Origin of the sequence: Mesorhizobium sp. B1-1-8 (assembly GCF_006442795.2) — a bacterium.
Taxonomy (GTDB): domain Bacteria; phylum Pseudomonadota; class Alphaproteobacteria; order Rhizobiales; family Rhizobiaceae; genus Mesorhizobium.
Window position 1 is genome coordinate 732,861 of the sequence record NZ_CP083956.1, and the last position, 221,074, is coordinate 953,934.

At 64.4% G+C, this 221,074-nt stretch carries 227 protein-coding genes, 2 tRNA genes and 2 pseudogenes (2 of these 231 only partly in view); 136 read left to right on the forward strand and 95 right to left on the reverse strand.

The window, feature by feature from the left end; all coding sequences use genetic code 11:
* The 3 genes from FJ974_RS03475 to FJ974_RS03485 all read left to right on the forward strand — a co-directional run.
* Positions 1-12 carry the 3' portion of a DUF982 domain-containing protein gene (locus tag FJ974_RS03475; RefSeq protein WP_226891465.1) on the forward strand. Its footprint begins 393 nt before the window's first position, so the window shows 12 of its 405 coding nt (coding positions 394-405); its start codon lies off the left edge, out of view; it ends in the stop codon at positions 10-12.
* 310 nt (positions 13-322) lie between these two features.
* The gene (locus FJ974_RS03480) at positions 323-691 is read left to right on the forward strand and encodes a YciI family protein (RefSeq protein ID WP_140538894.1); all 369 of its coding nucleotides are present in this window, start codon (positions 323-325) and stop codon (positions 689-691) included.
* 7 nt (positions 692-698) lie between these two features.
* On the forward strand, positions 699-1,946 hold the full coding sequence (locus FJ974_RS03485; protein ID WP_140538895.1) for an RNA polymerase sigma factor: 1,248 nt from the start codon (positions 699-701) through the stop codon (positions 1,944-1,946).
* Positions 1,947-1,959: 13 nt separating this feature from the next.
* Here the strand turns inward: FJ974_RS03485 and cysK are convergent, their stop codons facing one another.
* The 5 genes from cysK to hrcA all read right to left on the reverse strand — a co-directional run bounded on the left by cysK (position 1,960) and on the right by hrcA (position 7,011).
* Positions 1,960-2,940 carry a cysteine synthase A gene (cysK, locus tag FJ974_RS03490; RefSeq protein WP_140538896.1) on the reverse strand — a complete coding sequence of 327 codons (981 nt, stop codon included), beginning with the start codon at positions 2,938-2,940 and terminating at the stop codon, positions 1,960-1,962.
* A 392-nt stretch (positions 2,941-3,332) separates the two neighbouring features.
* Positions 3,333-3,950 carry a LysE family translocator gene (locus FJ974_RS03495; protein WP_140538897.1) on the reverse strand — a complete coding sequence of 206 codons (618 nt, stop codon included), beginning with the start codon at positions 3,948-3,950 and terminating at the stop codon, positions 3,333-3,335.
* Between the two features lie 273 nt (positions 3,951-4,223).
* A complete protein-coding gene (locus FJ974_RS03500) occupies positions 4,224-5,573 on the reverse strand; it encodes a PQQ-dependent sugar dehydrogenase (RefSeq protein WP_140538898.1) in 1,350 nt (449 codons plus the stop codon).
* A 102-nt stretch (positions 5,574-5,675) separates the two neighbouring features.
* Positions 5,676-5,873 carry a hypothetical protein gene (locus FJ974_RS03505; RefSeq protein ID WP_140538899.1) on the reverse strand — a complete coding sequence of 66 codons (198 nt, stop codon included), beginning with the start codon at positions 5,871-5,873 and terminating at the stop codon, positions 5,676-5,678.
* 40 nt (positions 5,874-5,913) lie between these two features.
* Positions 5,914-7,011, reverse strand: a complete 1,098-nt coding sequence (hrcA, locus tag FJ974_RS03510; RefSeq protein ID WP_140538900.1) for a heat-inducible transcriptional repressor HrcA — start codon at positions 7,009-7,011, stop codon at positions 5,914-5,916.
* Between the two features lie 217 nt (positions 7,012-7,228).
* Here hrcA and rph point away from each other — a divergent pair, with 217 nt between their 5' ends.
* From rph to hemW, 4 genes are all read left to right on the forward strand, one after another.
* Positions 7,229-7,945, forward strand: coding sequence for a ribonuclease PH (gene rph / locus FJ974_RS03515; protein WP_140538901.1), 717 nt, complete (start codon positions 7,229-7,231; stop codon positions 7,943-7,945).
* Positions 7,946-8,128: 183 nt separating this feature from the next.
* Positions 8,129-8,539, forward strand: a complete 411-nt coding sequence (locus FJ974_RS03520; RefSeq protein WP_140538903.1) for a VOC family protein — start codon at positions 8,129-8,131, stop codon at positions 8,537-8,539.
* Positions 8,539-9,201 carry an RdgB/HAM1 family non-canonical purine NTP pyrophosphatase gene (rdgB, locus tag FJ974_RS03525; RefSeq protein WP_140538904.1) on the forward strand — a complete coding sequence of 221 codons (663 nt, stop codon included), beginning with the start codon at positions 8,539-8,541 and terminating at the stop codon, positions 9,199-9,201. The genes FJ974_RS03520 and rdgB overlap by 1 nt, the downstream gene beginning before the upstream one ends.
* Entirely contained in the window at positions 9,198-10,370 is a 1,173-nt protein-coding gene (hemW, locus tag FJ974_RS03530; protein WP_226891466.1) for a radical SAM family heme chaperone HemW, read from the forward strand. Before rdgB ends, hemW begins: the two co-directional genes overlap by 4 nt.
* A gap of 436 nt (positions 10,371-10,806) precedes the next feature.
* On the opposite strand, the pseudogene FJ974_RS03535 reads toward hemW, so the two are convergent.
* Together FJ974_RS03535 and FJ974_RS03540 are read right to left on the reverse strand one after the other, a co-directional pair.
* Positions 10,807-12,190 (reverse strand): annotated as a pseudogene (locus tag FJ974_RS03535) (IS1380 family transposase).
* 93 nt (positions 12,191-12,283) lie between these two features.
* Positions 12,284-12,472, reverse strand: a complete 189-nt coding sequence (locus tag FJ974_RS03540; RefSeq protein WP_140539326.1) for a hypothetical protein — start codon at positions 12,470-12,472, stop codon at positions 12,284-12,286.
* A 155-nt stretch (positions 12,473-12,627) separates the two neighbouring features.
* Here FJ974_RS03540 and rsmI point away from each other — a divergent pair, with 155 nt between their 5' ends.
* From rsmI to FJ974_RS03560, 3 genes and pseudogenes are all read left to right on the forward strand, one after another.
* On the forward strand, positions 12,628-13,524 hold the full coding sequence (gene rsmI, locus FJ974_RS03545) for a 16S rRNA (cytidine(1402)-2'-O)-methyltransferase (RefSeq protein ID WP_140539325.1): 897 nt from the start codon (positions 12,628-12,630) through the stop codon (positions 13,522-13,524).
* Positions 13,517-13,894: a YraN family protein gene (locus tag FJ974_RS03550; RefSeq protein WP_181177353.1), complete on the forward strand. Its 378-nt coding sequence runs from the start codon at positions 13,517-13,519 to the stop codon at positions 13,892-13,894. Before rsmI ends, FJ974_RS03550 begins: the two co-directional genes overlap by 8 nt.
* Before the next feature lie 165 nt (positions 13,895-14,059).
* A pseudogene (locus tag FJ974_RS03560) lies at positions 14,060-15,267 on the forward strand (integrase core domain-containing protein).
* Between the two features lie 173 nt (positions 15,268-15,440).
* Here the strand turns inward: FJ974_RS03560 and FJ974_RS03565 are convergent.
* Positions 15,441-16,247, reverse strand: coding sequence for an undecaprenyl-diphosphate phosphatase (locus FJ974_RS03565; RefSeq protein WP_140538005.1), 807 nt, complete (start codon positions 16,245-16,247; stop codon positions 15,441-15,443).
* Positions 16,248-16,401: 154 nt separating this feature from the next.
* Between FJ974_RS03565 and FJ974_RS03570 the strand changes: the two genes are divergently transcribed.
* The 12 genes from FJ974_RS03570 (at position 16,402) to FJ974_RS03625 (ending at position 28,214) form a co-directional block, all read left to right on the forward strand.
* Positions 16,402-17,094, forward strand: a complete 693-nt coding sequence (locus FJ974_RS03570) for a glutathione S-transferase family protein (RefSeq protein ID WP_140538003.1) — start codon at positions 16,402-16,404, stop codon at positions 17,092-17,094.
* On the forward strand, positions 17,075-18,223 hold the full coding sequence (gene queG, locus FJ974_RS03575; protein WP_140538002.1) for a tRNA epoxyqueuosine(34) reductase QueG: 1,149 nt from the start codon (positions 17,075-17,077) through the stop codon (positions 18,221-18,223). Before FJ974_RS03570 ends, queG begins: the two co-directional genes overlap by 20 nt.
* Positions 18,220-19,125 carry an SDR family oxidoreductase gene (locus FJ974_RS03580; RefSeq protein ID WP_140538000.1) on the forward strand — a complete coding sequence of 302 codons (906 nt, stop codon included), beginning with the start codon at positions 18,220-18,222 and terminating at the stop codon, positions 19,123-19,125. Before queG ends, FJ974_RS03580 begins: the two co-directional genes overlap by 4 nt.
* A gap of 96 nt (positions 19,126-19,221) precedes the next feature.
* Entirely contained in the window at positions 19,222-20,301 is a 1,080-nt protein-coding gene (gene mepA, locus FJ974_RS03585) for a penicillin-insensitive murein endopeptidase (protein WP_140537998.1), read from the forward strand.
* 241 nt (positions 20,302-20,542) lie between these two features.
* Complete coding sequence (locus tag FJ974_RS03590; protein WP_140537997.1) at positions 20,543-21,559, forward strand: glucokinase; 1,017 nt, start codon at positions 20,543-20,545, stop codon at positions 21,557-21,559.
* A gap of 150 nt (positions 21,560-21,709) precedes the next feature.
* Complete coding sequence (locus tag FJ974_RS03595; protein WP_140537995.1) at positions 21,710-23,569, forward strand: ABC transporter ATP-binding protein; 1,860 nt, start codon at positions 21,710-21,712, stop codon at positions 23,567-23,569.
* Positions 23,566-24,387: a 4-hydroxy-tetrahydrodipicolinate reductase gene (dapB, locus tag FJ974_RS03600; protein WP_140537993.1), complete on the forward strand. Its 822-nt coding sequence runs from the start codon at positions 23,566-23,568 to the stop codon at positions 24,385-24,387. The genes FJ974_RS03595 and dapB overlap by 4 nt, the downstream gene beginning before the upstream one ends.
* A gap of 34 nt (positions 24,388-24,421) precedes the next feature.
* Positions 24,422-25,042 (forward strand): 2,3-bisphosphoglycerate-dependent phosphoglycerate mutase, encoded by a 621-nt coding sequence (locus FJ974_RS03605; protein ID WP_140537991.1) that lies wholly within the window; start codon positions 24,422-24,424, stop codon positions 25,040-25,042.
* Between the two features lie 128 nt (positions 25,043-25,170).
* A tRNA-Leu gene (locus FJ974_RS03610) sits at positions 25,171-25,255 on the forward strand.
* Between the two features lie 122 nt (positions 25,256-25,377).
* On the forward strand, positions 25,378-26,097 hold the full coding sequence (locus tag FJ974_RS03615) for a hypothetical protein (protein ID WP_140537989.1): 720 nt from the start codon (positions 25,378-25,380) through the stop codon (positions 26,095-26,097).
* Between the two features lie 126 nt (positions 26,098-26,223).
* Positions 26,224-27,909, forward strand: coding sequence for an FAD-dependent oxidoreductase (locus FJ974_RS03620; RefSeq protein WP_140537988.1), 1,686 nt, complete (start codon positions 26,224-26,226; stop codon positions 27,907-27,909).
* Complete coding sequence (locus FJ974_RS03625) at positions 27,909-28,214, forward strand: UBP-type zinc finger domain-containing protein (protein WP_140537986.1); 306 nt, start codon at positions 27,909-27,911, stop codon at positions 28,212-28,214. The genes FJ974_RS03620 and FJ974_RS03625 overlap by 1 nt, the downstream gene beginning before the upstream one ends.
* Before the next feature lie 41 nt (positions 28,215-28,255).
* Here FJ974_RS03625 and FJ974_RS03630 read toward each other — a convergent pair whose 3' ends face one another.
* Complete coding sequence (locus FJ974_RS03630) at positions 28,256-28,435, reverse strand: hypothetical protein (protein WP_140537984.1); 180 nt, start codon at positions 28,433-28,435, stop codon at positions 28,256-28,258.
* Between the two features lie 103 nt (positions 28,436-28,538).
* Between FJ974_RS03630 and FJ974_RS03635 the strand changes: the two genes are divergently transcribed.
* Positions 28,539-28,709, forward strand: a complete 171-nt coding sequence (locus FJ974_RS03635; RefSeq protein ID WP_140537982.1) for a DUF1778 domain-containing protein — start codon at positions 28,539-28,541, stop codon at positions 28,707-28,709.
* A 241-nt stretch (positions 28,710-28,950) separates the two neighbouring features.
* On the opposite strand, the gene FJ974_RS03640 is transcribed toward FJ974_RS03635, so the two are convergent.
* The 5 genes from FJ974_RS03640 to FJ974_RS03660 all read right to left on the reverse strand — a co-directional run bounded on the left by FJ974_RS03640 (position 28,951) and on the right by FJ974_RS03660 (position 34,549).
* The gene (locus FJ974_RS03640) at positions 28,951-29,766 is read right to left on the reverse strand and encodes an Asp/Glu racemase (RefSeq protein ID WP_140537980.1); all 816 of its coding nucleotides are present in this window, start codon (positions 29,764-29,766) and stop codon (positions 28,951-28,953) included.
* Between the two features lie 45 nt (positions 29,767-29,811).
* The gene (locus FJ974_RS03645) at positions 29,812-31,053 is read right to left on the reverse strand and encodes a D-amino acid dehydrogenase (protein WP_140537979.1); all 1,242 of its coding nucleotides are present in this window, start codon (positions 31,051-31,053) and stop codon (positions 29,812-29,814) included.
* A 137-nt stretch (positions 31,054-31,190) separates the two neighbouring features.
* Positions 31,191-31,700, reverse strand: coding sequence for a cupin domain-containing protein (locus FJ974_RS03650; RefSeq protein WP_264296801.1), 510 nt, complete (start codon positions 31,698-31,700; stop codon positions 31,191-31,193).
* 243 nt (positions 31,701-31,943) lie between these two features.
* Positions 31,944-33,125, reverse strand: a complete 1,182-nt coding sequence (locus FJ974_RS03655; RefSeq protein ID WP_140537975.1) for a trans-sulfuration enzyme family protein — start codon at positions 33,123-33,125, stop codon at positions 31,944-31,946.
* Positions 33,122-34,549 (reverse strand): pyridoxal-phosphate dependent enzyme, encoded by a 1,428-nt coding sequence (locus tag FJ974_RS03660; protein ID WP_140537973.1) that lies wholly within the window; start codon positions 34,547-34,549, stop codon positions 33,122-33,124. The genes FJ974_RS03655 and FJ974_RS03660 overlap by 4 nt, the downstream gene beginning before the upstream one ends.
* Positions 34,550-35,015: 466 nt before the next feature.
* On the opposite strand from FJ974_RS03660, the gene FJ974_RS03665 reads away from it, so the two are divergent.
* Positions 35,016-35,345: a hypothetical protein gene (locus FJ974_RS03665; RefSeq protein WP_140537972.1), complete on the forward strand. Its 330-nt coding sequence runs from the start codon at positions 35,016-35,018 to the stop codon at positions 35,343-35,345.
* Entirely contained in the window at positions 35,342-35,989 is a 648-nt protein-coding gene (locus FJ974_RS03670) for a cysteine hydrolase (protein ID WP_140537970.1), read from the forward strand. The genes FJ974_RS03665 and FJ974_RS03670 overlap by 4 nt, the downstream gene beginning before the upstream one ends.
* Before the next feature lie 13 nt (positions 35,990-36,002).
* Here FJ974_RS03670 and FJ974_RS03675 read toward each other — a convergent pair whose 3' ends face one another.
* Positions 36,003-36,356, reverse strand: coding sequence for a winged helix-turn-helix transcriptional regulator (locus FJ974_RS03675; RefSeq protein ID WP_140537969.1), 354 nt, complete (start codon positions 36,354-36,356; stop codon positions 36,003-36,005).
* A gap of 110 nt (positions 36,357-36,466) precedes the next feature.
* Here FJ974_RS03675 and FJ974_RS03680 point away from each other — a divergent pair, with 110 nt between their 5' ends.
* Positions 36,467-37,237 carry a type 1 glutamine amidotransferase domain-containing protein gene (locus FJ974_RS03680; protein WP_140537967.1) on the forward strand — a complete coding sequence of 257 codons (771 nt, stop codon included), beginning with the start codon at positions 36,467-36,469 and terminating at the stop codon, positions 37,235-37,237.
* Between the two features lie 10 nt (positions 37,238-37,247).
* Here the strand turns inward: FJ974_RS03680 and FJ974_RS03685 are convergent, their stop codons facing one another.
* Positions 37,248-38,588, reverse strand: coding sequence for an FAD/NAD(P)-binding protein (locus FJ974_RS03685; protein WP_140537965.1), 1,341 nt, complete (start codon positions 38,586-38,588; stop codon positions 37,248-37,250).
* Between the two features lie 348 nt (positions 38,589-38,936).
* A complete protein-coding gene (locus FJ974_RS03690) occupies positions 38,937-39,122 on the reverse strand; it encodes a hypothetical protein (RefSeq protein WP_140537964.1) in 186 nt (61 codons plus the stop codon).
* A gap of 308 nt (positions 39,123-39,430) precedes the next feature.
* Here FJ974_RS03690 and FJ974_RS03695 point away from each other — a divergent pair, with 308 nt between their 5' ends.
* The 3 genes from FJ974_RS03695 to FJ974_RS03705 all read left to right on the forward strand — a co-directional run bounded on the left by FJ974_RS03695 (position 39,431) and on the right by FJ974_RS03705 (position 42,187).
* The gene (locus FJ974_RS03695; RefSeq protein ID WP_140537962.1) at positions 39,431-39,784 is read left to right on the forward strand and encodes a septal ring lytic transglycosylase RlpA family protein; all 354 of its coding nucleotides are present in this window, start codon (positions 39,431-39,433) and stop codon (positions 39,782-39,784) included.
* 300 nt (positions 39,785-40,084) lie between these two features.
* The gene (locus tag FJ974_RS03700; protein ID WP_140537960.1) at positions 40,085-41,362 is read left to right on the forward strand and encodes a polyhydroxyalkanoate depolymerase; all 1,278 of its coding nucleotides are present in this window, start codon (positions 40,085-40,087) and stop codon (positions 41,360-41,362) included.
* Positions 41,363-41,569: 207 nt separating this feature from the next.
* The gene (locus FJ974_RS03705) at positions 41,570-42,187 is read left to right on the forward strand and encodes a transglutaminase-like cysteine peptidase (RefSeq protein ID WP_140537959.1); all 618 of its coding nucleotides are present in this window, start codon (positions 41,570-41,572) and stop codon (positions 42,185-42,187) included.
* Positions 42,188-42,427: 240 nt separating this feature from the next.
* Here the strand turns inward: FJ974_RS03705 and FJ974_RS03710 are convergent, their stop codons facing one another.
* From FJ974_RS03710 to FJ974_RS03725, 4 genes are read right to left on the reverse strand one after another with little or no spacing between them, the layout of a single operon-like run.
* On the reverse strand, positions 42,428-42,790 hold the full coding sequence (locus tag FJ974_RS03710; RefSeq protein ID WP_140537957.1) for a helix-turn-helix domain-containing protein: 363 nt from the start codon (positions 42,788-42,790) through the stop codon (positions 42,428-42,430).
* A gap of 24 nt (positions 42,791-42,814) precedes the next feature.
* A complete protein-coding gene (locus tag FJ974_RS03715; protein ID WP_140537956.1) occupies positions 42,815-43,342 on the reverse strand; it encodes a Smr/MutS family protein in 528 nt (175 codons plus the stop codon).
* A complete protein-coding gene (locus FJ974_RS03720; protein ID WP_140537954.1) occupies positions 43,339-44,457 on the reverse strand; it encodes a murein transglycosylase A in 1,119 nt (372 codons plus the stop codon). Before FJ974_RS03720 ends, FJ974_RS03715 begins: the two co-directional genes overlap by 4 nt.
* 22 nt (positions 44,458-44,479) lie before the next feature.
* Positions 44,480-45,187, reverse strand: a complete 708-nt coding sequence (locus FJ974_RS03725) for a Tim44/TimA family putative adaptor protein (protein ID WP_140537952.1) — start codon at positions 45,185-45,187, stop codon at positions 44,480-44,482.
* A 200-nt stretch (positions 45,188-45,387) separates the two neighbouring features.
* Between FJ974_RS03725 and FJ974_RS03730 the strand changes: the two genes are divergently transcribed.
* Together FJ974_RS03730 and secB are read left to right on the forward strand one after the other, a co-directional pair.
* Positions 45,388-45,888, forward strand: coding sequence for an FxsA family protein (locus tag FJ974_RS03730; protein ID WP_140537950.1), 501 nt, complete (start codon positions 45,388-45,390; stop codon positions 45,886-45,888).
* Positions 45,889-46,003: 115 nt separating this feature from the next.
* Positions 46,004-46,501: a protein-export chaperone SecB gene (gene secB, locus FJ974_RS03735; protein ID WP_140537949.1), complete on the forward strand. Its 498-nt coding sequence runs from the start codon at positions 46,004-46,006 to the stop codon at positions 46,499-46,501.
* Positions 46,502-46,697: 196 nt separating this feature from the next.
* On the opposite strand, the gene FJ974_RS03740 is transcribed toward secB, so the two are convergent.
* The 6 genes from FJ974_RS03740 to FJ974_RS03765 all read right to left on the reverse strand — a co-directional run bounded on the left by FJ974_RS03740 (position 46,698) and on the right by FJ974_RS03765 (position 51,211).
* Positions 46,698-46,985, reverse strand: a complete 288-nt coding sequence (locus FJ974_RS03740) for a GIY-YIG nuclease family protein (RefSeq protein ID WP_140537947.1) — start codon at positions 46,983-46,985, stop codon at positions 46,698-46,700.
* Positions 46,986-47,169: 184 nt separating this feature from the next.
* A complete protein-coding gene (gene dnaQ, locus FJ974_RS03745) occupies positions 47,170-47,874 on the reverse strand; it encodes a DNA polymerase III subunit epsilon (RefSeq protein ID WP_140537945.1) in 705 nt (234 codons plus the stop codon).
* A gap of 74 nt (positions 47,875-47,948) precedes the next feature.
* Positions 47,949-48,569 (reverse strand): dephospho-CoA kinase, encoded by a 621-nt coding sequence (coaE, locus tag FJ974_RS03750; RefSeq protein WP_140537943.1) that lies wholly within the window; start codon positions 48,567-48,569, stop codon positions 47,949-47,951.
* Positions 48,566-49,417, reverse strand: coding sequence for a shikimate dehydrogenase (locus FJ974_RS03755; protein ID WP_140537941.1), 852 nt, complete (start codon positions 49,415-49,417; stop codon positions 48,566-48,568). The genes coaE and FJ974_RS03755 overlap by 4 nt, the downstream gene beginning before the upstream one ends.
* Positions 49,410-50,009 carry a Maf-like protein gene (locus FJ974_RS03760; protein WP_140537939.1) on the reverse strand — a complete coding sequence of 200 codons (600 nt, stop codon included), beginning with the start codon at positions 50,007-50,009 and terminating at the stop codon, positions 49,410-49,412. The genes FJ974_RS03755 and FJ974_RS03760 overlap by 8 nt, the downstream gene beginning before the upstream one ends.
* 380 nt (positions 50,010-50,389) lie before the next feature.
* Positions 50,390-51,211 (reverse strand): pyruvate, water dikinase regulatory protein, encoded by an 822-nt coding sequence (locus FJ974_RS03765; protein ID WP_140537938.1) that lies wholly within the window; start codon positions 51,209-51,211, stop codon positions 50,390-50,392.
* A 403-nt stretch (positions 51,212-51,614) separates the two neighbouring features.
* On the opposite strand from FJ974_RS03765, the gene hemE reads away from it, so the two are divergent.
* The 3 genes from hemE (at position 51,615) to rho (ending at position 54,610) form a co-directional block, all read left to right on the forward strand.
* A complete protein-coding gene (hemE, locus tag FJ974_RS03770; RefSeq protein ID WP_140537936.1) occupies positions 51,615-52,643 on the forward strand; it encodes a uroporphyrinogen decarboxylase in 1,029 nt (342 codons plus the stop codon).
* A 44-nt stretch (positions 52,644-52,687) separates the two neighbouring features.
* Entirely contained in the window at positions 52,688-53,176 is a 489-nt protein-coding gene (hemJ, locus tag FJ974_RS03775) for a protoporphyrinogen oxidase HemJ (protein WP_413468346.1), read from the forward strand.
* Between the two features lie 168 nt (positions 53,177-53,344).
* Positions 53,345-54,610: a transcription termination factor Rho gene (rho, locus tag FJ974_RS03780; RefSeq protein WP_140537932.1), complete on the forward strand. Its 1,266-nt coding sequence runs from the start codon at positions 53,345-53,347 to the stop codon at positions 54,608-54,610.
* A 151-nt stretch (positions 54,611-54,761) separates the two neighbouring features.
* On the opposite strand, the gene FJ974_RS03785 is transcribed toward rho, so the two are convergent.
* A complete protein-coding gene (locus FJ974_RS03785) occupies positions 54,762-56,822 on the reverse strand; it encodes a thioredoxin domain-containing protein (RefSeq protein WP_140537931.1) in 2,061 nt (686 codons plus the stop codon).
* 130 nt (positions 56,823-56,952) lie between these two features.
* Between FJ974_RS03785 and mnmE the strand changes: the two genes are divergently transcribed.
* The 7 genes from mnmE (at position 56,953) to FJ974_RS03820 (ending at position 64,652) form a co-directional block, all read left to right on the forward strand.
* Positions 56,953-58,263: a tRNA uridine-5-carboxymethylaminomethyl(34) synthesis GTPase MnmE gene (gene mnmE, locus FJ974_RS03790; protein WP_140537929.1), complete on the forward strand. Its 1,311-nt coding sequence runs from the start codon at positions 56,953-56,955 to the stop codon at positions 58,261-58,263.
* 162 nt (positions 58,264-58,425) lie between these two features.
* A complete protein-coding gene (gene mnmG / locus FJ974_RS03795; protein WP_140537927.1) occupies positions 58,426-60,300 on the forward strand; it encodes a tRNA uridine-5-carboxymethylaminomethyl(34) synthesis enzyme MnmG in 1,875 nt (624 codons plus the stop codon).
* On the forward strand, positions 60,297-60,938 hold the full coding sequence (gene rsmG, locus FJ974_RS03800; protein WP_140537925.1) for a 16S rRNA (guanine(527)-N(7))-methyltransferase RsmG: 642 nt from the start codon (positions 60,297-60,299) through the stop codon (positions 60,936-60,938). Before mnmG ends, rsmG begins: the two co-directional genes overlap by 4 nt.
* 17 nt (positions 60,939-60,955) lie before the next feature.
* Entirely contained in the window at positions 60,956-61,753 is a 798-nt protein-coding gene (locus FJ974_RS03805) for a ParA family protein (RefSeq protein ID WP_140537923.1), read from the forward strand.
* Between the two features lie 52 nt (positions 61,754-61,805).
* Positions 61,806-62,693 carry a ParB/RepB/Spo0J family partition protein gene (locus FJ974_RS03810; protein WP_140537921.1) on the forward strand — a complete coding sequence of 296 codons (888 nt, stop codon included), beginning with the start codon at positions 61,806-61,808 and terminating at the stop codon, positions 62,691-62,693.
* Positions 62,694-63,201: 508 nt separating this feature from the next.
* On the forward strand, positions 63,202-63,834 hold the full coding sequence (locus tag FJ974_RS03815; protein ID WP_413468333.1) for a DUF1326 domain-containing protein: 633 nt from the start codon (positions 63,202-63,204) through the stop codon (positions 63,832-63,834).
* A gap of 32 nt (positions 63,835-63,866) precedes the next feature.
* Positions 63,867-64,652 carry a DUF2182 domain-containing protein gene (locus tag FJ974_RS03820; RefSeq protein WP_140537917.1) on the forward strand — a complete coding sequence of 262 codons (786 nt, stop codon included), beginning with the start codon at positions 63,867-63,869 and terminating at the stop codon, positions 64,650-64,652.
* 118 nt (positions 64,653-64,770) lie between these two features.
* Here FJ974_RS03820 and FJ974_RS03825 read toward each other — a convergent pair whose 3' ends face one another.
* The 3 genes from FJ974_RS03825 to FJ974_RS03835 form a co-directional block, all read right to left on the reverse strand.
* Positions 64,771-65,052 carry a GIY-YIG nuclease family protein gene (locus tag FJ974_RS03825; RefSeq protein WP_140537915.1) on the reverse strand — a complete coding sequence of 94 codons (282 nt, stop codon included), beginning with the start codon at positions 65,050-65,052 and terminating at the stop codon, positions 64,771-64,773.
* Positions 65,053-65,278: 226 nt separating this feature from the next.
* A complete protein-coding gene (gene holA, locus FJ974_RS03830; protein WP_140537913.1) occupies positions 65,279-66,322 on the reverse strand; it encodes a DNA polymerase III subunit delta in 1,044 nt (347 codons plus the stop codon).
* A 54-nt stretch (positions 66,323-66,376) separates the two neighbouring features.
* Entirely contained in the window at positions 66,377-67,321 is a 945-nt protein-coding gene (locus FJ974_RS03835) for a hypothetical protein (protein ID WP_140537912.1), read from the reverse strand.
* A 337-nt stretch (positions 67,322-67,658) separates the two neighbouring features.
* On the opposite strand from FJ974_RS03835, the gene FJ974_RS03840 reads away from it, so the two are divergent.
* The 4 genes from FJ974_RS03840 (at position 67,659) to lpdA (FJ974_RS03855) (ending at position 72,914) form a co-directional block, all read left to right on the forward strand.
* The gene (locus FJ974_RS03840; protein WP_140537910.1) at positions 67,659-68,891 is read left to right on the forward strand and encodes a thiamine pyrophosphate-dependent enzyme; all 1,233 of its coding nucleotides are present in this window, start codon (positions 67,659-67,661) and stop codon (positions 68,889-68,891) included.
* Between the two features lie 2 nt (positions 68,892-68,893).
* Entirely contained in the window at positions 68,894-69,907 is a 1,014-nt protein-coding gene (locus tag FJ974_RS03845; RefSeq protein WP_140537908.1) for an alpha-ketoacid dehydrogenase subunit beta, read from the forward strand.
* 1 nt (position 69,908) lies between these two features.
* The gene (locus FJ974_RS03850; RefSeq protein WP_140537906.1) at positions 69,909-71,324 is read left to right on the forward strand and encodes a dihydrolipoamide acetyltransferase family protein; all 1,416 of its coding nucleotides are present in this window, start codon (positions 69,909-69,911) and stop codon (positions 71,322-71,324) included.
* Positions 71,325-71,516: 192 nt separating this feature from the next.
* Complete coding sequence (gene lpdA / locus FJ974_RS03855) at positions 71,517-72,914, forward strand: dihydrolipoyl dehydrogenase (protein ID WP_140537905.1); 1,398 nt, start codon at positions 71,517-71,519, stop codon at positions 72,912-72,914.
* 166 nt (positions 72,915-73,080) lie between these two features.
* Here lpdA (FJ974_RS03855) and FJ974_RS03860 read toward each other — a convergent pair whose 3' ends face one another.
* Entirely contained in the window at positions 73,081-74,184 is a 1,104-nt protein-coding gene (locus tag FJ974_RS03860) for a saccharopine dehydrogenase family protein (protein ID WP_140537903.1), read from the reverse strand.
* Positions 74,185-74,311: 127 nt separating this feature from the next.
* Between FJ974_RS03860 and FJ974_RS03865 the strand changes: the two genes are divergently transcribed.
* A complete protein-coding gene (locus FJ974_RS03865) occupies positions 74,312-74,740 on the forward strand; it encodes an Lrp/AsnC family transcriptional regulator (protein WP_140537901.1) in 429 nt (142 codons plus the stop codon).
* A gap of 216 nt (positions 74,741-74,956) precedes the next feature.
* Here the strand turns inward: FJ974_RS03865 and FJ974_RS03870 are convergent, their stop codons facing one another.
* The 5 genes from FJ974_RS03870 to FJ974_RS03890 all read right to left on the reverse strand — a co-directional run bounded on the left by FJ974_RS03870 (position 74,957) and on the right by FJ974_RS03890 (position 81,358).
* Positions 74,957-76,987 (reverse strand): aldo/keto reductase, encoded by a 2,031-nt coding sequence (locus FJ974_RS03870; RefSeq protein ID WP_140537899.1) that lies wholly within the window; start codon positions 76,985-76,987, stop codon positions 74,957-74,959.
* Positions 76,988-77,042: 55 nt separating this feature from the next.
* Positions 77,043-78,128 (reverse strand): ABC transporter ATP-binding protein, encoded by a 1,086-nt coding sequence (locus FJ974_RS03875; RefSeq protein ID WP_140537898.1) that lies wholly within the window; start codon positions 78,126-78,128, stop codon positions 77,043-77,045.
* An 11-nt stretch (positions 78,129-78,139) separates the two neighbouring features.
* Positions 78,140-78,976 carry a carbohydrate ABC transporter permease gene (locus tag FJ974_RS03880; protein WP_140537896.1) on the reverse strand — a complete coding sequence of 279 codons (837 nt, stop codon included), beginning with the start codon at positions 78,974-78,976 and terminating at the stop codon, positions 78,140-78,142.
* Positions 78,973-79,833 carry a carbohydrate ABC transporter permease gene (locus FJ974_RS03885; protein ID WP_140537894.1) on the reverse strand — a complete coding sequence of 287 codons (861 nt, stop codon included), beginning with the start codon at positions 79,831-79,833 and terminating at the stop codon, positions 78,973-78,975. Before FJ974_RS03885 ends, FJ974_RS03880 begins: the two co-directional genes overlap by 4 nt.
* 256 nt (positions 79,834-80,089) lie before the next feature.
* Positions 80,090-81,358: an ABC transporter substrate-binding protein gene (locus tag FJ974_RS03890; RefSeq protein WP_140537890.1), complete on the reverse strand. Its 1,269-nt coding sequence runs from the start codon at positions 81,356-81,358 to the stop codon at positions 80,090-80,092.
* A 106-nt stretch (positions 81,359-81,464) separates the two neighbouring features.
* Between FJ974_RS03890 and FJ974_RS03895 the strand changes: the two genes are divergently transcribed.
* The gene (locus tag FJ974_RS03895; RefSeq protein ID WP_140537889.1) at positions 81,465-82,331 is read left to right on the forward strand and encodes a helix-turn-helix domain-containing protein; all 867 of its coding nucleotides are present in this window, start codon (positions 81,465-81,467) and stop codon (positions 82,329-82,331) included.
* Here the strand turns inward: FJ974_RS03895 and FJ974_RS03900 are convergent.
* Together FJ974_RS03900 and FJ974_RS03905 are read right to left on the reverse strand one after the other, a co-directional pair.
* Positions 82,328-83,704: a sensor histidine kinase gene (locus tag FJ974_RS03900; protein WP_140537887.1), complete on the reverse strand. Its 1,377-nt coding sequence runs from the start codon at positions 83,702-83,704 to the stop codon at positions 82,328-82,330. The genes FJ974_RS03895 and FJ974_RS03900 overlap by 4 nt on opposite strands.
* Before the next feature lie 87 nt (positions 83,705-83,791).
* Positions 83,792-84,469, reverse strand: coding sequence for a winged helix-turn-helix domain-containing protein (locus FJ974_RS03905; RefSeq protein ID WP_140538007.1), 678 nt, complete (start codon positions 84,467-84,469; stop codon positions 83,792-83,794).
* 340 nt (positions 84,470-84,809) lie between these two features.
* On the opposite strand from FJ974_RS03905, the gene FJ974_RS03910 reads away from it, so the two are divergent.
* A complete protein-coding gene (locus FJ974_RS03910; RefSeq protein WP_140537885.1) occupies positions 84,810-85,442 on the forward strand; it encodes a methyltransferase family protein in 633 nt (210 codons plus the stop codon).
* Between the two features lie 168 nt (positions 85,443-85,610).
* A complete protein-coding gene (locus FJ974_RS03915) occupies positions 85,611-85,991 on the forward strand; it encodes a YkvA family protein (protein ID WP_140537883.1) in 381 nt (126 codons plus the stop codon).
* A 128-nt stretch (positions 85,992-86,119) separates the two neighbouring features.
* Here the strand turns inward: FJ974_RS03915 and FJ974_RS03920 are convergent, their stop codons facing one another.
* The 6 genes from FJ974_RS03920 to FJ974_RS03945 all read right to left on the reverse strand — a co-directional run bounded on the left by FJ974_RS03920 (position 86,120) and on the right by FJ974_RS03945 (position 91,976).
* The gene (locus tag FJ974_RS03920; RefSeq protein ID WP_140537881.1) at positions 86,120-86,335 is read right to left on the reverse strand and encodes a hypothetical protein; all 216 of its coding nucleotides are present in this window, start codon (positions 86,333-86,335) and stop codon (positions 86,120-86,122) included.
* Positions 86,332-87,087, reverse strand: a complete 756-nt coding sequence (locus FJ974_RS03925; protein WP_140537879.1) for a COG4280 domain-containing protein — start codon at positions 87,085-87,087, stop codon at positions 86,332-86,334. The genes FJ974_RS03920 and FJ974_RS03925 overlap by 4 nt, the downstream gene beginning before the upstream one ends.
* Before the next feature lie 25 nt (positions 87,088-87,112).
* Positions 87,113-88,156, reverse strand: a complete 1,044-nt coding sequence (locus FJ974_RS03930) for an ABC transporter ATP-binding protein (RefSeq protein ID WP_181177271.1) — start codon at positions 88,154-88,156, stop codon at positions 87,113-87,115.
* Positions 88,153-89,976, reverse strand: a complete 1,824-nt coding sequence (locus FJ974_RS03935) for an ABC transporter permease (RefSeq protein ID WP_181177270.1) — start codon at positions 89,974-89,976, stop codon at positions 88,153-88,155. Before FJ974_RS03935 ends, FJ974_RS03930 begins: the two co-directional genes overlap by 4 nt.
* A complete protein-coding gene (locus FJ974_RS03940; protein WP_140537876.1) occupies positions 89,973-90,977 on the reverse strand; it encodes an ABC transporter substrate-binding protein in 1,005 nt (334 codons plus the stop codon). The genes FJ974_RS03935 and FJ974_RS03940 overlap by 4 nt, the downstream gene beginning before the upstream one ends.
* 96 nt (positions 90,978-91,073) lie before the next feature.
* Positions 91,074-91,976 (reverse strand): MurR/RpiR family transcriptional regulator, encoded by a 903-nt coding sequence (locus FJ974_RS03945; protein WP_140537875.1) that lies wholly within the window; start codon positions 91,974-91,976, stop codon positions 91,074-91,076.
* Positions 91,977-92,165: 189 nt separating this feature from the next.
* Here FJ974_RS03945 and FJ974_RS03950 point away from each other — a divergent pair, with 189 nt between their 5' ends.
* The 4 genes from FJ974_RS03950 (at position 92,166) to FJ974_RS03965 (ending at position 96,776) form a co-directional block, all read left to right on the forward strand.
* On the forward strand, positions 92,166-93,656 hold the full coding sequence (locus FJ974_RS03950) for an aldehyde dehydrogenase family protein (protein ID WP_140537873.1): 1,491 nt from the start codon (positions 92,166-92,168) through the stop codon (positions 93,654-93,656).
* A gap of 150 nt (positions 93,657-93,806) precedes the next feature.
* Positions 93,807-94,826, forward strand: coding sequence for an LLM class flavin-dependent oxidoreductase (locus FJ974_RS03955; RefSeq protein WP_140537871.1), 1,020 nt, complete (start codon positions 93,807-93,809; stop codon positions 94,824-94,826).
* Positions 94,827-94,963: 137 nt separating this feature from the next.
* A complete protein-coding gene (locus FJ974_RS03960; protein ID WP_181177269.1) occupies positions 94,964-95,410 on the forward strand; it encodes a hypothetical protein in 447 nt (148 codons plus the stop codon).
* Between the two features lie 202 nt (positions 95,411-95,612).
* Positions 95,613-96,776: an IS4 family transposase gene (locus FJ974_RS03965; protein ID WP_140539332.1), complete on the forward strand. Its 1,164-nt coding sequence runs from the start codon at positions 95,613-95,615 to the stop codon at positions 96,774-96,776.
* Between the two features lie 219 nt (positions 96,777-96,995).
* On the opposite strand, the gene FJ974_RS03970 is transcribed toward FJ974_RS03965, so the two are convergent.
* Positions 96,996-98,054, reverse strand: coding sequence for an ornithine cyclodeaminase (locus tag FJ974_RS03970; protein ID WP_140538577.1), 1,059 nt, complete (start codon positions 98,052-98,054; stop codon positions 96,996-96,998).
* 2 nt (positions 98,055-98,056) lie between these two features.
* Positions 98,057-98,989 (reverse strand): arginase, encoded by a 933-nt coding sequence (rocF, locus tag FJ974_RS03975; RefSeq protein ID WP_140538576.1) that lies wholly within the window; start codon positions 98,987-98,989, stop codon positions 98,057-98,059.
* A gap of 148 nt (positions 98,990-99,137) precedes the next feature.
* On the opposite strand from rocF, the gene FJ974_RS03980 reads away from it, so the two are divergent.
* Positions 99,138-99,578, forward strand: coding sequence for an Lrp/AsnC family transcriptional regulator (locus FJ974_RS03980; protein ID WP_140538575.1), 441 nt, complete (start codon positions 99,138-99,140; stop codon positions 99,576-99,578).
* Positions 99,579-99,719: 141 nt separating this feature from the next.
* Here FJ974_RS03980 and FJ974_RS03985 read toward each other — a convergent pair whose 3' ends face one another.
* Together FJ974_RS03985 and FJ974_RS03990 are read right to left on the reverse strand one after the other, a co-directional pair.
* Positions 99,720-100,100 carry a hypothetical protein gene (locus tag FJ974_RS03985; RefSeq protein ID WP_140538574.1) on the reverse strand — a complete coding sequence of 127 codons (381 nt, stop codon included), beginning with the start codon at positions 100,098-100,100 and terminating at the stop codon, positions 99,720-99,722.
* A gap of 389 nt (positions 100,101-100,489) precedes the next feature.
* Positions 100,490-100,564, reverse strand: a tRNA-Gly gene (locus tag FJ974_RS03990).
* A gap of 200 nt (positions 100,565-100,764) precedes the next feature.
* Here FJ974_RS03990 and FJ974_RS03995 point away from each other — a divergent pair.
* The 4 genes from FJ974_RS03995 (at position 100,765) to FJ974_RS04010 (ending at position 103,660) form a co-directional block, all read left to right on the forward strand.
* Positions 100,765-101,262, forward strand: coding sequence for a prolyl-tRNA synthetase associated domain-containing protein (locus FJ974_RS03995; protein ID WP_140538573.1), 498 nt, complete (start codon positions 100,765-100,767; stop codon positions 101,260-101,262).
* Between the two features lie 82 nt (positions 101,263-101,344).
* The gene (gene trxA, locus FJ974_RS04000; protein ID WP_140538572.1) at positions 101,345-102,337 is read left to right on the forward strand and encodes a thioredoxin; all 993 of its coding nucleotides are present in this window, start codon (positions 101,345-101,347) and stop codon (positions 102,335-102,337) included.
* A 169-nt stretch (positions 102,338-102,506) separates the two neighbouring features.
* The gene (locus FJ974_RS04005; protein WP_140538571.1) at positions 102,507-103,178 is read left to right on the forward strand and encodes an LON peptidase substrate-binding domain-containing protein; all 672 of its coding nucleotides are present in this window, start codon (positions 102,507-102,509) and stop codon (positions 103,176-103,178) included.
* A gap of 239 nt (positions 103,179-103,417) precedes the next feature.
* A complete protein-coding gene (locus FJ974_RS04010; protein ID WP_140538570.1) occupies positions 103,418-103,660 on the forward strand; it encodes a Trm112 family protein in 243 nt (80 codons plus the stop codon).
* A 2-nt stretch (positions 103,661-103,662) separates the two neighbouring features.
* Here the strand turns inward: FJ974_RS04010 and FJ974_RS04015 are convergent, their stop codons facing one another.
* From FJ974_RS04015 to FJ974_RS04025, 3 genes are read right to left on the reverse strand one after another with little or no spacing between them, the layout of a single operon-like run.
* Positions 103,663-106,992, reverse strand: coding sequence for an error-prone DNA polymerase (locus FJ974_RS04015; protein WP_140538569.1), 3,330 nt, complete (start codon positions 106,990-106,992; stop codon positions 103,663-103,665).
* On the reverse strand, positions 106,989-108,464 hold the full coding sequence (locus FJ974_RS04020; RefSeq protein WP_140538568.1) for a DUF6504 family protein: 1,476 nt from the start codon (positions 108,462-108,464) through the stop codon (positions 106,989-106,991). The genes FJ974_RS04015 and FJ974_RS04020 overlap by 4 nt, the downstream gene beginning before the upstream one ends.
* On the reverse strand, positions 108,406-109,476 hold the full coding sequence (locus FJ974_RS04025; protein ID WP_140538567.1) for an ImuA family protein: 1,071 nt from the start codon (positions 109,474-109,476) through the stop codon (positions 108,406-108,408). The genes FJ974_RS04020 and FJ974_RS04025 overlap by 59 nt, the downstream gene beginning before the upstream one ends.
* 185 nt (positions 109,477-109,661) lie before the next feature.
* Here FJ974_RS04025 and FJ974_RS04030 point away from each other — a divergent pair, with 185 nt between their 5' ends.
* Positions 109,662-110,093 (forward strand): metallopeptidase family protein, encoded by a 432-nt coding sequence (locus FJ974_RS04030; protein ID WP_140538566.1) that lies wholly within the window; start codon positions 109,662-109,664, stop codon positions 110,091-110,093.
* A gap of 285 nt (positions 110,094-110,378) precedes the next feature.
* Here the strand turns inward: FJ974_RS04030 and FJ974_RS04035 are convergent, their stop codons facing one another.
* Both FJ974_RS04035 and FJ974_RS30370 read right to left on the reverse strand, forming a co-directional pair.
* A complete protein-coding gene (locus tag FJ974_RS04035) occupies positions 110,379-110,585 on the reverse strand; it encodes a DUF1737 domain-containing protein (protein WP_140538565.1) in 207 nt (68 codons plus the stop codon).
* 28 nt (positions 110,586-110,613) lie between these two features.
* Positions 110,614-110,829: a hypothetical protein gene (locus tag FJ974_RS30370; protein ID WP_413468334.1), complete on the reverse strand. Its 216-nt coding sequence runs from the start codon at positions 110,827-110,829 to the stop codon at positions 110,614-110,616.
* 437 nt (positions 110,830-111,266) lie between these two features.
* Between FJ974_RS30370 and FJ974_RS04045 the strand changes: the two genes are divergently transcribed.
* Genes FJ974_RS04045 through FJ974_RS04055 form a run of 3 tightly spaced genes read left to right on the forward strand, consistent with a single transcriptional unit; the run spans position 111,267 to position 114,721 of the window.
* A complete protein-coding gene (locus tag FJ974_RS04045) occupies positions 111,267-111,962 on the forward strand; it encodes a response regulator transcription factor (RefSeq protein ID WP_140538564.1) in 696 nt (231 codons plus the stop codon).
* Positions 111,963-112,021: 59 nt separating this feature from the next.
* Positions 112,022-113,527, forward strand: coding sequence for an ATP-binding protein (locus FJ974_RS04050; protein WP_413468347.1), 1,506 nt, complete (start codon positions 112,022-112,024; stop codon positions 113,525-113,527).
* 27 nt (positions 113,528-113,554) lie between these two features.
* On the forward strand, positions 113,555-114,721 hold the full coding sequence (locus FJ974_RS04055) for an NAD(P)/FAD-dependent oxidoreductase (RefSeq protein WP_140538562.1): 1,167 nt from the start codon (positions 113,555-113,557) through the stop codon (positions 114,719-114,721).
* A gap of 117 nt (positions 114,722-114,838) precedes the next feature.
* Here the strand turns inward: FJ974_RS04055 and dndB are convergent, their stop codons facing one another.
* The 5 genes from dndB to FJ974_RS04080 form a co-directional block, all read right to left on the reverse strand.
* Positions 114,839-115,921 carry a DNA sulfur modification protein DndB gene (gene dndB / locus FJ974_RS04060; protein ID WP_140538561.1) on the reverse strand — a complete coding sequence of 361 codons (1,083 nt, stop codon included), beginning with the start codon at positions 115,919-115,921 and terminating at the stop codon, positions 114,839-114,841.
* Positions 115,922-116,068: 147 nt separating this feature from the next.
* Complete coding sequence (locus FJ974_RS04065) at positions 116,069-116,572, reverse strand: SRPBCC family protein (protein WP_140538560.1); 504 nt, start codon at positions 116,570-116,572, stop codon at positions 116,069-116,071.
* A gap of 84 nt (positions 116,573-116,656) precedes the next feature.
* On the reverse strand, positions 116,657-117,106 hold the full coding sequence (locus FJ974_RS04070) for an SRPBCC family protein (RefSeq protein WP_140538559.1): 450 nt from the start codon (positions 117,104-117,106) through the stop codon (positions 116,657-116,659).
* Positions 117,103-117,417, reverse strand: coding sequence for an ArsR/SmtB family transcription factor (locus FJ974_RS04075; RefSeq protein ID WP_140538558.1), 315 nt, complete (start codon positions 117,415-117,417; stop codon positions 117,103-117,105). The genes FJ974_RS04070 and FJ974_RS04075 overlap by 4 nt, the downstream gene beginning before the upstream one ends.
* Before the next feature lie 337 nt (positions 117,418-117,754).
* Positions 117,755-118,174 carry a GNAT family N-acetyltransferase gene (locus tag FJ974_RS04080; RefSeq protein WP_140538557.1) on the reverse strand — a complete coding sequence of 140 codons (420 nt, stop codon included), beginning with the start codon at positions 118,172-118,174 and terminating at the stop codon, positions 117,755-117,757.
* A 148-nt stretch (positions 118,175-118,322) separates the two neighbouring features.
* On the opposite strand from FJ974_RS04080, the gene leuD reads away from it, so the two are divergent.
* From leuD to FJ974_RS04115, 7 genes are all read left to right on the forward strand, one after another.
* On the forward strand, positions 118,323-118,928 hold the full coding sequence (leuD, locus tag FJ974_RS04085) for a 3-isopropylmalate dehydratase small subunit (protein ID WP_140538556.1): 606 nt from the start codon (positions 118,323-118,325) through the stop codon (positions 118,926-118,928).
* Between the two features lie 74 nt (positions 118,929-119,002).
* Positions 119,003-119,938: a hypothetical protein gene (locus FJ974_RS04090; RefSeq protein ID WP_140538555.1), complete on the forward strand. Its 936-nt coding sequence runs from the start codon at positions 119,003-119,005 to the stop codon at positions 119,936-119,938.
* A 325-nt stretch (positions 119,939-120,263) separates the two neighbouring features.
* A complete protein-coding gene (locus tag FJ974_RS04095; RefSeq protein WP_140538554.1) occupies positions 120,264-120,647 on the forward strand; it encodes a RidA family protein in 384 nt (127 codons plus the stop codon).
* A 12-nt stretch (positions 120,648-120,659) separates the two neighbouring features.
* Entirely contained in the window at positions 120,660-121,010 is a 351-nt protein-coding gene (locus tag FJ974_RS04100) for a VOC family protein (protein WP_140538553.1), read from the forward strand.
* A gap of 296 nt (positions 121,011-121,306) precedes the next feature.
* Positions 121,307-122,410 carry a 3-isopropylmalate dehydrogenase gene (gene leuB, locus FJ974_RS04105; protein WP_140538552.1) on the forward strand — a complete coding sequence of 368 codons (1,104 nt, stop codon included), beginning with the start codon at positions 121,307-121,309 and terminating at the stop codon, positions 122,408-122,410.
* Positions 122,411-122,413: 3 nt separating this feature from the next.
* Positions 122,414-122,899, forward strand: a complete 486-nt coding sequence (locus tag FJ974_RS04110; RefSeq protein ID WP_140538551.1) for a GNAT family N-acetyltransferase — start codon at positions 122,414-122,416, stop codon at positions 122,897-122,899.
* A gap of 9 nt (positions 122,900-122,908) precedes the next feature.
* On the forward strand, positions 122,909-124,339 hold the full coding sequence (locus FJ974_RS04115) for a glycosyltransferase (protein ID WP_140538550.1): 1,431 nt from the start codon (positions 122,909-122,911) through the stop codon (positions 124,337-124,339).
* Here FJ974_RS04115 and FJ974_RS04120 read toward each other — a convergent pair.
* The gene (locus FJ974_RS04120) at positions 124,334-126,208 is read right to left on the reverse strand and encodes a DEAD/DEAH box helicase (protein WP_140538549.1); all 1,875 of its coding nucleotides are present in this window, start codon (positions 126,206-126,208) and stop codon (positions 124,334-124,336) included. The two genes, FJ974_RS04115 and FJ974_RS04120, sit on opposite strands and share 6 nt — an antisense overlap.
* 582 nt (positions 126,209-126,790) lie before the next feature.
* Here FJ974_RS04120 and FJ974_RS04125 point away from each other — a divergent pair.
* Positions 126,791-127,825, forward strand: a complete 1,035-nt coding sequence (locus FJ974_RS04125; RefSeq protein WP_140538548.1) for an aspartate-semialdehyde dehydrogenase — start codon at positions 126,791-126,793, stop codon at positions 127,823-127,825.
* A 228-nt stretch (positions 127,826-128,053) separates the two neighbouring features.
* Here the strand turns inward: FJ974_RS04125 and FJ974_RS04130 are convergent, their stop codons facing one another.
* A complete protein-coding gene (locus tag FJ974_RS04130; protein WP_140538547.1) occupies positions 128,054-128,506 on the reverse strand; it encodes an ACT domain-containing protein in 453 nt (150 codons plus the stop codon).
* Between the two features lie 332 nt (positions 128,507-128,838).
* Between FJ974_RS04130 and FJ974_RS04135 the strand changes: the two genes are divergently transcribed.
* From FJ974_RS04135 to FJ974_RS04145, 3 genes are all read left to right on the forward strand, one after another.
* Complete coding sequence (locus tag FJ974_RS04135) at positions 128,839-129,249, forward strand: DoxX family protein (RefSeq protein ID WP_140538546.1); 411 nt, start codon at positions 128,839-128,841, stop codon at positions 129,247-129,249.
* 15 nt (positions 129,250-129,264) lie between these two features.
* The gene (locus tag FJ974_RS04140; protein ID WP_140538545.1) at positions 129,265-129,792 is read left to right on the forward strand and encodes an SRPBCC family protein; all 528 of its coding nucleotides are present in this window, start codon (positions 129,265-129,267) and stop codon (positions 129,790-129,792) included.
* A gap of 141 nt (positions 129,793-129,933) precedes the next feature.
* The gene (locus tag FJ974_RS04145; protein ID WP_140538544.1) at positions 129,934-130,197 is read left to right on the forward strand and encodes a YMGG-like glycine zipper-containing protein; all 264 of its coding nucleotides are present in this window, start codon (positions 129,934-129,936) and stop codon (positions 130,195-130,197) included.
* A 67-nt stretch (positions 130,198-130,264) separates the two neighbouring features.
* Here the strand turns inward: FJ974_RS04145 and rpsP are convergent, their stop codons facing one another.
* The 6 genes from rpsP to FJ974_RS04175 form a co-directional block, all read right to left on the reverse strand.
* Positions 130,265-130,666, reverse strand: coding sequence for a 30S ribosomal protein S16 (gene rpsP / locus FJ974_RS04150; RefSeq protein ID WP_008873340.1), 402 nt, complete (start codon positions 130,664-130,666; stop codon positions 130,265-130,267).
* Between the two features lie 52 nt (positions 130,667-130,718).
* Positions 130,719-131,045, reverse strand: coding sequence for a chorismate mutase (locus tag FJ974_RS04155; RefSeq protein ID WP_140538543.1), 327 nt, complete (start codon positions 131,043-131,045; stop codon positions 130,719-130,721).
* A gap of 25 nt (positions 131,046-131,070) precedes the next feature.
* Positions 131,071-132,663 carry a signal recognition particle protein gene (ffh, locus tag FJ974_RS04160; protein WP_140538542.1) on the reverse strand — a complete coding sequence of 531 codons (1,593 nt, stop codon included), beginning with the start codon at positions 132,661-132,663 and terminating at the stop codon, positions 131,071-131,073.
* 272 nt (positions 132,664-132,935) lie between these two features.
* Positions 132,936-133,877 carry a glycosyltransferase gene (locus tag FJ974_RS04165; protein ID WP_140538541.1) on the reverse strand — a complete coding sequence of 314 codons (942 nt, stop codon included), beginning with the start codon at positions 133,875-133,877 and terminating at the stop codon, positions 132,936-132,938.
* Positions 133,877-134,869 carry a CPBP family intramembrane glutamic endopeptidase gene (locus FJ974_RS04170; RefSeq protein WP_140538540.1) on the reverse strand — a complete coding sequence of 331 codons (993 nt, stop codon included), beginning with the start codon at positions 134,867-134,869 and terminating at the stop codon, positions 133,877-133,879. Before FJ974_RS04170 ends, FJ974_RS04165 begins: the two co-directional genes overlap by 1 nt.
* A gap of 159 nt (positions 134,870-135,028) precedes the next feature.
* Positions 135,029-135,634 (reverse strand): DUF1236 domain-containing protein, encoded by a 606-nt coding sequence (locus FJ974_RS04175; RefSeq protein ID WP_140538539.1) that lies wholly within the window; start codon positions 135,632-135,634, stop codon positions 135,029-135,031.
* A 463-nt stretch (positions 135,635-136,097) separates the two neighbouring features.
* Between FJ974_RS04175 and FJ974_RS04180 the strand changes: the two genes are divergently transcribed.
* Positions 136,098-136,898, forward strand: coding sequence for a lytic transglycosylase domain-containing protein (locus FJ974_RS04180; RefSeq protein WP_140538538.1), 801 nt, complete (start codon positions 136,098-136,100; stop codon positions 136,896-136,898).
* 243 nt (positions 136,899-137,141) lie between these two features.
* Here FJ974_RS04180 and FJ974_RS04185 read toward each other — a convergent pair whose 3' ends face one another.
* Entirely contained in the window at positions 137,142-138,362 is a 1,221-nt protein-coding gene (locus FJ974_RS04185; RefSeq protein WP_140538537.1) for an argininosuccinate synthase, read from the reverse strand.
* A gap of 181 nt (positions 138,363-138,543) precedes the next feature.
* Between FJ974_RS04185 and FJ974_RS04190 the strand changes: the two genes are divergently transcribed.
* Positions 138,544-139,185: a LysE family translocator gene (locus tag FJ974_RS04190; RefSeq protein ID WP_140538536.1), complete on the forward strand. Its 642-nt coding sequence runs from the start codon at positions 138,544-138,546 to the stop codon at positions 139,183-139,185.
* Between the two features lie 100 nt (positions 139,186-139,285).
* Positions 139,286-139,960: an outer membrane protein gene (locus tag FJ974_RS04195; protein ID WP_140538535.1), complete on the forward strand. Its 675-nt coding sequence runs from the start codon at positions 139,286-139,288 to the stop codon at positions 139,958-139,960.
* Here FJ974_RS04195 and FJ974_RS04200 read toward each other — a convergent pair.
* From FJ974_RS04200 to rlmN, 3 genes are all read right to left on the reverse strand, one after another.
* Positions 139,957-140,640: a GNAT family N-acetyltransferase gene (locus tag FJ974_RS04200; RefSeq protein ID WP_181177308.1), complete on the reverse strand. Its 684-nt coding sequence runs from the start codon at positions 140,638-140,640 to the stop codon at positions 139,957-139,959. The two genes, FJ974_RS04195 and FJ974_RS04200, sit on opposite strands and share 4 nt — an antisense overlap.
* Positions 140,641-140,712: 72 nt before the next feature.
* The gene (locus FJ974_RS04205; protein WP_140538533.1) at positions 140,713-141,180 is read right to left on the reverse strand and encodes a hypothetical protein; all 468 of its coding nucleotides are present in this window, start codon (positions 141,178-141,180) and stop codon (positions 140,713-140,715) included.
* The gene (rlmN, locus tag FJ974_RS04210; RefSeq protein WP_140538532.1) at positions 141,177-142,412 is read right to left on the reverse strand and encodes a 23S rRNA (adenine(2503)-C(2))-methyltransferase RlmN; all 1,236 of its coding nucleotides are present in this window, start codon (positions 142,410-142,412) and stop codon (positions 141,177-141,179) included. The genes FJ974_RS04205 and rlmN overlap by 4 nt, the downstream gene beginning before the upstream one ends.
* A 256-nt stretch (positions 142,413-142,668) precedes the next feature.
* On the opposite strand from rlmN, the gene FJ974_RS04215 reads away from it, so the two are divergent.
* The 3 genes from FJ974_RS04215 (at position 142,669) to FJ974_RS04225 (ending at position 145,776) form a co-directional block, all read left to right on the forward strand.
* Positions 142,669-142,968, forward strand: a complete 300-nt coding sequence (locus FJ974_RS04215) for a hypothetical protein (RefSeq protein ID WP_140538531.1) — start codon at positions 142,669-142,671, stop codon at positions 142,966-142,968.
* A 129-nt stretch (positions 142,969-143,097) separates the two neighbouring features.
* Positions 143,098-144,447, forward strand: a complete 1,350-nt coding sequence (locus FJ974_RS04220) for a chloride channel protein (RefSeq protein ID WP_140538530.1) — start codon at positions 143,098-143,100, stop codon at positions 144,445-144,447.
* Positions 144,448-144,618: 171 nt separating this feature from the next.
* A complete protein-coding gene (locus FJ974_RS04225) occupies positions 144,619-145,776 on the forward strand; it encodes an alpha-D-ribose 1-methylphosphonate 5-triphosphate diphosphatase (protein ID WP_140538529.1) in 1,158 nt (385 codons plus the stop codon).
* A gap of 1 nt (position 145,777) precedes the next feature.
* Here FJ974_RS04225 and FJ974_RS04230 read toward each other — a convergent pair whose 3' ends face one another.
* From FJ974_RS04230 to FJ974_RS04240, 3 genes are all read right to left on the reverse strand, one after another.
* Entirely contained in the window at positions 145,778-146,281 is a 504-nt protein-coding gene (locus tag FJ974_RS04230) for an invasion associated locus B family protein (protein ID WP_140538528.1), read from the reverse strand.
* 256 nt (positions 146,282-146,537) lie between these two features.
* Complete coding sequence (locus tag FJ974_RS04235) at positions 146,538-146,900, reverse strand: YkvA family protein (protein WP_140538527.1); 363 nt, start codon at positions 146,898-146,900, stop codon at positions 146,538-146,540.
* Positions 146,901-147,336: 436 nt separating this feature from the next.
* On the reverse strand, positions 147,337-147,630 hold the full coding sequence (locus FJ974_RS04240; protein ID WP_140538526.1) for a 4a-hydroxytetrahydrobiopterin dehydratase: 294 nt from the start codon (positions 147,628-147,630) through the stop codon (positions 147,337-147,339).
* A 48-nt stretch (positions 147,631-147,678) separates the two neighbouring features.
* Here FJ974_RS04240 and FJ974_RS04245 point away from each other — a divergent pair, with 48 nt between their 5' ends.
* On the forward strand, positions 147,679-148,197 hold the full coding sequence (locus FJ974_RS04245; protein WP_140538525.1) for a low molecular weight protein-tyrosine-phosphatase: 519 nt from the start codon (positions 147,679-147,681) through the stop codon (positions 148,195-148,197).
* On the opposite strand, the gene thpR is transcribed toward FJ974_RS04245, so the two are convergent.
* Both thpR and FJ974_RS04255 read right to left on the reverse strand, forming a co-directional pair.
* Positions 148,101-148,697 carry an RNA 2',3'-cyclic phosphodiesterase gene (gene thpR, locus FJ974_RS04250; protein ID WP_140538524.1) on the reverse strand — a complete coding sequence of 199 codons (597 nt, stop codon included), beginning with the start codon at positions 148,695-148,697 and terminating at the stop codon, positions 148,101-148,103. The genes FJ974_RS04245 and thpR overlap by 97 nt on opposite strands.
* 118 nt (positions 148,698-148,815) lie before the next feature.
* Complete coding sequence (locus FJ974_RS04255; RefSeq protein WP_140538523.1) at positions 148,816-149,460, reverse strand: arylesterase; 645 nt, start codon at positions 149,458-149,460, stop codon at positions 148,816-148,818.
* 82 nt (positions 149,461-149,542) lie between these two features.
* Here FJ974_RS04255 and FJ974_RS04260 point away from each other — a divergent pair, with 82 nt between their 5' ends.
* The 4 genes from FJ974_RS04260 to FJ974_RS04275 all read left to right on the forward strand — a co-directional run bounded on the left by FJ974_RS04260 (position 149,543) and on the right by FJ974_RS04275 (position 154,474).
* A complete protein-coding gene (locus FJ974_RS04260; protein ID WP_140538522.1) occupies positions 149,543-150,241 on the forward strand; it encodes an ABC transporter ATP-binding protein in 699 nt (232 codons plus the stop codon).
* The gene (locus FJ974_RS04265; protein ID WP_140538521.1) at positions 150,241-152,784 is read left to right on the forward strand and encodes an ABC transporter permease; all 2,544 of its coding nucleotides are present in this window, start codon (positions 150,241-150,243) and stop codon (positions 152,782-152,784) included. Before FJ974_RS04260 ends, FJ974_RS04265 begins: the two co-directional genes overlap by 1 nt.
* A 230-nt stretch (positions 152,785-153,014) precedes the next feature.
* Positions 153,015-153,788 (forward strand): Bax inhibitor-1/YccA family protein, encoded by a 774-nt coding sequence (locus tag FJ974_RS04270; protein ID WP_140538520.1) that lies wholly within the window; start codon positions 153,015-153,017, stop codon positions 153,786-153,788.
* 116 nt (positions 153,789-153,904) lie between these two features.
* Entirely contained in the window at positions 153,905-154,474 is a 570-nt protein-coding gene (locus FJ974_RS04275) for a GNAT family N-acetyltransferase (RefSeq protein ID WP_140538519.1), read from the forward strand.
* A 123-nt stretch (positions 154,475-154,597) separates the two neighbouring features.
* On the opposite strand, the gene FJ974_RS04280 is transcribed toward FJ974_RS04275, so the two are convergent.
* The 3 genes from FJ974_RS04280 to acnA form a co-directional block, all read right to left on the reverse strand.
* The gene (locus tag FJ974_RS04280; RefSeq protein ID WP_140538518.1) at positions 154,598-154,984 is read right to left on the reverse strand and encodes a DUF2794 domain-containing protein; all 387 of its coding nucleotides are present in this window, start codon (positions 154,982-154,984) and stop codon (positions 154,598-154,600) included.
* A 528-nt stretch (positions 154,985-155,512) separates the two neighbouring features.
* Positions 155,513-156,295, reverse strand: a complete 783-nt coding sequence (locus FJ974_RS04285) for a DUF1223 domain-containing protein (RefSeq protein WP_140538517.1) — start codon at positions 156,293-156,295, stop codon at positions 155,513-155,515.
* A gap of 393 nt (positions 156,296-156,688) precedes the next feature.
* Entirely contained in the window at positions 156,689-159,379 is a 2,691-nt protein-coding gene (gene acnA, locus FJ974_RS04290; RefSeq protein WP_140538516.1) for an aconitate hydratase AcnA, read from the reverse strand.
* A gap of 285 nt (positions 159,380-159,664) precedes the next feature.
* Here acnA and ccmA point away from each other — a divergent pair, with 285 nt between their 5' ends.
* The 4 genes from ccmA to FJ974_RS04310 all read left to right on the forward strand — a co-directional run bounded on the left by ccmA (position 159,665) and on the right by FJ974_RS04310 (position 162,016).
* On the forward strand, positions 159,665-160,273 hold the full coding sequence (gene ccmA, locus FJ974_RS04295) for a heme ABC exporter ATP-binding protein CcmA (RefSeq protein WP_140538515.1): 609 nt from the start codon (positions 159,665-159,667) through the stop codon (positions 160,271-160,273).
* A 211-nt stretch (positions 160,274-160,484) separates the two neighbouring features.
* On the forward strand, positions 160,485-161,150 hold the full coding sequence (gene ccmB / locus FJ974_RS04300; protein WP_140539103.1) for a heme exporter protein CcmB: 666 nt from the start codon (positions 160,485-160,487) through the stop codon (positions 161,148-161,150).
* 117 nt (positions 161,151-161,267) lie between these two features.
* The gene (gene ccmD / locus FJ974_RS04305; RefSeq protein ID WP_140539104.1) at positions 161,268-161,441 is read left to right on the forward strand and encodes a heme exporter protein CcmD; all 174 of its coding nucleotides are present in this window, start codon (positions 161,268-161,270) and stop codon (positions 161,439-161,441) included.
* Positions 161,438-162,016 (forward strand): DsbE family thiol:disulfide interchange protein, encoded by a 579-nt coding sequence (locus FJ974_RS04310; RefSeq protein WP_140539105.1) that lies wholly within the window; start codon positions 161,438-161,440, stop codon positions 162,014-162,016. Before ccmD ends, FJ974_RS04310 begins: the two co-directional genes overlap by 4 nt.
* 167 nt (positions 162,017-162,183) lie before the next feature.
* On the opposite strand, the gene FJ974_RS04315 is transcribed toward FJ974_RS04310, so the two are convergent.
* Complete coding sequence (locus FJ974_RS04315) at positions 162,184-162,351, reverse strand: hypothetical protein (protein ID WP_140539106.1); 168 nt, start codon at positions 162,349-162,351, stop codon at positions 162,184-162,186.
* Between the two features lie 290 nt (positions 162,352-162,641).
* On the opposite strand from FJ974_RS04315, the gene FJ974_RS04320 reads away from it, so the two are divergent.
* The 4 genes from FJ974_RS04320 to FJ974_RS04335 all read left to right on the forward strand — a co-directional run bounded on the left by FJ974_RS04320 (position 162,642) and on the right by FJ974_RS04335 (position 164,849).
* Positions 162,642-163,562 carry an SMP-30/gluconolactonase/LRE family protein gene (locus tag FJ974_RS04320; RefSeq protein WP_140539107.1) on the forward strand — a complete coding sequence of 307 codons (921 nt, stop codon included), beginning with the start codon at positions 162,642-162,644 and terminating at the stop codon, positions 163,560-163,562.
* Between the two features lie 30 nt (positions 163,563-163,592).
* The gene (locus FJ974_RS04325; protein WP_140539108.1) at positions 163,593-163,799 is read left to right on the forward strand and encodes a tautomerase family protein; all 207 of its coding nucleotides are present in this window, start codon (positions 163,593-163,595) and stop codon (positions 163,797-163,799) included.
* A gap of 400 nt (positions 163,800-164,199) precedes the next feature.
* A complete protein-coding gene (locus tag FJ974_RS04330; protein WP_226891472.1) occupies positions 164,200-164,556 on the forward strand; it encodes a type II toxin-antitoxin system RelE/ParE family toxin in 357 nt (118 codons plus the stop codon).
* On the forward strand, positions 164,553-164,849 hold the full coding sequence (locus FJ974_RS04335; protein ID WP_140539109.1) for a helix-turn-helix domain-containing protein: 297 nt from the start codon (positions 164,553-164,555) through the stop codon (positions 164,847-164,849). Before FJ974_RS04330 ends, FJ974_RS04335 begins: the two co-directional genes overlap by 4 nt.
* 84 nt (positions 164,850-164,933) lie before the next feature.
* Here FJ974_RS04335 and FJ974_RS04340 read toward each other — a convergent pair whose 3' ends face one another.
* The 6 genes from FJ974_RS04340 to FJ974_RS04365 form a co-directional block, all read right to left on the reverse strand.
* Positions 164,934-165,464 (reverse strand): NADPH-dependent FMN reductase, encoded by a 531-nt coding sequence (locus tag FJ974_RS04340; RefSeq protein ID WP_140539110.1) that lies wholly within the window; start codon positions 165,462-165,464, stop codon positions 164,934-164,936.
* Positions 165,465-165,548: 84 nt separating this feature from the next.
* Positions 165,549-166,208, reverse strand: a complete 660-nt coding sequence (locus FJ974_RS04345; protein WP_140539111.1) for a septation protein A — start codon at positions 166,206-166,208, stop codon at positions 165,549-165,551.
* A gap of 62 nt (positions 166,209-166,270) precedes the next feature.
* Positions 166,271-167,872 carry a signal recognition particle-docking protein FtsY gene (gene ftsY / locus FJ974_RS04350; protein ID WP_140539112.1) on the reverse strand — a complete coding sequence of 534 codons (1,602 nt, stop codon included), beginning with the start codon at positions 167,870-167,872 and terminating at the stop codon, positions 166,271-166,273.
* Positions 167,873-167,885: 13 nt separating this feature from the next.
* The gene (mtaB, locus tag FJ974_RS04355) at positions 167,886-169,190 is read right to left on the reverse strand and encodes a tRNA (N(6)-L-threonylcarbamoyladenosine(37)-C(2))-methylthiotransferase MtaB (protein WP_140539113.1); all 1,305 of its coding nucleotides are present in this window, start codon (positions 169,188-169,190) and stop codon (positions 167,886-167,888) included.
* Complete coding sequence (gene dapF / locus FJ974_RS04360; protein WP_140539114.1) at positions 169,190-170,074, reverse strand: diaminopimelate epimerase; 885 nt, start codon at positions 170,072-170,074, stop codon at positions 169,190-169,192. Before dapF ends, mtaB begins: the two co-directional genes overlap by 1 nt.
* Before the next feature lie 139 nt (positions 170,075-170,213).
* Entirely contained in the window at positions 170,214-170,375 is a 162-nt protein-coding gene (locus FJ974_RS04365; RefSeq protein ID WP_140539115.1) for a DUF1328 family protein, read from the reverse strand.
* 193 nt (positions 170,376-170,568) lie between these two features.
* On the opposite strand from FJ974_RS04365, the gene FJ974_RS04370 reads away from it, so the two are divergent.
* The 13 genes from FJ974_RS04370 (at position 170,569) to lpdA (FJ974_RS04430) (ending at position 184,556) form a co-directional block, all read left to right on the forward strand.
* On the forward strand, positions 170,569-171,006 hold the full coding sequence (locus tag FJ974_RS04370; protein WP_140539116.1) for a hypothetical protein: 438 nt from the start codon (positions 170,569-170,571) through the stop codon (positions 171,004-171,006).
* Between the two features lie 191 nt (positions 171,007-171,197).
* Positions 171,198-171,737 carry an AprI/Inh family metalloprotease inhibitor gene (locus FJ974_RS04375; RefSeq protein WP_140539117.1) on the forward strand — a complete coding sequence of 180 codons (540 nt, stop codon included), beginning with the start codon at positions 171,198-171,200 and terminating at the stop codon, positions 171,735-171,737.
* Between the two features lie 59 nt (positions 171,738-171,796).
* On the forward strand, positions 171,797-173,002 hold the full coding sequence (zapE, locus tag FJ974_RS04380) for a cell division protein ZapE (RefSeq protein ID WP_140539118.1): 1,206 nt from the start codon (positions 171,797-171,799) through the stop codon (positions 173,000-173,002).
* A 484-nt stretch (positions 173,003-173,486) separates the two neighbouring features.
* The gene (gene mdh / locus FJ974_RS04385) at positions 173,487-174,455 is read left to right on the forward strand and encodes a malate dehydrogenase (RefSeq protein WP_140539119.1); all 969 of its coding nucleotides are present in this window, start codon (positions 173,487-173,489) and stop codon (positions 174,453-174,455) included.
* Between the two features lie 31 nt (positions 174,456-174,486).
* The gene (gene sucC / locus FJ974_RS04390; protein ID WP_140539120.1) at positions 174,487-175,680 is read left to right on the forward strand and encodes an ADP-forming succinate--CoA ligase subunit beta; all 1,194 of its coding nucleotides are present in this window, start codon (positions 174,487-174,489) and stop codon (positions 175,678-175,680) included.
* 52 nt (positions 175,681-175,732) lie between these two features.
* A complete protein-coding gene (locus tag FJ974_RS04395) occupies positions 175,733-175,966 on the forward strand; it encodes a hypothetical protein (protein WP_140539121.1) in 234 nt (77 codons plus the stop codon).
* A gap of 1 nt (position 175,967) precedes the next feature.
* Entirely contained in the window at positions 175,968-176,345 is a 378-nt protein-coding gene (locus FJ974_RS04400) for a cupin domain-containing protein (RefSeq protein WP_140539122.1), read from the forward strand.
* Between the two features lie 49 nt (positions 176,346-176,394).
* On the forward strand, positions 176,395-177,297 hold the full coding sequence (gene sucD, locus FJ974_RS04405; RefSeq protein ID WP_140539123.1) for a succinate--CoA ligase subunit alpha: 903 nt from the start codon (positions 176,395-176,397) through the stop codon (positions 177,295-177,297).
* 145 nt (positions 177,298-177,442) lie between these two features.
* Positions 177,443-180,430: a 2-oxoglutarate dehydrogenase E1 component gene (locus tag FJ974_RS04410; protein ID WP_140539124.1), complete on the forward strand. Its 2,988-nt coding sequence runs from the start codon at positions 177,443-177,445 to the stop codon at positions 180,428-180,430.
* Positions 180,431-180,513: 83 nt separating this feature from the next.
* Positions 180,514-181,827, forward strand: a complete 1,314-nt coding sequence (gene odhB, locus FJ974_RS04415) for a 2-oxoglutarate dehydrogenase complex dihydrolipoyllysine-residue succinyltransferase (protein WP_140539125.1) — start codon at positions 180,514-180,516, stop codon at positions 181,825-181,827.
* A 34-nt stretch (positions 181,828-181,861) separates the two neighbouring features.
* Positions 181,862-182,374 carry a hypothetical protein gene (locus FJ974_RS04420; RefSeq protein ID WP_140539126.1) on the forward strand — a complete coding sequence of 171 codons (513 nt, stop codon included), beginning with the start codon at positions 181,862-181,864 and terminating at the stop codon, positions 182,372-182,374.
* Entirely contained in the window at positions 182,371-183,126 is a 756-nt protein-coding gene (locus FJ974_RS04425) for an SDR family oxidoreductase (protein ID WP_140539127.1), read from the forward strand. The genes FJ974_RS04420 and FJ974_RS04425 overlap by 4 nt, the downstream gene beginning before the upstream one ends.
* 23 nt (positions 183,127-183,149) lie before the next feature.
* On the forward strand, positions 183,150-184,556 hold the full coding sequence (lpdA, locus tag FJ974_RS04430) for a dihydrolipoyl dehydrogenase (RefSeq protein ID WP_140539128.1): 1,407 nt from the start codon (positions 183,150-183,152) through the stop codon (positions 184,554-184,556).
* Positions 184,557-185,277: 721 nt separating this feature from the next.
* Here lpdA (FJ974_RS04430) and FJ974_RS04435 read toward each other — a convergent pair.
* Positions 185,278-186,327 (reverse strand): TraB/GumN family protein, encoded by a 1,050-nt coding sequence (locus tag FJ974_RS04435; RefSeq protein ID WP_140539129.1) that lies wholly within the window; start codon positions 186,325-186,327, stop codon positions 185,278-185,280.
* Between the two features lie 298 nt (positions 186,328-186,625).
* Positions 186,626-187,564: a tyrosine recombinase XerC gene (locus tag FJ974_RS04440; protein ID WP_140539130.1), complete on the reverse strand. Its 939-nt coding sequence runs from the start codon at positions 187,562-187,564 to the stop codon at positions 186,626-186,628.
* 99 nt (positions 187,565-187,663) lie between these two features.
* On the opposite strand from FJ974_RS04440, the gene rimM reads away from it, so the two are divergent.
* Positions 187,664-188,260: a ribosome maturation factor RimM gene (gene rimM / locus FJ974_RS04445; RefSeq protein WP_140539131.1), complete on the forward strand. Its 597-nt coding sequence runs from the start codon at positions 187,664-187,666 to the stop codon at positions 188,258-188,260.
* Positions 188,257-188,946, forward strand: a complete 690-nt coding sequence (trmD, locus tag FJ974_RS04450; protein WP_140539132.1) for a tRNA (guanosine(37)-N1)-methyltransferase TrmD — start codon at positions 188,257-188,259, stop codon at positions 188,944-188,946. The genes rimM and trmD overlap by 4 nt, the downstream gene beginning before the upstream one ends.
* A 49-nt stretch (positions 188,947-188,995) precedes the next feature.
* Here the strand turns inward: trmD and FJ974_RS04455 are convergent, their stop codons facing one another.
* Positions 188,996-189,748 (reverse strand): sulfite exporter TauE/SafE family protein, encoded by a 753-nt coding sequence (locus FJ974_RS04455; RefSeq protein ID WP_140539133.1) that lies wholly within the window; start codon positions 189,746-189,748, stop codon positions 188,996-188,998.
* A gap of 324 nt (positions 189,749-190,072) precedes the next feature.
* Between FJ974_RS04455 and rplS the strand changes: the two genes are divergently transcribed.
* The 10 genes from rplS (at position 190,073) to leuC (ending at position 199,128) form a co-directional block, all read left to right on the forward strand.
* Positions 190,073-190,612, forward strand: a complete 540-nt coding sequence (gene rplS / locus FJ974_RS04460; RefSeq protein WP_140539134.1) for a 50S ribosomal protein L19 — start codon at positions 190,073-190,075, stop codon at positions 190,610-190,612.
* Positions 190,613-191,223: 611 nt separating this feature from the next.
* Positions 191,224-192,465, forward strand: coding sequence for a group II intron reverse transcriptase/maturase (gene ltrA, locus FJ974_RS04465; protein WP_226891473.1), 1,242 nt, complete (start codon positions 191,224-191,226; stop codon positions 192,463-192,465).
* A 186-nt stretch (positions 192,466-192,651) separates the two neighbouring features.
* The gene (locus FJ974_RS04470) at positions 192,652-193,071 is read left to right on the forward strand and encodes an organic hydroperoxide resistance protein (protein ID WP_140539137.1); all 420 of its coding nucleotides are present in this window, start codon (positions 192,652-192,654) and stop codon (positions 193,069-193,071) included.
* A complete protein-coding gene (locus FJ974_RS04475; protein WP_140539138.1) occupies positions 193,068-193,568 on the forward strand; it encodes a MarR family winged helix-turn-helix transcriptional regulator in 501 nt (166 codons plus the stop codon). Before FJ974_RS04470 ends, FJ974_RS04475 begins: the two co-directional genes overlap by 4 nt.
* A 171-nt stretch (positions 193,569-193,739) precedes the next feature.
* Positions 193,740-194,537: a transporter substrate-binding domain-containing protein gene (locus FJ974_RS04480; protein ID WP_140539139.1), complete on the forward strand. Its 798-nt coding sequence runs from the start codon at positions 193,740-193,742 to the stop codon at positions 194,535-194,537.
* Between the two features lie 258 nt (positions 194,538-194,795).
* Positions 194,796-195,611, forward strand: coding sequence for an amino acid ABC transporter permease (locus tag FJ974_RS04485; protein WP_181177341.1), 816 nt, complete (start codon positions 194,796-194,798; stop codon positions 195,609-195,611).
* Between the two features lie 252 nt (positions 195,612-195,863).
* A complete protein-coding gene (locus tag FJ974_RS04490; protein ID WP_140539141.1) occupies positions 195,864-196,655 on the forward strand; it encodes a hypothetical protein in 792 nt (263 codons plus the stop codon).
* A 24-nt stretch (positions 196,656-196,679) separates the two neighbouring features.
* A complete protein-coding gene (locus FJ974_RS04495; RefSeq protein ID WP_140539142.1) occupies positions 196,680-197,315 on the forward strand; it encodes a class I SAM-dependent DNA methyltransferase in 636 nt (211 codons plus the stop codon).
* Positions 197,316-197,488: 173 nt separating this feature from the next.
* A complete protein-coding gene (locus FJ974_RS04500) occupies positions 197,489-197,650 on the forward strand; it encodes a hypothetical protein (RefSeq protein WP_181177342.1) in 162 nt (53 codons plus the stop codon).
* 68 nt (positions 197,651-197,718) lie between these two features.
* A complete protein-coding gene (gene leuC / locus FJ974_RS04505; protein WP_140539143.1) occupies positions 197,719-199,128 on the forward strand; it encodes a 3-isopropylmalate dehydratase large subunit in 1,410 nt (469 codons plus the stop codon).
* A 47-nt stretch (positions 199,129-199,175) separates the two neighbouring features.
* Here leuC and FJ974_RS04510 read toward each other — a convergent pair whose 3' ends face one another.
* Positions 199,176-199,481, reverse strand: a complete 306-nt coding sequence (locus tag FJ974_RS04510; RefSeq protein WP_140539144.1) for a hypothetical protein — start codon at positions 199,479-199,481, stop codon at positions 199,176-199,178.
* Between the two features lie 142 nt (positions 199,482-199,623).
* Here FJ974_RS04510 and FJ974_RS04515 point away from each other — a divergent pair, with 142 nt between their 5' ends.
* Positions 199,624-200,820, forward strand: a complete 1,197-nt coding sequence (locus FJ974_RS04515) for a sensor domain-containing diguanylate cyclase (protein WP_140539145.1) — start codon at positions 199,624-199,626, stop codon at positions 200,818-200,820.
* An 83-nt stretch (positions 200,821-200,903) separates the two neighbouring features.
* Here FJ974_RS04515 and FJ974_RS04520 read toward each other — a convergent pair whose 3' ends face one another.
* Positions 200,904-201,257 (reverse strand): hypothetical protein, encoded by a 354-nt coding sequence (locus FJ974_RS04520; protein WP_140539146.1) that lies wholly within the window; start codon positions 201,255-201,257, stop codon positions 200,904-200,906.
* A gap of 271 nt (positions 201,258-201,528) precedes the next feature.
* On the opposite strand from FJ974_RS04520, the gene FJ974_RS04525 reads away from it, so the two are divergent.
* The 7 genes from FJ974_RS04525 to FJ974_RS04555 all read left to right on the forward strand — a co-directional run bounded on the left by FJ974_RS04525 (position 201,529) and on the right by FJ974_RS04555 (position 206,924).
* Complete coding sequence (locus FJ974_RS04525) at positions 201,529-201,993, forward strand: hypothetical protein (protein WP_140539147.1); 465 nt, start codon at positions 201,529-201,531, stop codon at positions 201,991-201,993.
* Between the two features lie 381 nt (positions 201,994-202,374).
* Positions 202,375-202,797 carry a succinate dehydrogenase, cytochrome b556 subunit gene (sdhC, locus tag FJ974_RS04530; protein WP_140539148.1) on the forward strand — a complete coding sequence of 141 codons (423 nt, stop codon included), beginning with the start codon at positions 202,375-202,377 and terminating at the stop codon, positions 202,795-202,797.
* A complete protein-coding gene (sdhD, locus tag FJ974_RS04535; protein ID WP_140539149.1) occupies positions 202,797-203,192 on the forward strand; it encodes a succinate dehydrogenase, hydrophobic membrane anchor protein in 396 nt (131 codons plus the stop codon). Before sdhC ends, sdhD begins: the two co-directional genes overlap by 1 nt.
* A 4-nt stretch (positions 203,193-203,196) precedes the next feature.
* Positions 203,197-205,029, forward strand: coding sequence for a succinate dehydrogenase flavoprotein subunit (sdhA, locus tag FJ974_RS04540; RefSeq protein ID WP_140539150.1), 1,833 nt, complete (start codon positions 203,197-203,199; stop codon positions 205,027-205,029).
* A gap of 1 nt (position 205,030) precedes the next feature.
* On the forward strand, positions 205,031-205,465 hold the full coding sequence (locus tag FJ974_RS04545) for a DUF3052 family protein (protein ID WP_140539151.1): 435 nt from the start codon (positions 205,031-205,033) through the stop codon (positions 205,463-205,465).
* Positions 205,465-206,244 (forward strand): succinate dehydrogenase iron-sulfur subunit, encoded by a 780-nt coding sequence (locus FJ974_RS04550; protein WP_140539152.1) that lies wholly within the window; start codon positions 205,465-205,467, stop codon positions 206,242-206,244. Before FJ974_RS04545 ends, FJ974_RS04550 begins: the two co-directional genes overlap by 1 nt.
* A gap of 53 nt (positions 206,245-206,297) precedes the next feature.
* On the forward strand, positions 206,298-206,924 hold the full coding sequence (locus tag FJ974_RS04555) for a YceH family protein (protein WP_140539153.1): 627 nt from the start codon (positions 206,298-206,300) through the stop codon (positions 206,922-206,924).
* Between the two features lie 211 nt (positions 206,925-207,135).
* Here the strand turns inward: FJ974_RS04555 and FJ974_RS04560 are convergent, their stop codons facing one another.
* Positions 207,136-207,561 carry an OsmC family protein gene (locus FJ974_RS04560; RefSeq protein ID WP_140539154.1) on the reverse strand — a complete coding sequence of 142 codons (426 nt, stop codon included), beginning with the start codon at positions 207,559-207,561 and terminating at the stop codon, positions 207,136-207,138.
* Between the two features lie 205 nt (positions 207,562-207,766).
* Here FJ974_RS04560 and FJ974_RS04565 point away from each other — a divergent pair, with 205 nt between their 5' ends.
* The 3 genes from FJ974_RS04565 (at position 207,767) to FJ974_RS04575 (ending at position 209,024) form a co-directional block, all read left to right on the forward strand.
* The gene (locus FJ974_RS04565; RefSeq protein ID WP_140539155.1) at positions 207,767-207,991 is read left to right on the forward strand and encodes a hypothetical protein; all 225 of its coding nucleotides are present in this window, start codon (positions 207,767-207,769) and stop codon (positions 207,989-207,991) included.
* The gene (locus FJ974_RS04570) at positions 207,988-208,344 is read left to right on the forward strand and encodes a YciI family protein (RefSeq protein ID WP_140539156.1); all 357 of its coding nucleotides are present in this window, start codon (positions 207,988-207,990) and stop codon (positions 208,342-208,344) included. Before FJ974_RS04565 ends, FJ974_RS04570 begins: the two co-directional genes overlap by 4 nt.
* A 149-nt stretch (positions 208,345-208,493) precedes the next feature.
* On the forward strand, positions 208,494-209,024 hold the full coding sequence (locus FJ974_RS04575) for a hypothetical protein (RefSeq protein ID WP_140539157.1): 531 nt from the start codon (positions 208,494-208,496) through the stop codon (positions 209,022-209,024).
* 271 nt (positions 209,025-209,295) lie between these two features.
* On the opposite strand, the gene FJ974_RS04580 is transcribed toward FJ974_RS04575, so the two are convergent.
* Positions 209,296-210,543, reverse strand: coding sequence for a ubiquinone biosynthesis hydroxylase (locus FJ974_RS04580; protein WP_140539158.1), 1,248 nt, complete (start codon positions 210,541-210,543; stop codon positions 209,296-209,298).
* 103 nt (positions 210,544-210,646) lie between these two features.
* On the opposite strand from FJ974_RS04580, the gene FJ974_RS04585 reads away from it, so the two are divergent.
* From FJ974_RS04585 to FJ974_RS04615, 7 genes are all read left to right on the forward strand, one after another.
* The gene (locus FJ974_RS04585) at positions 210,647-211,510 is read left to right on the forward strand and encodes an acyl-CoA thioesterase (protein WP_140539159.1); all 864 of its coding nucleotides are present in this window, start codon (positions 210,647-210,649) and stop codon (positions 211,508-211,510) included.
* 248 nt (positions 211,511-211,758) lie between these two features.
* Positions 211,759-212,097 (forward strand): P-II family nitrogen regulator, encoded by a 339-nt coding sequence (locus tag FJ974_RS04590; RefSeq protein WP_013528889.1) that lies wholly within the window; start codon positions 211,759-211,761, stop codon positions 212,095-212,097.
* Positions 212,098-212,128: 31 nt separating this feature from the next.
* Positions 212,129-213,484, forward strand: coding sequence for an ammonium transporter (locus FJ974_RS04595; protein ID WP_140539160.1), 1,356 nt, complete (start codon positions 212,129-212,131; stop codon positions 213,482-213,484).
* A gap of 271 nt (positions 213,485-213,755) precedes the next feature.
* Entirely contained in the window at positions 213,756-214,031 is a 276-nt protein-coding gene (locus tag FJ974_RS04600; RefSeq protein WP_140539161.1) for a hypothetical protein, read from the forward strand.
* Between the two features lie 210 nt (positions 214,032-214,241).
* Positions 214,242-216,887 (forward strand): FtsK/SpoIIIE family DNA translocase, encoded by a 2,646-nt coding sequence (locus FJ974_RS04605; RefSeq protein WP_140539162.1) that lies wholly within the window; start codon positions 214,242-214,244, stop codon positions 216,885-216,887.
* A 140-nt stretch (positions 216,888-217,027) separates the two neighbouring features.
* On the forward strand, positions 217,028-217,696 hold the full coding sequence (locus tag FJ974_RS04610; protein ID WP_140539163.1) for an outer membrane lipoprotein carrier protein LolA: 669 nt from the start codon (positions 217,028-217,030) through the stop codon (positions 217,694-217,696).
* 287 nt (positions 217,697-217,983) lie between these two features.
* The gene (locus FJ974_RS04615) at positions 217,984-218,790 is read left to right on the forward strand and encodes an exodeoxyribonuclease III (RefSeq protein ID WP_140539164.1); all 807 of its coding nucleotides are present in this window, start codon (positions 217,984-217,986) and stop codon (positions 218,788-218,790) included.
* A gap of 285 nt (positions 218,791-219,075) precedes the next feature.
* Here the strand turns inward: FJ974_RS04615 and FJ974_RS04620 are convergent, their stop codons facing one another.
* Both FJ974_RS04620 and FJ974_RS04625 read right to left on the reverse strand, forming a co-directional pair.
* Positions 219,076-219,531, reverse strand: a complete 456-nt coding sequence (locus FJ974_RS04620; RefSeq protein WP_140539165.1) for a cyclic nucleotide-binding domain-containing protein — start codon at positions 219,529-219,531, stop codon at positions 219,076-219,078.
* Positions 219,532-219,803: 272 nt separating this feature from the next.
* A complete protein-coding gene (locus FJ974_RS04625; protein WP_140539166.1) occupies positions 219,804-220,487 on the reverse strand; it encodes a response regulator transcription factor in 684 nt (227 codons plus the stop codon).
* Positions 220,488-220,634: 147 nt separating this feature from the next.
* Between FJ974_RS04625 and FJ974_RS04630 the strand changes: the two genes are divergently transcribed.
* On the forward strand, positions 220,635-221,074 hold the 5' portion of the coding sequence (locus FJ974_RS04630) for a L,D-transpeptidase family protein (RefSeq protein WP_226891474.1). 94 nt of this gene lie beyond the right edge of the window; 440 of the gene's 534 nt are visible here — the first part of the coding sequence; its start codon is at positions 220,635-220,637; the stop codon falls past the right edge of the window.

The window sequence follows — 221,074 nt, forward strand, 5'->3', positions numbered from 1 at the left end:
CGGACCGCGTAGTCCACCAGCCGTCTCGCAAAACCGCGCCGCGGGCGCCTCCAAGCCGGCGCGCCCGGACCCTCGCCCGCGCCGCGACGAAGTGCAAGCCGGTCGGCGGCGCCGACGAGCGCCACAGTCTTGCCCGCGAGGATGCAGAACCCCGCAATCCAACACATTAGACGAATGGTTTGGCCCTTTGAGACCGCATGGCCGCTTGCGCGCCGTGCCGCTCGGGTCGAAAGATTTTTCTCGCGCCTGTCGAAATCGGCACAGGCCGCGCGACATAGGGTCGGCCCGCGATCAAGCGGCCTTCGAGAAACGGGAGAAGACCATGCGATACATGCTTTTGATCTATAACGACGAAGCCGCAATGGCGAATGCATCAAAGGAGCAGATCCAGCAGACTCTCGCGGCCTATGGCGCCTATACCGAAGCGCTGAAGAATTCCGGCGCCTGGTTGGCCGGCGACCGGCTGAAGCCGACCCAGGCGACGACCTCGGTGCGGATGGCCAACGGCAAGACAAGTGTGCTCGACGGCCCCTATGCCGACACCAAGGAACAGCTCGCCGGCTTCTACATGATCGAGGCCGACGATGCCGATGCCGCCATCGCCTGGGCGGCGCGCTGTCCGGCGGCCAGCGTCGGCACGGTCGAGGTGCGGCCGATCTGGGAAATGGCCGAGTACGCATCCGAGAAATGACCTTGTGATGGACGATCGCTCTGAGATTGCACGGGCGGCGGCCGAAGCGGCCGCCCGGCAGAGTTACGGCAAGCTGATCGCCTGGCTCGCCGCCCGCACACGCGATGTTGCCGGCGCCGAGGATGCACTGGCCGATGCCTTTGCGGAAGCGCTTGAGCGTTGGCCGACCACGGGCGTGCCGCAGAAGCCGGAAGCCTGGCTGCTTGCGGTGGCGAGGCGGCGACGCGTCGACGCAGTGCGGCGGCGGCTGACCGGCGAGGCGGCCCGCGAGCACCTGCGGCTGCTCGCCGAGGAGATGGAGACGCGCATGCCGCATGACCACTTGCCCGACGAGCGGCTGAGGCTGATGTTTGCCTGCGCCCATCCGGCGATCGAGCCCGGCGTGCGCGCGCCGCTGATGCTGCAGACCGTCCTCGGTTTCGACGCCGCCACCATCGCCTCGGCCTTCCTGATGTCGCCGGCGACGATGGGCCAGCGCCTGGTGCGCGCAAAAAACCGCATTCGCGAGACCGGCATTCCCTTCCGCTTGCCCGAACGGAGCGAGCTTGGCGAACGGCTCGACGCCGTGCTGGAAGCGATTTACGCGACCTTTGCCGAAGGCTGGTCTGATCCGGCAGGCACCGAGACCAGGCGGCGCAACCTCGCCAGCGAAGGCATCTGGCTCGGCCGGCTGGTGGCCTCCCTGATGCCGGAAGAGCCCGAGGTGCTGGGCCTGCTCTCGCTGATGCTGTCGGCCGAGGCCCGCCGGGCGGCCAGGCGCAGCGCCGAAGGCGACTTCGTGCCGCTTGGCGAACAGGATTGCCGGCTATGGGACCGCGCCCTCATCGATGAGGCGGAAGCGTTGCTTTCCCACGCCGCCACCAAGGCGGCGATCGGCCGCTACCAGCTCGAGGCGGCGGTGCAGTCGGCCCACGCGGCACGACGCCTGACCGGCGGCACCGACTGGACCGCGATCCGTAACCTCTATGATGCGCTGCTGGCGATAGCAGGTTCGCCGGTGGTGGCGATCAACCGCGCCGTGGCAATCGCCGAAGCCGAGGGTGCGGCGGCGGGGCTGGCGGCCCTTTATGTGCTCGGCGACGACAGAAGGCTCAACGACTACCAGCCTTATTGGGCCGCCCGCGCCGGCCTGCTTGGCAGGCTCGGCAACGCCGCGCTGGCCGCGGAAGCCTATGACCGGGCGATTGGCCTCGAGCACGACCCGGCCGTGCGCCGCTTCCTGCAGGGCAAAAAGGCGAAGCTCGTCAGAAACTGACGCGCGGCACGTTTTAAGCTCCCAGCCCGTCGAACAGGATCGTCGAAAGATAACGTTCGGCGAAGGACGGAACCACGACCACCAGGTTCTTGCCCTTGTTCTCCGGGCGCGAGCCGACGACAATCGCCGCCTGCAGCGCCGCGCCCGACGAGATGCCGACCGGCACGCCTTCGAGGCGGGCAACGAGGCGCGCATTGGCGACCGAATCCTCGTTCGAGACCCTGACGATCTCGTCATAGATCGAGGTGTCTAGGATCTTGGGCGCGAAGCCGGCGCCGATTCCTTGAATCTTGTGGGGACCCGGCTGGCCGCCGGACAGCACCGGTGAGGCTTCCGGCTCGACGGCCACGACATGCAGAGAAGGCTTGCGCTTCTTCAGCACCTGGCCGACGCCGGTGATTGTGCCGCCGGTGCCGATGCCGGCGACAAAGATATCGACCTCGCCATTGGTGTCGTTCCATATCTCCTCCGCCGTGGTGCGGCGGTGGATTTCCGGATTGGCCGGGTTCTCGAACTGCTGCGGAATGATGGCGTTGGGCAGCGTGGCGGCGAGCTCGTCGGCCTTGGCGATGGCGCCTTTCATGCCTTTCGGCCCTTCGGTCAGCACCAGCTCGGCACCGAGCAGCGCCAGCATCTTGCGCCGCTCGACCGACATGGTCTCCGGCATGGTGAGGATCAGCTTGTAGCCTTTGGCGGCGGCGGCGAAGGCCAGCGCAATGCCGGTGTTGCCCGAGGTCGGCTCGATCAGCGTGGTCTTGCCGGGCGCAATCTTGCCGGCCTCCTCCAGCGCCTCGATCATCGAGACGCCGATGCGATCCTTGACCGAGGCGATCGGGTTGAAGAATTCGAGCTTGGCCAGCACATTGGCGACGACGCCCTTCTCCCTGGCGAACTTGTCCAGCCTGACCAGCGGCGTATCTCCAATCGTCTCGGTGATCGAGTTGAAGATGCGGCCGCGGCCGGGCACGCGCGCGGAAGAGACAGGCTTGTTCATCGGTTTCGCTCCCAAGGCAATGGCGATAAGGCAAACAGAATAGGACTTTCAGCCGCGCAAGATAGGCTGGAGGCCGAAAATATCCGAGTGGGGCGGCGGCTGAAAACCACGTCGCGCCGGAAAACTTTCACCGGAGTCCCGAAGGTCACGATATAGCCGAAGCCTCTCAGCTTCGTCATCCCAGGGCGTAGCAGTCGCGAAGCGACGTCGCGGAGACCCTGGGATCCATTCCGTGACCTCGGAGCGCCTCTGCGGTGCAGACCTGGAGATCGGCGGCCGCGTCTGGAATGCTATTCTCGATCGCTGCGCTTTTCTGCCTGCGTCACGGCATGGATCCTCGGGTCTGCGCCGCGTCGCTGCGCTCCTTGCTCCGCCCGAGGATGACGAAAACCCTACTGCCTTGCCGCGATGGCCGCGGCCGCGCTCATCATGAAGCCGGCGGCGGTGCGGTTGAGCAGCTTCAGCGCGCGCGGCGACTTCAGGAACCAGCGCGCCTTGGCGGCCAGCGCCAAATAGGGCACCAGCACCACGAGCAGCACGACGACGGTGAGCGCAACCAGGATGCCGTAGTCGGCCGGCGTGATGGTTTTCAGGTCGACGATGGTCGGCGTGATGGCGAGATAGAAGATCATCGTCTTCGGGTTGCCGAGCGTCACCGTCAGCCCGGCCAGGAAGCTTGCCGCCAAGCCTCCCTTGCCCTTGCGCGCCTCGACCGTCTCGGGCGTGATGCCGCTGGTCCAGAAACGCCAGGCGAGGAAAGCGAGATAGGCAACGCCGAGCCATTTGACAGCCAGAAAAACCATGCCGAAGGTCTGCGCGACGAAGGCAAGGCCAAGTACGACGGCGGTGAGATAGGTGAGATCGCCGAGCATCAGGCCGAACGACATCGCCAGCGACGAGCGGAAGCCGGAACCGAGCGCCCGCGCCACAAGGGCGGTGACGCCGGGGCCGGGAATGGCGGCGGCGACACCGAGAGCGGCGCTATAGGCGATAAATCCGGTGAGTGTCATGGTTGCATGCCCTGGATCAGGATGCGTTCGTCGCATGAATCCGATCGGGAATGAATTCACTGGAGTTGGATTCGATTGCACCAGAACCGTCCGCCTTGACGCTGCCCCTCATCCGGCCGCTTCGCGGCCACCTTCTCCCCGGCGGGGAGAAGAGGTAGGGCGCCGGCGCCTCTGCTCCTCTCCCCCTCGGGGAGAGGTCGGATTGCCCCGAATTGCCCTCGCAATTCGGTTGGCAATCCGGGTGAGGGGGCCTGCCGAGGTCGTGGAACTCGATCAGGACTGACCGTCGCCGTGGGTGACGCGCCAGATGGTGCCGTTGCCGTCCTCGGTGAGGATCAGCGCGCCGTCCTTCGCCACCGCGACGCCCACCGGCCGGCCCCAGACGGCGTCGTCGGAAATGACGAAGCCGGTGGCGAAATCCTCGTATTCGCCGGTCGGCTTGCCGTCCTTGAATCTGAGCCGCACCACCTTGTAGCCGGTGCGCGCGCCGCGGTTCCACGAGCCGTGCAGGGTGACGAAGGCATCGCCCTTGTACTCGGCCGGGAAAGCGCCGCCTTCATAGAAGGCGATGTTGAGCGGCGCCGAATGCGCCTGCATCAGCACATCCGGAACCGTGACCTTGCCGGCAAGGTCCGGACGCGCGCCCTTGTAGCGCGGATCCTCATTGTCGCCGATGTAGTACCAGGGCCAGCCGTAGAAGGCGCCGTCCTTGACGGCGGCGGCATATTCGAAGGGCACGTTGTCGCCGAGCTCGTCGCGCTCGTTGACGACGCACCAGAGTGCACCCGTCGCCGGCTGCACGGCCATGCCCGAACAATTGCGCAGGCCGGTAGCGACAGTGCGCCGGTTGTTGCCGTCGGGATCGAAGGCCAGCACGTCGGCGCGGCCCTGTTCCGCGCCCCAGGCTTCGCCCAGCGGCTGCGATTTCGCCCATTCTTCGACACCACCCTTCGGCCTGGCGCTCATGTCCTCGGCGATGTTGGAGCCGGAGCCGACCGACAGATAGAGCGTCTTGCCGTCGGGCGAGAAGGCGATGTCGCGGGTCCAATGGTGGCTGGCGGGGACCTTGGCCACGACGGTTTCCGGCTTGCCGGACGCTTCCAGGTCGCCGTCGCGATAGGGGAAACGGACGACGCTGTTGCTGTTGGCGACATAGACCCATTGCGGCTTGCCGCCCGGCGGGTAGAAGGCGATGCCGTAGGGCCGCGTCAGGCCCTTGGCAAAAACGCTTTTCTCGGCCGGCTTGGCGCTGCCTTCGGCAAGGCGGTAGATACGTATCTGGCCAGCCTTGCTGTCGGCGACGAACAGGTCGCCGTTCGGCGCCACGCGCACGACACGCGGATTTTCGATGCCGGAGGCGACGAGCTCGACGGAAAAGCCTGATGGGACGATCGGCTTGGCGTCTTCAGGGCGATCGGCGAGGCCGCCGCCGTTCGAGGCGGATTCAGTGACGTAAGGCTTTTGCTGGTCATCGGGCTTGATCAGCCGGCGCACGCCGGGCTTGTCGGCCTTCCAGTCGCCAAAGGCGGCGTTGCCGGTCAGCACCGGCTGGTCCGCGGCTTGCGCGAAGGCGCTGGCGGCCAGAAGCAGGGCAAACCCCGCAAAGCCGGCGATCCTGATCATGCTGTCCTCCTCTGATAGATGCAGCCACGAACGCCAGATATTGGCCAGGCGTCTCAAAAGAGAAGCGCGTGCACGCGGATTTGAGGTGAAAGCACGGGCAACTCAGCTCTCTTCGACGCCCAGATCGTCATCGAGGCGCTTTTCCAGCGCGACGAGGTCGTCCGGCAAGGGCAGGCCCATGGCGCGCATTTCCCTGAGCTTTTCGCGCAGTTGCTCCTGGATTTCGTGCTCGTCCTCGGGCTGGTTGACCATTTCCTCGAGCAGCAGGCTGATCTGGGCCTTCAGCGATTCCAGCGCCATCACGCACCCTCCCCTTTGCGGCGGGCCTGACCGCCACGCCTTATCTTAGCATGCGCGAAATAAGCTGCGCCGTATAGTCGACCATCGGCACGATGCGGGCGTAGTTCAGCCGGGTCGGGCCGATGACGCCGAGCGCGCCGACGACGCGGGCGTCCTTGTCGCGATAGGGGGCAACGACCAGCGACGAGCCGGACAGCGAAAACAGCTTGTTCTCCGAGCCGATGAAGATGCGCACGCCTGGCCCTTCCTCGGCGAGGTCGAGCAGCTGCAGCAGCCCGTCCTGCGTCTCCAGATCCTCGAACAGATGGCGCAGCAATTCGAGATCGGCCTGGGCGGTGACGTTTTCCAGAAGGTTGGCGCGGCCGCGCACGATGAGACGCGCCGGCAGGCCGCTTTCAGCGCCCGCCCAGACGGCCAGGCCCTTCTCGACCAGGTCCTGCGACAGCGTGTCGAGGGCTGCCCTGGTCTCGTCCTTAATGCGGGCGATCTCGATACGCGCCTCGGCCAGGGTGCGGCCCCTTATATGGGCGTTGAGGAAGTTGGAGGCTTCGTGCAGCTGCGAGACGGTGATGCCGGCCGGCAGGTCGACGACGCGGTTCTCGACGTCGCCGTTCTGCGACACCAGAACGGCGAGCGCCTTGGCCGGTTCGAGCTGGATGAATTCGATATGCTTCAGCGCCACCTCGTTCTTGGCGGCGAGCACCAGGCCGGCGCCGCGCGACATGCCGGACAGCATCTGGCTGGCCTCGGTCAACATATGCTCCAGCGTCGCGCCCGAACCGGAAGCGCGCACCTGCGCCTCGATGATGCGGCGCTCCTCGTCGGAAAGATCGCCAAGCTCCATGAAGGCGTCGACAAAGAAGCGCAGGCCGGCCTGGGTCGGTAATCGCCCTGCCGAGATGTGCGGCGCGTAGATCAGCCCGAGATGCTCAAGATCGCTCATCACGTTGCGGATGGTGGCTGGCGACAGCGAGGAGGGCAGGATGCGCGACAGGCTGCGCGAACCGACCGGCTCGCCATCCCTGAGATAGGAATCGACGATGCGCCGGAAGATATCGCGCGAGCGCATATCAAGCGCCTGAAGGGCGGGCGCCTGAAGCACCGGCGGTTGCGAAGCGGGATCGACTGCCTTGTTCATTCGAGCCAGAAACCTCCGGCCCAAGGATATAGATACCGGCGCCCCTGGCGCAACCCAGGTGCCGCGTTCGCGATCACCAGTGCCGCTCTTGCGGTTTCCCGGTGCAGCTTTTGCGGTCGCGTGCCCGTTTTCCTTGCGCCCCGGTTTTCCTTTGCGACTTGCGGCGCATGCGTCTACAAGCCGCCAACGATCCCGGAACAGGATGAAAAGAGCCTCGATGCGCCCCTCCAAACGCCAAGCCGATGAAATGCGCGCCATCTCCTTCGAGCGCGGCGTCTCCAAGCATGCCGAAGGGTCGTGCCTGGTGAAGTTCGGCGACACGCATGTGCTGTGCACGGCGAGCCTTGAGGAAAAGGTGCCGGCCTGGATGCGCAATTCCGGCAAGGGCTGGGTGACGGCCGAATACGGCATGCTGCCGCGCTCGACCGGCGAGCGCATGCGGCGCGAGGCATCCGCCGGCAAGCAAGGCGGCCGCACGCTGGAGATCCAGCGGCTGATCGGCCGTTCGCTGCGCGCCGTGGTCGACCTGCAGGCGCTCGGCGAACAGCAGATCACCGTCGATTGCGACGTCATCCAGGCCGATGGCGGCACCCGCACGGCGTCGATCACCGGCGGCTGGGTTGCGCTCTATGATTGCCTGCGCTGGATGGAGGCGCGCCAGATGGCGAGTGTTGCCAAGGTGCTGAAGGACCATGTCGCGGCGATTTCCTGCGGCATCCATGACGGCCAGCCGGTCATCGATCTCGATTACCTGGAGGATTCCTCGGCCGGCACCGACGCCAATTTCGTCATGACCGGCAAGGGCGGCATCGTCGAGATCCAGGGCACCGCCGAGGGCGAGCCGTTCTCCGAGGAGCAGTTTTCGGCGCTGATGGGGCTGGCGAAGAAAGGTATTTCGCGGCTGATAAGTTTGCAGCAGATGGCGGTGGCTTAGGTTTGAAATGCCGAGCCTGGGCCCCCCTCTCTGTCCTGCCGGACATCTCCCCCTCAAGGGGGGAGATTGGCTGTTGCGTCGGCTTTCGCCAATCGCCGACGTTGCAAGACGTGCGGCGGCATCGAAACTGCTGATCTCCCCCCTTGAGGGGGAGATGCCCGGCAGGGCAGAGAGGGGGGCCTCGTGACACCTTCGGCTATCCTAGAATCCGCCCTTTACGTCACAGACCTACACGCCGCCGAAGCCTTCTACCGCGACATCATCGGCCTCGAAGCGCTGGGCAAAGTCGAAGGCCGCCACGTCTTCTTCCGCTGCGGCAAAGGCGTGCTGCTGCTCTTCAACGCCGAAGCGACCAAAATTCCGCCGGCGCCCGATGCCAGGCTGAAGGTGCCGCCGCACGGCACGGTGGGGGAAGGCCACCTCTGCTTTGCCGCAAGCGCCGACGAGATCGCCGGCTGGCGCAAGCATCTCGCGGCGAAAAACATCGTCATCGAAAGCGATTTCGAATGGCCGCAGGGCGGACGCTCGATCTATATCCGCGACCCCTCGGACAATTCGATCGAATTCGCCGAGCCAAGGATCTGGGGCCTTTGATGCATCAGCTCAACGGACACAAAATCGTCGTCGCCAGCCACAATGAAGGCAAGTTGCGCGAGTTTGCCGAGCTGATGGCGCCATTCGGCTTCGAGGCGAAATCGGCCAGGGACTATGGCCTGCCCGAACCCGACGAGACCGGCACCACTTTCGAGGAAAACGCCTGTATCAAGGCCTTCGCCGCGGCCAAGGCGACCGGCCTGCCGGCGCTGTCGGACGATTCCGGGCTGTGCGTCGACGCGCTCGACGGCGCGCCCGGCGTCTATACCGCCAACTGGGCCGAGACGCCGGGCGGTTCGCGCGACTTCGGCATGGCCATGCAGCGCACCGAAGTGGCGCTGCAGGAGGTCGGCGCGACCGAGCCTGCGCAACGCACCGGCCGTTTCGTCGCCGTCATCTGCCTGGCGTTTCCCGACGGCGACGCCGAATACTTTCGCGGCGAAGTCGAGGGCACGCTGGTGTGGCCACCGCGCGGCACGCTCGGCTTCGGCTATGACCCGGTGTTTTTGCCCGATGGTTTCGAAAAGACCTTCGGCGAGATGACCGCGCAAGAAAAGCACGGCTGGAAGCCCGGCCAGCCGACGGCCCTGTCGCATCGCGCCCGCGCGTTCCAGAAATTCGCGCAAGCGCGGCTGGATTTGGCCCGGCTGGGATCGCCATGAGCGCGGTGACCATGCCGCTCGACCGCAGCCCCGGCTTCGGCGTCTATATCCATTGGCCGTTCTGCGCGGCCAAGTGCCCTTATTGCGACTTCAACAGCCATGTCCGCCACCAGCCGGTCGACCAGGAGCGATTTGCCCACGCCTTCGAGACGGAGCTGGCGACAATGCGCCAGCGCATCGGGCCGCGCGAGGTGACCAGCATCTTCCTCGGCGGCGGCACGCCATCGCTGATGAAGCCGCAAACCGTGGCCATGGTACTGGACGCCGTGGCGAAGAACTGGACGGTGCCTGCCGGCATCGAAGTGACGCTGGAGGCCAATCCGTCCTCGGTCGAGGCCGAGCGTTTTCGCGGCTATCGCGCGGCGGGCGTCAACCGCGTGTCGCTGGGCGTGCAGGCGCTGAACGACAGGGATCTGCGCTTCCTCGGGCGGCTGCACAATGTCGAGGAAGCACTGCATGCCATCGGGCTGGCCCGCGAAATCTTTCCGCGGCTGTCCTTCGACCTGATTTACGCCCGCCCCGGCCAGACGCTCGAAGCCTGGCAGGCGGAGCTCACCCAGGCAATTGGCCATGCCGCCGATCACCTGTCGCTCTACCAGCTGACCATCGAGGAAGGCACGCCCTTCCACGCGCTGCATGCGGCGAAGAAATTCATCATCCCGGACAACGACCAGGCCGCCGATCTTTATGCGCTGACCCAGGAGGTCACCGCCGCGCACGGCCTGCCGGCCTATGAGATTTCCAACCACGCGCGGCCGGGCGCGGAGAGCCGGCACAATCTGACCTACTGGCGCTATGGCGAATATGTCGGCGTCGGACCCGGCGCGCATGGCCGCTTCGTCGAGAACGGCCGCCGCACCGTGACAATCGCCGAGAGGATGCCGGAAACCTGGGCCAATCTGGTCGAGGCCAGGGGCCATGGCATCACCGGCGGCGAGATTCTCACGCGCTCGGAGGAGGCCGATGAGTTCCTGCTGATGGGGCTGCGTCTGGCCGAGGGCATCGACCTTGCCCGCTACGAGACGTTTGCCGGGCGCGGCCTGTCGAGCGCGCGGCTCTCGGTGCTGCAGGAAGAAGGGCTGGTGGCGCCGGTCGGCAATGCACGCCTGCGTGCCACAACCGCCGGCATGATCGTGCTGGATGCCGTGGTGGCGGATTTGGCCAGGTAACCGTTTGAAGAACGTCCTGTTCGTCTGCAGCCAGAGCCGCCTGCGCAGCCCGACCGCCTTTCGCTTCGTCATCCTCGGGCTTGACCCGAGGATCCATGCCGTGACCGTTGACGTGGAGTGCAGCAGAGCAGAATTCTGCGCTGTTGGCGCAGCTTCGATGTAACGGCATGGATCCTAGGGTCTGCGCGCGTCGCTTCGCTCCTTGCTCCGCCCTAGGATGACGAAAGCGGCAGGCGTCTGCGCCCAGATGGGAGGCGGAGGCCTAACCCGCTTCTCTCACCGAATCTATCGCCGGGCTGCGCTTTGAGGCGGCGCGGCCATTGGCATGGCTGTGGAGTTCGAGGACGGCGGCGATCAGCGCCGCGGTGTGGCGACGGTCAGGTCTTCAGCAATGTGTCCTCTATTGTTTGTGAGAAGGGGTTCAGGTCCGGCGGCATTACAGAGCCGCGGCACGTATTCGGGCGTGAGCCAGGGCGAACTCCTCGGCATAGGGACACGCTGAGGCCATCGCCACCTTGATGCGACGAACCGAGACGCGCACCTGCGCGCCGATCTTCAGCAGTTTCAATCTGATCGTGCCGCAACTGGCGTTGGCGAGCCGGGTATGGGCAAGACCGAGGCGACGCAAGGCGCAGATCAGGACATACGCAAACGAGGCGAACCACAGCCGCAGCTGATTGGCGCGCATGGTGTTGGCACTGGTGCGATCAGCGTAGAGGTCGAGCTGGCACTCCTTGATCCGGTTCTCCATGTCGCCGCGGGCGCAGTAGAGCTCCTCGTAAAGCACCCGTGCCGCCCAGCGCCCCGGCTTGAGTGACGTCACGATGAAGCGCGGATTGGCGCCCTGCGTCGTCCATTCGGCCTTGGCCACGACCCGCCTGCGGCGCGACCAGCTGTCTTTTGTCGACCACCTGAAGTCGCGGAAGACCCGGGCGGCCTGCCCGCTTGCCCGAGATGCCAGGCAGGCTTCCTTCAAGGTCGGGGCGATCTTGGTTTCCAGCCGTTCATTGCGGGCGAGGCCGAAGACGTAGTCGACGCGATTGATCTCGCACCAGGCCATCAGTTCCTCGCGCGCAAAGCCGGAATCAGCGCGCAGGATGATGTGGACCCTGGGCCAGGTTTTGCGGATCTGGGTCACGATCCGCTCAACCTCCTCGACCGCTCCTTTGCTGGCATCGATGTTGGAACGCCTGAGCTTTGCCGCCAAAAGGTGCCGGCCGCAGAAGATGTAGAGCGGCAGGTAGCAGTAGCAGTTGTAGTAGCCGTGAAAGAACCTGCCTTCCTGCCGGCCGTGCAGCGGATCATCGGTGGCGTCGAGATCGAGCACGATCTCGGCCGGCGGCTTGTCGTGGGCTTTTAGGAACAGGTCCACGAACAAGGCCTCCAACGCTAGCCTGTCGTAGCTGATCTTGTGATAGCGTCGTCGGCTCCCCGACCCGGCCATGCTCCAGCCGGTTGAGCGTCGACTTGCCAGCAAGCACCGCACAATCGTCTCGCTTCGGCGTCAAGCGTTCCGACACAAGTGCGAGCACCGGGTCGTGGCGAAGCGTGTCGTGGTCGTCGATGTCCTCGTATCCCAGCGCGATCGCTGCGATGCGTTGCCCGACCAACGTGCGGACGCTGTGAACCGTGAGATCCGGATCGCGGTAATCGACGAAGCACGAGGCCACCCGGTCGAACAGCCCGATGGCCCGATCAACGTGACGCAGAAGCAAGGCGCCCGCGTCTGAGGTAATGGCTCCGCCGTCGAAACCAGCCACAACTTTGTGGCCGTCGAAGCCTTCAAATTCAAGCTGCTCGGAAGTACAGTGTGTCTGCATCGGACCCCGTTCCTGAATCTGATAACTCTTTGTTGCAAAAGCAGTTTCTCAGATTCTCGGGGCCGATGCACTTCTTTTGGTGAGATATTCGGGCTAAGCGTCTTGCTTGTGGCGGTGCTTGCCGCGGCCCTTTTCGGCGGGCGCCTCGCCGGAGCGAACCTGCTTGCCGTCCGCCTTGTCGCGGCGGGCGCCGGGTTGAACGGCGATCGGATGTGGGGGGATGCCCTCGCGGGCGGTCTTGGTTTCAAGTCGGCTGATGAAGATGTCGAAGCGATTGGGCATCGTCCGGTCCTGCCTCCTCCCGGGAATCAGGGATGAAATTCACCGATGTCGGTCTGGTTCCTCACTGTGGCGAAGGCATGGCGATTTCCTTACATCGACCTCACGTTTTGCAACGAGGCGTGAGCCATGCCAAACAGGGGTAGGGAGGGCATTCGGTGACCGGCGAAAAACGCAGCTACCTGATCGGGCAGACCGAGATTCCGGCGCGGCCGCTCGAGCCGGCGCTCTATCTGGTGGCGACGCCGATCGGGAATCTGGCCGACATCACTTTGCGCGCGCTGGAGACGCTGGCCGCCGCCGACGTCGTCGCCTGCGAGGACACGCGGGTTTCACGCGTGCTGCTCGAACGTTACGGCATCCGCCGCCGCACCACCGCCTATCACGAGCACAATGCCGGCGAGGCCGGGCCGAAACTGATCGTGGCCTTGCAGGCCGGGCAGAGCGTGGCGCTGATCTCGGACGCCGGCACGCCGCTCGTCTCCGATCCCGGTTACCGGCTGGTCGGCGAGGCGCTGGAGCATGGCATCCGCGTCGTGCCGATCCCCGGCCCGTCAGCGGCGCTTGCCGCGCTGACGGCTTCAGGGCTGCCCTCCGACGCATTTCTGTTCGCCGGCTTCCTGCCTGCGAAAAGCGGCCAGCGGCTGACGAAGCTGGAAAGTTTTCGATCGGTGCCGGCGACGCTGATCTTCTTCGAATCGCCGCGCCGGGTGGCCGAAACGCTCGGTGCCATGGTCGAGGCGCTGGGCGGGCAACGCAAGGCGGCGATCGGCCGCGAGCTTACCAAGACGTTCGAGGAGATGCGGATCGGCACGCTCGCCGAGCTTGCCGACCATTATGCGGCCGCCGACACGCCGAAGGGCGAAATCGTCATCTGCGTCGGCCCGCCGGAGGCGCATGAAGACCAGCCGGCCGACATCGACCGGCTGCTGTTGTCGCTCGCCGCCGAAATGCCGGCCTCCAAGGCGGCGGCGGAGGCGGCGAAAATGACCGGCGGCCAGAAGCAGGCACTCTACCGGCGGCTGCTCGACCTTAGGGAAGATGGCGGTGGCTGAGCGCTCTGCCGCCAGCCGCCAAAAGGCCTATCGGCGCGGCCATCGCGGCGAATGGCTGGCCGCGGTGGCGCTGATGCTGAAGGGCTACCGCATCCTTGCCCGCCGCCACCGCACAAAATTCGGCGAGGTCGACCTGATCGCCCGGCGCGGCGACCTGGTGGCTTTCGTCGAGGTGAAGGCGCGCCGCACGCTGGTGGAGGCGATGGAGGCGATCGCCTACGAATCGGAGCGCCGCATCGAGGGCGCCGCCGATATCTGGCTGTCGCGCCAGCCCGACTATGGCCGGCTGTCGATACGCTTCGACATGGTGGCGGTGCTGCCCTGGCGCTGGCCGGTGCATGTCGAGAATGCGTTTTACGGGCGGAATTGAAGGGCGATCCGGCGGGACGCTGGCGCGAGGCCCCCCTCTCTGCCCTGCCGGGCATCTCCCCCTCAAGGGGGGAGATCAGTCGTCACTGTCCGAACCGGATAGATAGGTAACAGAATGGACCGATTAGATGGGTGACAGTTTTCTTGTCCGCCGGGAGGACCGGCGATGGTTTGGCGAGAGACTGGGCTCATGGATGAGCGGCTTCGTTTTGTTGCGGAATGCCTATCTGGCGAGGAGACGATGACGCAGCTTTGTGCTGCCTTCGAGATCTCGCGCAAGACCGGTTACAAATGGCTTGGACGTTACCGGGCGTTCGGGCCGGAAGGCCTGCACGACCAGCCGCGGGCGCCGCTCGAGCACGGCCGTGCCACGGCAGCGGAGCTGGTGGAGCGGATCGTGGCGCAGAAGGAAGCGCATCCGCTGTGGGGGCCGAAGAAGATCATGGCCCGGCTGAAGCGGGCGGAGCCCAGCTGCAGCTGCTGGCGGCGGTGTCGACAGCCGGCGAGATTCTGAAGCGGCATGGCCTTGTCGGGCGTCGGCGCGCGCGCTGGAGAGCGGCGGGCAACGGTCCATGGCCGGAGCCTGAGGCGGCGAACGCGCTGTGGACGGGAGATCACAAGGGCTGGTTCCGGACCGGCGACGGCTGGCGCTGCGAGCCGCTGACGGTGATGGATGGGGCGTGCCGCTACCTGTTGGCGCTGGCGGCGATCGGCTCGACGTCGGAGGGTGAAGCCTGGCCGGTGTTTGAACGGACATTCGAGGAGCATGGCCTGCCGGATCGGTTCAGAAGCGACAATGGGGCGCCGTTCGCGTCAGCCGGCGTCACCGGGCTGACGCCGCTTGCGGTGCGCTTCATCAAGCTCGGTATCGTGCTGGAGCGCATTCAGCCGGGCAAACCGCAGCAGAACGGATGCCATGAGCGCTTCCACCTGACCATGCTGCCGCTGGCCAAGGCGCCGGAGGCCGACAGGGCCGCCCAGGCTCGGGCTTTCGAGGCTTTCCGGCGCGAGTATAACGAGGAGCGCCCGCACGAGGCGCTGGGTATGGACACGCCGGCACAGCATTACCGCCCCTCGACCCGCGCCATGCCGAAGACGACACCAGAGCCGGACTATCCGGCCGAAGCTGCGGTGCGCAGCGTGCGCCAAAACGGCGAGATCAAGTGGAACGGCGACTTCATCTACGTCTCAAAAGCGCTGGCCGGTGAAGCGATTGCCGCAACCGAGACCGAGAATGGGGAATGGGCACTCCACTTCTATGCCCATCCGCTCGGCTTCATTGACGGCCGACACAAGAAACTGGTCCGCCGCAGTGCCGTTCAACCCCGACCAGACGGCACTGCGGCGGACAGCAACTCAGGGAGAAAACTGTAACCCATGTATCCGGTTCAAAGTGTTACCCATCTATCGGCTGGACATCACCTACTGTTTTCGCCAATTATCAAGTTGAAGAAGAGGCGCCGGCGCTGAAGCTAATCTCCCCCTGGAGGGGAAATATCCGGCTGGACAGAGGGGGCGGCGAAGGAACTCCACGGAGCAGGTGCCCATCACCCCCAGACCATCAGCGCCGCCAACCCGACGATACCGACCACGAGCCGCCACCAGCCGAACAGCGAATAGCCGTTGCGCGAGACGTAATCGAGCAGGAAACGGACGACGAACAGCGCGGTGACGAAGGCGGCGACGAAGCCGATGGCGATGATCGGCAGGTCGGCCGAGGTCAGCACGTTGCGGTTCTTGTAGAGGTCGAAGGCGAAGGCGCCGACCATGGTTGGAATGGCCAGGAAGAAAGAAAATTCCGCCGCCGAGCGCTTGTCGACGCCCAAGAGCAGCGCGCCGACGATGGTCGAGCCGGAGCGCGAGGTGCCGGGGATCAGCGACAGGCATTGGAACAGGCCGATCTGCAGATAAAGCCGGGTCGGGAAGCGCTCGACGTCTCGATAGAACGGCTTCAGGTTCATGCGGTCGACGGCGAGCAGAATGACGCCGCCGATAATCAGCATGATGCAGATCAGCCGCGGCGATTCGAACAGGATGGTTTTGATGAAATCATGCGCCAGCGCGCCGATGATGGCGGCCGGCAGGAAGGCGATGAGGATGCCGATGACGAAATGCCGGGTCAGCCGGTCATAGGGCAATTCGAGCAGCATTTTCCACAGGCGGCGGAAATAGACGCTGAGGATCGCCAGGATGGCGCCGAGCTGGATCAGGATCTCGAAGGCCTTGCCGGTCGAGTGGAAGCCGAGGAAGTGGCCGGCAAGCAGGATATGGCCGGTGGACGAGACCGGAATGAACTCGGTCAGGCCCTCCAGCAGGCCGAGCAGCAGGGCTTCGACGACGGTCTGGCTTTCCATGGCAACCTCGGGATCGGGGATTGAGAGAAGGGCTTGCTTGTCACGGCGCGGAAGTCCCCCTATAGGTCGCTGCACCGTGACGGGCCGGATACGGGCCGCCAAGACTTACCGGCGTAACCTGCGATTCGCCAGTGCGCCCTATCATCGCGGAACCATGCTGACGCTTTTCCACCATCCGATGTTCGCCACTTGCCGGTTCGTCCGCCTCGCCTTCGGCGAGTATGGCGAGGAACTGGCCCTGATCGAGGAAAAGCCGTGGACGCGGCGCAAGGAGTTCCTGGCGCTGAACCCGGCCGGCACGCTGCCGATCCTGCTTGCCGAAGGCGACGTGCCGATCGTCGGCGCCACGGTGATCTCCGAATATCTAGACGAAACGCGCGGCGTCCTGAAGCGCGACAAGAGGCTGTTCGCCGAGGACCCGATGCAGCGCGCCGAAATCCGCCGGCTGATCGACTGGTACCTCAACAAGGCCGAAAGCGAGGTCACCCGTCATTTGGTGCGCGAGCGCGTGCTGAAGCCGGTGATGCCGGAGGCGGCGGGCGGCGGCTCGCCCGATTCGGCGGCGATCCGCGCTGCGCGCGCCAACATCCGCCAGCACATGAAATACACCAACTGGCTGGCCGGCACCCGCCACTGGCTGGCCGGCTCGAGGGTCACCTATGCCGACCTCGCCGCCGCCGCAACGCTTTCGGTGCTCGATTATCTGGGTGAGATCGATTGGCGCGAGCACACGGCGGCGCGGGAGTGGTATACGCGGGTGAAATCGCGGCCTTCCTTCCGGCCGCTGCTGACCGACAGGGTGCGCGGCCTGTCGCCGGTGTCGCATTATGCGGACCTCGACTTCTAAAACGCTGCGCGCGCTGGTCGACGCGGAGGCGCGGCGCGCCGGTTTTGACGCCGTCGCGGTGACCACGCCGGATGCGATCCCGTTGGCGCCGGCGAGACTCGCTGAATTCGTCGCCGACGGCTTTCATGGCTCGATGGACTGGATTGCCGAAACGCTCGAACGCCGCGGCAAGCCTTCGACGCTGTGGCCCGAGGTACGCTCGATCGTCGTGCTGGCGATGAATTACGGCCCCGACCGCGATCCGCGCGACATTCTCGCAAGGCGCGACCGCGGCGCGATCTCGGCCTATGCGCAAAACCGCGACTATCACGAGGTGATGAAGGGACGGCTGAAGGAGATCGCCGGCAAGATCGTGGCGCGGGCAGGCGGCGACGTGAAGGTGTTTGTCGATACCGCGCCGGTGATGGAAAAGCCGCTGGCGGAAGCGGCTGGACTCGGCTGGCAGGGCAAGCACACCAATCTGGTCAGCCGCGACCACGGCTCCTGGCTGTTCCTCGGCACCATCTTCACCACGGCCGAGCTGGAGCCGGATAAGCCTGAGATCGACCATTGCGGCTCCTGCCGCGCCTGTCTCGACGCCTGCCCGACCGACGCTTTCCCGGCGCCCTACCGGCTCGACGCGCGGCGCTGCATCTCCTATCTGACCATCGAGAACAAGGGGCCGATCCCGCGCGAATTCCGCGAGGCGATCGGCAACCGAATCTATGGCTGCGACGATTGCCTGGCCGCCTGCCCGTGGAACAAGTTCGCCGCCGCGGCGTCCGAGGCCAAGCTGGCTGCCCGCGACGATCTGCGCGAGCCGGCGCTGGCCGACCTGCTGCGGCTCGACGATGCTGACTTCCGCACGCTCTTCTCGGGCTCGCCGATCAAGCGCATCGGCCGCGACCGTTTCATCCGCAACGTGCTGATCGCCGCCGGCAATTCGGGCGATGCTTCGCTACTCGCCACCGTGCGCCGCTTGCTCGACGACGCCTCGCCGCTGGTGCGGGGAGCCGCCGTATGGGCGCTGTCGCGGCTGATGCCCAAACGTGACTTTGCGGGATTGACCGCCGATGCCCTGATGGCCGAAACGGACGCTTCGGTGCGCGACGAATGGCTGTCGGCGCAGCCGGATGAGGCCAATGCATGAGCGAAAAGCGCGTCTTCATTTTCGGCGCCGGCTATTCCGGCATGGCTTTCGCACGGGCCAATGCGCATGGCGCCAGGATCGTGGGAACCACGCGTTCGGCCGAAAAGTTCGAGGTGCTGCGGCAGGCCGGCATTGCGCCGCTGCGCTTCGAAGGTACGCTGACGCCGGAGATTGGCGATGCGCTTGCCGACAGGACGCATCTTGTCGTCTCGGTAGCGCCGGAAGAGTCCGGCGACCCGGTGCTGAATGCTGCCCGTGAAGCAATCAAGGCAAGAATGCCGGCGCTCGAATGGATCGGTTATCTCTCGACCGTCGGTGTCTATGGCGACCACCGCGGCGCCTGGGTGGACGAGACCACCGCATGCAAGCCGGTGTCGAAACGTTCGGTGATGCGGGTGGCGGCGGAAGAAGAGTGGCTTCGGCTCGGCCAGGAGATCGGCCGGCCGGTGGCAATCCTGCGGCTTTCCGGCATCTACGGACCGGGCCGCAACGCGCTGGTCAGTCTCGAGGACGGCACCGCGCGGCGGCTGGTCAAGCCCGGCCAGGTGTTCAACCGCATCCATTGCGACGACATCGCCGGCGCGCTGTGGCATCTGGCGGCTAAAAATCTCGGCGGCATCTTCAACGTCACCGACGACGAGCCGGCGCCGCCGCAGGATGTCGTCGCCTATGCCGCCGGGCTGATGGGCATCGAGCCGCCGCCGGAAATTCCGTTCGAGACCGCCCAGCTTTCGCCCATGGCGCGCTCCTTCTATAGCGAGAACAAGCGTGTCGCCAACAAGGCGATCAAGGCGGCCGGATATGGCTTTCGCTTCCCCAACTATCGCTCGGCGCTCGACCGGATGTGGGCCGACGGCAACTGGCGTAACGGCGCGGCGCGCAGCCCGATGAAGCGCTCGTGATCGAAGAGCCGCTCATCGCGTGATATGATTCGCCTCTAATGCATCCCTGAGCCCGCGCTGCTGCAAACGGAGAGAACTGGAGAGGGACCCGGCCCGATGACGTTGCGATCGCTGCCCGACAGGAGGCCGTTCCTGACCGCCGCGCTGGCGCTTGTTGCGCTGACGGCTCTGGCGGCGGCCGCGATTTCCGCCGAGCAGCGGGCAAAGGATCTGTTCGGCGCCAAGAAGCTGCCGGCCGTAGCACCCGCGCAGTCCTTCGGCTTCTACTCCAAGGGTTGCTTCACCGGCGGCGTGGCGCTGCCGATGGACGGACCGACCTGGCAAGTGATGCGGCCTTCGCGCAACCGCCGCTGGGGCCACCCGGCAATGATCGGGCTGATCGAGAGGCTCGCGCGTGATGCTCACTCGGATGGCTGGCCCGGTTTGCTGATCGGCGACATCTCGCAGCCGCGCGGCGGCCCGATGCTGAGCGGCCACGCCTCGCACCAGATCGGCCTCGATGCCGACATCTGGCTGACGCCGATGCCGGCGCGCAGGCTGACGATGGCGCAGCGCGAGAGTATGAGCGCGACGCTGATGGTCGACGAGAAGACGCATCTGGTGAAGGACGCCCTGTGGACGCCGCGACATACTCAGTTGCTCAAGCGCGTGGCGAGCTATCCGGAGATCGAGCGCATCCTGGTCAACCCCGGCATCAAGAAGAAGCTCTGCGACACCGTCACCGGCGATCGCTCCTGGCTGCGCAAGATCCGGCCGTTCTGGGGCCACGACTATCATTTCCACATGCGCATCGGCTGTCAGCCGGGCTCGCCCGGCTGCAAGGCACAGGAGGCGACGCCCGACGATGACGGCTGCGGCAAGCCGCTCGCCTGGTGGTTCACCGAGGAACCTTGGCGCCCCAACAAGAACCCGGATGCGCCGAAGGCGCGCGACCTGATGACGATGGCCAATCTGCCGAAAGAGTGCCAGGCCGTGCTCGCCGCGCCGGACGCGCCTTCGTTGGAGGCGGTAACCTATGACGGCGGCGCGGCAGCGGTGGCGGCGGCCAAGCCGGAGGCGACCGCGCCGGCGGAGACGATCTCCAGCGGGAATGCTGTGCTTCCCGCAGCAGCCAGCGCCTTCGCGCCCACCCCCTCGCTCGGCATTCCGCTGCCGCGGCCAAGGCCGGGGAACTGAGCCCGAGGCCAATCGCCAGACGGGCCAATTGTCGAAGTTGGCGCTGCCGCTCCCCGTCACTCTACGGGGAGAGGATGCCGGCAGGCAGGTGAGGGGCAGCGCAAAGGCTGAAAGGGTGAGCAAGGGCGGCCCAGACGCCGAAGCAAATGACCTTGGGCCAAACCGGCTTTCCCTTTTCAAGGTCATGCGCTAGTCAACGAACAAACAGCGGCACATGTCCGGAACAGGGACAATCAACACCATGGCAGACGACGACACAGCGCTGCGGTTTCCGGTCCTGATCGGCGACATTGGCGGCACCAATGCGCGGTTCTCGATCGTGCTCGACGCCAATTCCGAAGTGACCGAGCCGCAGATCGTCCAGACGGCCAATTTCGCGACCATCGACGAGGCGATCCAGGCGGCGGTGCTCGATCGCTCGTCGATCCGGCCGAATTCGGCGGTGCTGGCGGTGGCGGGGCCGGTCGACGGCGACGAGATCGACCTCACCAACTGCCCGTGGGTGGTGAAGCCCCGCCAGATGTTTGCCACCCTGGGTTTGAGCGACGTCGTCGTGCTCAACGATTTCGAGGCGCAGGCGCTGGCCGTCGTGGCGCTTGGCGAGGAGCATATGGAAAAGATCGGCGGTGGCACGCCGGAGCCCAATGCCAGCCGGGTGGTGCTCGGTCCGGGAACCGGGCTCGGCGTCGCCGGGCTGATCTATGCGCTTCGCCACTGGATACCGGTGCCAGGCGAGGGCGGGCATATGGACATCGGCCCGCGCACGCCGCGCGACTTCGAGGTTTTCCCGCATATCGAAAAGATCGAAGGCCGCATTTCGGGCGAGCAGATCCTGTGCGGCCGCGGGCTGGTCAATGTCTATCGCGCCGTCGCCAAGGCCGATGGCAGGCCGGCGCCCTTCACGACCCCGGCCGAGGTCACCGCCGCAGCGCTTTCCCAATCCGATCCGGTGGCGGAGGAAGCGCTGGAACTTTTCGTCACCTGCCTCGGCCGCACGGCGGGCGATCTGGCGCTGGTGTTCATGGGCCGCGGCGGCGTGTTTTTGACCGGCGGCATCGCGCAAAAAATCGTGCCGGCGCTGAAAGCCGGCAATTTCCGCGCCGCCTTCGAGGACAAGGCGCCGCACAGCGCCCTTATGCGCGCAATGCCGGTCTATGTCATCACCCATCCGCTGGCGGCGCTTCTGGGCCTCGCCGCCTATGCCAGGACGCCGTCGCTGTTCGGCGTGCAGACAGCCGGACGTCGCTGGCGGGCGTGATCTTTTCGCTTCGGCTGATCTCTCCCGAACCACGCCCAAGGGCCATGCTCTGAGCCGCGACGAAGTTTCGCCATAGGCAAGCCGCGACCGGGACGTTAAGAGGGTGCCGAAACCAGTCTGGCCCTGCGAGAACCACGAAGCGCTCCCGATTTGACAATTCAAAATCCACTCAAACTGAAAGTTCAGCCCGCTGAAGTCTCGGCGGTGCTGCGCCGCATCCTGGCTGAAAACGGCGATGAATACCGCTGGACCTATGTCGTTGCCATCGTCTGCCTGCTGATTGTTGCCGGCACTACGGCCTTCACGGCATGGATCATGGCCCCGATGATCAACGGGATATTCGTCGAACGGCGCGGCGACATGATCGTCTGGATCTGCGCCGGTTTCCTGGGAGCCTCCCTGCTGCGCGGTTTCGCCGGTTACGGCCAGGCAGTCGCGTTGGCCAAGATCGGCAACAATCTGGTCGCGCGCTACCAGAAGCGCACCTTCGACCACCTGATGAAGCTCGGCGTCAACTTCTTCAACGACACGCGGTCCGGCCGTCTGGCGGCACAGGTCAACGAAAATGTCGGCGGCATTCGCGATCTCCTGTCGCTGACGCTGACCTCCATCAGCCGCGACGCGGTCTCGCTGGTTGGCCTCGTCGGCGTGATGATCTACCAGGATCCGGTGTTGTCGCTCAGCTCGCTGCTGATCGGGCCGCCGCTGATCTGGGCCGTCATCTACATCACCCGCCGACTGCGGCGTATCAACAGGGAATCCGTACTGATCAACTCGCGGCTAAACGGGTCGGTGCAGGAGGCCACCCAAGGCATCGCCATCGTCAAGGCCTTCACCCTGGAGCACGAGCTGGCGCGGCGCATCGGCATCATGGCCGATACGGCCGAGCAGCGTAACAACAAGATCGCCCGGGTCTCGGAGCGACTGTCCCCGATTTCCGAGATTCTCGGCGGTCTCGCCGTCACCGCTGTCATCGCCTATTCCGGCTATCGAGCGCTGGTGCTTGGGGAGCCGCCCGGCGCGGTGTTTTCCTTCATCACGGCGCTAATCTGGGCCTACGATCCGGCAAGACGCCTGGCGCGCACCCAGGTCGGCATGGAACGCGCGCTGGTCAATGCGCGCATGATCTACGAACTGCTCGACATCGAGCCGCAGCAGGGCGACGCGCCTGGCGCCATCGAGGCGAAGATCACCAGTGGCGAGGTGCGCTTCAACAATGTCACCTTCGGTTATACCGGAGACATGCCGGTGCTGCGCGATCTGAGCTTTACCGCCGCCGCCGGCAAGCTCACGGCCATCGTCGGCGCTTCCGGCGCCGGCAAGTCGACACTGGTGGCGCTGCTGCAGCGCTTCTACGACGTCGGCCGCGGCAGCATCGAGGTCGACGGCCAGGACATCTCCAAGGTGACCAAGCAGTCGCTCCGCGGTTCGATCGCCTATGTCTCGCAGGCACCCTATCTGTTCGAGGGCACGATCCGCGACAACATCCGCTACGGCCGGCTCTCGGCGACCGATGCCGAGATCGAGGTTGCGGCAAGCCAGGCGGCTGCCGACGAGTTCATCCGCCAGCAGCCGCAGGGCTACGATACGCCGGTCGGCGAAGGCGGCTCGACCCTTTCCGGCGGCCAGCGCCAACGCGTGTCGATCGCCCGCGCCATAGTGCGCCAGGCGCCGATCCTGCTGCTCGACGAAGCCACCTCGGCGCTGGATAACGAGGCGGAAGCGCGCGTCCAGGAAGCGTTGACCCATGTCATGCAAGGCCGCACCACCATCGTCATCGCGCACCGGCTGTCGACGGTGGTCAATGCCGACCACATCATCGTGCTGGAAGAGGGCCGGCTGGTCGAGGAAGGCACGCATGCCGCGCTGATGGCCGACCCGCACAGCGTCTATGCCCGCTTCCACCGGGTGCAGGGCAAGCGGGGGCTGGGGCTTGTCGACGACGCCAAGCCGATCCAAACTCCGGTCACACGCAGCCGCGCGAGAAAGACGGTCGGGAGAGAAGCATGAGCGAAGCGGGCGATATGGGCCTGGTGGTGGTCGGCGCCGCCGGCCGCATGGGGCAGACGCTGATCCGCGCCATCCACACCATGCCCGGCGCGCGCGTCGCCGGCGCGGTCGAGCGCCCGGGCTCGCCCCATCTGGGCAAGGATGCCGGCGAGCTTGCCGGCCTCGGCATCATCAACGTGCCGGTCGTCGACGACCCGCTGCCGGCCTTTGCCAAGGCCGACGGCGTGCTCGATTTCACGGCGCCCGGCGCAAGCGTCGAATTCGCCGGCTATGCCGCGCAGGCACGGATCGTCCATGTCATCGGCACCACCGGCTGCTCGGCCGACGACAATGAAAAGATCGCCGCCGCGGCGCGCCACGCGACCATCGTCAAATCCGGCAATATGAGCCTCGGCGTCAACCTTTTGGCAGTGCTGGTGGAACAGGCCGCGCGTGCGCTCGAGGCCGATGATTTCGACATCGAGATCCTGGAAATGCACCATCGCCACAAGGTCGACGCGCCGTCCGGCACGGCGCTGCTGCTCGGCGAGGCGGCGGCGAAGGGGCGCGGGATCGCTTTGCAGGACAACAGCGTGCGGGTGCGCGACGGCCATACCGGCGTGCGCAAGCCAGGTGCGGTCGGCTTCGCCACCTTGCGCGGCGGCTCGGTGGTCGGCGACCACAGCGTGATCTTGGCCGGCACCGGCGAGCGCATCACGCTGTCCCACCAGGCCGAGGACCGGGCGATCTTCGCCCGCGGCGCCGTAAAGGCGGCGCTTTGGGCCCGCGGCAGGAAACCGGGCCTGTATTCAATGCGGGACGTGCTCGGCCTGAGCTGAGGCGGTCCTTTCAACTCATCCCAGAGGAGCAAACATGTCGGGAACTCTCGTGCTCGTGCGCCATGGCCAGAGCGAATGGAACCTGAAGAACCTGTTCACCGGCTGGCGCGACGTCGACCTGACCGAGCAGGGCCGCGCCGAGGCCATTGCCGCCGGCGAAAAGCTCAAGGCGCGCGGCCTGAAATTCGACATCGCCTTCACCTCGGCGCTGATCCGGGCGCAGAAGACCTGCCAGCTTATCCTCGACGTGGTCGGCCAGAGCGATCTGAAAACAATCCGCGACCAGGCGCTCAACGAGCGCGACTATGGCGACCTCTCCGGCCTCAACAAGGACGATGCGCGCAAGAAATGGGGCGAGGAGCAGGTGCATATCTGGCGCCGCTCCTATGACGTCTCGCCGCCCGGCGGCGAAAGCCTGAAGGATACCGGCGCGCGGGTGTGGCCCTATTATCTGCACGATCTGCAGCCGCATGTGCTGCGCGGCGAGACGGTGCTGGTCGCCGCGCACGGCAACTCGCTGCGCGCGCTGATCATGGCGCTGGACGGCAAGAGCGGCGAAGAGATCGTCAAGCTGGAACTCGGCACCGGCGTGCCGGTGATCTACAAGCTCAACGCCGATTCCACCGTGGCGTCGAAGGACGTGCTGGAAGGGTGAGCCGGCACGTCGGCGGTGGTTCTTGCTTGAACATGATCTTTTCCGAAAACCGGTTCCCACTTTTCGGGATCATGCTTGGAAAAGCGCGTTGACAGCAATCGTTTGCCCGCTTACATGACCCCGCACCAGCCCAGATGGCGGAATTGGTAGACGCGCACGGTTCAGGTCCGTGTTCCGCAAGGAGTGGAGGTTCGAGTCCTCTTCTGGGCACCAAATTCCCGTTCAGACGTTCTGACGCGATGAGCAAAAAGCCCGGATTTTCCGGGCTTTTTTGTGCCCTGCAACTCGTCTCGGGTTGAACCGTTCCTATCTTGTCGTTAACCCGAGGTTCCGTGATGCCCAAGCCATTCAAGGAATGGAAGGTTCTGCCGCATGGCGGGCTCACTCCTGTCGACGATAATATCTTGACGGTGACCGGCGACATACCGATGCCCGTCGGCAACATGAAACGGCGTATGACGGTGGTGCGATTGCGCGACCAACGGCTCGTCATCTTCAGCGCCATCGCGCTTGACGACGAACAGATGCGCGGGATCGAGGCCTTCGGCGAGCCGGCTTTCCTGATCGTCCCTAATGATCATCACCGGCTCGATGCAAAGCCATGGAAGAACCGCTATCCCGCTCTTCAGGTCATTGCACCGCCGGGCGCGCTTAGCAGCGTCGAGAAGGCGGTACATGTCGACGCGGCACGCGGCGACTTTGGCGATCCCGACGTCAAGTTCATCACCGTCCCCGGAACCCGCGATCGCGAAGCGGCGCTGCAAGTTGACGGACCAAACGGCACGACGCTCGTTCTCAATGATATCGTCGGCAACATCCGCGATGCGTCCGGCTTTGCAGGTTGGGCATTGCGCATGATGGGATTTGCCGGTGATGAGCCCCATATACCCTGGCCGGTCAGGCTGACGATGGTCGGCGACAAGGCGGCACTGGCAGCGCAATTGAGACGATGGGCGGAACAGCCGGCGCTCAAGCGCATCCTTGTCTCGCATGGCTCCGTCATTACCGATGATCCGCGGGGGGCGCTGCACAAGCTGGCGACGTCGCTCGGATAGCGGTTGGAATTGCCGGTTACGCCCGAGGATGATGAAGCGCGGAGGGCCGTCAACCAACCTCCCCTTCCGGCCAGTTCGCGAACAAACCGCTTCAAACCGCGCGACCGCTTCGCTACGGTCGGCACCATGGCACCCACCGTCAGCCCGACCATCGCCGCGCGTCGCGACCAGATGTTTCCCATCCTGGCCGATGCGGATATCGACCGCGTGCGCCGGTTCGGCGAGGCCAGCACCTATGCGGCGGGGGAGCGCATCTTCACCGCCGGCACTGTGGCGCCGGGCCTGGTCGTAGTGCTGTCGGGCAAGGTCGACATCACGCAGGATGGGCTCGGCCGGCGCGAGACGATCATCACCTACGGTCCGGGCAATTTCATCGGCGAGCTGGCGCAGCTTTCGAACCGGCCGTCGCTGGTCAGCGCCGAGGCCGTCGAGCCGGTGGAGGCGATCGTCATTCCCTCGCAGCGGCTGCGCGACCTGATGGTGCAGGAGGCCAATCTCGGCGAGCGCGTCATGCGGGCGCTGATCCTGCGTCGCGTCGGGCTCCTGGAAAGCGGCATCAGCGGACCGATCATCATCGGGCCGCCCGACAATGGCGACGTGTTGCGGCTGCAGGGATTTCTCACCCGCAGCGGCCTGCCGCACCGGGCGCTCGATTCCGACACCGACCCGTGCGCGAAAACGCTGATCGAGCGTTTCCATGTCGATCCGCACCATTTGCCGATCGTGCTCTGCCCGAACGGCAAACTGCAGCACAATCCGGGCGAGAACGAGCTTGCCCGCTGCGTCGGCCTGCTGCGGCCGGTCGATGCCGACAAGATCTATGACGTGGCCATTGTCGGCGCCGGGCCGGCGGGACTGGCGGCGGCCGTCTATGCCGCCTCCGAAGGGCTGTCGACGATTGTGCTCGACTGCCGCGCCTTCGGCGGCCAGGCCGGCGCGTCGGCGCGCATCGAGAACTATCTCGGCTTCCCGACCGGGATAACCGGCATGGCGCTGATGGCGCGCGCCTACAACCAGGCGCAGAAGTTCGGCGTCGAGATGGTGATTCCCGACGAAGCCAGGCTGCTCAGCGCCGCCAATGACGGGGCCGGCTACAGGCTCGATGTCGGCGACGGCGAGATGGTGCGGACGCGCACCGTGGTGATCGCCAGCGGGGCGCGCTACCGGCGGCTCGATGTCCCCAACCTGGCGCAGTTCGAAGGCACATCCGTGCACTACTGGGCCTCGCCGATCGAAGCGCGGCTGTGCAGCGGCCAGGAAGTGGCGCTGGTCGGCGCCGGCAATTCGGCGGGACAGGCGGCGGTCTATCTGGCCAGCCAGGTGCGGAAAGTAACGCTTCTGGCGCGCGGCGGCAGCCTCAACGCGACCATGTCGCGCTATCTGGTCGATCGCATCATGGCACAGCCCAATGTCGAGGTGCTGACCGGGACGGAGGTCGAGGCGCTGGAAGGCCACGACGGCAATCTCGGTGAGGTGCGCTGGCGCAACCGGATAACCGGCCTGGAGACGACGCGCCCCATCCGCCATCTCTTCCTGTTCATCGGCGCCGACCCGAACACGGATTGGCTGGCGAAGTGCAATGTAGCGCTGGACGCCAAGGGTTTCGTGCGCACCGGGCCGGACGTCGCGCCGGGACATGGCCCGATGGAGACCAGCCGCAGCGGCGTGTTCGCCATCGGCGACGTGCGCTGCGGCTCGACCAAGCGGGTCGCGGCCGCCGTCGGCGAAGGCGCCCAGGTGGTGGCGGCACTGCATGCCTATCTTGCACAGAGCCGCGGCGCCGCTCAACCCGAATTGGCGAGGAGATCGTGATGGACGAATGCCGGCACACGCGCGACATCAAGGACGTGACGCCGAGCGCGCTCGGCTGCGAGGAATGCCTGAAGAGCGGATCGATGTGGGTGCATCTCAGGCTCTGCCGCAGCTGCGGCCACGTCGGCTGCTGCGACGACTCGCCCAACCGCCACGCCACCAAACATTTTCACGCCACCAAGCACCCGATCATCGAGGGCTACGATCCGCCGGAAGGCTGGGCCTGGTGCTATGTCGACGAGGTGTTCATCGACCTCGGCGGCGATACGACGCCGCAGAACGGCCCGATCCCGAAGTTTGTTTGAGTTGGGATGGCGACGGACGGCAATGGCTGCCTACCACTTGCCTATTTCACCGAACTGGTGACGGTCCGGTCAACGCCGTCGGCAGCGGATTTGCGTTCGTTGCCGGCCAGCGCGCCTATGATCAGAAGGCTGACGACGACCGGCACAAACAGGATGGCGACGCGGGCCTGCACGTAAAATATGGCGCGCCATTCATTGCGCTTTTCGGGGCTGTCTTTCATCGTGCTCGCTCCGTCTGCGCCTCCCAGGGCGGGAGATAAAGACGAAGCGTTAAACAACCTTTGCCGAATGGGTTAACGAGTTCCGATCTGCTATTGCGAGGTCATGAAAAACGACCGCAAAGACGAGCTTCCCTCCTGGGAGACATTTACGAGCCGTATCGAGGTTCCGCTGGAGGTCTATGCGGAGTTCCTGGCGCTGCTCGATGCACCGCCCAAATCCAACGAGAAATTGTCCAAGCTGATGAGCGCTCCGCTGCCTTGGGAGGGCAAGTGACGCCGCAATAGGCAGCGCCAGCCCCCACTCCGGCCGCTGCGCGGCCACCTCTCCCCCATGTTCATGAGGAAACCCAAGCTTGCGAACGGCGCCGCCTCGGCGATTGGCGTTTCCTCTCCCTCCACGAATGTGGGGAGAGGTGGCTCGGCGAAGCCGAGACGGAGTGGGGGAGCGCCCTATGCTATTGGATGCTGGATGTGCTTTCAGTTCTGACGACAGGCTGAAAGTCCGCCCTCGCCGATCAGCGTGCCGGCAGCCCGAACAACCTGCCGCCCGCCTCCACGACGTCGCCGATGCCGGCAAGCCGCAGGCAATGCCAGGCCATGGAATGGTTCGAGGAGGTGACGGGAATGCCGATGCGCCGCTCCAACTCGGTCACCGCTTCGGCGACGCGCAGGCTGGTGCAGGAGATGAAAATCGCTTCGACGCCGGGCACGGCCGCCATCTTTTCGGCCGCCGCCTCGATCGAGGCGAGCGAGATGCGGGCGGCTTCGCGGTCGTCGCGGCGGTCGAAAGTGGCGACGGCGGCTATGTCGAGGCCGCGGCCGCTGAAATAGGCGACGAGGCCTTCATTGATCTGCGGCGAATAGGGTGTCAGCAGGCCGATGCCCTTGACGCCGAGCGCCTTGAAGGCGGTGAGCGCGCCGGTGACCGGCGTGGTGCAGGCGACGCCCGGCCGCGCCTTGCGGATCTCCGCGAACACGGTTTCCTCGCCGAGCGTCATGGTCGCCGACGTGCAGCCGAAGCCGACGACGTCAAGCGGCATGCCGGGCAGGATGAGGTCGACGCAAGGCGCAAGCCGCGGGCCGATGGCGCGCAGCGTTTGCGGCGTGATGTCGTTGTCGTTGAAGACGCGCGCCTCGTAGAAGGCGACGCCCGGAATGCGGATCAGCGCGCGGAATTCGTGCTCCAGCGTCTGGTCGCTGGCCAATATGGCAAGCCCGATCGCCGCCCGCGAGGCGAGGCCGCCGTCCAGTTCCGACGGCAGCACGCCGAGGTCGACCGGTTTGGGATCGACCGGAGCCGATGGCGCAAGAACGGCGGCGTTGGCAGGCATGGCGTTCCCTTTCTCGTTCGATCCAATTCCTGGCGGATCATACTCTCAGTTCAAAAGACCATCCATGGAAATGGCCGGCTGGCGGCCGGCGACCAGGTCGGCGGTGATGCGGGCGGAGCCGTGCGACATGGTCCAGCCGATATGGCCGTGCCCGGTGTTGAGGAAGAGGTTCTTGTAACGCCGGCGGCCGAACTCGGGCAGATTGTTGGGCGTCATCGGCCTCAGGCCCGCCCACATCTCGGCGCGGTCGTAATCCGCGCCCTCGGGATAGAGGTCCTCGGTGACGCCTTTCATGAAGGCGAAGTCGGCCGGCTTGTGGCTGGTGTCATAGCCGGCGAACTCGGCCGTCGCGGTGACGCGCAGCCGGTCGCCGAAGCGCGAGACGGCGACCAGATTGTGCTCGTCTATGCATGCGATCGTCGGCGGGTGCGGGCGGTTGCCGATCGGGATGGTCAGCGAATAGCCCTTGATCGGATAGATCGGCAGGCTGATGCCGATCGTCCTGGCAATCAGCGGGCTGTAGGAGCCGAGCGCCAGCACATAGGCATCGCCCTTGAAGGCGCCCTTGTCGGTCGTCACCTGCGCGACGCCGTCGCCGGATGTCTCGATGCCGGTGATTGTGATGCCGGTGCGGATGTCGCCGCCGCGCTCGACGACCTTGGCGGCCAGCGCCCGGGTGAACTTCGCCGGGTCGCCGGTCTCGTCGGTCGGGCAATGAATGCCGCCGGCGATTTTTTCGCCGGTGGAAGCCAACGCCGGATCGAGCGCGACGATTGCGTCCCGATCGAGCACCTTGATCAGTTGGCCGTCGGATTCCAGCAGCTTCATATGCTCGATGCCTTTGTCGAGCGCCTGCTGGCTGCGGTAGAAATAGAGAATGCCGCGATCGTTGCGGTCGTAGTCTATTCGCTCATCGGCGATGACCTCGTGCAGCACACTCTGCGAATAGACGGCGAGGCGATGCTTGAGCAGCGTGTTGCGCCTGGCCTTCTCGGCCGTGCATTCCATCAGGAAGAGCCACGACCAGCTGTAAAGCCTGGGATCGGCCGAAAGCTTGAAGCGCAGCGCCTGATCCTTCAAAAAAAGCGATTTCAACAGGATCAGCGGCGCGCGGGGCGACGACCAGACAAAGGAATGGCCGGGCGCGATCATGCCGGCATTGCCCCAGCTGGTCTCGGCAGCGACTTGCGGCTGGCGCTCGAGGATGACGACCTCGTGCCCGTCCTTCTGCAGCTGATAGGCTGTGGTGACGCCGACAACGCCGCCACCCAACACGATCACGCGCATGGCGCCTCCGGAGATCGCAAGACAGTGCACTTTAGGATCTAATCTGAAATTGCAAAGTCCGGACGTTTGGGCCACGGCTTGGAGGCTCAAGTTCTCTTCCGGGCGGCATTTATTCGACCGCCAACGCGCCAGCGACCTTACTCTGCTGAAAGTCCCGCCGCCGCCAGGACATCGGGATCTGGCGTCACATGCGCGTGGGGCTTGCAATAATTTGGAATGATGGCTCGGTAGCCGAGCCAGCGCCCAAGCGGCTCGAGGATCGCGAGCGCCACCCGCTGGATGGCCGCCGGCGGCTGCGTGAACACGATGACGTCGGCAAACTCCCTGGCGATCACCGCCGCCTGAAGTGGGAAGGGCCTCCCCTTCCGGTCCACCCGGCCATCGTTGGCGAGGCCGAACAGCATGCCGATCAGCAGTTCGAAGCGATCCGGGTCGATGTGCTCAGCGCCCTTTGCCCGCTCGACCTCGACCAGCACATGCGCCTCGTCCGTCTTGCTGCCATTCCACCAATCGTGCGCTACCCCTGCCTCGACGGTAGCGGACTGTCCCGGTCCGAGCGACTGGATCTGGCCAGCAATCCGGGCATCGAGTCGACCTTTCAGGACGGTGAACTTCTCGACGATAAAGGGATGGAAATGCTCGCCCACGACCGCAGCTCCCGGCCGAGCCATAAGATGGGCAATGCCAGGTCCTTGGCCGCGATCCTCGGTGCCGCGCAGGATCACCGCATATTCGCCAGTGATCTTGTTTTCGTAGACGTCCCCGCACCGCGACATGAGATCAGCTCGTAGCGTCAGAGGCAGACAAGCTCAGCGGTCAATGCTGTTACATTAGCATGAAAGCAGCCCGTCGTGTATCGGCCCGGTCGATACACGACGAGGGCGAGCCGCTCAGAGCGCCAACGCCTGATCCAGATCAGCGATCAAATCATCGCCATCCTCGATGCCGGCCGACAGCCGCACCAGCGAATCGGAGATGCCGATGGCGCCGCGCTTTTCGGCGGGAATAGAACCATGCGTCATCAGTGCCGGGTGCTCAATCAGGCTTTCGACGCCGCCGAGGCTTTCGGCCAGCGTGAACAATTGCGTGCGTTCGAGGAAATGCTTGGTGCCGGCAAGGTCGCGGTCGAGGTCGACCGAGATCATGCCGCCGAAGGCATGCATCTGCTGAACGGCGACGGAATGCTGCGGGTGGCTGGCGAGGCCGGGATAGATGACACGGCGCACATCCCTGCGGGTCTCCAGCCATTGCGCGATCTTGAGGCCGTTGGCGGAGTGGCGCTCCATCCTCAGCGCCAGGGTCTTGATGCCGCGCAGCGCCAGAAAACTGTCGAAGGGCCCGGAAATGGCGCCAATGGCGTTTTGCAGGAATTTCAACCGGTCGGCGAGATCCTTGTTGTCGCCGACTATCGCCACGCCGCCGACCATGTCGGAATGGCCGTTGAGGTATTTCGTCGTCGAATGGACAACGATATCGATGCCGAGCTCCAGCGGCCGCTGGATATACGGACTGGCGAAAGTGTTGTCGGCGACAGAGACTAGGCCCTTGCGCCTGGCGAGCGCGGCAGCGCCTTCGAGGTCGACGATGCGCAGCAGCGGATTGGTCGGCGTCTCGACCCAGAGCAGTTTTGTTTCCGGGCGGATCGCGGCTTCGACGGCGGCCAGGTCGGTGAAGTCGGCGAAGCTGACCTGCAGGCCCGCCGAGCGCTTGCGCACCCGCTCCATCAGCCGGAACGAGCCGCCATATATGTCGTCGGTGGCCACCACATGGGCGCCCGCGTCGAACAGCTCCAGCACGGTGCCGATCGCGGCCAGGCCGGAAGCGAAGGCGAAGGCTGCCGAGCCGCTTTCGAGGTCGGCTACTGCGCGCTCGAAGGCAAAGCGCGTCGGGTTCTGGCTGCGGGCGTATTCGAAACCCTTATGCACGCCGGGCGACTGCTGGCCATAGGTCGAGGTGGCGTAGATCGGCACCATCACCGCGCCGGTCAGCGGGTCGTGGCTTTGGCCGCCATGGATGGCGCGGGTGGAAAAGGCCAGGCGGTTCCTGCCGGATACCGGTGCGTTGACGGTCATCTTGCGCGGCGCCTCAAATGGTTGATCAGATCGATGCGGGTTATCAGGCCGACGAACTCGTCGCCATCGAAAACGATAGCGACCTCGTTGCGGTCGAAGACCGGCAGCAGCGCATCGAGCGTCTGGCTGGCCTGCAGCGTGTGCAAGGTGGAGGTCATGGCCGTGCGCACCGGCGCGTTGAAGCGCTCCCAGCGCCCGTCATAGGGGCCGTCGACGCGAGCAAGAATATCGCTCTCGTCGACGATGCCGACCAGCTTGCCGTCGTCGAGCACCGGCAGCTGCGAGACGTCGGAGCGGCGCATTCGGCCATAGGCGTTGAGCAGGCTTTCGTCCGGCCCGACATAGACGATGTCGCCGGTGCGCGGCGAGCGCATGACGAGGTCACGCAGGTCGCCATGCTGCTCCTGGTCGGCGAGGCCTTGCTCGGCCAGCCAGATGTCGTCGAAGACTTTCGACAGATATTTGTTGCCGCTGTCGCAGACGAAGGTGACGACGCGCTTGGCGGACTGCTGCTCGCGGCAATAGCGGAGTGCGGCCGACAAAAGCGTGCCTGACGAGGAGCCGGCAAGAATGCCTTCACGGGACAGGAGATCGCGCACCGCCAGCATGCTCTGCTTGTCAGGAATGGAATAGGCTTTCTTCACCAGTGACAGATCGGCATTGGGCGGCACGAAATCCTCGCCGATGCCTTCGACAGTCCAGCTTCCAGCCTCTACCATCTTGCCGGTCTTGATCAGCGGCGCCAGCACCGAGCCGACCGGATCGGCCAGCACCATCTCGGTCTTCGGCGAGGTTTTCGCGAAATAACGGCCGAGCCCGGTGAGCGTGCCGCCGGAGCCGACGCCGACCACGACCGCATCGATATCACCGTCAAGCTGCGCAAAAATCTCGGGGCCGGTGGTGGTCTCGTGCGCCAGCGGGTTGGCGGGGTTGGCGAACTGGTTGGCATAGAAGGCGCCGGGCAGTTCGGAAGCGAGCTTCTCGGCCATGTCCTGATAGTATTCGGGGTGGCCCTTGCCGACATCGGAGCGGGTCATGCGCACCTCGGCGCCGAGCGCGCGCAGATGCTGGATCTTTTCGCGCGACATCTTGTCGGGCACGACCAGGATGATGCGGTAGCCTTTCGGGATGCCGACCTGGGCGAGGCCGAGGCCGGTATTGCCGGCGGTGGCCTCGACGATGGCGCCGCCGGGCTTCAGCCTGCCGTCTTTCTCGGCGGCGGCGATCATCGACAAGGCGATGCGGTCCTTGATCGAGCCGCCGGGATTCTGGCTTTCGAGCTTGATGAACAGCCGGCATTTGCCGGTGTCGAATTTGGTCAGCTCGACGATGGGCGTCTGGCCGATCAGGTCGAGCACGGAGGCATAGGGCGGACGCAGGCGGGATGTTGCACTGTCGGGTGCGGCGTTTGTCTGCCCGCTCATGTCAGATGCTCCATGGTCAAGCGACCGCCTGACGGCGGCAGCGTAGCCCCTTTTCCAGCCCTTTGCAGTCGGAAAGAAGATAGATCGTGCCAATCGACCGGCCAGATGGAGAATGGAATTTCGCGGGCGCCTAATCTCCCCCCTTGAGGGGGAGATGTCGCCGAAGGCGACAGAGGGGGTCGCCGCGCGTGAAGCGCCAACCCTCATCTTCAGCAGCAGGCCGAGCCCGGTCGAACCGACCCCCTCTGCCTGCCGGCCATCTCCCCCTCAAGGGGGGAGATTACGCCTCAACCGCTGCCTGCCCAGCCTTTCGACGGTCACTGTGTCCTCCTCAGATGGCGGCGGCACTTGCGATCGATCAGCACAGAGGGCCAATCAACGCACCATCTCGTGCGTTGCCGGCACTAATTATGCCATGCTAGCCGAATGCTGCGCGGGGCGAACAGCAATTGCCAAGGAACGGCCGATGAAGATCCTTGCCTATGACAATTTCAAGCCCGGCGTCACCATCGACGATCTGAAACCTTATCTGCGCGACGAAGTCTCGAATGTCTGGCGGCTGTGGAAGGCAGGCATTGTGCGCGAGAACTATGCGCGCGCCGATGTCGGCGGCGTCATCATCGTCTTCGAGCTGGATAGCGTCGAAGAGGCCCGGCGCTACACCGACGATTTTCCGCTGTCGAAGGCCGGGTTCCTGGAGTGGCACTTCATTGCCTTCGACGCGCCGCTGCCGCTCGAATATTTGTTCGATCCGATGGTCGACCTGGCAAAACCCTGGGATCGGACGGCCGCATGATCCGGTCGAGCGAAGGGATCGAAATCCCGGCCAGCCTGGCGGAATGGTGCGACCCCCGCCGCATGGCGCTGGTCGTCTACGACATGCAGGTCGGCATCTGCAGCCAGGTTGAAGGCGCCGCGGCAATCGTCGAGCGCACCGGCATCGTGCTCGAAGCGGCACGCTCGGCCGGCATGCGGGTGGCGTTCACGCGCCATCTTTCCCTGCCCAGGAAATGGATGGGCGCGACGCAATTGCGCACCGCAATGGCCTGGCAGCGGCGCGACAGCCCCGACGCGGTCGAGCCCTGGTTCCTGCCGGACGCCGAAGCGACGCGGATCGTTCCAGACCTTGCCCCGCGCCTCGACGAGGCGGTGTTCGACAAGCTGACCATGTCGGCCTTCGATGCCACCGCGCTCGGCTTTGCCTTGCGCGACTGCGGCGTACGCGCGGTGGCGCTTGCCGGCATCGCGATGGAGATCGGCATCGAGCCGACAGTTCGCCAGGCGACCGACAATGGGTTCACGGCCGTGCTGATCGAGGACGCCTGCGGCTTCGGCAGCCGGGAAGCGCGCGACCGCTCGATGGCGACGCTTCGCTTCCTCGGCGAGGCGATCATTACCGATGTCGCGGCCTTCTGCGACGCGCTTGCCGGTGCGGCTTGAAAGACTTGTGTTGTCAGGCGGCGGTGTCGACATCGGTGCGGAAGCGCACGCCCTCGGCGCGGCCATGCACGCTGCCCCAGTCGTAGAGCGCCTGGAGTGCTGCGGCGAGATCGTGGCCGCGCCCGGTCAAGGCGTAGCGCCCCTTGCCGTCGGGCGCGGTCTCCAGGGCGACAAAGCCAACCTCGACCAGATCGGCCAGGCGCTGCGTCAACATCTTGTCGGACAGCGATGGGATCATGCGGCGCAATTCGGAATAGCGCAGCGGCCGTTCCTTGATGCGCGCCAGGATCACCGTCTTCCATTTGCCGCCAAGCGCGTCGAGCGCGAACTCGACCGGGCAGCCATAAAGTCTTCCGCGTTGCGTCATGCACGCATGGTAGGCAAGGCACCGCCGCCACGAAAGCGGAATTTGCCCGGCCATATGGCGAGGCGACGAGCCGAGGCATCCGGCCTAGACTTTGGACAGGAGGTACCAGGATGAGCGTGCACGATCCCAATCCCGTCAATGCGCGAAAGCCGAAGCGCGTGGCGATCGTCATCGCCAATCCGGCGGTCTCGACCACGACCGGCTGGCCGGTCGGCTTCTGGTGGAGCGAACTCACCCACCCATGGTTCGCCTTCACCGAGCGCGGCTACGCGGTCGAGATTTTTTCGCCGGACGGCGGCAAATGCGAGGCCGACGCGCTGAGCGACCCGCGCGACCCGTCGGGCTATTCCGAGACCGACCTCATCTCGCTCGGCTTCATTTCAAGCCCGAAGCTGGCGGCCCTGATCGACGAGACGCGGGCGGCGGCGGAGATCAAGGTCGAGCGTTTCGATGCGATTGTGGTGGCCGGCGGCCAGTCGCCGATGTTCACCTACGAGCGTGCAACCGATCTGCAGCGGACATTCGTCGCCTTCCACGAGGCCGGCAAGGTGGCCGCAGCGCTCTGCCACGGCACCGCGATCCTGCGCTACGCCAGGCGCGCCGACGGATCGCTGCTTGCCGCCGGCAAGACGGTGACGGGTTTTGCCAATGTCGAGGAAGACTTCGCCGACAACGCAACCTGGGAGATGGGCGCGCTGGAACGCGGCAAGCATCTGATGCCGTGGCGGATCGAGGACGAGCTGAAAGCAATCGGCGCCAACTATGTCCAGGCGGGGCTGTGGCGCGGCTTTGCCGTGCGCGACGGCAACCTCGTCACCGGCCAGCAGAATTTTTCCGGCGCCGAGACTGCGCGGGTGGTTTGCGAAGCGCTCGGCGGTTGAGAGCCAGCCCCTATCCAAGCAACTGCTTGCTGAGCTTCGCGCACTGGACGCGGATGTCGGGGATGGCGTCGATCTCGAAGAAGGTGCCGCGCGTCAGCGGCCCGACGGCGAGGATTTTCGATGAGACGGTGCCGTCGGCCGCGATCAGCTCGCATTTGGCCGATACGTCGAGGCCGAGCCGCAGCGGGTCCGGCCGCGCCAGCCCGCGCTCGACCAGCGAACGCACGACGCCGTTCGAGGTGGCGGCGATATCGCGGGCAATGCCGGTGCAATCGTAGATGCGAGCCACTGCAAGCGTTTCCAGCGCCTGCGTGCCGCGCGGCTGGATCCGCACGCTGAACCCGTCGCCAGGCTCGATGTCCACGACGCGCCCGGCGACGAGGCGGATACGGCCGGAACGCACCGCCTCGGTGACGCGCTCATAAACTTCCGGCGCCATGCGGTGGCGGTGGATGTCCCACCAGGCCTTGGTGTGCTCGACGAAGCGGCGCTTGGCCGAGGACGGCCAGTTTTGCCAGATCTTCTGGTTGAAGGGCCTGAGCCCATCGACCACGTCGCGCCAGTCGATGCCGGCCTTCTGGTTGTCGCGGATCAGGTCGCGGAACCAGCCGACGAAATAGGAAAGCTGGGTGCCGAGCGGAATGTCGGCGACATCGAGCTTGATCGGATTGCCCTTGCGGTGCGGCGAAGGCAGCAGGCCGCGCCGCGATACCGCGACGATCTCACCGCGATGGCCGCGCTGCTCGAGCGAGAGAAAGGCGTCGACCATGCTCAGGCCGGTGCCCAGCACGAGGACCGTGGCTTCGGGGTCGAGCGCGGTGTCGGCCTCGGAGCCCATGCGCACCGCATGGCCCTGGCCGGCGCCCGGCTGTTCGTCATGGCCGGTGGCAAGCACGGCCAGATGCGCGACGACGCTGGTGCCGTTGGCCAAGGCCACCTCGACGCCGGACGAGGTAGGGGTGATCGACAGGCTTTCCTCGCGGATCAGCCGCAGCCGGCCGCTCTCGCGCTCGCGCGCTTCGAGACCGTCGAGCAGTTCCTGCAGGTAGCGGGCATAAAGGCTGCGCGGCGCGTAGAACGGACCCTGATCGGGTTTGGCGAGGCCGCGTTCCAGCAGCCAGCGCGCGAAATTGCCGGGGTCGTCGGCATAGGCGCTCATGCCGGAGGCGCTGACGTTGAGCACATGCGCCGACAGCAGCGTCGAGTAGGCCATGCCCTGGCCGAAATGCGGACGCTTCTCGATCAGCGTGACGCGCAGATCCGGATTTGGCGATTTCAGGAGATGCGCGGCAAGCACGACGCCGCTGGCGCCGCCGCCGACAATGATGATGGAATTGCCGCGTCCAACCATGACTGCGAGCCGCAAACCGTTGATGGTTTTGCGATCAGGAGCGCCGAGGCTTCGGCAAGGCTGCCGGAGCCGTCGGCTTCCGGCCGGCGCCAGGAACGATTGCCGGAAAGCGGGTCTTGTGATCGCGCATCGTTCTCTCTCCCTAATGTTGATAAGATTACTATACTAATCCACCGGCACACGGAACGCGGTTTCAATTCCGCCGCCGTTTGAAGCACGGATTTACCAAGGCCGGGTGACATCTGGAATTTCGTTCGCGGCCGACGATCGCCAGGGCCCGATTGCAGGAACGGATGACCGGGCCAGGTGACACGACCGTGGCTGGCCGCCTCCATCGGGAAGCAGGCGTCAAATGCGCGAGCGGGTCGCCCAGCGCAGTCCGACCAGACCGACCAGCATGGTGACAAGGCCGATGTAGAGCCATTGCTGCTGGCCGGTCATGAAGCTGCCCTGGACGATGCCAAGGCCCTGCAGCGACCACAGCACGCCGATAGCCAGCACGATCAGCGCCAGCAAAGTCCTGATCAATCGCATCAGCCAAATCCCCCGGAAAAGTCGATCGTTCACTGCAAACATACGCGCAACAAAGAAAGCAAAGGAAGCGAAGCAGTCGCCTCCTCTTCTACTTGCGTATTGACGGCCGACCCGATTCACAACGTCCCGCAAATCGGCGCGATGTTCATAAACAATACCCCGGCGCGCTCCGGAAATGTCATGACAAACTGTTTCGCGGCGACTCCAAACGTGTGATGGTGCCATGGAACCGCCAAATCACTGCCGCATTTCCTGCCTCAATCGGCACTTAACCGCGGGCTATCTGTCAACGGAGCCATCCCCAAAAGATGAAGAAAACCAACCGGACCGCGCTTGTCGCGGTGACGATCTCTGCTGGCCTGATGGCTGGCGCCTCCACTGCGTCGGCCCAGTGCGGCCGCGCCTCCTGGTACGCGCTGCATTCCAGGACCGCCTCAGGCGAGCGCATGAACCCAGCGGCGTTGACCGCGGCGCATCGCACCTTGCCTTTCGGAACCAAGCTCAAGGTCACCAACCAGAACAACGGCCGCAGCGTCGTCGTGCGCATCAACGATCGCGGCCCGTTCATCAGGGGACGCGTGCTCGACCTGTCGAAGGGCGCCGCCGGCCAGCTCGGCTTCATCGGCTCCGGCCAGACCGCGGTCTGCATGGCGCGCGTCTGACGCAGTTATTTCCGGACCATGATCTTTTCCGAAAACCGGAATCCGCTTTTCGCCGGCGCGGACCTCCGGTTCGGGATCATGGTCTGGTGTCCGGCAGAGGGAACGGACACAATTCTTTCACACTTCGGCAACGCACATTGAGCCGGCTTTGGCGTTCGGGGCGGATTTCCAACGCTTTGGACCAAAGAAGAGTTGATCACGCCAATTGACGTATTGCGCCGCAACAATAAGTTGTTAACTTCGCTACTAGACATTCAAGGTTCGGCGCTGCCCGTCGTCCCCTTGGCAGCGGAGTACCCGATGTTCTACCAGCTCTATGAACTGAACCATGCGGCGCTGCTGCCCGCGCGCGTCTATGCGGATGCGGTGCGGCTTTTCTACTCCAACCCGCTCAATCCGGTGTCGCACACGCCTTTCGGCCGTTCGGTGGCCGCGGCGGCGGAACTGTTCGAGCGCAGCACGCGCCGCTACGGCAAGCCTGAATTCGGCCTGACCAAGACGGTGGTCGACTGGAAGAGCGTCGAGGTCGCGCAAAAGACCGTCTGGTCGAAACCGTTCTGCAATCTCGTCCGCTTCGAACGCGCCGTGCCGGCCGGGCGCAAGCCCGACCCGAAGCTGCTGATCGTGGCGCCGATGTCCGGCCACTACGCGACGCTGCTGCGCGGCACGGTTGAGGCGATGCTGCCTTATGCCGACGTCCACATCACCGACTGGGTCGATGCCCGCATGGTGCCGCTGTCGAAGGGCAGCTTCGATCTCGACGACTATATCGACTATGTCATCGCCATGTTCCACGCGCTCGGCCCGGATACGCATGTCATGGCGGTGTGCCAGCCTTCCGTGCCGGTGCTGGCGGCGGTGGCGCTGATGGAAAAGCGCGGCGACCCCTTCGTCCCGTCGACGATGACGCTTATGGGCGGACCGATCGACACGAGGCGCAATCCAACCGCAGTCAATCTGCTTGCCGAGGAAAAGGGCAGCGCCTGGTTCCGCGACAACGTCATCATGCAGGCGCCTTGGCCGGTGCCGGGTTTCGGCCGCGAGGTCTATCCCGGCTTCCTGCAGCTTTCGGGCTTCATGAGCATGAATCTCGACCGCCACATCATCGCCCACAAGGACTTCTTCATGCATCTTGTGAAGCATGACGGAGACAGCGCCGAGAAGCACCGCGACTTCTACGACGAATATCTGGCGGTGATGGATCTGACGGCGGAATTCTACCTGCAGACGGTCGACACCGTGTTCGTGCGCCACGCTTTGCCGAAGGGCGAGATGACGCATCGCGGCGAAGCGGTCGACCCGCGGGCGATCCGCAACGTCGCGCTGTTCACGGTCGAAGGCGAGAACGACGACATTTCCGGCCTCGGCCAGACCGAGGCCGCGCATGACCTGTGCGTCAACATCCCGGCCGACAGGCATGCCCACTACATGCAGCCGGCCGTCGGCCATTACGGCGTCTTCAACGGCTCGCGCTTCCGTTCCGAAATCGTGCCGCGCATCGTCGACTTCATTTCCAGCTATGGCCGCCAGAGCCGTGTCGCGGTGAAGCCGAGGCTGGTGCGCACCGCCAAGAGCTGAAGCGAAGCGCCGGCCTTGAGCCAGCCGCCACGCGGCGGCCAAGCATGGCGCCCTGCCCAGGCGCGTTCCCCGCCAAGTTCTGTTGCACAATCGCCGCTGTCGGGATCGCGCAGGTAACCATGCCGCCAAACTAGCCGTTGTCCCTAATTGACACGGAGTGTAAATCCCCTTTAACGTTTCGTTAATAAACAGGGCGGACGGGGGACAATGAACTCCTCACCGATTGAAGGGTTGCTGCGATTGTGCGCGGTCGCAGGGTTGGCGATCTCGGCTTGCGGGACGGCGCAGGCATGGGCGGCCGGCGCCATGGTCACCGGCGGCCTGACGTCGCAGCCGATCGGACATTACGATTTCTGCAAGACGCATGCGGACGAATGCTCGATCCGCCCGGCCGACCTTGCGCCGGCCAAAATGACGGATGGGCTTTGGCGCAAGCTCGCCAGCGTCACCGCCAGGGTCAACGCCGCCGTCAAGCCGATGAGCGATTTAGAAATCTACGGCAAGGACGAGGTCTGGGCCTATCCGGACAAAGGCGTCGGCGACTGCGAGGACTATGTGCTGGAGAAGCGGCGCGAGCTGTACCGCATGGGCATGTCGCTCGCCGACCTTTTGATCACCGTCGTGCGCAAGCCGGACGGCGAAGGCCACGCGGTGCTGACGGTGCGCACCGACAGGGGCGACTATGTGCTCGACAATCTGACCGACAAGGTCAAGGCCTGGGACGCCACCGGCTATCGCTTCCTGAAGCGGCAGGCGATCGACAATACCGGCCGCTGGGTGTCGATCCGCGACGGCCAGCCGGTGCTGGTCGGGGCGGTGCAGTAGGCGCGGGTACGACTCACGCGGCTTCGTCATCCCAGGGCGAAGCAAGGAGCGTAGCGACGCAGCGCAGACCCTGGGATCCATTCCGTGACTGTCGAGTGGCCTCTACTTGTACAGAAATTCTGCTCCGCTGCGCCCTTCGGGGAGGTCACGGAATGGATCCTCGGGTCAAGCCCGAGGATGACGAACAGGGGCTTCGCTTTCTCGAAAAAGCTCGGCGTCCGTTGGCAACTATCCGGGCTTCTATCTGCGCAGCGCAGCCTTTACTGACGCGGTGATCTTCCGCAGCTCAGCCTCGTCCAGCTTCTCGATGCTCTCCGCCAGAAGATTGGCGAGCTCGGTGGCGGCGGGGGACAGGCCGGACGTATCGATCCTGACCCTCGGATGCGAGCTCTCGGCGAGGCGGGCGAGCTCCTCGGCATCGTCCCAAATGATGTTGAAATAGCCGATGATCTTCTGGATCAGCGTCCAGGTCGGCGCGCCGCGGCGGCCATGCTCGAGTGCCGACAGATAGGCGGCGCTGACGCCGATCGCCTCAGCCATCGCCTTCTGGCTGACGCCGCGCTCGCTGCGCAAGGCCCGCAGCTTTTCGCCGAACGGTGTCAAAAGCGCGGCCTCATAGTCGCCTCGTCATGGGCGCGTCCGCCTGAGCCGAACGTAGAGCGCGCCCGAACCGCCATGGTTGCGGGCGGCGTGGTCATGGCTGGAGACGAGCGGGCGGAAGGCAGGCGTCGACAGCCAGGCCGGAACCGCGCGGCGCAGCACGCCGTCGCCGCCCGAGGAAGAGCCCTTGCCGGTGATGATCAGCACATAGCGGATGCCGCCGGCATGGGCCCGGTGCAGGAAGGCGAAGAGCAGCGAATAGGCTTCATCCTGCGTCATGCCATGCAGGTCGACGCGACCCTCGATCGGCAGCCGGCCCTTGGCAAGCTTGTCCAGCGTCTGATCGTCCAGCGCATGCGAGACATGCTGCGTCTTCGGCTTTGCGGTGACGGCCGGGACACCGTTGGCAGGCGTGGGTGCCGGCGCCGGCTTCGGCTCGACGCCGAGCTCCGGAATCTCCACCGCCTTCTTGCCCTTCAGCGGCCGTGCGCTCCGGGCGACCAGATTCCACAGGATGCGGTCATCCTCGCTGAGCCTGTTGTCGCGGCGCGTCATCGGCGCCCTCCGCCGGCCAGCGCGCGCGGGATCAGCGCATAGAAATCGGCGGCGTTGCGGACGATGCCGGCGATCTCGCCGGCGGCATCGCCGGAGCCGACGAAAAGATCGCCGCGCGCGGGTCCGGTGATGGCCGAGCCGGTATCCTGCGCGATCATCAGCCGCCGGAACGGTTTCTGGTCGAAGGCGGTCAGCGTCGGCGCGTCGATATAGAACGGCGTGCCGAATGTGTGCAGCAAACGGTCGACAGCAACGGAGCGGCCGGGCGTCAGCGGCACTTTGGCGGCGGCGATCGGGCCAAGCGAAACGTCCTCGACCGCGGCTTCACGGAAGAAGATGTAGGAGCGGTTTTGCCACAGGATCTCGTCGATGCGGTCCGGATGCGCCTTGAACCAGGCGCGGATCGACTGCATTGTCACCTTTTCCAGCGGAATTTCCCCGAGCGCGCTCAAGATCTTGCCCGGGCCGGTGAAGCGCTGGCCGGACTTGGCGGCATAGGTGACGCGGCAGAGCCGGCCGTCCGTCATCATCAGCCGCGCCGCGCCCTGGACATGGATGAAGAAGGCATCGACCTTGTCGACAAGCCAGGCGATTTCGAGATTCCGGCCCGCCAAACCCTTGCCAGCGAGCGCGCCGCGCTCGATTTCGCCGCGGTCGAAATATTCGACAGGTCCGTCGGGCGTATTGCGCGCGAAAGCAAGGTAGGGGTCCATTCCGGCCGGCCGGTTGCCGTCATCGATGTCGATGAGATCGGCGGGGCGGGCGAGCAGCGGCACGCCAAACCGCTCCGTCCTGACCGGCGAGGCCTCGACCTCAGGTTCGTAGAAGCCGGTGACGAGGCCGGCGCCGCTTTCGGAAGTTACCAGCGCCGGCATGAAATGACGCTCGAAGAAAGCGCGCGCCTCGGACCGATTCGCAGGCGAAACGGAGCGCGCCTCGTCATAGGCATCGGCGAAGGCGTTGAAATCGATGCCGAGCGCGCCGGTGCGATAGGGCTTGGTCAGGACCTGGGAAGCGCAGCGGCGAAAGGCCGCGAAGGCGGCAAGATGATCGTCGTCGGCCCAGCCGGGGACGTCGTTGAAGGACGTTTCGCTGAATGTGGACGATAGCGGCACGACCGAGCCCCGCCGCCTGAAATCAGTCTTCTTCTTCGGTGGCGACGAGCTTCCAGTTCGGATCGCGCGAGCGCGTGTCGCGGGCGAAAGTCCAGACATCCTTGACCTCGGCGACGGTTTCCGGATCGCCGTCGATGACGGTGCCGGCCTTGTCGCGCGTCGCCGAAATCAGCTCGCTGACGACGCGCAGCGTGATATGCGCCTCCGAGCCCTTCATCTCGGCGGAGACGATATCGGCCTTGTCGATGCCGACGAAGGATGACTGGATCTTCTCCGACTTCGCCTCGCGCTCGCCGATCGCGGCGACGAAACCGTCATAGACCTCGCGCGACAGCAGGTTCTTCAGCGTCTTGCGGTCGCCATCGGCATAGGCCATGACGATCATCTCATAGGCCATCTTGGCGCCGTCGACGAAGCCCTTCGGCTCGAAGGACGGATCATTGTCCTTGATCGAGCGCAGGCCCTTGTTGAGGTCGCTGCCGGGCTTGGCAAAGGCGTCGATCTCGGCATAGGTCTCCGCCGCCGGTTCTCCCGGCAGCCGCTTGCGCGGCAGCGACACCACGTTCTCGGATTTTTGCGCCGCATCCTGGTCGCGCGAGCGGCTTGCCGAATATGGATCGAAGGGCGGACGCTCGCTGCCGGTGCGACGGCCCAGCACGTTGCGCAGCTGGAAAAAGATCACAACCGCCGCAATCAAGAAGAAAATCGTGCCGAAGTCGAAGAAACCCATATTTTCCGCCAATTCGATCCCTGTCCGGCCGGACCGACGGCCGGAATGGAGCCGCGGGTCGCATAGCGTTCATTACTCAAAGCATATAGAACGGCGGGCGCAATCATTCAAATCAAAGGCAGCCATACCTATCTAAGAACGCCAGTGCCAGCGGCGATTGTCCGCAGGGCCTGCAAAATATGAAAGCGATCGGTCAAGACTTGCGCATTTCACTCTTTCCGCTGTTCCTGCTTGCGCTGCCGCTGCTGGAAATCGCCGGTTTCGTCATTGTCGGCCGCGAAGTGGGCGCTTTGGCAACGGTCGGGCTGGTCATCCTTTCGACTGTCGCCGGCAGCCTGCTGCTCAGGCACCAGGGATTCGGTGTGATGGCGCGGGTGCGGGCGGAAATGGATGCCGGACGCGATCCCAGCCGGGAGCTGGCGCACGGCGCGATGATCGTGTTGGCGGCGATTTTGCTCATCATTCCGGGCTTCATCACCGACATTTTCGCCATCCTGCTTCTGCTGCCGCCGGTGCGCGATCTCGCCTGGCGTTTCCTGAAGAGCCGGATCGTGCTGGCGACCAGCTTCACCGGCGGCGGGTTCCGCGCCCGCGGCCGCGACAACGTGATCGACCTCGATGACAGCGATTTTTCGCGCGACGACGACTATTCGCGCGGGCCGGACCATAATTCGCCCTGGCGCCGCCTCAAGGACGATTGATTCCGGCGGTCGGCTCCGTCGGCCGGTAAACCTTGTCATGTCCTGCCGACCATGGTAGCGAACCCGCGATTTCAATCCGGTCAGCACGGCTGCCCAGGCAAAAAGGACAAGGCTCATGGCCAACGAGGACGCGGCAGGCGGCGCCGCCAACGGCAACGGCAACCCATCGCAGCCTTCGCTCAACGTGCTTGCCCAGTATGTGAAGGACCTGTCCTTCGAAAGCCCCGGCGCGCCCAATTCGCTGCGCGGCCGCGATAAGGCTCCCGGCATCGCCATCAACGTCAACGTCAACGCCAATCCACTTTCGGACAAGCAGTTCGACGTCAATTTGACACTGAACGCCAAGGCCTCGTTCGACCAGGAAGTGCTGTTCAATGTCGAGCTGGTCTATGGCGGCGTCTTCGCCATCGGCGGCTTCCCGCAGGAGCACATGCTGCCGATCCTGTTCATCGAATGTCCGCGGCTCCTGTTCCCCTTCGCGCGCCAGATCATCGCCGATGCGACCCGCAATGGCGGCTTCCCGCCGCTGATGCTCGACCCGATCGACTTCGCGCAGATGTTCCAGCAGAAAATCGCCGAGGACCAGGCGGCGAGCAAGGTCCAGGTGAGCTGAGGGGCGGCGATACGCCCTATAGTTATCGAGAGCCCGGCTTCGCGCCGGGCTTTTTGTTCCACGTCGGAGATTAGCGATAACATCCGCGACTTCGTCATCCTAGGGCGAAGCAAGGAGCGAAGCGACGCGCGCAGACCCTAGGATCCATGCCGTGACGCTGGTGCTATGCTCCGGCGGCGCAAAAAATCGGATGGAGCTACCATCCTGTTCCACGGAAAAGCTCGAACCATTCCGGGTTGGTCTTCTCGATCAACTCGATCTTCCATTGTCGCGGCCAGCGCTTCAGTGACTTCTCGCGTTGGATAGCGTCGGCAATGTCGAAATATTCTTGATACCAGACCAGTCGCTGCACGCCGTACCGGCTGGTGAACCGTGAGCCGGTGCCCGCCTTATGCTCCGGCATGCGGCGGCCAAGGTCGTTGGTGACACCGATATAGATCGTGCCGCGCTTCTGGCTTGCGGTCATATAGACGTAGCCGGTCATCGTTTTAGAATAGCCAGCGTCGATGCGCGTAGAAAGCCATTCCTGGTCCGTCGCATTCTACGGCTAATGTCACGGCATGGATCCTAGGGTCTGCGCGCGTCGCTTCGCTCCTTGCTCCGCCCTAGGATGACGAAGTCGCGAAAGTTTCGGCTAATCTCGACTGGCTACGTTTCGGCGCTCTGGTTCATCCCACCGCCACCTTCAGCCAAAGCGCCTTCTCTCCGAGCGTCGAGACCAGTCCCGCATGCGCGGCGCGGTCGGCTTCGGTCAGGCGCGGCGGCAGGGTGATCGGCCTGGCGCCGATCGTGATGTCGATGTCGGCGACCTCGCCGGCGCCATTCACCTGCACCGCCACGGCGTCGAGAATGAGGGCTGCCTGCTTGCCGCCGATGAGCTCGATATAAACCTCGGCCAGCAATTCGGAATCGAGCAAGGCGCCGTGCTTGGTGCGGCGGGCATTGTCGATGCCGTAGCGCCGGCACAGCGCATCGAGCGAATTCGGCCCCATCGGATGCTTGCGGCGCGCCAGGGCGAGCGTGTCGACGATGCGGCCGGGATCGATCGCCGGATGGCCGAGGCGGCTGAATTCGAGATTGAGGAAGCCGATATCGAAGGTGGCGTTGTGGGCGATCAGCTTGGCGCCGTCGGTGAAGGCCAGCCATTCCTCGACGATCTCGGTGAAGCTCGGCTTGCCGACCAGATCGGCGGCGCTGATGCCGTGCACGGCCTGCGCCTCGGCATGGATCGCCCGGCCTTGCGGGTTGATGAATTTGTGGAAGGTGCGGCCGGTCGGAAAGCGGTTGACCAGCTCGACGCCGCCTAGCTCGATGATGCGGTCGTCGCGCAAATCGAGGCCGGTGGTTTCAGTATCGAAGATAATCTCACGCATTCGAATCAGTTCGCTCCGAGGAGCAGAATCATACACCGGAACAAAATGGCAATGGGCCATGCTGACAACAAGCGTCAGGAGCGCGGCTTTGCCGGCTTATCCCCTGCCGGTTTGTGCCCTGCCAGTTCGGCGACAATTGCTTCGACTGAGCTTCGCGCAGCATCGAAGCCTTGCCCCGTGTCGACGATGAAATCGGCCTGGCGTCGCTTTTCGGCATCCGGCACCTGCCTGGCCAGGATCGAGGCGAATTTCTCCTCGCTCATGCCCGGCCGCGCCAGCACACGCGCGCGCTGGACCTCAGCCGGCGCGGTGACGACAACAATCTTGTCGACGCGGTCGCGGCCGCCGGTCTCGAACAGCAGCGGGATGTCGAGCACCGCGAGCGGCGCGCCTGCGGCGCGATGTTTGGCCAGGAAGGCATCGGCGTCGGCGCGCACCAGCGGGTGGACGATTGCCTCCAGCGTCTTCAGCGCGGCGGGATCGGCCAGCACCCTCTCGGCCAGTCTGGCGCGATCGACCACGCCTGATTTCGTCGTGCCTGGAAAGGCTGCCTCGACCAGGGGAGCGGCTTTTCCGGCATAGAGGCGGTGCACGGTCTCGTCGGAATCATGCACCGGCACGCCAGCCTCGGCGAACATTTTGGCCGTCGTCGACTTGCCCATGCCGATCGAGCCGGTGAGGCCGAGCACGATCATCTTTTTGCCGTCTCACCTTCGATATCGGCGACGATCAGGCGCCGCAATTCGGGCGTCACCTGAGGCCTCATGCCGAACCAGCGCTCGAAGCCGGGCACCGCCTGGTGCAAAAGCATGCCCAGCCCGTCGACCGTCTTCAGCCCGCGCGCCCGGGCAGCGGCGAGAAGCGGCGTCTCCAGCGGCACATAGACGATGTCGGTGACGATGGCATGGTCGGGCAGGCCGGCTGGATCGGCGGCCAACGAGGCATCGCCATGCATGCCGAGCGACGTGGTGTTTATGAGCAGGCCCGCGTCGGCGAGCAATTCTGCGGCCGCCTCTACACCATGCGCGGAGACGCAGGCGCCGAAACGGTGGCTCAATTCCTCGGCCCGCGCCAGCGTGCGGTTGACGATGCGGATATCTTTCACGCCGCGCTGTTTCAGCGCATGGATCACCGCACGCGAAGCACCGCCGGCGCCGAGCACCACGGCCGGGCCGTTGCCGGCCCAGCCCGGCGCATGCTCGTCGAGATTGCCGGCAAAGCCGAGCCAATCCGAATTGCCGCCCCACAGCGCGCCCTCTTCCAGCCACAGCATGTTGACCGCGCCGGTCGTTTCGGCCGCCTCGTCGCGGCGATCGACCAGGGCGAAGGCTGCCTCCTTGTGCGGGATGGTGACGTTGCCGCCGCGATAGCCGTTCTCGCCAAGCGATTTCAAAAACGTCGCGAAATCAGCCGGGGCGACGTCGATCGCCTGGTAGCTGCCGTCGATGCCGTATTTCGCCAGCCAGTAGCCGTGGATCTTCGGCGAGCGCGAATGCGCGATCGGATGGCCGGTGACGAAGGCCTTTCTCGCCGCCTCAGCCATCGATGGCACCCAGCGCGCGCAGTTCCTTCAGCAGCGGCAGCAGAGGCAGGCCGACAATGGTGAAATGGTCGCCCTCTATTTTCTCGAACAGCTGGATGCCCTCCCCTTCGATCTGGTAGGCGCCGACGCTGGCCAGGGCCTTGGCGCCGACATGCGCCAGATGGCGGCCGATGAAGGCCGGATCGAGCTTGCGCATGGTCATGCTGGCGATGCCGACATGACGCCACAGCACCGCGCCGTTGCGGCAGAGCACGGCGGCGCTGTTCAATTGATGCGTCTTGCCGGACAAAGCCAGGAGATGTCTCCGGGCGCCTTCCATGTCGGCTGGCTTATGGAACACCTCGTCGCCGAGCGACAGCGTCTGGTCGCAGCCGAGCACCAGCGCACCCGGCCTGCGCTCGCTGACTTCTGTTGCCTTGGCCTCGGCAAGGATCAGCGCGACGTCTTCAGGAGATACGCCGCTATCCTGCAACGGCGCCTCGAGCGCGCGCTCGTCGACTTGCGCCGGCACCGCCTCTACGTCGAGCCCGGCATTGACCAGCATCGACTTGCGGAAGGGGCTGCCGGAAGCGAGGATGATTTTCTCGGCCATGGTTTTTCGCCCAACTAACTTCCTGACGCTGTTGACCCATCGTTTGTCTGGGGCCAGCACAAACTTTGGAGAATGGCCAAAGCCTTACGAACTTCGTCATCCTAGGGCGAAGCAGGAGCGAAGCTCCGTCGCGGAGACCCTAGGATCCATTCCGTTCCCTCAATCGAAGAGCGCAGCGGAGCAGAATTCTGCGCCATCGCAACACTTCGGCGTCACGGCATGGATCCTAGGGTCTACGCTGCGTCGCTCCGCTCCTTGCTTCGCCCTAGGATGACGAAGCGATGGACGTTTCGGCCAATCTCCGAGGCATGCGATCCGTCGTGACTTTTCGATCTACTCGGCGGCGGTGGCAGGTCCACCTTCATCCGGCTTGCTATCCGTTACCGCGTCTTGCTCCGCAGGGCAACGATCGCCGCCGCCGTTTCCTCGATCGAGCGGCGGCTGACATCGATCATCGGCCAGCCATGCCTGGTGCAGAGCTGGCGCGCATAGGCGAGCTCCTCATTGATGGCGGCGCGGTCGATGTAATCGTTCGGCACATAGATCGCGGTGTTGCCGAGGATGCGATTCTGGCGCACATGCGAAATCCGCTCGGCGGTGGCGACCAGGCCGACGACAAGTGGCGTCCTGGCAGCGATCAGGCTTTCCGGAAGCGGCACGCCGAGCACGATGGGGATGTTGGCGGTCTTGATGCCGCGATTGGCGAGATAGATGCTGGTCGGCGTCTTCGAGGTGCGCGAAATGCCGATCAGCACGACATCGGCATCGTCCATATTGGCAGGCAACTGGCCGTCATCATGCTCCATGGTGAAGTTCAGCGCATCGATGCGGCGGAAATATTCGGCGTCGAGCACGTGCTGGGCGCCGACGCGCCGGCCGGCCGGGGTGCCGAGATAGGACTGGAAGACGGTGAGCACCGGCTCCAGCACCGAAACGCAAGGCAGGCCCATGGCAGCGCAACGCTCGTCGATGCTGCGCGCCAGCTTCTGGTCGACCACTGTGTAAAGTACGATGCCCGGTTCCTCATCGATATCCTCGAACACCTTGGCGACCTGCTTTTCGGTGCGGATCAGCGGATAGATATGCTCGATGGCGCGCGCATCCTTGTATTGGGCGGACGCGGCGCGGCCGGCCGCGAGCAGCGTCTCGCCGGTGGCGTCGGAAATCAGATGCAGATGGAAGAAGCTCTGGGGTTTGTTCACAAGCGGCGGTTCCAGACTGTGGGCAATTGTGGACAAGGCTGGATGGAGAAGCCTGGCCGATCAGAGCGACTGTATCAGATGGCCACTTGTCCACAATTCGCCCTGCTGTCGGCTTTGTCGGAGCGTTGGGGACAAAACCGGGGACCAACTTTTCCTGGCCGAATTCATCCACAGCCGGAAGCTCGATGGCCAAATGTCAAGCCGCTGACTCAAAAGCCTGAATCCGGCTCGTCCCCAATTCCCTCCAAATTGCGAAAGCGAGTGCGCGACAATATGCTGACTGGCCTTTCGGGGCCGCAGGCGGGACAGGTCGCAACCACCACAACCAACAGACTCTTAGAATCAGAAGACTCTTTAAAAATAGATATTTGATTTTTAAGGAACCTGGAGAGGTAAGCGCCGAATGGCTCAGAGCCGGATCATGCTGGAGGTGCTCAAAGGCAAGACGGCCGCTCCGCCGCCACTCTGGATGATGCGCCAGGCAGGCCGCTATCTGCCGGAGTATCGGGAGACGCGGAAGCGGGCCGGTTCCTTTCTCGATCTCTGCTACAATCCGGATCTCGCCGTCGAGGTGACACTGCAGCCGATCGAACGCTTCGGTTTCGATGCCTCGATCCTGTTCTCCGATATCCTTGTGGTGCCCAATGCGCTGGGACGACATGTCCGCTTCGAGGAAGGCCGCGGGCCGATCCTGACGCCGATCGCGGCGGCCGAGATTGCGGCTCTGAACAGCGAAACGTTTCACGTGAATCTCGAACCGGTCTACGAAACGGTCCACCGGCTGCGCGCCAAACTGCCGGCCGAGACGACACTGATCGGCTTCTGCGGGGCGCCCTGGACGGTTGCGACCTATATGATTGCCGGCCATGGCACGCCGGATCAGGGACCGGCGCGGCTTTTCGCCTATCGCCAGCCGGAGGCCTTGGCGCGACTTCTGAAGATATTGGTCGATCATTCGGCCGCCTATCTCATTCGACAGATCGAGGCCGGCGCCGATGCGGTGCAGATCTTTGATTCGTGGTCCGGGGTTCTCGACGAGCCGTCGTTTCAAGCCTTCTGTGTCGAGCCGGTGGCCGAGATCGTCCGCCAGGTGAAAGCGGTGCATCCGGATGTTCCGGTGATCGGCTTTCCCAGAGGCGCGGGTGAGCGCTATCGCGATTACCGCAGGAAGACCGGCGTGACCGGGCTCGGCCTCGACTGGACCGTGCCGCTGTCGATGGCGAAAGAACTGCAGGGCGAAGGCGCGGTGCAAGGCAATCTCGATCCGTTGCGATTGGTTGCCGGCGGCAAGGCTCTCGAGGATGGCGTCGGGGCGATCCTGAAGACGCTGGGTCGCGGGCCGCTGATCTTCAATCTCGGCCACGGCATCACCCCGGAGACGCCGGTGGCGCATGTCGAGGCGATGGTGAAAATGGTGAGGAGCCACCGGTGAGCGATATCAGCAACGAGAACAGCACCGGCCAGGCGATGAAGCGCATGGCGATCGGCATTGCCGCTTTGGTGGTGCTGACGGCGCTCCTCTATTTCTTGGCGCCCGACAGTTTCTATCCCTGGGCCAAGGCGATCCACGTTATCGCCGTCATCTCCTGGATGGCCGGCATGCTCTATCTGCCGCGGCTCTTCGTCTACCATGTCGATGCCGTGAAAGGCTCGGTGCAATCCGAGACGTTCAAGGTGATGGAGCGACGGCTGTTGAGGGGGATCATCAATCCGGCAATGATCGTCACCTGGATGTTCGGCCTCTGGCTGGCCTGGAAGGGCTTCGGATTCCAGGGCGGCTGGCTGCACGCCAAGATCGGCGCGGTGCTTCTGCTCTCGGCGCTGCACGGCTATCTCGCCGGCGCGGTGCGGAAATTTGCCGAGGATCGCAACGAAAAGCCCGCGAAGCACTGGCGGATCGTCAATGAAATCCCCACATTGCTGATGATCGTTATCGTCATCCTGGTCATCGTGAAGCCTTTCTGAACCTTCGCCGGACCCCGCAAAAGGCGGCTTGCTCTTTCAGACGACCGACGATAAAAGACGGGTCTTCCTTCCCGTCATGCGCCGCCCTTTTTTTCGCTTTCGGCCGCGCCCGGCATTTGTCGCATCCAGCCGATTTTTTCCTCCCAAAGCCTACCCAGAGTCCATCTAATGCAAGAAATGAAACTCGCAGAGTTCAAGAACAAGAAGCCGCCGGAGCTGATCGCTTATGCCGAATCGCTCGAGGTGGAGAACGCCAGCGTCATGCGCAAGCAGGAGCTGATGTTCGCGATCCTGAAGAAGCTCGCCACCCAGGACGTCGAGATCATCGGCGAAGGCGTGGTCGAGGTGCTGCAGGACGGTTTCGGCTTCCTGCGCTCGGCCAATGCAAATTACCTGCCAGGTCCCGACGACATCTATATCTCGCCGTCGCAAATCCGGCGTTTTTCGCTCAAGACCGGCGATACGGTCGAAGGGCCGATTCGCAGCCCGAAAGAGGGCGAGCGCTATTTCGCGCTGCTCAAGGTCAACACCATCAATTTCGACGATCCGGAAAAGATCAGGCACAAGATCCACTTCGACAATCTGACGCCGCTCTATCCGACCAAGCGGCTGAAGATGGAGGTCGACAATCCGACCAGTAAGGACATCTCGCCGCGCGTCATCGACCTGGTGGCGCCGATCGGCAAGGGACAGCGCGCGCTGATCAACGCGCAGCCGCGTACGGGCAAGACGGTTCTGATGCAGAACATCGCCCACTCGATCACCGCCAACCATCCGGAATGCTATCTCATCGTGCTTCTGATCGACGAGCGGCCCGAGGAAGTTACCGACATGCAGCGCTCGGTGAAGGGCGAGGTGATCTCCTCGACCTTTGACGAGCCGGCAGCGCGCCACGTGCAGGTCGCCGAAATGGTGATCGAGAAGGCAAAGCGACTGGTCGAGCACGGGCGCGATGTGGTCATCCTGCTCGATTCGATCACCCGTCTCGGCCGCGCCTACAACACCGTGGTGCCGTCCTCCGGCAAGGTGCTAACGGGCGGTGTCGACGCCAACGCGCTGCAGCGGCCAAAACGCTTCTTCGGCGCGGCCCGCAACATCGAGGAAGGCGGCTCGCTCACCATCATCGCCACCGCGCTGATCGATACCGGCAGCCGCATGGACGAAGTCATCTTCGAAGAGTTCAAGGGCACCGGCAATTGTGAAATCCAGCTTGACCGCAAGGTTGCCGACAAGCGCATCTATCCGGCCATGGACATTCTGAAGTCCGGCACCCGCAAGGAGGACTTGCTGGTGCCCCGCGCGGACCTGCAGAAGATCTTCGTGCTGCGCCGCATCCTGGCCCCGATGGGAACGACCGACGCGATCGAGTTCCTCATCGACAAGCTCAAGCAAACCAAGACCAATGCGGATTTCTTCGATTCGATGAATACGTGATTGGGTTGAGAGCGGCAGTCCGCCCCTTTTCTTCGTCATTCTAGGGCGGAACAAGGAGCGGAGCGACGCGCGCAGACCCTAGAATCCATGCCGTTACTGTTGAGCTTTGCAGCGGTGCAGAATTCTGCGCCGCTGCTTTCTTCGGCGGGCGTCACGGCATGGATCCTCGGGTCAAGCCCGAGGATGACGAACTCCAGCTTCGCTGCAATAATTTCTCCAACTCATCAGGCTCCGTCACCGCCGGCAGGCACACCTGTCCGGTGCACAGCCAGGCGCCCGCCTTGTCCGTCGGCGGCAGAACGCCGCCCGGCAAGGTCGGCCGATTCGCTTCCGTACCGACCGGCACGACAATGTCGACCCGGCGCGGGTCCGGATTCCGATTCGCAACCGGAACAAGGCTTGGATTCTCTATGGAATCGACGAGCACCAGCTTCAACGGCTCGAGCGCCAGAGCGCAGGCGTTGACGATGCCGGCCTGGCCATAGGCCTGTTGCGCGGCGCGGCCCATCGCGTGCTCGGCTACAGCCCAGGCTTTTTCGCCGAGCTCGAGATCGCCGGTCGGCGATGATAACCGCACCAAAGCTTCGACAATCTGGCTGGTGGCCGATGGAATGGCTTCATCCACGTCACCGCGGATGCGGATCGGAACGTCGGAGCTGTCGGAGGCCGTCAGATAGTAGCCGGTCTTGTCGCTGTCCTGGTGCCAGCTATCGAGTTGGCCGATGAAATGCGTAGCATGGGCCGCGTAGGTCGCATCGCCGCTCGCCTCGGATAGCGCGATCGCCGCATTCGCCATCGCCGCATAGTCGCTCGACAACGCCGGAAAGAGTTTCTTGGCGCCCAGCATGGAATGCGGCAGGCGCCCGTCCCGGCTTGCCTCGACAATGTGGTGAAAGGCCTTGGCCGCGGCGTCGATCCAGTCCTGTCGGCCGAGGGACCGGCCGGCCTCCGCGAGGGCGGCGATCATCAGGCCGTTCCAGTCGGTGAGCGCCTTCCTGTCGCGGCCAGGCCTGACGCGCTTTTCCCGGGCGGCCAGCAGCTTTGCCTTGAGCGGTACAAGCTGACTGTATTCCGAAATGCTTTGGGCCTGCTTCGCCTCGCCTTGGCGGATGATCGGCTTGCCTTCCCATCCGTGCGGTGCCGCAAGCTCGAAGTGTTTGAAAAACAAAGCTGAATCATCACCGAGCGCTGCTTCGATCTCTCCATTGCTCCAGGTGTAGAACAGCCCCTCTTGGCCTTCGCTGTCGGCATCGAGACTGGCTGCAAAGGCACCGCCCTCGACGCGCATTTCGCGCAATAGCCAGGCGACCGTCTCTTCGATTCGTACCCGGAACAACTCATTGCCGGTCGCCGCATGGGCCCAGTTGCACATGCGGATGAGCTGGGCGTTGTCGTAGAGCATTTTTTCGAAATGCGGCACCAGCCATTCGGCGTCGGTCGAATAGCGGCTCAAGCCGCCACCGACATGATCGTAGATGCCGCCGGCGAGCATCTTTTCGAGGCTGAGCAGAACAGCGTCGCGATGCGAGGTCTCGCCGTCGCGCAGCCAGGACAGCCACAAGGTCTGCATGAACGGCGCATTGGGGAATTTCGGCGCGCCACGCAGGCCGCCGAGATCGCGATCGATCATGCCTTCGACACGGCCAGCGAGATCGGCAAGCGTGCCGCGGTCGAGCACGGCTTTGCCCTGGCCGCCGGCCAACCGCTGTTCGACATGGGTAGTCAGGCTGTCGGCGCTTTCGGCAAGGCTTTGTTGCTTTTCACGCCAAGCCTTGTCGACAGCTTCAAGCACTTGAATAAAACCCGGCCGGCCATAACGCGCCTCGCGCGGAAAATAGGTGCCGCCCCAGAACGGCTTGCCGTCGGGGGTCAGGAACATGGTCAGCGGCCAGCCGCCCTGCTCGCCCATGGCATGGAGTGCTGCCATATAGATCTGGTCGATGTCCGGGCGCTCCTCGCGATCGACCTTGATATTGACGAAGAGCCGGTTCATGACTTCGGCAACGGCATCGTTCTCAAAGCTTTCATGCGCCATGACATGGCACCAATGGCAGGCGGCGTAGCCGATAGAGAGCAGGATCGGGCGGCCGCGTTCCTTCGCTTCGGCAAGGGTGGCAGGCGACCATGCCCGCCAGTGCACGGGATTGTCGCTGTGCTGCTGCAGATAAGGGCTCGCTTCATCGGCAAGCAGGTTTCGCGCTGGCAGGGTCACGATGGGCGGCTCGGCTTGGTGTCGGTGAGTGAAAGCAATTCAGCGAAAGCTGCGCAGCGGCTTTCTGTACGGAATTGCGTGGAAGAAGATACCTAGGGCGGTTCGGCAGGTCGGGCAAATGGTTTCCCAGATGGCTTCGAAGGATTCGATCGTGGCGCTTTCGAGCGGCCGCCTGCCTGCCGGCATCGCCGTTATCCGCATTTCAGGCCCGCAGACTCGATTCGTGGTCGAAACGATTGCCGGAGGCGCGGTTAAGGATCGCTTGGCGGCCTATCGCAAGTTCAAGGCAACAGATGGCTCTGTCATCGACCATGGCCTGGTGTTGTTTTTTCCCGGGCCCGGCAGCTTCACCGGCGAGGACGTCGCCGAGTTCCATGTCCATGGCAGCCGCGCCGTCGCGGCGAAGATGCTGGAGACGATGACCGGCTTCGACAGCATCAGGCATGCCGAGGCCGGCGAGTTCACGCGCCGCGCCTTTCTCAATGGCAAGCTCGATCTGGTCGAGACCGAGGCGCTCGCCGATCTCGTCAATGCCGAGACCGAGGCGCAGCGCCGCTTTGCCCTGCGCAACGCCGAGGGTGCGCAGAGCGAACTCTATGCGAGTTGGCGCCGGCGGCTGATCCATGCCCGGGCTATGATCGAAGCCGAGATCGACTTTGCCGATGAGGACGATGTGCCGGGTTCGGTTGCGGATGCGGTCTGGCTCGATGTTGCGGCAATGGTCGCTGAGAGCGAACAACACATCAAAGGATTCCACGCCGCCGAGATCATCCGCGACGGCTTCGAGGTGGTGATCCTCGGCGCCCCCAACGCCGGCAAGTCCAGCCTGTTCAATGCCCTGGCGCGGCGCGAGGCGGCGATCGTCACCGACGAGCCGGGCACGACGCGCGACCTTCTGGAAGTGGTGCTGGACCTTAACGGGATGCGGGTGCGCGTCGTCGACACGGCCGGTTTGCGCGAGACGGCAGGCAAGGTCGAGACCATCGGCATAGAGAGGGCGCGGGCCAAGGCCGGCGGCGCGGATCTGGTCCTGTTGCTGGAGGACATGGTCGATCCGCTACCGGTTGGCGCTGTTCCGACGGATGTGCCCCTGCTAAGGATCGGCACCAAGGCCGATCTCGCCAAAGCGGCTTCGCGCGGCTACGACATGATTATCTCGTCGAGAGACGGAACCGGGTTGGCCGATTTGCTGGATGAGATCGGACGGCGCGCGGAGGTGGCGGTTGGCGACGTCGGTGATGTTCTGCCGTCGCGACTGCGCCATGTCGAGCTGTTGCAAGAGACGCGAAAATTTCTCGGGGCGGCGCTGTCCGGGCATAGCCAGGAGTTGCGGGCAGAGGAATTGCGGCTTGCTGCGGACCGGCTGGGCAAAATTGTCGGAGCCGTCGATGTCGAGGACATGCTCGACGTCATCTTCTCGCAGTTCTGCATTGGCAAATGATTCACGTGAAACGATGCAGCCGATGCCTGTCCATGATTCACGTGAAACATCCCGGTTAGCGCGGCTGATTTTTGTTTCACGTGAAACGACTTCGGCCTGCATCCTTGACAGCGCAGGCTCGCAGGCACATGTGTCGGCCACTCTTGAAACTGGACTCTTGAAATGAACGATCACTATGATGTGGTTGTGGTGGGCGGCGGCCATGCTGGATGCGAGGCGGCCAGCGCTGCCGCGCGCGCCGGCGCCAGGACCGCGCTGGTGACGCTGCGCTTCGATACGATCGGCGTCATGTCCTGCAACCCGGCGATCGGCGGTCTCGGCAAGGGCCATCTGGTGCGCGAGATCGACGCCATGGACGGGTTGATGGGCCGCGTGGCCGATGCGGCCGGCATTCAGTTCCGCCTGCTCAATCGCCGCAAGGGCCCTGCCGTGCGCGGGCCGCGCACCCAAGCCGACCGGAAACTCTATCGCCTTGCCATGCAGGCATCGATTCGGGAACAGAACGATCTCGACGTGGTCGAGGGCGAGGTCCTGGATTTCGAGATCGAAAACGCGCGCGTCGTGGCGGTTCTCCTGGCCGATGGTCGCCGCCTGGCCTGCGGCGCCGTGGTGCTGACCACCGGCACCTTCCTGCGCGGGCTGATCCATATCGGCGAGAAGAAGATCGTCGCCGGGCGCATGAACGAGCAGGCGAGCATGGGATTGTCGGCGACGATGAGCCGCGCCGGCTTCAGGCTCGGGCGGTTGAAGACAGGAACGCCCCCTCGCCTCGACGGCCGCACCATCGACTGGGCATCGCTGGAGAGCCAGGCGGCGGATGAGGATCCGGTGCCCTTCTCGCTGATGACCGAGAGCATCGCCAATCCGCAAATCCACTGCGGTATCACGCGCACGACGCCGGCCACGCATGTGCTGATCCGCGCCAATCTCGGCCGCTCGGCCATGTATTCCGGCTCGATCGAAGGCGTGGGTCCGCGCTATTGCCCGTCGATCGAGGACAAGATCGTCAAGTTCGGAGACCGCGAAGGCCACCAGATTTTTCTCGAGCCGGAAGGCCTTGACGACGATACGGTCTATCCGAACGGCATCTCGACCTCGTTGCCGGAAGACGTGCAGCTGGACATCCTGAAAACGATTCCTGGGCTCGAGCGCGCAACGATGCTGCAGCCCGGCTATGCCATCGAGTACGATCATGTCGATCCGCGCGAACTCAACCAGACGCTGGAGACGAAGCGCATCGCCGGGCTCTTCCTGGCCGGACAGATCAACGGCACGACCGGCTATGAAGAGGCCGGCGCGCAAGGGCTGCTCGCCGGTATCAATGCTGCGCGCAAGGCTGGCGATAGCGAGCAGATCGTGCTCAGCCGCACCGAGGCCTATATCGGCGTCATGGTCGATGATTTGACCAGCCGCGGCATCGCCGAGCCCTACCGCATGTTCACCTCGCGGGCCGAGTTCCGGCTGTCGCTGCGCGCCGACAATGCCGACGAGCGGCTGACGCCGCTGGCTGCCGGGCTGGGGATCGCCTCCACGGAACGCATGCAGCGATTCAATGATGTAATGCAAAGGCTCGAGCAGGCCCGGGCATTGGCGCAGGCCGTCACCTTCACCCCGAACGAGGCGGCGCGGCATGGGCTGGAGATCAACAAGGACGGCGTGCGCCGGTCCGCCTATGACCTGCTGGCGCATCCAGGCGTCGACATCGCATGGCTGACGCGCGTCGAACCTCGGTTTGCAGCGGTCGATGCCAGGACGGCAGAGCGTCTCGAAACGGAAGCGAAATATTCCGTCTATCTGGAACGGCAGCAGGCCGACGTCGCCCAGGTCCGGCACGAGGAATCCCGGCTCATCCCCGACGCGATCGACTTCTCGAATGTGCCCGGCTTGTCCAACGAGTTGAAGCAGAAGATGCGGACGCGCCAGCCGCGCTCGATCGCCGACGCGCAGCGCATGGAAGGCATGACGCCGGCGGCGCTGGCGATCATCGTCGCGCATGTCCGCAATGCCGAGCTTGCCGCGCGAAGGGATGTTGCGTGAGCGCTGAGGCGTGGGCGGATCTGCAAAAAGCCGCAGGCCCGGTTTCACGTGAAACATTCGATCGGCTGCAGGCCTTCGAGCAGATTTTCCTGAGATGGAATCGCAGCATCAATCTGGCAGCGCCGTCGACGCTGGATGATGTCTGGCGGCGCCACATCCTGGACAGCGCCCAGCTTGCCCGAATCGCTCCCGCCGCGACGCGCTGGGTCGACCTCGGCTCGGGCGGCGGTTTCCCGGGTCTGGTGCTCGGTTTCCTGCTCTGCGAGCGCGACGGTGCTTCGATCGACCTCGTCGAAAGCAACCGCAAGAAAGCCTCGTTCCTGCAAGCCGTCGTCGGCCAGTTCAACCTGCCGGCGCGTGTCCTGGCAAGGCGTATCGACGACGTTTATGCCCTTGTTCCGGAACCGGAAATCGTGACCGCGCGGGCGCTGGCGGCGCTTCCGGATCTGCTCGATCTGGCGGCGCCCTGGCTGACAAAAGGGACGCGCGCGCTGTTCCACAAAGGCCGGGATTACCGCGCTGAGGTGGAAGAAAGCACTCACCGCTGGGCCTTCGATCTGATAGAACATCCGAGCATGACCGACGCTTACGGCGTCATCCTCGAACTATCCGATCTGCGCCCGGCGAACCCGCAATGAATCACTGGCATAGACCCATGAAAACTGGACCGCGTATCATCACTGTCGCCAACCAGAAGGGCGGTGTCGGCAAGACGACGACGGCCATCAACCTGGCCACGGCCCTGGCCGCGATCGGCGAGCGCGTGCTGATCGTCGATCTCGATCCGCAGGGCAATGCCAGCACCGGCCTCGGCATCGACCGCAAGGACCGCACCGTCTCGTCCTACGACGTGCTGACCGGCGAGCTCGAACTGGAAGCGGCCGCGGTGCCGACGGCGGTGCCCGGGCTGTCGATCGTTCCCTCGACGCTCGATCTGCTCGGCATCGAAATGGAGATCGCCTCGGCGCCCGACCGGGTGCTCAGGCTGCGCAACGCGCTGCGCGCCGCGGCCGAACGTGCGGCGCCGTTCGGCTATGTGCTGCTCGACTGCCCGCCCTCGCTCAATCTTTTGACCTTGAATTCAATGGCCGCGGCCGATTCGGTTCTTGTGCCGCTGCAATGCGAATTCTTCGCGCTGGAGGGTCTCAGCCAACTGCTCGAGACCGTCGACCAGGTGCGCCGCACCATCAACCCGGAGCTGACGATCCAGGGCATCGTGCTCACTATGTATGATGGCCGCAACAATCTCGCCAACCAGGTGGTGCAGGACGTGCGCACACATATGGGCGACAAGGTCTACGAGACGATCATCCCGCGCAATGTGCGGGTTTCCGAAGCGCCGTCCTACGGCAAGCCGGCGATCCTTTACGATCTCAAATGCTCCGGCAGCCAGGCTTACCTGCAGCTTGCCTCCGAGGTGATCCGCCGCGAGCGCAAGCTGCGCGCCGCTTGAGCCATTCGCGGTTAATTAGCCGATTCGATTCCGAAACGATCTGGACAGACTAATGAGCGAAGACCAATCGAGAAAAAGACTGGGCCGCGGGCTTGCGGCGCTGATCGGCGAGATCGACCGCCCGGCGGCGCCGGAAAAGCAGAGCCCGGCCGCCGACGGCAAGGTGCCGATCGAGTTCATCAGCCCCAACCCGAAAAACCCGCGCCGGCATTTCGGCGATGCCGAGCTCACCGATCTTGCCCAGTCGATCCGCGAGCATGGCGTGGTGCAGCCGGTGGTGGCGCGGCCGTCGCCGTCGCAGCCCGGCCGCTACGAGATCATCGCCGGCGAGCGGCGCTGGCGGGCGGCGCAGCGCGCCGGCCTGACCGAGATTCCGGTCATCGTGCGGGACGTCAACGACCGCACGGCGCTGGAGCTGGCGATCATCGAGAACGTGCAGCGCGCCGACCTCAACCCGGTCGAGGAGGCGCAGGGCTATCAGCAACTGATCGACGACCACGGCTATACACAGGCCGATCTCGGCAATGTCATCGGCAAGAGCCGCAGCCATGTCGCCAACACGCTGCGGCTTTTGAAGCTGCCGGAGGTCATCCGCGACATGCTGGTCGATGGCGCGCTGTCGGCCGGCCACGCGCGCACGCTGGTGACGGCCGAGGACCCGGCCGGGCTTGCCAAGCGCATCGTCGAGGAAGGGCTTTCGGTGCGCCAGGCCGAGGCGCTGGCGCAGATGCCGGCCGGCCCGACGCCGGCGAAGGTGAAGTCCGCGCCGAGCGCGCCGGAAAAGGATCCCGACACGCTGGCGCTGGAGAAGCTGATGACCGACACGATCGGCATGATCGTCACGATCGAGCACAAGGGCAAGGGCGGCTCGATTCGCGTTGCCTACCGGACGCTGGAGCAGCTTGACGAGCTGTGCCGGCGGTTGAAGGATGAGCGGTAAACCTCTGGGGCCCAATGATATTCGGCTGATATATGACGTCGGAGATTAGGGAGGCATGTCTGATATATCGGTGATAGACAACTGGAAGGGCCGGCCGCTAAGCTGGCCCTTTTTTGCGGGCGTTGGGGATTGGCGAAATCGGTGAAGCGATTAATCTCCCCCCTTGAGGGGGAGATGGCCGGCAGGCCTGAAGGGGTCGTTCGACGTAAATCGCCAACATGGTCTGTCAACGTAAAAAGGCGCTGGCGCTCCACGCGCGGCGACCCCCTCTGTCGCCTCCGGCAACATCTCCCCTCGAGGGGGGAGATCATCCGCGCTGCCCCCGCGCTTCCCTTCGCCAGCGTCGGCGCCTGTGGGTTGACAGTGCCCGGCAACGGCGTACCCTAAATTAGGTGCAGCTTAATTGCATGCCTGGTGTGCCGATCGGTCGTGGTGAGGCCATTCCTGCAATATTCGTGAAAGTGGCACCGCCAAAGCGATACGCCGACGCGCCCGACGCAAGTGGGAGGTGCAAATGGCAGTCAGTTGGCAGTTGTCTGGAAGTTACTTCGAAAATTGTAACTGCGATGTCGTATGTCCCTGCCTGTTATCCACCAACGCGCAGCTGACTTCGACGCCGACGAGAGGCGTCTGCGACGTCGGCCTCGTCTTTCATATCGACAAGGGCAATTACGGCGATGTTCGATTGGACAACCTCAGCGTCGCGATGGTCGCTCACGCGCCGGGTCCGATGGCGGACGGCAATTGGACCGCTGCCGCCTATATCGACGATCGAGCCGATGACGGGCAAGCAGAGGCGCTGGGCGCGATCTTCACCGGCGCCGCGGGTGGTCCGATGGCGGTGCTGGCACCCATGATCGGCACGAATCTCGGAGCCAGGAAGGTGCCGATAAGCTACCGGATAGAGGGCAAAAGGCGGTCGGCGGAGATAGCGGGCATCATGCATATGGCGGTCGAACCGCTGCCGACAATGCGTGAGGACGGGCAGATGTGGGCGGCCACCGGCCATCCCGTCAATCCCGACTGGCTCGCTTTGGCGATGGGGTCAGAAGGCAGCACGTTCAGCGACCATGGCATGAGCTGGGATAATTCCCGCCGCAACGGACACTACGCTCCAATCAATTGGTCCGGCCAGCAGTAGCCGTTGGCGACATAGCCGGAATGGATTCGACTATGGCGCTGACGTTGCAGCGAAACATCATTCTTGCGCTGCTGATCGCTATCGCCGCGGCGGCATGGAGCCTGCTTGCCTGGCAACAGATCGGGCCGGACGCGGCCATGCCCATGGGCATATCGCTCACCATGGGCATGAAGGCGCCGCTGTTTCTTGCCGTCTGGATGATCATGATGATTGCCATGATGTTTCCAACGGCCGCACCCATGATCCTGACGTTCCACCAGGTCCAGGCCGGCAAACAGGGCCGCGGCGAGACCTTCGTCGCGACCTGGGTGTTCGTGGCCGGATATATGCTGGTCTGGGGCGCGATGGGCATTCTCGCCTTTGCCGGCGCGGCGGGTGCGGAGATGCTTGCCGGGCACGTGGGCTTGTCCGCGGCGACGGCCGCACGCATCGGCGGCGTGCTGCTGATGATAGGGGGTGCCTATCAACTCTCCCCGCTGAAGGATCTATGTCTGGGCAAATGCCGCACGCCGATTGGTTTCATCCTGACGTCCTGGCGCGATGGTCAGTGGGGCGCGGTGCGCATGGGCCTCGAGCATGGGCTCTTTTGCCTGGGCTGCTGCTGGCTTTTGTTTCTCGCTCTTTTTCCCCTCGGGATCATGAACATCGCCGCAATGGCCGTGGTCACCTTGCTGATCTTTGCAGAAAAGACGCTCCGATCGGGAGAAAGGATAGCAAAGGTTTCGGGTGTCGCCCTGCTCCTTTACGGCGCGACGGTGCTGGTCGCTCCGCAGGCGCTACCAACCTTCCGGCCGATGGACGCCATGATGATGAATTGAGCAACGACAGGGCAGGATATATCCTTCGTCATTCTAGGGCGAAGCAAGGAGCGAAGCGACGCGCGCAGACCCTAGAATCCATGCCGTGACGCCTGAGCGCAGCGACGGTTCAGGACATTCACCAGCCAATTCCGCGAAACAACTCGAACCATTCAGGATTGGACCTCTCGATCAATTCAACCTTCCATTGGCGCGACCAGCGCTTCAATGACGTCTCTCGCTGGATGGCGTCGGTGAAATACTCCTCGTACCAGACCAGACGCTGCACGCCGTAACGTCTGGTGAAGCTGGAACCTTGGCCGGTCTTGTGCTCGGGCATCCGACGAGCCAGGTCATTGGTGACACCGATATAGATCGTGCCGCCTTTCTGGCTCGCGGTCATATAAACATAGCCGGTCATGTTGCGATCTTAGCTGGCGCTGTCGCCAACGGCTATTCTGGACGGCAGCAGTCTACGGCCAATGTCACGGCATGGATTCTAGGGTCTGCGCGCGTCGCTTCGCTCCTTGCTCCGCCCTAGAATGACGAAGGATGCGCTGGCGGGACAGCACTCCTTTGGCCTGCCTGCCATCTCCCTTACAAGGAGGAGATCAGCTGTCGCCCCGGCCGTCGCCAATCGCCGGCGTTTACCTTTGCCCCAGCCTCGCACTCTCCACCGCGATGCCGAGCAGCGCCTGTCTTGCCAGCGCCTCGGACAAATCCGGCCGCTTGCGCGTCTGCAGCACGGCGGCCTGCAGACGGTTGAGCGCGCGGCCGAGCGCATCCGTGCTCCAGCGCTCCAGCACTTTTTCGACCAGCTTGCGCCGCGTGAAGAAGACCGGCGGACGGGCGGCGGCGACCACCGTCGCGGCATTGCGGCCGCCCGCCTCCATCTGGCCGCGCATGACCTGGATTTGCTGCAATTGCCGCATCGCCGAGGACAGCACCAGGAAGGGGTGGCCGCCGGACTGGCAGTGGCGGGTGAAGGCGATGTCGAAATCGCCGATCTTGCCGTCGAGCACGGCATCGACCGCATCGTCGAACGACGTTCCGGAGACGTCGCCGGACATGGCGTTGACATCGTCGAGGGTGATTTCCTTCCGGCCGTAGGCATAAAGCATCAGCTTCTCGATCTCGCCGCGCGAGGCCAGCCGGTCGCCGCCGAGATTGCGGCGCAGCGCCTGCCTGGCGTCGAGCGCCATCGACATGCCACCTTTGCGCAATTCGTCGTCGATGACGGTGTCGAGGTCCCGCGCCTCATCGGCGTAGCAGGGCAGGGCCATGGCGTTGCCGGCAGCCTCGACGACGGCACGCAGCCCGGCGCCCTTCTTCAGGTCGCCGGCTTCGATCAGGATCATGGCATCGCGCGCGGGCTCGGCCGTCAGCGCCTTGACGTCATCGGCCAGCGCCTTCTGGCCGCTGGCATTGCGTACCCACAGCAGCCGCCGATCGGAAAACATCGGCACGGTGCGCGCCTCGTCGAGCAGGCGGCCCTGGTCGCGGTCGACTTCCGCGCCGTCGAGCTTGACCACCGAGAACGGATCGTCGAGCGGAAGGCCGGTTTTCGCGGCGAAGGTTTTTGCCCGCTCGGCGACAAGGCCGCGGTCGGGACCGTAAAGCAGGACGATTCCCATGGCGGGATCGGGCTTCGCCAGCCACGAATCGACCTCGTATCCTTTCTTCTGTGCCATAGCGGTTGGTTAGCATGGTGCGACCGCCGGGTGAACAAACCTCGGCGGCTGCAGCTATTTCTTGTCTTCGAGAGATTTGAGGAGCTTGTCAGGCTCAAGCAAGGCATCGGCAGCGCCTAAGCGTTCGTAATCCGTCAACACCGCATCAAGCGATCCGTCTTTCTTGACCGACCACAAACCCACTAGGGTCAAATAATTGGCAAAGGCGCTCTGCTCCCTTGTGAAAATAGCCGCCAAGTGAGGGTCGTTCTGGAAGAAGCGATTGAGTTCCTTTTTTACAGAAACGTCGTTCTTAGCTATCGACTGTAGGGCCCATACAGCCGATGCGATCGTCAGCGAGCGCATCATATCCATCGATGGCTGATTCCTGGGGCAGCCATATTTCCTGCAAGCAGCGACAATCATGATGTTGGGGCGCCCTGGGGCCACCGCGCCCCCGAATTTCCCCATGATTAAACCTATTCGGATAGCGTCCGCCGCCATTCCGTCACGGCTGGTTCGCAGATTTTCAAGAATACGATCTATGTGGGACAAGTCTCCCGTCGCCATATAGGCGCCCAGCAGCAAATCGTTGTCCAGCGGCACGGACACGGGTACCACCGTTTTCAGAGGCACGGCGCCTGGGGGTGTTGCATCTTCCAGTTTTCGGCTCGCCGCGAAACGCTGCGCTTCGTCCACGAGGCCAGCCTTGCGAAGAGCGGCCAGATAGGTGCTGGCCGCGCGATCGGAGGGTACGCCATCCAGCAGCTTTTGCCGCAGTTCCGGCGAACTGTCGAACAACGCCGCGAAGAAACCTATGAACGTTCCGTTCTCAACCCCGGGCGGAAGCTTATCCAGGCTGGCGATGAGGCGATTAAGGCAAGCAGCATCCTTCGTACGATAGAAGATGCTGATGCAATCGTTTGACTGGGCGTCCGACTGGGCGAAAACAGGTCGACCTTGTCCGACCAGAAACATCGCAATCGTCAAAGCGGCGAAGGCCCGCGATCGTCGTTGCATTGCCGCCTCTCCCACACGATCCTGTTAGGATAGGGTTTTGCGAGCGGCGGGCGCAACCTGAATCACGGTGGAACGCGCCTCCTGCAGGGCAGGTGGATCTGACCCGATTTGCAGGACTTGCCGCATCTTGCGCCGAGACGCCTGTCAGCATTCGCCAAATTGCGCGGCGTCAACAAAGATCGACAAGAAACTTCGGCGCCATATCTGCATCTTGTCACCCGTGTGCCGCAGCAGCCTCCACGAAGTTGACGACCGCGAGGACGGCCGCCTTCTCGCCCGATGAAATGGCGGCGCGGATGTGCAAATATCGCACCGGCAACATGGGAGGATGAAGGTCATGGCCGAGGCTGGAATGTTGCGCTTCCATGTGCCCGAGCCCGAGGTTCGCCCAGGCGGCACGCCCGACTTCTCGAATGTGACCATTGCCAAGGCGGGTTCGGTGCAGCGCCCGGAGATCGATGTCGACCCGCGCGCCATCCGCGACATGGCCTTTTCGATCATCCGCGTGCTCAACCGCGCCGGCGAGGCGGTCGGGCCTTGGGCCGGCCTGCTTTCCGACGAGGAACTGCTCGAAGGGCTGCGCCATATGATGACGCTCAGGACCTTCGATGCGCGCATGCAGATGGCGCAGCGCCAGGGCAAGACCTCCTTCTACATGCAGCATCTCGGCGAAGAGGCGGTGAGCTGCGCCTTCCGCAAGGCGCTGCAACCGGGCGACATGAATTTTCCGACGTATCGCCAAGCAGGTTTGCTCATCGCCGACGGCTACCCGATGGTCACGATGATGAACCAGATCTACTCGAACGAGGCCGACCCGCTGAAAGGCCGGCAATTGCCGATCATGTACTCGTCGAAGGAGCACGGCTTCTTCTCGATCTCCGGCAATCTGGCGACACAGTATATCCAGGCAGTCGGCTGGGCGATGGCTTCCGCCATCTCCAACGATTCGCGCATCGCCGTGGGCTGGATCGGCGACGGCTCGACGGCGGAGTCCGATTTCCATTCGGCGCTGGTGTTCGCCTCGACCTACAAGGCGCCGGTCATCCTCAATGTCGTCAACAACCAGTGGGCGATCTCGACGTTCCAGGGCATTGCGCGCGGCGGATCCGGCACTTTTGCCGCGCGCGGTCTCGGCTTCGGCATTCCGGCGCTGCGCGTCGACGGCAACGACTACCTCGCCGTGCACGCCGTCGCCAAATGGGCGGCGGAACGGGCGCGGAAGAATCTCGGGCCGACGCTGGTCGAATATGTCACCTACCGCGCCGGCGCGCATTCGAGCTCGGACGATCCGTCGGCCTACCGGCCGAAGGCCGAGTCCGACGCCTGGCCGCTCGGCGATCCGATCATCCGGCTGAAGAACCATCTCATCCACAGGAAAGTCTGGTCGGAGGCGCGCCATACCCAGGCGGAAGCCGAGATCCTGGAAACGGTGATCGCGGCGCAGAGGGAAGCCGAGAGCCACGGCACGCTGCATGCCGGCGGCAAGCCGTCGACGCGCGACATGTTCGAGGGCGTCTATGCCGAGATGCCGCCGCATCTGAGGCGCCAGCGCCAGCAGGCGGGGGTCTGACCATGCCAAGAAGGACCATGATCGAGGCGATCCGCGACGCCATGGACGTGTCGATGGGGCGAGACAGCCAAGTCATCGTCTATGGCGAGGATGTCGGCTTCTTCGGCGGCGTCTTTCGCGCCACGCAAGGCCTGCAGGCCAAATACGGCAAGAGCCGCTGCTTCGACGCGCCGATCAGCGAATCCGGCATCGTCGGCTCGGCCATCGGCATGGCGGCCTATGGCCTGAAGCCCTGCGTCGAGGTGCAGTTTGCCGACTATGTCTATCCGGCTTACGACCAGATCGTCTCGGAGGCAGCGCGATTGCGTTATCGTTCGAACGGCGATTTCACCTGCCCGATCGTGGTGCGCATGCCGACCGGCGGCGGCATCTTCGGCGGTCAGACGCACAGCCAGAGCCCGGAAGCGCTGTTCACCCATGTCTCCGGCCTGAAGGTGATCGTGCCCTCCAATCCGCACGACGCCAAGGGATTGCTGATCGCGGCGATCGAGGACCCGGACCCGGTGATCTTCCTCGAGCCGAAGCGGCTCTACAACGGCCCGTTCGACGGCCATCACGACCGGCCGGTGACGCCCTGGTCGAAGCACGAGCTCGGCGAAGTCGCCGACGGGCACTACACCGTTCCGCTCGGCAAGGCGGCGGTCCGCCGGCAGGGCGCGGCGGTCACCGTGCTTGCCTACGGCACCATGATCTATGTCGCCGAGGCCGCGGCCGAGGAGACCGGCATCGATGCCGAGATCATCGATCTGAGGACGCTGCTGCCGCTCGACCTCGACGCCATCGTAACCTCGGTGAAGAAGACCGGTCGCTGCGTGGTGGTGCATGAGGCGACGCTGACCTCGGGCTTCGGCGCCGAGCTGGTATCGCTGGTGCAGGAGCACTGCTTCTACCACCTGGAGGCGCCGGTGGCCCGCGTCGCCGGCTGGGACACGCCCTATCCGCATGCGCAGGAATGGGAGTATTTCCCGGGACCGGCCCGCGTTGGCCGTGCCCTGATTGAAACCATGGGAGCCTGACATGGGCGAGCACGTCATCAAATTGCCCGATGTCGGCGAAGGCGTCGCCGAGGCCGAGCTGGTCGAGTGGCATGTCAAGGTCGGCGATCTGGTGCGCGAGGACATGGTGCTGGCGGCGGTGATGACCGACAAGGCGACGGTGGAAATCCCCTCGCCGGTCGACGGCGAGATTCTGTGGCTGGGCGCGGAGATCGGCGACACGGTGGCGATCGGCTCGCCGATCGTGCGGCTGAAAGTGGCGGGCGAGGGCAATGTGAAGGCGGACTCGACGCTTGCAGACGTTACGGCGGAACGTACGCCTGACGATGCGGCGGCTCGCCCGTCCTCAGGCCTGGAGCCATCATCACCCAATTTAGCGCCGTCATCCTCGGGCTTGTCCCGAGGATCTGCCGTCCCACGCGGATATGACGCGCCCAGTTCCGGGAGGTCGGTAGATCCTCGGGACAAGCCCGAGGATGACGGCGTCAGGTCCAGGATCAGCAGCGCGCCACGCGACGGCGTCAGACCCAGGGCCAGCAGCGCCCCGCGCCCTGAAGGCGAGAAGCCGCTGGCCTCGCCGGCCGTGCGGCTGCGCGCCAAGGAAGCCGGCATCGATCTGCGCCAGGTTGCGGGCAGCGGGCCGGCCGGCCGCATCGGCCATGAGGACATCGACGCCTTCCTGGCACGCGGGCCGCAGCTTGCCCGCGCGCCCGGCTTTGCACCCAAAGACGGCGTCGAGGACATCAGGGTCGTCGGCCTCAGGCGCAAGATCGCCGAAAAAATGTCGATCGCCAAATCGCGCATCCCGCACATCACCTATGTCGAGGAGATCGACGTCACGGCGCTCGAGGAGTTGCGCGCCGTGCTCAACAAGGAGAAGCGCGCCGCCAAAGGGGCAGAACGGCCAAAGCTGACGCTGCTGCCCTTCCTGATGCGGGCGATGGTCAAGGCGATCGCCGACCAGCCCAACCTCAACGCGCTGTTCGACGACGAGGCCGGAATCATCCACCAGCATGAAGGCATCCATATCGGCATCGCCGCGCAGACGCCCACCGGGCTGGTGGTGCCGGTGGTGAAGCATGCCGAGGCGCGCGACATCTGGGATTGCGCGGCGGAGGTCAACCGGCTGGCCGAAGCGGCGAAATCCGGCACGGCGACGCGCGAGGAGCTCTCCGGCTCGACCATCACCATCACCTCGCTCGGCGCCATGGGCGGCGTGGCGACGACGCCGGTGATCAATTATCCGGAAGTGGCGATCGTCGGCGTCAACAAGATGATGGTGCGGCCGGTATGGGACGGCACCCGGTTCATTCCGCGCAAGATGATGAACCTGTCGTCGAGCTTCGACCATCGCGTCATCGACGGCTGGGATGCGGCGGTCTTCGTGCAGCGGATCAAGACGCTGCTGGAGACGCCGGCGCTGATTTTCGTGGAGTAGTGGGGATGGGGCGATCTCGAAAGCTCCCCCTCACCCGGATTGCCAACCGAATTGCGAAGGGCAATTCGGGGCAATCCGACCTCTCCCCGAGGGGAGAGGAGAGCGCCGGCGCCAGCCTCTTCTCCCCACCGGGGAGAAGGTGGCCGCGAAGCGGCCGGATGAGGGGGCCTTCGCCGAAAGGAAGCAGCTGACATGAAAGAAATCTCCTGCAAGCTGCTCGTCATCGGTGCCGGACCGGGCGGCTATGTCTGCGCCATCCGCGCCGGCCAGCTCGGCATCGACACGGTGATCGTCGAGTTCGGCAAGCCGGGCGGCACCTGCCTCAATGTCGGCTGCATTCCGTCCAAGGCACTCATCCATGCGGCGGAGGAGTTCGAGAAGGTCGCGCATATGGCCGGCGGCAAGAGCCCGCTCGGCATTGCGGTCGCCGCGCCGACGCTCGACCTGGCCAAGACGGTCGCCTGGAAGGACGGTATCGTTAGCCGGCTGACGGGCGGCGTCGCCGGGCTGCTGAAGAAAGCCAGGGTCAAGACCGTGCATGGCTGGGCGACGTTTCGCGACGGCAAGACTGTCGCGGTCGAGACCGAGACCGGCGTGCAGGTCATTCGCGCCGAGACGGTGGTGATCGCCACCGGCTCGGCGCCGGTCGAACTGCCTTTCCTGCCCTTCGGCGGCCCTGTCATCTCCTCGACGGAAGCACTGGCGCTGAGCGAAGTTCCAAAGACACTCGCGGTCGTCGGCGGCGGTTATATCGGGCTCGAACTCGGCATGGCCTTCGCCAGGATGGGGGGCAAGGTGAGCGTGGTCGAAGCGCTGCCGCGGGTGCTGGCGCAGTATGACGCGGAGCTGACAAGGCCTGTGCTGAAGCGGCTAGCCGAACTCGGCGTCGAGGTGATGACAGGCGCCAAGGCCAAGGGGCTGTCGACAAAGGGCGATGCGCTGCTGGTCGAGACTGCCGACGGCAAGAACGCCAAGGTTGCCGCCGACAGGATCCTGGTCACGGTCGGCCGCAGGCCGCTCACCGATGGCTGGGGCCTGGAGCAGATCGACCTCGACATGGCCGGCAAATTCATCCGCATCGACGACCAGTGCCGAACATCGATGCGCGGCATCTACGCCATCGGCGACGTCACCGGCGAGCCGATGCTGGCGCATCGCGCCATGGCGCAGGGCGAGATGGTGGCCGAGATCGTCGCCGGCCATAAGCGCAGCTGGGACAAGCGCGTCATTCCGGCAATCTGCTTCACCGATCCGGAACTGGTCACCGCCGGCCTGTCGCCGGAGGAGGCCAAGGCCCTGGGCGGCGAAATGAAGATCGGGCTATTCCCCTTTGCCGCCAACGGCCGCGCCATGACCAAACAGGGCGAGGACGGTTTTGTGCGGGTCGTGGCGCGTGCGGATAACCATCTGGTGCTTGGCATCCAGGCGGTCGGGCAGAGTGTATCGGAACTATCGGCGGCGTTCGGCCTGGCGCTGGAAACGGGCGCGCGGCTGGAGGATATCGCGGGGACGATCCATGCCCATCCGACGCAGGGCGAGGCGTTCCAGGAAGCGGCGCTGAAGGGCCTGGGGCACGCGCTGCATATTTGAGCGCTTCTTCCTTCTCCCCCTGTGGGAGAAGGTGGATCGGCGCGCAGCGCCGAGACGGATGAGGGGTGTTCCAGCGAAGTGAGGCGCTGGCTTTCCCTGGAGCACCCCTCATCCGTCGCCTTCGGCGACACCTTCCCCCACAAGGGGGAAGGGGGAGCCGCACCTCTCATCCCGCCAGCCGGCTTACCATCTCGTGCTGGGCGTAGGCGCGGCCGAAGCGGTTGGCGAGGAAGGCGTCGAGCGCGATGTCCTCCTGCTTGACGAAGCCGGTCGCCGGCAGCGAGCAGTCGGCCAGCATGTCGAGCACGGCGCAGATGCCGGAGGCGGTGGTGATCTGGATGGCGCTGCGCACGACGTCGCCGACGCGCTTGGAATAGATCTTGTTGGCGTAGGTCTCCTGCAGCAGACGTCCCTGTCTGCGGCCCGAAACGGTGACGAAGACGATGACCACGTCCTGCAGCGTCGCCGGCAGGGCGCTCTCGAAGATATCCTTCAGCACGTCGCGGCGATGGCGCAGGCCGAGATCGTTGAGCAGCGCCTTCATGATCGCGGCGTGGCCGGGGTAGCGGATGGTGCGGTAGTTCAGCGTACGCACCTTGCCCTTCAGCGTCTCGGCCAGAGTGCCCAGCCCGCCCGAGGTGTTGAAGGCCTCGTAGGTGACGCCGTCGAGCGAGAATTCCTCGCGCTCCTCCAGCGGCGGCACCTCGATCAGCTCGCCCTCGACGATCGCCTCGCAGGGTTCGCAATATTCGTTGATGACGCCGTCCGTGCTCCAGGTGAGGTTGTAGTTCAACGCGTTCGACGGATATTGCGGCAGCGCGCCGACGCGCATGCGCACGCTCTCCAGCGTGTCGAAGCGGCTGGCGAGATCGTTGGCGACGATCGAGATGAAGCCCGGCGCCAGCCCGCATTGCGGGATGAAAGCGCTCTTTCCGGAACGCGCCAGTTCCTTGACCCGGCGGGTGCTGACGACGTCCTCGGTGAGGTCGAGATAGTGCACGCCGATGGCGGCTGCGGCTTCGGCGATGCGCGTGGTGAGATGGAAAGGTGCTGCGCTCAGCACCGCGAATTTGCCGGCAAGGGTTTTCTCCAGCGCACCGGGGGCGGCGATATCCAGCTCCAGCGTCTCGACGCCGGCCGGCAATTCGGCGGCGGTGAGCTGGGCCGCCGCGCGGTCGACGAGCGTGACGCGATAGTCACCCGTGGAGCTAAGCATTTCGGCAATGGTCGAGCCGATTTTGCCGGCGCCGACGACAACGATTTTCTTCATGATCCGATCCCTCGCCTGAAGCTGATTTCTTGAGTCGCAAGAATCTCAGCTTGCCGGTCGAATGGAAGCGTGGAATCTATCGAAACGAAGCACCATTTTGCGCAATATGCCGATAAGGATCGTCGAAATGATCAGCGAAGCCGAACAGGCGCTGCTTACGCTGTTGCGGGCCAACGCGCGCGCGTCGACCGCCGAGTTGGCGCGGCAGCTCGGCGTGTCGCGCACCACTGTGCAGAGCCGGATCGAGCGCCTGGAGCAGCGCGGCATCATCGCCGGCTATGGCGTGAGATTATCGCCGGACTATGAGCAGGGGTTGGTCAAGGCGCATGTGCTGCTCACGGTCACGCCAAAGCTCGCCGACAAGGTGGTGCGCAGCCTGCAGGCGCTGCCGCAGGTCCGCACGCTGCATTCGGTGAGCGGCAATTTCGACATGATCGTCATCGTCGACGCGCCATCGATCCGCGACCTCGACGCGCTGCTCGATAGGATCGGGGCGATGGATGGCGTAGAGCGGACGTCGTCGTCGATTATTCTGTCGACACGGGTGGATCGGTAGGGGGCCTGAGATGCTGGCGCGAGGCCCCCCTCTCTGTCCTGCCGGACATCTCCCCCTCAAGGGGGGGAGATTGGCAGCTTCGACGCCGGCGCTTTTTCTGCAGCATTGGTGATTGGCGAAAGCCGGCGTGACATCTGATCTCCCCCCTTGAGGGGGAGATGCCCGGCAGGGCAGAGAGGGGGGCGAAGGAATGAGGCGTTTGTTTTTCCTCTCCGATCAAGCCCGCCGCCGCTCCGGCCCCTCGTCCAACCACGCCAAATCCTCCGCCGACAGCGCAATATCCAGCGCCCTCAAGCTGTCGTCCAACTCATCCAGTGTCCGCGGGCCGATCAGCGGCACGGACGGGAAGGGCTGCGCCAGCACATAGGCCAGCGCGACATGGATCGGGCTTTTGCCGAGCTTTCTGGCAAGCTCGATGGCGCGGTCGCGGCGGCCGAAGTTCTTTTCGGAATACCAGACCCGCACCAGCTCCTCATTGTCGGTCCGGTCGCGGCCGGCGCGCTCGGTGAAGAAGCCGCGGCCCTGGCTCGACCAGGCGAAATTGGGCATCTGCCTTGCCGTCAACCAGGCCTTCCAGGCATCGGTGGACGAGGTGATGCAGCCCGGCCAGATCGGCACCAGCATCTCGGCCAGCGAAAAGTTGTTGGAAAGGGCGCCGGGCTTCTGCTTGCCGTTCTTTTCGGCATAAGCGATCGCTTCGTCCATGCGCTCCATCGTCCAGTTGGAGCCGCCGAACGGACCGCGGATGCGGCCCGCCTTGACCTCCCGGTCCATGGCGTCGACGAACTCGCCGACCGGCACGTCCGGATTGTCGCGGTGCATGAAATAGATGTCGACATGGTCGGTCTGCAGCCGGTCGAGCGATTGCGAGAGCTGCTTGCCGATCACATCGGGATAACAGAGCGGCGAATGCGCGCCCTTGGCGATGATCACCGACTGCTCACGCACGCCGCGATTCTTCAGCCACTGGCCAAGCAGCGTCTCGGTGTAGCCGGCGCCATAGACATAACCGGTGTCGAACAGATTGCCACCGGCCTCGAAATAGCCGTCGAGCAGGATGGAGCCGGAGGAGAAGGTGCGGAAATCCTCGAAGCCGAGCGCCAGAAGCGACACCGCGCGCGGCAGGCCTGGAATGGCGCGCTTGCCGATGGCATTGCCGTCGGTCAGCAGCGACCGGCCGGAAATGGTGTTGATGCGCTTAGCCGGCTTTTCGATGTCGTATTCCAGCCCGATCGCGGCGCGCCATTTGTCGAGGACGCGCAGCGTGCCGAGGCTGTCGGCCCAGCCCATGCCCGGCCAGGCGAACTCGTGGGCACCGGCCAGGATCGCGTCGCCGGCGGCGTCGACCTCGAAGGAATAGAGATGGCGCGTTTCGTTGACGCTGACGGGTTCACGCGTGCCGGACCGGATCACATCGATCCGGCCCGGCCCGACGTCGCGGTTGCCACCAGCGAACCAGAAGTCCGGCACCTCGATCTGGCCCTCGGTGCCGAAAATGCGCAGCACATTGTCCTGATCGAGCGAAATGCTGCAGGAGACCTCGGCGACGATGCCGCCGGGGAAGTGAAGCAGCGCCGAAGCCCATTCGTCGACACCGGACTCGCCGAGATGCGCCGCACCCACGACCTTGTCCGGCTCGAGGAAAGGCTGTCCCGCCGCGGCGCCCGCGATCAGCCGCGCCATCGACACGGGATAGCCGCCGACATCGAGGATGCCGCCGCCGGCAAGCTCGTTGGCGTAGAGCCGGTGCTCTGGCATGAAGCCCGGCATGGCGAAGCCGAAGCTCGATTTGATCATCCGCACGTCGCCGATGATGCCCGACCTGATCAGCTCGACCAGTTTCAACGTCTGCGGGTGCAGCCGGTACATGAAGGCTTCGCCGAGAAAGGTGCCGGCCTTGCGCGCGGCATGCATCATGGCGTCGGCCTCGAAAGCAGTCAGCGCCAGCGGTTTCTCGCACAAGACATGTTTGCCGGCTTCGGCGGCCCTGATCGCCCATTCAGCATGGCCGGGATGCGGGATCGAGATATAGACCGCATCGACCCCATCATCGGCCAGCAGCGCGTCATAGCCGTCGAGGATCCGCGCGCCGGGGAAGGCCTCGGCCAGCCCCGGCTTGGCCGGATTGCGGGCGCCGAGCGCCACCAGCTCGCCGGTGCGCGACTGCGCTACCCCGCCGGCAAAGGATCTGGCGATGCTGCCGGGTCCGAGAATACCCCAGCGAATTTTCCGTTGCGTCCAAGTCATATCAAATCTCCATGGGTCCCGCCGCATTCGCGATCGGGCAAAGAAAACTGAGGGGTCAGCGAATCCTGGCGCCTGTCTTGTCGAACAGCAGCGACCGCTCGGCCTTGATCGATACGGTGAAATGGTCGCCGCTGGCGCGCTGGCGCGCTGCCTCGCGTTCGACGATCAGCTCTTCGGGCCCGGCATTGGCGTAGACGTAGCTCACCGAGCCGAGATGCTCGGCGACGTCGGCCTTGACCGGAATGTCGCAATCGCCCTCGCCGGCCTCGAAGAAATGCTCCGGCCTGACCCCGAGCACGACCTCGGCGCCGACCGCCGGCAACGTACCGCAGAGCGGCTTGCGCAGCCTGGCGCCGCCATGATTGACGAGCTCGACGATTGCGGCGCTGTTGGACGTCTCGACCACAGTCGCCCTAAGGAAATTCATCTTCGGCGAGCCGATGAAGCCGGCGACAAAACGGTTGGCCGGGTCGTCATAAAGATCGAGCGGTGCGCCGATCTGTTCGACATTGCCGGCCTTGAGCACGACGATCCTGTCAGCAAGCGTCATCGCCTCGGTCTGGTCGTGCGTCACATAGATCATGGTGACGCCGAGCTCCTTGTGCAGGCGCGATATCTCGACCCGCATCTGCACCCTGAGTTCGGCGTCGAGATTGCTGAGCGGTTCGTCGAAGAGAAAAACCTGCGGCTCGCGCACGATGGCGCGGCCGATGGCGACGCGCTGGCGCTGGCCGCCGGACAATTGCTTCGGCCGCCGCTGCATCAGCTCGTCGATGCGCAGGATCTCAGCGGCTTTCCTAACCCGGCGCTCGGTGTCGGCTTTCGGATTGCCGTTCATCCTGAGGCCGAAGGAGAGGTTCTGCTCCACGGTCATATGCGGATAGAGCGCGTAGGACTGGAACACCATGGCGATGCCGCGATCGGCCGGTTCGATGTCGTTCATCACCTTGCCGCCGATGGCGATCTTGCCGCCGCTGATGTCCTCCAGCCCGGCGATCATGCGCAAAAGCGTGGACTTGCCGCAGCCGGACGGCCCGACGAAGACGATGAACTCGCCGTCGGCGATGTCGATGTCGGCGCCGTGGACGACCTCGAAGATGCCGAAGCGTTTGACGACATTGGTGAGGGTGACGGTCGCCATCGCGCTTCTTCCTATTTGACGGCGCCGGCGGCGATGCCGGCGATGAAATGGCGCTGCAAGAGCACGAAGACGATCAGCATCGGCACGGTCAGCATCACCGCGCCGGCCATGATGCCGCCCCAGGAAACCTTGGTCAGGCCGATCAGCGTGCCGAGCGCCACCGGCGCGGTCATCGCGCCGGGCTGGCTGTTGATCAGCAGCGGCCACAGGTAGTTGTTCCACGAGGCGAGGAACAGGATGATGGCGAGCGCCGCCAGCATCGGCCGCGCCAGCGGCAACGCGACGAACAGAAAGATGCGCCATTCCTTGACGCCTTCGACGCGCGCGGCGTCGAACAGTTCGGCCGGCATCATCGAGAAAGCCTGGCGCATGAACAGCACGCCGAGCGAGTTGAACAGCGGCGGCACGATCAGCGCGATCCAGGTGTTGGCGAGCTGGAAGTCACGCGCCACCATGATGAATTGCGGGATCAGCACAACCGCGTAGGGCAGCGTGATGGTGCCGAAGATGATCGCCACGACGCCGCCCTTGCCGAGGAACTCGTAGCGCGCCAGCGCCCAGCCGGCCATCGAGGTCAGCAGCACGGAGAGAAAGGTGTAGGTCAACGCCACCGAGACGGAGATGCCGATGGCGCCGACGAAATTGGTGTCGCGCTGCAGATTGTTGAAATTGTCGACGAAATTGCCGTGCGGCAGAAGCTCGATGCCGGGGCTGAAGATGCCGTTGTCGGGCATGGTCGAGAACACCACCATCATCCACAGCGGAAACAGCCAGACCAGTGCCAGCGGCGTCAGGAAGAGATGCAGCAGGACGCTGCGCCCGAGCCGGCTTTGCGAACGCGAGCTCATTTCGGCTCCCGCGTTAGCCAGAGCTGCACCAGCGTGATGGCGATCGCGAGCCCGGCCATGGTGTAGGCTACGGCCGAGGCATAGCCGAAATTGAGCGAGCGGAAGCCCTGGCGGTAAAGCAGCAGACCCAGCGTCTCGGTGCCGCCGCCCGGCCCGCCGCGCTCGGTGATCAGGAACGGCTCGGTGAACAGCTGCATGGTGCCGATGATCGACAGGACGGCGCAAAAGACGATGACCGGCTTCAGCAGCGGCAGCGTGATGTAGAAAAACTGCTTCACCTTGCTGACGCGGTCAAGCGTCGCCGCCTCATAGACGTCTTCGGGAATGGATTGCAGGCCGGCGAGCAGGATGATGGCGTTGTAGCCGGCCCAGCGCCAGGTCACCGCGATCATGATCAGCGCCATCGCCGGCGTGACGTTGGAGAACCAGTCGATCTTGGGGATACCGACGCTATTGAGCAGCTTGTTGACGATACCGAAATCGAGGCTGAACATCAGCCGGAAGACCGCCGAATAGGCCACCTCGCCGACCACGACCGGAGCGAAGAAGGCAAAGCGGTAGAGGCCGCGCGCCTTCAGCAGCGGCGAATTCAAAAGCACCGCCATGACGATCGCCAGCGAGATCATCACCGGCACCTGGATGACGAGGATGAGCAGCGTGTTCTTCAGCGCATTGAAGAACGCCGGGTCGCCGACCAGCCGGCCCCAGTTGAAGGTCGGCGCGAAGCGCCACGGCACCGTGCGCGTCGCCTGGAAGGAGATCAGGAACGAGCTGATGATCGGCCAGACCCAGAAGATGGCGAAGATCAAAAGGTAGGGCGTGAGGAAGCGATATGCGGTGGCGTTCTGGTGGCGCATCCTTCCTCCTTTCCCGGTGGCGTCTTCTTGGTGGGCGCGGTGTTGATCATGCTTCGAATGCTGGAGCAGCGCCAATTGTCGAGGTCAGCGCCGCCCTGTCTTGCCTTCTCCCTTGTGGGAGAAGGTGGATCGGCGCGCAGCGCCGAGACGGATGAGGGGTGTTGGACGGAATACCGTCGTTGCCAAGCTGGAACACCCCTCATCCGGCCGCTTCGCGGCCACCTTCTCCCACAAGGGGAGAAGGAAAAGCGGCCCGTTACTTCACCGGCAAACCTGTCGCCGCGGCGATCTGGTTGGCGGCGTCGTCGAGGGCGGCCTTGGCGTCGGGATAGCCGCCGGCCAGATATTTGGTCTGCACGGCGCGCATGATGATCTCGGCGTCGCTCTGGAACTGCGTGCCGCGGCTCGGCACCACCTTGGGCAAGGTGGCAAGGATGTCTTTCCACACCGCCTGGCCGCCCCAATAGGGCAAGCCTTGCGCGACATAGGGGTCGTCGAGCGCCGAGATCAGCGACGGCACCAGGCCGAAATCCTTCAGCATGGTGATCTGGCCTTCATTGGTCTCCAGCGTGTATTTCAGATAGGCGTAGGCGGCTTCCTTGTTCTTCGACGCCGAGGTGATGGCCAGCGAGGAGCCGCCGAGATTGGCGGCGCGCGGGCCGTCGGCGGTCAGGCTCGGCATCGGATAGACGCCCCATTTGCCGTTCTCGCCGGCCGATTCGGTGCGGATGGTGCCCTCATACCAGCCGCCATAGATCTGGGTGGCGACGGTGCCGGCGGTGTTGTTGGTGATTTTGGTCGACCAGTCGGCGGAGGAGATGATGCCGGCGTCCTTCATTTCCTTGATCTTGGTCAGCGTATCGACGCATTTCGGCTGGTTGACGATGATCGACTGGCCGTCGGCGGCGAAATAGGCGCAGCCCTGCTCGTTGGAGATCATGCGGAAGAATTCGGTGTCGCCGTTGAAATCGGCATTGGTCATCGACACGCCGGGATTGGCGGCCTGGATCTTCTTGCCGGCGGCGATGAAATCGTCCCAGGTCTTGATCGAGGCCGGGTCGACGCCGGCCTTCTCATAGAAGTCGCGGCGATAAAAGGCAGCCACCGGGCCCGAATCCCACGGCATGGCGTAGGCCTTGTCGCCGACCTCGAGCTCGGTGCGCTTGAAATCGGGGAATTTCTTCTGGTCCTCGGCGCTGTAGCCGAGCGTATGCAGGTCGACGAAGCAGTCCGGGAACTGGCTCCAGTAATTCTCGGCCTCGCCGTTCTCGATCGAGACGATGTCCGGCAAACCGACGCCGCCGGCGGCGCAGCCGGCGATCGACTTGTCATAGGTCGGCTGGTTGCCGAGATCCTGAACCGTCACCTTGATGTCGGGGTATTTCTTGTTGAAGCCTTCGACCGTCGATTTCAGTGACGATGCGGCGATGTTCCAGCTCCAGATCGTGATTTCGCCGGATTGCGCCAGGGCCGGGCCGGAGCCCAGGGCGAGCGCCAGCGCGGCGCAGGTCAGTGTGGTGCGCATTGAAATCCTCCCATTTCATTTGCTCTCTCACTGTGAGCCTGGTTAGATTATGCGGCGCGGAAGGCTTGTCCCCGTTAAAGGGAATAAGAAATTGGCGGAAAGTAAGATGCCGGAGCGTCCGTTCTACCAGCCAGGCGCCAGCAGCGTCGAAGGCCTGCCGCTGGCCATGCAGATGTTCCACAATCCGCCGCTGGTGATGCTGAAGCCGCACTGGCATGCCCAGGTCGAGGTGAATTTCATCGTGCAGGGCTCAGTGCACTACCGCATGGCCGAGCATGAAATATCGCTGTCGGCCGGCGAGATGTGCCTGTTCTGGGGCGGCCTGCCGCATCGGATGTACGATCTCTCCGACGATGCCGTCTATGCCGGCGCACATCTGCCGCTGGTGCATTTCTTCAGGCTGCATCTGCCGGCCGACATACGGCACCGGCTGATGACCGGCGCGACGCTGGTGACGGACGCCACCGACCAATCCGACAACGACAATTTCAAGCGCTGGAACGACTATGCGCGCTCGGGCGATCCGGGCAGGGCCGAACATGCCGTCAACGAATTGCTGCTGAGGCTGGAGCGGGTGCGCTTCGAACCCTACCGGCTGGTGCCGGAGACAGCATCCGGGCAAGGGGCCGGCAGTCCCTTCGACCAGCAATCCTCGCGCAATGTCGGGCGCATGTGCGATTTCATCGCCGAGAACTTTCTCTACGACATCGACTGCGTGAACATCGCCGCCGCCGCCGACATCCATCCCAAATACGCCATGAGCCTGTTCAAGAAGTCTACGGGCATGACGCTGAATGAATATGTCAATCTTTTGCGGTTGAGCTACGCGCAGGCGCTGCTGATGCACCAGGACGCCAATGTGCTGACGGTCGCCATGGACTCAGGCTTCGGCTCGCTCAGCGCCTTCAACAAGTCGTTCCGCAAGCTCGCCGGCATGTCGCCTTCGGATTTCCGCCGGGCCGGCGGGCGCTAGCCGGCGGGCGGCCTTGCCGCTGGAAAGCTTACGATCACGGCAAGCCCGGGATTGTTGTCCTCCAGCGTGATGGCGGCGCCGTGCAAATCCGCCACCGCCTTGACGAGGCTCAATCCCAGGCCGCTGCCGGGCGTGGTGCGGCTGGAGTCCAGCCGGTAAAGCCGCCGGAAGACGTTTTCGCGCTCCTGCGCCGGAATGCCCGGACCGTTGTCACAGACTTTTACCAGGATTCGGTCGCCCTGCCGCGTCACCGACAATTCGATCGCCGTGCCCGGCGGGCAGTGCCGTAAAGCGTTCTCGACCAGATTGGCGAGCATCTGCATCAGCAGGTCACGATCACCGTGCACGATCCATTCCGCATCCGGAACGATCCTTGTCAACAAGGACTTTCCGTCGTCTTCGGCGACATCGGCATAGACCTCGCCGATGGCCTCGACAATGCGGCCGACGTCGAGGTCGACGAAGCGCGCCTTGCGGGCGCCGGCCTCGATCTGGGCAATGCGCAGCAGCGCATCGAAGGTTCCGTTGATCTGTTGGCTCTCGGCCCGGGCGTCTGCCAGCTCGGCGGAGACATCCTCGCCCGACGCGGTCCTGTCGGCGGCGGATTCGAGGATCATCTGCAGCCGGTTGAGCGGCGTCTTCAGGTCATGCGCGATGTTGGCGCTGACTTCCCGCATGCCGTCGACCAACGCCGACAGGCGCTCGATGGCAGCGTTGACCTGGGCGGAAACGGCATCGATATCGTCGCCATTGCCGATCAGCGGAATGCGGGCGTCGAGGCGCCCATGCGAGACGTCGACCATGGTGGAAGCGATGCCGTCGAGGCGCCGCTGGACGCGCGAGGCAAGCACGGCGCCGCCGGCGATCGCGAGGCCCAGGATGAACAGTGTTCCCCAGCCGAAACTCATCAAAACGATGGTCTTCAGCTCTTCGGTTCCCGACAGCGAGAAGGCGACCGTCAGGTTGTTGTTGCCGACAGTGCCCGAATAGGCGCGATACATCGTATCGGGGGGCATGCCAGGTAAGGTGGCGGCAAACATCGAGAAGCCATCCGGAAGACCGGACGCCGTGAAGTTGCCGGCCAGACGGTTGCCGTTCTGGTCTGTCAGCGAGAAAAGCTGATCCTTCTCAGGGTCAAGCTGGCTGTGGTCGTTGACTGTCGAGATCAGGTCTTCCTGGCTTTCCGCATAGGTCACGGCCACGACCGAGTAAGTCTCCTTGATCGATTCATCGAGACGTCTTGCAAGGTCGTTGCTCATCAGCTGATAGACGATGGCGCCGGAGAGGATGAAAGCCAGCACGAACAGGAAGGCAAAGGTCAACGCCAGCCTGAACGGCGTGCTGCGCACCAGACTGGGAGACGTTCCGGTCATGCCGGGGCCGCGATTCGAGGCGCGCCAAATGTTGGTCCTGCCGTGATTCCAGGTGGAAAACCGCTGCGCATTCTTCCTGGAATTGCTTCAGTCGGGCACATGCAGGCTGTAGCCGGTGTTGCGCACGGTGTGGATGAGCGGCGCGTCGAACGGCTTGTCGACCTTCGCCCTTAACCGGCTGATATGGGTCTCGACGACGCTGGTCTTGGGATCGAAATGGAAATCCCAGACGCGCTCCAGAAGCATGGTGCGGGTGATGACGCGGCCCTCGCCGCGCATCAGCACTTCGAGCAGGCTGAATTCGCGTGGCTGCAGGTCGATCGTCTGGCCCTGCCTGGTCACGCGCCGCTGGATCAGGTCCATTTCGAGATCGGCGACGCGCAGATTGGTCTTCTGCTCCTGCGCCGCCGGCCGGCGGCCGAGCGCGTTGATGCGGGCAAGCAGTTCGGAAAAGGCAAACGGCTTGACCAGGTAGTCGTCGCCGCCGGCTTCCAATCCTTCGACGCGGTCGTCGACGCCGCCGATCGAGGTCAGGAATATCGCCGGCGTGCGCACGCCCGCGGCACGTACCGCCTTGATCATGGACAGGCCGTCGAGCCCGGGAATCATACGGTCGGCGACGATCACGTCATAGGCGTTGCGGGTCGCGGCGAAGAGGCCGTCGTGGCCGTTGCGCAACAGATCGCAGACATGGCCGGCCTCGCTCAGCCCCCTGACGACATAGTCAGCGGTCCTCGGATCGTCCTCAACCAGCAGAAGCCGCATCACTTTTACGCCGTCCGATCTACCGAGCCGGCATGATCAGCACCGGCTGCGGCTTTTTCTTGGCCATCTTCAGGCGCTTGATTTCAGACACGTCTTTGTCCCGCTGCTCATTTTCGGGGGACATGCGCGGGCGCGACCGGCTTGTTGGCCGGTAAGGTCATGACGTTATCCATTTTAGGTCTGTGCGGACGGTAGACGGGGGAATTCACCACAGCCTGTCCGTGACCTTACAAATCCGTAAGAATGGCCGAAAATACGGTCAGGGCCTCGCCATCAGGCAGCAGAAAGGCTAGGGAGCATAGGTTTATTGTCCCGAGACGGCCGCCGGAGTGGCGAAGCAATGGCCTACGCATCCCTCAAATCGGCGCCGAAGGCCTTCGACCAGCATAAGCGCCTGATCGTCGTTCAGGTCGCTGCGGTGCTCGCCATCGTCCTGCTGCTGTTTTCCAAGCCGTTCCTCAGCGAAGGCTCGAACGGGCACGAACTGGTGGAAATGATTGGCTTCAGCCTCGTGCTCGCCTGCTTCCTTGGCCGGCTGTGGAGCATCCTCTATGTCGGCGGCAAGAAGAACAACGAGCTGATCATGGCGGGTCCTTTTTCGATGACCCAGAATCCGCTCTATTTCTTCTCGACCGTCGGAGCGGCCGGTATCGGCCTGATGTTCGGATCGGTGCTGGCGGCCGCGACGCTTGGCCTGGCAAGCTTCCTCGTCTTCCGCTTCACAGCGCGCAAGGAGGCCGAATTCCTGCTCGGCAAATTCGGCGCCGCCTACGCGGCCTATGCCGAACGGACGCCGCGGTTCTGGCCGAACCCGACGCTGTACAGGGATCAGGACGAATGGCTCTTTTCGACAAGCGCGCTGAAGAGCACGTTTCGCGACGGGCTCTATTTCCTGGCGCTGTTCCCGCTCATCGAGACGGTCGAGCATTTCCGCACGATCGGCATGCTGCCGACGCTGTTTACCGTCTACTGACAAGCGATTACGCCTCCGGGGGCCAAAGAGGCTAGCGCAATTCCAGGAAAAGTGTGACACGGTTTTCCGTCCGGAACTGCGTAAAACAAAGAGATAGCGTGTTTCGCCGTTTCCGTGAAACAGTGAAACGCTCTAGCCCTTCGGGCCCGATATCCGTACAGAGACGATATGGCGGTTCTCGATTCCGCGAAACAATGGGCGCGCAGCGTCAAGCGCGACGTGGTGGCGCTTTGGCTCGCCGCGCGTGATCCTCGCGTCCCGTGGTATGCGAAGGCTATGGCCGGCGCGGTCGCCGCCTACGCCTTAAGCCCGATCGATCTGATACCGGACTTCATTCCGATCGTCGGCTATCTGGACGATCTCATCATCGTGCCGCTCGGCATCATGCTGGCGGTCAGGCTGGTGCCCGCGGAGCTGATGCAGGAATTTCGTGACGAAGCCACACGCCGCGCCAGGCCGCCGAGCAAGGCGGGTCTGGTGTTCATCGTCGCGGTCTGGATAGCGGCGGCAGCAGCGCTGATGTGGCTGTTCTGGCCGAAGCCGGCGTAGGGTATGTCGAGATTCAGGTCAGGCCGAGCCGCCATTTGCAGACCGGTCTCACCTGAATATCAACATACCCTGGAACAGCGCGGCTATTGCCAGCCTTTCTGGTCTTTCCTCGGCGGCGCTTGCGCCGCTCACCGGTCGCCGCGGCGTGCGGCGCGGCGGGTGCTCTGCAGCAGAATAGCGAGACAGCCTGCCAGAAGCAGGCAGCCGCCGACGAGCGGCGGCAGGGCCAGCAGCTTCACCGCGGCGGTGACCAAAGCGATCAGGACCAGCGCCAGCAGCGCCAGATTGCCGTCATCGACGAACATTCCGACGACTTCCTTCAGAATGGCGCGGACGATTTTCATCGGGCGGCTCCTTCTACAGATGTGGGATAGGCGCCGCGCAGCCAGCGCACGATGGCGAATGATGTGGCGGCAATGACTGCGAAGATGGCAAGCAGCGCGAGATCGGCGCCCGGCCAGTCGGCGCCGAGGCCCTCGCCGGTCCAGAAGACGCCGAAGCTGGTCAGCATCAGGCCGACGACGAATTTAAGCGCGTTTTCGGGCACCTGCGCCAGCGGCCGGTGCACGGCAAGACCGATCAGCATCACCAGCACGAAGGCGGCGAGCGCGCCCATGCCGGCGTAGAACGTCTGGCCGTGGGCGGCGCCGACGGCGATGACGATGAACACCACTTCGACGCCCTCGAGCAATACCGCCTTGAACGACGCCAGGCCGGCAAGATAGTCGGCGCGGCGCTCGCCGGCCTGGCGGCTGAGCGCGGCGGTCTCCTTCGAGAAGGCCGCCTCCTCGTCATGCAAAGCGATGACGCCGACGCTGCGCAGGATGGCTTTGCGCAGCCAGCGCATGCCGAACAGGATCAAGAGCACCCCGACCATGAACTGCAGCACAGTGATGGGCACCAGCGCCAGCAGCGGCCCGAAAACCAGCACCAGCGCTGCCAGCACGGCCAGCGCCAGCGCCGCGCCGGTCAGCGCCGGGCGCCAGCTGCGCGTCACGCCGACCGCGAGCACGATGGTGAAGGCCTCGACGACTTCGACGAAGGACGCCAGGAACGAAGCGGTCACGGTGGAGAGTATCGGCGTCAGGCCATGCATGAAGCTACCTTGCGTTGGGGAATCGCTAATGGGCGAGAACGATACAGCGTTCCGGCGGCAGAGAGAAAGCCAGCGACGAGCCGACCGGCGGCGCCTCCGGCCAGTCGAGCCGCACGCGCTGCGCTCCGAGCTCCACCGCCAGCCGCCAGCAACGGCCCTGGAAGGCGCTCGACAGCACCCGGCCCTGCAAGCGGTTCGCCGGATGGGCTTCGGCCGGCCGCGCATCTTCGGGGCGCACCACCAGCATGCCCTCGCCCGGCCGCGCGCCCGGCGTGCGCAGGCTTTCGGCAGCGCCGTCGCGCAGTCTGAACGTTTCGTCCTGGACCACGCCGGGCACCACCGAGAAGCCGCCGATGAACCCGGCGACGAAGGAATCGGCCGGCGCCTCGTAAATCGCGCGCGGCGTGTCGAACTGGGCAATGCGGCCGTCACGCATCACGGCGATGCGATCGGAAACTGCCATGGCTTCGGCCTGGTCATGCGTGACATAGACGACGGTGGCGGCCTCGCGGCGCACCAGCTCCATCATTTCAATGCGCATGTCCTCGCGCAGTGCTACGTCGAGATTGCTGAGCGGCTCGTCGAACAGCATCAGCGCCGGCCGGGCGGCAAGGCAGCGGGCGATGGCGACGCGCTGCTGCTGTCCGCCCGACAGCTCCGCCGGATAGCGGTCGCGATAGGGCGCCAGCCGCGTGACCTCCAGCGCGTGGCCAAGGCGCGCCGCGACCTCGCGCTCGGGCAGGCGCTGCGACTGCAGGCCGAACGCCAGGTTGCCGGCCACTGTCATATGCGGCCACAGCGCGTAGTCCTGGAAAACCATGCCGATCCGCCGCTTTTCCGGCGGCACCACGGCGGTCTCGCTCCAGACGACGCGATTGTCGAGGGTGATGGTGCCACGTTCCGGATCGACCAGCCCCGCAATGCTGCGCAGCAGCGTCGTCTTGCCGGAACCGCTCGGACCGAGAAGCGACACCACCTCGCCGGCGCTGATTGCCAGGTCGAGGTCGCTCAGCACGGCGCGGCCGCCGAGCGATTTGCTGATGCCGGCGCAATTCAGCGAAGCGGTCATGGCAGTTTTCCCAAGGCCGCTTCGCGGCCGCTGTATGCGCGGCGCCGTCCCGGTCCGACGAACCGGTTCAGCGGGTACCAAATCAGGGCCGCCGCGCCGCCGGCGGCCGTCATCGCGACCAGGGCGATGGCGCAGGCCAGCCCGTCGCGGTCATGGCTGAACAGCTTCAGGATCAATGTCGGCGCCGGCGGTCCGCTTTGCGGAATGAGCATCTGCGACATCGGCAATTCGAACACCGTGCGGATGAAGGTCAGCAGGAAAGCGGTGACGACGCTGAGCACGATCAGCGGCAAGGTGACCGACAACAAGCGCCGCAGCGCGCCGACGCCATGCAGTCGCGCGGCGTCGGTCAGGCTGGGCGCGAGCTGGCCGATGGCCGACAGGATGACGACGAGGCAATAGGGAAGTGCGGCCGCAACATAGCCCATGACCAGCAGCGAGCCGTCGCCATAATGCGGAAATGGCCAATCGCGAAAGCCCGGCAGCCGGTTCCAGACCAGGATGTAGCCGAAGCCGAGCACGATGCCCGGTATGGCCACCGCGCCGAGCGACAGGCCGAGCACCATGGTGCGCATGAACGGGCTCGAACGGCCAAGCTGCGCGGACAAGAGCAACGCCAGCGTGCTGGCGATGACGGCGGTCAAGCCGGCATAGAACAGGCTGCGCATCAGTCCATCATTGGCGGCGGTGTTGAGCGTCAGCGCTGCGGAGAGGTTCGCCAGGGTGAAGTTTTCAGGCACCAGGCCGTGTCCGAGCGTGCTGGTAAGCGCCCTCGCGGCGATCGCCCCAAGCGGCAGGATCAGCGCCAGGAAGGCGACGGCGAGCGCCGCAGCCAGGGCCAGCCAGCGCCAGGGTCCAAGATCGTAAAGCCGGGCGGGCTTGGCGCGTCCGGAAATCAGATGCGGGTCGGCGCGGCGGCGCAGCAGCCGGTCGGCGGCGACGACCAGCAAGACCAGAGCGAGCAGCACCAGAGCTTGGGCGCCGGCGGCGGGAAAATCGACCGGATAATCGCTCGCCGCCGCGTAGATGCCGTAGGTCAGCACACCGAAGCTCGACATCCTGGCGATGGTCGAGGCCAGGCCGAAATCGGACAGCACCTCGGCGAAGGTGGCGATGAAGGAGAGCGCGACCGCCGGCGCCAGCAGGGGGCCGTTGATGTGAAGCCATATCCTGAGCGGGCCGGCGCCGGACAGGCGCGCCGCGTCTTCCAGCTCGCTGCCCAGCCCGGCCAGCGCGCTGCCGATGATGAAGGCCGCCAGCGGGAACAGGCTGAGCGTGTGGACGAAGACGAGCCCCGCCAGGCCGAAGAAACCGGCACCCAGCGCCGGCGGCAGCAGGCCGAGCTGCGCCAGGTAACCGCCCGACGACATCAAGAGCACCCAGGCGAGCGCCTTGAGATAGGACGGCGTCAGGAACACCAGCCACGGCACGATCGAGATCGGCCGGCGCAATGGGATGTCGCAGCGCTGCACCAGCACGGCAAAGGCGCCGCCGAGGGCCGTGGTGGTGCAGGCCGCCAGCACGCCAAGCTCGAGCGAATGCAGGATCGAGCCGGCGATGTAGGGCGAGGCGAAGATGCGCGCCAGCGGCGCGAGGCTGAAGACGCCTGTCGTCGCTGCGGTGAAAAGCCCCGGCATGACGGCCTGCAGCAGCACGAGGGCAAGCGGCAGGCCGATCAAGAGCGTGAACACCGCGCAGACCGCAACCGGCCCGACATAGCGGGAAAAATTTGGCCGGCGGCGACGGGACAATTTGCCAATGCCGCCGGCAGGCGCGGCGGCGTTGGTAAGAGAAACGGTCGCTGCCGGAACAGCGGTCACTGGACGAATTTGTCCTTGTACCACTGCTTCCATTCGCTCTCATGGGCGGATGCCACGGCGTCGTCGAGATGCGTGCAGGTGATGTTGGTCTCGCGGCCGGGCTTGGCGTTGACGCCCTTGATGATCGGGATGAAGAAGTAGTCGGTGTCGTCGCCGTTCTGCATGGCGGCCTGGCCGTCGGCACTGGTGACGAATTCGATGAACTTGCGCACCGCGTCCATATGCTGGGTCTTGGCGCTGATGCCGAGACCCTGCGGCAGCGAGACCGAGCCTTCGCTCGGATAGACGGCGATAACGGGCTCGCCGGCGGCGATTTTCGCGAAGATGGCGCTGTCCTGGTTGATGCCGACCGCGGCATCGCCGGTCAGCACGGCCTTGTTGATCTTGCCGCCGCTGGACAGGCCGGACAGCGACTTGTTGGTCAGCGTCTTGGCAAGCAGCGCCTTGCCGGCGTCGACGCCGTTGGTCTGGAAGAAGCCGGCCAGCCACTGATAGGCCGGGCCGGAAAGGTTCGGATCCTTGGCGGCGACGCTGCCGGCGAAAGCCTCGAGGTCGGCCCAGGATTTTGGCAGCTTGCCGGGCTCTACCTTCTTGGTGTTGACCTCGATGGCGGTGGTGCTGGTGCCGGTCGGCAGGAAAGCATGGCTTTGCGGCACCAGCGACTTGCCGAGATCGGTGAAGGCGACCTTGTCATATTCGTCCGCCGGGACCGGCTGCAGCACATGGTCGGCCGCCATACGCTCCATCACGGCGGAGCCGTCGATCCAGACGATGTCGAATTGCGGGTTTTTGCCCTCGGCGGCGATCTTGCCCAGCGTCTCGCCGGTGCTGCCGGGCTCGACGACGTCGACGGTCAGTCCGGTCTTGGCCTGGAAGGCCTTGGCGACCGGACCGGCGAAGTCGAGCGCGTCGTAGAGCACGAGATCGGCGGCCGAAGCCGGCGCCGCCATCGACATCGCCGTTAAACCCAACGCAAGTCCAAGCGTCGTCCTTATATTCATTCCTCTCTCCTGTTGTTTCGATGTTGTTCTGAAAAGGCGGAGTAATGCCAATTTTATATTGCATCGTTGTTATTGACGCTTTTGTGTCGGGCGGCATCACTTCTTTCTGGTACCTCGTTTCACCCATGCCTTGTCGATTGCGCCGCGCAGGGTGCTCAGCCTGTCGAGGCTGTCGAACGCGGTCTCGCCGGCTTTCGCCGCCAGGGCGATGATCATCGCCTCGAGGAGGACCATGGTGCCGCCATGCGTGGCGAGGTGGTCGGCCTTGCCGCGCGGCACCGGCAGCGTCGCGGCAACCCTGTCGGCCACCAGCGGTCCGAGATTGTCGCTGATCAGCACCACAGGCACGTCGTGGAGCGCGGCCTGGTCGAGCACGATCTCGACCTCGCGGTAGAATGGTGCATAGGCCATCATCAAAACGGCATCGCCGCTGGCCAGCCAGAGAAGGCGGTCGGCGAGCGCCACGCCCGAAACCGACAGCGCGCTGCTCGTCAGGCCGATCCTGTTGAATTGCAGGCTGGCATAGTCAGCCATAGCGCCCGACGGGCCGATGCCGAAGATGTGGCGGCGGTTGGCGCGCGCCAGAATGTCGATGCTTTGCGCGAAGGCGGCCTCCATGTCGGGCCGCTTCAGCGCTTCGAGCGCGCTTTCGTGCAGGCCGACGACATGGCGCAGCGCCGAGGCGCTGTCGTTGCCGGTCTCCTGCAGCGTGCGGGCCAGCCGTTTGCCGGGCGAGACGGTTCCCGTCAGGTCCGTCAGCAGCATCTGGCGCAGCGCCGCGAGGCTTTCGAAGCCCAGCGAACGGGCGGTGCGGACCACAGTGGCATCGCTGGTGCCGGCGAGCGCGGCAATCTCGGCCGCCGATCCGAGCAGCACCGACTGCTTCTGGCTGGCGAAGAAGCGCGCCATGCGCTGCTCGGCCGGCGGCAGGGTTTCAAGGGCAGCTTCGACGCGATCGTCGAACGCCGTTTGCGGTTCTTCGGAGTCGTCGGATGCCATGAGGGCGGCCACCAGCCAGGAGTTCGTAGCGATTGCTACGGCGGCGACCATCCGAAATGTTCATTACATCATTGTGACAGCGATCGCCGGAACCCGCCCGGCGGTCCCGGCTGGAACGACGCGGCCTTGCGCCCATATATCGGCCGGTGCCATAACGCGCCCCTGGTTCATCAGAGGACTCGGCTCCAGATGACGATACCGGTGAGAAATCTCTCACGCATCCCGATCGACGGCCGGCATCGCCAGATGCTGATCGACGGCGAATGGCGCGATGCGCTGAGCGGCCGCAGCTTCGAGACGCGCAATCCCGCCACCGGCGCGGTGATCGGCACCGTGCCGCAGGCCGATGCGAAGGATATCGATCTCGCGGTTGCCGCAGCCCGGCACGCCTTCGAAGGGCCGTGGAGCCGGTTCAAGCCCTATGAGCGGCAGCTGCTGCTGTTGAAGATCGCCGATGTGATGGAGCGCCATTGGGAGGAGCTGGCGCTGTCCGACACCACCGACATGGGCATGCCGATCACCCGTACCTTGGCCAACAAGAACCGCGTGCTCGGCATGCTGCGCTTTTATGCCGGCATGGCGACATCGATCCACGGCCACACGATCGGCAATTCGCTGCCCGGCGAGATCGTTTCCTATACGCGCAAGGAGCCGGTCGGCGTCGTCGGCGCGATCATCCCGTGGAATGCGCCCACCGCCGCCTCGATCTGGAAGATCGGCCCGGCATTGGCCACCGGCTGCACCATCATCCTGAAGCCGTCGGAAGAAGCGCCGCTGACGCCGCTGCTCATCGCCGACCTGATGCTGGAGGCGGGCGTGCCGCCCGGCGTCGTCAATGTCGTGACCGGGACAGGCACGGAAGCCGGTGCGCCGCTGGCCGCCCATATGGATGTCGACAAGGTCGTCTTCACCGGCTCGACCGCCACCGGCCAGGCGATCCTGCGCGCCTCGGCCGCCAACATGAAGCGCGTCTCGCTGGAACTCGGCGGCAAGTCCCCGGTGATCGTCTGCGCCGATGCCGATATCGAGCGCGCCGTGCCGGTGGTGGCGATGTCGGTGTTCGCCAATTCCGGCCAGATCTGCATTGCCGGCTCGCGGCTGTTCGTCGAGCGGCCGATCCATGACGAATTCATCGAGCAGGTGGCCGCCTATGCGGCAAAGCTTAAGCTCGGCGACGGCGCCGATCCCGAGACGGAAATCGGGCCGCTGATCTCGCCACGGCAGGTCGAACGGGTCAGCGACTTCATCGAGGACGGCACGCGCGAGGGCGCGACGCTGGTGACCGGCGGGCAGCGCATCACCGAAGGCGCGCTCGGCGCCGGCAATTTCATGACGCCGGGCGTGTTCTCCGGCGTCACAGACAGCATGCGCATCGCGCGCGAGGAGATTTTCGGGCCGATCATCTCTGCGCTGCCCTTCGACACGCTGGACGAGGCGGTCAAGCGCGGCAACGACACGCCCTATGGCCTCGGCGCCGGCGTGTTCACGCGCGACATCGGCAAGGCGCACCAGCTTGCCAACCGGCTGCGCGCCGGCTCGGTCTGGGTCAACACCTATCACGCCATCGACCCGGCGGTGCCGTTCGGCGGCTACAAGATGAGCGGCTATGGCCGCGAGGGCGGCGCCGAGCATCTCGACGAATTCCTGAACACCAAGGGCGTGTGGATCCGTACCGATTGACGGTCTGTATCCGTTCGGCGTCCGTTGAATGGCTGTTGCGCTCCGATTATTTGCCTTACGCAATTCGGAAGCGGAGAGCCTGGCATTGCGCTGGAGCAGCAAAAGAAATCTGAACGGCTCGACAAGCCGCTCAAGACCGGAATGGAGCGCATGAAGAAAATCGGCTTTTTATCCTTCGGGCATTGGACGCCCTCGCCGCAATCGGGCACGCGCTCCGGCGCCGACGCGCTCTTACAATCGATCGACCTTGCGGTCGCGGCGGAAGAGCTTGGCGCAGACGGCGCCTATTTCCGCGTCCACCATTTTGCCCGGCAGCTCGCCTCGCCCTTCCCGCTGCTGGCCGCCGCCGGCGCCAGAACCAAGCGCATCGAGCTCGGCACTGCCGTCATCGACATGCGCTACGAGAACCCGCTCTACATGGTGGAGGATGCCGGCGCCGCCGATCTCATCGCCGGCGGGCGTTTGCAGTTGGGAATCAGCCGCGGCTCGCCCGAGCAGGTGATCGACGGCTGGCGCTATTTCGGCTACGTGCCGGAAGAGGGCAAGAGCGACGCCGACATGGCCAGGCGCCATGCCGAGGTGTTCCTCGACCTGCTGCGCGGCGAAGGTTTTGCCCAGCCCAATCCGCGGCCGATGTTTCCCAATCCGCCCGGCCTGCTCAGGCTCGAGCCGTTCTCGGCGGGCCTGCGCGACCGCATCTGGTGGGGCGCGGCCACCAATGCCACAGCCGAATGGGCGGCAAAGCTCGGCATGAATCTGCAAAGCTCGACGCTGAAATTCGACGAAAGCGGCGAGCCGCTGCACATCCAGCAGGCCGGGCAGATACGCGCCTTCCGCGCCGCCTGGAAGGAAGCCGGCCACGCCAGGGAGCCGCGCGTGTCGGTCAGCCGCAGCATATTTGCCCTCGTCAACGACATGGACCGCGCCTATTTCGGCGGCAGCGAGGGCCAGGACCATTTCGGCTATATCGAGCCGGAACGGCGCGCCGTCTTCGGCCGCACCTATGCCGCCGAGCCGGACGCGCTGATCGAGCAGCTGAGAGAGGACGAAGCGATCGCCGAAGCCGACACGCTGCTGCTCACCGTGCCCAACCAGCTCGGCGTCGCCTACAACGCCCATGTCATCGAGTCGATCCTGAAGCACGTCGCGCCGGCGCTCGGCTGGCGGTGACGGATGTTCTGGGGGTGGGAATAATTTCAGCGATAATGATCAGAAACTATGACGGGTAGCGGCCTGTTAGCGGTTTCGCCGATCTGTGAATGACCAATGTGATGGAAAGCAGACAATGACGTTGCTATCCTTCCAGTATGAAACATGGACGCCTCTGCGCAATCGCTCATAATTTTGCCGACTCAATGGCGAGTGGGCTGGGCTTTGTTGTTGGCTATTGCCAGACCGAAGTCTTTGAAGAGGCTGCTGCCAGCCCCGGTGGGGTCATCGAGATCGACTTCCTGCGTGGGAATGTTGTTAGAGGATGTCCGTCGCACCAATTGGAAAACGCGGCTGCTACATTCGCGGGAGCCTTTCCTACCTTCTGCAAAAAGAACCGCGCAGAGGTGACAGACTTCGAGAGTTTTCTCGCGGCGTTTGATGCCAGAGGCGGCAGGTGCCGCGCAATGCTGACCGTTGTAGATCGCAACGGCCGCCGTTCTGTTACGGAGTATGATGGCGTCCCATTGAAGCGCTTGAGAGTTCTGGACACGTTGGGCCGTATACGCCGGAAAACAAGGCAGATCGAAAAAGCGGGCCAGTAAGCTAGCGTTCTGAGTGGCGTTAGCGTTGTCAATTTTCTACGCCGGCGCTGCCCCTCATCTGCCTGCCGGCATCTTCTCCCCGTGAACGCAGGGCTGTCCGGGGAAAGTGTTTGGTGAATCGAAATGCCGCAGGCGCATGCCCCGTAAGACGGGGATTTTCCGTCTACCTTCTGGTTGTCGAGACTCAGAAAGGGGACGGGGCATGCGCTTTACGCCTAGCATTCTTGGCAAGCTGGTTGAACCGATCAATCGCCGCCGCTTCCAGACGATTGTGGATAGCCATGGCGGGGACGCCTACGACAAGTCGTTCAGAAGTTGGGACCATCTCATGGTGCTGATCTATGCCCAGCTCAGCGGTAGTGCGAGCCTTCGCAGCCTGGAAGCCGGCTGGAACGCCAACGGCCAGCATCATTACCATCTGGGCAGTGACGTGTTGCGGCGCTCGACCTTGTCGGATGCCGGCCGCAGGCGCCCCGTCGCCGTCTTTGCCGAGATCTTCGGCCTGCTCGCCAACCAACTCGACCGGCAGACACGCCGTGAGGGCACCGCTATGCTGCGGCTGATCGATTCCACACCGATCCCGCTCGGCAAGTTGTGCGGCTGGGCCAAGTCGAACGGTCGCATCCGCGGCATGAAGATGCACGTCGTCTATGATCCCAACGCCGATTGCCCGCGCATCCTCGACATCACCGATGCCAACGTCAACGATGCCCAGGTCGGCCGCACGATCGCCATCGAGAAGGGCGCGACCTATGTGTTCGACAAGGGTTATTGCCATTACGGCTGGTGGACGCAGATCGCCGCAGCCCAAGCTTTCTTCGTCACCCGACCCAAATCCAACATGGGGCTCGAGGTGCTCTCCGAACGTCCCGTCAAGGTCGCGCGGGGCGACGGCTTCACCGTTCTCGACGACGCTGAGGTGAGCCTTGCCGGCAAAACCCACTGCAAGCTGCCGATCAAATTGCGCCGCCTGATCGTCAAGCGCCAGGACGGCGACACCATCACGCTGCTGACCAACGATCTCAAGCGCCCGGCCGTTGAGATTGCCGCGCTCTATAAGGGCCGCTGGCAGATCGAACTCTTGTTCCGTTGGATCAAACAGCATCTCAAGATACGCAGGTTCCTCGGCAACAACGACAACGCCATCCGCCTGCAGCTCTTCGCCGCCATGATCGCCTATGCGCTGCTGCGCATCGCCGCCCGGACCTACCGCATCGCCATGCCCATCCTGCGCTTCACCGATCTGGTTAGCCAATGCCTGCTCGAGCGCCGAAGAATCGAGGCCATCAACAAGCCGCCTCCGATCAATTCGAGCCGCCGAAGGGATCGAACATCCCCAAACCAGTTGGGCTTCGATTATGAATAACTTTCCCCGGACAGCCCTGCCGTGAACGGGGAGAAGGGGGCTGGCCGCGGCCTCGGCGTTCCTTCTGCAACGCTGACCAGTAGCGAAACCGCAGACGACAGCGTCTTTCTCCCCGTATACGGGGAGAAATGCCCGGCAGGGCAATGAGGGGCAGCGCTGACCTGCGAAAGGGAAGCACTACCTCGTACCAGCAGTACGAAACGACCTCCTCGAGCCCCCTCACGCCGCCGGCTGCATGGCGGCCCTGAGCAGCATGCCGAACAGGTCGCGCGGCTCGTCGGGGTCGGCGAGCAGGTCGAGCTCCTCATAGAGGCCGGTGGCCTTGAGCTGGTCGCGGACATAGCGCAGCGCGGAGAAATCCTCGGTGGCGAAGCCGACGGAATCGAACAGGGTGATCTGTTCGGGCGCCTTGCGTCCCTCGGCCTGGCCGGTCATCACCTGCCACAGCTCGGTCACCGGATGATCGGCGTCGAGCTGCTGGATCTCGCCCTCGATGCGCGTCTGCGGCGGAAACTCGACGAAGATGGCGGAGCGCAAGAGGATGTCGCGATGCAGCTCGGTCTTGCCGGGGCAGTCGCCGCCGACGGCATTAATGTGGACGCCGGAGCCGACCATGTTGTCGGTGAGGATCGTGGCGTACTGCTTGTCGGCCGTGACCGTGGTGATGATGTCGACGCCTTCCACCGCGTCCTGGCCGGTCGCGCAGATGGCGATGTCGAAACCCTTGCCGGCGAGGTTGCGGGCGCATTTTTCCGAGGCCGAGCGGTCGATGTCGTAGAGCCTGAGCCGGTCGATGCCGAGCAGCGCCCTGAAGGCGATGGCCTGGAATTCGGACTGGGCGCCGTTGCCGATGATGGCCATGGCGCGCGCGCCCTTGGGCGCCAGATATCTGGCCGCCAGCGCCGAAGTGGCGGCGGTGCGCAGCGCCGTCAGGATGGTCATTTCGCTGAGCAGCATCGGATAGCCCGAGCCGACATCGGCGAGCACGCCGAAGGCGGTGACCGTCTGGCGGCCCTCGCGCATGTTCTTCGGGTGGCCGTTGACATATTTGAAGCCGTAGAGATGCCCGTCGCTGGTCGGCATCAGCTCGATGACGCCGTCATGGCTGTGCGAGGCGATGCGCGGCGTCTTGTCGAACAGCTCCCAGCGGCGGAAATCCTCCTCGATATAGGCGGCGAGCTCGGTGAGGAAGCGCTCGACGCCGATGGCGAGCACCAGCTTCATCATGCGGTCGACGCTGACGAAGGGGACGATGGCAAGGCGCGAAGGCTGGGTCATGGTCAGAGGCTTCCGGAGTGGCTGCGGGTCGGGCGGTCCATGATGCGGCGGCCCATCAGGCTGGCGGTAAGGTCGACCATCAGGGTGGCGGTGCGGCCGCGCTCGTCGAGGAACGGGTTCAGCTCGACCAGGTCGAGGCTGGAGACCAGGCCTGAGTCGGACAGCATCTCCATCACCAGATGCGCCTCGCGAAACGTGGCGCCGCCGGGCACGGTGGTGCCGACGGCAGGCGCGATCGAGGGATCGAGGAAATCGACGTCGAGGCTGACATGCAGCAGGCCGTTTTCCTTCTCGACCTTGGCAAGAAAGGCGCGCAGCAGCGGCGCGATGCCGTGCTCGTCGATGGCGCGCATGTCGTGGACGGTGACGCCCGCCTCGGTGAGCGCGCGGCGCTCGGCCGGATCGACGCTGCGCAGGCCGATGGCGCAGATGCGGGCGGGATCGACGGCGGCGGGCAGATCCGGAAAATAGCCCTGAAAACCCGGCCGGCCGCTGGCATAGGCAAGCGGCACGCCGTGCAGATTGCCGCTGGTGGTGGTGTCCAGCGTATGGAAATCCGGATGGGCGTCGAGCCACAGCACGAAGAGCGGCCGGCCGCGCTCGGCGGCGCGGCGCGCCACGCCGGACACGGTGCCGGCGGAGATCGAGTGATCGCCGCCGAGAAAGATCGGCATGGCATCCTTCGATGACGCATAGGCGGTCTCGGCGATCGCCGCGGTCCAGGCGGAAATCTCCGGCAGCGCTTTCAGGGCCAGATTGCCGTGGGCGAGAGGGCGCGCCGCCGCCTTCTCGACAGCGCCCCAGTCCTCGACCTCATGGCCGAGCCCCGACAGCACCGAGACAAGCCCTGCCGTGCGCAGCGCGCTCGGCCCCATCTCGCATCCCATCCTGCCCGCACCGTCCTGCACCGGCGCGCCAATGATCCTGCAGCGCATGATTCTTTCGGCCCTTCCCTCTTGCGTCATACGGCGATTGATCGAAGCAATGAACCATGGCGGCGCGGCGGGGTGAACAGGCAGAATTGGCACTTTGGGAAGGTTGATCTATCATATTGGTCAGATCAAATGATCGAAATGGACAAGCATGGATGCGCTGGACGAGAAACTGGTGACTCTGCTGAGGCATGATGCGCGCCGCAGCGTCTCCGATCTCGCCCTCGATCTCGGCATCTCGCGCGCCACGGTCAGGGCGCGCATGGCGCGGCTGGAAAAATCCGGCGAGATTATCGGCTACACGGTGGTGCTGCGCGCCGACGCCGTCGACCAGAAGATTCGCGGCGTCATGCTGATCGAGATCGAAGGCCATGCCGCCGACCGCGTCATCCGGGCGCTCGGCGGCTTTCCCGAAGTCTCGACTATTCACACCACCAACGGCCGCTGGGACCTGGTGGTCGAACTCGGAACCGCCTCGCTGACCGATTTCGACGCGGTGCTGCGCCGCATCCGGCTTATCCCGGGGATAACCGGTAGTGAGACCAGCCTGCTTCTGGCGACGCCGCGGACAACGAGGGCAAGGCTGGCGTAGTCACGGTAGCCATCTTAGGCAGGCCGCCCCAGAACCGCCGCGGTTGGCGCCATAATGCCGTCAGTGCGGTCTGGCGCCAGCGCCGGTGCGAGACCTGGGAGCTTGATCACACCGGCGGCCGCTTTATGAAGAGCCTATCCGTCAGCCGTTCGGATAATAACCGCCGTCGGCACCGTCGCCCATATAGGTTCCCTGGCCGGTGGCATTCTGAAGCCGCTGGCCCAGCTCATCGATCTGCCTCAGCGCCGAATTGCCGGACGTCAACGCAGTGCGCTGGATGGAATCCGCCTGCCGCATCAGGTCACGAGCCTTGTCCGGTGTGATCTTGCCGGCCAGCCTGGCCTGGCGGATACCCTGCTTGACGCTCAGCAACTGCTCTACCGCGGCCCTCGCTTGCGGGTTCACCGGCACGGATGCCGTGGTTGTGGTGTCGACAGGCGGCGCCCGGTAACGGTGCACTGCATAGGCGCCCGAAAGCGGTATGGCCGCGAAGATGGATGCGGCCGCGATGATCTTTGGCATTAAAGAGCGCATGATGACATCTCCCAATGATGGAGAAGCGGTAGAACGCTTTCCCGAAACGGGCCGTCCAGTCGCGTCGTGTCGAGGTATTCATCGCCGGCGTTTCCCGGCCCACGGACAACATGTAGAAGGCCACCCCGGCGTTGAAATGGAGGTGGCACGCAAACGTTATCCGATGTGATCGAGCGTTGAATGGTCGCTGTACGCGCGCCTGAAGCGCTCCTCGCGGAACATTGAAAAAGCTGATCGCCTCGCACCAAGCAAGCCTGAAATGGCCGGCAGACTGCATTGTTTGATGCGCGCTGCGCCGGTGCTGTCCGCGAACAAATGAAAAGGGCCGGATCGACCCGGCCCATTTTTCATAGTCGCTTGGTTCCCGGAAGGGAAACTGGAGCGGGTGAGGCGATTCGAACGCCCGACCCCAACCTTGGCAAGGTTGTGCTCTACCCCTGAGCTACACCCGCTCGCGCGGCTTTGGGCCGCAAGCCGCGCCTATATGACCGAAGAGCGCGGCGATTGCAACAGGGAAATGACGGGCTTTTCGGACCGGCTCGCAGACGCGGCCGGCGTCGTTTCGAGGCGTGAAGATCAGCCGGGTCAGCCCTTGCCCCGAAGGCCTCATTGGCCGTAAACGGCATGGCGCTGCCGGATGACGCGAGGACCGATGCCGAAGACCGAAGCCGAACTCAATTCCTTTCTTGCCGATCTCGGCATTTCCGTCTCGACGGTGCGGCACCCGCCGCTCTACACCGTCGCCGATTCGCAGGCGCTGCGCGGCGAGATTGCGGGCGGTCACACCAAGAACCTGTTCCTGAAGGACAAAAAGGACAATTTTTTCCTGGTCACCGTCGGCGAGGAGGCCGAGGTCGACCTGAAGCAGATCCACCATCTGATCGGCGCCGCCGGCCGCGTCTCCTTCGGCAAGCCGGAGATGCTGATGGAGCTGCTCGGCGTCGTCCCGGGCGCGGTCACCGTCTTCGGCCTGATCAACGACACGGCCGGGCGGGTCAAGGTCGTTCTCGACCAGGAATTGATGAGCCATGCGGTGATCAACGGCCATCCGCTGACCAATGAGGCGACGACGTCGATCGCGGCGGCCGATCTCGTCAGATTCGTCGAGGCAACCGGCCACGATCCTGTTATCTTGAAAGTCTCGGCCTGATCGCCACATAGCTGGCGAAACCGAACTTCGACAATGACCGCGCCGCCCCCGTTGCCGGCCGCGCGACCGAAAGGGCGACGACATGAGTGACAACAATCCATTCAGCGGTTCCTTTGGCGGCAGTGCCGGCCCCTACGCCCAGTCGGTGCAATATGGCGGCGGCGAGCGCGCCAGGGTTCCACTCGGCGAAGCGCCGGCGGCGGCCGAGCTGATCAAGGACACGACGACAGCCACCTTCGCCGCCGACGTCATCCAGGAATCACGCCGCCAGCCGGTGCTGGTCGACTTCTGGGCGCCCTGGTGCGGTCCCTGCAAGCAGCTGACGCCGCAGCTCGAAAAGGCGGTCAAGGCCGCCGGCGGCAAGGTCAAGCTGGTCAAGATGAACATCGACGACCATCCCTCGATCGCCGGCCAGCTCGGCATCCAATCGATCCCGGCGGTCATCGCCTTCAAAGACGGCCAGCCGGTCGACGGCTTCATGGGCGCCGTTCCGGAAAGCCAGATCGCCGAGTTCATAAAGAAGGTCGGCGGCAAGAATGGCGGCGCGCCGCAGATCACCGATGCATTGGTGGCAGCCGGCGAGGCGCGCGCGGGCGGCGACGTCCGGACCGCCGCCGACATCTATGACGCGATCCTCGAGCAGGCGCCGGAGACGGTCGAGGCGATCGCCGGGCTCGGCGAGATCCTGTTCGATGCCGGCGACGCCGAAGGCGCCGAGGCCGTTCTGGCGCGGGCGCCGGATGACAAGAAGGACGCGCCGGCGCTTGCCGCGCTGCGCGCCAGGATGACGCTTGCGGCGGAAGCCGCGGCGCTCGGCAATCCGGCGGAGTTCGAGCGCCGCCTGGCGGCCAATCCCGCCGACCATCAGGCCCGCTTCGATCTGGCGATGGTCCAGAACGCACGCGGCGAACGAACGCAAGCGGCCGACAATCTGCTCGCCATCATCAAGGCCGACCGGGCATGGAACGACGACGGCGCCAAGACGCAGCTGTTGAAATTCTTCGAGGCTTGGGGAATGACCGACGAGGCGACGCTGGCGGCGCGGCGCAAATTGTCGTCGCTGCTGTTCGCTTGATTTTTTGCCGGCTGTTTTTTGCCGGCAGCCTTGAGCGGCGCGTCGGAAGCGCCAGATAGGGAAGGCCGGCGGCCGGCCCCTGCCCTGCTGAGGAACCGCGTTCGCCGGGCTGCGCAAAAGGAGACTGCAGGTTTGACGCGCTTGCCGGCAACGCTTTCGGAGGGGTGAGGTGCAGGTCGGAAACGCCCATTACCGGCTCGCAAGGGATCTGCCGTCGACGGTCCCGGTGTTTCCGCTCGCCGGCGCCCTGCTTCTGCCGGGCGGGCGCATGCCGCTCAATGTCTTCGAGCCGCGCTATCTGCAGATGGTCGACGAGGCGATGGCCGGGCCGCGGCTGATCGGGATGATCCAGCCCAGCCTCGATGGCGCGCTGCGCGGCGATGGCGAGCCCGAGCTTTGCAGCGTCGGCTGCGCCGGGCGCATCATCTCGCTGGCCGAGACCGGCGACGGGCGCTACCTGATCTCGCTGCAAGGCGTCTGCCGCTTCCGCATTGCGCAGGAGTCTGCGGTCAGAACGCCGTTCCGGCAATGCCGGATCGCGCCTTTCCTGGCCGATCTCGACGAGGATCAAGGCGCCGCAGAGGTCGACCGGCCGGCGCTGCTCAAGGCGTTCCGCGCCTATCTGCAGGCCAACGACCTCGAGGCCGACTGGGAAAGCGTCAGCCGCGCCGAGAACGCCATGCTGGTCAATGCGCTGTCGATGATGGCGCCCTACGGGCCGGCCGAAAAGCAGGCGCTGCTCGAGGCGGCGGATTTGAAGACGCGCGCCGAGACGCTGATCGCCATTACAGAAATGACGCTGGCGCGCGAGAATGAGGACTTTGGTTCGAGCCTGCAATAGGGGGCGTATTGAGGTTCAGGTGAGGCTGGCCTGCAAACGGCGGTTTCCTGCGCTTCCGGCCTTCGCCGGCCGAAGCATTTGTGAGAAAGTGGCATGGCAATTAAGGCTACGGCCGGCGCAGGCCGGTGCTCACGTACTTCAAGTACGCTCCGCTCCGGTTCTCGGAACCCCCATTTTCGGCGCAGCCTGACCTGAATCTCAACACACCCCAGGTTGCGGGACGGATAGGGAAAAATATCATGGCGGCCGACGGACGTGACGGGAAGAAAGCCGATGTCGACCCGAAACTGCTTGAGCTGCTTGCCTGCCCGCTGACCAAGGGCCCGCTGACCTGGAATGCCGAGCGCGGCGAATTGATTTCGCGGGTGGCGAAGCTCGCCTATCCGGTGCGGGACGGCATTCCCATCATGCTGCCTTCCGAGGCGCGGACGATCTCGGCGGAAGATGCGCTGACGCCGCCGCGGCTGAGCGGGCCGTCCTGAACCTACTGGAAATTCCGCCCCTTGGGCATGACCTCTTGCGCCGCGCCCGACAGCGTCGCGATGTCCTGCCGGACCGGCAGGCCGTGCTTCGTGGAGCCGCCCGGCCGCGCAGCGGACTGATGCTCGATGGCAAGCGGGCCGGCGGCTTCCAGCAGCATGCCAAGCCATGACGTCAGATCCTCGATCCTGTCGGCGACGATATGGATGACATCCGATTCGTGCTGCAGCTTGCCGGTGACGCGGATGAAGCGCGCACCCATGACGACAGGGCGGAAGCGATCGAAGACCCTCGGCCAGACGATGACATTGGCGATCGCCTTTTCATCCTCGAGCGTGAGGAAGATGGCGTTGCCTTTGCCGGGGCGCTGGCGCACCAGAACAAGGCCGGCGACGGAGACGCGCCTGCCGTCGCGCACCGAGGGCAGATGCGCATTGGGGGTGATACCGGCGCGGGTGAGCCGCTCGCGCAGGAAGGCGACCGGATGCTGCTTCAACGACAGGCCGAGCGAGCGATAGTCGTGCACGACATGCTCGCCGAGCGGCATTTTCGGCAGCCTGGTTTCGGGTTCCAACTCGCGCATGCGGATCGCGGGCTGATCGAACAGCGGCAGTTTTTCCGCCGCGCTCCTGCCGTCGAGCGCACGCACTTCCCACAACGCCGCCCGGCGGTCGAGGCCGATCGAGCGAAAGGCGTCGGCCTGCGCCAATTTCTCGATCTCGCCGACATTGAGGCCGGAGCGCAGCCAGATATCCCTGACCGAGAGATAACCGTCGCCGCGCTGGGCGACGAAGTCATCCATGCGCTCCTGCGAAAGACCCTTGATCTGGCGGAAGCCGAGACGGACGGCATGAGCCGTCTCGATGACGCCGCGCATCGAGGCATGGCGCTCGAGAATGCGTGAAGGATTGAAGGCGGATTCTTCCAGCGTGCAATCCCAGACGGAATGATTGATGTCGACCTCGCGCACCTCGACACCGTGGTCGCGGGCATCGCGGACGAGTTGGGCCGGCTGGTAAAAGCCCATCGGCTGCGCGTTCAGGATCGCGGCGCAGAAGACGTCCGGGTAGAAGGTCTTGAACCAGCAGGAGGCATAGACCAGCAGCGCGAAGGAGGCGGCATGGCTTTCGGGAAAGCCGTATTCGCCAAAGCCCTCGATCTGCTTGAAGCAGCGCTCGGCAAATTCCTCTTGGTAGCCCTTGGCGACCATGCCGTCGATCATGCGCCGGCGGTAATTGCCGATCGTGCCGGTGCGCTTGAAAGTGGCCATGGCGCGCCGCAGTTCGTCGGCTTCGCCAGGCCTGAAACCGCCGGCGACGATGGCGATCTTCATCGCCTGCTCCTGGAACAGCGGCACGCCCAGCGTCTTGCCGAGAATCTCTTCCAGTTCAGGCTTGGGATATTCAGGCTTCTCCTTGCCCTGCCGGCGGCGCAGGTAAGGGTGGACCATGTCGCCCTGGATCGGGCCGGGCCGCACGATCGCAACCTCGATGACGAGGTCATAGAAATTTTGTGGCTTGAGGCGCGGCAGCATCGACATCTGCGCCCGCGATTCGATCTGGAAGACGCCGAGCGTGTCGGCGCGGTCGATCATGGCATAGACGCGCCTGTCCTCTTCCGGGAGGGTGGCGAGCACATAGGGCCGGCCAAACCGATCCCTTGCCTGCGGATAATGCTGCGTGAGCAAGGTGAAGGCGCGCTTCAGACAGGTCAGCATGCCGAGCGCCAGCACGTCGACCTTGAGGATCTTCACCGCGTCGAGGTCGTCCTTGTCCCATTCGACCATCTTGCGCTCCTCCATCGCCGTCTTGACGATGGGCACGACCTCGTCGAGCCGGTCGCGGGTGATAACGAAGCCGCCGACATGCTGGGAGAGATGGCGGGGAAAGCCCATGATCTCGTTGGCGCGCTCCAGCACCTGGCGCGACAGCGGATCGGTGCGGTCGAGACCGCCGGCATTGGCCTCCCGCTCGCCGAGCTCGGAGGTCGACCAGCCCCAGATCGTGCTCGACAAGGCGCTTCTGACATCCTCGGAGAGGCCCATGGCCTTGGCCACTTCGCGCAGCGCCGAACGGCCGCGATAGCTGATGACGGCGGCGGCGAGCGCGGTGCGCTTGGCGCTGTATTTTTCGTAAATATAGGCGATGACCTCGTCGCGCCGCTCATGCTCGAAGTCGACATCGATGTCTGGCGGCTCATTGCGCTCCTCGGAAATGAAGCGCTCGAACAAAGTATCGATCCGCTCGGGGCCGACTTCGGTGATGCCGATGCAGAAGCAGATGATCGAATTGGCTGCCGAGCCGCGGCCCTGGCAAAGAATGCCCTGGCTGCGGGCGAATTTGACGATGTCGTGGACGGTGAGGAAATAGCGCGCGTAGTTCAGGCGCTCGATCAGCGCGAGCTCACTGTCGATGCGTTTCAGCACGTCCTCGGGGACGCCGGCCGGATAGCGCACGGCCGCGCCTTCCCGCGCCAGACGTTCGAGCTCGGCCTGCGGCCCAAGGCCGGATTCGGTCGGCTCGTCCGGATAATTGTATTGGAGATCGCTGAGCGAGAAGGTCAGCTCCCCGGCGAAACGCAGCGTCTCCGCCAGCGCCTGCGGATGGCGGCGGAAGAGACGCGCCATCTCCAGCGGCGGCTTCAAGTGGCGCTCGGCATTGGCCGTCAGCTCCAGCCCGACATCGGTGATGGGCGTGTTGAGGCGGATCGCGGTGAGCACGTCCTGCAGCGGCCGGCGCTCGGCGGCATGGTAGAGAACGTCGTTGGTCGCCATCAGCGGGATACCGGCGCGCTCGGCCATCGCCGCCGCCTGCTCGATGCGGAAACGGTCGTTGCCGCCATAATCCGGCGCCACGGCAAGCCGAAGCGATGCGCCAAAGCGATCCTTAAGCCGGCTAATTAATGACAGGCTGTCTTGCGCGCCCGCCGAAAGGCCGGGGAGGATCGCCAGCGACATCAGCTCCCCCCATTCGAGCAGATCGTCAAGATCGAGCAGCGTCGCGCCTTTCTCGTTCTCGTCGCGCAGATTGGCCTGCGTCAGCATGCGGCACAGATGCCCCCAACCCTGCCGGTTTTGCGGATAGGCGAGGATGTCCGGCGTGCCGTCGCCGAACACCAGGCGGCAGCCGGGATGATAGGCCACCTTCTCCACCTTGGCCTGCTGCCAGGCACGCACGACGCCGGCCACCGTATTGCGGTCGGCAAGCCCGATCGAGGAAAAGCCGTAGAATTTAGCCGTGACCACCAGCTCCTCAGGCTTCGAGGCGCCGCGCAGGAAGGAGAAATTCGACTGGATGCCGAACTCGGCATAGGGGATGGCGGTCAGCGCGTTCATGCGAACACCCCGTGCATGAACCAGCGCGGCGAAACTTGCGAAGCGCCGTAAAGGCCCTGACGATAAAGCCAGTAGCGGCGCCCCTCGCTGTCCTCGATGCGGTAATAGTCGCGGGTCGGCGCTTCGTCCTCGCCAGGCTGCTGGCGCCACCATTCGGCGGCAATGCGTTCGGGCCCTTCGGCGCGGGTGACGCGGTAGAGCGCGCGCCGCCAGCGGAAATTCATCGGCGGCCCCTCGGGCATCTCGGTGGCCGGCACCTCGATCGGCTCGGGCGAGCGGAACAGGCGGATCGGCCGCTCCGGCGGGAAGATGGTCATCGGCGGGCTGGAGCGCTGCGGCCGGCTCGGCGGCATGCGCCGCTGCGGCGCTTCCGAGAAGGGGACCGTGGCGACGGCGCGCTCCGGCAGATGGCTCTCAACGAGGACCGGCTTCAGCACGGCGGCGTCGCCGAGGCGGGCGCGGATGCGGTCGGCGAAGAGTGCAATGTCGGCATCGTCGTCGGCCGCCTCGCCGGTGAGGTCGCCCTGAGCCAAGTCGAAGGCGGCGACCGAAAGCACCGAGAGCCGCACCAGGTCGAAGCCGTAACCGGCATCGATGTCCTGCTCAAGTGCCGCAAGCCGCTCGTGGAACAGTTTTCTGATCAGCTGCGGCTCGCGCATCGGCCGCGAGGTGCCGACGGCGATGCGGCTGACGGCGCCGTCGACGCGAAAGAGCAGCAGGGCCAGCGCCCTGGCCCCCTCGCCGCGGCGTTCGAGATCGGCCTTCAGCGCCAAGGCGAGCCGGCTCACCAGCCGCTCGATCTCTTCGGTCAGCACGATCGGGTCGGCAAGATGGCGCTCGACCGAGAGCGGCGCCACCGGCAGGCGCGGCGACACCGCCTCGTCGAGGCGGCCGAGCGCCTGGTCGAGGCGCAAAAGCAAAGTGGCGCCGAAGCGGCGGGCCAGCGGGGCGCGCGGTGCAGCCATCACCGCGCCCGCCGTGCGCAGGCCGACGCTTTCGAGGCTGGCGCGGACCTCCGGCGCGATGCGCAGCGCAGATAAGGGAAGCGGCGCCAGAAGCTCCTCCTCCTCGCCGCCGGCGATGATGCGGTCGCCGTGGAAGCGCGCCGCCGCCCAGGCCGCGCCCGGCGTCGACGCCAGCCCGGCGCGGACATCGAAACCCTGCTCGAAGAAGCGGCTAAGGATCTCGTCCTGCATGGCGCGTTCGCCGCCGAACAGATGCGTGCAGCCGGTGACGTCGAGAAACAGCCCGTCCTCGCCGTCGATCGCCACCAGCGGGGTGTAGCGGTCGCACCAGTCGGCAAGGCCTTCGAGCAGGCGGCGGTCGGCTTCCGGATCGGCCTCCACGACATCGATCGACGGGTGCATGGCGCGCGCATCGGCAATGCCCATGCCGCGCTTCAATTTGAGCGCCTCAGCCCGCTCGTCGAGGGCGGCGATGCGCTGGGTGTTGTTGTCGCGGTGGCTGACCACCAGCGGCCGGTGAGCCGATGGCCGGGAACGCCAGGACCGACCCAGACGCCGGCGCAGGATCCGCTCCGCGCAAAGATGCGGAAACCACAGCGACAGGATTCTCTGCCCGTTCTTGCGGGGCGCTTCTTTCTGCAAAAGCGTGCTCATCGGGGTTCCACTCCAGTGTGAATTGTCCGGGCAAGGCGGTGCGGCTCTTGCCGATAGCGACGGTGAAGGCGGGGCGGCCGATCGAGCCGGCAAGCGGCCCGGCGACCGTTCTTCGGCTCGCGGCGGGTGCTGCCGAAACGATGACGCGCACCGGCGCCGCGGTGGGCTCGGCTTCACCCGCCTGACGCAGCAACAACACCGGGCGGCCGGCGCTTTGCGCCCGCGCGTGCAGCCGTCGCGTGGCGGTGAGGTCGAGCTTGTGCGGGCTGCCGCGGATTTCGAGGATGACGGCGGCGAAGGCCGTCATGCGGGCGGCCTCCTCGGCGATCCACAGCGCATCGAGGAGCTTCGGCGCCTCGGAAAACAGCAATTGCCCGGGTGCGACACCGAAGAGGCCGTTGAGCCCCCTGGCATAGGGAAAGCCGGCCTCGCGAAAAATTTCGGCGGTGCCGATCCAGAGGACCGGCAGGCCCTGCTTCTCCCTCAGGATCAGGCTGGCGAGCGACAGCGCAAAGCCGGCGACAGCCCCGGCATCGCGGGTCTCGGCGCCATGGATCTCGCTCAGCGCCGCCTTCGGCAGGCCGCCGCCAAGGGCCGTATCGAGGCCTTCGATGCCGGTGGGCAGGAAGGCATCCTGCGGCGCCACCGCAAGACCACGCCGCACGATGGTGATCTCCGAGCCGGCGGCATCGCGATATATTTGTTTTTCCGCAATTCCGGACGGAAAACCGCTACGCACTTTTCCTGGAATTGCTCCAGGCGCGCCCGCCGGCGCCTCCAGGCGCTCGGGCAGCGTTCCCTCGATCTTCGCGATCTGGCGGCGCAGGGCAAAAACAGTCTCCCGCGCCACGGCGGGCATCGCCATGACGATCAGCTTCCACTCACAATTGTTCCTGTTATGTTCTTATAGATTCCAGAGGGGGCCGGAAGAGTCAAGCGGAGTCATGGGGAATTTATTCCTTCGACCTTTTACCCGGGCAGAAACCTGCCGCCGGCTCATTTGCCTCAATCGGCGCGAAAGCCTATATGCCGGGGTCAAAGGACATCGTTATGGCCCGCATCTACAAGACCCGCACGTGGCACGATCAACTCTCGCCCTCGATGGAGGAAATGGAGTTCCTGGCGCTGGAGGCCTATGCCCACCTGCCCGACGATTTTCGTAAGCTGACCGGCGAGATCATCATCCAGATCGCCGATTTCCCGACCGACGAGATCATGGACGATCTGTCGCTGGAGACGCCGTTCGACCTGCTCGGCCTGTTCGAGGGGCGCGGCATCGCCGAGCGCTGGAACCCGCAGACCGGCGAGGGGCCGAACCGCATCACCCTCTACCGCCGCGCCATCCTCGACTACTGGGCCGAGAACGAGGAGACGCTGGGCGACATCGTCACCCATGTGCTGATCCACGAGATCGGCCATCATTTCGGCCTGTCGGACGACGACATGGAACGGATCGAGGAGGTGGCCGAGCAGACGGCGTAGGGTCCCAGACGCCCCGTTCCTTCGCGCCCCCTCTGCCATGCCGGCATCTCCCCCTCAAGGGCAGGGTAATCGCATATGGCGCTCCCCCACTCCGTCTCGGCTTCGCCGAGCCACCTCTCCCCCACCTTCGGTGAGGGAGAGGAAATCACCGAGGTCGCGGCTTTGAAAGGCTCGGGTTTCCTCTCGCCCATAAACATGGGGGAGAGGTGGCCGCGCAGCGGACGGAGTGGGGGCTGGCGCTACCATATGCGATTGCCCTGACTCCAACAGAGGAGATTGGCTATACTACCAATCGCTGAGCTTGGTGTCCGGGGTGTATTCCTGGCCCTCGATGTCCTTCACAATGGCCTGGCCGCAGCGCATCGACTTGGTCTGCTTGTCAAAGGCGTAGGTCGGCGAGCCGAACAGGTGCCAGCCATTGTTCAGCGCAGCCGTCACCTTGTGGCAGAAGCTGGCGTCGTCCGGACCGGTCAGGAAGCGGTAGAGTTTCATTTTTCGACCCTGTCGTGAATTGCTTATATTATGCGCGAACAGCGGCGGCCTTCGCCAGAAGTTTCTCTGCTTCCGCCAGATGCAGCCGTTCGACCATCCGCCCATCCAGCGCAATGACGTTCTTGCCGGCATTATCTCCGGCGTCATCTGGCCTCGCGCAAGACGCTGGCGCTTCACGCGCGGCGACCCCCTCTGGCCGCTTCGCGGCCATCTCCCCCTCGAGGTGGGAGATCAGCCCCTGCACGAAAACTGCACATCATTGCTGAAAATCCCAGGCGATCCGCCGCGACCTCTCCGCGCCTGCCGGCGAAACACACGGCATGCGAACACATCACAATCTCCGCTGGTCCCTGCCCCCGCGCCTGCGCAACGAAGGCTGGTGGCTCGTCGAGCCGCAAAGACTGCGTCCGACAGCGGCGGTGCTGCCCTTCACGCCGGGATCGCAGCCAGGGCGCCGCCCGCGACACGCCAGGAGGGCCCGATGAAGCCCGTTCCGAGCTATTGCCACTGGGTCGTGGCCGCGGATCCCGCGCTTATCATCGCGCGCAGCGCGCCCGGAAAATCAAGCGCCCGGAAAATCAAGCGAATGGCTGCTTTTCGTCAACCTTCTGACGTTATCGGTAACCTTCATGCCTGCTGATCCCTGACGGCTACCAACCCGATATGCCGGACTTCTGATCGATGCCGCACAACATCCTCGTCGCCGATGACGATCCGCATATCCGCGAGATCATCTGCTTTGCCCTGGAAAAGGCCGAGATGAAGACGCAAGCCGTTGCCGACGGCGCCGCCGCGCTGCAGGCGGTCGAGCGCCGCGCGCCGGACCTCGTCGTGCTCGACATCGGCATGCCGGAGATGGACGGGCTGGAGGTCTGCCGCAGGCTGAGGCAGAAGTCCGACGTGCCGGTGCTGTTCCTGTCCGCGCGGGACGAAGAAATCGACCGGGTGCTAGGGCTCGAAATGGGCGGCGACGACTATGTGACGAAGCCGTTCAGCCCGCGCGAGCTGGTCGCCCGCGTCAACGTCATCCTGCGCCGCGCCCGCCCGGCGGCGGTCGAGGAAGAAGATGACCGGCAGTTCGCGCATGGCAGGCTGATGCTCGTTCCGGCCAGCCATGCGGCGAGCTTCGGCGGCAAGCCGCTTGTGCTGACGGCGATCGAATTCGCCATCCTGAAAGGTTTTCTCGCCCGCCCGCTCAATGTGCTTGGCCGTGAGGCGGTGATGGCCAATGCCTATCAGTCCAACATCCATGTTTCGGACCGCACCGTCGACAGCCATATCCGCAACATCCGCGCCAAATTGGCGGCGGTCGGCTGCCTGGACGCGATCGAGACGGTGCACGGCGTCGGCTTTCGGCTCGGCCGATGCGGTGGTTGAGCAAGGAGAGGTGGCGGCCCAGGCTTGCCACCATCGTCGTCGCCATCCTGATCGTGGTGATGGCGCTGCCGCTGGTCGGGCTGTTCTTCTTCCGGCTTTACGAGAACCAGCTGATCCGCCAGACCGAGGCCGAACTCATCGCGCAAGGCGCGGTGCTTGCCGCCGTCTATGCCGATCAGGTGCGCGCGGCCAGCATTCCCGTGGAGAAGCTAGGCGCGCCTATGCTGACCGATACCGGTCGAAGCGCCGGTTCCGACGGACCTTACCAGCCGATCGAGCCGCGCCTCGATCTCGCCTCCGATTATGTGCTGCCGACGCGGCCGGCGGGCGCCGCCGCCACGGCCGATCCGGCTTTCGCGGCGATCGGGGCGCGGCTTTCCGGCATGCTCGATGCAACGCAGAAAACCACGCTGGCCGGCTTCCGGCTGCTCGACCCGCATGGCGTGGTGATTGCCGGGCGCGCGGAAGTCGGGCAGTCGCTGGCCAATGTCGAGGAGGTGCGGACAGCACTTGCCGGCTCCTATGCCAGCGCGCTCAGGCTGCGGATCCCCGACCAGCCGCCGCCACCGCTCTATTCGGTCAGCCGCGGCACCAGGGTGCGGGTCTTCGTCGCCATGCCGGTGGAAGTCGCCGGCCGGGTTGCCGGCGTCGTCTACCTGTCGCGGACGCCGAACAACATCGTCAAGCATCTCTACGGCGAGCGCGGCAAGGTGACGTTGGCGGCGATCGCCATCCTCGGCGGCACGCTGCTGATCGGGCTGGTGTTCCTGCGCACCGTCAGCCGGCCGATTTATGCGCTGATCGAGCGGACAAAACGCATCGCCGCCGGCGACCGCGAGGCGATCAGGCCGCTCGATCACCACGGCACGCGCGAGATGGCCGAGCTGTCGGCCGCCTTCCTCGACATGGCGCAAAAACTGCAGGCGCGCTCCGACAGCATCCAGACCTTCGCCACCCATGTCTCGCATGAATTGAAATCGCCGCTGACGGCGATCCAAGGCGCGGCCGAGCTGTTGCGCGATTCGGGCGGGACGATGGACGAGGCCGAGCGGCGGCGTTTCTCCAACAACATCGTCACCGACGCCGGGCGGCTCACTCTGCTGGTGCGGCGATTGCTCGAGCTGGCGCGCGCGGAAAACCTGGCGCCGAGCGGCGAAAGCACAACGCTCGATGCGGCACTGGCGCTGCTGCCGGTCGACGCCAGGCTGGCGGTTCGCGTCGAGGCCGGCAGCAATATCCGCCTCGGCATTTCGGACGAGAACGCGGCAATCGTGCTCGCCAACCTGATCGACAATTCGGCCAGGCATGGCGCGAAGGTGGTTTCGATCAACGCAGCGAGCCTGGGCGACCGCGTGACGATCGAGGTCGACGACGACGGCGACGGCATTTCGCCGAGCAACCGGGCCAAGGTGTTCGAGCCGTTCTTCACCACGCGGCGCGACAGCGGCGGCACCGGCATGGGGCTCGGGATCGTGCTGGCCCTCCTGAAAGCGCATGATGGCACGATCAGGCTGGTTGACTCCGAACGCGGCACGCGCTTCCAGATCATTTTGCCGGTTGCGTAAAAAAGCCGGGCCGGACCGGAGAAAAAAGTGCGCTACGACATCGTCATCATCGGCGGGGCCATCGTCGGTTCCTCGGTCGCCTATTATTTGCGTGAGGAGGGTTTTTCCGGCTCGATCGCGCTGGTCGAGCGCGACCCGCAGTTTGCCCATGCGGCAACGACCTTGTCCTGCGCCTCGATCCGCCAGCAATTTTCCATTCCGGAAAACATCCGCCTGTCGCAGTTCACGCTGAAACTGTTTCGGCGGCTGAAGGAGACGTTCGGCGCCGATGCCGACATCGGTTTTCGCGAGGGCGGCTATCTCATCCTCGCCGGCGAGGCCGGCCTGCCGATCCTGAAGGCCAATCACGAGGCGCAGATCGCCGAGGGCGCCGATATCGTGCTCGAAGACGCCGGGCAGCTGACGCGCCGCTTTTCCTGGCTGTCGGCCGAGGGCATCGCCGCCGGCGCCTATGGCCGGACCGGCGAGGGCTGGTTCGACGCGCATGCGATGCTGATGCTGTTCCGCAAGGCGCTGCGCGACAAGAAGATCGATTTCATCACCGCCTCGGTCAGCGGTATCACGCGCCGGGGCAACCGCGTCACCGGCGTGAGCCTCGACAATGGCGAGACGCTGGAAGCCGGCATCGTCGTCAACGCCGCCGGGCCGAATGCCGGAAAGGTCGCGGCTCTTGCCGGACTGGCGCTGCCGGTCGAGCCGCGCAAGCGCAACGTCTTCGTCTTCGAGGCACGTGAAAAATATGCCGACATGCCGCTGCTGGTCGATCCCTCCGGCATCTATGTGCGGCCGGAGGGCTCGGTCTACCTCACCGGCGGCGCGGAGCCGGAAGAAGGCGATCATGCTCCCGATCCCAAGGATTTCGATGTGGAATGGCCGCTGTTCGAGGAGGTGATCTGGCCGGTGCTCGCCACCCGCATCCCTGCCTTCGAAGCGATCAAGCCGACGCGCGCCTGGGTCGGCCACTACGACTACAACACGCTCGACCAGAACGCAGTGATCGGCCCGCATCCGGAGGTGCAAAATTTCCTCTTCGCCAACGGCTTTTCCGGCCACGGCCTGCAGCAGGCGCCGGCGGTCGGCAAGTCGCTGGCCGAGCTGATCGTGCATGGCGGCTACCGCACGGTGGATTGCACGGCGTTCGGGTACAGCCGTGTGGCGGAAGGGCGGGCATTCCGGGAGCTGAATGTGATTTAGGTTTCTGGACAAAACCAGTCGATATCGAAGAATGAGGCGCCGACCGTTGCAAAAACCAACTGTAGAAAAAGAAAAAGCGCCGATTTCTCGGCGCCCTTTCATGAAACGACAGACGTCCTAGGCCGCGCTTTTGGCCGCCCCCTGAATTGAACGCTGTTCGGATTCAGTCAGCTCAATGCCAAGGCGACCCTTGATGTACGCCTTGGTAGCTGCGCGAGCCTGACGATTCGAAATAACCGAATTGGCGACGATACAGACATCTTGCCAGTCGGGATTCGTCTTCGACCAGTTGATTTGCGACAAGGCGGAAAGCCGGTCCTGCCAATCCTCTTCCTTCATGAGTTCCGAGCCGAGGCCGCCCAATGCACGAAGCACCGTCGAGTGCGCAGAGATGCTCTCAGATCGAAGATCGGTCGAGCTTTTCATTCCCGCCAGGACCTTCTTCCAGTCCTGCATGTGATCGGCCACTTTGGACCAATAAGCGGCAAGACGCGCTGCATTGGCCTCAATGTCGTCGCTGGCATGCTCTTTCAGCAGATCGCTATTCGCATCGTACAAAGCCGCGAGCGTGAAGATCTTCGTAGACTTTGCTTTGAGGCTGGCATCCACCTTCTCGGTATATTCCTTGAAGACGGGCACCTTCTCGAGTGCGATCAAAGTCGCGATCGAAATAGGATCGCGCTTGTCGAAGAGCACGTCGAGTGATTTCGACGTTTTGACCACATGGCGGTTCAGGTCAGTAAACATCTGCTGTACCCGGGTGATATTTTCCCACGGGAACAGCAGGACTGAGATCATCTGCTTGCCAAGCTCGGGGTTCTTCTTAACTGCCTCGACAATGGCCGCGCACCGGTGCTGGCCGTCATTGATAGTCAGCTCATCTCCTAGCTTCAGACCGAGTGTGCCGATGTTCTCGTTATCTCCGAACGCCTGAAAGACCGGTTCGGATTTGTAAGACGCTGTGATCGAGGCGAACAAATAGTCCTCTTCATTTTCGAGCATGTAGCTGGTCAAGGCTGGCACCCGAGCCTTGTTGAGCTGGCGCTGCTCGCGTTGCTCAGGACTAAGATCGGTCCACTGCCGTTCTTCAGGATCAAATTTGAAAAGGCTCTGGATGGCGTCCAAGGGCATCAAGCAGGCGAAATACGTTCTTGTGCCCATTTGGCCCCGCATAGCGGGGAACTGGATCATGTACTGCATGTTTTCGTGTCCTTCTCGAACTCTGGTTTCGGGAAGAGCGACCACCGCTCAAAAGAATGTGAGTTCGTACGCGCCCCTTCTGCCAGCTCTCCAGCAGAACGTCAAGGAGCTCTACGCAATTTATTTTAGAGCTCTCTCCCAGAATTTTCAGAGCTCTAACACTATTATCGCCGAGCTGTCAGCTGACCGTGCAAAGCGCGCAGCTCTTTTCATACTCACTCGGTCAAGCCTTGCATCAAAATAACCCTGCAGCCACCCGAGCACGCGCGCCCAGCCGTCGGCATGTTCGGCGGCTGCGGCGAAGCCGGCGAAACCGCCATGGCAGACGGTGACCCGCGTGCCGGCGGTGATCGGCTGCAGCAGATAGGCGATCGTCGTCTCGCGGCGGCCGAGCGTCGGGTGGTCCCAGTCGTATTTCCGCGTCTGCACGATCCGGCGCGGCGCTTCGATCTCGAGGAATTCGCCGCCGGCGGGCAAGTGCGCGCCATCTACGGTCCGCACGGTGACGCTCCAGCGGCCGCCGACGCGCAAGTCGGCGGCCCAGCCGGTCATTCGGTAGGTGGCGGCAGAGCCCCACCAGCGCTCGACCTCGTCGGTGACGAGCGCGGCGAGGACCTGTTCAGGAGGGGCGAGGATTTCGGCCGCGGCCATGACCGTTTCGCCATGGCCTGTACCGGAGTGATATGCAGTGTCATCTTTCGCACCCTCAAGCTTGTTCGCTCTCGAAACGAGGCCTCAGCCCTTTGACGGCGGGCGCTCAAAGCCCTTGCCGGTTTCAAGCAGGCTCTTCAGGCTCGCCAGCACCAGCGGCCAGCCCTTGGCGACGTTCTCGATCAGCCTGTGCGGCCCGTCGGCCTCGTGGGTGACGGCAAACTTCATCAACTCGCCGTCCGGCTCGATGGTGAAGGTGCAACGGGTGTAGCCGTCTTCCTTGACCTCGGGCATCCATTCGCTACGCCATTTGATGACCAGGCGCCTGGGCGGGTCGATCTCGAGGATCTCGCCCGAGTCGGCAACGCGGCCGTCGGGGAAGATCAGCTTCCAGCTCGAGCCGACTTTCCAGTCGCTCTCCTGATGGGAGCAGAGGAAGAATTGCCGATTGAATTCCGGGTCGGTCAGCGCTTCCCAGAGCTTTTGGGGCGTGGTGCGGATGTAGGTGACATAGACGAAGCTGTTGCTGTTCACGGCTCTTCCCTTTCAAGTCGTTTCTTCAAATCGCTCAAGGCCTCCAGCCGATGGCGCTCGAACTTGCCGATCCAGCGCTCGGCGATCTCGTTGATGGGAACGGGATTGAGGTAGTGCTCCTTCTCGCGCCCCTTGCGGATGGTGGCGATGAGGTTTGCCTGCTCGAGGATCGCCAGGTGCTTGGTCACTGCCTGGCGCGTCATGTCCATCCGTTCGCACAGCGCGTTCAGCGTCTGCCCGTTCCTGGCATAGAGGCTGTCCAGCAATTGCCGGCGGGTCGGGTCGGCCAGGGCGCGAAAGACAGCATCCATGCTCATGGCTTCAATATGCAACCATTTGGTTGCATGTCAAGGGAATTTGTTCCGCATTGCCCAAAACGGAGTTCCGCATTGCCCAAGAACGAAGCGCGTCACGCGGCTATAGACGGCGCGCAAGGATGTCCCCATGCGGATCTCAGACGGCTGCCGACCTCAAGGTTCCTGCTCACCGCCGGCAGGTCGGTTCCGGTGAAATGCGCAAGGGCACCTTTCCGGGGCAGATCGGACTCCCAAGTGCCCAAATCGGTCTGCCCCGGGTGACCGGCGGCTTCGTCGTCGATCGCGGATTTCACGACGACCGGCTGCAGATAGAGCCGCACAGCGGTTGGCGTCAGCCCTTGCGGGAGAACCAGAAGGCGTCGGGCATGCGCTTCATGCCGATGCGTTCGTAGAAGCCGACGGCGTCGGGCACGGAGATCAGGCTGATGGCGACCGAAGGGCCGAGCTGGCGGCGCGCCTTGTCCATCAGGCCCTTGCCGATGCCGAGGCCTTGCGCCGTGCCGGAAACAGCCAGCTCCGAGATGTAGCAGACCCAGGAAAAGTCGGTGAGGCCGCGGGCGACGCCGACCAGCGGCTTGCCTTCGACGTCAAGACGCGCCGTCAGCACCAGATTGGCGCCCGACATCATCGTCCCCAACCTGGCCCCGTCGTCGATGGGCCGCGTCTCGCCAAGGCTGGATTCGACCAGCACGCGGCGAAACTCGGCGACGTCGAGCGCCGGCTCGTTGGCATAAAGAACTTTCGATGTCATGGCGCCAAGGTGCACGATCGGCCGGCGTTTTGGAAGGAATTCGATGCCGATGGCCCAAGCGCAGCTGCCAACAGCTGCCTTTTATTTGCCGCGGGCTTTGTGTAAACCGGGCGCCAGCAATCCCCTCAGCAAAAAGACGGCTAGGACCATGGATAAATTCACCAAGCTCACCGGCGTCGCAGCACCGATGCCGATCGTCAATGTCGACACCGACATGATCATCCCGAAGGATTATCTGAAGACGATCAAGCGCACCGGGCTCGGCAGCGGCCTTTTCGCCGAGATGCGCTACAGGGACGATGGTTCGGAAAACCCGGATTTCGTGCTCAACAAGCCGGCCTACCGCAAGGCGCAGATCCTGGTCGCCGGCGATAATTTCGGCTGCGGCTCGAGCCGCGAGCATGCGCCCTGGGCGCTGCTCGATTTCGGCATTCGTTGCGTAATCTCGACCTCGTTCGCCGACATTTTTTATAACAACTGCTTCAAGAACGGCATTTTGCCCATCACCGTCAGCCCGGAAGACCTGGACAAGCTGATGGACGATGCCTCGCGCGGTTCCAACGCGACGCTGTCGGTCGACCTGGAAGCGAAAGAGATCCGCGGGCCGGACGGCGGCGTGGTCAAATTCGATCTCGATGATTTCAAGCGCCACTGCCTGCTCAACGGGCTCGACGATATCGGGCTCACCATGGAAAAGGCCGGCGCCATCGCCTCGTTCGAGAAGAAGAACGCCGAGCTGCGCCCCTGGGCCTGAGCGGCCTGAAGCACCGAGATGGACAGACCCGGCTGCTCAGGCCGGGTTCGTGGTGGCTGAATGGAGGGACAGTCATGACACGTTTGCTTCTGGTCGGCGCCTGTGCCCTGGCGGCGATCCTTCTGCCAATGGCGGGCGCGCGTGCGCAGACCGACACCGTGCTCGTGCCGGCTGACGGTGCATCCGGCGGCGCCGCTGACCAGGGCGCGTCAAGCACGAGCAATGCGGCGCTGGCCGAGGATGACAAGCAGGCGCCGATCCCGTTCGAGGGCGGTCAGCTCACCATCACGCAGCCGGAGCAGGACGGCGAAAAGGTGCTGTCCTATGACGGCCAGCAACTGGCCAGCAACTATGACGTCTCCTTCGACAAGATCGTCAAGATCGGCGACGTCGATGTGGCGCTGGTCGATGTCGGCGATGGCGGCAACCAGTGCGGCCCGGCGAAGGTGATCGTCTGGAAACCGAAAGACGGCGAGATCCGGACCACGACGGTCGAGCAGGACGAATGCGGCGCGCCGCCCGCTGCGATAGCCGACGACGCCATCTATTTCGTGCCTTTCCTGCTGCCCGGCGAATCGAAACCTGCCTTGCAATGGTCGCCGACCGGCGGGCTGACGACCTCGGGCGAGCTCACCTATACGCCGGAGCCCGGCACCGACTGGAAGGATGTCGATCCGTCGAAATACGACAACATCGTCGATGCCTTCCACAACGAGGCCGTCTACAAGGCGGGCCAGGCGCTGCTCGGCAAGGACATGCCCGACTTTGCCACCAGCCTTTTGGTCGGCGGCGGCACCGAAAAGACCGCATCCGGCGCCTTCTACGCCAGCGGCTGCGTGCCGCATGATTGCGGCGGCAATGACGGCTTCATGGCGGTCGATCCAGCCCAGCACAAAGTCTATTTCGCCCGCCGCGGCGACAATGGCGAGCCGCAGGGCTGGCCGCCGCTGAAGAGCTGGCCGGCGGACATCAAGAAGGCGCTGGACGAGGCGCAGGGGGCGGGGAATTAGGCGACGGCCGCCGGGGCGTCGTCATCCACGGGCGGAGCGACGCGCAGCGGAGCGCAGACCCGAGGATCCATGCCGTGACGATTGCCGTAGAAGCAGCGGCTCAGAATTCTGCACCGCCGGCGGCGTTTCGGCGTAACGGCATGGATTCCAGGGTCTGCGCGCGTCGCTTCGCTCCTTGCTCCGCCCTGGAATGACGAAGGAAGGGAGGTTTCGGCCATCGCCGAGGTTTGCGCCTGCCGTCGTGGCAACGATCCGTTTGCCTTGGCCCACGACCGAGCAGCACTTCTCCTGCTAGATGCAGGTCAACAATGTAACGAGACATCCCATGCGCATACTCATCTCCACCGGCTCCCCCTTCGAAAAAACCGCCGGCTATTCGCGCGCGGTGGTGCAGGGCGACTGGTGTTTCGTGTCCGGAACGACCGGCTACGATTATGCCACCATGACGATGCCGCAGACGATCGAGGCGCAGGCGCGCAATTGCCTGGCCACCATCGCCAAGGCCTTGGCGGAGGGCGGCTTCGACATGGCCGATGTGGTGCGGGCGCGTTATTACATCACCGACCAGGCTTTCGTGGATGTGGTGTTCCCGATCCTCGGCGAAGTTTTTGGAGAAATCAGGCCGGCGGCGACGATGATCGTTTGCCAGCTCAACAAGCCGGAAATGAAGATCGAGATCGAGGTGACGGCGCTCAGGCGCACGGCATGAGGAGCTGAAGCCATGGCGGTCCGGCGCATCGTAGCCAACATTGCGACACAGGATATCGCGGCGGCGAAACGCTTCTATCAGGACGTCCTCGGCCTCGATCCGCTCATGGATCTAGGCTGGATCGCCACTTACGGCTCGCAAGAGAGGATGAGCGTTCAGATCAGCTTCATGGCCCAAGGCGGTTCTGGCACGCCGGTGCCGGATCTTTCGATCGAGGTCGATGATGTCGATCGAGCGCTCGCCGCCATGCGCAAGGCGGGCTTCGCCATCGAATACGGTCCGGCCGACGAACCCTGGGGCGTGCGCCGCTTCTATGTGCGCGACCCGTTCGGCCGGCTGGTGAATATTCTGTCGCATCGGTGAGGGCTTCTCGCGACCTGTGCTGAAGATTGCGACGCTGCTCCAGCTTGGTTTCCTCGCCCCCACGAAGTGGGGGAGAGGTGGCTCGGCGAAGCCGAGACGGAGCGGGGGCAGCGCCCTACGAGAGCCCCCTCTCCGACTGCTTCGCGGCCACCTCTCCCCCGCCTTTGGCGGGGGCGAGGAAACCAAGTCCCGCAAGCCCGGCAGGTCAAAGGGGGCTGCGGAGTCCCATCCCCTTGCGCCGCAAGCGCTTGGCGTTTAGCAAGGCCGCGGTTCAATTCTTTCCGGGACGGTTCTCCATGGCTTCGAAAAATCTCCTCCTGCTCGCCGGCGACGGCATCGGCCCCGAAGCCATGGCCGAGGTGAAGAAGCTGATCGCCGCCATGAACGACAGGCTGGGCAGCGGCTTTGCCACCGAAGAGGGACTGGTCGGCGGCTGCGCCTACGATGCGCATGGCGCGGCGATCTCGGATGCCGATATGGAAAAGGCTTTTGCCGCGGACGCGGTGCTGTTCGGCGCCGTCGGCGGGCCGAAATGGGATGCCGTGCGTTACGAGGTACGCCCCGAGGCAGGGCTCTTGCGCCTGCGCAAGGACATGGAGCTGTTCGCTAATCTGAGGCCCGCGATCTGCTATCCGGCGCTCGCCGCATCGTCCTCGCTGAAGCAGGAGGTGGTCGAAGGGCTCGACATCCTGATCGTGCGCGAGCTCACCGGCGGCGTCTATTTCGGCGAGCCGAAGCAGATCATCGATCTCGGCAACGGCCAGAAGCGCGGCATCGACACGCAGGTCTACGACACGTTCGAGATCGAACGTATTTCCGGAGTCGCCTTTGAATTGGCGCGGACCCGCCGCAACCATGTGACCTCGATGGAAAAGCGCAACGTCATGAAATCCGGCGTGCTGTGGAACGAGGTTGTCAGCCAGATCCACAGGACGCGCTATTCCGACGTCAAGCTCGACCATATGCTGGCCGATGCCGGCGGCATGCAGCTGGTGCGCTGGCCAAAACAGTTCGACGTCATCGTCACCGACAATCTATTCGGCGACATGCTCTCCGACATCGCCGCCATGCTCACCGGCTCGATCGGCATGCTGCCGTCGGCCTCGCTCGGCGCGCCTGACGCCAAGACCAAAAAGCGCAAGGCGCTCTACGAGCCGGTGCACGGCTCGGCGCCCGACATCGCCGGCCAGGGCATCGCCAACCCGATCGCCATGATCGCCTCCTTCGCCATGTGCCTGCGCTCTTCCTTCGGCATGGTGACTGAAGCCGACAAGCTCGAAACGGCAATCGCCGCCGTGCTCGACGACGGCCTGCGCACCAAGGATATCATGTCCGAAGGCATGACCGAGGTCGGCACCGTCGAGATGGGCGACGCTATCATTGCCAAGTTCCTGGCCTGACCAATGGCCGTCGACGTCCGCTGGGCGACGATCAAAGACGCCGAGGCGCTCGCCACTGTGCTTTGCGAGATGGCGGCGCACTATCGGCAGGCGCCGCTCGATCACGGCCGGGCGACGGCCACGGCACGACAATGGCTCGATGAGGAAAGCTCGGCCTATCCGCATTTCGCGCTGGCCTTTGCGGGTCGCGAGGTGGCCGGTCTGGCATCGGTGGCGATCGCGCATCCCGGCATTGATCTCGAACGGTTGATGTTTTTGAAAGACCTGTTCGTGCGCGACAGCGCCCGCAGCAAGGGCGTCGGCCGCGCGCTGATCGGCTTTCTTGCCGGCTATTGTCTCGACAAGGGCATCGGCCGCATCGATCTTACCACCGAAGACTGGAACGAAGGCGCGCTGCGCTTCTACGACCGGCTCGGCGCCGAGCGCCACGGACAAAAGGTGTTTCTCAGACTATCGGGCGAGGCACTCAAGGCGATCGCCGGATACTGACGCCAGCCGATGGACCCTAAGACCGACAAAATCCTGCCAATCGAAGGCATGGATGCGAGAAGACAACAGATCTGCATCGACGCGACCGGCCTGCTCGCATGGCGCGGTGCGCTGGCTGGCATCCAGCGGATCGAGGACTTCATGGTCAGGGCGGCGCTGGCCGATCCCGACCCGGACATCGAGGTTGTGACGCTTGATCCTTCGAGCCGCCGCTTCCGGCCTCTCGAGAATTTCGAGATGGAGCAACTGGGCATCCATGAGATCGCACCGTTCCGGCAGCGGCCGGGACGCAAACGCCTTGCCGCGTTGCGGCAGGCTTTCGAAGCGGTGCGGCGATACCCGAAGGCGAAGAGGGAAGCGGATCGCCAGCTCGCAAGCCTGGTCACTAATGGGCGGACGGGCCTCGCCTGCACGATCCTGAGGCTGTTCCTGCGCGCTTATCGCCTCTGGCGCCGGGCCGGCCTGACAGCCGGGCTTTTTCATCCCGGCCGCGAGCACACAGGCGAGCGGGCCGCGTCTTCGACGGTCCTGATCAGCAACCACGTCATGGTGGGCGAGACGATGGCGGAGCTTAGCCGGCAAACTTGGTACATTGTCTTCCTGTGCCATGACATGATCCCGACGATGCGGCCCGATCTCGTCGGAAAGGGCAAGATGCAATCGGCCTTCGGCCCTAATCTGGAGGCGCTGGTACGGTCCGGGGCGGCCGCTTTCTGCACCTCCGAGGCCGCGGCGCAGATGCTCGGCGATCACATGCGCGCGGCCGGCATCCACCTGCCGCCGGTCCATCGCTTCCCGATGCCGTCGCTGCTTCATGAGAAAGCCAGCCGGCTCGGCACGACCTCGCGCCTCGATGCCGGCGAGCCGTTCGTTCTCTATTGCTCGACCATCGAGATCCGCAAGAACCACATCATGCTTGCGCGCATCTGGCAGCAGGCGATCGATGAAAGCGTCAGGTTGCCGAGGCTCGTCTGCGTCGGCCGCTGGGGCTGGATGGTCGAGGAGCTCAGCGCGTATCTCGATGCTCATCCGCGGCTGAAGGACCAGATCGTCTTCACGGGTCCGGTCAGCGATGAGGAGCTCATCGGCTATTATCGCAGCGCGTCCTTCGGCGTGTTTCCCTCGCATATCGAGGGCTGGGGCTATGCCGCCTCCGAGTGCCTCGATTTCGGCATTCCGGTCATCGTCTCGACCACGCCGTCGCTGATCGAGGCGACCGGCGGCCTGATGCCGGCGATCGATTCCAACGATCAGGCGGGCTGGTACGCGGCGATCCGCAAAATGGCGGAAGACCATGCGTGGCGGTCATCGCTGTTGGAGCGCATCGAAAAGCAGCACAGGCCGACGCCGACAGCCGCAAGCTGGGCCGCCATCAAGGCCGGCCTGAAGGAGAGCGCCTACAGGCAGAGCGAAGGCGTAGCGCGATACTGGGGCTTATGAAGGCCGCTTCTTCGCCTTCTTGTGCTTCGGCGCGCCGCTGTTTTCGAATTTCGGCTTGCCTGCCTTCTTTGCCCAGGGCTTTGCCTCATGCGCGACCGCCGGGCGCTGGTCGGCCGAAGCCGGTGCCCGCTTCTCGAATTTGCGCTTCGGCGCATTCGGGTCGAACGGCGTCTTGCCGCGATGGGGTTTCTTGGCCGGGCTCGGCGGCTGATAGCCCGCGCGCGACAGGTCCGGCGTGCCCTCCAGCCGCTTCACTGCGATGCTGCCTTGCAATTTGCGATCGGGGCCGATCGCCGCGACAAAGCGGTCGGCCCAGCCGGCGGCGATCTGCACGAAGGTTTCTTCCGGCTGCATCTTGATGGCGCCGATCTCGCGCTTGGAGATGTTGCCGGCGCGGCACAGCATCGGGATCAGCCAGCGCGGCTCGGCATTCTGCCGGCGTCGGACCGACAGCGAGAACCAGACGCTGTCGCCGAAATCGTCGCGGCGGCCGAGCGGTTCGTCGCGCCGCGCGAATGGCTCGCCGGCCGGCCTTTCACGCGAAGGCGTGAACGGGGCGACGTCGATGAGATCCTCGGGCGCCGAGCGGCTGGAACGGCACTGGCGCACAAAAGCGGCCGCCACCAGCTCGGCGCCGTGACGGCCAAGAAGCGCGTCAATGAAACCGCGCTCGTCGTCCTTCACCGGTTCATCGAAGGCCGGATCGGCGAGGATGCGTTCGTCGTCGCGGCGCAGCACCTCGTCGGCCGAGGGCGGGCTCGCCCAGGTTGCCGTCAACTTGGCGTTCTGCAGCAGCCGTTCGGTGCGCCGTCGGGCGCTGCCCGGCACGATCAGCGCGCTGACGCCCTTTCGCCCGGCACGACCGGTGCGGCCGCTTCGATGCAGCAGCGTTTCGGGATTGGTCGGCGGGTCGGCATGCACCACCAGTTCGAGATTGGGCAGGTCGATGCCGCGCGCCGCGACGTCCGTTGCGATGCAGATTTTTGCGCGGCCGTCGCGCATTGCCTGCAGCGCGTGGCTGCGCTCGTTCTGGCTGAGCTCGCCGGAGAGCGCCACGACGGAAAAGTTGCGGTTGTTGAGGCGCGCAGTCAGATGGTTGACGGCGGCGCGGGTGTTGCAGAACACCAGCGCGTTCCTGGCCTCGTAATAGCGCAGCACATTGATGATGGCGTTCTCGCGGTCGGCCTGGGCAACATTCAGCGCCCGGTATTCGATGTCGAGATGCTGCTTTTCCTCGCCGGCGGCCGAGATGCGCACGGCATCGCGCTGATAGCCTTGGGCGAGCGTGGCGATGGAACGCGGCACGGTGGCCGAGAACATCAGCGTCCGGCGGTCGGCGGGGGCGGCGTCGAGGATGAATTCGAGGTCTTCGCGAAAGCCGAGATCGAGCATCTCGTCGGCCTCGTCGAGCACCACGGCCTTCAGCGCCGACATGTCGAGCGAGCCACGGGTGATGTGGTCGCGCAGCCGGCCGGGCGTGCCGACGACGATGTGGGCGCCGCGCTCCAGCGCGCGCCGCTCGCTGCGCACATCCATGCCGCCGACACAGGAAGCGACCGTGGCACCGGTCAGCTCATACAGCCATTCCAGCTCGCGCCGCACCTGCAGCGCCAGCTCCCGCGTCGGCGCCACGGCCAGCGCCAGCGGCGCCGCGGCATGGGAAAAGCGCTCCGCGCCTTCGAGAAGGGTCGGCGCCATGGCGAGGCCGAAGGCCACGGTCTTGCCGGAGCCGGTCTGCGCCGAGACCAGGGCATCGGACTGCCCGAGCTCGGGGGCGAGCACCGCCTTCTGCACCGGCGTCAGCTCGGCATAGCCACGCTTTTCCAGCGCCGCTGCCAGCGCGGGGACAATCGTTGCGAAACTGGACATTTTCTTCTTTCGGAATTCCGGGTTCTGGCTCGTCGAGGAGCACAAGGGGCCGGCACTGCGCCAGCCAACGGTATTTGGGCGTTCGTACTTCCTGCGACCGCCATTGTACAGGGCAAGCGGCACCGCCTCTCCTTCTCCCCTTGCGGGAGAAGGTGGCCGAGCGAAGCTCGGTCGGATGAGGGGTGCTCCAGCTTGGCAATGACGGTATTCCGTCACGCACCCCTCAACCGTCTCGGCGCTGCGCGCCGATCCACCTTCTCCCACAAGGGGAGAAGGAAGAGCGGCACTGATTGACTCTTTGACCAAACCGCGTAAAAGCCCGCTTCGAACGGGATCGTCTTCGATGCGCGGCCTTTTGATGGCTCTTCTTGCATTCGATACCCCCAGCCACAATGTAAAGCATTGGGCCGGGCGTTCAGACGCGTCCGTCCGTTTCAGCAAAACTACGGCCAAAACCACCGCCAAAACGGTGTGACTCCCTTGGCCTGACCACCCTCTCCCGGGTTCGGCCCGGGGGACGGAACCCGCATGAGGCCGGCGGGTTTTCTCCAACAGCCAAGCGGAGAGGGATAGGAGATCTTCATGAGTTTCAAGGTTGCGGTAGTCGGCGCCACGGGCAATGTGGGCCGCGAAATGCTCAACATCCTGGACGAGCGCGGCTTTCCGGTGAGCGAAGTGGTGGCGCTGGCCTCGCGGCGCAGCCAGGGCACCGAAGTGTCCTTCGGCGACCGCACGCTGAAGGTGAAGGCGCTCGACCAGTATGATTTTTCCGACACCGATCTCTGCATCATGTCGGCCGGCGGCAACGTCTCCAAGGAATGGTCGCCCAAGATCGGCAAGCAGGGCTGCGTCGTCATCGATAATTCGTCGGCCTTCCGCTACGACCAGGACGTGCCGCTGATCGTGCCGGAAGTGAACCCGGACGCGATTTCGCTGTTCACGCGCAAGAACATCATCGCCAACCCGAACTGCTCGACGGCGCAGCTGGTCGTGGCGCTGAAGCCGCTGCATGACGCGGCGACCATCAAGCGGGTCGTCGTCGCCACCTACCAATCGGTGTCGGGCGCCGGCAAGGAAGGCATGGACGAGCTGTTCACGCAGACCCGCGCCGTGTTCGTCGCCGACCAGGTCGACGTCAAGAAGTTCACCAAGCGCATTGCCTTCAACGTCATCCCGCATATCGATGTCTTCCTCGACGACGGCTTCACCAAGGAAGAATGGAAGATGGTGGCCGAGACCAAGAAGATGCTCGATCCCAAGATCAAGCTGACGGCGACCTGCGTGCGGGTGCCGGTGTTCATCGGCCATTCGGAAGCGGTCAACGTCGAGTTCGAGAAGCCGATCACGGCGGATGAGGCGCGCGAAATCCTGCGCGAGGCGCCCGGCTGCCAGGTGCTCGACAAGCGCGAAGACGGCGGCTACATCACGCCGCTGGAATCGGCCGGCGAGGACGCCACCTTCATCTCGCGCATCCGCGAGGATTCGACCATCGACAACGGCCTGTCGATGTGGATCGTCTCCGACAATCTGCGCAAGGGTGCCGCGCTCAATGCGGTGCAGATCGCCGAGCTGCTGGTCGAACGCGGCCTGGTCCAGCCGAAGAAAAAGGCGGCCTGACGGCTTTTCAGTTTTCGCTCACGGGCCGTATCGCCGCTGCCGCGGCGGGCCCTGCGCGGGCGCGCCGGACGACCGGCGGCCCGCAGTCGCGGGCTCGGCCTTCGGCCGTTTTGTTTTCGCTCACGGGCCGCACCGCCGCTGCCGCGGCTGGCCCTGCGCGGCGCGCCGGACGGCCGGCGGCCCGCGGTCGCGGGCTCGGCCTTCGGCCGGTAGCGCTCTTCTCGCCGTTCACGGGGAGAAGGTCCCGGCAGGGGGATGAGGGACAGCGCCGGCCTCACGACCAGTTTCATCCGCCAACTCAACCAGCAATTCTACCGCCTCCTCCGCCCTTTCAGCCGACACGAACAGGTGGTCGTGATAAAAAGCCGAGACCGGGTTGACGCCCATGCCGGCGGTAGCCAATCGCGTGGTGATGGCGGCGAGGAAGCCGACCGCCTCCAGCGATGAATGGATGTTCAGCGTGATCATCCGACAGCGGAAAATGCCGGTCAGGCCAGCGGCGCTCGCCTTGCCCTCGGAGACGATCAACGTCATGCCTTCGCGCTCGCGAAACTGCATGACCGGATCGAGGCCGTTCGGCACCGGTGTGCCCGGCGCCAGCGCCGCGAAGACATAGGCGCCAGGGAGCAGTTGCGGCGTCATCGTCGCCAGCAGCTTTCGCAGGTCGGTTTCGCCGGTCATTTTTCCTCTCTTGGCGGTCCGTTCGCGCTCCGCCGCGGCAACCGCATCTCGTCATTAAAGCAGGTGGCGTGAAAAAGGATTCACGCGACCTGCTTTAGGTCTTCGATTTCAAGCATGTCTTTATCCCGAAACCGCTGCACATTTTCGGGAGACATGCTTTAGACCGGCTGCCGTCGCTCCGGTAGCCCTGCTCGAACGACATCGAAATGAGCCGCGGCAGTAGCCATCGCTAAAAAAGCGCACCGACCCTGTCGGATCGCAGCGGCATCGCCCGTCCTTGCTCCGAAGCCGGCAATCAGCCTGCGAATCGAACCCAAACGGAGGGAACATCAATGAGCATTTCTCAAACCGCGCCCGCCTCGTCCGGCGCGTTGTGGACAGGGCGCGTGCTCAGCGTCGTCGTCGTCCTGTTCATGATCTTCGACGGCGCCATCAAGCTGCCGCCGCTCGACATCGTCACGCAAATGATGGTGCAGATCGGCTGGCCGGCCGATCCGAATATCGCGCGCATGCTGGGTGTCATCGGCCTGGTTTCGACCGCGCTCTACGCATGGCCACGCACGTCGGTGCTCGGCGCCATCCTGCTCACCGCCTATATGGGGGGAGCCATCGCCACGAAAGTGCGTCTCGACAGCCCGCTGTTTTCGCACACGCTGTTCGGCGTCTATCTCGGCGTTATCCTGTGGGGCGGCCTTTATCTGCGCGACCCAAAAGTGCGGGCGCTGATCCCGTTCAGCCGCTGAGCAAAGGAGAGAAAGATGCTCACCACCATCCTCGTCATCCTGGTCGTCATCATCGCCGCCGTGCTCCTCTACGCGGCGACACGGCCGAACGATTTCGTCGTCAGCCGCTCGGCCAGCATCAAAGCGCCGGCCGAGGCGATCTTCCCGCTGATCAACGACTTCAGGCGCTGGCCCGAGTGGTCGCCTTACGAAAAGCTCGATCCGCAGATGAAGCGCACGCTCTCCGGCGCCGAAAGCGGAAAAGGCGCGGCCTATGCCTGGGAGGGCAGCAGCAAGGCCGGAAAGGGCCGGATGGAAATCGCCAAGTCGGTGCCATCGTCTCTGGTCTCGCTGAGGCTCGATTTCGAAAAACCATTTCGGGCCAACAACAGCGTCGACTTCACCTTGGCGCCGTCGGGCGACAGCACCACGGTCACCTGGGCAACGCGTGGCGGCCGGCCGTTCATCGCCAAGCTGATGGGGCTGTTCATGAATTTCGACACGCTGATCGGCAAGGATTTCGAGGCTGGCCTCGACAATCTGCGGCGCGCCACTGAGCGGTAAAACCTTCGTAACCTCAGCGGCATAGCGGCAAGCCGATAGCAGCTCAAACCGGCGATCTTCACCCTCTCGGGATCAAATTAGCCGTCTGTGAGTTTAAGACATGGCGGCGAGGACGGCGATCCGCGTGAGAGAGGAACGACAATGAAGAAAGCGATTATTATTCTGGTGCTGGCGACGGCGCTCGGCGCTTGCTCGCAAACGGAAAAGGGAGCCGCGATCGGCGGTTTGGGCGGTGCGGCCGTAGGCGCTGCCGTTGCCAACAATCCGACGCAGGGAGCCATTGTCGGCGGCGCCGTCGGCGCGGTGGCCGGCGCGCTGATCGGCCATGCCAGCGAGAGTGGCAAGTGCCGCTATCGCGACCGTTACGGGCGCGTCTATATCGCGCGCTGCCCGTCAGGCTACTGAGGCATCAAATCCAAAAAGGAACGGCGGGTCGTAACCCGCCGTTCGTATAACTGAAACAGTAGCAGGCTTACTCGGCGGTGGCGGCTTCCGCTTCGGCCGGCGCGGCGGCAGCCGCCGCAACAGCGGCCGCGGCGTCGTCCTGCGCCTTCTTCAGAAGGGCGGCGCGCTCCTGCGCCTTTTTTCCCGGCTCAGCCTTCTTCGGGTTGGAGCGGGCTTCACGCTTGGCAAGGCCGGCCTCGTCGAGGAAACGCAGCACGCGGTCGGTTGGCTGGGCGCCGTGCGACAGCCAGTGCTTGACGCGGTCGGCGTCGACCTTGACGCGCTCGCCGTCCTTCGGCAGCAGCGGGTTCCACGAGCCGAGCGACTCGATGAAACGGCCGTCGCGCGGCGAACGGGCGTCGGCAACGACGACGTGGTAGTAGGGACGCTTCTTCGAGCCCGCGCGGGCCAGTCTGATCTTCAGTGCCATTGTTTTCTCCTAAAAAGCTCTGATTTCGTTGATGTGGTTTCGGCTGAAACGCTCAACCGGCTTTGGCAGCGCCGTTGTCGGCGGCGATCTGTTCGTGATGCCGGATTACTTCGCGGATGACGAAGTTCAGGAACTTCTCCGCGAAATCGGGATCGAGGTTCGCATCCTTCGCCAGTTGGCGAAGGCGGGCGATCTGCTGCTGCTCGCGCGCCGGATCAGCCGGCGGCAGGCCATGCTCGGCCTTCAAAACGCCGACCGCCTTGGTGCAGCGGAAGCGCTCGGCCAGCATATGGATGAGGGCGGCGTCGATGTTGTCGATCGAAGCGCGGTAGCCGGCCAGGATGGCGCGTGCGTCGGCCATGTCCTTCTCCTCGTTCATTGCGCCCCTCACTTCTTCCTGCCCATTACTTCTTCTTCCCAAGACCCGGCAGACCGCCGCCGCCTGGCAGACCCGGAAGCTTCATGCCACCGGGCAGGCCCGGCAGGCCGCCGCCACCGGGAAGGCCGCCCGGCAGGCCTTTACCGAGACCGGCGGCCTGCGCCTGCTTCTGCAGCGCCTCGAGCTGCTTGGGATCCATCCTGGAGAGATCCGGCATGCCGCCGCCCATTCCCCCAGGGCCACCCGGCATCATGCCGCCCAGCCCCATTTTCGAGGCAAGGCCGCCCATCATGCCGCGCATCATGCCGCCGCCTTTGCCCTTGCCGCCCATCGCCTTCATCATGTCGGCCATGCCGCGATGCATCTTCAACAGCTTGTTGATCTCGGCCGCGTCGGTGCCGGAGCCGGCGGCGATGCGCTTCTTGCGCGAGTGCTTCAAAAGATCCGGGTTGGCGCGCTCGGCCTTGGTCATCGAGGAGATGATGGCGAGCTGGCGGCGGAACATCCTGTCGTCGAAGCCGGCGGCGGCCAGCTGATCCTTCATCTTGCCCATGCCGGGCATCATGCCCATGATGCCGCCCATGCCGCCCATCTTCGACATCTGCTGAAGCTGCCCGGCCAGGTCGTTCAGGTCGAACTTGCCCGACTGCATCTTCCTGGCCATCGCCGCCGCTTGCTCGGCGTCGATGGTTTCGGCCGCCTTCTCGACGAGCGAGACGATGTCGCCCATGCCGAGGATACGGTCGGCGATGCGCTTGGGATGGAATTCCTCAAGCCCGTCCATCTTTTCGCCGGTGCCGATGAGCTTGATCGGCTTGCCGGTGACGGCGCGCATGGAGAGCGCAGCGCCGCCGCGGCCGTCGCCGTCCATGCGGGTCAGCACCAGGCCGGTGATGCCGACGCGCTCGTCAAAACTCTTGGCGAGGTTCACGGCGTCCTGGCCAGTGAGCGAATCGGCAACCAGCAGGATCTCATGCGGCGACGACACCTTCTTGATGTCGGCCATCTCGACCATCAGCGGCTCGTCGATATGGGTGCGGCCGGCAGTGTCGAGGATGACGACGTCATGGCCGCCGAGCCTGGCCGCCTGCACGGCGCGGCGGGCGATGTCGACCGGGTTCTGGCCGGCGATGATCGGCAGCGTCGTGACCTTCACCTGCTCGCCGAGCTGGCGCAATTGCTCCTGCGCGGCCGGGCGCCGCGTGTCGAGCGAGGCCATCAGAACCTTCTTGTTCTGCCGCTCGGTCAGTCGCTTGGCAATCTTGGCCGAAGTCGTCGTCTTGCCGGAGCCCTGCAGGCCGACCATCATGACGACGACGGGCGCCGGCGCGTTGAGGTCGATGGCGACGCCCTCGGCGCCCAGCATCTCGACCAGCTCGTCATGGACGATCTTGACGACCATCTGGCCGGGCTTGATCGACTTCAGCACCGCGGCGCCGACCGCCTTCTCGCGCACCTTGTCGGTGAAGGAACGCACCACTTCCAGCGCCACGTCGGCCTCGAGCAGCGCACGGCGCACTTCGCGAAGTGCTGCCGAGACGTCAGCCTCCGACAGCGCGCCGCGGCCGGTCAAGCCGTTCAGGATGGAGCCAAGGCGCTCCTGAAGGGATTCGAACATTTGTCTTCCTTCGATCTCGGTTCGGTACGACCCGAGAGGTAGTGCGTTCGCGCCGGGTCGCCAAGCAAAAGCGCAAAGCCAAAAAGCACCCGGGGGCGCATCGCGCTGCCGGGTGTTGGCCTCCAGGATCGATTTACGGCACTCGCCTCGAAGAGGCTTCGGCGTCCTGGTCAGCTTTCGCGGGAGATACTCGTCGCGGAATTCGCGGGCTGTAGACAGGAAATCGGCGGCGGAGTCAAGGCTGAGGCCAAAACGCCGCGATCGCGAGCGACTCAGGGCAGGTTTTCGCCGTCAAGAATCCGCGCATAGAGGTCGAGGTAGCCATTCGCGGTCCGGGCTATGGGAAAGCGGTCGGCGGCGGATTCGCGGCAGCGCTGCGGTGAAAGTCCGCCGACGGCCGCAAAAGCCTGCGCGAATTCCGCATCGGTGTCGAAGAGGCATCCCGTGGTCTCGTCGAGGATTTCCGGCAGCGCGCCGCGTGGCGTCGTCAGCACCGGCGTGCCGCACAGCATCGCCTCGACAGGCGCCATGCCGAACGGCTCTTCCCAGGCAATCGGGTTGAGAAATGCCTTGGCCTCTCCCAGCAGGCGCAGCTTTTCCTCGCCGTCGACCATGCCGTGGAAACGGTAGCGCCTGCCCAGGCTCTTGAAGAAGACGCCCTGGCTGCGAACCTTGCTGCGCTGCAAGAGCTGCCAGCGCGAGCCGCCGGCGATGTCGAGCGGAAAATCGAAGCTTTTCGCAAGCTCGACGGCGCGGTTCAGGTTCTTGCCGGCGCGGGCGATGCCGGCCAGAAACAGCAGCCGCTTTGTCTTGGCGGCAGACAGACGATAGGCGTCGATTGGAAAGCCGTTATGGACGAAGGTTTCGCGGCCATGGTTGCGCGCGTGGCCGGCGCTGACGAAGCTCCAGTTCATCTGCGGGGTCACCCGTTCGGGCGCAAGGCCGTGCAGCGTGTAAAGGGCCGGACGGGCAACGTCGATATACCAGCCGTTGAAATGCACGATGTCGGTGTCGGCCGGGATCGCGGCGCGGCATTCCGCCTTCGACGAGGCCGGCCTGACTTCGCAAAGCGGATGGCTGGAACCGCGGCCGGCGATCAGCACAACCTTGTGGCCGAGGCGGACGAGCTCGCTTGCCAGCCAGTCGACCTGCCGCTCGGTGCCGCCATAGCCCTTGCAGGGGATAGCGCGCTCCGCCACCAGCGTGATGCGCATCAGACCGGCCCGCCGGTTTTTTGCTTGGCCATGACCTTGTCCAACCGGTCTCCAATTTTGTTCGGCCCAACTTTCAGCGGCGAGCGCGGATGCAGGAGAAGCAGCATCGTCAACAGCGTGCTGACGATACCGATCGCGGCGATGAGGACCGCATCCCAATTGGTCCAGCCGGGGCCTTCGAGCGGCCTGGCGTTGAACAGCGCGAAGGAATTGTAGCTCTGCTGGTGCGAGATCAGCAGGAAGCCGGTCAGGTTGTTGCCGAGATGGGCGCCGAAGGCGGCGCCGAGATTACCGGTCGCATAGACCAGCAGCATGAGCAGCAGCGCGAAGGTGGCGATGGAAACCAGCACGCAGGCATTGATGGCAAGCGTCGAGGCCGTGCTCCAGTGCAGTGCGGTGAACAGCAGCCCCGGCAGCCCCGCCCAGACCAGCGGGCTGTTGAACCGGCTGGCCAGCCCGCGCAGCAGATAACCGCGAAACAGCACCTCCTCCGAGGACGTCTGCAGAAAGGCAAGCAGCATAATAGGAATGAGGGACAGCAGCCAGGACGAGAAGGCGATTGATCCGCGCGCGATCTCCGGCTGCAGCCAGTAGAGCAGGATCTCGGACAACAGCGAGGTGATCAGCACCGCGACCAGGCCTTTGAGGAAAGCCCCGCCCGCGATGCGGCGGCTGACGCCGACCAGCGCCGAGAGGGGTTCGCGATGGACGAAGCGCATCGCCACCCAGACACCGATCCAGATGCCGGCAAACGAGGCCAGCGCGGTAAGGATGCCGATCGGTGAAGCCAGGAAATCCTGCATAGGCTGTCCGCTGGACGGGCCGGGAAGGCGCCAGACAAGGAAGGCGTAGGTGCCGGCAATGAGCACGACAAGGGTCGCGACGAGCCAGAAGAAAACGACAATGAATGTTCCCAGCAAGAGGCGGAGCGGCGTGGTCTTTGCGTTCGGCGCGCGCCGGTAGCGCTCGAAGGCAGCACTGTCGATGGTCACGCGGTTTCCTTGCCGAACGCTATTCGGGTCGCATGATCTAGGAGATCGGCGCCGCGCGCGCAATCATCCTCCTCGCAGCAGGGTTGACGATATCGCAAGGCAACAGAAAAGGCGGCCGCCATTCGCTGGCGGCCGCCTCCTCACGCTATCCGCGCCCGGTCAGCGCATGACGTAAACGATGCGGCGCGTGCCAGGATCGACCAGCGCCGGCTGGTTGTTCACGTAGACGTAGCGATAGTTGTAGTTCGGGATCTCGCGCAGCTCGACCGTATCGGGCAGGACAGCGCCCGTCACGACCTCACCTTCGAGATAGACCGGCTCGACGCGGTGCGTCGTGACGTAAGTACCCACCTCGGCCGGCGGCCTGGCGATCGGCTCGATGGTGTCGTCGCCGGAAACGATAGCGCCGGTATAGGTGTCGGTGGTGTAGACGTCGTCGGCGGGCGGCGCCACGACGGCAATGTCGGCCTCAGCCGGCCGGCGCGTCACGACGACCCGGCTGCCGCCGAAATCGCCCGTCACATAGTCCGAATAGACCCAGCCGTTGCCGCCGGCTTCGGCGATGGTGCACCATTTGCTGTTTGCGATGCAGCCTCTGAGCGTGGCCGACTGGCCGGCCGCCAGAACGCCGATGACCGGATATTGCGGGCCGGGGCCGGCGCGGACATTGAGATCGGTCACAGCCGAGACAGGCGTATCGGCAAGGGCCGCGCCCGACATGGCGAGCAGCGCGCCGGCAAGCGCCGGAAACAATACGCGTTTCATGGGTTTCACTCCGTTTTCAACGCTCCCTCGGGATCGAAAACGAAATTGAGCCTGAGGCGTTCCGGCTAAAGGGTTGCCGCCTGCTCACGAATTGTTCCGCTCTCTTTCGGCAAATCGCTCAAAAGCGCGTGGACGAAGGTCAAATTCTTGCGCCGCTCTTCCAAATTCCGGTGCTATTTCGTCGCAATGGGGCGGCGATCCGTCCCGCCACGCTTTCCTGCGAGTCCGGCGCCGCCGCAGGTCTGGATCTGCGGTCATTGACCGCGGCAAGCCCCGCGGAGCCGGCGCCGATGACCATGATGTCTTCCATGAGGCAGGCCCGCCACAGTTAGTCCTTGATCGTAGGCAAATTGCCGTCTTTCGCCAGTGCCGGACCACGCTTCCCCGCCAGGGCGGTGACAACCGGGCGTTTCGCTGGCAAATTCGTGAACCGGGACGTGAATCAGGCAACCAGGAGAACAGCATGGCATTTTTTGCCAAAGGAAGGGTATTTGCAGCGGCTACGGTGGTGGCAATGCTTGCGCTGGCGACGGGCGCGCAGGCGGCGGCCAGCTGTGGCAAGAACGGCGCCGGCTTCGATGCCTGGAAGCAGGAGTTTGCCGCGGAGGCGAGGGCCGACGGCGTCGGCCAGAGGGGTCTGTCCGCTCTCGCCGGCGCGACCTACGCAACAAGGACGATTGCCGCCGACCGCGCCATCCACAAGGCTTTCAGCGGCTCGGTGGAAAACTTCATGAAGCGCCGTGGCGCTTCCGCGATCATCTCCAGGGGCCGGGCGTTGAAGAAGCAGAACGCGGCGATGTTCGCCAAGATCGAACAGGATTACGGCGTTCCGCCGGGCGTGCTGCTCGCCATCTGGGGCATGGAGACCGGCTTCGGCGCCTCCATGGGCAACCAGAATACGGTCTCCGCCATTTTGACGCTGGCCTATGATTGCCGCCGTCCGGAATATTTTACCCCGCATGCCATTGCAGCCCTGAAGCTGGTCGATCGCGGGGCGTTGAGCGCCGAGTCGGTCGGCGCCATGCATGGCGAGATCGGCCACACGCAGTTCCTGCCCGGCAATGTCCTGAAGTATGGGGTGGGCAGCGGAAACCTGCGCGACAGGAACACGGCGTTGGCTTCCACAGCCAACTACCTCAAGGATCATGGCTGGCGGGCCGGCGCGAGCTATCAGGCGAATATGGGCGCAATCGCCGAGTGGAATTCGGCAAGCGTCTACCAACAGGCCATCGCCCGCATCGCCGAGGCGATCGACGCCGAGTGAGGGAACCCTCCGACGTACAACCCGGCGGAGACGCCGGGTTTTGTTGGTGACGCTGGAAATTGGCGACACGGGCGAGGCGCTGATCTCCTCCCTTGAGGGGGAGATGGCCGGCAGGCCAGAAGGGGTCGGCGCGACTGGGCGCGACGCCATTCGTCACAAAAGAAGGCGTCGGAGCTCTACGCGAGGCGACCCCCTCTGTCGCCTTCGGCGACATCTCCCCCTCAAGGGGGGAGATTGGCAGCGTCAGCGGCGGTTCCTCGCCGCCAGCGTCCTGAGCCGTAGCCCATTGAGGCGAATAAAACCCTCTGCGTCCTTCTGGTCGTAGGCGCCGCGGTCGTCCTCGAAGGTGACCAGCGCGTCGGAATAGAGCGACTTCTTCGACTTGCGGCCGTTGACGATGACATTGCCCTTGTAGAGCTTCAGCCGCACCGTGCCTTCGACGTCGTCCTGGCTCTTGTCGATCATCGCCTGTAGCATGACGCGCTCGGGCGAGAACCAGAAGCCGTTGTAGATAAGCTCCGCATAGCGGGGCATGAACTCGTCCTTGAGGTGGGCGGCGCCGCGGTCGAGCGTGATCGATTCGATCGCCCGGTGGGCGGCGATCAGGATGGTGCCGCCGGGGGTCTCGTAGACACCGCGCGATTTCATGCCGACGAAACGGTTCTCGACAAGGTCGAGCCGGCCGATGCCGTTGTCGCGGCCGAGGTCGTTCAACGCCGCCAGCATGCTGGCCGGCGACAGCTTCTTGCCGTTGAGCGCGACCGGATCGCCCTTGAGGAATTCGATCTCGATCTCGGTGACGGCATCGGGCGCATCCATCGGCGAGACGGTACGCTGGTGGACGAATTCCGGCGGCTCGGTCCACGGATCCTCCAGCACCTTGCCCTCGGAGGAGGAGTGCAAAAGGTTGGCGTCGACCGAGAAGGGCGCGTCGCCGCGCTTGTCCTTCGGCACCGGGATCTGGTGCTGCTCGGCGAAGTTCACCAGGTCGGTGCGCGACTTGAACGACCAGTCGCGCCACGGCGCGATGACCTTGATGTCGGGGTTGAGCGCATAAGCCGAAAGCTCGAAGCGGACCTGGTCGTTGCCCTTGCCGGTGGCGCCATGGGCGATGGCGTCGGCGCCTGTCTCTTTTGCGATCTCGACCAGGTGTTTGGAGATCAGTGGCCGGGCGATCGAGGTGCCGAGCAGATAGGTGCCCTCATAGACGGCATTGGCGCGGAACATCGGGAAGACGAAGTCGGCGACGAACTCCTCGCGCACATCGACGATGCGGATGTCCTTAATGCCCATCATCTCGGCCTTGCGGCGGGCCGGCTCCAGCTCGCCGCCCTGGCCGAGATCGGCGGTGAAGGTCACCACCTCGGCGCCGAGCTCGGTCTGCAGCCATTTCAGGATGATGGAGGTGTCGAGGCCGCCGGAATAGGCGAGCACGACTTTCTTGACGTGTTTGAACTTGGACATTTTGGCGGTTCCGCGGGAAAATAGCTTCGCGGGCGAGGTATCACGGCGTTTCCGGCTCGCGCAAGAGACGAACGGCCGCGTGCTGTGGCCCAGCCTGGGCCAGATGTTTGTCCCGGCAGATGCTGGCATCGGTAAGACGGTCGCGTTATAGCCTGTGGAGCCTTCTCCCGGAGCCGCCCCTATGTCCTTCATTCCCGACACTTCGACGCTGATCCAGTTCGCCATCGCCACCGTCATCCTGGCGATCACGCCGGGACCGGACATGACGCTGTTCGTCTCGCGCACGCTCAGCCAGGGCCGCGCCACCGGCTTCGCCTCCATGGCCGGCGCGCTTTGCGGCACGCTGATCCATACCACGCTGGTGGTGGTCGGCATCTCGGCGCTGATCGTCGCCTCGCCGATGGCCTTCTTCGTCTTGAAGATTTTTGGTGCCGGCTATCTGGTGTTCCTGGCTTTTCAGGCGGTGACGAAAGGCTCGGCCTTCTCGCCGGAGAAGAGGACGGGACCGCAAGTTTCCTTGTTCCGCAGCTGGGCGGCCGGGCTCGGCGTCAACCTGCTCAACCCCAAGATCATCCTGTTCTTCATGACCTTCCTGCCGCAATTCGTCTCCGCGCACGATCCGAACGCATCCGGAAAACTGTTTTTCCTCGGCATTATGTTCATCGTGCTGTCGATCCCGGTGACGGCGCCGATGGTGCTGGCGGCGGAGAAGTTCTCGGCGGCGATGAAGGCAAGCCCGCGTGTGACGCGCGTGGTCGACTATTTGTTCGGTGGCGTGTTCTCGGCCTTCGCGCTCAAGATCCTGACCGCGCAGGCGAAATAGGCATCTTCCGCAGCCTTGGACTTAAGCGCGCAGTGTTGCATTTTTGCTATTGCGGCGCATTTTTGCCACGCTTAGAAACCCCCTGGGTTCGGGGGAATCGATGAAAAGCATACTCTTAGCATCCGTTGCTATGATCGGGCTGGTTTCCGGCGCCAGCGCGCAGGGGGCGACCTATAGCTGGTCGGGCTCCTATATCGGCGTCGAGGGCGGATATGCCGGGTCTTCCGTCGACTTCGACGCCGACACTACCAATTTTGACGGCAACCATCACAAAGATGGTTATCTCGGCGGCATCTACGCCGGGCACGACTGGCAGTCGGGGACGTTCGTCTACGGCGTGGCCGGCGATTTCGATTTCGTCGGCATGCACGACACCGCCTTTGGCGACCAGTCGGCTTTCACCGGCGGCAAGGGCGAAGCCTATACCTATGATGTCGACTGGGTCGCAACGGCGCGGTTGCGGGCAGGCTATACGCCGACCGACCAACTGCTGACTTATGTGACCGGCGGTGTGGCAGCGGGACATTTTCAGGCAACCTCGTACGATCGCCCCTTCTTTGCCCCATTTGGTACGACTTCCAACTTTTCAGGAGTGAAGGTCGGCGGCGTGATCGGCGTGGGCGCAGAGTATGCGCTTGCGCCGAACTGGTCCGTGAAGGGGGAGTACCTCCACTACGCATTCGACAAGATCGAGCCAGGGCCGGGCGGCACGGCTGGCGCCAGCTTCCGGCCGTCCCTCGATACGGTAACATTCGGCGTGGCGTACCGCTTCTAGGGCAGTTTTTGGGCCGGGAGACCAGGGCCGGCGAAGGGTCGAACCATGCCGGCCGCCTCCAAGGCGCGAACGCGTTCGTCATATTCTTCCAATGTCAGCGCATAGAGCATCTGGTCGAGGCGCTTGCCGGTGCGGCCGTCTATGCGATGCGCGCGCAAGGTTCCTTCGAGCCGAAGTTCAAATCGCTCGCACACGGCGATCGCCGCGGTGTTGCGCGCCAGCGGCTGGAAGGTGACCTTTTCCAGTTTTCGCTCGCGGAAGAAGTGCCGCAGCAGCACGACGGATGCCTCGAACGCGACGTTCTTGCCGCGATTCTCGGGATTGCCGATGATCAGGTGCAGCGAGCCGAGCCTGTGCCTCAGGTCGACCTCCATCACCGCCAGGCCCAGCGGCTGGTCGTCCGGCCGGCTCAGGATGGTCATCAGGTTGCGCTTCAGATTGTCGAAGCTCGCGACATAGGTCCGGAATGCATCCAGGCCCATCGCCTTTTGCGGCGCGTTCAATCCTTCCATCACCGCCGGATCGGAAAGCCATGCCGCGATCTCGGTCGTCACTTCCGTCGGCTTGAGCGTCCGTATCCGGACCCTGTCGCTCCAGCGGTCGACAAAAACCGGTCTCAGCCCCTGGGCGGCGAGCGGCGTGATGAGGGGCTTCGCGCCCGGCTGCGGCATTTTCGGCATGGTGCTCCAGTCATGCGAAAGCATTGAAGCAAGGTCAAGATCGTGGGGAGGCAAGCGTACGGAACTCTGAAACTACGGCTTGGGATCGAGCACCGGCTCGCGGCGCCAGCTGCCGGCCCAGCGGCCGGCGGTCAGCCAATAGAAGATGCCGCCGACCATGCCGCAGCCGATCACCGCCAATATCGCATTGGTATCGGTGACGTCGAAATTGGCGTCGCCGGTCTGGTGCACGAAACCGAGGAAGACGCCGGCAACGACGGCGCCGGCCAGCGCGTAGAACAGCCAGTCGCGCCGGTTGAGCACCTCGGCGATCAATATGGCGACGGCCGCCGGCATGAAGGCAAAATAGGCGACGAACAGCGCCACGAAGGGAATTGAAAAATAGAGCGAGGCGGTCGCCACCGGCTCCGGATGCTCCGGCATGTAGCCCAAATGAGCCAGGAACAGGATATTGAGGAAGGCGCTCGCCGCCAGCGAGGCCACCAGATAGCCGAACAGGATGACGGCGAAGCGCACGAGATAGGCGATGAGACGCCTCACACCTCGCCGTGCCCCGCGATCATCATGGCTTCCAGCGCCAGCCGGTCGACCTTGCGCATCCGCTCCGATTCCGACTTCAGCTGGCCGCAGGCGGCGAGGATGTCGCGGCCGCGCGGCGTGCGGATCGGCGAAGCGTAGCCGGCATTGTTTATGTAGTCGGCAAACTTCTCGATCGTCTCCCAGTCCGAGCACTGGTAATTGGTGCCGGGCCAGGGGTTGAACGGGATCAGGTTGATCTTGGCCGGAATGCCTTTCAAGAGCTTCACCAGCGCCTTGGCGTCGTCGAGCGAATCGTTGACGTCCTTCAGCATCACATATTCGAAGGTGATGCGTTTGGCGTTCGACAGCCCCGGATAGGCGCGGCAGGCGGCGATCAGCTCCTTCAGCGGATACTTCTTGTTGATCGGCACAAGCAAATCGCGCAGATCGTCGTTGGTGGCGTGCAGCGAGATCGCCAGCATGACGCCGATCTCCTCACCGGTGCGGAAAATCTCCGGCACCACGCCGGAGGTCGACAGCGTGATGCGGCGCTTCGACAAAGAAAGCCCGTCGCCGTCGGAGGCGATCAGCAGCGCCTTCTTCACCGCCTCGAAATTGTAGAGCGGCTCGCCCATGCCCATCATGACTATGTTGGAGACTTTACGGCCCTCGGCCGGCACAATGGCGCCGTCGGGCGTGTCGCGGTCGGGGAAGTCGCCGAGCCGGTCGCGCGCGGTGAGCAATTGCGCCAGGATTTCTTCCGCCGTCAAATTGCGCACCAGCTTCTGCGTGCCGGTGTGGCAGAAGGAGCAGGTCAGCGTGCAGCCGACCTGCGAGGAGATGCAGAGTGTGCCGCGGCCTTCCTCGGGGATGTAGACGGTCTCGATCTCGACCGGCCGGCCGGCGCCGCGCGGCGGAAAGCGGAACAGCCATTTGCGCGTGCCGTCGGAAGAAATCTGCTCCTCGACGATCTCGGGCCGGGCGACGCTGAAATGCCTGTCGAGCCCGGCGCGCAGATCCTTGGAGATGTTGAACATGCCGGCGAAGTCGGAAACGCCGCGCACATATATCCAGTGCCAGAGCTGCTGGGCGCGCATTTTCGCCTGCCGTTCCGGCACGATGCCGGCAGCCACCAAAGCTTCGCCGAGCTCGGCACGGGTCAGGCCGACCAGCGATGGTTTTTCGACCGGCGTGGTTCGGGCGCGCAATGCGTCGCGGGCGCCTTCGGCGGTAAGATCAAATGAAAGGGTCATAGTGGCGCCAATATAAGCGGTTTGCGGCCGATTTCACCCATCGTGCCGGAAATGAAGCGCGGCGCATAGCACAGCTTGATGGCAGAGTCATGCGGCCGACAACGGTGGTGGCTCGTTGTTGTTCGGGGACGGCATCCTGTCCCGAAATGCGCCTCGTGAAAGACCGATCACATATTCGTGTCGACGTAACGGCGCACAACGCGGCTGCGAAACCGTAAGGGGGCGACTGTGCCCCTTGCAAAATGGGAGTACGCAGATGCATTCGATCAAGCTCATCGTCATTGCCGGGCTCGTCGGCCTTTCCGCCTCGCAGGCGCTGGCCGAGGACACGATGGGGACAATGACTATGATGAAAGGCGGTCAGGTGACGGCGATCATGCCGGACGGGCACATGGGCACCATGATGCCGGACGCAAAGATGAGCGCCGAGATGATGAAGATGTCGAAGCCGCTCAAGCATTGCATGATGATGATGACCGACGCCAGCGGCAAAGCCTACATGGTCGACACGTCGACCAAGAAGGCTCAGGCCGAATGTGAAAAAATGGCCAAGTAAGGACTTGGCTTGGTCGCCCGCCGGCCAGAGCGCCGGCGGGGAGTCAGCGCGCGGTCGGCCCCTGCTGAACCCGCAGGCTTGATCGGGCCCATGTCTGTGCTAGGGCTTGCCCTCACCACGAGGGCGGACATGGCCGGCATATCTCGAAAATACCCGATGCTGCGGCGCTCGCAGGCGATGTGGGGGTCGCGGCGTGTCTGGCAGCCGCGGCTGGTGTTCTGGGCCGGCGCCATCTCGATCGGGCTGATCAGCGTGCTGTTCGCCATCATGGCCGACCAGGCGCAGGCGCTGTTCCATGTCGTAACCGGCGACGATGGCGGCTGGCGCTTCTACCTGCCGCTGGTCATGACGCCGGCGGGCTTCGTGCTGTGCGCCTGGCTTGCCCATTCCCTCTTTCCGGGCGCGCAAGGCAGCGGCATTCCGCAGGCGATCGCGGCGCGGCACCTGCGTGATGGGGACGACCGCAGCCATATCCTTTCGCTCAAGCTGGTGGCCGGCAAGATCGCGCTCACCGTCATCGGCCTCGCCTGCGGCGCTTCCATAGGCCGCGAGGGTCCGACGGTGCAGGTCGGCGCCTCGCTGATGCTGCAGGCGGCGCGCTGGGGCGGCATGGCCCAGGCGCGCGGCCTCATCCTTGCCGGTTCGGCCGCCGGCATCGCGGCCGCCTTCAACACGCCGCTCGCCGGCATCGTCTTCGCCATCGAGGAGATGGGCCGCGCCTACGAATCGCGCACCAACGGCCTGGTGCTGACGGCGGTGATCCTTGCCGGCCTTGCTTCGCTCGGCCTCGTCGGCAACTACACCTATTTCGGCGTCGCCAGGGAGACGGTCGCCTTCGCCGCCGACTGGCCGCTGGTGCTGGCCTGCGGCATCATCGGCGGCGGCTTCGGCGCGCTGTTTTCGCTGCTGGCGCTGAAGACGATGCGGCGCATCCGGCGCTGGAACGCGCTGCAGCCGCTGTGGCGCGCCTTGCTGGTGGCCGGGGTCTGCGGCCTGGCAGTGGCGGCGATCGGTCTCGCCTCAGGCGGGCTCACCTTCGGCACCGGCTATGCGCAGGCGCGCAGCGCCATCGAAGGCGCGCCGCTGCCCTGGTTCTTCTTCGCGGAAAAATTCGCGGCCGGCCTGCTGTCGATGGTGTCGGGCATTCCGGGCGGCATCTTCGCGCCGTCGCTTTCGGTAGGCGCCGGTCTCGGCAGCACGCTCGGCCTGATCTTCGGCGCCGGCACCGGCATTGCAGCGCTGCTCGGCATGGCCGGCTATTTCGCCGGCGTCGTGCAGGCGCCGATGACGGCCTTCGTCATCATCCTCGAAATGACCGGCAACCACGACAATGTCATCGCGCTGATGTGCGCGGCGATGCTGGGCTACGGCACGGCGCGGCTGATCTCGCACGAGCCGCTCTACCATGCGCTGTCGCGCGTGTTCATCGCCGAGGCGATCCGGCGGCGCCGGGCGGCGGAGGCAGAACAGCAGCTGTGAAGTGAGGAAGCCGGCCGGCGTGCCTTTCATATCCGTGTCGGCTTCCAGGACTACGATCGGCTGCGTTTCGGGTGGCGTTTGTCGACCGGGAAATCATTCCTGAAATTTCGGATCCGGCGCTTGATCCCGAAGAGCCGAAAAGATCATGCTAGAACAAAGAGATGGGATAAGATGTGGCTGAGTGAATTTGAAATTGTCCTGCGCGACCGCGTCATCCCTTCCGGCGCGATCCGGATCGAAAACGGCCTGGTCGCAGAAGTGCGCGACGAGCCGGTCGATGATGCCGACATCGTCGGCGGCGGCCGTCTGCTGCTGCCCGGGTTCATCGATATGCATGGCGACATGGTGGAGCGGGAAGTGGAGCCGCGCAGCGGTGTCCATGTGCCGATGGAGATCGGCATCGCCGAACTCGACAAGCGGCTGGCCTCCTGCGGCGTGACCACCGCCTATGCCGCGCTGTCCTTCATCGGCGCCAGCGCGACCGCCGCCTTGCTGCGCTCGGAAGAGCATACGTCGGCGATCATCGAGACCATTGCCGGCCTGAAAGACGAGCTTCTGGTCGATCACCGCATCCATGCCCGGTTCGAGGTGACCTTCACCGCGGCGGTCGGCGTGCTGGAACGGCTGATGGATGCCGGCAGGCTGCACCTGGTGTCGCTGATGGATCACACGCCCGGACAGGGTCAATACCGCGACGTCGAATTGTATATCGCCCGCCTGGCCAAGGACCGCGGCATGTCGATTGCCGATGTCTCCGAAATCGTCGGCAAGCGCATGGCCGACCGAAACGGCTACAGCGGTGTGCTCGGCACGCTGCAGAACCTGTCGGCGTTTGCCCGCGCCCGCGGCATCGTTCTCGCCTCGCATGACGACGACACCCTGGAAAAGGTGGAATTCGTGCATGGCCTGGGGACGGTGCTCAGCGAATTTCCGGTGACGCTGCAAGCAGCACAGGAAGCCCGGCGGCTCGGCATGTACACGGCCATGGGCGCCCCCAACGCGCTGCGCGGCGAATCTTACTCCGGCAATCTCTCGGCCCGCCAGGCCTACCAGGCCGGCCTGCTCGACATGCTGGCCAGCGACTATCATCCGGCCTCGATCCTGCCGGCGCTGCTCGGCCTCGCCGACCTGGGCGAGGGCGGCCTTGTCGCGGCTGCCGCGCTGACCAGCGCCAATCCGGCCAAGGCGCTGGGGCTCGGCGATCGCGGCGCCATCGAGCCCGGGCTTCTGGCCGATCTCGTCGTCGCCGACCGCCGGCCGGTGGCGCGTGTGCGCGCCACATTCCGCGCCGGCCGCATGATCTACGGCGACGGCACGCTGACCCGATAGTCTATTTGCACTTGGCGATCGAGGACAGCGCGGCCGAGATGCCCTTCAGCGAGAAGACATAGGAGGTCGGGTTGCCGCGGCCCGACTTCGCCGTCACCTTCATGTCGGTGCCTGTCTTCATCGCCGCGATCAGCACCGGCTCCTCGGCGGCGTTCTCGACCCAGGCCGACTTGCCGCGGGTGAACATCGAGAACGACTTCTTGTCGATGGTGACGGTGGCCTTGGAGCCTTCCTGGAAATTATAGCCGGCGATGAACTGCGGCTCGTAGGAGACCTGCTGCCCCGGCCGCTGGCTGACGAAGAAGAACATGTCGCCGTGGTCCAGCGTCGGCGGCTGCTTGTCGGTCGGCACCGTCAGCACGTAGCAGACCTTGCCCGCCTGCGACTGATAGCTGTAGGTGCCCCAGGCGTTGTGCTGGCCGATCTTGGTCGCCTGCTGCGCCAGCGCCGGCACTGCCGAGGCCGCCAGGACCAGGCAGGAAACTGTAGCAATCAATCCGCGCATCGTTCTTCCCGTATTCCAAATGGTGCGGAGGCGGGCCGCCTGGCGTCCTGCCGTCGCTTCATTTTGATTTAATCAGGGTTACCAAACGGTGAATTTCCTCGAAGAAAAGGAGAACACCCCAGGAAACCGCCGCCTTTCGCGCCGCAGCCGCAAAAGCGGCAGGCGCGACGTCCCGGCGCGAACTTGGAGGCCACGAAAACGGCAAGAGTTTGTCTTTTCGCGCGGGCCACTCCGGCCATCACATTGCAGCGGAAGGTCAGCCCTTATCGGCCAGGGCATCCCTGGCGGCCTGCCTGTGGGCAGGCGTGATATGGGCGCCGACCGCGGTGATGGCGGCGGTGAGCACGGCAAGATCGTCGGTGAAACCCAGGCCGACGACGAAGTCGGGGATGAAATCCACCGGCAGGACAAAATAGCCGAGCGCGGCTATCAGAATGCCCTTGGCGCGCAGCGGGGTGTCCTTGTCCATCGCGCAATAATAGGCGGCGACCACCTCGTCTATGAACGGGATCTGCCGCGCCGCCTTCTTGGCGGTGCGCCAGAATTTCTCGCGCACCTCGCCTTCGCCGGCGAGCCTGTCGCCAAAGCCGAAAAAGTCAAACCCGGTACCTTGCGCCATCAAGTGCTCCCTGGCGGCCGCGCGCATCGGTGCGCGCAGGCCTGTCCGCGGGAAAATGTGGTGAAAGCGGGGGGCTGCTGCAAGAGTCCGGCTCGCCGCCTGGTCAGGAAAATCGGAATCAGCCGGCGTTTGGCAGCTATATGGTCCGGATGTCGGTTGGTGAGTGCCATTGGCAATAGCCTCAGTCTAGTGATTGACCGAGACATCCCTCCGATCGTCATCCACGGGCGGAGCAAGGAGCGAAGCGACGCGCGCAGACCCGAGGATCCATGCCGTTACTTTCGAGAGCCGCTTACGGTGCAGAATTCTGCCCCGCTGCAATCTTCGGCCAAGGTCAGGGAATGGATTCCAGGGTCTGCGCGCGTCGCTTCGCTCCTTGCTCCGCCCTGGAATGACGAAGTCAGACTACCGCCTTTGAAAAGCGAACGTTTCCCCCTCAACCGAAATACCGGTTCATCCGCTTGGCGAGTTCGATGTCGAGCGCCGTCACGCCGCCGGCATCGTGCGTGTTCAACGTCACGTCGACGGTCTTGTAGACATTCGACCAGTCGGGGTGGTGGTCCATCTTCTCGGCGGCCAGCGCAACGCGGGTCATGAAGGCGAAGGCTTCGGAGAAATTCTTGAAGCCGAAGCTGCGCTTGATGGAGGCGCCGTCGGCGGCCAGCGACCAGCCGTCGAGTTCTGCCAACGCGGCCGCGATGGCTTGCTTGCTGAGTTTTTCCCTGTTCATGTCCGATCCCTGTGCTATTCGAAATCTCCCAACCATAGCGCCGGATCGATGAGCGCAAAGCCCATAAAATCCATTCTGTTCGTCTGCCTCGGCAATATCTGCCGCTCGCCGCTGGCCGAAGGCGTGTTTCGCGCTGTCCTGGCCGAGCGCGGAGGAGGCGGGGATATCGTGCTCGATTCGGCTGCGACCAGTGGCTGGGAGGTCGGTTCTGCCCCCGATCAACGATCAATTGCGATCGCCGCCCGCCACGGCATCGACATTTCCGGGCAGAGAGCACGCAAGGTCACAAAGGAAGATTTTTCGCGCTTCGACCTGATCCTCGGCATGGACCGGCTGAATGTCCGCGACCTGCAAGCCCTCGCCCCGGCCGCTATGCGCGACCGGGTGCATCTTTTCCTGGAGTTCACGCTCGGAAAGACAAGCGACGTGCCGGATCCCTACTATGGTGGGGCTGACGCCTTCGCGTCGGTCTACCGCATGATCCGCGAGGCGTCGGAGGCGCTGGCGACGCGGCTGGAGGCGCGCGCGTCGGCGCCAGCCAGCGGCCAGGCCTCCTCGACGACATAGGGGCCGCCGCCGACCGAATCGCGCGACGACATCAAGACGAAGCGGCTGGCGCGGAAGGGCAGCGCGGAAAAATTGCCGCGCGCCGAAAGATATTGCGCGACGTCGAGCGGGCTCGAATTGCGCAGACGCGCCAGCGTCACATGCGGCATGAACTTGCGCGGGTCGGCCGGCAGCCCGAGCCGCTGGCAGATGCGGTCGATCTCGCCCTGCAGCGCCACCAGGTCCGGCGAGGCGGCGACGCCTGCCCATACAGCATGCGGCTTCTTGCCGCCGAAGGCGCCGACGCCGGAGAGGGTGAGCGGGAAGGAGGGGCGGTGGACGCGGTCGAGCGCGTTGGCGATCTCGTCGGCGACATGGCCTTCGATATCGCCGATGAAACGCAGCGTCAGATGGTAGTTTTCGACGTCGATCCAGCGGGCTCCGGGCAGACCGCCGCGGAGCAGGGACAGCGAAAGGGCGGCATCACGCGGAATTTCGAGGGCGGTGAAAAGACGTGGCATGGTGAGCCTCCTGTCCTCGAATCGAAACTCTTAGCCCTAGCGAATCATCGATACACGCGCGGGGCAAGCGGTTTGTTGTCCACAAGGTTTCCCCAACGGCAACCGTGGCATCGCCGCCTCACGATGCGCCGCCACCCGCGGCAATAGCCTTCTCGACGGCGGGCAGGATGCGCTCGACCATCACGTCGACACCCTTAGGGTTGGGATGCAGGCCGTCCCCCAACTGCAGATCCGGGTGGCCGGCGACGCCGTCGAGAAAGAACGGATAGAGCGGCACATCGTATTTGGCGGCAAGCTTTGGATAGATTGCGTCGAACGCCTTCTCGTAGTCGGAGCCGAGATTGGGCGCGGCGCGCATGCCCGCCAGCAGTACGGCAATCTTGCGCGCTTTCAGCTTCGCCAGCATGGCGTCGAGGTTTTTTTCGGGGATGCCGGGCGAAACGCCGCGCAGCATGTCATTGGCGCCGAGCTCCAGGATGACGAGGTCCGTGCCATCCGGCACCGACCAGTCGAGCCGCGCCAGGCCGCCGCTGGTTGTGTCGCCGGAGACGCCGGCATTGGCGACGACCACGTCATGGCCCTTCGCCTGCAGCGCCTCCTGCAGCCTGTCGATGAAACCCTGGCCGGGGCCGAGACTGAAACCCGCCATCAAGCTGTCGCCGAAGCCGACGATCTTGAAGGTCTCGGCCAGCGCCGACGAATTGGCGCTGCAAACGGCCAGGAAAAGAACGAGGGCTGCGACAATGCTGTGTTTGAAAGCCATGCGGCGGGCCCCATATGACAAAAAACAAACCCCGGGCAGAGACACGAGTCGTCTCCTTTTCCACATATAGGGCGCTTTAATTGTGACAGAAGCCGTCATCGCGCTGAGGGACGTATCGCTGACGCTCGGCGAGGGCGCCTCCTCCGTCCACGTCCTGAAAGGCGTCAGCCTCGATGTGGCGGCCGGCGAGGCGACCGGCATTGTCGGTCCGTCGGGCTCCGGCAAGTCCACCTTGCTGATGGTTCTGGCCGGGCTGGAGCGGGTCGATTCCGGAACAGTGCGGATTGCCGGCGAATTGCTTGACGGCAAAAGCGAGGATGAAATTGCATCGTTTCGGGGGCGAAACATCGGCATCGTCTTCCAGTCCTTCCACCTCATTCCCAACATGACGGCGCTCGAAAACGTCGCGGTGCCGCTGGAGCTGGCCGGTCATGCCGATCCGTTCGGAGTGGCGGCGCGGGAACTGGCGGCGGTCGGCTTGAGCGATCGCGTGACGCACTATCCCGGCGAACTATCCGGCGGCGAGCAGCAGCGTGTGGCGATCGCGCGGGCGTTGGCGCCCTCGCCACGCATCCTGATCGCCGACGAGCCGACCGGCAATCTCGACCAGGCGACGGGAAAACAGATTGCCGACCTTCTGTTCGCCAAGGCGGCCGAGCGCGGCATGACGCTAGTGCTGGTCACGCATGATGCCGCCCTTGCCGGCCGTTGCGCGCGCCAGGTGTCGATGCGCTCGGGGCGGATCGAGGATGCGCCGAGGGCGGTGAAGGTGCCAGCCTGATGCAGCGCACATTGAGGCTCGCCCTTCGCTTCTCGCTGCGCGAGATGCGCGGCGGCCTGTCCGGGTTTTTCATCTTCCTGGCCTGCATCGCGCTCGGCGTTGCGGCGATTGGCGGCGTCAATTCGGTGGCGCAGGCGATCACCGCCGGTGTCGCCAACCAGGGCCAGACGCTGCTCGGCGGCGACCTGCGCTTCCAGATCAACCAGCGCAGCGCTTCCGCTGCAGAGCTCGACTTCATAAAGAGCCTCGGCGCGGTCTCGTTGAATTCCAGCATGCGCTCGATGGCGCGGCTCGAAGACGGCTCAGACCAGGCGCTGGTCGAAGCCAAGGCGGTCGACGACGCCTATCCGCTCTACGGCGCGCTCGAGACCGAGCCGAAATTGTCCAAAGAGCAACTGTTCGGCGAAAAGTCCGGCGTCTTCGGCGCCGCCGCGCCGGAGCTTTTGTTCGACCGGCTCAATCTTCATATCGGCGACCGGCTGAAGCTCGGCAGCGCCACTTTCGAGTTGAGGGCGAGGCTGATCAGCGAACCCGACGCGGTGTCGGACGGTTTCGGCTTCGCGCCGCGGCTGATGATCTCGAACCAGGGGCTTGCCGCGTCCGGCCTGGTGCAGTTGGGCAGCCTGGTCGAGAACGCCTACAAGGTGCGGCTGCCCGACGGCACGACGGAGGCGCGGATCAAACAGATCCAGGACCAGGCGGCAAAGGATTTCCCGCAGGCCGGCTGGTCGATCCGCACGCGCAGCAACGCAGCACCCGCGCTCTCCTCCAACATCGAGCGCTTCTCGCAGTTCCTGACGCTGGTCGGGCTGACCGCGCTGGTGGTCGGCGGCGTCGGCGTGGCGAACGCCGTGCGCGCCTATCTCGACGGCAAGCGCGCCGTCATCGCCACCTTCAAGAGCCTCGGCGCGTCGGGCGGCTTCGTCTTCACCGTCTATCTCGTGCAGATCCTCTTGATTGCCTGCCTCGGCATCGTGCTCGGGCTGATCCTGGGTGCGGCGATGCCGTTCGTGGCAAGCGCGCTGCTGCAATCGGTCATCCCGGTGCCGGCGCAGGGCGGCTTCTATCCCGGGGCACTGGCCATGGCGGCGCTGTTCGGGCTGCTGGTGACGCTGGCCTTCGCGCTGTTGCCGCTCGGGCGCGCCCGCGACGTGCCGGCGACGGCGCTGTTTCGCGAAATGGGCTTTGAGAGCCGCGGCCTGCCGCGCCTGCCCTATGCCGGCGCCGCGCTGGCGATCGTGGCAGTGCTGGCGGCGCTGGCCATCCTTTCGGCAGATGACCACCGCATCGCCTCGATCTTCGTCGGCGCCACGGTCTTTGCCTTCCTGGTGCTGCGTCTGGTCGCGGCGCTGGTGCAGTGGGCGGCAAGGCGAAGCCCGCGCGTCGGTTCGGTGCCGCTGCGGCTGGCGCTCGGCAACATCCATCGGCCGGGCGCGCTGACGCCGTCGGTGGTGCTGTCGCTGGGGCTCGGGCTGACGCTTTTGGTGACGCTGGCGCTGATCGACGGCAACCTCAGACGGCAGATTTCCGGTAGCCTGCCGGAGCGGGCGCCGAACTTCTTCTTCGTCGACATCCAGAGCAGCGACGTCGATGCCTTCGCGGCTTTGGTCAACCAGCAATCGCCTCAGGGAACGCTGGTCAAGGTGCCGATGCTGCGCGGCCGGATCATGGCGCTGAACGGCGTCGCCGTCGACAAGGTGAAAGTACCGGCGGAAGGCGCCTGGGTGCTGCGCGGCGACCGCGGCCTGACCTATGACGCAAAGCAGCCGCAGAATGCCACGCTTACCGAAGGCACGTGGTGGCCCGAAAATTATACCGGCGAGCCGCTGGTGTCGTTCTCGGCCGAAGAAGGCAAGGCGATCGGGCTGAAGCTCGGCGACACCGTCACCGTCAATGTGCTTGGCCGCAACGTGACGGCCAGAATAGCCAATTTCCGGCAGGTAGAGTGGGAAACCATGGGCATCAATTTCGTCATGGTGTTCTCGCCCAACACGTTCGCTGGGGCGCCGCATGGCTGGCTGGCGACGCTGACCGACAAAAGCGCCACCACGGCCGGCGATGCCCGGCTGCTCAACGCCGTCACCCGCGCTTTCCCCGCGGTGACGACGGTCCGGGTCAAGGACGCGCTCGACATCATCAACCGGCTGGTGGCGCAATTGGGCACGGCGATCCGCGCCGCCGCCGGCGTGGCGCTTATCGCCTCGGTGCTGGTGCTCTCCGGCGCGCTCGCCGCCGGCAACCGGGCCCGCATCCACGATGCCGTGGTGCTGAAGACGCTCGGCGCGACGAGGCGAACGCTGATCGCGGCCTTCTCGCTGGAATATGCGCTGATCGGCCTGGCCACGGCAATCTTCGCGCTGGCGGCGGGCGGCGTGGCTGCATGGTTCGTCGTCGCGCATATCATGACGCTGCCGTCGCATTTCATGCCGCAGGTGGCGGTGACAACGATCCTGGTTTCGCTGGCGGTCACGGTCGGCATCGGCCTTGCCGGCACCTGGCGGGTGCTCGGCCACAAGGCGGCGCCGGTGCTGCGCAATCTCTGATCCGGCAAGGCCTGGAGGGCCTGCTGCCTGGTTAAATCTTTGTAAGATTGCCGCCGCAAAAGGCCGGCGAACCGGCCTTTTGCGTTCTCACCAAGCGTGACGCCCGGTTACGGTCTTGTTCTTGTCGCCAATAACCATCATATTTCGCGCAGGCATGCTGGAGCCCCGCCAGCGGCGCCTGGTCCAAAAGACCTGTCACCGGACGGGGCAGAAGCAACAGAGGATTTCCAATGGCTGATCCCATTCGCAACTACCAGACGTCCGCCGCCCCCGGCGCGCGCGTCGATATCGATCAGGGCCTGCGGGCCTATATGATCAAGGTCTACAACCTGATGGGGCTTGGCCTGCTCATCACAGGTCTGGCCGCGGTCGGCACGATCATGCTGGCCACCACCAACGATCCGGCCGCGGCCGTTGCGACGCTGCGCGGCGGCGAGATGCTCACCTCCTTCGGCTACGCGATCTTCGCGTCGCCGCTGAAGTGGGTCGTCATCCTGGCTCCGCTGGCCGCGGTGATGTTCCTGTCGTTCCGCGTCCAGTCGATGAGCGTGGCGGCAGCTCAGACGACATTCTGGGTCTATGCCGGCCTTGTCGGCCTGTCGCTGTCGTCGATCTTCCTGATCTACACGACGGCCAGCATCTCGCAGACCTTTTTCGCCACCGCAGCCGCCTTCGGCGGGTTGTCGCTCTACGGCTACACAACCAAGCGTGACCTGACCGCCGTCGGCTCGTTCCTGATCATGGGCCTGATCGGCCTGATCATCGCTTCACTGATCAACATCTTCCTGCAGTCGTCGGCGCTGTCCTTCGCCGTCTCGGCGATCGGCGTGCTGATCTTTGCCGGCCTGACCGCCTACGACACGCAGAAGATCAAGGAGATGTATTTCGAGGGAGACGTCGCGGACGTCGCCGGCCGCAAGGCGATTATGGGCGCGTTGAGGCTCTATCTCGACTTCATCAACCTGTTCATGTTCCTGCTGCAGTTCATGGGCGACCGCCGCTAAGGGCGGTTACCCGGTCTCAGTGGACCATAGCTTTGCGAAGGGCGGCCCAACGGCCGCCCTTTCTTTTTGCGCAGTCCTCTGCTGTTATCGAGGCAGGATAACAAACTGCACAAATTATGAGCACTATTGCCATCAGACCCGCCACCGCGGCCGACCTCGACCGGATCTCCGAAATCTATGCCGATGCGGTCACGCATGGCACGGCAAGCTACGAGCTGGAGCCGCCCAGCCGCGCCGAAATGGGCAGCCGATTCGACAATCTGGCGGTGGGCGGATTTCCCTATGTCGTGGCCGAGAGGGACGGCGTGGTGCTCGGCTATGCCTATGCCGGACCGTTCCGGCCGCGGCCGGCTTATCGCTTCGTGGTCGAGGATTCGGTCTACGTCGCAGCTGAGGCCAAGGGCCAGGGCGTCGGCCTGCTGCTGATGCAGGCGCTGATCGAGACGGCGCGCAAGGCCGGCTTTCGCCAGATCATCGCGGTGATCGGCGACGGCCACGCGGACAGCGCTTCGGTGCGGCTGCACGAGAAGCTCGGCTTCCGCCATTCCGGCCGCCTGGAAGGGTCAGGCTACAAGCACGGGCGCTGGCTGGACACGGTGTTCATGCAGCTGTCGCTGAACGGCGGGGCCGCGCTGCCGCCCGATCCGGAGTCGCTGCTGGAGCGGAAATTTCGTGGGGTCCGGTAGGTGAAAAGGAACTGAAGAACTGAAGAATTGAAGAACTGAGGAAAAAAGAAGACAAGGAATCCACCGGGCCGCTGAGAGCCCTTTCTCTTCAATTCTTCAGTTCCTCAGTTCCTCAGTTCCCCTTCACGCATCGACCACCTTCAGCTTGGGGTCGAACACGCCGAGCACCCGGCCGAGCTCCTGGCCGCGCTTCAGGATGCGGCCGCCCGCCGCGATGACGGCGAAGGCGCCTTGCCGGCGCGCCAGCTTGGGGTCCTTGACGATCTGGAACAACGGCACTTCGCTGGCCCGGCGGAAGACGGAAAAGACGGCGCGGTCCGCGAGATGATCGATGGCATAGTCGCGCCATTCATTGGCTGCCACCATGCGTCCGTAGAGTCTCAGGATCTGGTCCAGTTCACGCCGGTCGAAGCGCACCGGCTGGTCGAGGCGCTCGCGCCGCGCCTCGTGTAGCGGGATCAGTATTCCGGATGCTTCCCCATCCTCCGTCCCGCTGCTGTGATCGGTCATGCCTCAATCCTTCGATTGAATCGCGCATGGCAAGGTTCGCGCTTTCGCGATGGAATTGCAAGGGCCGGCTAAGCAAGCCGGCACCCGTCGATTTCCTAAACGTCCAGTCACGTTTGCGAAACGTGTGTTGGAATTGGTGATGCTTCGCCACAATCTCGCCACAAATTATCCGCGCTCATGCCCCAATGTCCGACGAATTTACCGGCGTTGCCTGAGACGGTTCGGTCCGGCACCGGCTCGTAAACCCCAAGCCCCCCGCCCACGGGTCAGCGTCGGATCGAACCAACCTCGGTTTTTCCTTGGAAAAATCAGGTGCGACGATCCCAAAACCTGAATAACCGGCGTCAGAAGCAAGCTGACGCCGGTTTTTTATTGGCTCCCCCTTCTCCCCCCTGGGGGAGAAGGTGTCGCCGAAGGCGACGGATGAGGGGTGCTCCAGGGAAAGCCAGCGTCTCACTCCGCTGGAACACTCCTCATCCGTCTCGGCGCTGCGCGCCGATCCACCTTCTCGCATAAGGGGAGAAGGGGTTAGGGCTTGCGGATGAAGGCGGCGCCAAGGATCGGACCGGGCATGCCGTCCTTGCCGACCGATTGCAGCAGCACCGCACAGCCGCCCTTCTTCTTGACGATCTCGCTCATCGGCAATTCGTAACGCTGCGCCTTGCCGTGCCACATGCCGGCGGTCTGGATATCGGAGACGGCGTTCCAGTATGTCAGGCTGCGACCGTTGTTCTCGCCCTGGCCGATCTTCACCATCTGCGGCGGATCGAAATAGACGATAACCACATGGGCGTCGCTCGGGCCGTTGCCGGCGTCGCCCGCGTCGATCATCACGCGGTCGCTGGTGCGGCTCACCTTGATGCCGACCCGCATGCCCTCGCCCACCCTGTCCATCCTGGCCAGCGCGCCGTCGACGTCCTTGCGGCTGGCGCCGTTGACGTGACTGCGACCGTTGATGACGGCCTGCGGGGTGTAGACAGAGCGGCTGCCGAAGGCGCGCATATAGTCGTATTGCCGGTCGGTGCTTTCTTTATTGCTCAGCGTGTCCTGCCAGCCCAGATAGTCCCAGTAATTGACATGATAGGCGAGCGCGACGATGTTTTCCTTGGCGGCCAACTCGGCGAAGAATTCATCGGCCGGCGGGCAGGAGCTGCAGCCTTGGCTGGTAAAAAGCTCGACCACGCCCAAGGGCTTTTCGATCTGCGGCTTGTCGATCTGAGGCTTCTCGGGCTCGCTTGCCAGTGCCGCACCGGCAAACGCTGAAACGGCCAGCGCAAATGCCGCAAGCCGCAATGGTCCTCGAAATGCCATGACTTTTCCATTCACGCCGGTGGATGCCGGCCTTGTTGTGATTGCTAAAATATGTGGCAGAAGCGACAGTCAACAGGAAGTCACGTTGCGGTGAAATTTCGTCGCCGCGACCGCAGGTAAGGCGACGATAGGAGAGGCCACTGCATTTTTCGATGCGGTTCGATTTCGAAGCCGCTTCACTGCCATGCGGCAAATACTGCTGATGCCGGTCGATCTCTATTGCGAGCGAACCGAATCTGGACTTTGACCGGGCCGGCCAATGCTTCGGTCGACTGTGCTTTCATTGCTGGAAGTTAGGGGAGTAGGGGAGTAGGGGAGTAAGGGAGTAAGGGAGTAGGGGAGTAGGGGAGTAGGGGAGTAGGGATGTCTTTCCCTACTCCCCTACTCCCTTAATTATGCCGCCAGATCCCGCAGCACGTACTGCAAAATGCCGCCGTTCTTGAAGTAGTCGAGCTCATCCAGCGTATCGATGCGGCAGATGATCGGCACGTTCTTTACCGCGCCGTCGCCATAAGTCACCTTGGCGATCATCTTCTGGCGTGGCTTGATGGCATCCAGGCCGTCGATCTCGACCAGTTCGTCGCCCTTGAGGTTGAGGGAGGCCCATGAGGTGCCTTCCTCGAAGACGAAGGGGATGACGCCCATGCCGACCAGGTTTGAGCGGTGGATGCGCTCGAAAGACTGGGCGATGACCGCGCGGACACCAAGCAGGTTGGTTCCCTTGGCCGCCCAGTCGCGCGAGGAGCCGTTGCCGTATTCGACGCCGGCGAAGATGACCAGCGGCACGCCTTCCTTCTTGTACTCCATGGCGGCGTCGTAGATCGACATCTCCTCCTTCGAGGGATAGTGGATCGTGTAGCCGCCCTCGCGGCCGTTCTCGCCCAGCATGTGGTTGCGTATGCGGATGTTGGCGAAGGTGCCGCGCATCATCACCTCATGGTTGCCGCGCCGCGTGCCGTACTGGTTGAAGTCGGCGACGCCGACGCCATGGTCGGTGAGGTACTTGCCGGCCGGCGAGGCGGCCTTGATCGAGCCCGCCGGCGAGATGTGGTCGGTGGTGATCTTGTCGCCGAAGAGACCCAGCACGCGGGCGCCTTTAATGTCGCCGATCTTGCCGAAGCCGGTGGTCATGCCGGCGAAATAGGGCGGGTTCTGCACGTAGGTCGAATTATCGTCCCAGGCATAGGTCTGGCCCTCCGGCGCCTTGACCTTCTGCCAGTAAGCGTCGCCCTTGAACACGTCGGCATATTTGCGGGCGAACAGCTCCCGGGTGACGTTCTTCTCGATGAATTCCTGGATCTCGGCCGAGCTCGGCCAGATGTCCTTGAGATAGACCGGATTGCCGTTCTTGTCCTCGCCGAGCGGCTCGGCGGTCAGGTCCCTGGTGACGGTGCCGGCCAGCGCATGCGCCACCACCAGCGGCGGCGAGGCGAGGTAGTTCGCCTGCACATCCGGAGAGACGCGGCCTTCGAAATTGCGATTGCCGGACAAGACCGCGGCAGCAATCAAACCCTTATCGTTGATGGTTTTCGAGATCGGCGCCGGCAGCGGGCCGGAATTGCCGATGCAGGTGGTGCAGCCGAAGCCGACCAAATTGAAGCCGATCTGGTCGAGCTCCTTCTGCAGGCCGGATTTCTCCAGATATTCGGCGACCACCTGGCTGCCCGGCGCCAGCGAGGTCTTCACCCACGGCTTCTGCTTCAGGCCGACGCGGTTGGCATTGCGGGCAAGCAGGCCCGCGCCGATCAGCACGCTGGGGTTCGAGGTGTTGGTGCAGGACGTGATGGCGGCGATGACGACGTCGCCATGGCCGAGATCGTGCGAGGTGCCTTCGACGGCATAGCGCTTCGAAATCTCGGCGGCCTTCTTGTATTCGGTCTCCATCGCCTTGGCGAAGCCGGCCGGAATGGCTTCGAGCGCGACGCGGCCCTCGGGACGCTTGGGCCCGGCCATCGACGGCACGACGTCGCCGAGGTCAAGCTCGAGCAGATCGGTGAAGACCGGATCGGCCGAGCCGGCCTCGCGCCACATGCCTTGCGCCTTCGAATAGGCTTCGACCAACGCGATGCGGCTTTCCTCGCGGCCGGACATCGTGAGGTAGCGGATGGTCTCCGAGTCGACCGGGAAAAAGCCGCAGGTGGCGCCATATTCCGGCGCCATGTTGCCGATGGTGGCGCGGTCGGCCAGCGTCATGTTGGAGAGGCCGGGGCCGAAGAATTCGACGAACTTGCCGACGACACCCTTCTTGCGCAGCATCTGGGTAACGGTGAGCACAAGGTCGGTGGCGGTGACACCTTCCTTGAGCTTGCCGGTGAGGCGGAAGCCGATCACTTCGGGCAAAAGCATGGACACCGGCTGGCCGAGCATCGCGGCCTCGGCCTCGATGCCGCCGACGCCCCAGCCGAGCACGCCGAGGCCGTTGATCATGGTGGTGTGTGAATCGGTGCCGACGCAGGTGTCCGGATAGGCGGTGGTTTCGCCGTCCTCGCTGTTCGTCCACACCACCTGGCCGAGATATTCGAGATTGACCTGATGGCAGATGCCGGTGCCCGGCGGCACGACGCGGAAATTGCGGAAGGCCTGCTGGCCCCATTTCAGGAATTTGTAGCGTTCCTCGTTGCGCTTATATTCGAGCTCGACATTGCGGGCGAAGGCCATCGGCGTGCCGAACTCGTCGACGATGACGGAATGGTCGATGACGAGGTCGACCGGCACCAGCGGGTTGATCTTCTCCGGATCGCCGCCGAGCGCCTTGATGCCGTCGCGCATCGCCGCCAGATCGACAACGGCCGGAACGCCGGTGAAATCCTGCATCAGCACGCGCGCCGGGCGATAGGCGATCTCGACGCCGGCGGTGCCCTTGTCGGTCAGCCAGGCGGCGACAGCCTGGATGCTCTCCCTGGTGACGGAGCGGCCGTCCTCGTTGCGCAAAAGGTTCTCCAGCAGCACCTTCATCGAATAGGGCAGCTGGGCGATGCCGGTGAGGCCGTTCTTCTCGGCTTCGGCGAGATCGAAATAGGCATAGTCCGCGCCACCCGCGGTCAGGGTGCGGCGGCAATTGAAACTGTCGAGGGATTTTGACACGTGCGATCCGTCCTTGTCTGTTCAGCCTGAAAGGGAACGGACGCCGATGGCATGCAATCACGCGCAAAGGTGCGGGTACGGCCATTTCCGCTGTCCGCTCCCAAGCAACCCGAGCCGTTCAAGGCGGCGCGTGCGCTGGTTCGGCGCAAATTCTGTTCCCGCGCCGACCGCTGGCACGGATGCTCCGCATATAGAGAATTATCCGGAATAGTTCTAGACAGTTGCGAAGCAAATTCGCGCGATGCGGCAACTGCCGCGCCGCATCGTTTTGGGGACAGGCAAGGGATGCGGCTGATCGCCGAAAATCTGGGCGGCGAGCGCGGCGGCGACACTGTATTTTCCAGCGTCGGCTTCGCCCTGGCCAAGGGCGAGGCGCTGATCGTCACCGGCCCGAACGGCGCCGGCAAATCGACGCTGCTCAGGGTCATCGCCGGGCTGTTGCCGGCCGCCGGGGGCAAGGTGTTCGTCGAAGATGGCGGCGGTGATTTTCCGTCGGTCGCCTCGGCCTCGCATTACCTAGGCCATCTCAATGCGATGAAGGCGGCGCTGAGCGTCGAGGAGAACCTGGATTTCTGGCGCGCCTTCCAGGGCGAGCCAGGGCTCAGCGTCGACGAGGCGCTGGAAACGGTCGGGCTCGGCGGACTCGGGCACCTGCCTTTCGGCTATCTGTCGACCGGGCAAAGGCGGCGGGCGTCGATCGCCAAGCTTTTGGTCAGCCGGCGGCCGGTCTGGCTGCTTGATGAGCCGACGGTAGGGTTGGACAAGGCGTCGGAGAAGCGGTTTGCGGGGTTGATGAGGGGGCATCTGGAGGGTGGCGGGATTTTGGTGGCGGCCACGCATCTGCCGCTGGGATTGGAAGGGGCGGTGGGGTTGGTGATGGGGGAAACCGTTTGATGCTGGCGCTCTACGGCGCCCCCCTCTGTCCTGCCGGACATCTCCCCCACGAGGGGGGAGATCAGCAGCTTGGCCGTCGGCTTCTCTCTTGCGGCGTTGGCGATTGGCGAAGGCGGGCGCGACATCTAATCTCCCCCCTCGTGGGGGAGATGTCCGGCAGGACAGAGGGGGGCACGAAGGAACTCCGACCTTACCGAAGGGGTGCCTCTTAATGTGGCCCCTCTTCCTGCGCGACATTCGCCTCTCGATCCGCGCCGGCGGCGGGGCGCTGATCGGCGTGATCTTCTTCCTCGCCGTCATCGTCACTATCCCGTTCGGCGTCGGGCCCGACCTCAACCTGCTTTCCCGCATCGGTCCGGCAATCCTGTGGATCGCCGCCTTGCTCGCCTGCCTGCTCGGGCTCGATCGCCTGTTCCAGGCCGACCGCGAGGACGGCTCGCTCGACCTTCTGGTGCTGGGCAACGATCGACACATGCTGCCGCTGACGGTGCTGGTGAAATGCCTGGCGCACTGGACGGGCAGCGTGCTGCCGCTGGTGGTCGCCGCGCCGCTGCTCGGCCTGTTCATGAACATGGAGCCGGCCGGCATCGGCGCCACGGCGCTGACGCTTCTCGTCGGCACGCCGGCCATCACCTTCATCGGAGCTGCGGGCGCGGCGGTGGTGGTGGCGCTGCCGCGCGGCGGGCTGTTGATCTCGGTGCTGGTGCTGCCGCTTACCATCCCCGTGCTGATCTTCGGCGTCTCGGCCAGCTATGGCGCGGTGGCCGATCCGGCGCCGTTCCTGCAGCCTTTCCTCATTCTTGCCGCGCTGACGCTGTTTCTTGCCGTGCTCGGGCCGCTGGCGGCAGCACTGGCGCTGCGGCACGGGACGGATTGAGGTGACGAGGACGTTCCTTTACTGCGGCACCGCGACAAATTGCGGAACTGCCAATACGAGATTAAGGGAAGGCATGATCGCGACGATAGGCACGGCGGAGAGCGGGGAGCGGCGGGCATGAGCGCGCACGCCCTTTATGTCACCGCCGCCTATGCCATTACGGCGATCATGCTGGCCGGGCTGATCGGCTGGATCCTCATCGACCAGCGGGCGCGCAAGCGCGAGCTTGCCGCGCTGGAGGCGGCAGGCGTGCGGCGGCGTTCGGATAAGGCCGGAGCGACAAAGCCGTGAGCACGGAAACGGAAGCTCCGGCGTCCCGCCGCCGTCTGTTCGTGCTGTTGCCGCTGCTGATCTTTTTGGGGCTCGCCGGACTGTTCCTGTCGCAGTTGCTCTCCGGCCGCGACGCCTCGGAAATTCCCTCGGCGCTGATCGGCCTGCCGGCGCCGCAGACGAGCCTACCGCCGCTGGAAGGGACGAACCTGCCGGGGCTCGATTCTAAAAGCTTTGCCGGCAAGGTGACGCTGGTCAACGTCTTTGCGTCCTGGTGCGCGCCATGCCGGGAAGAACATCCGGTGCTGCTGGCGCTGTCGCAGGACAAGCGGTTCACGCTCGCCGCGCTGAACTACAAGGACGAGCCGGAAAATGCCCGCCGCTTCCTCGGCGATCTCGGCAATCCGTTCCAGGCCATCGGCGTCGATCCGGCCGGCCGCGCGGCCATCGACTGGGGCGTCTACGGTGTGCCGGAGACCTTCGTCATCGGCAAGGACGGCAGGATTGCCTATAAGCATGTCGGGCCGCTGACACCGGAATCGGCGCGGGATTTGCTGTTACCGCAGATCGACAAGGCGCTCGCGGCACCGGGTTGACGCGGCGCCCCCTCATCCGGCCGCTGCGCGGCCACCTTCTCCCCGTTGGGGAGAAGAGGTTGGCGCCGACGCTGACCAGCTCCTCTCCCCTGGGGGAGAGTCGGATTGCCCCGAATTGCCCTTCGCAATTCGGTTGGCAATCCGGGTGAGGGGCAACCCCGAAGAACTCAGCCGTAGATCTGCTTGTGGACCTGGTAGAGCATTTCCGAGCGGTCGGCGCGCAGGTCGGCCAAGTCGCGGCTCGACAGGTTCTCGATTTCGGCGACGAGGCGGTTGTAGTGACGGCGCTTGCTGATGCTGGTGCGGGCGCGGGTGACAAGATTGTCGAAGATCATGACGAAGGTTCCTTATCTGCCGCGTTGGCGCGGCTGGTTGTTCCTCCCAGATCGATTGCCAGCATGACATAGGAATGGTGCGCCGCAAAAGAAAGATGTTGCAACGCAGCATTGCAAGTGACGCATAGCGGGTTAATGCCGTCGTAGCCGGGCTATCGGTCAAGCCGCACTCATCGGCCGTTTGGACGTCTTTCCCCGCCATATTGTCATACAAATTGCAGCCTTTCCGTCTTGCCTTCTCTCGCGCAGGCTGGCTTGATCCGCCGTCAATCGATGCCGGGAGGAAAAGCATGGCGGCCGCCGACTTTTACGAAATTCTCGATCCGCGCTTCGCGCGCCTGTTCAATGGCAGCGCGCATGTGGAAAAACTGTTCACCGGCTGCCGGTGGGCGGAAGGTCCGGCCTGGTTCGCGGCCGGCCGCTATATCGTCTGGTCCGACATCCCCAACAACCGCATGCTGCGTTATGACGAGACCGACGGCAACGTCAGCGTGTTCCGCGAGCCGTCCGGCAATTCCAACGGCAACACGGTCGACCGCGAGGGCCGCCTGGTGACGTGCGAGCATTCGGGCCGCCGCGTCAGCCGCACCGAGCATGACGGCTCGATCACCACGCTCGCCGAGAAGTGGAAAGGCAAGCGGCTGAACTCGCCCAACGACGTGGTGGTGCGCTCTGACGGCTCGATCTGGTTCACCGATCCAAGCTACGGCATCGACACCGACTATGAGGGCGACAAGGCCGAGAGCGAGATCGGCGCCTGCAATGTCTACCGCGTCGATCCGGACTCGGGCGAGGTGGAGGCCGTCATCACCGACATGGTCAGGCCGAACGGGCTTGCCTTTTCGCTGGATGAAAGCCTGCTTTATGTCGTCGATACCGGCCGCACGCATGGAGCGCAGAACCCTGCGCATATGCGGGTGTTCAACGTTGGCAAGCACGGCAAGAAGATTTCCGGCGGCAAGGTCTTCGCCGACTGCACCGCCGGCCTGTTCGATGGTTTCCGGCTCGACTCCGACGGGCGCATCTGGACAAGTGCTGCCGACGGCATCCATTGCTACGATCCCGACGGCACGCTGATCGGCAAGGTCAAGGTGCCGGAAGTGACCGCCAACTGCGTCTTCGGCGGCAACAAGCTGAACTGCCTCTACATCGCCGGCACCACCTCGCTCTACATGGTGCGGCTGATGGTCAACGGGGCAAAGACGTACTGAGCCGCGGTCAAAAAATTGAAGGAGGACGTCATGCCGTTCGTCAACATTCGCATCGTCAAGGAAGTGATCGCCGCCGATCCGGCAGGCAAGAAGGCCGACATCGCAAGGAAAGTGACCTCGGCAATCATGGAAGCCACCGGGCTCGGCAATGACGATGTCTGGGTGGTCTTCGAAGAGGTCAACGCCCGCGACTGGTATGTGGGTCAGACGGATGTCGAGACGAGGAGGAAGGGGTAGGACGCCGGCGGTGTACGGGAGCACCGTTCCATTCATCATCCCATTCGCCACCCACCATTTGACCATTCACTTTTCGGTTCCCGCCCTCCAACGGTGAGCTCGCCGCTGACAGTCTCGACATCCGTTGCGGCCGGAAACGGAAGCGCATTGCTCGCGGCCATCTCTCCCCCAAACAGGTCTTCGCCCACTTTCCTCCACCACCGCCAAAGCGGCCGCAGGAAAGCGGTTCCCGGCAAAACCTGTTTCCCCCTCCAACCCACCGCTCGCCGTTCCGGGAAGCAGGACGGGGGCCTGCTTCGCCGTCCATTAAGTGAGCAAGGCGAGGTGTGTGGGGCGGAGATGGTCCGCTGGGTTATATTTTGGAATTGCATCGACTGACCCATTGGAGTAGTAGCTGACCATGGTGAAAGCGGTTCCCGTCAGCGTCGTGGAGACACCGGAATTCCTGTCAGCGACCCGCAAGCTTATGAGCGATGACGAGCGCGCGTTGCTGGTGGACTATCTGGCCCACAATCCGACGGCAGGCGACCTCGTTCAGGGGACGGGCGGCATCCGCAAGGTTCGGTGGACTCTGGACGGGCGAGGCAAGCGCGGCGGCGCGCGGGTGATCTACTTCTACCACGATGCCGACATGCCGCTCTTTGCGCTCACCGCCTACGCCAAGAACGAGCGGGCCGATTTGAGCCGGCAGGACAAGAACGACTTCCGCCAGATGACCACGATGCTGGTGGACGCATTCAAGAGGAGAAAATCATGAGCAAGGTTGCCGACAGCATTCGACGCGGCCTGAACGAAGCTCTGGCCTATACCGATGGCAAGGCCGACGCGAACGCCTATCGCGTTCATGTGCCCGAACGTATCGACGTGAAGGCGATCCGTACGAAGCTCGACATGACGCAGGAAGAGTTCGCGGGCCGGTTCGGGTTCAGCGTCAATACGCTGCGCCATTGGGAACAGGGTTCGCGCCAGCCGGAAGGGCCGACTCGCGCCTATCTTCTGGTCATCGACCGAGCCCCGAAGGCCGTTCAGAAGGCTTTGCAGGCGGCTTGACCCGGGCGGTCACTATCAACAACCAACCCGTGCTACGTCACGGGTCTGCGCGCGTCGCTTCGTCGCCGTAGGGCGACGTTATGTTTACGCCCGGATGAAATCGGCAAAAGCCTGCACCGCCTCGCGCATCGCCCGTCGGTTCGCCTGCTCCGCCAATATCAACTCCACTTCCGGCGGCTTCTTGCCGAGCAGGGCAATCTCGAGCGGCGCCTCCTCATGCATCGCAAATGACATGGTGCGCATGACCTCGGCGAGTGCCGCGCGGGCGTAGAGCGAGCGCGGCGAGGCATGCACCAGCATGGCCGGCCTGCCGACGGCGGCGTCGCGCGAGACCAGCCAGTCGAGCGCGTTCTTCATGCCGCCGGGCACGCCATGGGCATATTCGGGACAGGATACGATGACGCCGTGGCTCCGAGTGACCGCTTCGATCAGCCGAGCGGCCTCCGCAGGCGTCCGTTCACCCTCGTCGTCCGGGTTGAAGATCGGCAGCCGGCCGAGCCCGTCAAAGACGGTCAACCGGCAACCGGGAGGCGCATTCGCGGCAAGAGCCGCGAGGAGAGCCGAATTGGTCGAGGCGGCGCGCAGGCTGCCGGAGATGGCGAGGATTTCGAACAAGGAGTAGACCGGACGGAACGGGTGAGTCGTTCCGAGATGCTACCACAGGGTCGGACCGCACACGCCGACAGCAGGCGAGGTTTCCTACTTGCCGGCCTTCTCTTCCTTCACGGTCTTGTCCTCCAGCGAATGACGCATGATCAGCGGCATCTGGCTGAAAGTGAACAGCAGCGTGATGGGGATCGTGCCCCAGACCTTGAAATAAACCCAGGTTTCCTCGGAAAAATTGCGCCATACCACCTCGTTGAGAACGGCGAGAAACAGGAAGAACAACCCCCACCGGAAGCTCAGCTTGCGCCAGCCTTCGGCATCGAGTTGGAAGGCGGTGTCGAATACATAGCCGAGCAGCGACCGGCCGAAGGCGAGCCCGCCAAGCAGGGCGACGCCGAACAGCGAATTGATGATGGTCGGTTTCATGAAGGCGAAGGTCTTGTCCTGCAGATAGAGCGCCAGCGCGCCAAATCCGAACACGACGATTCCGGAAACCAGCGGCATCAGCGGCAGGCTGCGCATCAGCAGCCAGGAGACGCTGAGCGACAATGCGGTCGCCACCATGAAGAAGGCGGTGGCGATCAGGATCGGGTCACCGAGATGGGTCAGTACCGGAAATTTCTGGGCCAGCCATTCGCCGCGGATGTTGACGAAGAAGAACACCAGGCCCGGCCCCAGTTCGAGCAGGAATTTCAGGCCGGGGTTGATCGGCTTGCGGCGTGGATCGGACGGGTCCCGTTCGAGGATGTTCATAAAGGTCCTTCTTGCGCATGATCTGGCCAAAAAGCAGGCCGTTTCAAGAGATCGTGCTTTATTCAAGCCACGCCGGCGATCGCCCTGGCGAATTCGCTGGCGGAAAACGGTTCGAGGTCGTCGACCTGCTCGCCGACGCCGATGAAATAGACCGGCAATCTGTGCTTGGCCGCGATCGCCACCAAAATACCGCCGCGCGCCGTGCCGTCCAGCTTGGTCATCACCAGGCCGTTGACGCCGGCGACATTGCGGAAAATCTCGACCTGGTTCAGCGCATTCTGGCCGGTGGTGGCGTCGACCGTCTGCAGCACGGTGTGCGGCGCTTCCGGGTCGAGCTTGCCCAACACGCGCACTATCTTTTCCAGCTCCGCCATCAGCTCGGTCTTATTCTGCAGCCGCCCGGCAGTGTCGATGATCAGCACGTCGGAACCGGCTTCCTTTGCCCGTTCGAAGGCGTCGTAGGCGAGGCCGGCGGCATCGGCGCCGAGTTTCGAGGCGATGACCGGCGACTTCGTGCGCTCGCCCCAGATTTTCAGCTGCTCGATCGCCGCGGCGCGGAACGTGTCGCCGGCGGCGAGCATCACCTTGAGGCCGCCATCGGTCAGCTTGGCCGCCAGCTTGCCGATGGTGGTGGTCTTGCCGGTGCCGTTGACGCCGACGACCAGGATGACATGCGGCTTGTGGCTGAGGTCCAGCTCCAGCGACTGGGCCACGGGGGTCAGCACCTTCTCCACCTCGGCCGCCATGATGGCGCGGACCTCCGTGTCGGAGACATCCTTGCCGTAGCGGCTGGACGCCAGCGCATCGGTGACGCGCAAGGCCGTCTCCAGGCCGAGATCGGCGCGGATCAGCACGTCCTCCAGGTCCTGCAGCGTGTCTTCGTCCAGCTTGCGCCGGGTGAAGACGCCGGCGATGTTGCCGGTGAGTTCGCGCGAGGACCGGGCGAGCCCGTCGCGCATGCGCTGGAACCACGAGCGGCGAAGGACTGGCTCCGGCGCCTTTTGCGGCTCGGCCTTCTGCTCGACTTTCTTGGCGACGGTCACCTTGCCGACGGATGGCGTCGGCTTTGGTTCAGGGGGCGGTTGCGGCGTGGGCACGGCCTCAGGCTCGGGCGCGATCTCAGCGCGTATCGGCTGCGGTTCGATCGGCGCTGGCTGGCGAATGGGCGGCGAAACTTCGGCCGGGGGAATTTCGGGTGCGGGCGGCTCAGCCGGGAGCTCGGAAGGCGTCGGCACCTCGACGGGCGCGGGTTGCGGCTGCCTCTCGGGCCGCGACGGCACGATCACCGGCTCGGAAGGCACAGGTAGCGGCACTTCTTGCGGCTGCGGTTCTGGCGTGGGCTCCGGAACGGCGGGCGGCACCGGAATCTCTTCCGGCACCGGCGGCTCGGGGGTCTCCGGCGCGGGTTTCGGCTCTTCTTCCGGCTCGGGCTGCGGCAGCGGCTCCGGTTCGGACGGAACGGCCGGCTCCGGCGTCGGCGGGATGGTCGGCGCGGGCTCCGGCTTTGGTTCCTCGGGCACCGGCTGAGGCGCTGCCTCGGCTGCCGGCTTCAGCGCCTCCAGCGCGTCCCATTTGATCGGCGGCAGCGGAGCCGTTTCGTCGACGCGCTCCTCGACGACTTCCTTCTTGCCGAACGAAAATATCTTCTTGAAAAAACCAGCCATGCGTCTCGCAGTCTCAGGCGGCTTGCGCGGCAAGCGGCGCCGCGTTCAGTCGGGCGCCGTCGTGACCAGTGATCATGGCATCGACGATCTCCCCGGGTGCGCCCCTGTCGATCGCGGCGAGCGTGAACCCTTCGGTGCGGCCTATCCCGTCGCGCTCGACCAGGATCGATTGCCTCGTGCCGGAGAGCGACGACAGATGGCGACGATAGGCGGCCTCGCCTGCGGCACGCAGTCTGGCTGCGCGTTGCTTCACCACCTCGCGACGGACCTGCGGCATGCGCGCGGCGGGCGTGCCTTCGCGGGGCGAGAACGGGAAGACATGCAGATGCGTCAGGCCGCATTCCTCGACGATTTTCTCCGAATTCTTAAACATCGCCTCGGTCTCGGTCGGGAAGCCGGCGATGATGTCGGCGCCGAAGACGATTGCAGGGCGCAGCTTGCGCACGTCCTCGCAGAAGCGAATCGACTGGTCGCGCAAATGCCTGCGCTTCATACGCTTGAGGATCATGTCGTCGCCGGACTGCAGCGACAGATGCAGGTGCGGCATCAGCCTGGGCTCGGTGGCGATCGCCTCGAGCAAGTCGTCGTCGGCCTCGATGGAATCGATGGAGGACAGCCGCAGGCGCTTCACGTCCGGCACCTGACGCAGGATTGTCTTCACCAGCTTGCCGAGCTTCGGGCTGCCCGGCAGATCGGCGCCGAAACTCGTCATGTCGACGCCGGTCAGCACGATCTCGGCATAGCCGTTGCCGGCCAGCCGCTTGACCTGCTCGACCACGGCGCCCATCGGCACCGAGCGCGAATTGCCGCGGCCATAGGGGATGATGCAGAAGGTGCAGCGATGGTCGCAGCCGTTCTGCACCTGGACGAAGGCGCGCGCCCGCCCTTCGATGGCGTCGACCATATGACTTGCTGTCTCACGCACCGAGAAAATGTCATTGACGCGCGCCTTCTCGGTGTCGTTGACGCCGAAGTCCGGCAGCGCGCGATAGGAGTTCGCCTTGAGCTTCTCCTCATTGCCGAGGACGAGATCGACCTCGTCCATGGCGGCGAAATTCTGCGGCTCGGTCTGCGCGGCACAGCCGGTGACGATGATGCGCGCTTCAGGATTCTCGCGGCGCGCCTTGCGGATCGCCTGCCTGGCCTGGCGCACCGCTTCGGCGGTGACGGCACAGGTGTTGAAGATGACGGCGCCGCCCTTAAGCGCGCCGAGGCCGGCGCTTTCGGCTTCGCGGCGCATTACTTCCGATTCATAGGTGTTCAGCCGGCAGCCGAAGGTGACGACGTCGATGCCCCTGGAGTTGGCCGGCGCGGACATCAGGCGGCGCTTTCGGTGTCGCGGGCCCAGGCACCGGTCGAGGGGTCGAAACTGCCGGAAAATTCCCATTCGGCAGCACCGGTGAGGATGACATGGTCGTCGTCGCGCCATTCGACATGCAGCGAACCGCCGCCGGGCGTCATCAGCGACACGCTGCGGCCGGTGCGCCTGGTGCGGGCGGCGGCAACGACGGCGGCGCAAGCGGCCGAGCCGCAGGCCTTGGTAAGGCCGGCGCCGCGCTCCCAGGTGCGGATGACCATGCTGTCGGGTGAGGTAACCTGGGCAAGCGTGATGTTGGCGCGCTCGGGGAAGATCGGATGGTTTTCAAGCAGCGGGCCGAAGCGGTCGAGCTCATAGGACCAGACATCGCGGTCGACCCAGAAGATGGCGTGCGGGTTGCCCATCGAGACGACCGAGGGCGAATGCAGCGCCGGCGCATCTATCGGGCCGATCTGCAATTCGATCATGCGGGTGTCGCGGAACTCTTCGGCAAGCGGTATCTCCTGCCAGCCGAAGCGCGGCTTGCCCATGTCGACCGAGATCGTGCCGTCGGCATGTTCCCTGGCGTTGAGGATGCCGGCCCGGGTCTCGAAGGTGAAGGTCTTCTGCCCGGTCTCGGCGGCGAGCGCCTGGACGACGCAGCGCATGCCGTTGCCGCAGGCCTGCGCGCCCGATCCGTCGGAATTCAGGATATCGACATAATAGGCGGTGCCTGGCGTTCTTGCGTCATGGATCGCCATGATCTGGTCGAACTTCGTCGCGGCGTCGGCATTGAGCGCGATCGCCGCCGCCGGCGTGACCCGGTCGGCACGACCGCGCATATCGGCAACGATGATCTCATTGCCGATACCGTTCATCTTGGCGAAGGGGGCCGTGCCTGCCATCTAACCCGGTCAATCCATATCTGTTTGGCGCTATATGGCGGAAACGGGCGGGAATTACCAGTGCGGCCGCCTCACGGCGAAGGCGCCGGACCTGGCCACGGCGATGACGCCGGACCTAGCCACGGCGAAGACGCCGAGCTTAGGTTACCGCGAAGACGCCGAGCACGAGCAGCAGGAACAGGATCAGCACGATACCGATGAGGATGCGCGCGCCCATGGCGGCGGCGCCGGCCAGAACCGGCATGCCGAGCAGGCTCGCAGCGGCGGCGATAATGAGAAGGATGATGATCCATCTGATCATGGAAAGCTCCCAGCGGAATTGCGCTGCGAGTTCAACGCGTTTTGTCGGCTTGGGTTCCTTGGAAGCCGCCGGCGTGCCCGACCCTCCGCTGCGCGCGATGCAAAAACGGCGCACTGGTGCAAGCATTTGCCAGCGGAATGCCAAGGTCATCGTGCCGCTTCGTTCTAGGATCGGGTGCGGAAGAGGTAACAGCATGGCAATGAAACGGACCAGGACCCCATGGATGAAGGCCGAGGATTTCGGCCGCTCGCTGCCGCACGGGCTGGGCGTCAACCTTCTGGTGACCGACATGGCGGCGATGGAAGGCTTCTGCCGCGATGTGCTCGGCGCGCGCATCACCTATGCTGATGAGGATTTCGCGGCGATCGAGCTTCTGGGCTCGGTGTTCATGCTGCATGCGGACCATTCCTATCTCGACAATCCGATGACCGGCGTCATCACCGGCGCCGAGACCCGCGGTGCCGGCATCGAGCTGCGCCTCTATGGCGCCGATCCGGATCAAGTCGAGAAAAAGGCAGCCGCATCCGGCTACATCGTGCTTGCCGGCACGATCGACAAGCCGCACGGCCTGCGTGAATGCTACATCGTCGGTCCGGATGGCTACGTGTTCGTGCCGAGCGCGCGGATATAATGTCGATGTTTCAAGTCTTTAGGCAGCATATTGGTGCCGTTCAGGTGCCGCCCTTCGCTGCGATAAATTTGCAACAGCGGCTCCGAAAACCCTATTTTAACCATATCGGGTTGAAATTCTGCCACCTTCTCCATCTTGGTGAGGGAGATTGCGCGGACGGCACCCCCGGGCCGGCTCCGACGGAGGTTGGAATGATTTTTTCACGGACTGGTCTTGTGGCCGTATCGCTGGCCGCGCTCGTTGCGAGCGGCTGTTCAACCTCGCGGTTCTCGTCGATGGACGACCAGCAGCCGGCGCCGCTCACGCCGGCGCCCTCCGGCTCGGTGACGCAAAACCAGCTGCCGCCGCCCACCGCCCCCGGCACCACCGACCCGTCGCAATTTCCGACCGCGCCGAAGAACACGCAGGTTGCCTCGCTGCCGCCGAACGGCTCGGCGCCCGCCGGTGCCGCGGACCTGACCGCGGCCAGCGTCGCCGGCGTGTGGAACGCCAGCGTTTCCGGCCAGGGTTGCAAGGTGGCGACGCCGCAGACCAAATTCGGCGCCGGCTATCGCGCCGGTCCGCTGCACTGCCCGGCCCCGCTCGACGGCATCAAATCGTGGAACGTCGCCGGCAAGCAGCTGACGCTCTATGACGAGAATGGCGGCACGCTGGCCAGGCTCTACTCCTCGGGCGGCGAAAAGTTCGATGGCCAGACTTCCACCGGCCTGCCGATCTCGCTTACAAGGTAGAGCGAAACCGCCCTTTTCTACGCAATTGCGGCGGGAAAACCGCTGGAACGACGTGACCGATGCATCTGCGTGACGGCCTCCAGACCCATGCGACCGTCAGGCAACGCTACGACCATCTGGTCGAGACCGGCGCGGTCGAGCGCGACCCGGCGCAGGAGCGTGTCGTCGCCGCGCTGGACAGGCTGACCGACGAGATCTCCGCAAAAAGGCTGGCGCACAAATCGAGCGCGCTGGGCTGGCTGTTCGCGCGCAGCAGGCAGCCGCGCGAGACGGTCAGGGGCCTTTACATCCATGGCGGCGTCGGCCGCGGCAAGACCATGCTGATGGACATTTTTTTCGAATTGCTGCCGGCCAGGCGCAAGCGCCGCGTTCATTTCAACGATTTCATGGCCGATGTGCAGGATCGCATCCAGAAGCACCGGGCAGCGCGCAAGAACGGCGATGTCAGGGAAGACGATCCGATCCCGCCGGTGGCGCGCGCACTTGCCGACGAGGCTTGGGTGCTGTGCTTCGACGAGTTCTCGGTCACCGATATCGCCGACGCGATGATCCTGTCGCGGCTGTTTTCGGCGCTGTTCGCCAATGGCGTGGTGCTGGTTGCCACCTCCAATGTCGCGCCTGAAAACCTTTATCGCGACGGGCTGAACCGCCAGCTGTTCGTGCCTTTCATCAGACTGCTGGAGCGCAATGCCGAGGTGCTGACGCTGGATGCCGAAAAGGATTACCGGCAGGAAAAGCTCAATCGCCTGCCGGTCTATGTCATGCCGGCCGACGAGGCGGCCGACCGCGCGCTCGACGAGGCCTGGAAGGAAATGACGCGCGGCAAGCCGACGGCACAGGTGACGCTGACGCTGAAAGGCCGCCAGCTCATCGTGCCGCGCGCCGCCGGCGATGCTGCGCGCTTTTCCTTTGCCGACCTGTGCGAAAAGCCGCTCGGCGCGCGCGACTTCCTGGCGATCGCCGGCCGCTTCTCGACCGTCTTCATCGACCATGTGCCGGTGCTGGGCGAAGGCAAGCGCAACGAGGCCAAGCGCTTCATCCTGTTGATCGACACGCTGTACGATCACCACGTGCGGCTGGTGATGAGCGCCGAGGCGCCACCGGAAGGGCTCTACACCGCCAGGCGCGGCAACGAGGCGTTCGAATTCGAGCGTACCGCCTCGCGGCTGATCGAGATGCAAAGCCGCGACTGGCTGGAAGACTGGGCGGAACGGCAGGAGGCTGAGCCGGCCGAAGCGAAGCAGGCGCAGGCCCAGGGAATATAGTTCGTTACTCTTCCGCATCGTTTGAGATTGGCGAAACCCGGCGCGACGGCCAATCTCCCTCCCTGAGGGGGAGATGGCCGGCAGGCCAGAGGGGGTCGTCTCACATAAGGCGCCAACGCCCCCTGCGCGTCGCCAAAGAAGAGGTCGGTGCTCCACGCGCGGCGACCCCCCTCTGTCGCCTTCGGCGACATCTCCCCCTCAAGGGGGAGATTTGGAGCCAGCATCACAACGGCGTCATCACCGGGATATAGCCTTCCGGTTTCCACGTTGATGCGATAAATTCTCCCAAGTCGGCTTACAAATTTTGACGTTTACGTAATCCAAAATCTATCTAACCGATTGAAAATACTGGGGTTGAAATAATCGATTGAATTTATTCCGCACCGGAGCTATGGGTGCGGCTAAATCTCGCGGTTCCCGCAGCATTCCAGCCTCCTCGGCCCCCTTCACGGCACGGTCACACACAAAGGGAAAACATCCTGACATGGCACGCAACAAGATAGCGCTCATCGGCTCGGGCATGATCGGCGGCACGCTCGCCCATATGATCGGCCTCAAGGATCTCGGCGACGTGGTGCTGTTCGATATCGCCGAGGGCATTCCGCAGGGCAAGGGTCTCGATATCGCGCAGTCGTCGCCGGTCGACGGGTTCGATGCCAGGCTGACAGGCGTCAACGACTATGCCGGCATTGAGGGCGCGGATGTCTGCATCGTCACCGCCGGCGTGCCGCGTAAGCCCGGCATGAGCCGCGACGATCTGCTCGGCATCAACCTCAAGGTCATGGAGCAGGTCGGCGCCGGCTTGAAGAAATACGCGCCGAAGGCCTTTGTCATCTGCATCACAAACCCGCTCGACGCCATGGTGTGGGCGCTGCAGAAGTTCTCCGGCCTGCCGCACAGCCATGTCGTCGGCATGGCCGGCGTGCTGGATAGCTCGCGTTTCCGCTATTTCCTGGCCGAGGAGTTCAAGGTCTCGGTCGAGGACGTCACCGCCTTCGTGCTCGGCGGTCACGGCGATAGCATGGTACCGATGATCCGTTATTCGACGGTGGCCGGCATTCCGCTGCCCGACCTTGTCAAAATGGGCTGGACCTCGAAGGAGAAGCTCGACCAGATCGTGCAGCGCACCCGGGACGGCGGCGCCGAGATCGTCGGCCTGCTCAAGACCGGCTCGGCCTATTACGCGCCGGCCGCTTCGGCGATTGCCATGGCCGAATCCTACCTCAAGGACAAGAAGCGCGTGCTGCCCTGCGCCGCGCACCTCTCCGGCCAGTATGGGGTGAAGAACACCTATGTCGGCGTTCCCGTGGTGATCGGCGCCGGCGGCGTCGAGCGCGTCATCGAGATCGACCTGTCGAAGGCCGAGCAGAAGATGTTCGACTCCTCGGTGGCAGCCGTGCAGGGCCTCACCGAGGCCTGCGTCAAGATCGCCCCGCAACTCGCCGGCAAGTAAACCGCCCAACATCGTTCCGGAGACCAAGCGCATGAACATCCATGAATATCAGGGCAAGGCGCTGCTGAAGAGCTTCGGCGCTCCGGTGGCCGAAGGCGTGCCGGTGTTCAAGGCAAGCGAGGCGGAGGCCGCGGCACAAGCGCTGCCCGGCCCGCTCTATGTGGTGAAGAGCCAGATCCATGCCGGCGGCCGCGGCAAGGGCAAGTTCAAGGAGCTCGGCCCCGACGCCAAGGGCGGCGTGCGGCTGGCGAAGTCGGCGGCGGAAGTGGTCGCCAACGCCAACGAGATGCTCGGCCACACGCTGGTCACCAAGCAGACGGGACCTGCCGGCAAGCAGGTCAACCGCCTCTATGTCGAGGACGGCGCCGACATCGAGCGCGAGCTCTATCTGTCGATCCTGGTCGACCGCTCGGTCGGCCGCGTCGCCTTCGTGGTCTCAACCGAGGGCGGCATGGACATCGAGGCGGTGGCGCACGACACGCCGGAAAAGATCATCACCGTCGCCATCGATCCCGAAAAAGGCGTGACGGCGAATGACGTGAAGAGGCTCAACGACGCGCTGAAGCTCGACGGCGACGCGGCCAGCGACGGCGGCACGCTGTTCCCGATCCTCTATAAGGCCTTCGTCGAGAAGGACATGAGCCTGCTTGAGGTCAATCCGCTGATCGTCATGAAGGACGGGCATCTGCGCGTGCTCGACGCGAAAGTCTCGTTCGACAACAACGCGCTGTTCCGTCACCCCGACGTAATGGAATTGCGCGATACCACCGAAGAGGACGAGAAGGAGATCGAGGCGTCGAAATACGATCTCGCCTATGTCGCGCTCGACGGCAATATCGGCTGCATGGTCAACGGCGCCGGCCTCGCCATGGCGACGATGGACATCATCAAGCTCTATGGTGCTGAGCCGGCTAACTTCCTCGACGTCGGCGGCGGCGCCTCGAAGGAAAAGGTCACGGCGGCGTTCAAGATCATCACCAAGGATCCGGCGGTCGAAGGCATCCTGATCAACATCTTCGGCGGCATCATGAAATGCGACGTCATCGCCGAGGGCGTCATCGCCGCGGTCAAGGAAGTCGGGCTGAAGGTGCCGCTGGTGGTGCGTCTGGAAGGGACCAATGCCGAACTCGGCAAGAAGATCATCAACGACAGCGGACTGAACGTCGTGTCGGCCGACGATCTCGACGACGCGGCCAAGAAGATCGTGGCGGCGGTGAAGGGATAGTGTGGCCCATGACGATCGTGGCTCTCAGCGTGAACTGAGCTGGAGAATACGGGTGGAACAGGACGTCACTCAGAGCTTGCTTGGATACATCATCGCTTGGTTGCCGCTGGCAGTTTTCCTGGTGATCTGGATTTGGGGTCTTGTCACACTCAAGCAATATGTGCGGGCGCGCGAACTCGCCGGGCACGACAATGCGGCGGCTATTCGTGAACTCGTCGAGACAAATCGAGAGATTGTAGGCGTGCTACGCGAACTGAAGTCAGAATTTCAAGGGCGGAAATCGTAGGATGCCCCCGCGCAAGATAAACCTGGTCGAGGCGGCGGACGCGAAGATCACCAAGGTCTTCGATCCGCATATCGCCGGCGACGTCAATGATAGCCAGGCCAAGGTCGCCAAGTTCGGCGAGGTCTTCGACTGGCATGCGCATGCGCATGAGCATGAGGACGAAGCCTTCCTCGTGCTGCGCGGCCGCATCGCCATCGATTTCCGCGACGGGCCGGTCGAGCTCGGCGAGGGCGATTTCATCGTCGTGCCGCGTGGGGTTGAGCACCGCCCGCGCTCGCTGACTGCGGAGCCGGTGGTGCTGATGTTCGAGCCGGCGACGACGCTGAACACCGGCAATGCCAAGAGCGACCTCACCGTCACCGACCTGAAGCGGCTCTGACCATGGCCGTGCAATTTTCCTCGATCAACGGTTTTTAAAAAGGGCTTCCATGTCCATTCTCGTCGACAAGAATACCAAGGTGCTGGTGCAGGGCCTGACCGGCAAGACCGGCACGTTCCACACCGAGCAGGCGCTCGCCTATCACGGCACCAGGATGGTGGGCGGCATCCATCCGAAGAAGGGCGGCGAGACCTGGGCCGGCGCCAAGGGCGAGAGCCTGCCGATCTTCGCCACTGTCGCCGAAGGCAGGGCAATGACCGGCGCCAACGCCTCGGTCGTCTATGTGCCGCCGGCGGGTGCTGCCGAAGCCATCATCGAGGCGATCGAGGCCGAGATCCCGCTGATCGTCTGCATTACCGAGGGCATTCCCGTGATGGACATGGTCAAGGTCAAGGCGCGGCTCGACCGCTCGACCTCGCGGCTGATCGGCCCGAACTGCCCGGGCGTGCTGACACCCGACGAATGCAAGATCGGCATCATGCCGGGCAACATCTTCCGCAAGGGCTCGGTCGGCGTTGTTTCCCGCTCGGGAACGCTTACCTATGAGGCAGTCTTCCAGACCACCAATGTCGGCCTCGGCCAGACCACCGCGGTGGGCATCGGCGGCGACCCGGTCAAGGGCACCGAGTTCATCGACGTGCTGGAGATGTTTCTCGCCGACGACGAGACCAAGTCGATCATCATGATCGGCGAGATCGGCGGCTCGGCCGAGGAAGACGCTGCGCAGTTCCTCAAGGACGAAGCGAAGCGCGGCCGCAAGAAACCAATGGCGGGCTTCATCGCCGGGCGCACCGCGCCGGCCGGCCGCACCATGGGCCATGCGGGCGCCGTCATCTCCGGCGGCAAGGGCGGCGCGGAAGACAAGATCGCGGCCATGGAATCGGCCGGGATAAAAGTTTCGCCATCGCCGGCTCGGCTCGGCACGACGCTGGTCGAGGCGATCAAAGGTTAAGGCAGTAGTGAGTAGGCAGTAGTCAGTAGTGAAAAAGGGACGAACGGGCGAGCAGCAGCTGAGCGGGGATTTTTATCTTTCTACTCACTACTGCCTACTCACTACTCCCTAAAAAGGAGACGGAGTCAGGCTCCGCTGAAACGACATGGCAAGACAAGATCAGGCCAACGACCAATTCTCGCTCACCTCTTTCCTCTATGGCGGCAATGCCGATTATATCGACGCGCTCTATGCCGCCTATGAGGACGATCCGGCCTCGGTCGATCCGGAGTGGCGGGATTTCTTCGCGGCGCTGAAGGACGACGCCGGCGATGTCCGCAAGAACGCCACCGGCGCGTCTTGGGCAAAGCCATCCTGGCCGCTGCAGTCCAATGGCGAATTGGTGTCGGCGCTCGACGGCAATTGGGGCCTGGTCGAAAAGGCGATCGAAAAGAAGGTCAAGGAAAAGGCCGTCGTCAACGGTGCTGCGCTTTCGGACGCCGACGTGCACCAGGCGACGCGCGATTCGGTGCGCGCCATCATGATGATCCGCGCCTACCGCATGCGCGGCCATCTGCACGCCCATCTCGATCCGCTCGGCATCGCCAAGCCGCTCGAGGACTATAACGAATTGTCGCCGGAAAATTACGGCTTCACCGCAGCCGATTACGACCGGCCGATCTTCCTCGACAATGTGCTGGGGTTGGAATTCGGCACCATCCGGCAGATGCTGGAGATACTCACCCGCACCTATTGTTCGACGCTCGGCGTCGAGTTCATGCACATCTCCGATCCCGAGGAGAAGGCCTGGATACAGGCGCGCATCGAGGGCGCCGACAAGGAGATCACCTTCACCGCCACCGGCAAGAAGGCGATCCTGCAGAAGCTGGTCGAGGCCGAGGGCTTCGAGCAGTTCATCGACGTCAAGTACAAGGGCACCAAGCGCTTCGGCCTCGACGGCAGCGAATCGCTGATCCCGGCGCTGGAGCAGATCGTCAAGCGCGGCGGCCAGCTCGGGCTGAAGGAGATCGTGCTCGGCATGGCGCATCGCGGCCGCCTCAACGTGCTCTCCCAGGTGATGGCCAAGCCGCACCGCGCCATCTTCCACGAGTTCAAGGGCGGTTCGGCCGCGCCCGATGAGGTCGAGGGCTCGGGTGACGTCAAGTACCATCTCGGGGCCTCTTCGGACCGCGAATTCGACGGCAACAAGGTGCATCTTTCGCTGACCGCCAACCCTTCGCATCTGGAAATCGTCGACCCGGTGGTGATGGGCAAGGCGCGCGCCAAGCAGGATCAGTTCGCCGGCCGCGAGCGCGGCGAGGTGGTGCCGCTGTCGGAGCGCGCCAAGGTGCTGCCGCTGCTTTTGCACGGCGACGCCGCCTTTGCCGGCCAGGGCGTGATCGCCGAAATCCTCGGCCTGTCGGGCCTGCGCGGCCACCGTGTCGCCGGCACGCTGCATTTCATCATCAACAACCAGATCGGCTTCACCACCAATCCGCGCTTCTCGCGCTCGTCGCCCTATCCGTCGGATGTGGCCAAGATGATCGAGGCGCCGATCTTCCACGTCAACGGCGACGATCCGGAAGCGGTGGTGCACGCCGCGAAAGTCGCGACCGAATTCCGCATGAAGTTCCACAAGCCGGTGGTGGTCGACATGTTCTGCTATCGCCGCTTCGGCCACAATGAGGGCGATGAGCCGTCCTTCACCCAGCCGATCATGTATCGCAACATCCGCGCCCACAAGACGACGGTGCAGATCTATGGCGAGCGCTTGATCGCCGAGGGCCACCTCACCCAGGCCGAACTCGACAAGATGAAAGCCGACTGGCGCGCGCATCTGGAATCGGAGTGGGAAGTCGGCCAGCACTACAAGCCCAACAAGGCCGACTGGCTCGACGGCGCCTGGTCCGGCCTGCGCACGGCCGACAACCAGGACGAACAGCGGCGCGGCAAGACCGCCGTGCCGGTCAAGACGCTGAAGGAAATCGGCAAGAAGCTGACCGAGGTGCCGAAGGATTTCGAGGCGCACAAGACGATCCTGCGCTTCCTCGAGAACCGCCGCCAGGCGATCGAATCGGGCGAGGGCATCGACTGGTCGACGGCAGAAGCGCTTGCCTTTGGCGCCATCCTGCTCGACGGCAATCCGATCCGGCTCTCCGGCCAGGATTCCGAACGCGGCACCTTCTCGCAGCGTCATTCGGTGCTCTACGACCAGAACGACGAAACCCGCTACATTCCGCTCAACAATCTGTCGGCGGCGCAGGCGGGCTACGAAGTGATCAACTCGATGCTGTCGGAAGAGGCGGTGCTGGGCTTCGAATATGGCTACAGCCTGGCCGAGCCGAAGGCGCTGACGCTGTGGGAAGCGCAGTTCGGCGACTTCGCCAACGGCGCCCAGGTGGTGTTCGACCAGTTCATCTCGTCGGGCGAACGCAAGTGGCTCAGAATGTCGGGCCTCGTCTGCCTGTTGCCGCATGGCTATGAAGGCCAGGGTCCGGAGCATTCGTCGGCGCGGCTCGAGCGCTTCCTGCAGCTCTGCGCCGAAGACAATATGCAGGTCGCCAACGTCACGACGCCGGCTAACTATTTCCACATCCTGCGCCGGCAGTTGAAGCGCGACTTCCGCAAGCCGCTGATCCTGATGACGCCGAAGTCGCTGCTGCGCCACAAGCGGGCGGTATCGACGCTGCCTGAAATGTCGGGCGAAAGCTCGTTCCACCGGCTGCTGTGGGACGACGCGCAGCTGCTGCAAAACCAGGCGATCAAGCTCACCAAGGATTCCAAGATCCGCCGCGTCGTGCTGTGCTCGGGCAAGGTCTATTACGACCTCTACGAGGAGCGCGAAAAGCGCGGCATCAACGACATCTATTTGCTGCGCGTCGAGCAGCTCTATCCGTTCCCGGCCAAGGCGCTGATCACCGAACTGTCGCGTTTCCGCAACGCCGAGATGGTGTGGTGCCAGGAGGAGCCCAAGAACATGGGCGCCTGGTCGTTCATCGATCCGTATCTGGAATGGGTGCTGGCGCATATCGACGCCAAGCATCAGCGGGTGCGCTACACCGGCCGTCCGGCCGCAGCTTCGCCGGCGACCGGCCTGATGTCGAAGCATCTCGGCCAGCTCGCCGCCTTGCTCGACGACGCGCTTGGCGAGTAAGCAGGTTGGGCGAATAAGCGGGCTCGGCGAACAGGCAATTCGGACGAACAGATCTCAAGCAGAGAAGAGAACGGACAGGCACAATGGCTACCGAAATCCGCGTCCCCACACTCGGCGAATCCGTCACCGAGGCGACCGTCGGCAAGTGGTTCAAGAAGGTCGGCGACGCGATCGCCGCCGACGAGCCGCTGGTCGAGCTCGAGACCGATAAGGTGACGGTGGAGGTGCCTGCCGCCGGCGCCGGAACGCTGGCCGAGATCGCCGTCAAGGAAGGCGAGACGGTCAATGTCGGCGCGCTGCTCGGTTCGATTTCGGCCGGTGGCGGAGCCGCCAAGCCTGAAGCAGCGGCCGCCAAGCCCGAGGCACCGCCGGCGACCAAGCCGCAGGCGGTGGCGCAGGCCTCAAGCCCGGACGCCGCCTCCACCATTAAGCAGGCGGCGGCGGAGACCGCCAAGATCGCTGGCGATGCCGGCCCGATCGAGCAGCGCACCATGCCGCCGGCGCCGTCCGCGGCCAAGCTCATCGCCGAAGCCAATCTCTCCGTCGACCAGATCACCGGCACAGGCAAGCGCGGCCAGGTGCTGAAGGGCGATGTGCTCGACGCGATCGCCAGGGGTGCGCCGTCGCAGCCGGCCGAGACGCCGAAAGCGGCACCGGCGCCCGTTGCCGCGCGGGCGCCGTCTCCGGCTGAGGATGCGCCGCGCGAAGAGCGCGTGCGCATGACCAAGCTCAGGCAGACCATCGCGCGTCGGCTGAAGGAGGCGCAGTCGACCGCCGCCATGCTGACCACCTTCAACGAGGTCGACATGAGCGCGGTGATGGCGCTCAGGACCAAATACAAGGACGTGTTCGAGAAGAAGCACGGCGTCAAGCTCGGCTTCATGGGCTTCTTCACCAAGGCGGTGACGCATGCGCTGAAGGAAATTCCGGCGGTCAACGCCGAGATCGACGGCACCGACATCATCTACAAGAATTTTGCCCATGTCGGCGTCGCCGTCGGCACCGAAAAGGGCCTCGTCGTGCCGGTGGTGCGCGACGCCGACCGGATGGGAATAGCCGAGATCGAGAAGGAGATCGGCCGGCTGGGGCTGGCCGCGCGCGACGGCAAGCTGTCGGTAGCCGACATGCAGGGCGGCACTTTCACCATCTCCAACGGCGGCGTCTATGGCTCGCTGATGTCGACGCCGATCCTCAATGCGCCGCAGTCCGGCATCCTCGGCATGCACAAGATCCAGGAGCGGCCGGTGGTGGTCGGCGGCCAGATCGTGATCAGGCCGATGATGTACCTGGCGCTGAGCTACGATCACCGCATCGTCGACGGCAAGGAAGCGGTGACCTTCCTGGTGCGTGTCAAGGAAAGCCTGGAGGATCCCGAGCGGCTGGTGCTCGACCTGTAAGGTGACCCATGGCGGCTCGCGGCCGGAGCGGCGAATGAAGGCCCGTCTGCTTGCTGCCGCGAAACCGGTCGCACTTGCGGCCGGTGTGGCTCTCGTGGCAGCCAACGCCAATGCCGCCTGCCCGATCCGGCTCGCCGTCTATGGCGAGGCGAAAAGCGGCGCCGAGATCGATTTCATCCCAACCGGCACCTCGGCGACGATCACCAATACGTTCCGCATGATTCTCGACAACAACACCGTGCTCGACGGCATCGCCATGTGGACCGAAGGTGACGCCGGACGGCCGCATGGCTCGCTGATGTACAAATGCCCGACCGGCGATGTCACCGGCGACGAGCTCGCCGCCTGCACGGTGTGGGAAGGCGTCATCTACAGCGCCGATGACAAGGGCAGCATCGGGCTGCTGCCGGCCGAGGGCGCCGATGCGCCGAAAAGTCTGATCTTTCCCGATCTCGGGCCGTCGCTCGAAATGTCGGCGGCCTATGGTCCCGCCGGCTTCTCCAAAGTGCCGTGGGACATCTTCGTGCTGAAAGGCTGCCAGGAATGAGCGCCGAGAAAAAGACGCTGCTGGTCACCGGCGGCAGCCGCGGCATCGGCGCGGCCATCTGCCGGCAGGCGAGCAAGGCCGGGTATCGGATCGCGGTCAACTATGTCTCCAACCAGCCAGCAGCCGAGGCGCTTATTGCCGAACTCGAAGCGGCGGGCGGCGAAGCTTTTGCGGTCAAGGGCGACATCGGTATCGAAGCCGACGTGGTGGCGGTGTTCGACGCCGTGGACAAAGCCTTCGGCCGGCTCGACGCTTTCGCCAACAATGCCGGCATCGTCGACGTCAAGGCGCGCGTCGACGAGATGAGCAGTGCGCGGTTGGAGCGCATGATGCGCATCAACATCGTCGGCTCTTTCCTCTGCGCCCGCGAAGCGGTGAAGCGCATGTCGACGCGCCATGGCGGCAAGGGCGGCGCCATCGTCAACATTTCCTCGGCTGCCGCCAGGCTGGGCTCGCCGGGCGAATATGTCGACTACGCCGCCTCGAAGGGCGCGATCGACACGCTGACCATCGGGCTGGCGCGTGAGGTCGCGCTGGAGGGCATTCGCGTCAATGCGGTCAGCCCCGGCATTACCGAAACCGAGATCCATGCCTCCGGCGGACAGCCGGATCGCGTGGCGCGCATGCAGGACATGCTGCCGATGAGGCGGGCAGGCACGGCCGACGAGGTCGCCGGCGCGGTTCTCTATCTTCTGTCGGACGCGGCCTCCTATGTAACGGGCGCGATCCTGAGCGTAAGCGGCGGCCGGTAGGCGCCACCAAAAGGGATAAGATCATGGCTTATGACGTCGTAATCATCGGATCGGGACCGGGCGGCTATGTCTGCGCCATCAAGGCGGCACAGCTCGGCCTGAAGACCGCGGTGGTCGAGAAGAACGCCACCTTCGGCGGCACCTGCCTCAACATCGGCTGCATCCCGTCGAAGGCGCTGCTTCACGCCTCCGAGATGTTCGCGGAAGCCGGCCATGCCTTCGACGCACTGGGCATCGAGGTCGGCGCGCCGAAGCTCAATTTGAAGAAGATGATGGCGCACAAGGACACGACCGTCGCGTCGAACGTCAACGGCGTCGCCTTCCTGTTCAAGAAGAACAAGATCGATTCTTTCCGCGGCACCGGCAAGGTGGTCGGCGCCGGCAAGGTGTCGGTGACCGGCGAGGACGGCAAGGTCGAGGAGATCGAGACGAAGAACATCGTCATCGCCACCGGCTCTGATGTCGCCGGCATCCCCGGCGTCAAGGTCGATTTCGACGAGAAGGTGATCGTCTCTTCCACCGGTGCGCTGTCGCTGGCCAAGGTGCCAGCCAGCCTCGTGGTGGTCGGCGGCGGCGTCATCGGGCTGGAGCTCGGCTCGGTCTGGTCGCGGCTCGGCGCCAAGGTCACTGTGGTCGAGTTCCTCGACACCATCCTCGGCGGCATGGACGGCGAGGTGGCGAAGCAATTCCAGCGGATGCTGTCCAAGCAGGGTTTCGAGTTCAAGCTCGGCGCCAAGGTCACCGGCGTCGCCAAGGCCAAGAAGGGCGCCAGCGTCACCTTCGAGCCGGTGAAAGGGGGTGCTGCTGAAACCATCGAGGCGGACATGGTGCTGGTCGCCACCGGCCGCCGCCCCTATGCCGACAGTCTCGGCTTGAAGGAGGCGGGCGTCGAAGTGGACGAACGCGGCCGGGTCAAGACCGACGGGCATTTGCGGACCAATGTGCCCGGCATCTACGCCATCGGCGACGTCATCGCCGGGCCTATGCTGGCGCACAAGGCCGAGGACGAGGGCGTGGCGGTGGCCGAGACGATCGCCGGCCAGGCCGGCCACGTGAATTACGACGTCATCCCGAGCGTCGTCTACACCAGCCCGGAAATCGCTTCGGTCGGCAAGACCGAAGAGGAATTGAAGAAGGCCGGCATCGACTACAAGGCCGGCAAATTTCCGTTCAGCGCCAACGGCCGGGCGCGCGCCATGCTGCACACCGACGGTTTCGTCAAGATCCTGGCCGACAAACAAAGCGACCGCGTGCTTGGCGTCCACATCGTCGGCTTCGGCGCCGGCGAGATGATCCACGAGGCGGCGGTGCTGATGGAGTTCGGCGGCTCGTCCGAAGATCTCGCCCGCACCTGCCATGCGCATCCGACGATGTCGGAAGCGGTGAAGGAAGCGGCGTTGGCCACATTCTTCAAACCGATCCATATTTAAGGCAGTGCGCCGCAACCCCGAACTTCGTCATCCTATGGCGGAGCAAGGAGCGGAGCGACGCGGCGCAGACCATAGGATCCATGCCGTTACATCAAGGCGCTGCTGCGATTCAGAATTCTGCACCGTTGCGTCCCACGGCAACGGTCATGGCATGGATCCTCGGTCAAGCCCGAGGATGACGAAGGCGCGGTTGCGGCGAAAACAGAACGGCCCGCCTTTCGGCGGGCCGTTTGTCGTTGAAAGCTGTGCGTGATTACTTAGCCGGCGCGGGTGTTGGTGCCGGCGCGGGCGCGGGTGCCGGGGCGGGTGCTGGCGCGGGTGCCGGGGCTGGCTTTGCAGGCGCCGGAGCAGGCGTCGCCGGGGCCGGCTCGGCGGGTTTCATCGTCGGCGCGGGCGCCGGGGCCGGCGTGCTGGCGGCCGGCGGCTGGGCGGGTGTCGGAGCGTGCTCGCCGCCGCTTCTGCCAAAGACATAATACGCAACAACGGCCAGGATAATGACAACAAGGGCGATCAGCCATCCGCTGCCGCCGCCACCGCTCGACGAGGGAGGCGTGTTGGGAGGGGTGAAGGGGTCGTTGGGGTTCGCCATAAAACGTGTCCTCCTTGAATTAAAGGTATCAAACAACCAGCCATCAACGCGCAGTGCTGCAATCGGTTTCACGCGAGGGAGCGAAAAAACGTTGAAAACCCCGCGCTTTAGGTCCGACAGCCGCAAGGCGACTCAGTTGACGGCGGTAACAATATACCCCGCTTTACGGAAATCCTCGACCAGCCCGTCTGGACCGGGCAAATGCATGGCGCCGACCGCCATGAATACATTGCCCCTGGCCAGGATTGGCGCGGCATGGTCGGCCATCACCTTGTTGCGGCTGAGGATCATGGTCTGGTCGAATTCGGCGTAGTCTTCGGCCTGTTCGGGAATGGCGACCTTGAACAACGGCACAATCATGCCGATGTCGCCTCTTTGGTAGAGGGCGATCATCGTCTCGTTGACGTCGTTCACTTTATCGCCGAGCTTCACGGTCTCGACCAGTCCCTTCATATGGAAGGCAAGCGGCAGCGAAGCCATGGCGCGCAGTTGATCGGCGACGGTCTCAAGACCCTCGATCGTCTTGCCGCTTGCCTTCGCCTCTTGAGCCAGCTTCACGTCCAGCACCGGGGCTCCGGCGGTCTGCCGCGCCACCTCGCAGGCCGGCAGCGCCAGCATGGTCGACAGGATCCACGGCTTCATTTTGGCGACGGTCGAAGGCGGGATGCCGCGCGCATCGAGCCCCTTGTTCAGCACCGCCGCATCCTGCGGCGACAGCAGCGACGACAGCGTCGTGTTGTCGGTGAACATCATCAGGCCCGGCTCGGCGGCGACCGCGGCCATCATCTTGCGCTTGTCCAGCACTTCGGTGGTTTCGATGATGACGGTATCGGCACCGTCATAAGCCTTCTGCGCCATGGGCGGCAGCGTGGTGACGCGCGCGTCGGTCATGTGCATGGTGCCGAACAGATAGGACGGCTTTTCGCCGGGTTTCTCAAGCTTCCACAACAGGCCCTTGCCGTTGAGAACGGCGGCGGCCTCGGTCTCGACCTTCTTGAAGGCGGCGGGATCGCTCTTTTGCAAGGCCGCCAGCAGATCGGTGCCGGCGCAGGCCTCGGCATGCGCCCTGCCGGCTACCAGCAGGACGATGAGGAAAGACAGGAAAAACAGGACATTGAGCGCTGCGAGCAGCTTCAACGAGACCAGGGCAGCGCGGTCGGCTATGGCGATGACGCGTTTCATGGCGGCCGTCTTAACACCCAAAAGCGGCAAAACGGTTAATCGGGAGAATGAAATTGTCTCTGGTCCGGTGAGCCTATCGCTTCGTCATCCACGGGCGGAGCAAGGAGCGAAGCGACGCAGCGCAGACCCGAGGATCCATTCCGTGCCTTCAAAGCGCCGCTGCGGTCCAGAATTCTGCACCGTTGCACTCCACGGCCGAGGCCACGGAATGGATTCCAAGGTCTGCACCGCGTCGCTTCGCTCCTTGCTTCGCCCTAGAATGACGAAGTCCGGAGGGCTCAGGATGACCCCAGAGGTTTCACGCCCGCGGATGCGCCTGCTCGTAGATTTCGAGCAGCCTTGCCGTGTCGACGCCGGTATAGATCTGGGTGGTCGACAGGCTGGCGTGGCCGAGCAGTTCCTGGATGGTGCGCAGGTCGCCGCCGCGGCCAAGCAGGTGCGTGGCGAAGGAATGGCGCAAGGCGTGCGGCGTCGCCGTCTGAGGCAGATTGAGCGCCGAGCGCAGCCTCGCCATCTCGCGCTGGACGATGGCCGGGTTGAGCGGGCCGCCGCGGGCGCCGCGAAACAAGAGACCCTTCGGATCGATATGGTAAGGGCAGAGCCGGCGGTATTCGGCAACTGCCCGCAGCGCCACCGGCAGCACCGGCACCAGCCGCGTCTTGCCGCCCTTGCCGGTGACGCGCAGCACCGTGTCGGCCTCGGAGGCGAGGTCGGCGCCGGCCAGGCCGAGCGCTTCCGAGATGCGCAGGCCGGAGCCGTAGAGGAGGGTGAGCACGGCAGCGTTGCGGGCGGCAATCCACGGCTCTTCCGCCAATTGGCCTTCCACCGCTACGACCTGTTTTGCGTCGCTCGCCGTCAACGGTTTCGGCAATGACTTCGGCTGGCGCGGGGCGCGCAGCGCCGCGGCACCCGCGGCATTGACGAGGCCCCGCCGTTCGAGAAAGCGCAGCAGCGAGCGGATGCCGGCAAGGCCGCGGCCGAGCGTGCGGGCGCCGGCGCCGCCGGCCCGGCGCGTGGCAAGAAAGCCGCGCAGATCGGCCGGCCGCAGGTCGGCGATGTCCGAGATACCGGGCGGACCACCGCAATGGCCGGTCAGGAAGTTGAGGAACTGGCGGGTGTCGCGCTCATAGGCCTCGACCGTTTCGGGCGACAGCCGGCGCTCGCGCGCCAGCATCTTCAGCCAGGTTTCGCGCGCTGCCTGGAGGTCTGGCTTTGCCGGGATGAGGAATTCCTGCATGGCGCCATTTTCCGGCACTGAGGTTAGGAAGCGGTGAAGAGGCGATCATTGAAATGGCGGGCCCAGGGCGTTAGAGCAGGGCAAAGGGAAGCTCCGCCGATGTCCAAGCCCCAGAACCCCGTCCAGATGGCCGTGATCGGCGCCGCCCATGGAATCAAGGGCGAATTGCGGGTGAAGACCTTCACCGGCGATCCGCTGGCGCTGGCCGATTATGGGCCGCTTTATGCTAGGGACGGCCGCGCCTTCCAGATCATCGACATCAGGCCGGCCGGCACGGTGGTGGTGGTGCGCTTCAAGGGCATCAGTGACCGCAACGCCGCCGAGGCGCTCGCCGGAACCGAGCTCTATGTCGATCGTTCGATGCTGCCGGACGATGGCGAGGAGGACGAGTTCTACCATGCCGACCTCATCGGCCTCGAGGTCCGCGATGAGACCGGCGTCATCGGCAGGATCGTCGCGGTGCACAATTTCGGCGGCGGCGACATCCTCGATGTGACGCTTGGCGAGCGCAAGGGCGTGCTGATCCCGTTCACGCAGGCCGCTGTTCCGCATGTGTCGATCGCGGACGGTTTTGTCCGGGTCGATCCGCCGGCGGCGGGGCTGGTCGACGACGAGGAGAGCGAAGCGCCCGGCCGTTCCGGCTTCGACCCGAAGGGCCGGCCGCGCGGCCCGAAGGACGCCGGGGGCAACCGGTGAGCTTTGCGGCTGCAGTGCTGACGCTCTATCCGGAGATGTTTCCGGGCGCGCTCGGCCTGTCGCTCGCCGGCCGCGCGCTGGAGGCCGGCACCTGGTCGCTCGAGGCGATCCAGATCCGCGACTTCGCCACCGACAGGCACCGCACCGTCGACGACACGCCGGCCGGCGGCGGCGCCGGCATGGTGATGCGCGCCGACGTGCTGGCCAGGGCGATCGATCACGCTTCGCCGGAGGGCGATCCGCGGCCGCGGCTGCTGATGAGCCCGCGCGGCAAACCGCTGACCCAGGCGCGCGTGCGCGACCTCGCCGCCGGACCTGGCGTGGTCATCCTTTGCGGCCGTTTCGAAGGCGTCGACCAGCGGCTGATCGAGGCGCGGTCACTGGAGGAAGTCTCCATCGGCGATTTCATCCTGTCGGGCGGCGAACCGGCCGCGCTTGTGTTGCTCGACGCAGTGGTGCGGCTGTTGCCGGGCGTCATGGGCAACGCGGTGTCGGGCGAGGAAGAGAGTTTCGAGAACGGCCTGCTGGAGCATCCGCACTACACGCGGCCGCAGGAATTCGAAGGCAGGCCCATTCCCGAGGTGCTGACTTCCGGCAACCATAAGAAGATCGCCGCCTGGCGGCGCGCCGAGGCCGAGAAGCTGACAAGAGAGCGGCGGCCTGACCTGATTTCTGATCGACCATGATCTTTTTTCGAAAACCGGTTCCCACTTTTCGGGATCATGGTTTGGCCATTCACCCCTTGGTGAAATAGTAAAACGCCAGAAACAGGCCGACGGCGACGACGAAGCCGCGCACCACGCCTTGCGGGACGCGCTTGGCGATCCAGACGCCGGCATAGCCGCCGAGCGCGCCGCCCGGGATCATGACGATCGCCTGCGGCCAGGCAACGACGCCGCCGGAGACGAAGACCAGGATGGCAATGGCCGCGATGACCACTGCCAGCATGTTCTTCAGCGCGTTCAGCCGGTGGTAGTCGCCGGCCTGCGTCAAGCCGAGGGTGGCCAGCATCATCACGCCCATGCCGGCGCCGAAGAAGCCGCCGTAAATGGAAGTCACGAACTGCGCCAGCGATCCCGCAAGGGAACCCACGGAGGCCTGATGCTCGGGGCCGGGCGTCGGCTTCAGCCATGGTCCGGCGGCGAAGAGTGCGGTGGCGGCGATGAGCAACCACGGCACCAGTGCACGAAAGGACGGATTGTCGAGCGCCAGCAGGATGAGCGAGCCCGCAAGCGCGCCGCAGGCCGATATCAGGCTGAGCAGCAGCGCCTGGCGCCAGAAATGCCTGATGTCGTCGCGATAGGCGAGCGTCGAGGTGATGTAGCCCGGGAACTGCGTCACCGAGGAGGTGGCGTTGGCGACGATCGGCGGCAGGCCGACCAGGGTCATGGCGCCGAATGTAACGAAAGTGCCGCCGCCGGCGACGGCATTGACCGCGCCTGAGATAAAACCGGCGAGAAAGAGCAGCGCGGCATCGAAGATCATCATTGGGGGAACGCCAAAGAAATGCTTTTTTCCGGCTTAGGAAGCCTGAGAAGCGCGCGCAACCCGGCACGACGGGATTATGATGGTGCCATCGAGCGCAAAAAATTAGACGTCAAAGGCGTGACAAAGCGTCGAAATAGCTGTATGTGCCCGCCCGAACCGGAAGAACATTCTGCCAAGCGCGATCTTCTGGCCCGTCAACAATGACGGTGTAGTCGCCCCTGTCCGATGTCTTTCGACAAAGGACATAGCCGAGCGGTCAATGGAACTGCAAGGCGAGTGCCGGACGCTCTGACTGTCGGAAGAACAAGAAGTGGATTTTTTGAGATGGATCTCATCCGTCAGCTCGAGGCCGAACAGGCCGCCAAGATCGAAGCCAAGCGCAAGCTGCCCGAATTCCAGCCCGGCGACACCGTGCGCGTCCAGGTGCGCGTCACCGAAGGCACCCGCACCCGCGTCCAGGCCTATGAAGGTGTCGTCATCGCCCGCTCCGGCTCCGGCTTCCAGGAGAATTTCACCGTCCGCAAGATTTCCTACGGCGAAGGCGTCGAGCGCGTGTTCCCGGTCTATTCGCCGATGGTCGAGGGCGTCGAGATCGTGCGCCGCGGCAAGGTGCGCCGCGCCAAGCTCTATTATCTGCGCGACCGTCGCGGCAAGTCGGCCCGTATTTCGGAAAACACCGGCGTGCGCGCCCGCAAGCTGAACGACGAAGAGCGCGACGCGCTGAACGCCGAGCGCGCCCGTATCGAGGCCGAGAAGGTCGCCGCGGCTGAGGCGCTGGCCGTCGAGAAGGCCGCGCAGGACGCCGCCGAAAAGAAGGCCGCCGCCGAGGCAGCCAAGGCCGCTGAGGCGACCTCCGCCGAATAAGGCGTTTCGACAATTGTTCTTTGGAAAGGCGGCTTCGGCCGCCTTTTTCTTGTGTGCCGAGCATGATCGACAGCTCGGAGGTGTGAGTCCTCTACCCAGCCTGATGACGGCGAAGGGTTAGCGAAGCGCAAGGGCGTCGTCGTGAGGCGGGGTCTGAAGGAAGCGTGGAGCAAACCCGCGACCCGATGGACAAGAACCGGATATGAGGCCTACCCGGCCGGACGAGCGGGCACGTGACCGCGAAGTCCATGGTCATCAAGGACCGGGGTGGTAAATCCGGCGGGTGTGCGGGGAAGGCGGTCGATCTTACCTCGGGAGATCTGCGCCGTGTCCGGAATTCCGGACTGAGCCCGCCGTGAGGCGTGCCGATCGCGGCGCAGAAGTCAGCAGAGGGCATAGTAGCCGCCGGGCTTGCCCGGAGGCGAAGGCTCGAACGGTTGGAAGGACGAGTAGGACGGAGTTCTCGCATTGGCCATGCGGCGGAAAACCCAGCTTGAGCTGGCTTCTCCGAGATGGGAGCGGGTGAAGCCCGCGACCGCTCTGGGGCAGGGACCGAAGCCCGTGCGGCGAACGCCGCCTCCGAAAGCCCGGCGGCGATGGCCGGACCGTGCATGGAAGCGATTGTCGAGCGCGACAATCTGAGGAAGGCGCTGGCGCAGGTCCGGCGCAACAAGGGAGCGCCGGGGATCGACGGCATGAGTGTCGAGGCCTTGGCGCTGCATCTGAAAGACCACTGGCCCGAACTTCGTGCCCAATTGCTCGAAGGCTCCTACAAGCCGCAACCGGTGCGGCGCGTCGAAATCCCGAAGGCGTCCGGCGGCACCCGTCCGCTCGGCATCCCGACAGTGCTCGACCGCTTTATCCAGCAGGCGGTGATGCAGGAGCTGCAGGACGCATGGGATGACGGGTTCAGCGCGTCGAGCTACGGGTTCCGACCCGCACGCTCGGCACATCAGGCGGTTGCCGCGGCGCAAGCGTTCATCGCGTCGGGCCACCGCATCGTGGTGGACATCGACCTGGAGAAGTTCTTCGACCGGGTCAACCACGACATCCTGATGGGGCTGGTGGCCAAGCGGGTATCCGATCCGCGCCTCCTTCGTCTGATCCGGGGCTTTCTGACCTCGGGAGTGCTCGAAGGCGGGCTGGTCGGCCCAATCGATGAGGGAACGCCGCAAGGCGGCCCGCTCTCGCCGCTGCTGTCGAATCTGATGCTGGACGAACTCGACAAGGAACTGGAGCGACGCAAGCATTGCTTCGTGCGCTACGCCGACGACTGCAACATCTATGTGCGCAGTGTGCGGGCGGGTGAACGGGTGATGGCCAGCGTCGAACGCTTCCTCGACAGGCGTCTGAAGCTGAAGGTCAACACGCACAAGAGCGCGGTCGCCCCGTCGCACCGGCGCAAGTTCCTCGGCTTCAGCTTCACGGACGAGAAGACGCCAAGGCGTCGGATCGCGCCTGAGGCGGTCGCCCGGTTCAAGGAGCGCGTGCGGGTGCTGACGATGCGGACGCGGGGCGCAAGCCTCGTGCTGATAGCCAAGGAGCTGTCGACCTATCTGAAAGGATGGCGCGGCTACTTCGGCTTTTGCGAAACCCCGTCGGTGCTGCGCGACCTCGACCGGTGGATCAGGCGAAGGCTGCGATCCATCGCATGGAAACAGTGGACGCGCGGGCGCACCCGCTTCGCGGAGCTGCGGCGCCGGGGTGTCGGGCGCGAGCTGGCGGCACAAACCGCCGGCAGTGCGCACGGTCCCTGGCGCATCAGCAACAGTCCCGCGCTCGCCATTGCCCTGCCAAATGCTTTCCTCGCAAGCATCGGCCTCGCTTCCATCGAACCCGCCAAGACCGCATAACCAATCGAACCGCCCTGTACGGACCCGTACGCAGGGTGGTGTGGGAGGGGAGGAGCCGCGAGGCTTCCCCCTATCCCGATTTCACCGATCCGTGATGGCGTATCGCGAGAAAATCGCTCCGGCGTCGTTGACGACGAATTATCTTGTACACTAAGTAATCGTATGCAAAATAACAGGAGACCGGAAATGCCAGCAATCTACACCACCCAGGCCCACGTCACCGGCGGCCGCGCCGGTCATGCCGAGACCAGCGACGGTTTGCTCAAGGTCGACCTGGCTCTGCCGAAGGAGATGGGCGGGCAAGGCGGCGGCACCAATCCGGAACAGCTTTTCGCGGCCGGTTATGCCGCCTGCTTCGAAAGCGCCATGCGTTTTGTCGCACGCAAGCAGAAGCTGCCGCTCAAGGACGTGGCGATGACGGCCACGGTCAGCCTGCATGATAACGGCCAGGGCGGCTTCCGGCTCGGTGTCGCTCTTGCCGCAGACACGAAAGGCCTTGATCAGGCGGCAGCTGACGCGCTTGTATCCGAAGCGCATCAGATTTGCCCCTATTCCAACGCCATCAGGGGCAATGTCGAGGTGGCGCTTTCGGCAAAGGCGGCATGAGGACGAAAGCCACGACGAGCAGCAAGAATGTCCCGGCGCAAGCCGCCGGGACGATCCCCGTTCCGCGCCTCGACCAGCAGCTCTGCTTCGCGCTTTATTCGGCAAGCGGGCTGATGACGAAGCTCTACCGGCCGCTGCTCGAGCCGCTCGGCCTCACCTATCCGCAATATCTGGCGATGCTGGCGCTGTGGCAGCATTCGCCGAGCACGGTCGGCGAGGTCGGCGCGGCGCTGGGCCTGGATTCGGCGACGCTGACGCCGCTGATCAAGCGGATGGAAGTGGGCGGCCTCGTCAGCCGCCGACGCGACAGCACCGACGAACGCCGGGTGCTGGTCGAGCCGACCGCCAAGGGCCAGGCGCTGCGGGCCAAGGTTCAGGATATGCAGGCGGCGCTCGCCTGCAGCATGCCGCTGGAAGCGGGCGAACTCAAAGCCCTGCACGGCACGTTGACCCGGCTGGTCGCGGGATTGCGCGAGGTTACAGCCGGCCAGGATTGACGGCGGCAAGAACAATTGCCGGAAATCATCTTCCGGAAGCATGGAATCCGATTCGACGCGCAGCGGCGGCGGGGACCGGCTTGCAAGGCGCTTGCGGAAAGCTAAAGTCGGCGCCGGTATTGTTCGTGGCGCGCGAGCCTGGCGCGCCAGTTTACCTCCGGGGAGTTTGTCATGACCAAGTCGAAACTGCTGCTGGCCGCCTTGCTGGCCTTAATTCTCGCGCCCGTCGCGGCGCTCGCCGACACCCTGCCCGACCTCGGCGGCCGCAAGGTTGTGGTGGTGACGGAAAATGCCTACCCGCCGCTGCAGTTCATCGACAAGAAGACCGGCAAGCAGATCGGCTGGGAATACGACGCCATGGACGAGATCGCCAAACGGCTGAATTTCAAGGTCGAGTACCAGAACACCTCCTGGGATGCGATGATTCAGGCGGTTTCCGACAACCAGTACAACATCGGCATGACCGGCATCACCATCAAGGACGACCGCAAGCAGAAGGTCGACTTCTCCGACCCCTATATGCGCTCGGAGCAGTTCATGCTGGTGCGCGGCGACGAGAGCCGTTTCACCGACGCCAAGACGTTCGGCGCCTTCAAGGACGGGCTGATCGGCGCGCAGGCCGGCACGACGCCCTTCTACACCGCCGTCTACAGCGTGCTCGACGGCAACGAGCAGAACCCGCGCATCAAGCTGTTTGAAACCTTCGGCGCGACCGTGCAGGCGCTGAAGGCGGGCGATGTCGATACGGTGCTCACCGACGGCACCGCCGGCAAAGGCTATGTCGACGCTTCCGAAGGCAAGCTGAAGCTGATCGGCGGCCCGCTCGGCACCGAGGATTTCGGTTTCATCTTCCCCAAGGGGTCGGACCTGGTGAAGCCGGTCAACGCCGCGATCGCTTCGCTGAAGGCCGACGGCACGCTCGATGCGCTGAACAAGAAGTGGTTCCTTGACTACAAGATGGGGCAGTGAGCTCGTCTTGTTGCTGGCGGTGGGTTTGCAGGAAATCGCGCTGACATTGCGCCTGGGCCCCCCTCTCTGCCCTGCCGGGCATCTCCCCCTCAAGGGGGGAGATTGGCAGCTCCACCGACGGTGCCCTCTGCTTAGCGTTGGTGATTGGCGAAAGCCGAAAAGAGTGCTGATCTCCCCCCTTGAGGGGGAGATGGCCGGCAGGCCAGAGAGGGGGGCCCGGGCGCTATCCTCTCGGGACGTCCGAGCCACCGGTGTCGCATGATGGCCGCACCCACCACCTCCACCAAATCCGAATTCCCCTGGTGGCTGGCGGCCGCCCTCATCCTCGCTTTGGCCGCCGCCCTCGCCATCGCCTCCAGCGACCTCTATGCCCAAGTCTTCGCCACCGTCGCCAAGGGTATTGGCATCACCGTCTTCGTCACCGTGGTCGCCTTTGCGCTGGCCTCGGCGATCGGGCTCGGCATTGCGCTGATGGGGCTGTCGGGTTCGCCGTGGCTGCGCCAGATCGCGCGCTTCTATGTCGAGATCATCCGCGGCGTGCCGATCCTGGTGCTGTTGTTCTGGATCGCCTTTGCCGGCGCGCCGGCCTTCGTCGCGGCATGGAACGCGCTGACGTCGCCGCTGCAGGGCGCCGGATTGCTGGGCGAGCTGCTGGTGCGCGATGTCTCACTGCTCTGGCGCGCCATCATGGCGCTGACCATCGGTTATTCGGCCTTCATCTCCGAGGTGTTCCGCGCCGGCATCCAGGCGGTCGAGCGCGGCCAGATCGAGGCAGCCAAGGCGCTTGGCCTCACACGCCTGCAACGCTTCCGGCTGGTCGTCTTTCCGCAGGCGATCCGCACCATATTGCCGCCGCTCGGCAACGACTTCGTCGCCATGGTCAAGGATTCCTCGCTGGTCTCGGTGCTGGGCGTCGCCGATATCACCCAGATGGGCAAGGTCTACGCGGCCGGCTCGTTCCGCTTCTTCGAGACCTATTCGATCGTCGCCTATATCTATCTCATCCTGACCGTCGGCCTGTCCTTGGCGTTGCGGGCGCTGGAACAGCGGCTGCGCCGCCAGCACCGGGACTAGACCGTTTCATCGTTTCCACGGAAACGCTGAACCGCTCTATCTCTTTGTTTTGACGCAATTCCGAACAGAAAACTGCTTCACACTTTTCCTGGAATTGCTCTAAAGCATGTCTTTATCCCGAAACCGCTGCACACTTTCGGGAGACATGCTCTAGCCGGGCCGTTAAGGACTGCGCTACCATGCAGGCGGCGGCTTGAACGCTACCGTTCTTGGCATCAGACTTCCGCCGCAACCCATGTCGAGATTTCAGCCATGGCCCATGTTCTGGAAACCGGGAAAAAAGAGACGACGCCGAAGGAACTCGCCGAGTTCGTCGCGCGGTCGGTCGACAGCGCCGCTTCCGATACGCATCCTTTCCTGCACCTGGTTCTGCGCGATGTCTTCCCGGAAGACATCTATGCGCGCATGGTCGAGGCGATGCCGGTTTACGAGGATTACCGGCCGATGCACGGCCGCAGCAAAGCGTACAACGCCCAAGGCAATTCCACCCGGGTGAAGATCGATCTCTTTCCCGAATACATCCGCCATTTGCCCGCAGGCAAACGCGAAGTGTGGGATGTCGTCGGCCGCGCACTGACTTCCAGGACCGTGCAGGCAGCCTTCGTGCGCCGGCTGGCACCGGACCTGGAGAAACGCTTCGGTCCGGCTTTCGCGCGCACCGGTTTCTTTCCCATTCCGATCCTGACGCGCGACATTCCGGGCTACAGGATCACGCCGCATACCGACACTTATTCGAAGGGCATCACCGTGCAGCTCTATTTGCCGCGGGATGCCTCGACCAGCCACATCGGCACCATCTTCCACGAACGCCTGGCCGATGGCTCGCTGCCCAAGACGGTCCGCATGCAGTTCCTGCCGAACAGCGGCTACGCATTTTCCGTAAGCGACTATTCCTGGCACTCGGCCGACGAGGTCGGCACCGAGGTGACCACGCGCGACAGCATCCTGCTGACCTATTTTGTCGACCAAGGTCCTGTGGCCTTCGTCCGCAACCGGGTCAAGCGCTTCGGCAACTTCATCTCGAACGAGCTGCGCCATCGCTGACGCGCATCCGGCGCGGGGGAAGCCATGAATTTCGACAAGGCCAATGCGGCGCTGGACTCCGTCTATACGGCCGAGACGCCGGAAGCGCTCGCCAAGGCCTATGCCGAATGGGCAGCGAGCTATGACAGCGAGACCGCCTCGCTCGGCTATCTGCTGCCGTTCCTGATCACCGCCTGGGTGGCGCGGCATGTGCCTGGCGGCGAAGGCCCGCTGCTCGACGCCGGCTGCGGCACCGGCCTGTCGGGACCATCGCTGAAGGCGCTGGGCTATGGCGACATCGCCGGGCTCGATCTCTCCGACGACATGCTGAAGATCGCCGGCAGCCGCGATGCCTATGGCGAATTGAAGAAGGCGATGCTCGGCATGCCGCTGCCCTGGCCCGACGGTCATTTCCGCGCTTTCTTCTCCACCGGCGTGTTCACCATCGGCCACGCGCCGGCCTCCAGCCTGCACGAACTGGTGCGCATAACCAGAAGGGGCGGCCACGCCATCTTCACCGTACGCGACCAGGTTTTTGAAAGCGGGGGCTTTCAAAAAGTGTTTGACAAGCTCACGCAGGCGAAGAAATGGCGGCCGGTCGAGGAAAGCCCGTGGTTCCGCTGCTATGCGATCGGCGATCCGGACGCGCTGGTGAAGACGTTCGTGTTCGAGGTGGCTTGAGCGCAAGCCTTCCCTTCTCCCCCTTGTGGGAGAAGGTGTCGCCGAAGGCGACGGATGAGGGGTGCTCCAGGGAACGCCGACGTCTCACTCCGCTGGAACACCCCTCATCCGTCTCGGCGCTGCGCGCCGATCCACCTTCTCCCGCAAGGGGAGAAGGGAAGGACCGCTCGCAATTGCCGAAAAGCCAAAACATTGCTATCTACCCCGCCATGGAAGAGCTTTTCGGCGATCCGGCCTATAAGGGTTTCGTGCTGCAGGACAGGAAGCGCCTGCCGTCGCGCTTTTCCGCGCGCGTCTGCGGCGCGCCGACCAGCCGACTTAGCCAGGCCGACTGATCAAGTCGCCTTGCCGGCTATAAGCCCGGCGTCCGCTTTCCCATTCTCATATCGACGGATTTACGCACATGAGCGCACCGCGCACCCTCTACGACAAGATCTTCGACGACCATGTCGTCGACCGCCAGGACGACGGCACCTGTCTGCTCTATATCGACCGCCACCTCGTCCATGAAGTGACCAGCCCGCAGGCCTTCGAGGGCCTGCGCATGAGCAACCGCAAGGTCCGGCACCCCGAAAAGACGCTGGCCGTGGTCGATCACAATGTCTCCACCTCGCCCGAGCGCAAGTTCGGCATCAAGAACGAGGAAAGCCGTATCCAGGTCGAGGCGCTGGCCAAAAACGCCAAGGATTTCGGCATCGAATATTATTCCGAGAACGACATCCGCCAGGGCATCGTCCACATCATTGGCCCGGAGCAGGGCTTTACGCTGCCGGGCATGACCATCGTCTGCGGCGACAGCCACACTTCCACGCATGGCGCCTTCGGCGCGCTGGCGCATGGCATCGGCACGTCCGAGGTCGAGCATGTGCTGGCAACCCAGACGCTGATCCAGCGCAAGGCGAAAAACATGCTGGTGCGCGTCGACGGCGCACTGCCGGAAGGCGTCACCGCCAAGGACATCATCCTCGCCATCATTGGCGAGATCGGCACCGCCGGCGGCACCGGCTATGTCATCGAATATGCCGGCGAGGCGATCCGCTCGCTGTCGATGGAAGGCCGCATGACGATCTGCAACATGTCGATCGAGGGCGGCGCGCGCGCCGGCCTGATCGCGCCCGACGAGACGACCTTCGCCTATGTCAAGGACAAGCCGCGCGCGCCGAAGGGCGCCGCCTGGGAGGCCGCGCTCGCCTATTGGAAGACGCTGCATTCCGACGAAGGCGCGCATTTCGACAAAGTGGTCGTGCTCGACGCCGCAAAACTGCCGCCGATCGTTTCCTGGGGTTCCTCGCCCGAGGACGTGGTCTCGGTGCAAGGCATCGTGCCGAACCCGCAAGACATCACCGATGAGAACAAGCGCACCTCCAAGCTGCGCGCGCTCGACTATATGGGGCTGACGCCGGGAACCAAGATCACGGACATCGAACTCGACCGCGTCTTCATCGGTTCCTGCACCAATGGCCGCATCGAGGATCTGCGCGCCGCCGCCAAGGTGGTCGAGGGCAGAAAAGTCAACCCGCGCGTCAATGCGATGATCGTGCCGGGCTCCGGCCTGGTCAAGGAACAGGCGGAGGCGGAGGGCCTGGACAAGATCTTCCTTGCCGCTGGCTTCGACTGGCGCGAGCCGGGCTGCTCGATGTGCCTGGCCATGAACGACGACCGGCTGAAGCCGCATGAACGCTGCGCCTCGACCTCGAACCGCAATTTCGAGGGCAGGCAAGGCTTCAAAGGGCGTACCCATCTGGTGTCGCCGGCCATGGCGGCGGCGGCGGCGATCGCCGGCCACTTCGTCGACATCCGCGACTGGAAATAAGCGCCAGCCTGGAGCGTTTCACCGTTTCACGGAAACGGCGAAACGCTCTAGCGCCGGATGATCTGGTGAAACTCCTCGCGCCGGCCGGGCTCGTCGGCGGCGACCACCAGCGCCAGTTTCTGCTCGTCGAAAATCCTGAACCACTCATCCCACTCGACCAGCTCGTAGCCACCGGCATTGGGCGGCCGCTCCGGGCGGTCATCATCCTCATAGGCGTTCTGGCCGAAAACCAGGCGCAGCATGGGTTGCGTTCCGGCCTCGGGTGAGACGTCGACGATGGCCGGAAATCCGGCCCGCGCCGCCGCCCAGTCGCGGATCGCCTCGTGATCGGTCAAAGTGATCGTGCCAGTCATCTGCCTCTCCTGTCTCGCCGGGAAAACGCCGCTTGCGGGAACCGGTTCCGGCCCGGCTCCAATCAAATCGGCGCCCGCTTAACTGCTTATTTGGGCTTCCAGACTAGCGTCCCCCGGGTAAAGTTGGGGAAGTCACGGTCCGTTGAGCACCAGTCTGCTCATAGCGCTGCTCAATCCGACGATAGCGCTGGCGCTCGGCGCTGCGTTCCTCGTGCTGTGGTTCCATCAGCGCCATCGCCCGTATCTGGCGGTGCTGGCGGCGAGCTACTGTCTGTCGGCGCCCGGCTTCCTGTTCCAATATTTCACGCTTCCGGTCGGGATGGTGCTGACCAAGCTCTTCTCCAACATTTGCTTCACCATCGCGGGCTGGTGCCTGGCCAGCGCAATCGTCGCCCGCTACGGACGGCGCGTTCCCTATGTCGGGATCGCGCTCGCCACCGGCGGCGGGCTCGCCGCTTTCTCATGGTTCATGTTCGTGCAGCCGGACCTCACCTGGCGCATTCTTTCGATGAATTTCGGCTTCGGCGGGTTGAGCCTGCTGGTCGCCGCCGAACTGAGGACCGTGCGCAACAATGGTCCGACAGAAAAAATCCTGTTCGTGCTGTCGCTGCTTTCGGCGCTGAACTTCATCGCGCGCACGCTGATCGTCGTCGCCGCGCATGGACCGTTCCAAAGCTATGACGGCTTCTACGGCTCGTCCTACTGGACGACGGCGCTGCTCTCGCATGCCTTGCTGTCGCTCTTGATCGCGCTCTGTCTGTTCACGGCGGCTGCGCTCGACGTGATGAAGGCGCTGAAGACCGAGACCCACACCGACCCGCTGTCGGGCCTTCTCAACCGCCGCGGCTTCGAGGAACGAGCGGCAACGCTGCTCGACCAATGCGACAAGGCAGGCTTTCCGGTCGCCATGGTGCTTGCCGATCTCGATCACTTCAAGGCGCTGAACGACCAGCACGGCCATGCAGCGGGCGACAGGGTGATCGCCGATTTCGCCGCCAAGCTGCGCTTCGCCGCCGGCGCGCGCGGGGCCGCCGGCCGCATCGGCGGCGAGGAGTTCGCGGTGCTGCTGCCGCTCAGCGATCTCGCCTCGGCGCGGCTGTTTGCAGAAGCGATCCGCAGCTATTATTCGGCCGGCGCCGTCGACGGCCTGCCGCCGGGCACCAGGGTGACCGCGAGCTTCGGGGTCGCCGCCCGCACCGGCAATGAGGGACTGGGGCCGCTGATGCGGCGCGCCGACGAGGCGCTCTACAAGGCCAAGAAGAACGGCCGCGACAGCGTTCGCCTCTCGTATGAGCGCCCGGAAACCGTCTTCGTGCCCGAGCAGCTCAGCGCGGGCTGACCGATCGGGCCTGCGCGCGTCAACGGCGCCTTCGCTCATTTGCCTGCCGATTATCAGTGCAGGCGCGAGCTTCGGAACTCTTATCAGCGGCAGGGGCTGAGGTTGGGCATCTCGCCGTCGGAAAGCCCGTACATATAGGAGCGGCCCTTCACGAAGACCGGCGGCTGGTAGCAGCCCGGCGCGCCGGCATCGTCCGAATCATAGATCACATCGGGCTGGCCAGCGCCGGTAAAGCTCGAGAGCTGCTTGGCGTGCCTGCCTTCGCCGACAATGATGCGCTTGTAACCGGCGGCGCTGTCGATGACGAGATTGCCGAAGGAATCGGCATAGACGCGGTCGTGGTGGCGCAGACCCGCCTCGGCCGGCGCCGCGATCGTGGCGGCAAATGCAGCCAGCGCCGTTGCCGCAAGGCTCAGCCGCACGGAATTCGAACGCATATCGTCCTCCATTCATCGGCGCGACGTTTGCAGCATCGCGGTCCGGACCTTCGTTCGAATCAGAAATTAACCTTTTCTTAACTATTGTTAAGAGCCGGGCGGCTTTCGCGGCCGCATCTTGACGAACATGGTTAATTTCGGCGGGGGCATCGTTCAGCCACGCTCGTCCGCACCCATTCCTGCCGCCCCGCCGGTTCCGCCTGACGCCGGGTTAACTTGATCTTGGCAAAGCATCGCGGCTAGTCTGCCGCGCTCGCTGGAGGGGCAGCATATGACGCTACGCAGGACGGCTCGGGTGTTGCCGGTTTTCCCGCTGCTTCTGGGCATTGCAGCCTGCGTGCCGCAGGACGGCGCGCCGAAGGCGGCATCGTCTGCGGTTTCGCCTGCTCCGGCTCAGCCGTCCGCCGCACCCGCGGTACCCGCCGCACCCGCGGTGCCCGCGGCACCTGCTACGACGCCTGCACCTGCAACCAAGATCGTCACCGACCTTACCGTGCCGCGATCGAGCATCGGCACGGCCAGCTATAGATGCGGCAATGGCGGCGTGATCACCATCCAGAGTCTCGGCACGTCGCTGCGTGTGGCAGGGCCGGATGGCGTGAGCGAGGATTTTGCTGCCTCACCCGCCAACCAGACCAGCCGCTTCCAGGCGCCGACGCATGACGCAATCGTGATCGACGGACGCGAGGCGCTGTTCATGAAGAAGGGGTCGACGCCGCAGACCTGCAGGCGCTGAGGGTGCGTCGAGATTCGGGTGAGGCCGGCCTGCAAATGGTGATCTCCTGCGCTTCCGGTGCTCACGTACTTTAAGTACGCTCCGCTCCGGTTCTCGGAAACCACCATTTTCGTCTCGGCCTGACCCGAATCTCGACGCACCCCGGAGTCTGGCCGGTCAGGCTAATACCGCAGTGCAGCAACGCTGTGTCGGCTTCGTATCACCGGCTAATCGATTGAAGCCGAAGCAGTCCCTTTTGTCAGACTAAATGACGTTTCCAAAACGATTTTCCGGCTTTGACGCGGTGCAAAAAGAGCATTAGAAACCGGCTGTCCGGAGCCATATATGAAAGGGGCAATGCCGCCTTTCATCGCGGCTCCGGGACGCCGAACTGGGGGAGCCATGAGCAAATCACCAGCCACCCGCGCATCTGCAAGACGTGAACGGCCGCTGTCGCCGCATCTGACGATCTACCGGCCGCCGATCACCATGACGATGTCGATCATCCATCGCATCACCGGGGGCGCGCTCTATTTCGGCACCTTGCTGGTGGCGGCGTGGCTGATCGCGGCGGCGAGCTCGCAGGCCACCTTCGATTGGGTCAACTGGGCCTTCGGCTCGTGGCTCGGCCGGCTCGTGCTGTTCGGCTACACCTGGGCGCTGATGCATCACATGCTGGGCGGCGTGCGCCATCTCGTCTGGGACACCGGCGCCGGACTCGAAAAGCACACCGCATCCAGGATCGCCTGGGCAACGCTCGCCGGGTCGATCGTGCTTACGCTGCTGATCTGGATCGCCGGCTATACGGCGCGGGGAGCCTTCTGATGACCGCAAACAATTCGGATATGCGCACGCCGCTTGCGCGGGTCCGCGGCCTCGGCTCGGCCCGCGAGGGCACCGGTCATTTCTGGCGGCAGCGGCTGACCGCCATCGCCAACATTCCTTTGATCCTGTTTTTTGTCGGCTTCCTGATTGCGATCAACGGCCGTGATCACGCGGCCGTGCGGGCCGCCCTTGCCAACCCGTTCGTGGCCGTCATGCTCGGACTGGTGCTGATTTCGCCGCTCTACCACATGCGGCTCGGCATGCAGGCCATCATCGAGGATTATGTGCATGGCGAAGGCATGAAGCTGGCGCTGATCGCGCTCAACACCTTCTTTTCGATAGCGGTCGGCGTCGCCTCGCTCTTCGCCCTGCTCAAACTGGCATTCGGAGGCTGAAGTCTTGGCCACAGAGACAAAATCAGCCGGCTCGGCCTACACGTTTGTCGACCACAAATTCGATGTGGTGATCGTCGGCGCCGGCGGCGCCGGGCTGCGCGCCACGCTCGGCATGGCTGAGCAAGGCCTGCGCACCGCCTGCATCACCAAAGTGTTCCCGACGCGCTCGCATACGGTCGCCGCGCAAGGCGGCATCGCCGCGTCGCTTGCCAATATGGGCCCGGACAACTGGCAATGGCACCTCTTCGATACCGTCAAGGGTTCGGACTGGCTCGGCGACATCGACGCGCAGGAATACATGGTTCAGCAGGCGCCGGCCGCCGTCTATGAGCTCGAACATTACGGCGTGCCGTTCTCGCGCACCGAGGAGGGCAAGATCTACCAGCGGCCGTTCGGCGGCATGATGATGAATTTCGGCGAAGGCCCGCCCGTGCAGCGCACCTGCGCGGCGGCCGACCGCACCGGCCATGCCATGCTGCATACGCTCTACGGCCAGTCGCTGAAGAACAACGCGCAGTTCTTCATCGAGTATTTTGCGCTCGACCTGATCATGGAGCCGGACGGCACGTGCACCGGGGTCGTGGCCTGGAACCTCGACGACGGCACCATCCACCGCTTTTCGGCCAAGATGGTGGTGCTGGCAACCGGCGGCTACGGCCGCGCTTATCTTTCCGCCACTTCGGCGCACACCTGCACGGGCGACGGCGGCGGCATGGCGGCCAGGGCCGGGTATCCGCTGCAGGACATGGAGTTCGTGCAGTTCCACCCGACCGGCATCTATGGCGCCGGCTGCCTGATCACCGAAGGCGCGCGCGGCGAGGGCGGCTATCTCGTCAATTCCGAGGGTGAGCGCTTCATGGAACGCTACGCGCCGTCGGCCAAGGACCTTGCCTCGCGCGACGTCGTCTCGCGCTGCATGACGCTGGAAATCCGCGAGGGCCGTGGCGTCGGCAAGAAGAAAGACCACATCTTCCTGCATCTCGACCATCTCGATCCGGCCGTGCTGCACGAGCGGCTGCCGGGCATTTCGGAATCGGCCAAGATCTTTGCCGGCGTCGACCTCACCAAGGAGCCGATCCCGGTGCTGCCGACGGTGCACTACAACATGGGCGGCATCCCGACCAATTACTGGGGCGAGGCGCTCAACCCGACGGCCGAGAATCCGGACAGGGTGTCGCCCGGTCTGATGTCCGTAGGCGAGGCCGCTTGCGCTTCGGTGCATGGCGCCAACCGGCTGGGCTCCAACTCGCTGATCGACCTCGTGGTGTTCGGCCGCGCGGCGGCGATCCGCGCCGGCAAGGTCATCGACCGCAATTCGGCGATCCCCTCGCCCAACGAAGCCTCGGTCGAAAAGATCATGGATCGTTTCGACCGGCTGCGCCATGCCAGTGGCTCGACGCCGACGGCGGAGCTGCGCGACAAGATGCAGAAGGCGATGCAGGAAGACGCGGCGGTGTTCCGCACCCAGGAATCGCTCGAAAACGGCTGCAAGCGGATTTCCGAGATCTGGGGCGAGCTCAAGGATCTGAAGGTCTTCGACCGCTCGATGATCTGGAACTCCGACCTGGTCGAGACGCTGGAGCTGGAAAACCTGATGGCCAGCGCCATCACTACGGTGTACGGCGCCGAGGCGCGCAAGGAGAGCCGCGGCGCGCACGCGCGGGAAGATTTCTCAGCCCGCGACGACGCCAACTGGCGCAAGCACACGCTGGCGCATCTGAGCGAAGACGGCAAGGTGACGCTTTCCTATCGGCCGGTGCACACCGAGCCGCAACTGGCGGAAAAGGACGGCGGCATCAGCCTGTCCAAGATCGCGCCGAAGGCGCGGGTGTATTGAGATGGCGCCGGCGGCTGCGGGATATTCCGGCACGCCCCTTCCGGCCAAGCTCGGCCTGAAGGACGGCATGGTCGCCGCCTTCATCGCGCTGCCGCCGGAACTGGATGAGTTGACGGAGGCCGTGTCCTTTGCCGGCGTCGATCAGCTGTCCAGGTGGTCAGCGATCTCGGGAAAGCAGAAATATGACGCCATCCATGCCTTCACCCGGCAGCGCGCCGAGATCGAGAACGGCCTTGCCGGCATCGAGACGGCGATCAAGCGCGACGGTATGGTCTGGGTCTCGTGGCCGAAAAAGGCATCGAGGGTGGCGACCGATGTCACCGAGGACGTCATCCGCGCCGAGGCGCTGAAGCGCGACCTCGTCGACGTCAAGGTCGCCGCTGTCAACGAGATCTGGTCCGGGCTGAAGCTCGTCATCCGAAAGGACCGCAGGTAATGGTCGAACTCACGCTTCCGAAGAACTCGAAGGTCCAGCAGGGCAAGACCTGGCCGAAGCCAGAGGGCGCAACCAACGTTAGGGAGTACCGTGTCTACCGCTGGTCGCCGGACGATGACGAGAACCCGCGCATGGACACCTATTTCGTCGACATGGACGATTGCGGGCCGATGGTGCTCGACGCGCTGTTGTGGATCAAGAACAAGATCGATCCGACGCTGACGCTGCGCCGCTCCTGCCGCGAAGGCATTTGCGGCTCCTGCGCCATGAACATTGACGGCTCGAACACGCTCGCCTGCACCAAGGGCACCGATGACATTTCCGGCGCGGTAAGGATCTATCCGCTGCCGCATATGCCGGTGATCAAGGACCTGGTGCCCGACCTCACCACTTTCTACGCCCAGCATGCCTCGATCGAGCCGTGGCTCAAAACCGTCTCGCCCGAGCCGGCAAAAGAATGGCTGCAGAGCCATGAGGACCGCGAAAAACTCGACGGGCTCTATGAATGCATCCTGTGCGCCTGCTGCTCGACCTCGTGCCCGAGCTATTGGTGGAACGGCGAACGCTATCTCGGCCCGGCGACGCTGTTGCAGGCCTATCGCTGGCTGATCGATTCCCGCGACGAAGCGACTGGCGAGCGGCTCGACAATCTCGAAGATCCGTTCCGGCTCTATCGCTGCCACACCATCATGAACTGCGCGCAGACCTGCCCGAAGGGGTTGAACCCGGCCAAGGCGATTGCGGAGATCAAGAAGATGATGGTGGAGAGACGGGTTTAGCGCGAAGTGGCTTTGATGACAGCGATCGCCGGCTGGCAAAGGATGCCAACCCAATGAGCGAAGACCTTCCCGTCCTCTCCCCCACCGAAGCCCGCGTGCTCGGCTGTCTGATCGAAAAGAAGGAGCTGACGCCGGACGTCTATCCGCTGACGCTCAACGGCGCGCACCAAGCCGCCAACCAGAAGACGGCGCGCGAGCCGGTGATGGCGCTGGAGCTTACCGAGGTCAGACGGGCGCTGAGCTCGCTCGAGCAGAAGGGGCTGGTGCGGCAGGCCTTCGCCTCGCGCGTCGAGCGCTACGAGCACCTGATGGCGCAGCGTTTTTCGCTGACCACGCCGCAGATCGCGGTGATCGGACTTCTGCTGCTGCGCGGCGCGCAGACGGCGCACGAACTTCTGGCGCGTTCGGAACGCATGGCGCGCTTTGCCTCGTTCGAGGAGCTGCGCGACAATCTCGACCTGATGATCGGCCGCCGGCCGCCGCTGGTGCAGTTGCTGGAGCGCGCGCCAGGCCAGCGCGAGGAGCGCTATGTGCATCTGTTGAGCGGGCCGGTTGAGGCGGCCGCGGTGGCGCCCCAGCAACCGCCGGCATCGCCGGACAACGATCTCGAAGCCCGCGTTCGCGCGCTCGAGGAAGAGGTCGCCGCGTTACGCGCCAAGATCGAGGCGCTTGGCGGGTAGCTCACTGGAAGGTTGGTGCGAGGCCCCCCTCTCTGTCCTGCCGGACATCTCCCCCTCAAGGGGGGAGATCAGATGCTGCGCCGGCTTTCGCCAACCGCCGACGTTGAAAGAGAAGCACCGGCGACCGAGCTGCCAATCTCCCCCTTGAGGGGGAGATGCCCGGCAGGGCAGAGAGGGGGGCGAAGAATCGCTACCCCCCGCACAATCTGCGTCAGCCCAACCTGGCGTCGAGCGAAACCTTGATGGCGCCGAGCGCCTTCGACACCGGGCATTCCGCCTTGGCCTTCTCGGCCAGTTCCTTGAACTTCGCCGCATCGATGCCGGGCACCTTGCCTACCAGGGTAATGGCGCTGCCGGTGATGCCGGTGCCGGGCACCAGCGTCACCACCGCCTTGGCGTCGAGCTCGGTGGCGGGTGTGCCGTTTTCGGCGAGGAAGTGCGACAGCTGCATGGCGTAGCAGCCGGCGTGGGCGGCAGCGATCAGCTCCTCCGGGTTGGTGCCGGATTTGCCGCTTTCGTCCTCGAAGCGCGCCTTGAAGGAATAGGGCGTGCCCTTCAGCGTCCCGCTCTGCGTGTCGAGCGTGCCCTGGCCCTCTTTCAGATTGCCTTTCCAGACGGCGTTTGCAGTGCGGTCCATGAAATCCTCCTTGCTTGTCGGGATTGCGCCGGCGGCGTGCCGACGGTCCCTTCGACTATAGCGCGGGCGCACCAGAAGACCACCGCGCTGATCGCTTCAGGCGGTCGGAAAATTTTGAAAAACACGCGTGCAAAAATGTCGGCTTCCATCCGGCCCGGCCGTCCTGCGTGCGGCCACGGATTCTTAAGGCCGATGGAGGTTCACAATGGACAATCTGTTTTTCGCTCTTTTCGAGCGCCCGGACCGCAGGGGCCGGTCGCGACAAGATTTCTGGCTGGACCAACCGGTTTCCGGCTTCGGCCGGCTGCTCGCGGCGGTCGCCATCATCGGGGTGGCGGCATGCCTCCTCGACCATGCGGCGAGCCAAGGCAAGGCTGACACGATCGCCGCCGCCGCTTATGGTTCACAACAGGAAGGGAGCTGGAAATGAAATATGTGCTGCTGGTCTATGGCGAGGAGAAGGACCTCCACGCGCTCACCCCTGAAGGAATGGCCAAGCTCGATGCCGAATCGCTCGCCCATGACAGATCGCTCGACCAACAAGGCAAGCTGATCATCGCGCAGGCGCTGCAATCGGTGAGGACGTCGAAGTCGGTGCGGCAGCGCAAGGGCAAAAGGCTGGTCACCGACGGTCCGTTCGCCGAAACCAAGGAGCAATTGCTGGGCTTCGTCATGGTCGAAGCGAAGGATCTCGACGAGGCGCTGGCCATTGCCGGCGAAATCCCGCTGGCCGAACTTGGCACCATCGAGGTGCGGGCGGTCTACGACGTACCAGGGTCATAGAAGTCGCCGAAACTTCGCTGCGGCGCTCGCGGCTCGGAGGTCGACGGCGCCGTCGGCGACTTCCCGGTTTCTTCACCAACGCAACTCTTGCGTGTTGAAGCAAGCCGCGAGTTCTCCTATCGTCGCCCACGATTTCGGGGGATTTCGATATGCCATTTCTGATTGCTATCCTTGGCGTGCTGGGAGCGGCGGCGCTCTGGTGGTACCGCATGAAGGCCATGAATGAGGCGGCGCGCGAGGTCGCCGATGTCGTCGGCCGCGTGCAAGGCAACATCCGCCGCAAGAAGCTGCGCAAGCAGGCGGCGCTGTCGCCGTTGACGGCGATCGACGATTCGGTCGTGGCCGCAGCGACGCTGATCACCGCCATCGTCGCGGAACATGGTCCGGTGCTGCCGCCGCGGGAAGCCGCCATCCGCGACGTGATCTCGCAAATCGCGGAAAACCCGAAGAAGACCGACGAGGCCGTTGTCTACGCCAAATGGGCGGCTTCGCAGGTCGACGACACCACGATCGTCATCGACAAGCTGGCGCCGTTCCTGCGCGAGCGCCTCGACCCGCACGAAAGGGACGATCTGCTCAGGATGCTCAACCGCGTGGCGCAAGGCGGCGGGCAGAGCCTCAGAATAGCCGACCAGCGGATGCTGAGGTTGCGGCAGAAGCTCGGGTTCGAGGTGAACTGAACGCTTTGGCATCGTTGCCAGATCGCATCTCTTGGCGGTTGGCTGAACCCCCTCATGTCGTCATTCTATGGCGGAGCAAGGAGCGAAGCGACGCAGCGCAGACCATGGAATCCATTCCGTTACCTATAAGCGTTGCAGCGATGCAGAATTCTGCTCCGCTGCTCCCTACGATTAAAGTCACGGAATGGATCCTCGGGTCTGCGCGTCCGCTTCGCTCCCGCTCCGCCCGTGGATGACGAGGTCGTGTAGGCCTCGGCCAATTTGCCAGGCGTTAAATCGCCTCGCCCTTCAATAGTCGTGGCGTGTCGTTGGATAGCCCCGAGGCCTGGCGGATGAAGAAATCCTTGAGCTTGGGCATGCGCTCGACCAGGCCGAGGCCGATGTCGCGCACGGCGCGCAGCGGGCCGATGTCGTTGGAAAACATCCGGTTCAGCACATCGGTGGTAATACCCATCTGCAGCGTATCGAACCGCCGCCATTGCTGGTAGCGTTCCAGCACGTCGAAGGCGCCGACGTCCTGGCCGAGGCGGTCGGCCTCGACCACCACTTCGGCCAAGGCTGCCACATCCTTGAAGCCGAGGTTCAACCCCTGGCCGGCGATCGGGTGGATGCCGTGCGCAGCATCGCCGGCGAGCGCGATGCGGGGTGCTATGAAGGCGCGGGCAAGGGTGAGGCCGAGCGGCCAGGCGCGCGGCTTGTCGGCGACGCGGATCTCGCCGAGCTTCAGGCCAAAACGCTGTTCCAGCTCGTGCTCGAAGACGAAGTCGTCGCCTTCGACCAGTTTCCTTGCATTCTCGGTGCGCTCGACCCAGACGATCGACGAACGGTTGGTCCCGTCCTTGCCGGGCTTCAGCGGCAGTGTGGCGAAGGGACCGGCCGGCAAGAAATGCTCCTCGGCGCGGCCGTTGTGCGGGCGCTCATGCGTCACCGTGCAGACGATGCCGGACTGGCCGTATTCCCATTTCACCGTCTTGATGCCGGCCATGTCGCGCAGTTTCGAATTGACGCCGTCGGCGGCAATCAGCAGCCGAGCCTTGAGCGCAGCTCCGTCGGCGAGATGCACGGTGATGCCGGCGCTGCTGGTCTCGAAAGCGCTGACGGCCATGCCTTCGATGATGTCGATGCCGAGCTTGTCGGCGCGGCGGCGCAGCGCACCGTTCAGATCCCGGTTGGCGACCATGTGGGCGAAGGCTTCGCCGGGCGCCACCTCGCCGCCAAAGGTGAGAAACACCGGCCGCACCGGATCGGCGGTGCGCGAATCGGTGATGACCATCTCGGTGATCGCCTGCGCCTCCGGCGCGATCTCTTCCCAGACGCCGAGCTGTTCCAGCATGCGGCAGGCGGCGGCGGCGATCGCCGAGGCGCGGCCGTCGCGCTGCCAGACGCCGGCGGGCGCGGCGTCGACAATGGCGACGGCAAGGCTCGGCCGCGCCTGCTTCAGCGATACGGCGGCGGCAAGGCCGACATAGCCGGCGCCTGCCACCAGAACGTCCAGCGCATCAGTCTTGCGGTCGACCATGGCAATTTCCTTTCGCGGCTTCGGCCCTGCCGGCGGCCATTGCGGCCTTGACTGCCCGCCATTCCTGTCCGAAACCGCCATGAAAGGCTGGAGGACGCGAAACATGACGGCGGCCATGGACGAGCTTCTCGATATTCTCGACCTCGAACAGCTCGAACACAACCTGTACCGTGGTCGCAGCCCCAAGGTCGACTGGCAGCGGGTCTTCGGCGGCCAGACCATCGCCCAGGCGCTGGTCGCCGCCCAGCGCACGGTCGAGCCGGAGCGGCATGTGCATTCGCTGCACGGCTATTTCATGCGGCCCGGCGACACCAAGGTGCCGATCGTCTACGACGTCGACCGTATCAGGGACGGCGGCTCCTTCACCACGCGCCGGGTGGTGGCGATCCAGCACGGCCAGGCGATCTTTTCGCTGGAAGCCTCGTTCCAGCAGGACGAAGTGGGCTTGGAACATCAGCTGCCGATGCCGCGCGATGTGCCGGCGCCCGACACGCTGTTGTCGCAGCGCGAGCTGATCGGCAAGTTCGGCGAGGCGGTGCCGGAAGGCATCAGGCGCTACTGGGAGCGCGACCGGCCGATCGAGATGAAGCCGGTGATGCTGAAGCACTATACCAGCCGCGAGAAGCTGGAGCCTCAGCAGAATATCTGGATCCGCACCACGGGCCCGGTGCCGGAAGTCCGCGGCATCCAGGCCGCCGTGCTCGCATACCTTTCCGACATGACGCTGCTCGACACCTCGACCTTCGCGCATGGGCGGGCCATTTTCGACCGCGATATCCAGGCGGCCAGCCTCGACCACGCCATGTGGTTCCACCGCAGCCATTCGCTCAACGACTGGATTCTCTACACGCAGGACAGCCCGTCGACGCAAGGCTCGCGCGGTTTTACGCGCGGCTCGCTGTTCGCGCGCGACGGCACGCTGGTCGCCTCGGTCGCCCAGGAAGGCCTTATCCGGCTGAAACGCTGAGCCGGCTTCCGATTAAAGCCTATAAAACAGGCATTTTCTGATTTTTGCCCATTTCTTAATCAGTCGCCGCAGTGCCTCCGCGCACGATTGTTGTGCACGGATCGCTCATTCCCTTTGTTTACAAGAGGTTAATACCCTGCTTCGGGAATTGGCACGGAGCTTGAATCCTGTCCGGCACTCTCCGGCTCCTCGGGATCGGTGAAGATGTGCAAACGCGGGGGAACCGCAACAGCAAAGGGTGAAACCTTATGAAAATCGTGATGGCAATCATCAAGCCGTTCAAGCTCGACGAGGTGCGCGAAGCGCTCACCGCCGTCGGCATCCAGGGCCTGACCGTCACCGAAGTCAAAGGCTACGGGCGTCAGAAAGGGCATACGGAAATCTACCGCGGCGCGGAATATGCGGTGAGCTTCCTGCCCAAGATCAAGATCGAAGTCGCCGTCAGCGCCGACATGGTCGACAAGGCCGTCGAGGCCATCACCGCGGCCGCCAAGACCGGCCAGATCGGGGACGGCAAGATCTTCGTCTTCGGCATCGACCAGGCGGTGCGCATCCGCACCGGCGAAACAGACACCGACGCGCTCTGAGCAAGCGGTACCCATTCCAACGGAGAGTTCAATGAATATTCCTTCCACCTTGAAGACGACGGGACGCGCGGCGGCATTGGGCTCGCTCGCTCTCGTGGCGTTGGGCACCGTCGTTGCCTTCGCGCAGGAAGCCGCAGCCCCGGCCGCCGCCGCGCCGGCCGCTCCGGCGCCGGCGCTCGACACCGGCAACACCGCCTGGATGCTGACTTCCACCGCGCTGGTGCTGATGATGACCATCCCGGGCCTGGCGCTGTTTTACGGCGGCATGGTGCGCAAGAAGAACGTGCTCGCCACCATCATGCAGAGCTTTGCCATCACCTGTCTGGTGACCGTGCTTTGGTTCATGTTCGGCTATTCGCTCGCCTTTACCACCAATGACTCAGCCGGCCTGAACCAATATATCGGCGGCTTCTCGCGGTTCTTCCACCACGGCATCACCGTCTCGACGCTGTGGGCGCCGGGCGTAGCGAACATCCCGGAATTCGTCTTCTCGATGTTCCAGATGACCTTCGCCATCATCACCCCGGCGCTGATCGCCGGCGCCTTCGCCGAGCGCATGAAATTCTCGGCGCTCTTGATCTTCATGGCCCTGTGGCTGGTTTTCGTCTACGCGCCGATCGCGCATTGGGTATGGGGCGGCGGCTTCCTGGCCACGAAGGGCGTTATCGACTTCGCTGGCGGCACGGTCGTCCACATCAATGCAGGTGTCGCGGGCCTGGTCTGCGCGCTGGTGCTCGGCAAGCGCGAGGGCTACGGCACCACCAACATGGCGCCGCACAACCTCGTCTATTCGGTGATCGGCGCCTCGCTGCTGTGGGTCGGCTGGTTCGGCTTCAACGCCGGTTCGGAGCTGGCGGCCGATGGCCTTGCGGGTGCCGCGATGCTGAACACGCAGGTCGCCACCGCGGCGGCCGCGCTTGCCTGGATGTTCGCGGAATGGATCGTCGCCAAGAAGCCTTCCGTGCTGGGCATCATCTCGGGCGCGGTGGCCGGCCTCGTCGCGGTGACGCCGGCTTCCGGCTTCGTCAACCCGACCGGCGCCTTCATCATCGGCATCATCGCCGGCGTGGTCTGCTATCTGTCGGCGGTCAAGCTGAAGCATGCCTTCGGCTATGACGACTCGCTCGATGCCTTCGGCGTGCATGGCGTCGGCGGTGTCGTGGGCGCGCTGCTCACCGGCGCGCTCGCCGATCCGGCGATCAATGCGCTCGGCAAGGGCGCTTCAGTTGTCACCCAGCTCTACGGCATCGTCTTCACCATCCTGTGGACGGCGATCGCCACCTTCGTCATCCTCTACATCGTCAAGGCGCTGGTCGGCCTGCGGCCGAGCACCCAGGAAGAGGTCGAGGGTCTCGACGTCACCCAGCACGGCGAAGTGGTGCCGTAAGGCAGCTTGGCCAACGGGACCGGCGGCTCCTCCTCCCGCCGGATTTCATCGATCCCGTCGTGACGCTCCGAAACGGGCTCACGCATTGAGGCCCGGATGGTTTTCCGGGCCTCTTTTTGTCGGGCGCCTTGTCTGGTGTCCGCCAGCCGACGGCACGCTCACGTTTGCTTGATAAGACGCCACCGGCATGAAACGCCGATCCAGCTGATGCCGAACAGGGGGAGCGGCCGCCGTCTTGGCGGTCGACTACCAACAGGGAAAGAACCAACTGATGAACGTCAAGAACATCTTCCTCGGGGCACTCGCGCTTTCCATGGTCGGCGGCGTCGCATTTGCCGGCGCGCTCGACGAGCCGGACAACATGGCGCCGTTCTTCACCGACTCCAGCATGAAGACCATGAAGCCGATGGCGGAATTCAAGGCTGCTTTCATGGCCATGCCGAAGGAAAAGCAGGACGCGATGATGAAGGAATGCCAGGATGCGGCAATGAGCAAGCCACATGCCGAGTTCTGCGGCAACCTGAACATGCTCGGTGGCGCCAACTAAGACCACAGCGGATCGGGCTCAACGGGCCTGATCATTTCGTCGTTTGCCGATGGAAAGATGGCGGGCCTTGCGGCTCGCCATTTTTTCCGGGCCGGCCGGGTAAAAGGCCATGGTTAATGCGGCTTTAACCTTCCCGCCGATAGTCTGGCGTCCGAATCTGCCGGGGTGCGTCCTGCGTCCGGCCAGGCACTGACTCACGGGGAAAGTGGCATGCGTTCAGGGGCTTCCGCACCGCTCGCGCTGACCGATACGGGGCACGGTATCCACGCATTCGCGCGGCGCCAGGTCGGACGGCTGGTCGGCGCCGGCCTGTTGCTGTTGGTGGTCTTCGGCGTCGCCAGCCTCGCCACCTGGAACGTCGCCGACCCAAGCTTCTCGCACGCCACCGCCAACATCGTCACCAATGCCATGGGCTATGCCGGCGCGGTGTTCTCCGATCTGGCCATGCAGTTCTTCGGCCTTGCCGCCGTCGCCGCCCTGGTGCCGGCGCTGATCTGGGGTTTTCTTCTGTTTTCGGCGCGCGGCATCGACAAGCTCGGCAGGCGCGGGCTTGCCTGGTTCGGCTTTGCCCTGCTCGCCGCGGCGATCGCCGGCTGCGTGACGCCGCCCAATACCTGGCCGCTGCCGACCGGCCTTGGCGGCGTGTTCGGCGACATGGTGCTGAAGATCCCCGGCATTGCCGTCGGCGGCTATCCGAAGGGTCTGTTCGCCAGCATCATCGCGCTCATTCTCGCCGCGCCTGCCTTGTGGCTGTTCGCCTATGGCTCGGCGCTGATTGCGCGCAAGAACGGCTTTGCCGTCATGGAACGCGCCGCCGAGCCCGATCCGCGCGGGGAGGACGAGCTGCTCTTCGACGACAATGAGGACGAAGGCGACGAAGGCATATTGGCGCTCGGCGCGATCACCCATTGGTGGCTGTCGTTCCGCGCCTGGATGCATCGCCGGGCCGCCCGCCGCAGGCAGGAGCGGGACGAGTTCGAGCCTCAGATGGAGCCGCGGGCCAGCGCCTGGCGGCGCGCCGCCGAGCGGGTCGAATCGGCCGAGTACGCCGAAGCCCGGATGAGCCCGGACGGGCGCGCCCGCGTCGAGCCGGAATTCTTTGCCGCACTGGTCAACGACCGCAGCGTTTCGGTCGATCCGGACGACGACGACGTCTTCGATAGCGACGAGGATAAAAACATCGATGACGAGCCGGTGCCGCGCCGCAGCGCCGCCAATGTGCGCAATTTCCGTTCCGATGCCGCGACGCGTGTCGAGGCGCCGGCGGCGCGCCCTGTGCCGGGCGCGCGCGTCCAGCGCGAGGCACAGACCTCGCTGATCGGCTCCGACACGTTCGAGATGCCGTCGCTGCATTTCCTGTCCGAACCGAAGAATGTGGCGAAGGATCCGAGCCTGTCGAAGGACGCTTTGGAACAGAATGCGCGGCTGCTCGAAGGCGTGCTGGAGGATTTCGGCGTCAAGGGCGAGATCATCCACGTGCGGCCGGGTCCGGTCGTCACGCTTTACGAGCTGGAGCCGGCGCCGGGCATCAAATCCTCGCGCGTCATCGGCCTTTCCGACGACATCGCCCGCTCGATGAGCGCCATCGCCTGCCGCGTCGCTGTCGTGCCCGGCCGCAACGCCATCGGCATCGAATTGCCCAACGCCAAGCGCGAGACCGTCTATCTGCGCGAGATCATGGCCAGCCGCGATTTCGAGACGACCAAGGCCAAACTGGCGTTGGCGCTCGGCAAGACCATCAATGGCGAGGCCGTCATCGTCGACATCGCCAAGATGCCGCACGTGCTGGTCGCCGGCACCACCGGCTCCGGCAAGTCGGTCGCCATCAACACCATGATCCTGTCGCTGCTCTACCGGCTGACGCCGCAGGAATGCCGGCTGATCATGATCGATCCGAAGATGCTCGAACTTTCGGTCTATGACGGCATCCCGCACCTTTTGACACCGGTCGTGACCGATCCGAAGAAAGCCGTGGTGGCGCTGAAATGGACCGTGCGGGAGATGGAGGACCGCTATCGCAAGATGTCCAAGGTCGGCGTGCGCAACATCGACGGTTTCAACGCGCGCGTCCAACAGGCGGAAAAGAAGGGCGAGAAAATCTCGCGCACGGTGCAGACCGGCTTCGACCGCCAGACCGGCGAGGCGATCTACGAGACGGAGGATCTCGATCTCGAGCCGATGCCTTATATCGTCGTCATCATCGACGAGATGGCCGACCTCATGATGGTCGCCGGCAAGGACATCGAGGGCGCTGTGCAGCGCCTGGCGCAGATGGCGCGCGCCGCCGGCATCCATGTGATCATGGCGACGCAGCGGCCGTCGGTCGATGTCATCACCGGCACCATCAAAGCCAATTTCCCGACCCGCATCTCCTTCCAGGTGACGTCGAAGATCGACAGCCGCACCATTCTCGGCGAACAGGGCGCCGAGCAGCTGCTCGGCATGGGTGACATGCTCTACATGGCCGGCGGCGGCCGCATCCAGCGCGTGCACGGCCCGTTCGTCTCGGACGACGAGGTCGAGAGGATCGTCGGGCACCTGAAGCTGCAGGGCGTGCCCGAATATCTCGACGCAATTACCGAGGATGACGACGAGGGCGACGAGGATGCGCCGGCTAAGGGCGGCTCCGGCGGCGGCGGCAATTTCGAGGATTCCGACGATCCCTACGACCAGGCGGTGGCGGTGGTGCTGCGCGACGGCAAGGCTTCGACCAGTTACATCCAGCGCCGGCTCGGCATCGGCTACAACCGCGCCGCCTCAATCATCGAGAAGATGGAGAAGGAAGGCATTGTCGGCCCGGCCAACCACGCCGGAAAACGCGAGATCCTGGTGCCGACGGAAGAGGACAAGTTCTAGGCCGGCAGCCATGGCTGCCGGGCACAGGAAACCTGAAACCCCGTGGCGCGTTCATGCGACGGGCTGTCGCGCACTCGCCAAACTTAGGCCCTAGTGGGAGTCCAGAACCTCAACGACACGAATCACAGAGAGTGACCGGCATGAAGACCCAGACAGAATTCGCCCCGACGCGCCGCCAGCTGCTTGGCCTCGGCCTGATGCTGGCGGGAGCCGCCGCCCTCAACGTCGTGCCGGGCTTCCAGCTGCTGGCCGCGGCGCAAGCGGCGGTGCCGCCGGCGGCGCAAAAGATCGCCGACCACTTCTCCTCGGTCAAATCGATGAGCGGCGAGTTCGTCCAGTTCGGACCCAAGGGCGAGCAAACCGGCGGCAAGTTCTTCCTCGAGCGGCCGGGCAAGATCCGCTTCAACTATGACGGCGCCTCGAACTTCCGGGTCATCTCCGACGGCAAGTCGGTCGTCATCCTCAACAAGAAGCTCAACACGTCCGACCTCTACCCGCTGTCGAAGACGCCGCTGAAGCTGTTGCTCGACGACCGGATCGACCTCTCGGGCGGGCGCGTCAAGGCCATCAAGGAAGAGGACGACCTCACCACCATACAGCTTTCCGACAAGTCGGTGTTCGGCAACGCCAGGATCACCATGATGTTCGATCCGAAGAGCTACGAACTGCGGCAGTGGACGATCACCGACGCGCAGGGCAAGGACACGACGGTGATGATCTTCAACGTCAAGGAAGGCGTCAGCATCCCGGACGACACTTTCGCCATCGACTATACGGCGAACCGCGAGCTGAATACGAAGACGCGGTAGCTCCCCTCGTTTGAGGAAGCATCTCCAGCGCCGGCGCCGCCCCTCATCTGGCTGCCGCCATCTTCTCCCCGTGAACGGGGAGAAGCGAGCTGTCGTCACCGATTTCGCCAATCAACAACCTTGCAGAGATAGCGCTTTGGCCGCCGTGCTTCTTTCTCCCCGTTCACGGGGAGAAATGCCCGGCAGGGCAATGAGGGGCTGCGCCAGCCTCAGCGATTATTGCCCCAGCTTGTCTTTGTGGCGCGCGACTGGCAGTAAATCGGCGATAACTTCTCCGGACCCGCCGCATGCCATTCTCCGTCGCCACCTGGAACATCAACTCCGTGCGCCTGCGCATGCCGATCGTCGAGCGGCTGCTGACAGAATATGCGCCGGACGTGCTCTGCCTGCAGGAAACCAAGGTTCCGGACGAGCTTTTCCCCGAAAAGGCTTTCCGCAAGGCGGGCTACGAACACATCGTCTTCCACGGCCAGAAGGGCTATCACGGCGTCGCCACCGTGGCGCGGCGGCCGATCGCGCTGGTCGAAAAGCGGCGGTTTTGCGAGATCGACGACAGCCGGCATTTGTCGGTCACCGTGCAGGCGGGCGGCAAGTCGATCCTGGTGCACAATTTCTATGTGCCGGCCGGCGGCGACGAGCCGGACCCTGAGATCAACCGCAAGTTCAGGCACAAGCTCGACTTCGTCGCCGAGATGAATGGCGTGCCGGCCAGCCACGACGTCGCGTCGGCCTCGATCCTGGTCGGCGACCTCAACATCGCGCCGCTCGAGCACGATGTCTGGTCGCACAAGCAGTTGCTCAACGTCGTCAGCCACACGCCGGTGGAGACGGAAAATTTCGAGGCGATGCGCAAGGCCGGCGGCTGGGTCGACCTGATGCGGCTCAACGTGCCCGCCGAGCAGAAGCTCTACACCTGGTGGAGCTACCGGGCGAAGGATTGGGAGGCATCGGGCCGCGGACGGCGGCTCGACCATGTCTGGTCGTCGGCCAATCTGGTGCCGAATTTTGCCGGCTATGAAATCCTGCGGGCAGCGCGCGGCTGGGACAAGCCGTCGGACCATGTGCCGGTTATTGCGCGGTTCGACCTGGATTAGCGCCTCGGGACGCCGCTGTTAGGAGGCGCAAGCCCATTTCGTCATCCTAGGGCGGAGCGACGCGTAGCGGAGCGCAGACCCTAGGATCCATGCCGTTACCTATGCCGAAGAATGCAGCGCTGCAGAAAAAGTGCGAGACCAGGTCGTCGGCACTTGAAACACCTTCATTCTGCAACGCTGCGAAGGGGTCAACGTCACGGCATGGATCCTAGGGTCTGCGCTGCGTCGCTTCGCTCCTTGCTCCGCCCTAGGATGACGAATTCGCCGTTGCCGCTCCTAACCACCTTACCCCGTAAAGCGCGGCGCCAGCCCTTCGATACGGGCGATCATCTCCTGGAACTCTTCCAGGATGCGCTGGTGAAGCTGCACCGCCAGCTCCGGATATTCCTCAAGGATGCGTCGAAACATCTTGCGGCTGAGCCTGATCACTTCCGAATCGACCGCGGCCGAGGCGCTGGTCAGGCGGTTGGTGTCGGCGATTAAAGCGAGTTCGCTCAGCATGGCGCCAGGACCGGCCGTGCCGATCGGGACGCGCTTGCCGCCCTGCTCGCGATAGAGCGCGATCAAGCCGCTGACCACGATATAAGCCGAGTCGGCCTCGTCATCCTCGCGGTAGAGCTTGTGATCGGCCTGCAGGAAGGTGTTTTCCGCGCCGAAGGCGAGCAGACGCAGCTGCTCCTGCGTGAAGCCCTGAAAAAGCTTCACGGCGGACAGGATGCGAATGTCGTCATCCAGCGCCATCCTAGCTGTGTCCCCGAGCGGTCAGTCCAGTCCCTCCTTAAGAGCGGCGCGTCCTCCAGAACGCGCGAAAAACGCTCCAACACTTCCCGCCTGCGCATCGTGCGAGGCTTCAGCGAGCCGATCCCACACCCTCCAGCACCAGGATCGTACCCGAAAGCGGTCCCGCCCGACCGCGCTATCCGTTTGTTTCGATGCAATTCCGGACGGAAGGCTACGGCGAAGCCGCCGAGCCTAACCGCCTTTTCCTGGAATTGTTCTTGATCATGAAATGTTTAAGGAACCAGCTTGTAGCCGCCGCTTTCTGTCACGAGAATTTCGGCATTGGAAGGATCGCGCTCGATCTTCTGGCGCAGTCGATAGACATGGGTTTCCAGCGTGTGGGTGGTAACGCCGGAATTATAACCCCACACCTCTTCCAAAAGCACATCGCGCGTCACTACTTTCTGGTCGGCGCGGTAGAGATATTTGATGATAGAGGCTTCCTTTTCGGTCAGCCGCACCTTGGCGCCGCGCGGATCGATCAAAAGCTTCTGGCTGGGCTTGAAGGTGTAGGGGCCGACCGAGAAGGTGGCATCCTCGCTCTGTTCATGCTGGCGCAGCTGGGCGCGGATGCGGGCCAAGAGCACGGCGAAGCGGAACGGCTTGGTGACGTAGTCGTTGGCGCCGGCCTCGAGGCCCAGAATCGTGTCGGAATCGGTGTCGTGCCCGGTCAGCATGATGATCGGCGCCTTGTAGCCGCCCTTGCGCAGGATCTTCACCGCCTCGCGGCCGTCCATGTCGGGCAGGCCGACATCCATGATGAGCAGGTCGACGAGGCCGCTGCGCGCCGCGGCGACGCCTTTTGCGGCGGTGGATTCCTGCTGGACGTCGAATTCCTCGTAGAGAGCCAATTGCTCGACCAGAGTGGCGCGCAGGTCGTCGTCGTCGTCAACGATCAGAATGGTGCGTGATGTCATGGATCAATCCGTTGTTTTAAAAAGAATATTCAGTTGACCTCCCCCCATTTATGCGGAAGCTCACCGGCGCAACAGCCGATCACAGTGATTTGTTCCGTGACACAATCATACAAGAAAAAACGCGCGCGCAATGAGGCGGGTGAATTTTTGACGAAAGGTCTGCGTGTCCTGACTGTGCGCGCGAGGCCCGGCAACCCTGCGCAAGGGTTCCTGCAGGCCGGCAAAACGGTGTTTCCGTGCGCGCTGGGGCGCGGTGGCATCTCAGCCAACAAGCGCGAGGGCGACGGCGCCACGCCGCTTGCCGCAATGCGCATCCTGTCGGGCTATTTCCGGGGCGATCAGTTTCCCGGCGCGCGCAGGACAAGGCTGGCGATGGCGCCGATCGGCCCTGATCTCGGCTGGTGCGAGGTGCCCGAGGACCGCAACTACAATCGGCCGGTAAAAATCCCCTATGGCGCCAGTCACGAGCGGATGCGGCGCGCCGACGACCTCTACGACGTGTGCCTGGTGCTCGACTGGAATATCGCGCCCCGCCGCCGCGGGCGCGGCAGCGCAATCTTCTTCCATCTGGCGCGTCCGGGCTTCAC

Bases quoted from the DNA above. Each gene is read 5' to 3' on its own strand.
- FJ974_RS03480 (WP_140538894.1), top strand. From the start codon at position 323: ATGCGATACATGCTTTTGATCTATAACGACGAAGCCGCAATGGCGAAT.
- FJ974_RS03485 (WP_140538895.1), top strand. From the start codon at position 699: ATGGACGATCGCTCTGAGATTGCACGGGCGGCGGCCGAAGCGGCCGCC.
- cysK (WP_140538896.1), bottom strand. From the start codon at position 2,940: ATGAACAAGCCTGTCTCTTCCGCGCGCGTGCCCGGCCGCGGCCGCATC.
- FJ974_RS03495 (WP_140538897.1), bottom strand. From the start codon at position 3,950: ATGACACTCACCGGATTTATCGCCTATAGCGCCGCTCTCGGTGTCGCC.
- FJ974_RS03500 (WP_140538898.1), bottom strand. From the start codon at position 5,573: ATGATCAGGATCGCCGGCTTTGCGGGGTTTGCCCTGCTTCTGGCCGCC.
- FJ974_RS03505 (WP_140538899.1), bottom strand. From the start codon at position 5,873: ATGGCGCTGGAATCGCTGAAGGCCCAGATCAGCCTGCTGCTCGAGGAA.
- hrcA (WP_140538900.1), bottom strand. From the start codon at position 7,011: ATGAACAAGGCAGTCGATCCCGCTTCGCAACCGCCGGTGCTTCAGGCG.
- rph (WP_140538901.1), top strand. From the start codon at position 7,229: ATGCGCCCCTCCAAACGCCAAGCCGATGAAATGCGCGCCATCTCCTTC.
- rdgB (WP_140538904.1), top strand. From the start codon at position 8,539: ATGCATCAGCTCAACGGACACAAAATCGTCGTCGCCAGCCACAATGAA.
- hemW (WP_226891466.1), top strand. From the start codon at position 9,198: ATGAGCGCGGTGACCATGCCGCTCGACCGCAGCCCCGGCTTCGGCGTC.
- FJ974_RS03540 (WP_140539326.1), bottom strand. From the start codon at position 12,472: ATGCCCAATCGCTTCGACATCTTCATCAGCCGACTTGAAACCAAGACC.
- FJ974_RS03565 (WP_140538005.1), bottom strand. From the start codon at position 16,247: ATGGAAAGCCAGACCGTCGTCGAAGCCCTGCTGCTCGGCCTGCTGGAG.
- FJ974_RS03570 (WP_140538003.1), top strand. From the start codon at position 16,402: ATGCTGACGCTTTTCCACCATCCGATGTTCGCCACTTGCCGGTTCGTC.
- queG (WP_140538002.1), top strand. From the start codon at position 17,075: ATGCGGACCTCGACTTCTAAAACGCTGCGCGCGCTGGTCGACGCGGAG.
- FJ974_RS03580 (WP_140538000.1), top strand. From the start codon at position 18,220: ATGAGCGAAAAGCGCGTCTTCATTTTCGGCGCCGGCTATTCCGGCATG.
- mepA (WP_140537998.1), top strand. From the start codon at position 19,222: ATGACGTTGCGATCGCTGCCCGACAGGAGGCCGTTCCTGACCGCCGCG.
- FJ974_RS03590 (WP_140537997.1), top strand. From the start codon at position 20,543: ATGGCAGACGACGACACAGCGCTGCGGTTTCCGGTCCTGATCGGCGAC.
- dapB (WP_140537993.1), top strand. From the start codon at position 23,566: ATGAGCGAAGCGGGCGATATGGGCCTGGTGGTGGTCGGCGCCGCCGGC.
- FJ974_RS03605 (WP_140537991.1), top strand. From the start codon at position 24,422: ATGTCGGGAACTCTCGTGCTCGTGCGCCATGGCCAGAGCGAATGGAAC.
- FJ974_RS03615 (WP_140537989.1), top strand. From the start codon at position 25,378: ATGCCCAAGCCATTCAAGGAATGGAAGGTTCTGCCGCATGGCGGGCTC.
- FJ974_RS03620 (WP_140537988.1), top strand. From the start codon at position 26,224: ATGGCACCCACCGTCAGCCCGACCATCGCCGCGCGTCGCGACCAGATG.
- FJ974_RS03625 (WP_140537986.1), top strand. From the start codon at position 27,909: ATGGACGAATGCCGGCACACGCGCGACATCAAGGACGTGACGCCGAGC.
- FJ974_RS03630 (WP_140537984.1), bottom strand. From the start codon at position 28,435: ATGAAAGACAGCCCCGAAAAGCGCAATGAATGGCGCGCCATATTTTAC.
- FJ974_RS03635 (WP_140537982.1), top strand. From the start codon at position 28,539: ATGAAAAACGACCGCAAAGACGAGCTTCCCTCCTGGGAGACATTTACG.
- FJ974_RS03640 (WP_140537980.1), bottom strand. From the start codon at position 29,766: ATGCCTGCCAACGCCGCCGTTCTTGCGCCATCGGCTCCGGTCGATCCC.
- FJ974_RS03645 (WP_140537979.1), bottom strand. From the start codon at position 31,053: ATGCGCGTGATCGTGTTGGGTGGCGGCGTTGTCGGCGTCACCACAGCC.
- FJ974_RS03655 (WP_140537975.1), bottom strand. From the start codon at position 33,125: ATGACCGTCAACGCACCGGTATCCGGCAGGAACCGCCTGGCCTTTTCC.
- FJ974_RS03660 (WP_140537973.1), bottom strand. From the start codon at position 34,549: ATGAGCGGGCAGACAAACGCCGCACCCGACAGTGCAACATCCCGCCTG.
- FJ974_RS03665 (WP_140537972.1), top strand. From the start codon at position 35,016: ATGAAGATCCTTGCCTATGACAATTTCAAGCCCGGCGTCACCATCGAC.
- FJ974_RS03670 (WP_140537970.1), top strand. From the start codon at position 35,342: ATGATCCGGTCGAGCGAAGGGATCGAAATCCCGGCCAGCCTGGCGGAA.
- FJ974_RS03675 (WP_140537969.1), bottom strand. From the start codon at position 36,356: ATGACGCAACGCGGAAGACTTTATGGCTGCCCGGTCGAGTTCGCGCTC.
- FJ974_RS03680 (WP_140537967.1), top strand. From the start codon at position 36,467: ATGAGCGTGCACGATCCCAATCCCGTCAATGCGCGAAAGCCGAAGCGC.
- FJ974_RS03685 (WP_140537965.1), bottom strand. From the start codon at position 38,588: ATGGTTGGACGCGGCAATTCCATCATCATTGTCGGCGGCGGCGCCAGC.
- FJ974_RS03690 (WP_140537964.1), bottom strand. From the start codon at position 39,122: ATGCGATTGATCAGGACTTTGCTGGCGCTGATCGTGCTGGCTATCGGC.
- FJ974_RS03695 (WP_140537962.1), top strand. From the start codon at position 39,431: ATGAAGAAAACCAACCGGACCGCGCTTGTCGCGGTGACGATCTCTGCT.
- FJ974_RS03700 (WP_140537960.1), top strand. From the start codon at position 40,085: ATGTTCTACCAGCTCTATGAACTGAACCATGCGGCGCTGCTGCCCGCG.
- FJ974_RS03705 (WP_140537959.1), top strand. From the start codon at position 41,570: ATGAACTCCTCACCGATTGAAGGGTTGCTGCGATTGTGCGCGGTCGCA.
- FJ974_RS03715 (WP_140537956.1), bottom strand. From the start codon at position 43,342: ATGACGCGCCGCGACAACAGGCTCAGCGAGGATGACCGCATCCTGTGG.
- FJ974_RS03725 (WP_140537952.1), bottom strand. From the start codon at position 45,187: ATGGGTTTCTTCGACTTCGGCACGATTTTCTTCTTGATTGCGGCGGTT.
- secB (WP_140537949.1), top strand. From the start codon at position 46,004: ATGGCCAACGAGGACGCGGCAGGCGGCGCCGCCAACGGCAACGGCAAC.
- FJ974_RS03740 (WP_140537947.1), bottom strand. From the start codon at position 46,985: ATGACCGGCTACGTCTATATGACCGCAAGCCAGAAGCGCGGCACGATC.
- dnaQ (WP_140537945.1), bottom strand. From the start codon at position 47,874: ATGCGTGAGATTATCTTCGATACTGAAACCACCGGCCTCGATTTGCGC.
- coaE (WP_140537943.1), bottom strand. From the start codon at position 48,569: ATGATCGTGCTCGGCCTCACCGGCTCGATCGGCATGGGCAAGTCGACG.
- FJ974_RS03755 (WP_140537941.1), bottom strand. From the start codon at position 49,417: ATGGCTGAGGCGGCGAGAAAGGCCTTCGTCACCGGCCATCCGATCGCG.
- FJ974_RS03760 (WP_140537939.1), bottom strand. From the start codon at position 50,009: ATGGCCGAGAAAATCATCCTCGCTTCCGGCAGCCCCTTCCGCAAGTCG.
- hemE (WP_140537936.1), top strand. From the start codon at position 51,615: ATGGCTCAGAGCCGGATCATGCTGGAGGTGCTCAAAGGCAAGACGGCC.
- hemJ (WP_413468346.1), top strand. From the start codon at position 52,688: ATGGCGATCGGCATTGCCGCTTTGGTGGTGCTGACGGCGCTCCTCTAT.
- rho (WP_140537932.1), top strand. From the start codon at position 53,345: ATGCAAGAAATGAAACTCGCAGAGTTCAAGAACAAGAAGCCGCCGGAG.
- mnmE (WP_140537929.1), top strand. From the start codon at position 56,953: ATGGCTTCGAAGGATTCGATCGTGGCGCTTTCGAGCGGCCGCCTGCCT.
- mnmG (WP_140537927.1), top strand. From the start codon at position 58,426: ATGAACGATCACTATGATGTGGTTGTGGTGGGCGGCGGCCATGCTGGA.
- FJ974_RS03805 (WP_140537923.1), top strand. From the start codon at position 60,956: ATGAAAACTGGACCGCGTATCATCACTGTCGCCAACCAGAAGGGCGGT.
- FJ974_RS03810 (WP_140537921.1), top strand. From the start codon at position 61,806: ATGAGCGAAGACCAATCGAGAAAAAGACTGGGCCGCGGGCTTGCGGCG.
- FJ974_RS03820 (WP_140537917.1), top strand. From the start codon at position 63,867: ATGGCGCTGACGTTGCAGCGAAACATCATTCTTGCGCTGCTGATCGCT.
- FJ974_RS03825 (WP_140537915.1), bottom strand. From the start codon at position 65,052: ATGACCGGCTATGTTTATATGACCGCGAGCCAGAAAGGCGGCACGATC.
- holA (WP_140537913.1), bottom strand. From the start codon at position 66,322: ATGGCACAGAAGAAAGGATACGAGGTCGATTCGTGGCTGGCGAAGCCC.
- FJ974_RS03835 (WP_140537912.1), bottom strand. From the start codon at position 67,321: ATGCAACGACGATCGCGGGCCTTCGCCGCTTTGACGATTGCGATGTTT.
- FJ974_RS03840 (WP_140537910.1), top strand. From the start codon at position 67,659: ATGGCCGAGGCTGGAATGTTGCGCTTCCATGTGCCCGAGCCCGAGGTT.
- FJ974_RS03845 (WP_140537908.1), top strand. From the start codon at position 68,894: ATGCCAAGAAGGACCATGATCGAGGCGATCCGCGACGCCATGGACGTG.
- FJ974_RS03850 (WP_140537906.1), top strand. From the start codon at position 69,909: ATGGGCGAGCACGTCATCAAATTGCCCGATGTCGGCGAAGGCGTCGCC.
- lpdA (WP_140537905.1), top strand. From the start codon at position 71,517: ATGAAAGAAATCTCCTGCAAGCTGCTCGTCATCGGTGCCGGACCGGGC.
- FJ974_RS03860 (WP_140537903.1), bottom strand. From the start codon at position 74,184: ATGAAGAAAATCGTTGTCGTCGGCGCCGGCAAAATCGGCTCGACCATT.
- FJ974_RS03865 (WP_140537901.1), top strand. From the start codon at position 74,312: ATGATCAGCGAAGCCGAACAGGCGCTGCTTACGCTGTTGCGGGCCAAC.
- FJ974_RS03870 (WP_140537899.1), bottom strand. From the start codon at position 76,987: ATGACTTGGACGCAACGGAAAATTCGCTGGGGTATTCTCGGACCCGGC.
- FJ974_RS03875 (WP_140537898.1), bottom strand. From the start codon at position 78,128: ATGGCGACCGTCACCCTCACCAATGTCGTCAAACGCTTCGGCATCTTC.
- FJ974_RS03880 (WP_140537896.1), bottom strand. From the start codon at position 78,976: ATGAGCTCGCGTTCGCAAAGCCGGCTCGGGCGCAGCGTCCTGCTGCAT.
- FJ974_RS03885 (WP_140537894.1), bottom strand. From the start codon at position 79,833: ATGCGCCACCAGAACGCCACCGCATATCGCTTCCTCACGCCCTACCTT.
- FJ974_RS03890 (WP_140537890.1), bottom strand. From the start codon at position 81,358: ATGCGCACCACACTGACCTGCGCCGCGCTGGCGCTCGCCCTGGGCTCC.
- FJ974_RS03895 (WP_140537889.1), top strand. From the start codon at position 81,465: ATGCCGGAGCGTCCGTTCTACCAGCCAGGCGCCAGCAGCGTCGAAGGC.
- FJ974_RS03900 (WP_140537887.1), bottom strand. From the start codon at position 83,704: ATGACCGGAACGTCTCCCAGTCTGGTGCGCAGCACGCCGTTCAGGCTG.
- FJ974_RS03905 (WP_140538007.1), bottom strand. From the start codon at position 84,469: ATGCGGCTTCTGCTGGTTGAGGACGATCCGAGGACCGCTGACTATGTC.
- FJ974_RS03910 (WP_140537885.1), top strand. From the start codon at position 84,810: ATGGCCTACGCATCCCTCAAATCGGCGCCGAAGGCCTTCGACCAGCAT.
- FJ974_RS03915 (WP_140537883.1), top strand. From the start codon at position 85,611: ATGGCGGTTCTCGATTCCGCGAAACAATGGGCGCGCAGCGTCAAGCGC.
- FJ974_RS03920 (WP_140537881.1), bottom strand. From the start codon at position 86,335: ATGAAAATCGTCCGCGCCATTCTGAAGGAAGTCGTCGGAATGTTCGTC.
- FJ974_RS03925 (WP_140537879.1), bottom strand. From the start codon at position 87,087: ATGCATGGCCTGACGCCGATACTCTCCACCGTGACCGCTTCGTTCCTG.
- FJ974_RS03930 (WP_181177271.1), bottom strand. From the start codon at position 88,156: ATGACCGCTTCGCTGAATTGCGCCGGCATCAGCAAATCGCTCGGCGGC.
- FJ974_RS03940 (WP_140537876.1), bottom strand. From the start codon at position 90,977: ATGAATATAAGGACGACGCTTGGACTTGCGTTGGGTTTAACGGCGATG.
- FJ974_RS03945 (WP_140537875.1), bottom strand. From the start codon at position 91,976: ATGGCATCCGACGACTCCGAAGAACCGCAAACGGCGTTCGACGATCGC.
- FJ974_RS03950 (WP_140537873.1), top strand. From the start codon at position 92,166: ATGACGATACCGGTGAGAAATCTCTCACGCATCCCGATCGACGGCCGG.
- FJ974_RS03955 (WP_140537871.1), top strand. From the start codon at position 93,807: ATGAAGAAAATCGGCTTTTTATCCTTCGGGCATTGGACGCCCTCGCCG.
- FJ974_RS03960 (WP_181177269.1), top strand. From the start codon at position 94,964: ATGAAACATGGACGCCTCTGCGCAATCGCTCATAATTTTGCCGACTCA.
- FJ974_RS03965 (WP_140539332.1), top strand. From the start codon at position 95,613: ATGCGCTTTACGCCTAGCATTCTTGGCAAGCTGGTTGAACCGATCAAT.
- FJ974_RS03970 (WP_140538577.1), bottom strand. From the start codon at position 98,054: ATGACCCAGCCTTCGCGCCTTGCCATCGTCCCCTTCGTCAGCGTCGAC.
- rocF (WP_140538576.1), bottom strand. From the start codon at position 98,989: ATGCGCTGCAGGATCATTGGCGCGCCGGTGCAGGACGGTGCGGGCAGG.
- FJ974_RS03980 (WP_140538575.1), top strand. From the start codon at position 99,138: ATGGATGCGCTGGACGAGAAACTGGTGACTCTGCTGAGGCATGATGCG.
- FJ974_RS03985 (WP_140538574.1), bottom strand. From the start codon at position 100,100: ATGCCAAAGATCATCGCGGCCGCATCCATCTTCGCGGCCATACCGCTT.
- FJ974_RS03995 (WP_140538573.1), top strand. From the start codon at position 100,765: ATGCCGAAGACCGAAGCCGAACTCAATTCCTTTCTTGCCGATCTCGGC.
- trxA (WP_140538572.1), top strand. From the start codon at position 101,345: ATGAGTGACAACAATCCATTCAGCGGTTCCTTTGGCGGCAGTGCCGGC.
- FJ974_RS04010 (WP_140538570.1), top strand. From the start codon at position 103,418: ATGGCGGCCGACGGACGTGACGGGAAGAAAGCCGATGTCGACCCGAAA.
- FJ974_RS04015 (WP_140538569.1), bottom strand. From the start codon at position 106,992: ATGAACGCGCTGACCGCCATCCCCTATGCCGAGTTCGGCATCCAGTCG.
- FJ974_RS04025 (WP_140538567.1), bottom strand. From the start codon at position 109,476: ATGGCGATGCCCGCCGTGGCGCGGGAGACTGTTTTTGCCCTGCGCCGC.
- FJ974_RS04030 (WP_140538566.1), top strand. From the start codon at position 109,662: ATGGCCCGCATCTACAAGACCCGCACGTGGCACGATCAACTCTCGCCC.
- FJ974_RS04035 (WP_140538565.1), bottom strand. From the start codon at position 110,585: ATGAAACTCTACCGCTTCCTGACCGGTCCGGACGACGCCAGCTTCTGC.
- FJ974_RS04045 (WP_140538564.1), top strand. From the start codon at position 111,267: ATGCCGCACAACATCCTCGTCGCCGATGACGATCCGCATATCCGCGAG.
- FJ974_RS04050 (WP_413468347.1), top strand. From the start codon at position 112,022: ATGGCGCTGCCGCTGGTCGGGCTGTTCTTCTTCCGGCTTTACGAGAAC.
- dndB (WP_140538561.1), bottom strand. From the start codon at position 115,921: ATGCAGTACATGATCCAGTTCCCCGCTATGCGGGGCCAAATGGGCACA.
- FJ974_RS04065 (WP_140538560.1), bottom strand. From the start codon at position 116,572: ATGGCCGCGGCCGAAATCCTCGCCCCTCCTGAACAGGTCCTCGCCGCG.
- FJ974_RS04075 (WP_140538558.1), bottom strand. From the start codon at position 117,417: ATGGATGCTGTCTTTCGCGCCCTGGCCGACCCGACCCGCCGGCAATTG.
- FJ974_RS04080 (WP_140538557.1), bottom strand. From the start codon at position 118,174: ATGACATCGAAAGTTCTTTATGCCAACGAGCCGGCGCTCGACGTCGCC.
- leuD (WP_140538556.1), top strand. From the start codon at position 118,323: ATGGATAAATTCACCAAGCTCACCGGCGTCGCAGCACCGATGCCGATC.
- FJ974_RS04090 (WP_140538555.1), top strand. From the start codon at position 119,003: ATGACACGTTTGCTTCTGGTCGGCGCCTGTGCCCTGGCGGCGATCCTT.
- FJ974_RS04095 (WP_140538554.1), top strand. From the start codon at position 120,264: ATGCGCATACTCATCTCCACCGGCTCCCCCTTCGAAAAAACCGCCGGC.
- FJ974_RS04100 (WP_140538553.1), top strand. From the start codon at position 120,660: ATGGCGGTCCGGCGCATCGTAGCCAACATTGCGACACAGGATATCGCG.
- leuB (WP_140538552.1), top strand. From the start codon at position 121,307: ATGGCTTCGAAAAATCTCCTCCTGCTCGCCGGCGACGGCATCGGCCCC.
- FJ974_RS04110 (WP_140538551.1), top strand. From the start codon at position 122,414: ATGGCCGTCGACGTCCGCTGGGCGACGATCAAAGACGCCGAGGCGCTC.
- FJ974_RS04115 (WP_140538550.1), top strand. From the start codon at position 122,909: ATGGACCCTAAGACCGACAAAATCCTGCCAATCGAAGGCATGGATGCG.
- FJ974_RS04120 (WP_140538549.1), bottom strand. From the start codon at position 126,208: ATGTCCAGTTTCGCAACGATTGTCCCCGCGCTGGCAGCGGCGCTGGAA.
- FJ974_RS04125 (WP_140538548.1), top strand. From the start codon at position 126,791: ATGAGTTTCAAGGTTGCGGTAGTCGGCGCCACGGGCAATGTGGGCCGC.
- FJ974_RS04130 (WP_140538547.1), bottom strand. From the start codon at position 128,506: ATGACCGGCGAAACCGACCTGCGAAAGCTGCTGGCGACGATGACGCCG.
- FJ974_RS04135 (WP_140538546.1), top strand. From the start codon at position 128,839: ATGAGCATTTCTCAAACCGCGCCCGCCTCGTCCGGCGCGTTGTGGACA.
- FJ974_RS04140 (WP_140538545.1), top strand. From the start codon at position 129,265: ATGCTCACCACCATCCTCGTCATCCTGGTCGTCATCATCGCCGCCGTG.
- FJ974_RS04145 (WP_140538544.1), top strand. From the start codon at position 129,934: ATGAAGAAAGCGATTATTATTCTGGTGCTGGCGACGGCGCTCGGCGCT.
- rpsP (WP_008873340.1), bottom strand. From the start codon at position 130,666: ATGGCACTGAAGATCAGACTGGCCCGCGCGGGCTCGAAGAAGCGTCCC.
- FJ974_RS04155 (WP_140538543.1), bottom strand. From the start codon at position 131,045: ATGAACGAGGAGAAGGACATGGCCGACGCACGCGCCATCCTGGCCGGC.
- ffh (WP_140538542.1), bottom strand. From the start codon at position 132,663: ATGTTCGAATCCCTTCAGGAGCGCCTTGGCTCCATCCTGAACGGCTTG.
- FJ974_RS04165 (WP_140538541.1), bottom strand. From the start codon at position 133,877: ATGCGCATCACGCTGGTGGCGGAGCGCGCTATCCCCTGCAAGGGCTAT.
- FJ974_RS04175 (WP_140538539.1), bottom strand. From the start codon at position 135,634: ATGAAACGCGTATTGTTTCCGGCGCTTGCCGGCGCGCTGCTCGCCATG.
- FJ974_RS04180 (WP_140538538.1), top strand. From the start codon at position 136,098: ATGGCATTTTTTGCCAAAGGAAGGGTATTTGCAGCGGCTACGGTGGTG.
- FJ974_RS04185 (WP_140538537.1), bottom strand. From the start codon at position 138,362: ATGTCCAAGTTCAAACACGTCAAGAAAGTCGTGCTCGCCTATTCCGGC.
- FJ974_RS04190 (WP_140538536.1), top strand. From the start codon at position 138,544: ATGTCCTTCATTCCCGACACTTCGACGCTGATCCAGTTCGCCATCGCC.
- FJ974_RS04195 (WP_140538535.1), top strand. From the start codon at position 139,286: ATGAAAAGCATACTCTTAGCATCCGTTGCTATGATCGGGCTGGTTTCC.
- FJ974_RS04200 (WP_181177308.1), bottom strand. From the start codon at position 140,640: ATGCCGAAAATGCCGCAGCCGGGCGCGAAGCCCCTCATCACGCCGCTC.
- rlmN (WP_140538532.1), bottom strand. From the start codon at position 142,412: ATGACCCTTTCATTTGATCTTACCGCCGAAGGCGCCCGCGACGCATTG.
- FJ974_RS04215 (WP_140538531.1), top strand. From the start codon at position 142,669: ATGCATTCGATCAAGCTCATCGTCATTGCCGGGCTCGTCGGCCTTTCC.
- FJ974_RS04220 (WP_140538530.1), top strand. From the start codon at position 143,098: ATGGCCGGCATATCTCGAAAATACCCGATGCTGCGGCGCTCGCAGGCG.
- FJ974_RS04225 (WP_140538529.1), top strand. From the start codon at position 144,619: ATGTGGCTGAGTGAATTTGAAATTGTCCTGCGCGACCGCGTCATCCCT.
- FJ974_RS04230 (WP_140538528.1), bottom strand. From the start codon at position 146,281: ATGCGCGGATTGATTGCTACAGTTTCCTGCCTGGTCCTGGCGGCCTCG.
- FJ974_RS04235 (WP_140538527.1), bottom strand. From the start codon at position 146,900: ATGGCGCAAGGTACCGGGTTTGACTTTTTCGGCTTTGGCGACAGGCTC.
- FJ974_RS04240 (WP_140538526.1), bottom strand. From the start codon at position 147,630: ATGAACAGGGAAAAACTCAGCAAGCAAGCCATCGCGGCCGCGTTGGCA.
- FJ974_RS04245 (WP_140538525.1), top strand. From the start codon at position 147,679: ATGAGCGCAAAGCCCATAAAATCCATTCTGTTCGTCTGCCTCGGCAAT.
- thpR (WP_140538524.1), bottom strand. From the start codon at position 148,697: ATGCCACGTCTTTTCACCGCCCTCGAAATTCCGCGTGATGCCGCCCTT.
- FJ974_RS04255 (WP_140538523.1), bottom strand. From the start codon at position 149,460: ATGGCTTTCAAACACAGCATTGTCGCAGCCCTCGTTCTTTTCCTGGCC.
- FJ974_RS04265 (WP_140538521.1), top strand. From the start codon at position 150,241: ATGCAGCGCACATTGAGGCTCGCCCTTCGCTTCTCGCTGCGCGAGATG.
- FJ974_RS04270 (WP_140538520.1), top strand. From the start codon at position 153,015: ATGGCTGATCCCATTCGCAACTACCAGACGTCCGCCGCCCCCGGCGCG.
- FJ974_RS04275 (WP_140538519.1), top strand. From the start codon at position 153,905: ATGAGCACTATTGCCATCAGACCCGCCACCGCGGCCGACCTCGACCGG.
- FJ974_RS04280 (WP_140538518.1), bottom strand. From the start codon at position 154,984: ATGACCGATCACAGCAGCGGGACGGAGGATGGGGAAGCATCCGGAATA.
- FJ974_RS04285 (WP_140538517.1), bottom strand. From the start codon at position 156,295: ATGGCATTTCGAGGACCATTGCGGCTTGCGGCATTTGCGCTGGCCGTT.
- ccmA (WP_140538515.1), top strand. From the start codon at position 159,665: ATGCGGCTGATCGCCGAAAATCTGGGCGGCGAGCGCGGCGGCGACACT.
- ccmB (WP_140539103.1), top strand. From the start codon at position 160,485: ATGTGGCCCCTCTTCCTGCGCGACATTCGCCTCTCGATCCGCGCCGGC.
- ccmD (WP_140539104.1), top strand. From the start codon at position 161,268: ATGAGCGCGCACGCCCTTTATGTCACCGCCGCCTATGCCATTACGGCG.
- FJ974_RS04315 (WP_140539106.1), bottom strand. From the start codon at position 162,351: ATGATCTTCGACAATCTTGTCACCCGCGCCCGCACCAGCATCAGCAAG.
- FJ974_RS04320 (WP_140539107.1), top strand. From the start codon at position 162,642: ATGGCGGCCGCCGACTTTTACGAAATTCTCGATCCGCGCTTCGCGCGC.
- FJ974_RS04325 (WP_140539108.1), top strand. From the start codon at position 163,593: ATGCCGTTCGTCAACATTCGCATCGTCAAGGAAGTGATCGCCGCCGAT.
- FJ974_RS04330 (WP_226891472.1), top strand. From the start codon at position 164,200: ATGGTGAAAGCGGTTCCCGTCAGCGTCGTGGAGACACCGGAATTCCTG.
- FJ974_RS04335 (WP_140539109.1), top strand. From the start codon at position 164,553: ATGAGCAAGGTTGCCGACAGCATTCGACGCGGCCTGAACGAAGCTCTG.
- FJ974_RS04345 (WP_140539111.1), bottom strand. From the start codon at position 166,208: ATGAACATCCTCGAACGGGACCCGTCCGATCCACGCCGCAAGCCGATC.
- ftsY (WP_140539112.1), bottom strand. From the start codon at position 167,872: ATGGCTGGTTTTTTCAAGAAGATATTTTCGTTCGGCAAGAAGGAAGTC.
- mtaB (WP_140539113.1), bottom strand. From the start codon at position 169,190: ATGTCCGCGCCGGCCAACTCCAGGGGCATCGACGTCGTCACCTTCGGC.
- dapF (WP_140539114.1), bottom strand. From the start codon at position 170,074: ATGGCAGGCACGGCCCCCTTCGCCAAGATGAACGGTATCGGCAATGAG.
- FJ974_RS04365 (WP_140539115.1), bottom strand. From the start codon at position 170,375: ATGATCAGATGGATCATCATCCTTCTCATTATCGCCGCCGCTGCGAGC.
- FJ974_RS04370 (WP_140539116.1), top strand. From the start codon at position 170,569: ATGGCAATGAAACGGACCAGGACCCCATGGATGAAGGCCGAGGATTTC.
- FJ974_RS04375 (WP_140539117.1), top strand. From the start codon at position 171,198: ATGATTTTTTCACGGACTGGTCTTGTGGCCGTATCGCTGGCCGCGCTC.
- zapE (WP_140539118.1), top strand. From the start codon at position 171,797: ATGCATCTGCGTGACGGCCTCCAGACCCATGCGACCGTCAGGCAACGC.
- mdh (WP_140539119.1), top strand. From the start codon at position 173,487: ATGGCACGCAACAAGATAGCGCTCATCGGCTCGGGCATGATCGGCGGC.
- sucC (WP_140539120.1), top strand. From the start codon at position 174,487: ATGAACATCCATGAATATCAGGGCAAGGCGCTGCTGAAGAGCTTCGGC.
- FJ974_RS04400 (WP_140539122.1), top strand. From the start codon at position 175,968: ATGCCCCCGCGCAAGATAAACCTGGTCGAGGCGGCGGACGCGAAGATC.
- sucD (WP_140539123.1), top strand. From the start codon at position 176,395: ATGTCCATTCTCGTCGACAAGAATACCAAGGTGCTGGTGCAGGGCCTG.
- FJ974_RS04410 (WP_140539124.1), top strand. From the start codon at position 177,443: ATGGCAAGACAAGATCAGGCCAACGACCAATTCTCGCTCACCTCTTTC.
- odhB (WP_140539125.1), top strand. From the start codon at position 180,514: ATGGCTACCGAAATCCGCGTCCCCACACTCGGCGAATCCGTCACCGAG.
- FJ974_RS04420 (WP_140539126.1), top strand. From the start codon at position 181,862: ATGAAGGCCCGTCTGCTTGCTGCCGCGAAACCGGTCGCACTTGCGGCC.
- FJ974_RS04425 (WP_140539127.1), top strand. From the start codon at position 182,371: ATGAGCGCCGAGAAAAAGACGCTGCTGGTCACCGGCGGCAGCCGCGGC.
- lpdA (WP_140539128.1), top strand. From the start codon at position 183,150: ATGGCTTATGACGTCGTAATCATCGGATCGGGACCGGGCGGCTATGTC.
- FJ974_RS04435 (WP_140539129.1), bottom strand. From the start codon at position 186,327: ATGAAACGCGTCATCGCCATAGCCGACCGCGCTGCCCTGGTCTCGTTG.
- FJ974_RS04440 (WP_140539130.1), bottom strand. From the start codon at position 187,564: ATGCAGGAATTCCTCATCCCGGCAAAGCCAGACCTCCAGGCAGCGCGC.
- rimM (WP_140539131.1), top strand. From the start codon at position 187,664: ATGTCCAAGCCCCAGAACCCCGTCCAGATGGCCGTGATCGGCGCCGCC.
- FJ974_RS04455 (WP_140539133.1), bottom strand. From the start codon at position 189,748: ATGATGATCTTCGATGCCGCGCTGCTCTTTCTCGCCGGTTTTATCTCA.
- rplS (WP_140539134.1), top strand. From the start codon at position 190,073: ATGGATCTCATCCGTCAGCTCGAGGCCGAACAGGCCGCCAAGATCGAA.
- ltrA (WP_226891473.1), top strand. From the start codon at position 191,224: ATGGAAGCGATTGTCGAGCGCGACAATCTGAGGAAGGCGCTGGCGCAG.
- FJ974_RS04470 (WP_140539137.1), top strand. From the start codon at position 192,652: ATGCCAGCAATCTACACCACCCAGGCCCACGTCACCGGCGGCCGCGCC.
- FJ974_RS04475 (WP_140539138.1), top strand. From the start codon at position 193,068: ATGAGGACGAAAGCCACGACGAGCAGCAAGAATGTCCCGGCGCAAGCC.
- FJ974_RS04480 (WP_140539139.1), top strand. From the start codon at position 193,740: ATGACCAAGTCGAAACTGCTGCTGGCCGCCTTGCTGGCCTTAATTCTC.
- FJ974_RS04485 (WP_181177341.1), top strand. From the start codon at position 194,796: ATGATGGCCGCACCCACCACCTCCACCAAATCCGAATTCCCCTGGTGG.
- FJ974_RS04490 (WP_140539141.1), top strand. From the start codon at position 195,864: ATGGCCCATGTTCTGGAAACCGGGAAAAAAGAGACGACGCCGAAGGAA.
- FJ974_RS04495 (WP_140539142.1), top strand. From the start codon at position 196,680: ATGAATTTCGACAAGGCCAATGCGGCGCTGGACTCCGTCTATACGGCC.
- leuC (WP_140539143.1), top strand. From the start codon at position 197,719: ATGAGCGCACCGCGCACCCTCTACGACAAGATCTTCGACGACCATGTC.
- FJ974_RS04510 (WP_140539144.1), bottom strand. From the start codon at position 199,481: ATGACTGGCACGATCACTTTGACCGATCACGAGGCGATCCGCGACTGG.
- FJ974_RS04520 (WP_140539146.1), bottom strand. From the start codon at position 201,257: ATGCGTTCGAATTCCGTGCGGCTGAGCCTTGCGGCAACGGCGCTGGCT.
- FJ974_RS04525 (WP_140539147.1), top strand. From the start codon at position 201,529: ATGACGCTACGCAGGACGGCTCGGGTGTTGCCGGTTTTCCCGCTGCTT.
- sdhC (WP_140539148.1), top strand. From the start codon at position 202,375: ATGAGCAAATCACCAGCCACCCGCGCATCTGCAAGACGTGAACGGCCG.
- sdhD (WP_140539149.1), top strand. From the start codon at position 202,797: ATGACCGCAAACAATTCGGATATGCGCACGCCGCTTGCGCGGGTCCGC.
- FJ974_RS04545 (WP_140539151.1), top strand. From the start codon at position 205,031: ATGGCGCCGGCGGCTGCGGGATATTCCGGCACGCCCCTTCCGGCCAAG.
- FJ974_RS04550 (WP_140539152.1), top strand. From the start codon at position 205,465: ATGGTCGAACTCACGCTTCCGAAGAACTCGAAGGTCCAGCAGGGCAAG.
- FJ974_RS04555 (WP_140539153.1), top strand. From the start codon at position 206,298: ATGAGCGAAGACCTTCCCGTCCTCTCCCCCACCGAAGCCCGCGTGCTC.
- FJ974_RS04560 (WP_140539154.1), bottom strand. From the start codon at position 207,561: ATGGACCGCACTGCAAACGCCGTCTGGAAAGGCAATCTGAAAGAGGGC.
- FJ974_RS04565 (WP_140539155.1), top strand. From the start codon at position 207,767: ATGGACAATCTGTTTTTCGCTCTTTTCGAGCGCCCGGACCGCAGGGGC.
- FJ974_RS04570 (WP_140539156.1), top strand. From the start codon at position 207,988: ATGAAATATGTGCTGCTGGTCTATGGCGAGGAGAAGGACCTCCACGCG.
- FJ974_RS04575 (WP_140539157.1), top strand. From the start codon at position 208,494: ATGCCATTTCTGATTGCTATCCTTGGCGTGCTGGGAGCGGCGGCGCTC.
- FJ974_RS04580 (WP_140539158.1), bottom strand. From the start codon at position 210,543: ATGGTCGACCGCAAGACTGATGCGCTGGACGTTCTGGTGGCAGGCGCC.
- FJ974_RS04585 (WP_140539159.1), top strand. From the start codon at position 210,647: ATGACGGCGGCCATGGACGAGCTTCTCGATATTCTCGACCTCGAACAG.
- FJ974_RS04590 (WP_013528889.1), top strand. From the start codon at position 211,759: ATGAAAATCGTGATGGCAATCATCAAGCCGTTCAAGCTCGACGAGGTG.
- FJ974_RS04595 (WP_140539160.1), top strand. From the start codon at position 212,129: ATGAATATTCCTTCCACCTTGAAGACGACGGGACGCGCGGCGGCATTG.
- FJ974_RS04600 (WP_140539161.1), top strand. From the start codon at position 213,756: ATGAACGTCAAGAACATCTTCCTCGGGGCACTCGCGCTTTCCATGGTC.
- FJ974_RS04605 (WP_140539162.1), top strand. From the start codon at position 214,242: ATGCGTTCAGGGGCTTCCGCACCGCTCGCGCTGACCGATACGGGGCAC.
- FJ974_RS04610 (WP_140539163.1), top strand. From the start codon at position 217,028: ATGAAGACCCAGACAGAATTCGCCCCGACGCGCCGCCAGCTGCTTGGC.
- FJ974_RS04615 (WP_140539164.1), top strand. From the start codon at position 217,984: ATGCCATTCTCCGTCGCCACCTGGAACATCAACTCCGTGCGCCTGCGC.
- FJ974_RS04620 (WP_140539165.1), bottom strand. From the start codon at position 219,531: ATGGCGCTGGATGACGACATTCGCATCCTGTCCGCCGTGAAGCTTTTT.
- FJ974_RS04625 (WP_140539166.1), bottom strand. From the start codon at position 220,487: ATGACATCACGCACCATTCTGATCGTTGACGACGACGACGACCTGCGC.